At 71.1% G+C, this 227,395-nt stretch carries 210 protein-coding genes, 1 tRNA gene, 3 rRNA genes, 1 pseudogene and 1 riboswitch (2 of these 216 running past the window's edge); of the genes and pseudogenes, 51 read left to right on the top strand and 164 right to left on the bottom strand.

Going from position 1 to position 227,395, the window contains the following annotated elements; genetic code table 11:
* The 20 genes from dnaE to G8E01_RS05490 form a co-directional block, all read right to left on the bottom strand.
* Positions 1-2,397, bottom strand: partial view of a DNA polymerase III subunit alpha gene (dnaE, locus tag G8E01_RS05585; RefSeq protein WP_166316997.1) — the 5' portion only. 1,116 nt of this gene lie to the left of the window's left edge; only the first 2,397 of its 3,513 coding nucleotides appear in the window; the start codon lies at positions 2,395-2,397; its stop codon lies off the left edge, out of view.
* Positions 2,398-2,639: 242 nt separating this feature from the next.
* Entirely contained in the window at positions 2,640-3,569 is a 930-nt protein-coding gene (locus G8E01_RS05580; RefSeq protein ID WP_166316994.1) for an RluA family pseudouridine synthase, read from the bottom strand.
* Entirely contained in the window at positions 3,562-4,143 is a 582-nt protein-coding gene (locus tag G8E01_RS05575; RefSeq protein WP_166316991.1) for a signal peptidase II, read from the bottom strand. Before G8E01_RS05575 ends, G8E01_RS05580 begins: the two co-directional genes overlap by 8 nt.
* Positions 4,133-4,729: a DivIVA domain-containing protein gene (locus tag G8E01_RS05570; RefSeq protein WP_166316988.1), complete on the bottom strand. Its 597-nt coding sequence runs from the start codon at positions 4,727-4,729 to the stop codon at positions 4,133-4,135. The genes G8E01_RS05575 and G8E01_RS05570 overlap by 11 nt, the downstream gene beginning before the upstream one ends.
* Positions 4,730-4,767: 38 nt before the next feature.
* The gene (locus G8E01_RS05565) at positions 4,768-5,073 is read right to left on the bottom strand and encodes a YggT family protein (protein WP_166316985.1); all 306 of its coding nucleotides are present in this window, start codon (positions 5,071-5,073) and stop codon (positions 4,768-4,770) included.
* Between the two features lie 73 nt (positions 5,074-5,146).
* A complete protein-coding gene (locus G8E01_RS05560) occupies positions 5,147-5,611 on the bottom strand; it encodes a cell division protein SepF (RefSeq protein ID WP_166316982.1) in 465 nt (154 codons plus the stop codon).
* A 36-nt stretch (positions 5,612-5,647) separates the two neighbouring features.
* Positions 5,648-6,331, bottom strand: coding sequence for a YggS family pyridoxal phosphate-dependent enzyme (locus G8E01_RS05555; RefSeq protein ID WP_166316979.1), 684 nt, complete (start codon positions 6,329-6,331; stop codon positions 5,648-5,650).
* The gene (ftsZ, locus tag G8E01_RS05550) at positions 6,328-7,509 is read right to left on the bottom strand and encodes a cell division protein FtsZ (protein ID WP_166316976.1); all 1,182 of its coding nucleotides are present in this window, start codon (positions 7,507-7,509) and stop codon (positions 6,328-6,330) included. The genes G8E01_RS05555 and ftsZ overlap by 4 nt, the downstream gene beginning before the upstream one ends.
* A 167-nt stretch (positions 7,510-7,676) precedes the next feature.
* Positions 7,677-8,588 carry a cell division protein FtsQ/DivIB gene (locus G8E01_RS05545; protein ID WP_166316973.1) on the bottom strand — a complete coding sequence of 304 codons (912 nt, stop codon included), beginning with the start codon at positions 8,586-8,588 and terminating at the stop codon, positions 7,677-7,679.
* Positions 8,589-8,595: 7 nt separating this feature from the next.
* Complete coding sequence (murC, locus tag G8E01_RS05540; RefSeq protein ID WP_166316970.1) at positions 8,596-10,002, bottom strand: UDP-N-acetylmuramate--L-alanine ligase; 1,407 nt, start codon at positions 10,000-10,002, stop codon at positions 8,596-8,598.
* A complete protein-coding gene (locus tag G8E01_RS05535) occupies positions 9,999-11,093 on the bottom strand; it encodes a UDP-N-acetylglucosamine--N-acetylmuramyl-(pentapeptide) pyrophosphoryl-undecaprenol N-acetylglucosamine transferase (RefSeq protein WP_338100749.1) in 1,095 nt (364 codons plus the stop codon). Before G8E01_RS05535 ends, murC begins: the two co-directional genes overlap by 4 nt.
* A complete protein-coding gene (gene ftsW / locus G8E01_RS05530; protein WP_166316967.1) occupies positions 11,090-12,274 on the bottom strand; it encodes a putative lipid II flippase FtsW in 1,185 nt (394 codons plus the stop codon). The genes G8E01_RS05535 and ftsW overlap by 4 nt, the downstream gene beginning before the upstream one ends.
* A gap of 10 nt (positions 12,275-12,284) precedes the next feature.
* Complete coding sequence (gene murD, locus G8E01_RS05525) at positions 12,285-13,832, bottom strand: UDP-N-acetylmuramoyl-L-alanine--D-glutamate ligase (RefSeq protein WP_166316964.1); 1,548 nt, start codon at positions 13,830-13,832, stop codon at positions 12,285-12,287.
* Positions 13,829-14,941, bottom strand: a complete 1,113-nt coding sequence (mraY, locus tag G8E01_RS05520; protein WP_166316961.1) for a phospho-N-acetylmuramoyl-pentapeptide-transferase — start codon at positions 14,939-14,941, stop codon at positions 13,829-13,831. Before mraY ends, murD begins: the two co-directional genes overlap by 4 nt.
* Positions 14,938-16,353 carry a UDP-N-acetylmuramoyl-tripeptide--D-alanyl-D-alanine ligase gene (locus tag G8E01_RS05515; RefSeq protein WP_166316958.1) on the bottom strand — a complete coding sequence of 472 codons (1,416 nt, stop codon included), beginning with the start codon at positions 16,351-16,353 and terminating at the stop codon, positions 14,938-14,940. Before G8E01_RS05515 ends, mraY begins: the two co-directional genes overlap by 4 nt.
* A 30-nt stretch (positions 16,354-16,383) precedes the next feature.
* Positions 16,384-18,177 carry a peptidoglycan D,D-transpeptidase FtsI family protein gene (locus tag G8E01_RS05510; protein ID WP_166316955.1) on the bottom strand — a complete coding sequence of 598 codons (1,794 nt, stop codon included), beginning with the start codon at positions 18,175-18,177 and terminating at the stop codon, positions 16,384-16,386.
* 26 nt (positions 18,178-18,203) lie between these two features.
* Entirely contained in the window at positions 18,204-18,782 is a 579-nt protein-coding gene (gene ftsL / locus G8E01_RS05505) for a cell division protein FtsL (protein ID WP_155049041.1), read from the bottom strand.
* On the bottom strand, positions 18,779-19,732 hold the full coding sequence (gene rsmH, locus G8E01_RS05500) for a 16S rRNA (cytosine(1402)-N(4))-methyltransferase RsmH (RefSeq protein WP_166316952.1): 954 nt from the start codon (positions 19,730-19,732) through the stop codon (positions 18,779-18,781). The genes ftsL and rsmH overlap by 4 nt, the downstream gene beginning before the upstream one ends.
* A 106-nt stretch (positions 19,733-19,838) precedes the next feature.
* The gene (gene mraZ, locus G8E01_RS05495; RefSeq protein WP_166316949.1) at positions 19,839-20,270 is read right to left on the bottom strand and encodes a division/cell wall cluster transcriptional repressor MraZ; all 432 of its coding nucleotides are present in this window, start codon (positions 20,268-20,270) and stop codon (positions 19,839-19,841) included.
* A 273-nt stretch (positions 20,271-20,543) separates the two neighbouring features.
* Positions 20,544-20,933: a DUF3040 domain-containing protein gene (locus G8E01_RS05490; RefSeq protein ID WP_155049044.1), complete on the bottom strand. Its 390-nt coding sequence runs from the start codon at positions 20,931-20,933 to the stop codon at positions 20,544-20,546.
* Between the two features lie 70 nt (positions 20,934-21,003).
* Between G8E01_RS05490 and G8E01_RS05485 the strand changes: the two genes are divergently transcribed.
* Positions 21,004-22,104, top strand: a complete 1,101-nt coding sequence (locus tag G8E01_RS05485) for a polyprenyl synthetase family protein (protein WP_166316946.1) — start codon at positions 21,004-21,006, stop codon at positions 22,102-22,104.
* Between the two features lie 6 nt (positions 22,105-22,110).
* Here the strand turns inward: G8E01_RS05485 and G8E01_RS05480 are convergent, their stop codons facing one another.
* Positions 22,111-22,464, bottom strand: coding sequence for an Rv2175c family DNA-binding protein (locus G8E01_RS05480; RefSeq protein WP_338100748.1), 354 nt, complete (start codon positions 22,462-22,464; stop codon positions 22,111-22,113).
* A 150-nt stretch (positions 22,465-22,614) separates the two neighbouring features.
* Between G8E01_RS05480 and G8E01_RS05475 the strand changes: the two genes are divergently transcribed.
* The 4 genes from G8E01_RS05475 to G8E01_RS05460 all read left to right on the top strand — a co-directional run bounded on the left by G8E01_RS05475 (position 22,615) and on the right by G8E01_RS05460 (position 27,792).
* Entirely contained in the window at positions 22,615-23,841 is a 1,227-nt protein-coding gene (locus G8E01_RS05475) for a LysM peptidoglycan-binding domain-containing protein (RefSeq protein ID WP_166316943.1), read from the top strand.
* A gap of 41 nt (positions 23,842-23,882) precedes the next feature.
* The gene (pknB, locus tag G8E01_RS05470) at positions 23,883-25,859 is read left to right on the top strand and encodes a Stk1 family PASTA domain-containing Ser/Thr kinase (protein ID WP_166316940.1); all 1,977 of its coding nucleotides are present in this window, start codon (positions 23,883-23,885) and stop codon (positions 25,857-25,859) included.
* 84 nt (positions 25,860-25,943) lie between these two features.
* Positions 25,944-26,543 carry a TetR family transcriptional regulator gene (locus G8E01_RS05465; RefSeq protein WP_166316937.1) on the top strand — a complete coding sequence of 200 codons (600 nt, stop codon included), beginning with the start codon at positions 25,944-25,946 and terminating at the stop codon, positions 26,541-26,543.
* Between the two features lie 43 nt (positions 26,544-26,586).
* A complete protein-coding gene (locus G8E01_RS05460; RefSeq protein ID WP_166316934.1) occupies positions 26,587-27,792 on the top strand; it encodes an MFS transporter in 1,206 nt (401 codons plus the stop codon).
* Positions 27,793-27,852: 60 nt separating this feature from the next.
* Here the strand turns inward: G8E01_RS05460 and G8E01_RS05455 are convergent, their stop codons facing one another.
* Both G8E01_RS05455 and G8E01_RS05450 read right to left on the bottom strand, forming a co-directional pair.
* Positions 27,853-29,190, bottom strand: a complete 1,338-nt coding sequence (locus G8E01_RS05455; RefSeq protein ID WP_155049047.1) for a class II 3-deoxy-7-phosphoheptulonate synthase — start codon at positions 29,188-29,190, stop codon at positions 27,853-27,855.
* 41 nt (positions 29,191-29,231) lie between these two features.
* A complete protein-coding gene (locus G8E01_RS05450; RefSeq protein ID WP_166316931.1) occupies positions 29,232-29,942 on the bottom strand; it encodes a 1-acyl-sn-glycerol-3-phosphate acyltransferase in 711 nt (236 codons plus the stop codon).
* 182 nt (positions 29,943-30,124) lie between these two features.
* On the opposite strand from G8E01_RS05450, the gene G8E01_RS05445 reads away from it, so the two are divergent.
* Positions 30,125-31,954 carry an AMP-binding protein gene (locus tag G8E01_RS05445; RefSeq protein ID WP_166316928.1) on the top strand — a complete coding sequence of 610 codons (1,830 nt, stop codon included), beginning with the start codon at positions 30,125-30,127 and terminating at the stop codon, positions 31,952-31,954.
* 57 nt (positions 31,955-32,011) lie between these two features.
* Here G8E01_RS05445 and G8E01_RS05440 read toward each other — a convergent pair whose 3' ends face one another.
* The 3 genes from G8E01_RS05440 to G8E01_RS05430 form a co-directional block, all read right to left on the bottom strand.
* Entirely contained in the window at positions 32,012-32,503 is a 492-nt protein-coding gene (locus G8E01_RS05440) for a peptide deformylase (protein WP_166316925.1), read from the bottom strand.
* Positions 32,500-34,143, bottom strand: coding sequence for a nucleotide-binding protein (locus G8E01_RS13030; RefSeq protein ID WP_166316923.1), 1,644 nt, complete (start codon positions 34,141-34,143; stop codon positions 32,500-32,502). Before G8E01_RS13030 ends, G8E01_RS05440 begins: the two co-directional genes overlap by 4 nt.
* Positions 34,144-34,204: 61 nt before the next feature.
* On the bottom strand, positions 34,205-37,612 hold the full coding sequence (locus G8E01_RS05430; RefSeq protein WP_166316920.1) for a pyruvate carboxylase: 3,408 nt from the start codon (positions 37,610-37,612) through the stop codon (positions 34,205-34,207).
* Between the two features lie 84 nt (positions 37,613-37,696).
* Here G8E01_RS05430 and G8E01_RS05425 point away from each other — a divergent pair, with 84 nt between their 5' ends.
* Positions 37,697-38,512 carry an AAA family ATPase gene (locus tag G8E01_RS05425; protein WP_166316917.1) on the top strand — a complete coding sequence of 272 codons (816 nt, stop codon included), beginning with the start codon at positions 37,697-37,699 and terminating at the stop codon, positions 38,510-38,512.
* Between the two features lie 62 nt (positions 38,513-38,574).
* Here G8E01_RS05425 and G8E01_RS05420 read toward each other — a convergent pair whose 3' ends face one another.
* The 3 genes from G8E01_RS05420 to G8E01_RS05410 form a co-directional block, all read right to left on the bottom strand.
* Positions 38,575-39,117, bottom strand: coding sequence for a MerR family transcriptional regulator (locus G8E01_RS05420; RefSeq protein ID WP_155049050.1), 543 nt, complete (start codon positions 39,115-39,117; stop codon positions 38,575-38,577).
* A gap of 118 nt (positions 39,118-39,235) precedes the next feature.
* Positions 39,236-39,928 carry a transcriptional regulator FtsR gene (ftsR, locus tag G8E01_RS05415; RefSeq protein WP_166316914.1) on the bottom strand — a complete coding sequence of 231 codons (693 nt, stop codon included), beginning with the start codon at positions 39,926-39,928 and terminating at the stop codon, positions 39,236-39,238.
* Positions 39,928-40,401, bottom strand: a complete 474-nt coding sequence (locus tag G8E01_RS05410; protein ID WP_155049080.1) for an FHA domain-containing protein — start codon at positions 40,399-40,401, stop codon at positions 39,928-39,930. The genes ftsR and G8E01_RS05410 overlap by 1 nt, the downstream gene beginning before the upstream one ends.
* A 139-nt stretch (positions 40,402-40,540) precedes the next feature.
* Here G8E01_RS05410 and G8E01_RS05405 point away from each other — a divergent pair, with 139 nt between their 5' ends.
* Both G8E01_RS05405 and lpdA read left to right on the top strand, forming a co-directional pair.
* Complete coding sequence (locus G8E01_RS05405) at positions 40,541-41,269, top strand: copper resistance protein CopC (protein WP_166316911.1); 729 nt, start codon at positions 40,541-40,543, stop codon at positions 41,267-41,269.
* Positions 41,270-41,311: 42 nt separating this feature from the next.
* The gene (gene lpdA, locus G8E01_RS05400; protein ID WP_166316908.1) at positions 41,312-42,709 is read left to right on the top strand and encodes a dihydrolipoyl dehydrogenase; all 1,398 of its coding nucleotides are present in this window, start codon (positions 41,312-41,314) and stop codon (positions 42,707-42,709) included.
* A 67-nt stretch (positions 42,710-42,776) separates the two neighbouring features.
* Here the strand turns inward: lpdA and G8E01_RS05395 are convergent, their stop codons facing one another.
* From G8E01_RS05395 to G8E01_RS05355, 9 genes are all read right to left on the bottom strand, one after another.
* Positions 42,777-43,376, bottom strand: a complete 600-nt coding sequence (locus G8E01_RS05395; protein WP_166316905.1) for a CYTH domain-containing protein — start codon at positions 43,374-43,376, stop codon at positions 42,777-42,779.
* Positions 43,373-43,594 (bottom strand): response regulator, encoded by a 222-nt coding sequence (locus tag G8E01_RS05390; RefSeq protein WP_155049055.1) that lies wholly within the window; start codon positions 43,592-43,594, stop codon positions 43,373-43,375. Before G8E01_RS05390 ends, G8E01_RS05395 begins: the two co-directional genes overlap by 4 nt.
* Before the next feature lie 35 nt (positions 43,595-43,629).
* Positions 43,630-44,691: a YihY/virulence factor BrkB family protein gene (locus G8E01_RS05385; protein ID WP_166316902.1), complete on the bottom strand. Its 1,062-nt coding sequence runs from the start codon at positions 44,689-44,691 to the stop codon at positions 43,630-43,632.
* Positions 44,692-44,716: 25 nt separating this feature from the next.
* Positions 44,717-45,184 carry a prepilin peptidase gene (locus G8E01_RS05380; protein ID WP_166316899.1) on the bottom strand — a complete coding sequence of 156 codons (468 nt, stop codon included), beginning with the start codon at positions 45,182-45,184 and terminating at the stop codon, positions 44,717-44,719.
* A gap of 66 nt (positions 45,185-45,250) precedes the next feature.
* Positions 45,251-45,727, bottom strand: coding sequence for an SsrA-binding protein SmpB (gene smpB / locus G8E01_RS05375; RefSeq protein WP_155049058.1), 477 nt, complete (start codon positions 45,725-45,727; stop codon positions 45,251-45,253).
* Between the two features lie 67 nt (positions 45,728-45,794).
* The gene (ftsX, locus tag G8E01_RS05370; protein WP_166316896.1) at positions 45,795-46,706 is read right to left on the bottom strand and encodes a permease-like cell division protein FtsX; all 912 of its coding nucleotides are present in this window, start codon (positions 46,704-46,706) and stop codon (positions 45,795-45,797) included.
* Positions 46,703-47,692, bottom strand: a complete 990-nt coding sequence (gene ftsE / locus G8E01_RS05365) for a cell division ATP-binding protein FtsE (protein WP_166316893.1) — start codon at positions 47,690-47,692, stop codon at positions 46,703-46,705. The genes ftsX and ftsE overlap by 4 nt, the downstream gene beginning before the upstream one ends.
* 28 nt (positions 47,693-47,720) lie before the next feature.
* Entirely contained in the window at positions 47,721-49,391 is a 1,671-nt protein-coding gene (locus tag G8E01_RS05360) for an ATP-binding cassette domain-containing protein (RefSeq protein WP_166316890.1), read from the bottom strand.
* On the bottom strand, positions 49,388-51,052 hold the full coding sequence (locus G8E01_RS05355) for an ATP-binding cassette domain-containing protein (RefSeq protein WP_166316887.1): 1,665 nt from the start codon (positions 51,050-51,052) through the stop codon (positions 49,388-49,390). Before G8E01_RS05355 ends, G8E01_RS05360 begins: the two co-directional genes overlap by 4 nt.
* A gap of 99 nt (positions 51,053-51,151) precedes the next feature.
* Between G8E01_RS05355 and G8E01_RS05350 the strand changes: the two genes are divergently transcribed.
* The gene (locus tag G8E01_RS05350) at positions 51,152-51,748 is read left to right on the top strand and encodes a TetR/AcrR family transcriptional regulator (RefSeq protein ID WP_166316884.1); all 597 of its coding nucleotides are present in this window, start codon (positions 51,152-51,154) and stop codon (positions 51,746-51,748) included.
* A gap of 20 nt (positions 51,749-51,768) precedes the next feature.
* Here G8E01_RS05350 and pepN read toward each other — a convergent pair whose 3' ends face one another.
* Complete coding sequence (gene pepN / locus G8E01_RS05345; RefSeq protein WP_166316881.1) at positions 51,769-54,261, bottom strand: aminopeptidase N; 2,493 nt, start codon at positions 54,259-54,261, stop codon at positions 51,769-51,771.
* A 68-nt stretch (positions 54,262-54,329) separates the two neighbouring features.
* Between pepN and G8E01_RS05340 the strand changes: the two genes are divergently transcribed.
* On the top strand, positions 54,330-55,916 hold the full coding sequence (locus tag G8E01_RS05340; protein ID WP_166316878.1) for a cation:proton antiporter domain-containing protein: 1,587 nt from the start codon (positions 54,330-54,332) through the stop codon (positions 55,914-55,916).
* A 145-nt stretch (positions 55,917-56,061) separates the two neighbouring features.
* Here G8E01_RS05340 and G8E01_RS05335 read toward each other — a convergent pair whose 3' ends face one another.
* Genes G8E01_RS05335 through G8E01_RS05300 form a run of 8 tightly spaced genes read right to left on the bottom strand, consistent with a single transcriptional unit; the run spans position 56,062 to position 64,103 of the window.
* Positions 56,062-56,568 carry a flavin reductase family protein gene (locus tag G8E01_RS05335; protein WP_166316875.1) on the bottom strand — a complete coding sequence of 169 codons (507 nt, stop codon included), beginning with the start codon at positions 56,566-56,568 and terminating at the stop codon, positions 56,062-56,064.
* Positions 56,569-56,607: 39 nt separating this feature from the next.
* The gene (locus tag G8E01_RS05330) at positions 56,608-57,297 is read right to left on the bottom strand and encodes a ThuA domain-containing protein (RefSeq protein ID WP_166316872.1); all 690 of its coding nucleotides are present in this window, start codon (positions 57,295-57,297) and stop codon (positions 56,608-56,610) included.
* The gene (locus tag G8E01_RS05325) at positions 57,294-57,968 is read right to left on the bottom strand and encodes a ferredoxin-NADPH reductase (RefSeq protein ID WP_166316869.1); all 675 of its coding nucleotides are present in this window, start codon (positions 57,966-57,968) and stop codon (positions 57,294-57,296) included. Before G8E01_RS05325 ends, G8E01_RS05330 begins: the two co-directional genes overlap by 4 nt.
* Positions 57,965-58,861 carry a carbohydrate ABC transporter permease gene (locus G8E01_RS05320; RefSeq protein ID WP_166316866.1) on the bottom strand — a complete coding sequence of 299 codons (897 nt, stop codon included), beginning with the start codon at positions 58,859-58,861 and terminating at the stop codon, positions 57,965-57,967. Before G8E01_RS05320 ends, G8E01_RS05325 begins: the two co-directional genes overlap by 4 nt.
* On the bottom strand, positions 58,858-59,784 hold the full coding sequence (locus G8E01_RS05315) for a carbohydrate ABC transporter permease (protein ID WP_166316863.1): 927 nt from the start codon (positions 59,782-59,784) through the stop codon (positions 58,858-58,860). Before G8E01_RS05315 ends, G8E01_RS05320 begins: the two co-directional genes overlap by 4 nt.
* Before the next feature lie 54 nt (positions 59,785-59,838).
* Positions 59,839-61,116 (bottom strand): ABC transporter substrate-binding protein, encoded by a 1,278-nt coding sequence (locus G8E01_RS05310; protein WP_166316860.1) that lies wholly within the window; start codon positions 61,114-61,116, stop codon positions 59,839-59,841.
* 30 nt (positions 61,117-61,146) lie between these two features.
* The gene (locus tag G8E01_RS05305; RefSeq protein WP_166316857.1) at positions 61,147-63,093 is read right to left on the bottom strand and encodes a DUF2264 domain-containing protein; all 1,947 of its coding nucleotides are present in this window, start codon (positions 63,091-63,093) and stop codon (positions 61,147-61,149) included.
* Positions 63,090-64,103: a hydroxyacid dehydrogenase gene (locus G8E01_RS05300; RefSeq protein ID WP_166316855.1), complete on the bottom strand. Its 1,014-nt coding sequence runs from the start codon at positions 64,101-64,103 to the stop codon at positions 63,090-63,092. Before G8E01_RS05300 ends, G8E01_RS05305 begins: the two co-directional genes overlap by 4 nt.
* A gap of 107 nt (positions 64,104-64,210) precedes the next feature.
* Between G8E01_RS05300 and G8E01_RS05295 the strand changes: the two genes are divergently transcribed.
* Together G8E01_RS05295 and G8E01_RS05290 are read left to right on the top strand one after the other, a co-directional pair.
* Positions 64,211-66,097, top strand: coding sequence for a heparinase II/III family protein (locus G8E01_RS05295; RefSeq protein WP_166316852.1), 1,887 nt, complete (start codon positions 64,211-64,213; stop codon positions 66,095-66,097).
* On the top strand, positions 66,094-67,176 hold the full coding sequence (locus tag G8E01_RS05290; protein WP_166316849.1) for a substrate-binding domain-containing protein: 1,083 nt from the start codon (positions 66,094-66,096) through the stop codon (positions 67,174-67,176). The genes G8E01_RS05295 and G8E01_RS05290 overlap by 4 nt, the downstream gene beginning before the upstream one ends.
* Before the next feature lie 9 nt (positions 67,177-67,185).
* Here G8E01_RS05290 and G8E01_RS05285 read toward each other — a convergent pair whose 3' ends face one another.
* A complete protein-coding gene (locus G8E01_RS05285) occupies positions 67,186-68,295 on the bottom strand; it encodes a fatty acid desaturase (protein ID WP_166319740.1) in 1,110 nt (369 codons plus the stop codon).
* Positions 68,296-68,474: 179 nt separating this feature from the next.
* Between G8E01_RS05285 and G8E01_RS05280 the strand changes: the two genes are divergently transcribed.
* Positions 68,475-68,993, top strand: coding sequence for an NUDIX hydrolase (locus tag G8E01_RS05280; protein WP_166316846.1), 519 nt, complete (start codon positions 68,475-68,477; stop codon positions 68,991-68,993).
* A gap of 15 nt (positions 68,994-69,008) precedes the next feature.
* Here the strand turns inward: G8E01_RS05280 and G8E01_RS05275 are convergent, their stop codons facing one another.
* From G8E01_RS05275 to G8E01_RS05260, 4 genes are read right to left on the bottom strand one after another with little or no spacing between them, the layout of a single operon-like run.
* Positions 69,009-69,929, bottom strand: a complete 921-nt coding sequence (locus G8E01_RS05275; protein ID WP_166316843.1) for an ABC transporter substrate-binding protein — start codon at positions 69,927-69,929, stop codon at positions 69,009-69,011.
* A 14-nt stretch (positions 69,930-69,943) separates the two neighbouring features.
* Positions 69,944-70,657 carry an ABC transporter permease subunit gene (locus G8E01_RS05270; RefSeq protein ID WP_166316840.1) on the bottom strand — a complete coding sequence of 238 codons (714 nt, stop codon included), beginning with the start codon at positions 70,655-70,657 and terminating at the stop codon, positions 69,944-69,946.
* Entirely contained in the window at positions 70,654-71,313 is a 660-nt protein-coding gene (locus tag G8E01_RS05265; RefSeq protein ID WP_166316837.1) for an ABC transporter permease, read from the bottom strand. The genes G8E01_RS05270 and G8E01_RS05265 overlap by 4 nt, the downstream gene beginning before the upstream one ends.
* On the bottom strand, positions 71,310-72,062 hold the full coding sequence (locus G8E01_RS05260) for an ABC transporter ATP-binding protein (protein ID WP_205827225.1): 753 nt from the start codon (positions 72,060-72,062) through the stop codon (positions 71,310-71,312). The genes G8E01_RS05265 and G8E01_RS05260 overlap by 4 nt, the downstream gene beginning before the upstream one ends.
* Positions 72,063-72,192: 130 nt before the next feature.
* Here G8E01_RS05260 and G8E01_RS05255 point away from each other — a divergent pair, with 130 nt between their 5' ends.
* The 3 genes from G8E01_RS05255 to pgi are packed head-to-tail and all read left to right on the top strand — an operon-like array spanning position 72,193 to position 75,684.
* Positions 72,193-72,624, top strand: a complete 432-nt coding sequence (locus G8E01_RS05255; RefSeq protein WP_166316831.1) for a DUF1761 domain-containing protein — start codon at positions 72,193-72,195, stop codon at positions 72,622-72,624.
* Positions 72,621-73,964 carry a dihydrolipoyl dehydrogenase family protein gene (locus G8E01_RS05250; protein WP_166316828.1) on the top strand — a complete coding sequence of 448 codons (1,344 nt, stop codon included), beginning with the start codon at positions 72,621-72,623 and terminating at the stop codon, positions 73,962-73,964. Before G8E01_RS05255 ends, G8E01_RS05250 begins: the two co-directional genes overlap by 4 nt.
* A gap of 46 nt (positions 73,965-74,010) precedes the next feature.
* A complete protein-coding gene (gene pgi, locus G8E01_RS05245) occupies positions 74,011-75,684 on the top strand; it encodes a glucose-6-phosphate isomerase (RefSeq protein ID WP_166316825.1) in 1,674 nt (557 codons plus the stop codon).
* 126 nt (positions 75,685-75,810) lie between these two features.
* Here pgi and G8E01_RS05240 read toward each other — a convergent pair whose 3' ends face one another.
* The 9 genes from G8E01_RS05240 to idi are packed head-to-tail and all read right to left on the bottom strand — an operon-like array spanning position 75,811 to position 84,033.
* On the bottom strand, positions 75,811-77,349 hold the full coding sequence (locus G8E01_RS05240; RefSeq protein WP_166316822.1) for a DUF2867 domain-containing protein: 1,539 nt from the start codon (positions 77,347-77,349) through the stop codon (positions 75,811-75,813).
* Positions 77,346-78,524, bottom strand: coding sequence for a ferrochelatase (locus G8E01_RS05235; RefSeq protein ID WP_166316819.1), 1,179 nt, complete (start codon positions 78,522-78,524; stop codon positions 77,346-77,348). Before G8E01_RS05235 ends, G8E01_RS05240 begins: the two co-directional genes overlap by 4 nt.
* A gap of 17 nt (positions 78,525-78,541) precedes the next feature.
* Positions 78,542-79,402, bottom strand: a complete 861-nt coding sequence (locus G8E01_RS05230) for a prenyltransferase (protein WP_166316817.1) — start codon at positions 79,400-79,402, stop codon at positions 78,542-78,544.
* Positions 79,392-79,688 carry a lycopene cyclase domain-containing protein gene (locus G8E01_RS05225; protein WP_166316814.1) on the bottom strand — a complete coding sequence of 99 codons (297 nt, stop codon included), beginning with the start codon at positions 79,686-79,688 and terminating at the stop codon, positions 79,392-79,394. Before G8E01_RS05225 ends, G8E01_RS05230 begins: the two co-directional genes overlap by 11 nt.
* Positions 79,685-80,008: a lycopene cyclase domain-containing protein gene (locus tag G8E01_RS05220; RefSeq protein ID WP_205827224.1), complete on the bottom strand. Its 324-nt coding sequence runs from the start codon at positions 80,006-80,008 to the stop codon at positions 79,685-79,687. The genes G8E01_RS05225 and G8E01_RS05220 overlap by 4 nt, the downstream gene beginning before the upstream one ends.
* A complete protein-coding gene (crtI, locus tag G8E01_RS05215) occupies positions 80,008-81,549 on the bottom strand; it encodes a phytoene desaturase family protein (RefSeq protein ID WP_166316808.1) in 1,542 nt (513 codons plus the stop codon). Before crtI ends, G8E01_RS05220 begins: the two co-directional genes overlap by 1 nt.
* Positions 81,546-82,418 carry a squalene/phytoene synthase family protein gene (locus tag G8E01_RS05210; protein WP_166316805.1) on the bottom strand — a complete coding sequence of 291 codons (873 nt, stop codon included), beginning with the start codon at positions 82,416-82,418 and terminating at the stop codon, positions 81,546-81,548. Before G8E01_RS05210 ends, crtI begins: the two co-directional genes overlap by 4 nt.
* A complete protein-coding gene (locus tag G8E01_RS05205) occupies positions 82,415-83,458 on the bottom strand; it encodes a polyprenyl synthetase family protein (RefSeq protein ID WP_166316802.1) in 1,044 nt (347 codons plus the stop codon). Before G8E01_RS05205 ends, G8E01_RS05210 begins: the two co-directional genes overlap by 4 nt.
* Entirely contained in the window at positions 83,455-84,033 is a 579-nt protein-coding gene (idi, locus tag G8E01_RS05200; RefSeq protein WP_420826041.1) for an isopentenyl-diphosphate Delta-isomerase, read from the bottom strand. The genes G8E01_RS05205 and idi overlap by 4 nt, the downstream gene beginning before the upstream one ends.
* Positions 84,034-84,104: 71 nt before the next feature.
* Here idi and G8E01_RS05195 point away from each other — a divergent pair, with 71 nt between their 5' ends.
* The gene (locus tag G8E01_RS05195; RefSeq protein ID WP_166316796.1) at positions 84,105-84,668 is read left to right on the top strand and encodes a MarR family transcriptional regulator; all 564 of its coding nucleotides are present in this window, start codon (positions 84,105-84,107) and stop codon (positions 84,666-84,668) included.
* Between the two features lie 64 nt (positions 84,669-84,732).
* Here G8E01_RS05195 and G8E01_RS05190 read toward each other — a convergent pair whose 3' ends face one another.
* The 4 genes from G8E01_RS05190 to G8E01_RS05175 form a co-directional block, all read right to left on the bottom strand.
* Complete coding sequence (locus tag G8E01_RS05190) at positions 84,733-85,998, bottom strand: MFS transporter (RefSeq protein WP_166316793.1); 1,266 nt, start codon at positions 85,996-85,998, stop codon at positions 84,733-84,735.
* 31 nt (positions 85,999-86,029) lie between these two features.
* Entirely contained in the window at positions 86,030-88,663 is a 2,634-nt protein-coding gene (locus G8E01_RS05185; RefSeq protein WP_166316790.1) for an alpha-L-rhamnosidase, read from the bottom strand.
* Between the two features lie 91 nt (positions 88,664-88,754).
* Positions 88,755-89,813 (bottom strand): hypothetical protein, encoded by a 1,059-nt coding sequence (locus tag G8E01_RS05180; protein ID WP_166316787.1) that lies wholly within the window; start codon positions 89,811-89,813, stop codon positions 88,755-88,757.
* The gene (locus G8E01_RS05175) at positions 89,810-90,307 is read right to left on the bottom strand and encodes a DUF6328 family protein (protein WP_166316784.1); all 498 of its coding nucleotides are present in this window, start codon (positions 90,305-90,307) and stop codon (positions 89,810-89,812) included. The genes G8E01_RS05180 and G8E01_RS05175 overlap by 4 nt, the downstream gene beginning before the upstream one ends.
* A 115-nt stretch (positions 90,308-90,422) precedes the next feature.
* On the opposite strand from G8E01_RS05175, the gene G8E01_RS05170 reads away from it, so the two are divergent.
* Complete coding sequence (locus G8E01_RS05170) at positions 90,423-91,160, top strand: SurA N-terminal domain-containing protein (RefSeq protein ID WP_166316781.1); 738 nt, start codon at positions 90,423-90,425, stop codon at positions 91,158-91,160.
* A 32-nt stretch (positions 91,161-91,192) separates the two neighbouring features.
* Complete coding sequence (locus G8E01_RS05165; RefSeq protein ID WP_166316778.1) at positions 91,193-91,915, top strand: VIT1/CCC1 transporter family protein; 723 nt, start codon at positions 91,193-91,195, stop codon at positions 91,913-91,915.
* A 60-nt stretch (positions 91,916-91,975) separates the two neighbouring features.
* Here G8E01_RS05165 and G8E01_RS05160 read toward each other — a convergent pair whose 3' ends face one another.
* The 4 genes from G8E01_RS05160 to G8E01_RS05145 form a co-directional block, all read right to left on the bottom strand.
* Positions 91,976-94,585: a LamG-like jellyroll fold domain-containing protein gene (locus G8E01_RS05160; RefSeq protein WP_166316775.1), complete on the bottom strand. Its 2,610-nt coding sequence runs from the start codon at positions 94,583-94,585 to the stop codon at positions 91,976-91,978.
* Positions 94,586-94,619: 34 nt separating this feature from the next.
* Positions 94,620-96,161 carry an Ig-like domain-containing protein gene (locus G8E01_RS05155; protein ID WP_166316772.1) on the bottom strand — a complete coding sequence of 514 codons (1,542 nt, stop codon included), beginning with the start codon at positions 96,159-96,161 and terminating at the stop codon, positions 94,620-94,622.
* A gap of 213 nt (positions 96,162-96,374) precedes the next feature.
* Complete coding sequence (locus tag G8E01_RS05150) at positions 96,375-97,271, bottom strand: SDR family oxidoreductase (RefSeq protein WP_166316769.1); 897 nt, start codon at positions 97,269-97,271, stop codon at positions 96,375-96,377.
* An 80-nt stretch (positions 97,272-97,351) separates the two neighbouring features.
* Positions 97,352-97,546, bottom strand: a complete 195-nt coding sequence (locus tag G8E01_RS05145; RefSeq protein ID WP_166316766.1) for a CsbD family protein — start codon at positions 97,544-97,546, stop codon at positions 97,352-97,354.
* 171 nt (positions 97,547-97,717) lie between these two features.
* Between G8E01_RS05145 and G8E01_RS05140 the strand changes: the two genes are divergently transcribed.
* Positions 97,718-98,608 carry a TIGR01777 family oxidoreductase gene (locus G8E01_RS05140; RefSeq protein WP_166316763.1) on the top strand — a complete coding sequence of 297 codons (891 nt, stop codon included), beginning with the start codon at positions 97,718-97,720 and terminating at the stop codon, positions 98,606-98,608.
* Positions 98,609-98,612: 4 nt separating this feature from the next.
* On the opposite strand, the gene G8E01_RS05135 is transcribed toward G8E01_RS05140, so the two are convergent.
* Positions 98,613-99,614 (bottom strand): substrate-binding domain-containing protein, encoded by a 1,002-nt coding sequence (locus G8E01_RS05135; protein ID WP_166316760.1) that lies wholly within the window; start codon positions 99,612-99,614, stop codon positions 98,613-98,615.
* 150 nt (positions 99,615-99,764) lie between these two features.
* Here G8E01_RS05135 and G8E01_RS05130 point away from each other — a divergent pair, with 150 nt between their 5' ends.
* From G8E01_RS05130 to rhaS, 4 genes are read left to right on the top strand one after another with little or no spacing between them, the layout of a single operon-like run.
* The gene (locus G8E01_RS05130) at positions 99,765-101,294 is read left to right on the top strand and encodes an ATP-binding cassette domain-containing protein (protein ID WP_166316757.1); all 1,530 of its coding nucleotides are present in this window, start codon (positions 99,765-99,767) and stop codon (positions 101,292-101,294) included.
* Positions 101,291-102,319 carry an ABC transporter permease gene (locus tag G8E01_RS05125; protein WP_166316754.1) on the top strand — a complete coding sequence of 343 codons (1,029 nt, stop codon included), beginning with the start codon at positions 101,291-101,293 and terminating at the stop codon, positions 102,317-102,319. The genes G8E01_RS05130 and G8E01_RS05125 overlap by 4 nt, the downstream gene beginning before the upstream one ends.
* Complete coding sequence (locus tag G8E01_RS05120; protein ID WP_166316751.1) at positions 102,316-103,362, top strand: ABC transporter permease; 1,047 nt, start codon at positions 102,316-102,318, stop codon at positions 103,360-103,362. Before G8E01_RS05125 ends, G8E01_RS05120 begins: the two co-directional genes overlap by 4 nt.
* A gap of 50 nt (positions 103,363-103,412) precedes the next feature.
* Positions 103,413-104,453 carry a rhamnose ABC transporter substrate-binding protein gene (gene rhaS / locus G8E01_RS05115; protein WP_205827221.1) on the top strand — a complete coding sequence of 347 codons (1,041 nt, stop codon included), beginning with the start codon at positions 103,413-103,415 and terminating at the stop codon, positions 104,451-104,453.
* A gap of 60 nt (positions 104,454-104,513) precedes the next feature.
* Here the strand turns inward: rhaS and G8E01_RS05110 are convergent, their stop codons facing one another.
* The 3 genes from G8E01_RS05110 to G8E01_RS05100 form a co-directional block, all read right to left on the bottom strand.
* Positions 104,514-105,836 carry a cryptochrome/photolyase family protein gene (locus tag G8E01_RS05110; protein WP_166316745.1) on the bottom strand — a complete coding sequence of 441 codons (1,323 nt, stop codon included), beginning with the start codon at positions 105,834-105,836 and terminating at the stop codon, positions 104,514-104,516.
* A 66-nt stretch (positions 105,837-105,902) separates the two neighbouring features.
* Positions 105,903-106,358: a PPC domain-containing DNA-binding protein gene (locus G8E01_RS05105; protein WP_166316742.1), complete on the bottom strand. Its 456-nt coding sequence runs from the start codon at positions 106,356-106,358 to the stop codon at positions 105,903-105,905.
* A gap of 24 nt (positions 106,359-106,382) precedes the next feature.
* Positions 106,383-107,318 (bottom strand): LysR substrate-binding domain-containing protein, encoded by a 936-nt coding sequence (locus tag G8E01_RS05100; RefSeq protein ID WP_166316739.1) that lies wholly within the window; start codon positions 107,316-107,318, stop codon positions 106,383-106,385.
* Between the two features lie 83 nt (positions 107,319-107,401).
* On the opposite strand from G8E01_RS05100, the gene G8E01_RS05095 reads away from it, so the two are divergent.
* The 6 genes from G8E01_RS05095 (at position 107,402) to G8E01_RS05070 (ending at position 112,572) form a co-directional block, all read left to right on the top strand.
* Entirely contained in the window at positions 107,402-108,145 is a 744-nt protein-coding gene (locus G8E01_RS05095; protein WP_166316736.1) for an SDR family oxidoreductase, read from the top strand.
* 45 nt (positions 108,146-108,190) lie between these two features.
* The gene (locus G8E01_RS05090) at positions 108,191-109,054 is read left to right on the top strand and encodes a transporter substrate-binding domain-containing protein (protein WP_166316733.1); all 864 of its coding nucleotides are present in this window, start codon (positions 108,191-108,193) and stop codon (positions 109,052-109,054) included.
* A gap of 96 nt (positions 109,055-109,150) precedes the next feature.
* Positions 109,151-109,897 carry an amino acid ABC transporter ATP-binding protein gene (locus G8E01_RS05085; protein ID WP_166319738.1) on the top strand — a complete coding sequence of 249 codons (747 nt, stop codon included), beginning with the start codon at positions 109,151-109,153 and terminating at the stop codon, positions 109,895-109,897.
* A 5-nt stretch (positions 109,898-109,902) separates the two neighbouring features.
* A complete protein-coding gene (locus G8E01_RS05080) occupies positions 109,903-110,547 on the top strand; it encodes an ABC transporter permease subunit (RefSeq protein WP_166316730.1) in 645 nt (214 codons plus the stop codon).
* Entirely contained in the window at positions 110,544-111,188 is a 645-nt protein-coding gene (locus G8E01_RS05075) for an amino acid ABC transporter permease (protein ID WP_166316727.1), read from the top strand. The genes G8E01_RS05080 and G8E01_RS05075 overlap by 4 nt, the downstream gene beginning before the upstream one ends.
* Positions 111,189-111,288: 100 nt before the next feature.
* Positions 111,289-112,572, top strand: a complete 1,284-nt coding sequence (locus G8E01_RS05070; RefSeq protein ID WP_166316724.1) for a flavin-containing monooxygenase — start codon at positions 111,289-111,291, stop codon at positions 112,570-112,572.
* Positions 112,573-112,630: 58 nt separating this feature from the next.
* Here the strand turns inward: G8E01_RS05070 and G8E01_RS05065 are convergent, their stop codons facing one another.
* The 7 genes from G8E01_RS05065 to G8E01_RS05035 all read right to left on the bottom strand — a co-directional run bounded on the left by G8E01_RS05065 (position 112,631) and on the right by G8E01_RS05035 (position 122,445).
* Positions 112,631-115,453 carry a glycoside hydrolase family 2 protein gene (locus G8E01_RS05065; protein ID WP_166316721.1) on the bottom strand — a complete coding sequence of 941 codons (2,823 nt, stop codon included), beginning with the start codon at positions 115,451-115,453 and terminating at the stop codon, positions 112,631-112,633.
* Between the two features lie 133 nt (positions 115,454-115,586).
* Positions 115,587-117,005: an aldehyde dehydrogenase family protein gene (locus G8E01_RS05060; RefSeq protein ID WP_166316718.1), complete on the bottom strand. Its 1,419-nt coding sequence runs from the start codon at positions 117,003-117,005 to the stop codon at positions 115,587-115,589.
* Entirely contained in the window at positions 117,002-117,943 is a 942-nt protein-coding gene (locus tag G8E01_RS05055) for a 5-dehydro-4-deoxyglucarate dehydratase (protein ID WP_166316715.1), read from the bottom strand. Before G8E01_RS05055 ends, G8E01_RS05060 begins: the two co-directional genes overlap by 4 nt.
* A gap of 48 nt (positions 117,944-117,991) precedes the next feature.
* Complete coding sequence (locus tag G8E01_RS05050) at positions 117,992-119,242, bottom strand: glucarate dehydratase family protein (RefSeq protein WP_166316712.1); 1,251 nt, start codon at positions 119,240-119,242, stop codon at positions 117,992-117,994.
* A 4-nt stretch (positions 119,243-119,246) separates the two neighbouring features.
* A complete protein-coding gene (locus G8E01_RS05045) occupies positions 119,247-120,161 on the bottom strand; it encodes a carbohydrate ABC transporter permease (protein ID WP_166316709.1) in 915 nt (304 codons plus the stop codon).
* Complete coding sequence (locus G8E01_RS05040) at positions 120,161-121,114, bottom strand: ABC transporter permease subunit (RefSeq protein ID WP_166316706.1); 954 nt, start codon at positions 121,112-121,114, stop codon at positions 120,161-120,163. The genes G8E01_RS05045 and G8E01_RS05040 overlap by 1 nt, the downstream gene beginning before the upstream one ends.
* Entirely contained in the window at positions 121,111-122,445 is a 1,335-nt protein-coding gene (locus G8E01_RS05035) for an ABC transporter substrate-binding protein (protein ID WP_166316703.1), read from the bottom strand. Before G8E01_RS05035 ends, G8E01_RS05040 begins: the two co-directional genes overlap by 4 nt.
* 145 nt (positions 122,446-122,590) lie before the next feature.
* Between G8E01_RS05035 and G8E01_RS05030 the strand changes: the two genes are divergently transcribed.
* Genes G8E01_RS05030 through G8E01_RS05020 form a run of 3 tightly spaced genes read left to right on the top strand, consistent with a single transcriptional unit; the run spans position 122,591 to position 125,267 of the window.
* A complete protein-coding gene (locus G8E01_RS05030; RefSeq protein ID WP_166316700.1) occupies positions 122,591-123,370 on the top strand; it encodes an NAD-dependent epimerase/dehydratase family protein in 780 nt (259 codons plus the stop codon).
* Positions 123,367-124,149: an IclR family transcriptional regulator domain-containing protein gene (locus tag G8E01_RS05025; protein WP_166316697.1), complete on the top strand. Its 783-nt coding sequence runs from the start codon at positions 123,367-123,369 to the stop codon at positions 124,147-124,149. Before G8E01_RS05030 ends, G8E01_RS05025 begins: the two co-directional genes overlap by 4 nt.
* Positions 124,146-125,267 carry a hypothetical protein gene (locus tag G8E01_RS05020; protein ID WP_166316694.1) on the top strand — a complete coding sequence of 374 codons (1,122 nt, stop codon included), beginning with the start codon at positions 124,146-124,148 and terminating at the stop codon, positions 125,265-125,267. Before G8E01_RS05025 ends, G8E01_RS05020 begins: the two co-directional genes overlap by 4 nt.
* A gap of 55 nt (positions 125,268-125,322) precedes the next feature.
* Here G8E01_RS05020 and G8E01_RS05015 read toward each other — a convergent pair whose 3' ends face one another.
* From G8E01_RS05015 to G8E01_RS05000, 4 genes are all read right to left on the bottom strand, one after another.
* Complete coding sequence (locus tag G8E01_RS05015; protein WP_166316691.1) at positions 125,323-126,354, bottom strand: methionine synthase; 1,032 nt, start codon at positions 126,352-126,354, stop codon at positions 125,323-125,325.
* 17 nt (positions 126,355-126,371) lie between these two features.
* Complete coding sequence (locus G8E01_RS05010) at positions 126,372-127,352, bottom strand: putative oxygenase MesX (RefSeq protein ID WP_166316688.1); 981 nt, start codon at positions 127,350-127,352, stop codon at positions 126,372-126,374.
* Between the two features lie 137 nt (positions 127,353-127,489).
* Positions 127,490-128,443 (bottom strand): LysR family transcriptional regulator, encoded by a 954-nt coding sequence (locus G8E01_RS05005; RefSeq protein WP_166316685.1) that lies wholly within the window; start codon positions 128,441-128,443, stop codon positions 127,490-127,492.
* A 60-nt stretch (positions 128,444-128,503) separates the two neighbouring features.
* Entirely contained in the window at positions 128,504-129,388 is an 885-nt protein-coding gene (locus tag G8E01_RS05000) for a helix-turn-helix transcriptional regulator (RefSeq protein ID WP_166316682.1), read from the bottom strand.
* A gap of 182 nt (positions 129,389-129,570) precedes the next feature.
* Here G8E01_RS05000 and G8E01_RS04995 point away from each other — a divergent pair, with 182 nt between their 5' ends.
* Positions 129,571-129,915: a carboxymuconolactone decarboxylase family protein gene (locus tag G8E01_RS04995; RefSeq protein WP_166319736.1), complete on the top strand. Its 345-nt coding sequence runs from the start codon at positions 129,571-129,573 to the stop codon at positions 129,913-129,915.
* A 71-nt stretch (positions 129,916-129,986) separates the two neighbouring features.
* On the opposite strand, the gene G8E01_RS04990 is transcribed toward G8E01_RS04995, so the two are convergent.
* The 3 genes from G8E01_RS04990 to G8E01_RS04980 are packed head-to-tail and all read right to left on the bottom strand — an operon-like array spanning position 129,987 to position 131,648.
* Positions 129,987-130,358 (bottom strand): DUF2255 family protein, encoded by a 372-nt coding sequence (locus tag G8E01_RS04990; RefSeq protein WP_166316679.1) that lies wholly within the window; start codon positions 130,356-130,358, stop codon positions 129,987-129,989.
* 4 nt (positions 130,359-130,362) lie between these two features.
* Complete coding sequence (locus G8E01_RS04985) at positions 130,363-131,217, bottom strand: aldo/keto reductase (RefSeq protein ID WP_166316676.1); 855 nt, start codon at positions 131,215-131,217, stop codon at positions 130,363-130,365.
* A complete protein-coding gene (locus tag G8E01_RS04980; RefSeq protein WP_166316673.1) occupies positions 131,214-131,648 on the bottom strand; it encodes a cupin domain-containing protein in 435 nt (144 codons plus the stop codon). Before G8E01_RS04980 ends, G8E01_RS04985 begins: the two co-directional genes overlap by 4 nt.
* A 155-nt stretch (positions 131,649-131,803) precedes the next feature.
* On the opposite strand from G8E01_RS04980, the gene G8E01_RS04975 reads away from it, so the two are divergent.
* Together G8E01_RS04975 and G8E01_RS04970 are read left to right on the top strand one after the other, a co-directional pair.
* Positions 131,804-132,472: a GntR family transcriptional regulator gene (locus G8E01_RS04975; RefSeq protein WP_166316671.1), complete on the top strand. Its 669-nt coding sequence runs from the start codon at positions 131,804-131,806 to the stop codon at positions 132,470-132,472.
* The gene (locus tag G8E01_RS04970; RefSeq protein ID WP_166316668.1) at positions 132,469-133,665 is read left to right on the top strand and encodes an MFS transporter; all 1,197 of its coding nucleotides are present in this window, start codon (positions 132,469-132,471) and stop codon (positions 133,663-133,665) included. Before G8E01_RS04975 ends, G8E01_RS04970 begins: the two co-directional genes overlap by 4 nt.
* Before the next feature lie 42 nt (positions 133,666-133,707).
* On the opposite strand, the gene G8E01_RS04965 is transcribed toward G8E01_RS04970, so the two are convergent.
* The 5 genes from G8E01_RS04965 to G8E01_RS04945 all read right to left on the bottom strand — a co-directional run bounded on the left by G8E01_RS04965 (position 133,708) and on the right by G8E01_RS04945 (position 138,199).
* Positions 133,708-134,493, bottom strand: coding sequence for an ABC transporter ATP-binding protein (locus G8E01_RS04965; RefSeq protein WP_166316665.1), 786 nt, complete (start codon positions 134,491-134,493; stop codon positions 133,708-133,710).
* Positions 134,490-135,542 carry a FecCD family ABC transporter permease gene (locus G8E01_RS04960; RefSeq protein WP_166316662.1) on the bottom strand — a complete coding sequence of 351 codons (1,053 nt, stop codon included), beginning with the start codon at positions 135,540-135,542 and terminating at the stop codon, positions 134,490-134,492. Before G8E01_RS04960 ends, G8E01_RS04965 begins: the two co-directional genes overlap by 4 nt.
* Positions 135,543-135,548: 6 nt before the next feature.
* Positions 135,549-136,628 (bottom strand): iron chelate uptake ABC transporter family permease subunit, encoded by a 1,080-nt coding sequence (locus G8E01_RS04955; protein ID WP_166316660.1) that lies wholly within the window; start codon positions 136,626-136,628, stop codon positions 135,549-135,551.
* Between the two features lie 7 nt (positions 136,629-136,635).
* Positions 136,636-137,595 carry an ABC transporter substrate-binding protein gene (locus G8E01_RS04950; protein WP_166316658.1) on the bottom strand — a complete coding sequence of 320 codons (960 nt, stop codon included), beginning with the start codon at positions 137,593-137,595 and terminating at the stop codon, positions 136,636-136,638.
* A 160-nt stretch (positions 137,596-137,755) separates the two neighbouring features.
* Positions 137,756-138,199: a hypothetical protein gene (locus tag G8E01_RS04945; RefSeq protein ID WP_166316656.1), complete on the bottom strand. Its 444-nt coding sequence runs from the start codon at positions 138,197-138,199 to the stop codon at positions 137,756-137,758.
* 137 nt (positions 138,200-138,336) lie between these two features.
* A riboswitch (SAM riboswitch) is annotated at positions 138,337-138,453 on the top strand.
* Between the two features lie 35 nt (positions 138,454-138,488).
* Here G8E01_RS04945 and G8E01_RS04940 point away from each other — a divergent pair.
* A complete protein-coding gene (locus tag G8E01_RS04940; RefSeq protein WP_166316654.1) occupies positions 138,489-138,959 on the top strand; it encodes a hypothetical protein in 471 nt (156 codons plus the stop codon).
* A gap of 85 nt (positions 138,960-139,044) precedes the next feature.
* On the opposite strand, the gene G8E01_RS04935 is transcribed toward G8E01_RS04940, so the two are convergent.
* Positions 139,045-139,392 (bottom strand): cyclophilin-like fold protein, encoded by a 348-nt coding sequence (locus G8E01_RS04935; RefSeq protein ID WP_205827220.1) that lies wholly within the window; start codon positions 139,390-139,392, stop codon positions 139,045-139,047.
* A 116-nt stretch (positions 139,393-139,508) separates the two neighbouring features.
* Between G8E01_RS04935 and G8E01_RS04930 the strand changes: the two genes are divergently transcribed.
* On the top strand, positions 139,509-140,675 hold the full coding sequence (locus tag G8E01_RS04930; RefSeq protein WP_166316650.1) for an MFS transporter: 1,167 nt from the start codon (positions 139,509-139,511) through the stop codon (positions 140,673-140,675).
* Positions 140,676-140,840: 165 nt separating this feature from the next.
* Here G8E01_RS04930 and G8E01_RS12710 read toward each other — a convergent pair.
* Positions 140,841-141,098 (bottom strand): annotated as a pseudogene (locus G8E01_RS12710) (MerR family DNA-binding protein); the annotation flags it as partial.
* A gap of 140 nt (positions 141,099-141,238) precedes the next feature.
* Between G8E01_RS12710 and G8E01_RS04920 the strand changes: the two are divergent.
* Positions 141,239-142,108 carry a hypothetical protein gene (locus G8E01_RS04920; protein WP_166316646.1) on the top strand — a complete coding sequence of 290 codons (870 nt, stop codon included), beginning with the start codon at positions 141,239-141,241 and terminating at the stop codon, positions 142,106-142,108.
* Positions 142,109-142,112: 4 nt separating this feature from the next.
* Positions 142,113-142,970, top strand: coding sequence for a hypothetical protein (locus tag G8E01_RS04915; RefSeq protein ID WP_166316644.1), 858 nt, complete (start codon positions 142,113-142,115; stop codon positions 142,968-142,970).
* 462 nt (positions 142,971-143,432) lie between these two features.
* Here G8E01_RS04915 and G8E01_RS04910 read toward each other — a convergent pair whose 3' ends face one another.
* Positions 143,433-145,058 (bottom strand): cell envelope integrity TolA family protein, encoded by a 1,626-nt coding sequence (locus G8E01_RS04910; protein ID WP_166316642.1) that lies wholly within the window; start codon positions 145,056-145,058, stop codon positions 143,433-143,435.
* A 422-nt stretch (positions 145,059-145,480) separates the two neighbouring features.
* Here G8E01_RS04910 and G8E01_RS13120 point away from each other — a divergent pair, with 422 nt between their 5' ends.
* Positions 145,481-145,903: a GIY-YIG nuclease family protein gene (locus G8E01_RS13120; RefSeq protein WP_420826040.1), complete on the top strand. Its 423-nt coding sequence runs from the start codon at positions 145,481-145,483 to the stop codon at positions 145,901-145,903.
* A gap of 581 nt (positions 145,904-146,484) precedes the next feature.
* Here the strand turns inward: G8E01_RS13120 and G8E01_RS04905 are convergent.
* From G8E01_RS04905 to G8E01_RS04885, 6 genes are all read right to left on the bottom strand, one after another.
* Positions 146,485-147,351 (bottom strand): hypothetical protein, encoded by an 867-nt coding sequence (locus G8E01_RS04905; RefSeq protein ID WP_166316640.1) that lies wholly within the window; start codon positions 147,349-147,351, stop codon positions 146,485-146,487.
* Between the two features lie 204 nt (positions 147,352-147,555).
* The gene (locus G8E01_RS12945; RefSeq protein ID WP_277343616.1) at positions 147,556-147,687 is read right to left on the bottom strand and encodes a hypothetical protein; all 132 of its coding nucleotides are present in this window, start codon (positions 147,685-147,687) and stop codon (positions 147,556-147,558) included.
* A 161-nt stretch (positions 147,688-147,848) separates the two neighbouring features.
* Positions 147,849-148,673, bottom strand: a complete 825-nt coding sequence (locus G8E01_RS04900; protein ID WP_338100745.1) for an IS3 family transposase — start codon at positions 148,671-148,673, stop codon at positions 147,849-147,851.
* Between the two features lie 47 nt (positions 148,674-148,720).
* Complete coding sequence (locus tag G8E01_RS04895; protein ID WP_166316638.1) at positions 148,721-149,005, bottom strand: transposase; 285 nt, start codon at positions 149,003-149,005, stop codon at positions 148,721-148,723.
* Between the two features lie 165 nt (positions 149,006-149,170).
* Positions 149,171-149,244, bottom strand: a tRNA-Pro gene (locus tag G8E01_RS04890).
* A gap of 89 nt (positions 149,245-149,333) precedes the next feature.
* Positions 149,334-149,759, bottom strand: coding sequence for a nitroreductase/quinone reductase family protein (locus tag G8E01_RS04885; RefSeq protein ID WP_166316636.1), 426 nt, complete (start codon positions 149,757-149,759; stop codon positions 149,334-149,336).
* A 148-nt stretch (positions 149,760-149,907) separates the two neighbouring features.
* Here G8E01_RS04885 and G8E01_RS04880 point away from each other — a divergent pair, with 148 nt between their 5' ends.
* A complete protein-coding gene (locus G8E01_RS04880) occupies positions 149,908-150,282 on the top strand; it encodes an RNA-binding S4 domain-containing protein (RefSeq protein ID WP_166316634.1) in 375 nt (124 codons plus the stop codon).
* On the opposite strand, the gene G8E01_RS04875 is transcribed toward G8E01_RS04880, so the two are convergent.
* The 19 genes from G8E01_RS04875 to G8E01_RS04785 form a co-directional block, all read right to left on the bottom strand.
* Positions 150,283-151,239 (bottom strand): NUDIX domain-containing protein, encoded by a 957-nt coding sequence (locus tag G8E01_RS04875; protein WP_166316632.1) that lies wholly within the window; start codon positions 151,237-151,239, stop codon positions 150,283-150,285.
* Between the two features lie 71 nt (positions 151,240-151,310).
* Entirely contained in the window at positions 151,311-152,849 is a 1,539-nt protein-coding gene (gene der / locus G8E01_RS04870) for a ribosome biogenesis GTPase Der (RefSeq protein WP_155047837.1), read from the bottom strand.
* Positions 152,839-153,525, bottom strand: coding sequence for a (d)CMP kinase (cmk, locus tag G8E01_RS04865; protein WP_338100744.1), 687 nt, complete (start codon positions 153,523-153,525; stop codon positions 152,839-152,841). Before cmk ends, der begins: the two co-directional genes overlap by 11 nt.
* Positions 153,518-154,633: a prephenate dehydrogenase gene (locus tag G8E01_RS04860; RefSeq protein ID WP_166316628.1), complete on the bottom strand. Its 1,116-nt coding sequence runs from the start codon at positions 154,631-154,633 to the stop codon at positions 153,518-153,520. The genes cmk and G8E01_RS04860 overlap by 8 nt, the downstream gene beginning before the upstream one ends.
* On the bottom strand, positions 154,630-155,403 hold the full coding sequence (locus G8E01_RS04855) for a pseudouridine synthase (RefSeq protein WP_166316626.1): 774 nt from the start codon (positions 155,401-155,403) through the stop codon (positions 154,630-154,632). Before G8E01_RS04855 ends, G8E01_RS04860 begins: the two co-directional genes overlap by 4 nt.
* 98 nt (positions 155,404-155,501) lie before the next feature.
* On the bottom strand, positions 155,502-156,071 hold the full coding sequence (gene scpB, locus G8E01_RS04850; RefSeq protein WP_166316624.1) for an SMC-Scp complex subunit ScpB: 570 nt from the start codon (positions 156,069-156,071) through the stop codon (positions 155,502-155,504).
* Positions 156,061-156,888 (bottom strand): segregation and condensation protein A, encoded by an 828-nt coding sequence (locus G8E01_RS04845; protein WP_166316622.1) that lies wholly within the window; start codon positions 156,886-156,888, stop codon positions 156,061-156,063. The genes scpB and G8E01_RS04845 overlap by 11 nt, the downstream gene beginning before the upstream one ends.
* A gap of 4 nt (positions 156,889-156,892) precedes the next feature.
* Positions 156,893-157,771, bottom strand: coding sequence for an AAA family ATPase (locus G8E01_RS04840; RefSeq protein WP_166316620.1), 879 nt, complete (start codon positions 157,769-157,771; stop codon positions 156,893-156,895).
* A 73-nt stretch (positions 157,772-157,844) separates the two neighbouring features.
* The gene (locus G8E01_RS04835) at positions 157,845-158,675 is read right to left on the bottom strand and encodes an ABC transporter permease (RefSeq protein WP_166316618.1); all 831 of its coding nucleotides are present in this window, start codon (positions 158,673-158,675) and stop codon (positions 157,845-157,847) included.
* Complete coding sequence (locus tag G8E01_RS04830) at positions 158,675-159,661, bottom strand: ATP-binding cassette domain-containing protein (RefSeq protein ID WP_166316616.1); 987 nt, start codon at positions 159,659-159,661, stop codon at positions 158,675-158,677. Before G8E01_RS04830 ends, G8E01_RS04835 begins: the two co-directional genes overlap by 1 nt.
* 65 nt (positions 159,662-159,726) lie before the next feature.
* Positions 159,727-160,629, bottom strand: a complete 903-nt coding sequence (xerD, locus tag G8E01_RS04825) for a site-specific tyrosine recombinase XerD (RefSeq protein ID WP_166316614.1) — start codon at positions 160,627-160,629, stop codon at positions 159,727-159,729.
* A gap of 11 nt (positions 160,630-160,640) precedes the next feature.
* A complete protein-coding gene (locus tag G8E01_RS12705; protein ID WP_166316611.1) occupies positions 160,641-161,207 on the bottom strand; it encodes an NUDIX domain-containing protein in 567 nt (188 codons plus the stop codon).
* Positions 161,204-162,886: a CTP synthase gene (locus tag G8E01_RS04815; RefSeq protein WP_166316608.1), complete on the bottom strand. Its 1,683-nt coding sequence runs from the start codon at positions 162,884-162,886 to the stop codon at positions 161,204-161,206. Before G8E01_RS04815 ends, G8E01_RS12705 begins: the two co-directional genes overlap by 4 nt.
* Positions 162,887-162,973: 87 nt before the next feature.
* Entirely contained in the window at positions 162,974-164,662 is a 1,689-nt protein-coding gene (gene recN, locus G8E01_RS04810; protein ID WP_166316605.1) for a DNA repair protein RecN, read from the bottom strand.
* Positions 164,659-165,636: an NAD kinase gene (locus tag G8E01_RS04805; protein ID WP_166316602.1), complete on the bottom strand. Its 978-nt coding sequence runs from the start codon at positions 165,634-165,636 to the stop codon at positions 164,659-164,661. Before G8E01_RS04805 ends, recN begins: the two co-directional genes overlap by 4 nt.
* Positions 165,633-166,457, bottom strand: a complete 825-nt coding sequence (locus tag G8E01_RS04800) for an SAM-dependent methyltransferase (RefSeq protein ID WP_166316599.1) — start codon at positions 166,455-166,457, stop codon at positions 165,633-165,635. Before G8E01_RS04800 ends, G8E01_RS04805 begins: the two co-directional genes overlap by 4 nt.
* On the bottom strand, positions 166,454-166,594 hold the full coding sequence (locus G8E01_RS12700; RefSeq protein WP_166316596.1) for a hypothetical protein: 141 nt from the start codon (positions 166,592-166,594) through the stop codon (positions 166,454-166,456). The genes G8E01_RS04800 and G8E01_RS12700 overlap by 4 nt, the downstream gene beginning before the upstream one ends.
* Before the next feature lie 24 nt (positions 166,595-166,618).
* Positions 166,619-167,656: an HAD-IIA family hydrolase gene (locus G8E01_RS04790; RefSeq protein ID WP_166316593.1), complete on the bottom strand. Its 1,038-nt coding sequence runs from the start codon at positions 167,654-167,656 to the stop codon at positions 166,619-166,621.
* The gene (locus G8E01_RS04785; RefSeq protein WP_166316590.1) at positions 167,640-168,857 is read right to left on the bottom strand and encodes a tetratricopeptide repeat protein; all 1,218 of its coding nucleotides are present in this window, start codon (positions 168,855-168,857) and stop codon (positions 167,640-167,642) included. The genes G8E01_RS04790 and G8E01_RS04785 overlap by 17 nt, the downstream gene beginning before the upstream one ends.
* Before the next feature lie 219 nt (positions 168,858-169,076).
* On the opposite strand from G8E01_RS04785, the gene G8E01_RS04780 reads away from it, so the two are divergent.
* Positions 169,077-169,805 (top strand): hypothetical protein, encoded by a 729-nt coding sequence (locus G8E01_RS04780; RefSeq protein WP_166316587.1) that lies wholly within the window; start codon positions 169,077-169,079, stop codon positions 169,803-169,805.
* 224 nt (positions 169,806-170,029) lie between these two features.
* Here the strand turns inward: G8E01_RS04780 and rrf are convergent.
* The 21 genes from rrf to infC form a co-directional block, all read right to left on the bottom strand.
* Positions 170,030-170,146 (bottom strand): 5S ribosomal RNA (gene rrf / locus G8E01_RS04775).
* Positions 170,147-170,290: 144 nt separating this feature from the next.
* A 23S ribosomal RNA gene (locus G8E01_RS04770) occupies positions 170,291-173,388 on the bottom strand.
* A 362-nt stretch (positions 173,389-173,750) separates the two neighbouring features.
* A 16S ribosomal RNA gene (locus G8E01_RS04765) occupies positions 173,751-175,277 on the bottom strand.
* The 16S, 23S and 5S rRNA genes sit together here, the layout of an rRNA operon.
* A 576-nt stretch (positions 175,278-175,853) precedes the next feature.
* Entirely contained in the window at positions 175,854-177,155 is a 1,302-nt protein-coding gene (gene tyrS / locus G8E01_RS04760; RefSeq protein WP_166316584.1) for a tyrosine--tRNA ligase, read from the bottom strand.
* 11 nt (positions 177,156-177,166) lie between these two features.
* Positions 177,167-178,612: an argininosuccinate lyase gene (argH, locus tag G8E01_RS04755; protein ID WP_166316581.1), complete on the bottom strand. Its 1,446-nt coding sequence runs from the start codon at positions 178,610-178,612 to the stop codon at positions 177,167-177,169.
* Positions 178,609-179,727, bottom strand: a complete 1,119-nt coding sequence (locus tag G8E01_RS04750; RefSeq protein WP_166316578.1) for a heparan-alpha-glucosaminide N-acetyltransferase domain-containing protein — start codon at positions 179,725-179,727, stop codon at positions 178,609-178,611. Before G8E01_RS04750 ends, argH begins: the two co-directional genes overlap by 4 nt.
* Entirely contained in the window at positions 179,700-180,629 is a 930-nt protein-coding gene (gene argF, locus G8E01_RS04745; protein WP_166316575.1) for an ornithine carbamoyltransferase, read from the bottom strand. The genes G8E01_RS04750 and argF overlap by 28 nt, the downstream gene beginning before the upstream one ends.
* Complete coding sequence (locus G8E01_RS04740; protein WP_166316572.1) at positions 180,626-181,834, bottom strand: acetylornithine transaminase; 1,209 nt, start codon at positions 181,832-181,834, stop codon at positions 180,626-180,628. The genes argF and G8E01_RS04740 overlap by 4 nt, the downstream gene beginning before the upstream one ends.
* The gene (gene argB, locus G8E01_RS04735) at positions 181,831-182,733 is read right to left on the bottom strand and encodes an acetylglutamate kinase (RefSeq protein ID WP_166316569.1); all 903 of its coding nucleotides are present in this window, start codon (positions 182,731-182,733) and stop codon (positions 181,831-181,833) included. The genes G8E01_RS04740 and argB overlap by 4 nt, the downstream gene beginning before the upstream one ends.
* Positions 182,730-183,887 carry a bifunctional glutamate N-acetyltransferase/amino-acid acetyltransferase ArgJ gene (gene argJ / locus G8E01_RS04730; RefSeq protein ID WP_166316566.1) on the bottom strand — a complete coding sequence of 386 codons (1,158 nt, stop codon included), beginning with the start codon at positions 183,885-183,887 and terminating at the stop codon, positions 182,730-182,732. Before argJ ends, argB begins: the two co-directional genes overlap by 4 nt.
* Positions 183,884-184,927 carry an N-acetyl-gamma-glutamyl-phosphate reductase gene (argC, locus tag G8E01_RS04725; RefSeq protein WP_166316563.1) on the bottom strand — a complete coding sequence of 348 codons (1,044 nt, stop codon included), beginning with the start codon at positions 184,925-184,927 and terminating at the stop codon, positions 183,884-183,886. The genes argJ and argC overlap by 4 nt, the downstream gene beginning before the upstream one ends.
* Positions 184,928-185,145: 218 nt before the next feature.
* Complete coding sequence (pheT, locus tag G8E01_RS04720) at positions 185,146-187,644, bottom strand: phenylalanine--tRNA ligase subunit beta (protein WP_166316560.1); 2,499 nt, start codon at positions 187,642-187,644, stop codon at positions 185,146-185,148.
* Complete coding sequence (gene pheS / locus G8E01_RS04715) at positions 187,644-188,684, bottom strand: phenylalanine--tRNA ligase subunit alpha (protein WP_338100743.1); 1,041 nt, start codon at positions 188,682-188,684, stop codon at positions 187,644-187,646. Before pheS ends, pheT begins: the two co-directional genes overlap by 1 nt.
* Before the next feature lie 37 nt (positions 188,685-188,721).
* Positions 188,722-189,648: an amino acid ABC transporter permease gene (locus tag G8E01_RS04710; RefSeq protein ID WP_205827217.1), complete on the bottom strand. Its 927-nt coding sequence runs from the start codon at positions 189,646-189,648 to the stop codon at positions 188,722-188,724.
* Positions 189,645-190,292 (bottom strand): ABC transporter permease subunit, encoded by a 648-nt coding sequence (locus G8E01_RS04705; RefSeq protein ID WP_166316554.1) that lies wholly within the window; start codon positions 190,290-190,292, stop codon positions 189,645-189,647. Before G8E01_RS04705 ends, G8E01_RS04710 begins: the two co-directional genes overlap by 4 nt.
* 100 nt (positions 190,293-190,392) lie before the next feature.
* Positions 190,393-191,286, bottom strand: a complete 894-nt coding sequence (locus tag G8E01_RS04700; protein WP_166316551.1) for a glutamate ABC transporter substrate-binding protein — start codon at positions 191,284-191,286, stop codon at positions 190,393-190,395.
* Between the two features lie 63 nt (positions 191,287-191,349).
* The gene (locus G8E01_RS04695) at positions 191,350-192,090 is read right to left on the bottom strand and encodes an amino acid ABC transporter ATP-binding protein (protein WP_166316548.1); all 741 of its coding nucleotides are present in this window, start codon (positions 192,088-192,090) and stop codon (positions 191,350-191,352) included.
* Between the two features lie 67 nt (positions 192,091-192,157).
* Entirely contained in the window at positions 192,158-192,997 is an 840-nt protein-coding gene (locus G8E01_RS04690; RefSeq protein WP_166316545.1) for a TrmH family RNA methyltransferase, read from the bottom strand.
* Positions 192,998-193,083: 86 nt separating this feature from the next.
* Positions 193,084-193,467: a 50S ribosomal protein L20 gene (gene rplT / locus G8E01_RS04685; RefSeq protein ID WP_155047813.1), complete on the bottom strand. Its 384-nt coding sequence runs from the start codon at positions 193,465-193,467 to the stop codon at positions 193,084-193,086.
* A gap of 38 nt (positions 193,468-193,505) precedes the next feature.
* Positions 193,506-193,700: a 50S ribosomal protein L35 gene (gene rpmI, locus G8E01_RS04680; protein WP_155047812.1), complete on the bottom strand. Its 195-nt coding sequence runs from the start codon at positions 193,698-193,700 to the stop codon at positions 193,506-193,508.
* Positions 193,701-193,784: 84 nt separating this feature from the next.
* A complete protein-coding gene (gene infC / locus G8E01_RS04675; protein ID WP_166319730.1) occupies positions 193,785-194,390 on the bottom strand; it encodes a translation initiation factor IF-3 in 606 nt (201 codons plus the stop codon).
* A 267-nt stretch (positions 194,391-194,657) separates the two neighbouring features.
* Here infC and G8E01_RS04670 point away from each other — a divergent pair, with 267 nt between their 5' ends.
* The gene (locus tag G8E01_RS04670; RefSeq protein ID WP_155047811.1) at positions 194,658-195,080 is read left to right on the top strand and encodes a DUF1844 domain-containing protein; all 423 of its coding nucleotides are present in this window, start codon (positions 194,658-194,660) and stop codon (positions 195,078-195,080) included.
* An 8-nt stretch (positions 195,081-195,088) separates the two neighbouring features.
* Here the strand turns inward: G8E01_RS04670 and G8E01_RS04665 are convergent, their stop codons facing one another.
* From G8E01_RS04665 to G8E01_RS04640, 6 genes are all read right to left on the bottom strand, one after another.
* Positions 195,089-195,904 carry an SseB family protein gene (locus tag G8E01_RS04665; RefSeq protein ID WP_166316542.1) on the bottom strand — a complete coding sequence of 272 codons (816 nt, stop codon included), beginning with the start codon at positions 195,902-195,904 and terminating at the stop codon, positions 195,089-195,091.
* On the bottom strand, positions 195,888-196,634 hold the full coding sequence (gene priA, locus G8E01_RS04660) for a bifunctional 1-(5-phosphoribosyl)-5-((5-phosphoribosylamino)methylideneamino)imidazole-4-carboxamide isomerase/phosphoribosylanthranilate isomerase PriA (protein ID WP_166316539.1): 747 nt from the start codon (positions 196,632-196,634) through the stop codon (positions 195,888-195,890). The genes G8E01_RS04665 and priA overlap by 17 nt, the downstream gene beginning before the upstream one ends.
* 106 nt (positions 196,635-196,740) lie before the next feature.
* Positions 196,741-197,379, bottom strand: coding sequence for an imidazole glycerol phosphate synthase subunit HisH (gene hisH, locus G8E01_RS04655; RefSeq protein WP_166316536.1), 639 nt, complete (start codon positions 197,377-197,379; stop codon positions 196,741-196,743).
* Entirely contained in the window at positions 197,376-197,981 is a 606-nt protein-coding gene (gene hisB / locus G8E01_RS04650; protein WP_166316533.1) for an imidazoleglycerol-phosphate dehydratase HisB, read from the bottom strand. Before hisB ends, hisH begins: the two co-directional genes overlap by 4 nt.
* 10 nt (positions 197,982-197,991) lie before the next feature.
* Positions 197,992-199,074, bottom strand: a complete 1,083-nt coding sequence (locus G8E01_RS04645; protein ID WP_166316530.1) for a histidinol-phosphate transaminase — start codon at positions 199,072-199,074, stop codon at positions 197,992-197,994.
* A gap of 26 nt (positions 199,075-199,100) precedes the next feature.
* Positions 199,101-199,481 carry a LysM peptidoglycan-binding domain-containing protein gene (locus tag G8E01_RS04640; RefSeq protein ID WP_166316526.1) on the bottom strand — a complete coding sequence of 127 codons (381 nt, stop codon included), beginning with the start codon at positions 199,479-199,481 and terminating at the stop codon, positions 199,101-199,103.
* A gap of 200 nt (positions 199,482-199,681) precedes the next feature.
* On the opposite strand from G8E01_RS04640, the gene lexA reads away from it, so the two are divergent.
* The 3 genes from lexA to G8E01_RS04625 are packed head-to-tail and all read left to right on the top strand — an operon-like array spanning position 199,682 to position 203,003.
* Complete coding sequence (gene lexA, locus G8E01_RS04635; protein WP_166316523.1) at positions 199,682-200,365, top strand: transcriptional repressor LexA; 684 nt, start codon at positions 199,682-199,684, stop codon at positions 200,363-200,365.
* 35 nt (positions 200,366-200,400) lie between these two features.
* On the top strand, positions 200,401-202,371 hold the full coding sequence (locus G8E01_RS04630; RefSeq protein ID WP_166316520.1) for a S9 family peptidase: 1,971 nt from the start codon (positions 200,401-200,403) through the stop codon (positions 202,369-202,371).
* Between the two features lie 5 nt (positions 202,372-202,376).
* A complete protein-coding gene (locus G8E01_RS04625; protein WP_166316517.1) occupies positions 202,377-203,003 on the top strand; it encodes a hypothetical protein in 627 nt (208 codons plus the stop codon).
* Here G8E01_RS04625 and G8E01_RS04620 read toward each other — a convergent pair.
* The 3 genes from G8E01_RS04620 to hflX form a co-directional block, all read right to left on the bottom strand.
* Complete coding sequence (locus G8E01_RS04620; RefSeq protein WP_166316514.1) at positions 202,987-204,333, bottom strand: M1 family aminopeptidase; 1,347 nt, start codon at positions 204,331-204,333, stop codon at positions 202,987-202,989. The two genes, G8E01_RS04625 and G8E01_RS04620, sit on opposite strands and share 17 nt — an antisense overlap.
* Positions 204,330-208,244, bottom strand: a complete 3,915-nt coding sequence (locus G8E01_RS04615) for a Pls/PosA family non-ribosomal peptide synthetase (RefSeq protein WP_338100742.1) — start codon at positions 208,242-208,244, stop codon at positions 204,330-204,332. The genes G8E01_RS04620 and G8E01_RS04615 overlap by 4 nt, the downstream gene beginning before the upstream one ends.
* 120 nt (positions 208,245-208,364) lie before the next feature.
* The gene (gene hflX, locus G8E01_RS04610; RefSeq protein WP_166316511.1) at positions 208,365-209,876 is read right to left on the bottom strand and encodes a GTPase HflX; all 1,512 of its coding nucleotides are present in this window, start codon (positions 209,874-209,876) and stop codon (positions 208,365-208,367) included.
* A gap of 112 nt (positions 209,877-209,988) precedes the next feature.
* Here hflX and G8E01_RS04605 point away from each other — a divergent pair, with 112 nt between their 5' ends.
* The gene (locus G8E01_RS04605; protein WP_166316508.1) at positions 209,989-210,627 is read left to right on the top strand and encodes a class I SAM-dependent methyltransferase; all 639 of its coding nucleotides are present in this window, start codon (positions 209,989-209,991) and stop codon (positions 210,625-210,627) included.
* 4 nt (positions 210,628-210,631) lie between these two features.
* Here the strand turns inward: G8E01_RS04605 and G8E01_RS04600 are convergent, their stop codons facing one another.
* Positions 210,632-211,522 carry a LysR family transcriptional regulator ArgP gene (locus tag G8E01_RS04600; protein ID WP_166316505.1) on the bottom strand — a complete coding sequence of 297 codons (891 nt, stop codon included), beginning with the start codon at positions 211,520-211,522 and terminating at the stop codon, positions 210,632-210,634.
* A 74-nt stretch (positions 211,523-211,596) separates the two neighbouring features.
* On the opposite strand from G8E01_RS04600, the gene G8E01_RS04595 reads away from it, so the two are divergent.
* Complete coding sequence (locus G8E01_RS04595) at positions 211,597-212,292, top strand: LysE/ArgO family amino acid transporter (RefSeq protein WP_166316502.1); 696 nt, start codon at positions 211,597-211,599, stop codon at positions 212,290-212,292.
* A gap of 137 nt (positions 212,293-212,429) precedes the next feature.
* Here the strand turns inward: G8E01_RS04595 and dapF are convergent, their stop codons facing one another.
* From dapF to G8E01_RS04530, 13 genes are all read right to left on the bottom strand, one after another.
* Positions 212,430-213,308, bottom strand: a complete 879-nt coding sequence (gene dapF, locus G8E01_RS04590) for a diaminopimelate epimerase (RefSeq protein WP_166316499.1) — start codon at positions 213,306-213,308, stop codon at positions 212,430-212,432.
* 36 nt (positions 213,309-213,344) lie between these two features.
* The gene (miaA, locus tag G8E01_RS04585; protein WP_338100741.1) at positions 213,345-214,241 is read right to left on the bottom strand and encodes a tRNA (adenosine(37)-N6)-dimethylallyltransferase MiaA; all 897 of its coding nucleotides are present in this window, start codon (positions 214,239-214,241) and stop codon (positions 213,345-213,347) included.
* Positions 214,238-215,782, bottom strand: coding sequence for a tRNA (N6-isopentenyl adenosine(37)-C2)-methylthiotransferase MiaB (gene miaB / locus G8E01_RS04580; protein ID WP_166316496.1), 1,545 nt, complete (start codon positions 215,780-215,782; stop codon positions 214,238-214,240). The genes miaA and miaB overlap by 4 nt, the downstream gene beginning before the upstream one ends.
* A gap of 49 nt (positions 215,783-215,831) precedes the next feature.
* Positions 215,832-216,515 carry a RecX family transcriptional regulator gene (locus G8E01_RS04575; RefSeq protein WP_166316493.1) on the bottom strand — a complete coding sequence of 228 codons (684 nt, stop codon included), beginning with the start codon at positions 216,513-216,515 and terminating at the stop codon, positions 215,832-215,834.
* A gap of 8 nt (positions 216,516-216,523) precedes the next feature.
* Positions 216,524-217,579, bottom strand: coding sequence for a recombinase RecA (recA, locus tag G8E01_RS04570; RefSeq protein WP_166316490.1), 1,056 nt, complete (start codon positions 217,577-217,579; stop codon positions 216,524-216,526).
* 257 nt (positions 217,580-217,836) lie between these two features.
* On the bottom strand, positions 217,837-218,058 hold the full coding sequence (locus tag G8E01_RS04565; RefSeq protein WP_155047797.1) for a DUF3046 domain-containing protein: 222 nt from the start codon (positions 218,056-218,058) through the stop codon (positions 217,837-217,839).
* Positions 218,059-218,068: 10 nt separating this feature from the next.
* On the bottom strand, positions 218,069-218,380 hold the full coding sequence (locus tag G8E01_RS04560) for a helix-turn-helix domain-containing protein (protein WP_155047796.1): 312 nt from the start codon (positions 218,378-218,380) through the stop codon (positions 218,069-218,071).
* 115 nt (positions 218,381-218,495) lie between these two features.
* Positions 218,496-219,017 (bottom strand): nicotinamide-nucleotide amidohydrolase family protein, encoded by a 522-nt coding sequence (locus G8E01_RS04555; protein ID WP_166316487.1) that lies wholly within the window; start codon positions 219,015-219,017, stop codon positions 218,496-218,498.
* Positions 219,014-219,586 carry a CDP-diacylglycerol--glycerol-3-phosphate 3-phosphatidyltransferase gene (gene pgsA, locus G8E01_RS04550; RefSeq protein WP_166316484.1) on the bottom strand — a complete coding sequence of 191 codons (573 nt, stop codon included), beginning with the start codon at positions 219,584-219,586 and terminating at the stop codon, positions 219,014-219,016. Before pgsA ends, G8E01_RS04555 begins: the two co-directional genes overlap by 4 nt.
* Before the next feature lie 21 nt (positions 219,587-219,607).
* A complete protein-coding gene (locus G8E01_RS04545) occupies positions 219,608-222,403 on the bottom strand; it encodes an FtsK/SpoIIIE family DNA translocase (protein WP_166316481.1) in 2,796 nt (931 codons plus the stop codon).
* Positions 222,404-222,485: 82 nt separating this feature from the next.
* Positions 222,486-224,162, bottom strand: coding sequence for a ribonuclease J (locus G8E01_RS04540; RefSeq protein ID WP_166316478.1), 1,677 nt, complete (start codon positions 224,160-224,162; stop codon positions 222,486-222,488).
* A gap of 35 nt (positions 224,163-224,197) precedes the next feature.
* Positions 224,198-225,175 (bottom strand): 4-hydroxy-tetrahydrodipicolinate synthase, encoded by a 978-nt coding sequence (dapA, locus tag G8E01_RS04535; RefSeq protein ID WP_155047792.1) that lies wholly within the window; start codon positions 225,173-225,175, stop codon positions 224,198-224,200.
* 10 nt (positions 225,176-225,185) lie between these two features.
* On the bottom strand, positions 225,186-226,214 hold the full coding sequence (locus tag G8E01_RS04530; protein WP_166316475.1) for a LacI family DNA-binding transcriptional regulator: 1,029 nt from the start codon (positions 226,212-226,214) through the stop codon (positions 225,186-225,188).
* 94 nt (positions 226,215-226,308) lie between these two features.
* On the opposite strand from G8E01_RS04530, the gene G8E01_RS04525 reads away from it, so the two are divergent.
* Positions 226,309-227,395, top strand: partial view of an alpha-N-arabinofuranosidase gene (locus tag G8E01_RS04525; RefSeq protein WP_166316472.1) — the 5' portion only. 437 nt of this gene lie beyond the right edge of the window; only the first 1,087 of its 1,524 coding nucleotides appear in the window; the start codon lies at positions 226,309-226,311; its stop codon lies beyond the right edge, outside the window.

Raw genomic sequence — 227,395 nt, 5'->3', positions numbered from 1 at the left:
CTCGGCCGGATAGTGCGCCTTGAGGTACGCGGTCCAGTACGACACGACCCCGTACGCCGCGGAGTGGGCCTTGTTGAACGCGTAGTCGGAGAACGGCAGGAGGATCTCCCAGAGTGCCTTGACCGCGTCCTCAGAGAAGCCGCGCTCCATCATGCCGCCGCTGAAGCCCACGTACTGCTTGTCGAGCTCGGACTTCTTCTTCTTGCCCATCGCGCGGCGCAGGATGTCGGCTTGACCCAGGCTGAATCCGGCGACCCGCTGCGCGATCGCCATGACCTGCTCCTGATAGATGATCAGGCCGTAGGTCGTGTCGAGGATGTCCTGCAGCGGCTCCTCGAGCTCGGGGTGAATGGGGGTAATGGCCTGCTCGCCGTTCTTGCGCAGCGCGTAGTTCGTGTGCGAGTTGGCGCCCATGGGGCCCGGCCGGTACAGCGCGATGACGGCCGAGATGTCCTCGAAGTTGTCGGGCTTCATGAGGCGCAGGAGCGACCGCATCGGCCCGCCGTCGAGCTGGAACACACCCAGCGTGTCGCCGCGGGCGAGGAGGTCGTACGCCTTCCTATCGTCGAGCTGGAGCTGCTCCAGGTCGATCTCGACGCCCTTGTTCATGCGGACGTTCTCGAGCGCGTCAGAGATGATCGTGAGGTTGCGCAGCCCCAGGAAGTCCATCTTGATGAGCCCGAGCGACTCGCAGGCGGGATAGTCGAACTGGGTGACGATCTGCCCGTCCTGCTCCCGCTTCATGATCGGGATGATGTCGATGAGCGGGTCGCTGGACATGATGACACCCGCCGCGTGCACGCCCCACTGGCGCTTCAGCCCCTCCAGCCCCACGGCGCGGTCGAAGACGGTGCGCGCCTCCGGATCCGTCTCGATCACGGAGCGGAACTCGCTCGCCTCCTTGTACCGCGCGTGCGACGGGTCGAACATCCCGTCGAGGGGCATGTCCTTCCCCATCACGGCCGGCGGCATCGCCTTCGTCAGCCGCTCCCCCATGCTGAACGGGAACCCGAGCACACGGCCCGCGTCCTTGAGCGCCTGCTTCGACTTGATGGTGCCGTAGGTGACGATCTGCGCGACGCGTTCGTCGCCGTACTTCTCCGTCACGTAGTCGATGACCTCGCCGCGGCGGCGGTCGTCGAAGTCGACGTCGAAGTCGGGCATCGAGACGCGGTCCGGGTTGAGGAACCGCTCGAAGATCAGGCCGTGCTCGAGCGGATCCAGGTCCGTGATGCGCATCGCGTACGCGACCATCGATCCCGCGCCGGACCCGCGGCCCGGGCCCACACGAATACCGTTGTTCTTCGACCAGTTGATGAAGTCCGCGACCACGAGGAAGTAGCCCGGGAACTTCATCTGCGTGATGATGCCGATCTCGTACTCCGCGCGCTGGCGCACGGCGTCGGGGATCCCGCCCGGGTAGCGATAGTGCAGCCCGGCCTCGACCTCCTTGACGAACCAGCTCTCCTCGGTCTCACCCTCGGGCACGGGGAAGCGCGGCATGTAGTTCGCCGACGTGTCGAACTCGATCTCGCACCGCTCGGCGATGAGCAGCGTGTTGTCGCACGCCTCGGGGTGGTCGCGGAAGAGCTGCCGCATCTCGGCCGCGGGCTTGATGTAGTAGCCGTCACCGTCGAACTTGAAGCGGTTCGGGTCGTCGAGGGTCGACCCCGACTGCACGCACAGGAGCGCCTCGTGCGCGTTGGCGTCGTGCTGGTGGGTGTAGTGCGAGTCGTTCGTGCCGACGAGCGGAATCTGCAGGTCCTTCGCGAGCTTCAGCAGGTCGGCCATCACGCGGCGCTCGATGTCGAGGCCGTGATCCATGATCTCGGCGAAGTAGTTCTCCTTGCCGAAGATGTCCTGGAACTCGGCGGCGGCCTGCCGCGCCTCGTTGTACTGGCCGAGGCGCAGGCGCGTCTGCACCTCGCCCGAGGGGCAGCCCGTGGTCGCGATGATGCCCTTGCCGTAGGTCTGCAGGAGCTCGCGGTCCATGCGCGGCTTGAAGTAGTACCCCTCGAGGGAGGCGAGCGAGCTCAGCCGGAAGAGGTTGTGCATGCCGGCGGTGTTCTCGGCCCACATTGTCATGTGGGTGTACGCGCCGGATCCGGACACGTCGTCGCGCTTCTGATCGGCCGTGCCCCACGCGATGCGCGTCTTGTCGGAGCGGTGGGTTCCGGGGGTGACGTAGGCCTCCAGGCCGATAATCGGCTTGATCCCCTGCGCCTTCGCCGCCTTGTAGAACTCGAACGAGGCGTAGTTGTTGCCGTGGTCGGTGACGGCGATGGCGGGCATCTCCATCTCGGCCGCCGCCTTCGTCATGTCCGCGAGCTTCGCGGCCCCGTCGAGCATGGAGTACTCGCTGTGGACGTGGAGGTGCACGAAGGAGTCGGAGGCCATACCTCTCAGTCTAATTTCCGTCGCCCGGGAGGGCCCCAGGCGCGCACGCGAAGCCACAGGCGAGGCGATTACCGGCCGAGCGCCGCCGGCATCGACACGCCCGCGCAGCGATCACGGGCCGGGCGCCGCAGGCATCGGGACTGGCGGGAGCGCGGGTCGCGAAGCAGCCGCGCGGGGGACTGCGGCGCACGGCCCGTGATCGCGTAGCGAACAAGGACGCGCGCGTCGCGCCGGGAGGAGCGTCAGACGCGCGCGTCGCGGAGCAGCTCGAGCGCGTGCGCGAGGTCGGCTGGGTAGGGCGAGACGAACTCGACCCGCTCCCCCGTCGCCGGGTGCTCAAAGGCGAGCCGATGCGCGTGCAGCCACTGGCGCGTCAGCCCCAGTCGCTCCGCGAGCGTCGGATCCGAGCCGTAGAGCGGATCCCCCACGCAGGGGTGCCGGTGCGCGGCCATGTGCACGCGGATCTGGTGGGTGCGTCCCGTCTCCAGGTGGACCTCGACGAGCGACGCGCGGGGGAAGGCCTCGATGAGCTCGTAGTGGGTGACGGCGTCCTTGCCGTCCGGCGTGACGGCGAACTTCCACGAGTGGTTCGGGTGACGACCGATCGGGGCGTCGATTGTGCCCACGACCGGATCCGGGAGTCCCTGGACAACCGTGTGGTAGACCTTGTCGACCGTGCGGTCCTTGAACGCGCGCTTGAGGAGCGTGTAGGCGAGCTCGGTCTTCGCGACGACCATGAGTCCGCTCGTGCCCACGTCGAGGCGGTGCACGATGCCCTGGCGCTCGGCGGCGCCGCTGGTCGAGAGTTCGATGCCCGCGGCGAGGAGCGCGCCGGGGACCGTCGGGCCCTCCCATCCGACCGATGGGTGCGCCGCGACACCGGCCGGCTTGTCGACGACGACCAGGTGGTCGTCCTGGTACACGATGCCCAGCCCGGGAACCTCGACGGCGACGACGGTCGGCTCGGCCCTCTCAGACCATTCCACGTCGATCCACGAGCCGGCGCTGACGCGGTCGGACTTGCCGGCCGCGCGGCCGTCGACGAGCACGCCGCCCGCCGCGGCGACCTCGGCCGCGAAGGTGCGAGAGAACCCCAGCATGCGGGCCAGCGCCTGGTCGACCCGGGCTCCCTCGAGCGCGTCCGGGACCGGGACGCGCCGAGACTCACGCATCGTCGCCCTCGGCCGCCTCGTCCTTGCGGGCCCGGGAGCCGTCGAACTCGACGCCGACGAGCACAAGGACCGCGACGGAGATCATGCCGCCGACGATGAAGATGTCGGCGACGTTGTAAATCGCGGGGTTGGTCCAGAACCACATCCACGGCGTGAGGATGAAGTCGACGACGTGGCCCACGGGAAATCCAGGATCCCGCACGAGGCGGTCGGTGAGGTTTCCGAGGACGCCCCCGAGGAGGAGGCCGAGGACCGCGACCCACAGTCGCGAGCGCACGCGCGTCACGACGAGGAAAACGATGCCCGCGGCGACGAGGCCGAGCGCGATCGTGAAGACCCAGGTCACGCCCTCGCCGAGCGAGAACGCGGCGCCGGGGTTAAAGACGAGCAGCCACTGCAGCGCGTTTCCGAGTGCCGCGACCGGTTCGCCCTCCGTGAGCGTGGCGAGCGCCCATTGCTTGCTCACCTGGTCGGCGGCCAGCACCAGCGCCGCGAGAATCGCGACGATGGCGCCGGCCGCCGGGGCGCGGAGCGGGCGCCGGGCCCGCGGCTGCGCGTCGGTGTCAGAGGCCAATGGTCGACACGGGCGTGTTGCCCGAGCCCGACTCCGGCGCGTCGAGGTCGGCGAGCTTCTGCTCGAAGTAGCCGCGCAGCTGCTGGCGGTAGTCGCGCTCGAACTGGCGCAGCTCCGTGATCCGGCCCTCGAGCGTCTTGCGCTCCGTGTCGAGCTTCTGCGAGATCTCGCGCTGCTTCGCCTCGGCGGCCGAGACGATGCCGGCGGCCTTCATCTCGGCGTCGTCGACGAGCTTCTTCGCCGTCGCCTGCCCCTCCGCGACGTGCTCGTCGTGCAGGCGCTCGGCGCGGGCGATGATGCCGGCGGCGTTCGACGCGGTGCTCGTGACGGCCTCGGTCGGCGCCTCGGTCGGCTCCGCGGCGGGCTCCTCGGCCTTCGGGGCCTCCGTCACGACGGGGGTCGCCTCGGCGGCGCCAGACTCGAGCTCGGCGACGCGCGCCTTGAGCTGCTCGTTCTCCTCGATCGTCTTCCGCCACTCGACGACGATCTCGTCCAGGAAGTCGTCGACCTCGTCGGGGTCGAAGCCCTCCTTGAAGCGGACGTGCTGGAACTGCTTGGTAACGACGTCTTCCGGCGTCAGTGCCATGTTGTGGCCCCTCTTTCGATGGTGGACATCATGATAATTCAGTACATCACCGCGATGACCCGCAAGATGGACATCGCGATGAAACACAAGAGCATGGTGATCGCGAATCCGAGATCGATCGCGATGGCGCCGATGCGCAGCGGCGGAATGTGGCGGCGGAAGAAGCGGATCGGCGGATCCGTCAGCGTGTAGACGATCTCGCAGACGATGAGCATCCCCCCGCGCGGGCGCCACTCCCGATTGAACATAGGAATGTACTCGAGGATGAGGCGCGCGAACAGCACCACGACGTACAGAGACAGGACGAGGTGCAGGATCGACGCGACGAACCCGATGACAGCCACGAGAACTTAGCCTACGCGAGAAGGCCCGGCGACGCCGAACGGCGCCCCGGGCCCGACGAGCGAAATCTCGACCTCAGCCGCCGAAGGCGGCGTCGTCGGCGGGCGCGATCCCGCCGTCGCCCGAGACGGCGATGTTCTCGGGGCTGAGGAGGAAGACCTTGCTGGTCACGCGCTCGATGCGCCCGTAGAGGCCCATCGAGAGGCCGCTCGCGAAGTCGATCAGACGCCGGGCGTCGGCGTCCGACATCTGCGAGACGTTGATGATCACCGGCAGGCCGTCGCGGAAGTGCTCGGCGATCGGCTGCGCGTCGCGGTACTGCTTCGGGTGCACCGTCACGATCTCGTTGACGGATCCCGCCGCGGGCTGGCGCACGACCGTGGGGCGACGCAGCGGCGTCACGGGCGCCGGCTTGTCTTCATCGTGGCTCTCCTCGTGGTGAGCGGTGCGGGACGGGGCCTGGGCCGCAGGCTCGTCGACGTATTCCTCTTCGTCGGCGAGGCCGAGGTAGACCATCGTCTTCTTGAGCGGGTTCGCCATGGCGTCCTCCGGTTGGGTGCTCGTCTTGTGTGAAGGCTAATCCTGCGGCGGCCTCGGGCCCGTGATTGCGGTACCGATTCTGAGGTGTGTCGCGCCACACGCGATGGCCTCGTCGAAGTCCTGCGACATTCCCGCGGACACCCACGTCGCCGCGGGCTCGATGCCCCGCACGCGCGCGGCGTATCCGGCGAGCCGGTCAAAGGCCCGCGCCGGCTCTTCCCCCAGCGGGGCGACCGCCATGACGCCGCGGAGCCGGAGGGTGTCCGCTGCGGCGATGCGCTCGGCGAGCGCATCGAGCCCCTGCGGATCCACGCCGCCGCGATTCGGATCCGCGGTCAGGTTGACCTGGACCAGGGCGTCGAGCGGCGCGTCGTCCTCGCCCGCGCGATCGAGCGCGTCGACCAGGCGCTCGCGGTCGACCGAGTGCACGACGCGCGCGGCCCGGCGCACGGCCCGCGCCTTCTTGGTCTGCACCTGCCCGACGAAGTGCCAGGTGAGGCCCGCGAGGTCGGCTGTCTCGGCCGTCTTGGCCGTCAGCTCCTGCTGGCGATTCTCCGCGACGTCGCGCACTCCGAGGCCGGAAAGCTCCCGGACGAGGGACGCGGGGTGAAACTTCGTCACGACGATGCGCGTGAGATCCCGCGGATCGCGCCCCGCGCGCGCCGCCGACGCCGCGATGGCGGCGTCGGCGGCGGCGAGGCGCTCCGCGAGCGTGGTCATTTCAGGAATTCGGGGATGTCGATGTCGTCGTCGTCCCCGTACGCGCCCGACTCGGCGAGCGCGGGGGTCGCGGGAATCGACGGGGCCTGCGGCTCCGGGCGGCCGTCCTCGGTCGAGGTCGAACCGTCCGTGGCCTCGGCCGCCGGGGCCACGTGATCGCCGGGGAGCGACGGGCGCGCCGCCTGCTCCGACCGACCGCCGAACGACGGAATCTCGGCACGCGGCTGCGGCTCGCCACCGTCGAAGCCGGCGGCGACGACCGTCACGCGCACCTCGTCGCCCAGCGTGTCGTCGATGACCGTTCCGAAGATGATGTTCGCCTCGGGGTGCGCGGCCTCCTGCACCAGGCGCGCCGCGTCGTTGATCTCGAAGATGCCGAGGTTGGACCCACCCTGGATCGACAGGAGCACGCCGTGCGCGCCCTCGATCGAGGCCTCGAGGAGCGGGGACTCGACGGCCAGCTCGGCTGCCTTGATCGCGCGGTCGGCGCCGCGCGCGGATCCGATGCCCATGAGCGCGGACCCCGCGCCCTGCATGACGCTCTTGACGTCGGCGAAGTCGAGGTTGATGAGGCCGGGCGTGGTGATGAGATCGGTGATGCCCTGGACACCCGCGAGGAGGACCTGGTCGGCGGTCGCAAAGGCCTCGACCATCGAGATGCCGCGGTCGCTGATCTCGAGGAGGCGGTCGTTCGGCACGACGATGAGCGTGTCGACCTCCTCCTTGAGCACCTGCACGCCCTGCTCGGCCTGCTGCTGGCGGCGACGTCCCTCGAAGGAGAACGGCTTGGTGACCACGCCGATCGTGAGCGCGCCGATCGACTTCGCGATCCGCGCCACCACGGGCGCGCCGCCGGTGCCCGTGCCGCCGCCCTCGCCCGCCGTCACGAAGACCATGTCCGCGCCCGCGAGGGCCTGCTCGATCTCCTCCGCGTGATCCTCGGCCGCGCGGCGCCCCACCTCGGGGTCGGCGCCCGCGCCGAGGCCGCGGGTCAGGTCGCGCCCGACGTCGAGCTTGATGTCGGCGTCGCTCATCAGCAGCGCCTGCGCGTCGGTGTTGATCGCGATGAACTCGACGCCGCGCAGCCCGAGCTCGATCATGCGGTTGACGGCGTTGACACCACCACCGCCGACGCCGACGACCTTGATGACGGCGAGGTAGTTCTGGTTCTGGCTCATGCTGCCTCCATCGACGGGACCTGGCTGCGACCGGCAAAGTCGAAACCTTAAACCTCAACTAAAGGGTTAAAGTATTCACCGGCATATATCTGCTCGTCCTCGACCGTACGTGCCGGGCGCCCGACTCCCGCGAGGCGCGCCGCGGCGTGTCGGTGAAATCGCGCGGATCAGCTCACCACCAGGACCCCGGCCGACGACACGTCGTACGTCGACACCTCTGCCGGAGGCGATGACGCCATCCCGGCCTCGAGCACCTTCGTCTTCTCGGCGGTGTCCCCGGCGCTCCCCCACACGACCGTCACGCCGCCGCCGTCCGGGAGGTCGAAGGACACGTCCTCGGGGCTCGTGGCGCGGATCCGCGTCACGCGCTCGGCCAGGTCCGCCGGCAGGGCGCGCAGGACCTGTCCCACGGCGGCGAAGGCGTCGGATGTAACGCCGCCCTCGACCTCCGCGATCGGGAGCCCCTCCGGCGCCTCGTCGCTCGTCGTCAGCGGGACGCCGGCGGCGTCGACGGTGGTGAACCCGGCGTCGGAGGCGACGACCGCGACGGGCGTGCGCTCGACGATGCGGACGACGAGCTCGTGCGGGGGAAGCGACTCGACGGTGTAGGTCTCGATGCGCGGGAAGGCGAGCAGCGCGGCGCGGATCTCGCTGTCGTCGACGAGCGGGAGGGGCCTTCCCACCTGACCGGACAGGGCCTCCGCGATGTCGTCCGCGGAGATCGTCTCAGCCCCCGCCACGCGGATGTCCTCGACCGCGAACAGCGGGCTATACGCGGCGCCGAACGTTCCCACGACCAGCGCCGCGAACGCGCCGAGCGACACGATCCACGTCAGGCGCCGCCGGCGCGCGCGCACCGTGAAGCGGCGCACCTCCGAGCGCTCCGCGTTCTTCGCCCGGCGGTCGGCGAACCAGAGGCGGACGCGCTCGGCCCAGCGCGCGCCGAACGACGGGGAACCGGCCCCCCGCGCGTCGTCGAGCCCCTCGGGTGCGCGGGCGGTGTCCTCCGCGCCGCCGCGCGGGAGCGGATCCGGGACCTCGCGCCGCTCGGACGGCGGGAGCGGACCGGGGCGCTTCACGCGCGGCTCACTCGGCGGCGTCGCCGCCGCGCTCGAGCGCGGCGAGCACCTGCGGGATGATCCGGTAGACGTCGCCGCAGCCGAGCGTGACGACGTAGTCACCCTCGCGCGCGATGTCGGCGACGCGGGACGCGGCCGCGTCCCAGTCCGGCACGTAGGACACCCCCGCCGGGTCCCGGAACGCCTCCTCGACGAGCGCGCCGGTCACGCCGGGGATCGGGTCCTCGCGCGCGCCGTAGACGTCGAGCACGACCGTGTGGTCGGCGCGATCCTCGAGGACGCGGGCGAACTCGCCGGACATCAGGCGCGTCCGGGAGTACGTGTGCGGCTGGTGCACGGCGATGATCCGTCCGGATCCGACGACCGTGCGAGCGGCGGACAGCGCGGCGTCGACCTCGGTCGGGTGGTGCGCGTAGTCGTCGAAAACGCTGACGCCGCGGCGCACGCCGTGCAGCTCGAAGCGGCGCACCGTGCCGCCGAACCCGGCGACGGCGCGCGCGGACTCCGCGAGGGGGTGCCCGAGGGACAGGAGCACCGCGACGGCGCCCGCGGCGTTGAGCGCGTTGTGATGCCCCGGCACGCGCAGCGTCACGTCGACCCGTTCGCCGCCGGCGTGGAGGGCGAACGAGACGGGCCCCGAGGCCGCGACGTCGGAGACGCGCACGTCGGCGTCCGCGGACTCTCCGAAGGTGACCACGTTCGCGTGGGTCAGCTGCGCGCGGACGCGCCTGGCCCCCGCGTCGTCGGACGAAATGACCACGGCCTCACGCGCCGCATCGGCGAATCGCACGAACGCGGCGTCGAACGCCTCGTGCGAGCCGTAGTGGTCCAGGTGATCCGCGTCGACGTTCGTGATGAGCGCGACGGAGGTGTCGTAGAGGAGGAACGTGCCGTCCGACTCGTCGGCCTCGACGACGAAGAGGTCGCCCGCCCCCGCGCGGCTCGAGACGCCGTACTGCTGGATCACGCCGCCGTTGACGAAACTCGGATCGGTGCCCAGACCGGCGAGACCGGTCACGATCATGCCCGTCGACGTCGTCTTGCCGTGGGCGCCGGCGACCGAGACCAGGCGGCGCCCCGCGATGAGGTACTTCAGCGCCTGCGACCGGTGCAGCACGGGGATCCCGCGCTCCTTCGCCGCGAGGAACTCGGGGTTCTCGGGCCAGATCGCACCGGTGTAGACGACCGCGTCGACGTCGCCCAGGTGCGCGGCGTCGTGTCCGATCGCCACGCGCGCGCCGAGGTCCGCGAGGTCGCGCGTGTTCTGGCTCTCGGAGCGGTCCGAGCCGGACACGGGAATGCCCGCCTGCAGGAACATGCGCGCCAGCCCCGAGATGCCGGATCCGCCGATCCCGATGAAGTGGACGGATCCGATCGTCTCGGGGATCGGAACGGTGAGATCGGGAGCGATCATGGGCGGGAGTTCTCCCCTCGCGCGGAAAGCGCCTGGTCGAGGTGGGCGATGACGTTCTCGGTGCCGCGGCGGGTGCCCGCGCCCTCGGCGGAGCGCGCCATCTGCGCGATGGCGTCGCGGTCGCCGAGGAGAGGCACCAGCTCGTCGCGGACGTAGGCCGGGGTGAAGGCGGCGTCCTCGACGAGCCGCGCGGCGCCGGCCGCGACCGCCGACGCGGCGTTCAGGCGCTGCTCGCCGTTGCCGACGGGATAGGGCACATACACGGCCGGGATGCCGAGCGCCGAGACCTCGGAGACCGTCGAGGCGCCGGAGCGCGCGACGATGAGGTCGGCGAGCGCGAACGCGAGGTCCATGCGGTCGACGTAGCGCCGCAGGACATACCCGGCAACGCCCGGGTCGGCGAGGTCGCTGCGCTCCCCCGTGACGTGGAGGATCTGCCAGCCCGCGTCGCGCACGTCGCGCCAGGACTGCCCAAGGGTGTCGTTGAGGCGGCGCGCCCCGAGGGATCCCCCGAAGACCAGGAGGACGGGGCGCTCGGCGTCGAGGCCGAAATGCGCCGCGGCCTCGGCGCGGCGAGCCGCGCGGTCGAGGCCGACGATCTCGGGGCGCAGCGGCATCCCGACGACCTCGGCCCCGCGGATCCGGGTGCCGGGGAACGCGACGCCCACGGCGGACGCCGACCGCGCGCCCAGGACGTTCGCGAGCCCGGGCCGGGCGTTCGCCTCGTGGACCACCGCGGGGATCCCCGCGCGGTGGGCCGCAACGTACGCGGGCGCCGCGGCGTAGCCGCCGACGCCGAGCACGACGTCGACGCCGCGGTCCGCGAGGTAGCCGCGCGCGGTGCGCACGGCCCGCGCGAAGCGCGCCGGGAAGCGCAGGGCGGCGCCGTTCGGGCGGCGCGGGAACGGGACCTTGGGAACGACGAGCAGCTCGTATCCGCGCTCCGGCACAAGGCGGGACTCAAGGCCCTCCGCGGTGCCGAGGATGAGCACCTCGTCCTCGGGTCGGCGCGCCCGGAGGCCGTCCGCCACGGCGAGCATGGGGTTCACGTGCCCGGCGGTTCCGCCACCGGCGAGGAGGTACGTCGTCACCGGACGATCTTACGCCGGAGCGGCGCCGGCACGGCTCCGACGGGCCGGGCCCCGTCCGGGAGCGTGCGCGCGAGGCTCAGCAGGATTCCCGAGGCGAGCAGGACCGCGATGAGGGAGGATCCGCCCGCCGAGAGGAACGGCAGGGGCACGCCAAGCGCGGGGAAGATCCGCAGCACGACGCCGATGTTGACGAGCGCCTGGCCGATGATCCAGACGCCGATGCCGCCGGCCGCGACGCGCGCGAAGAGGTCGTCGGTGCGGCGCACGATGCGGAACGTCCCGACCGCGAGGACCGCGAACAGCGCGAGGACGACGACGCAGCCGAGGAGCCCGAGCTCCTCGCCGACGATCGCGAAGATGTAGTCGTCGGCCGCGGCGGGCAGCCAGTTGTACTTCTCCTTCGAGTTGCCGAGCCCGAGGCCGAGGAGGCCGCCGCCGGCCAGCCCCCACATGGCGTGCAGCGGCTGATAGCAGGTCCCGAGGTAGTCGTCCAGGCAGTCCTGGTCGAGCACGCTCATGATGCGCGTGAGGCGGTTGGTGCTCGTGAGCGCCACGAAACCGACCGCGAGCACGCCGCCCAGGATGAGCGGCAGGAGCATGCGCAGCCGAACGCCCGCGAAGAACATCGCGCCCAGGACGATGAGCGCCATGATCATGACGGTGCCGAGGTCCTCGCCGGCGAGGACCGTTCCCATGGCGAGGAGGGCGACGGGGAGCAGCGGGATCGCGACCTGCCAGAAGCTGTCGAGGCGGTCGCGCTTGCGGTACAGCACAAGCGCCATCCAGAGAGCGAGGGCGAGCTTCAGGAACTCGGACGGTTGCACCGTGACGGCGCCGAGGTCCAGCCAGTTGCGGTTGCCGCCGAACTCAAAGCCAAGCGGCGTGAACACCAGCAGCTGCAAAACCAGCCCGATGACGAGGCCGGGCCAGGCGAGCCGGCGCAGCCAGGCGACCGGGAGGCGGCTCACGATGAGCATGAGCGGGATCCCGACGGCGGCGTACACGAGGTGCCCTATGCCGTCGTTGAAGGGGCTGCCCGTCGCCGCGATCGACTCGACCGTCGTCGCCGAGAAGATCATGACGACGCCGAAGACCGTGAGGAACAGCACGGAGGAGAGGATCAGGAGGAACTCGACCGACAGCGGTCCGATCGCGCGCCCCAGGGAGACGCGCGCGCGCATGGCGGGGGTGTCAGTCGCCCGCGGGGGCCGCGCCGTCGAGGTCATCCGGCCTTCCCCTCTCGATCCGGTCCCGCACCGCCTCCTGGAACCTGTCCCCGCGTTCGCCGTAGCTCGCGAACTGGTCGAAGGAGGCCGCCGCCGGCGCGAGCAGGACGGCGCCGCCCGATGCCGCGGCCTCCGCCGCGCGATCCACGGCGCGCCTCATCACGGAATCAGTCTGAGCGTCGTCGACCTCGATCACGGGAACGTCCGGCGCGTGTCGCGCGAACGCCTCGACGACCGGGGACCGGTCGACGCCGATGACGATCGCCGCGGACACCGACGCTCCGCGCTCGGCGATCAGCGCGTCGATGTCCACGCCCTTGAACAGCCCGCCGACGATCCACACGCACCCCGGGTACGCCGTGAGCGAGGCGATGGCCGCGTGCGGGTTGGTCGCCTTCGAGTCGTCGATCCACGACACGCCCCCCGCCTGCGCGACGAGCTGCGCGCGGTGCGGATCCAGGGCGAAGGTCGCGAGCGCCCGGCGGATCGCGGCGGGCTCGGCGCCCACGGCGCGCGCGAGCGCGGCGGCGGCGAGGACGTTCTGAACGACGTGGGGCGCGGAAAGCCCGCGGGCGCCCAGCTCCTCGAGGGTGACGAGCTCCGCCGCCGACGTCCGACGGTTCTCGACGAACGCGCGGTCGGCGAGGATCCCGTCCACGACGCCCACATCGCTCGGCCCGGGAACGCCGAGGTCGAACCCGACGGCGCGCGCGCCCTCGGTGACGTCCGCCTCCTCGACCATCCGGCGCGTGGCGACATCCGCCTTGTTGTACACACAGGCGATGCGCGTGTGGCGATAGACCACCGCCTTCGCGTCGCGGTAGGCGGCGAAGGACCCGTGCCACTCGAGGTGGTCGTCGGCGAGGTTGAGGCAGGTCGCGGCGGCGGGGACGGGCGCCCCAACGCCGTCCGACAGCCCGAGGTACCAGAGCTGGTGGCTCGACAGTTCGACGACAAAGACATCGAACCCGGCGGGATCCCGCACCGCGTCGAGCACGGGAACGCCGATGTTGCCGCACGGCGCGGCGCGCAGCCCCGCCTCGACGAGCATCGTGGCCGCGAGGCGCGTCGTGGTCGTCTTGCCGTTGGTCCCCGTCACGAGGATCCACTCGGCGGGCGTGCCGTCGGCGCGCACGACCTTGTCGCGCACGCGCCACGCCAGCTCGATGTCGCCCCACAGCGCGATCCCCCGCTCGCGCACCCAGCGGATCACGGGGTGAGCCGGCGAGAACCCCGGCGACGCCACGACGACCTCGGGTGCGAAGCGGACGAGCTCCTCGGGTGCCTCGTCGAGCGGCCCCTCGTGGAGCCGAGCCCCGATGACGGGCAGCAGCCCCGCGTACTCCTCGGGCGCCTGCTCCGTCACGACGAGCACGTCCGCGCCGAGCTCGGCGAGCGTGTCCGCGACGGAGAACCCGGTCGCCGCGAGTCCCAGGACGGCGACCCTCAGGCCCGCCCAGTCCGACCGCCAGCTCGTGAGCGACGCGAGTCGCGTGGTCACATCATCGGTCATACGCGCGAGAGCCATTCGATGTAGAGCAGGCCGACGCCCGTGACGGCGAAGAGGCCCGCGATGATCCAGAAGCGCACGACGATCGTCGTCTCCGGCCATCCGCGCAGCTCGAAGTGATGGTGCACGGGGCTCATGAGGAACAGGCGACGCCCGCCCGTGATCTTGAAGTAGAGCCGCTGCAGGATCACGGATCCGCTCGCCATGACGAACAGGCCCGCGATCAGCACGCCGAGGAGCTCGGTGCGGGTGAGGATCGCCATGGCGGCCACGACGCCGCCGATCGCCATCGACCCGACGTCGCCCATGAAGATCTTCGCGCGCGGGGCGTTCCACCAGAGGAAGCCGACGAGCGCGCCCGCGAACGACGCCGACACGATCGCGAGATCGAGCGGGTCGCGGACCTGATAGCAGGCGGCGAGGTTATCGGGCGCCGTGCCGACGCCCGCGCACGCCTGGTTGAACTGCCAGAACGCGATGAGGCTGTACGCGCCGACGACGAAGATCCCGGCGCCGGCGGCCAGCCCGTCCAGCCCGTCGGTGAGGTTGACGGAGTTCGAGAAGCCCGTGCCGAGGAGCGACAGCCACGCGAGGTAGAGCAGCCACCCGAGCACGGGCGTCAGCGCCATGAACGAGAGCACGTCGATGTCGCGGATGAACGACACGTACGGGCTGCCCGGGGTCTGCTCCGCGCTGTTGGGGAAGTTCAGGGCGACGACGCCGAAGGGCACCATGACGATGATCTGCCCGGCGATCTTCTTCCAGCCCGACAGGCCGGCATAGTGCTGCATCTTGACCTTCATGTAGTCGTCGATGAAGCCCACGGTGCCAAATCCGAGCATCGCCCACAGGACGAGCCAGCCCGACAGCGTCGGGGGGTTACCGCCCGCGAAGGTGCCGGCGAGATACCCCACGATCGTGCCGAGGATGAAGATGACGCCGCCCATCGTGAGCGTGCCGCGCTTCGTCTCGTGCTTGGGCGCGTTGAAGCCCTCGCCGTCCGTGCGGATGACCTGCCCCCACCCCCACGTCCGGAAGAGCCGGAAGAAGACGGGGGTCAGGATCAGCGTGAACGCGAGCGAGATCGCCGCCGCTGCCAGTAGTGATCTCACGCGAACAATTCTCCCAGACGGTCGCCGAGGAACCTCAGGCCCGCGGCGTTGGACGACTTGACGAGCACGCGATCGCCGTCGACGAGCTCATCGGCGAGGTACGCGAAGGCCTCGTCCGCGGTCTCGAAGAACACGGCCTCGTCGCTCCAGGAGCCCTCGGCGATGGCCGCCAGGTACAGCGGGCGCGCCTCGCGGCCGACGACGACGATGCGCGGGATCCGCAGGCGCACGGCAAGCAGCCCGATCTTCTGGTGCTCCTCGACGTCGAGCTCGCCCAGCTCACTCATCGCGCCGAGCACCGCCACCATGCGCTCGCCCGGCTGGGCGATCTCGGCAAGCGTGCGCAGGGCGGCCTGCATCGCGTCGGGGCTGGCGTTGTACGCGTCGTTGATGATCCGCACGCGCTCCGATCCCAGGGGCTGCATGCGCCACCTTTCGGCGAGCGCGACGGACTCCAGGCGCGCGACGGCCGCCGCGGGCGCGACGCCGAGCGCGACGGCCGCGGTCAGCGCCGCCTGCGCGTTCGACACGTGGTGCGCACCGAGGACCTGCAGGTGCATGTCGAACCGCTCGCCGTCCACGACGAGCCGCGTGTCGGTGCCGTGCGGCGTGACGCGCACGTCCTCGGCGCGGACATCCGCGTCCTCGCCGCGGCCGAACCACCGCACGTTCAGCCCGCGCTCGGCGGCTGCCGGGGCCATCGCCGCGACACGCGGATCGTCGGCGTTGAGGACGGCCACGCCGCCGGGGCGCGCGGCCTCGACGAGCTCGCGCTTGGCGATCGCCGTCTGCTCGATGCCGCCGAAGCCGCCGGCGTGGGAGAGCCCCACCATGAGCTCGATCACGACGTCGGGCGTCACGAGCCCCGCGAGGCGCGCGATCTGACCCGGCGCGTCGGCGCCGAACTCGCAGACGAGGAAGCGGGTCGTCTCGGTCACGCGGAGCATCGTCAGCGGGGCGCCGACCGCGTTGTTGAAGCTCGCCACGGGCGCGACGGTCTCACCCTCGTCCTCGAGAATCCGCGCGAGCATGTTCTTCGTCGTCGTCTTGCCGTTGGATCCGGTGATCCCCGCGACCCGCAGGTGGCCCAGGGCGCGCACGCGGCCGACGACCTCGCGGGCGAGGTCGGCGAGCGCCCGCACCACGTCCGGCACGACGACCTGGGAGCACTCCGCCTCGGGCACGACGCGCTCAACGATCGCGAGCGCCGCCCCGGCGGACGCCGCGGTCGCGACGAAGAGGTGACCGTCCGTGACCTCCCCCGGCTTGGCGGCGAAGATGTCGCCCGGTCCGACGAGGCGCGAGTCGGTGTCGACGGCGCCGGACACGCGCGAGGCAGGCGTGTCCGCGCCCACGAGGTGCAGCTCGCCGCCAACGGCGGCCGCAATCTCGGAGAGTGAAAGAGCGATCATAACGTGCTGGTCCTTCGCGCGAGACGCGCGTCAATCCGTGAACTGGGGAAGCGGCTCGAAGGGCTCGTCCGACGGCGGGACGCGGTACGTCTTGAGCACCTGGGTCATGGCCTTCTGGAACGCCGGGGCCGTGGCCGCAGACGACGTTACTCTACGCGGCTCATCGAGGCTCACCATGACGATGTACTGAGGATCGTCCGCCGGGGCCATGCCGACGAGGCTCGTGAAGTAGACGCCGCTCTTGTATCCGCCGTTGCCGTCCGACTTCTGCGCCGTTCCCGTCTTCGCGGCGATGCGGTAGCCCGGCACCTGGATGAGGTCGGACACCGAGCCCGCGTTGGCCACGTTCTCGAGGATGTCGACGGTCGTGTCGGCCGCGTCCTCGCTGACGACCCGCTGCTCGTCGGGAAGCGCGGGAGAGGTCACGGTGCCGTCGGCCGCGGTGCACGAGTCGACGATGCTCAGCGGGGTCCGTACGCCGCCGTTCGCGAGCGTCTGGTAGGCGCTGACGACCTGCGGCATCGTGACCGTGTAGCCCTGGCCGAAGGTGGTCGCGTAGTAGGTCTGGTTGTCCCACTCGTCGGACGGGCGCAGCACGCCCGTCCCCTCGCCGAGGAAGTCGATCGACGTCTTCTCCCCCACGCCGAAGGCCGTGAGGTAGTCGTAGCGGGTGTCGGCGGACACGAGGGATCCGATTTTCGACAGCGCGACGTTCGACGAGTCGACCATCGCGCCCGTCAGCGTGTAGTGGAAGACCCCGTGCGCGTAGGAGTCGCCGACGGCCGCGCCGTTGTCGAACTCCTCGTAGCCCGACGCATCGACGGGGGTCAGGGGCGTCGCCGCCCCCTGGTCCAAGACCGTCGCCGTCGTGATCGCCTTGAACGTGGATCCCGGCTCGAAGGTCCGGGTGAACACGGACGCGCCGCGCTCGGAGGCGTCGACCGCCTGCGGATCGTTCGGGTCGAGCGTCGGATAGTCCACGGCGGCCTTGACCTCGCCGGTCTCCACCTCGACGACCATGATCGACCCCGCCTGCGCCCGCTGCGCCTCGACCTCCTCCTTGAGCATCTGGAGGAGGTACCAGCTGAGGTCGGTGTCGATCGTGAGCTGGAGCGTGCCGCCGTTTGTTGCGGGCGTCTCGACCGTGGTCCCGGGGATCCGCACGCCGCGATCGCCCGAGGTCTGATACTGCACCGACCCGTCGGTCGACGCGAGGCAGGCGTCCTGCATGAGCTCGTACCCCGCGAGCGGCTCCTCGTCCGTGCTCGTGAAGCCGACGAGGTTTCCGGCGACGGCGCCGTTCGGATAGGTGCGGGACTTCTGCTGCTCGAACGTGAGCATGGGTGCGTCGAGCTCCAGGAGCGCGCGGTACTGCTCGGTCGTGATGCCGCTCTCCACCCGCGCGTACCGGGAGTCGGGGTTGGCCGCCAGCGCGTCGTCGACGACCTGCTCGACCTCCGCGCCCGTCATGCCGATGACGTCGCCGATGCGCTCGGCGAGGTGCCCCCACGTCTCGACATACTTCTCGCCGGCCTCGTCGTAGCGGGTGACGTCGTCCGCGACGGCGGGATCCACGTTCACGTGGTAGCGCACGGTGCTGCTCGCGAGCACCTGGCCCTCGGAGTCGACGATCGAGCCGCGCACACCGAGGATCGTGTCGGTGCTGACAAAGTTCGCCGTCTTGTACGAGTCGTCGATCAGCTCCTGCGCCCGGACGACCTGGATATCGAACAGGCGCACGACGAACGCGATCAGCACGATCAGGACGACGACGGCCGCGATGCTCGTGCGGCGCCGCGCCGTGTGGCTGACCGGAGTGTTCATCACGATCCTCGTCTCGGGAAAAAGGGCTAGTGCGTGGTCGGGACGGGCAGGCCGTCTTCGAGCGGCGGAGCGACGGGCGTCTCCTCCGCCGCGGCGTTCTCCGCGCCTCCGCCGCCGAGGGTGGCCCCGCGGTCGGTCACGAGCGGCGTGTCGGCGATGAGCGCGTTGGCCGCGGCGTTGCCGGACTGGACGTTCACGGTCGACTGATCCCCCGCGGGCGCGCCGGATCCCGTGATCGCGGCGTCACTCAGGCGCAGGTAGCTCGGGGAGGAATCGATCACCATTCCCAGCGCCGAGGCATTCGCGGCGAGGTACTGCGGCGAGGCCAGGCCCGCCACGTCGTCCGCGAGCTCCTGCCGATCGAGCGTCAGCTGGCGCTGCTGTTGCTCGAGCCCTGCGAGCTCGTAACTGCCCTGCGCCGTGAGGATGGAGACGCCGAGCTGGGCGGCCGCGATGAGCACGGCTCCCGTGACCGCGACCGCGGCGTACGCGACGCGCGGGCGCCGCCGCCTCTCGGCCCGCGGCACGGCGCGGAGACCGCGCTCGGGCGCCTCCGGCCGCGGGCGATGCGGCTGCGGCAGGAGGTCGGCGTGTGCGATGCTCATCGGTCCTCCCGGATGCGTTCGATGGCGCGCAGGCGCACGGGCAGCGCGCGCGGGTTGGCCTGGGCCTCGGCCTCGCCCGCGCGCTCCGCGCCGCGGACAAGGAGACGAAATCGCGGCTGGTGCTCCGGGAGCTCGACCGGGAGGCCGGGAGGGGCGGACGACGCCGTCGCCTCCGCGAAGAGGCGCTTGATGAAGCGATCCTCGAGCGACTGGTAGCTCATCACGACGAGCCGCCCGCCCACCGCGAGCGCGTCCAGAGCCGCCGGGATCGCGCGCTCGAGGGCCTCGAGCTCGCCGTTGACCTCGATGCGGAGCGCCTGGAAGACGCGCTTGGCGGGGTGCCCCGCGTTCTTCAGCGCGGCCGGAGTGGCGCCCTGGAGGATGTCGACGAGATCCCCCGATCGCGCGATGGGGCCGTTCTGCCGCGCCGCAACGATCGCGCGGGCGTATCGCCCCGCCAGCTTCTCCTCGCCGTATCGCTCGAAGATGCGCCGCAGGTCGCCCTCGCCGTAGGTCGCGACGACGTCCGCGGCGGTGCGACCGGCGGATTGGTCCATGCGCATGTCGAGCGGTGCGTCCTGCGCGTACGCGAAGCCGCGGTCCGCCTCGTCGAGCTGCAGCGAGGACACCCCCAGGTCGTAGAGGATCCCGTCGGCGCGCGCGATCTCGGCCTGATCGAGCGCCGCGCGGATCCCGTCGTACACGGTGTGCACGAGGTGCACGCGGTCCCCGAAGGGAGCCAGTCGCGCGCCCGCCAGCTCCAGCGCCTGGGTATCGCGATCCATCCCGACCAGGACCGCGTTCGGGTGGCGGGAGAGGACGGCCTCGGCGTGGCCGCCCATGCCGAGGGTGCCGTCGACGTAGACGGCGCCGTCGCGCTCGAGCGCGGGGGCAAGGAGCTCGAGGCAGCGCTCGAGCAGCACGGGGATGTGAATGTCGCGGGGATCCATAGGTCGTCCGTGGCCCGCCTGGACCCGGGAATCCGGATCCCCATCCGCGCGACCTGTCACCGGGGAAGTGACGACAGGGTCGCGGCTGGGAGTCCGGGTCACCGGATCAGAACAGTCCCGGAATCACCTCCTCCTGCATCTCGGCGTACGTGTCCTCGTTGCCCTCGAGGTAGGCGTTCCAGGCGGCCGCGTCCCAGATCTCCGCGTGGGCGCCCACGCCCGTGACGACGAGCTCTTTGCTGAGCCCGGCGTACTGGCGAAGGTGCTGCGGCAGGGTGATGCGGTTCTGACCGTCGGGCGCCTCGGCGCTGGCGCCGGAGAGGAACATGCGCAGGAAGTCGCGGGCCTGCTTGTTGCTGAGGGGAGCTTGGCGGATCCGCTCGTGCACCTGTTCGAACTCCGACGTCGAAAAGACGTAGAGACACCGTTCCTGACCGCGGGTGACGACGACGCCACCGGCGAGCTCCTCGCGGAACTTCGCCGGCAGGATGACGCGGCCTTTGTCGTCGAGCTTCGGTGTGTGTGTGCCCAGCAACATCGGCCATTCACCCCCCTGACGTGACCGGCCCTCCGCGAGGTGCGCCCCACATTACTCCACTTTCCCCCACATACCAGAGAAAATCTACTCGCAGACCGTCATATCGTGCGTTCCAGGCCCGGAATCCTGCGACGGATCCTCGGTGGAGGAGGGTGGAGGCCGGACGCACGCCCCAGCCGACCCCGGCGTGTCGCGGGGCGCGTGGGTCCGTGTACGCGCACAAAAAAGCGCCGCCCCCATACGGGGGCGGCGCGGGAAACCTCGAGGCCGGGATCAGCCCTGCTGGCGGCGATCCCATCGGTCGTTCATCTTGTCCATGAAGGATCCGCCCGAAGACGGCGAGGACTGCGGCGCGGGCCGGGCTCGATCGCCCCCAGAGGACGCCGCGGATCCGCGCCCCGGTGCGAGCGCGAGAATCACTCCGCCGACCATCGCGGCAAACCCGAGGACCCCGACGATGACGCCGACGACGACCGCGACGTTCCACAGCGCGATGCCGGCAAGGATCGCGGCGAGACCGGCGAGCACGAGAAGCGCGCCGATCAGCATGTTGCGGTAACTAAAGCCGCGCGAGGCGCCCGCATGCACGACATCGGCGTCGGTGTGCATGAGCTGGCGCTCCATCTCATCGAGAAGTCGCTGCTCCTGCTCGGAGAGTGGCATCGGGAAAACCCCCTCGGGTGGAAAGACCGTAGTTCATTCTATCGCCTGCGCAGGCACCTAGGCTAGGCGTGTGCCGTTCGCTCACGACATCATCACAGACATCTCGGAGCGCGTCGAAAAGTTCGCGCGTGCACGCGTGCGCGAGGCCCTCGCCGACGAGGTGTTCGCGGGCTCCGGCGCGACGGATCCCGCCGCGTCCCTCCTCCTCGAGCGCGCCGCCGCCGCGCTGACAGGCGGCAAGCGCCTGCGCGCGCGATTCGCCCTGCTCGGGTGGCGTGCCGCGACCGCGCGCGACGAGCCGAGCACGGCCGCGCTGGGCCTGGGCGCCGCGCTCGAGATCTTCCAGGCGGCGGCCCTCGTGCACGACGACATCGTCGACAACTCGGACACCCGCCGCGGCCACCCGTCGACATGGCGCGCGCTGGAGGCCGCGCACCGCGAGCGCGGCTGGGTCGGCGACAGCGAGGCCTTCGGCCGGTCCGGAGCGATCCTCCTCGGCGACCTGCTCCTCGGGTGGAGCGACGACCTCTTCGAGGAAGCAACGGCGGGCGCCGCCGCGCGCCGCGCGACCCGCGCCGTCTATCAGCGCATGCGACGCGACGTCATCCTGGGCCAGTTCCTCGACGTCTCCGAGGAGGCGGCCTGGGTGCGCACGCCCGACGCCGAGCACGCGGAGCGCGCGATGCGCATCGCCGTCCTCAAGTCCGCGCGCTACAGCGTCGCGCAACCCCTCGAGCTCGGCGCGACGCTCGGCGGCGCGTCCGACGCCGTGCGCCGCGGCCTGGCCGAGGTGGGCGCCCCGCTCGGCCTCGCCTTTCAACTGCGCGACGACATCCTCGGCGTGTTCGGGGATCCGTCGGTCACGGGAAAGCCCGCGGGCGACGACCTGCGGGAGGGCAAGCGCACGCTTCTCGTCGCGTATGCCCGCGAGGGCATGGACCCGGCGGAGCGGAGCCGCTTCGACGCGCGCATCGGCGCCGCGGACCTCGCGCCGGACGACGTCCGGGCGCTGCAGGACCTTGTACGTAACACCGGCGCGCTCGAACGCGCCGAGGCCGTGATTTCGGATCGCGCGGACGCCGCGCGCGCCGCGATCGCGGGAGAGGAGCTTGCCGGCGTCGCGGGCGACCTGGAGCGTCTCGTCGAGGCGACGACGCGGCGCGAGACGTAGCTCGCGTCAGGCGAGGGTCTGCGCGATGCGCCGGACCTCGGCCTTCCGTCCCACGAGAAGCGACTCGATGGGAGCGTGCCCGAGCGACTCCTCTGGGGTAAACAGCCAGGCGACGATCTCGTCGTCGGTAAAGCCGACATCGCCGAGCACGATCACCGTGCCGCGCAGCGACGGCAACACGCGGCCGCCGTCGACGAAAGCCGCGGGGACGCGCAGCACGCCGTCGCGGCGCAACGCCACGAGCGCGCGCTCGTCCAGCAGGCGGCGCACCCGCCCGGGGGCCTCGCCGATCCGCTCGCCCACCTCGGGGAGCGTCAGCCAGTCGAGGGCGTCCAGAACCGTGTCGTTGTCATCAGCCACAGGGCGATTCTCCCACGGTCTCCCCCGGGTCCTCGGATCCCATCCGTCACAAAAACCACAATGGATGACTTCAGTTGACACCGTTATCCATCCGTGACAGCGTGACAATCCGCCGATGTGTGTGATCGGCCGATCCGGAGGGGGATCTTCGTGGGACGACGCAACCGCATTCTGACCGCCGCGCCCGTCGCCGTGACGGGCGCCGTCGCGCTCGCCCTCGGTGCGACGCCCGCCGTCGCCGCCGACCAGGCGCCCGAGCGACCGACCACGGACCGCCGCGGCCTCGACCGCGCCCTCGGCACCATCGCGAACCGCCCCGCCGCGACGCCGGACGTCGCGCACACCGCGCGGACATCGCCGACCTACGTCGTCCGCGCAGGGGACACGGTCACGGGGATCGCGATCCGTCACGGGCTCCGCACGGTCGACGTGCTCACCTGGAACGACCTGAGCTGGTCCAGCACGATCTTCCCCGGCCAGGAGCTGACGCTCCGCGCGCCGAGCGGGGGCGGCGCCGTCGCCACGGCCGCCACGTCGGAGAGCGCGCAGCCGGCCCAGTCCGCGCGCACCACGTCGAGCTACACCGTGCGCGCCGGCGACACGCTCTGGGCGATCGCGCAGGAACAGGGCGTCTCGGTCGCGGCGCTGACCTCCGCCAATGCGCTCGGCCGATCCGCCGTGATCTTCCCCGGCCAGCGGCTCGACGTCCCCGGGGCGGAAACCTCGGCGCCGCGCGGCACCGTCGCCGCCGAGCGGGGCGAGGCCTCCTCCAGCGCGCAATCCCACACCGTGCGCGCCGGCGACACCCTGTGGTCGATCGCGCGCGACGCGGGGCTGTCCGTGGGTGCCCTCCTCGACCTCAACGATCTGACGTCCGCCGCGATCATCTACCCCGGTCAGGACCTCGTCCTGACCGCACCGCCCGAGGCGCGGGAGACGACGTCCATCTACGACAACCCGGACCACGACCTGGCCGCGACGCTCACGGCTCCCCAGGCCGAGAACGCCGCCCTCATCATCGGCGTCGGCCGCGAGCTCGGCGTCGGCGACCGCGGCATCGCCATCGCGCTCGCGACGGCCATGGTCGAGTCCGGCCTGCGCAACGTCGATTATGGGGACCGCGACTCGCTCGGGCTCTTTCAGCAGCGGCCGAGCGCGGGCTGGGGCGCCGCCGATCAGCTCGTCGACCGTGGCTACGCGACCCGCGCCTTCTTCACCGGCGCGCCGGACGGATCCACCCGCGGCCTCCTCGACCTGGCCGGGTGGCAGGACATGGGCTTCGGCGAGGCGGCTCAGGCGGTTCAGATCTCGGCCCACCCCGGGCGGTACGACCGGTGGCGCGTCGCGGCGTACGGCTGGCTCGCGCAGCACGGGTGAGCCTTCCGGGCCGGGGCCCGTTCAGTCCCTAGAATCAATTCGTGTCTTCTCGTCCGCCGGCTGATCCCCTCCTGGGGCGGCTTGTCGACGGCCGGTACCGGGTGCGGGGGCGCATCGCCCGCGGCGGCATGGCGACCGTGTACCTCGCGACCGATCTCCGCCTGGAGCGGCGCGTCGCGCTCAAGGTCATGCACCACCACCTGAGCGACGACGACCGGTTCCAGAGCCGGTTCATCCAGGAGGCGCGGGCAGCCGCGCGCCTGAGCGACCCCCACGTCGTGAGCGTCTTCGACCAGGGCCAGGACGGCGACATCGCCTACCTCGTCATGGAGTATCTCGCAGGCATCACCCTCCGCGATCTCCTCGCGGAGCAAACGCGCCTGTCGCTCTCGCAGACCATCACGATCATGGACGCCGTGCTCTCGGGCCTCGCGTCGGCCCATCGCGCGGGCTTCATACACCGCGACGTCAAACCGGAGAACGTCCTCCTCGCCGAGGACGGCCGCGTGAAGATCGGCGACTTCGGGCTCGCCCGCGCCACGAGCGCCAACACGGCGACCGGGCAGCAGTTGCTCGGAACGATCGCGTATCTCGCCCCCGAGCTCGTGACGCAGGGATCCGCGGATGCGCGCACCGACATCTACGCGCTCGGCATCATGCTGTACGAGATGCTCGCGGGCGCGCAGCCCTACACGGGCGAGCAGCCGATGCAGATCGCGTACCAGCACGCGACGGAGCAGGTGCCGCGCCCCAGCATCCGCAATCCCGAGGTGCCCGAGCCGCTCGACGAGCTCGTCCTGTGGGCGACCGAGCGCGAGCCCGACGAGCGCCCCGCCGACGCGCAGGAGATGCTCGACCGACTTCGCGAGATCGAGCACCAGATCGGCGTGCACCCGCTCCCCACCCGGGGGCGCCTCGCCGCGCGCGCCGCGGAGGATCTCCTGGGCGAGAACGCGACGAAGCTTCTCGCGCCGGAAGACGACGAGCCCGGCGCCACCGCCATCCTCGCCCCGACCCTCGCCGTTCCGGGGCCCACCGCGAGCGACCAGAACGCCGAGCGATTACGAGTCCGAACCCGGCGGCGGACCGTGCGCGGCTGGTGGGCCGCGATCATCGTCCTCCTTCTCGCGCTCGCCTCGGGAGGGACGGGGTGGTGGTTCGGGTCCGGGCCGGGGTCGATGATCGTCGTGCCCTCGTTCGCGGAGAACGCGACCTTCGACGATGCCGCGGCCGCCCTCACGGCCCTCGAGCTCGTCCCGACCGAGGAGTCCGAGACGAGCATCGATGTGCCGGCGGGACGGATCCTCGACGTCACCCCCGCGAGCGGCACGCCCGTCTATCCCGGGCAGCGCGTGACGATCGTCACCTCACTCGGCCCCGCCGCCGTCGAGGTGGAGTCGTTGCGCGGCCTCCCTCAGGACGAGGCCGCCGACCTCGCCGAGGAACAGCGCCTGCGGGTCGCCGACGACGTGTCCGAACGGTTCGACTCCGCCGAGGCCGGAACGGTGCTCGCGGCGCGCGTGTCGCCGCGCGGGTCCGGCGACCCCTACGCGTGCGGCGACGGGTGCTCCGCGCACGAGGGCGACGCGATCGCGTTCACCGTCTCCGTGGGCGCGGTCCCCGACGTCGAGAACGTCACCGTGGCCGAGGCGCGCGATCGCTTGGAGGACGTCGACCTCGTCGTGGCCGACGCCACGGAACAGCGCTACAGCGACGCGATCGAGGAGGGGCGCATCATCGCCCTCGTGGATCCGGGAGAGCAGGCGCTCTCCCCCGGCGACACGGTGACGCTCATCGAATCACTGGGTCCGGAGCCCTTCCCCGTCCCGGACGTCGTCGGTCTCACGCGCGACGACGCCATCGCGACGCTCGAGGCGGCGGGATTCGTCGCCGACCATTCCGCGCTCTGGAGCGTCTTCCCGAACGGCCTCACGACGGTGACCGGAACCGACCCCGGGCCGGAGAGCATGCACCCCCTCGGGACCGAGATCTACCTGCAGATCTCCGCGACCGGCTGATCCGTCCGGTGTACGTTCGTACGCATCGGCGATAGGATCGGCGCATGCGTAGCGTTTCGTCTCCTCCCCACACGGGCACGGCCCGTGGCCCACGCGTCGCGCCGAGGGGCGGCGAGGGCCATCGCTGAGGACCCCACCGCCGAGGGTCGCACGCGCCGGCATGACCCCGAGCGGCGCACGCGGATCCTGCTCGCCTGCCTCGACGTCATCGCCGAGGTGGGGGTGGCGGGCGTGTCGCACCGCCGGGTCGCGCGGGCGGCCGACGTGCCGCTGGGCTCGATGACCTATCACTTCGCCAGCAAGGACGAGCTCCTCTTCGACGCCCTCGCGCACTTCGCCGAGGAGATCAGCGACCGATTCGAGCGGCGGATGCGCGCCGCCTCCGACGCGGACGCGGCGCGCGGCGCGGTCGCCGACATCATCCGCGAGGACGTGTTCAGCGACGGCCGCGAGCTCGTCCTGACCCACGAGCTGTACACGCTGGCCGCGCGGGATCCGCGGTACCGGCAGCTGACCTCCGCGTGGATGACCCGCAGCCGGGCGGCGCTCGAGCGTCACTTCGATCCGCTGACCGCGCGCCTGCTGGACGCGGCGATCGAGGGGCTGTCCATCCACCGCGCGCTCGACGCGGTCGAGCGCGACCCGGACGACATCGCCCGGGCCATCGAGCGTATCGCCGGCTGAGTTCCGTTCCCCTCCCCGCTCTCGACGATCGGACAACACACCCATGCGCCCCACACCGCAGCCGCCCTCGGTCGGCCGCGCGCGAGCCGCGGTCTCGGCCCTGTTCCTCACGAACGGCGCGCTGTACGCGAACATCCTGCCGCGCTACCCCGAGATCAAGCAGGCGCTCGGCCTCGACAACGCCGAGTATGGCTTCGCCGTGATCGCGTTCCCCGTCGGGGCGATCGTCGCGGGCCTCGGGGCCGCCTGGGCCATCCGGCGCCTCGGCTCGGCGCGGGCCGCCGTGTTCAGCACCATCCTCACGGCGCTCGGCGTGCTGGCCGCGGGCCTCGCCCCGAACGTATGGGTCTTCGTCGGCTTTCTCCTCGTGGGCGGCGCGTGCGACGCGATCACGGACGTCGCGCAGAATGCGCACGGTCTCCGGGTTCAGCGCGCCATGGGCCGGTCCATCCTCAACTCATTCCACGCCGTGTGGTCGGTGGGCGCGGTGCTCGGCGGAGCCATGGCCGCCGGCGCCATCGCTGTGGGCCTGCCGATCGGGGTGCACCTCGCGATATCGGGGGCGATCTTCTGCGTCGTCGCGCTTGTCGCCCTGCGGTATTGCCTGCCGGGGCCGGATCGCGACCCGACCCCGGACGGCCACGCCGCGGCGTCCTCCGGCGCGGAGATCGCGCGCCGCGTGCCCGCCCGGGTCGTCCTCACGCTCATCGCGCTCGTCGTCATCGCGATGGCGGGCAGCGTCGTCGAGGACGCGGGCTTCACCTGGGCGGCGCTCTATCTGACGTCCCTCGGGGCGCCCGGAGCGATCGCCGCGACCGGGCTCATCGCCCTCGTCGGCGCCCAGTTCGTCGGCCGCCTGGTGGGAGACCGGCTCGTCGACAGGTTCGGACAGCGCGCCGTCGCGCGGGCGGGCGGCCTGCTCGTCGTGGTCGGAATGGGGGTCGCGCTGGCGCTCGGGACGGTCTCCGGCAGCATCGTCGGGTTCGCCGCGGCCGGCCTCGGGATTGCGACCCTCGTCCCCGCGGCGATGCACGCGGCCGACGAGCTCCCCGGCCTCCGCCACGGCACGGGCCTCACGGTCGTCTCCTGGCTCATGCGCCTGGGGTTCTTGGCGTCGCCGCCGGCGGTGGGCCTCATCGCCAACGCCACGGACCTGCGCACGGCGCTCGCGATCGTCCCGTGCGCCGGCCTCGCGGTGATTGTGCTCGCGGGCGTGCTCGACCGCCGCCGCGAGAACGCGCGCCGTTGACACCACGAGCGCCGCCCCGGCCGAACACGCGGATCGATCGGGGCGGCGCGGGGCGGGGCGCTAGCGCTTTTCGAGCTCCTCGGCCACGAGGAAGGCCAGCTCGAGCGACTGCATGTGGTTCAGGCGCGGGTCACACAGCGACTCGTAGCGCGTCGCGAGCGTCGCCTCGTCGATCTGCTCGGATCCGCCGAGGCACTCCGTCACGTCGTCGCCCGTGAGCTCGACGTGGATCCCGCCGGGGTGCGTGCCCGCGGCGCGGTGCGCCTCGAAGAACCCGCGCACCTCGTCGACCACGTCGTCGAAACGACGCGTCTTGTAGCCCGTGGGTGTCGAGAAGCCGTTGCCGTGCATGGGGTCGGTGACCCACAGCGGCGTGGCACCCGAGTCGCGCACGGCCTCGAGCAGCGGCGGCAACGCGTCGCGGATCGCGTCGGCGCCCATGCGCGTGATGAACGTCAGGCGGCCCGGCTCACGCTCGGGGTCGAGCTTGTCGATGAGCGCGAGCGCCGTTTCCGGCGTCGTCGACGGGCCGAGCTTCACGCCGATCGGGTTGCGCACCTTCGAGAAGAAGTCCACGTGCGCGCCGTCGAGCTCGCGCGTGCGCTCGCCGATCCAGATGAAGTGCGCCGAGGTGTCGTAGACGCCCCCGGTGCGCGAGTCCACGCGCGTCAGCGGGCGCTCGTAGTCCATGAGGAGACCCTCGTGGCCGGTGTAGAAGTCCACGCGCTTCAGCTCGTCGAAGTCGGCTCCCGCCGCCTCCATGAACTTGATCGCGCGATCGATCTCCGTCGCCATCTGCTCGTAGCGCTTGTTGGCGGGGTTCTCGGCGAAACCCTTGTTCCACGAGTGGACCTCGCGGAGGTCGGCGAACCCGCCCTGCGTGAAGGCGCGGATGAGGTTCAGGGTGCTCGCAGCCGTGTGGTACGCCTGCAGGAGGCGCCGCGGATCCGCCGTGCGCGACTCCTCGGTGAAGTCGAACCCGTTGACGATCTCGCCGCGGAATGCCGGCAGCGTCACGTCGCCGCGCGTTTCGGTGTCCTTCGAGCGCGGCTTGGCGAACTGGCCCGCCATGCGCCCCATCTTCACAATCGGCATCGAGGCCCCGTACGTGAGGACGACGGCCATCTGGAGCACGGTCTTGATGCGGTTGCGGATCTTGTCTGCCGTCGCGCCCGCGAAGGTCTCGGCGCAGTCGCCGCCCTGCAGGAGGAACGCCCGGCCCGCAGCCGCCTCGCCGAGGCGATAGCGCATCTCGTCGACCTCGCCCGCGAACACGAGCGGGGGCAACGTCGCCAGCTCGGAGGACACCAGCTCTACCGCGGCCGCGTCGGGCCAGGAGGGCTGCTGCTTGATCGGGAGGTCGCGCCAGGCGTCCAGCGCGTCGGAGGAGTGCTGCATGCCCCCCAGCCTAGCGGCCGCCACGCGCGCGCCGCGCGCGGTCAGGAGAAGGAGCTAGCGGCGGCCGCGCCCCGCTCTTCCGCTCGCGCGCGGTGCGCCGAGGCGTAGTCGTCGACGTACTCCTGCCCGCCCAGCTGCTGGAGGGCGACCATGATCTCGTCGGTGACGCTGCGGAGAACGAATCGATCGTCCTCGAGCCCCTCGTATCGGGAGAAGTCGAGCGGCTCGCCGATGATCATGCCCACCCGCATGATCCGGGGAACCGTGGCGCCGATCGGCATCATCGTGTCGGTGTCGACCATCACCACGGGGATCACGGGCACCTTCGCCACGAGCGCCATGCGCGCCAGCCCCGTGCGCCCCTTGTACAGGCGCCCGTCCGGGCTGCGGGTGCCCTCGGGATAGATGCCGAGGAGGTCGCCGCGCCCGATCACCTGCAGCGCCGTGTTAAGCGCCGCCTCGGACGCGGATCCGCCGGACCTGTCGATGGGAATCTGTCCCGTGCCCGTCATGAACCACTTCGTGGCCCACCCCTTCAGCCCGCGGCCCGTGAAGTACTCGGCCTTCGCGAGGAACGACATCGGTCGGTCGATCATGAGCGGCAGGAAGATCGAGTCCATCACCGAGAGGTGATTCGACGCCAGGATCGCTGCCCCCTGCGAGGGGATGTGGTCGGCGCCCGTGATCCAGGGACGGAAGATCGCCTTCAGCACCGGACCGATCACCAGGTACTTGAGGATCCAATAGATCACGGCGCGCACTCCAGGGGTCGGGGACGGCGACGAGTCTAGCCCGCGCGGACCCGCGACACGGCGCTTGTCGTGCGGACACAATTCCTCAGCACACTCGCGCGGACCGGCCATAGACTCGAGGCAAGCCCAGGCGTGCGCACCACCCGAGACGCACCCACCCGACCGGTATCAAAGGAGCTGCCGTGATCGAGTTCTCCGCCGATCTGATCGTGCCGACCGACCCCAGCCGAAACGTGTCCGACCTGCTCGCGGACCGCGCTCGCGAGACTCCGCACAAGGCGCTGTTCGGCATCCCCGAGGAAGACCGATGGCGCGACGTGTCCGCGCGCGAGTTCGAGAACGAGGTCATCCGCCTCGCGAAGGGCTTCGTCGCGGCGGGGGTGCGCCCGGGCGACAAGGTCGGATTCCTCGCGCGCACCACCTACGAGTGGACCCTCGTGGACTTCGCGCTGCACTATGCCGGCGCCATTATGGTGCCCGTCTACGAGACCAGCTCGCCCGAGCAGATCCAGTGGATCCTGTCCGACTCCGGCGCCGTCGCCCTCCTCGTCGAGACCGCCGAACACGACCAGCGTGTGGCCGAGGTGCGCGATCGCCTTCCGCTCCTCGACCTGTACTGGCGGATGGACGAAGGGGCGCTCGCCCACCTCGTCGCCCAGGGCACCGACGTCGAGGACGACGAGATCGAGCGACGCCGCCACCTCGCACGCGGCGACGACGTCGCCACGATCATCTACACGTCGGGGTCGACCGGGCGCCCGAAGGGATGCGTCCTGACCCACAGCAACTTCGTCGACACCGCACAGAACGCGGCGCGTTCCCTCGCCGAGGTCATCGACCAGCCGGGCGCCTCGACCGTCCTGTTCATCACGACGGCGCACGTGTTCGCGCGCTTCATGTCGGTCCTCTACATCCACGGCGGCGTGCGCACGGGCCACGAACCGAACACGAAGAACCTCGTCAAGACGCTCGGATCCTTCCGCCCGACCCTCCTCCTCGCGGTCCCCCGCGTGTTCGAGAAGGTGTACAACTCCGCCGAGCAGAAGACGGAGGCCGAGGGCAAGGGCGCGATCTTCCGACGGGCGGCCAAGGTGGCGATCGAGTACGCCCGGCGCGAGCAGGAGGGCGAGCGAATCGGTCCGCTGCTCGCGGCGCAGTTCCGCCTCTTCGACAAGCTCGTTTACGGCAAGCTGCGCGACCTTATGGGCGGGCGCGTCACCTACGCCGTCTCCGGATCCGCCCCGCTCGGGCCGCGGCTCGGCTACTTCTTCCGCGGGCTCGGGATCAAGATCCTCGAGGGCTACGGCCTCACGGAGACGACGGCGCCGGCGAGCGTGAACCTGCCCGATCGCATCAAGGTCGGCACCGTCGGGCCGCCGCTTCCGGGCGTGGGCGTCCGCATCGCCGACGACGGCGAGATCCAGGTGCGGGGCGTCAACGTCTTCCGCGAATACTGGCGCAACCCGGAGGCGACCGAGGAGGCCTTCGACGGATCCTGGTTCCGCACCGGCGACCTCGGCTCGCTCGACGACGACGGCTACCTCGCGATCACGGGGCGGAAGAAGGAGATCATCGTCACGGCCGGCGGCAAGAACGTCGCGCCGACGGTGCTGGAGGACCCGATCCGCGCGAACCCCATCGTGGGGCAGGTCGTGGTCGTCGGCGACCAGAAGCCGTTCATCTCCGCGCTCGTCACGCTCGACCCCGAGATGCTGCCCGCGTGGCTCGCGACCCACGGGGAGTCGTCGGACCTCACGCTGGAGCAGGCCGCCCGATCGGCGGCGGTTCATGCGGAGGTGCAGCGGGCGATCGACGAGGCGAACACGCGGGTCTCGCGCGCGGAGTCGATCCGCGCCTTCCGGGTCCTGCCGACCGAATGGACCGAGGCCACGGGGCACCTCACGCCCAAGCTCTCGATCAAGCGCGCGGTCATCGTGTCCGACTTCGCCGAGGAGATCGCCGACATCTACTCGGGCCCCAAGGACGTCACCGCGACGGTCGCTATCGGCTGAGAGCGGAAAGAAAGGGGCGGGCGCCGTCGCGCCCGCCCCTTGTCGCATTCTGTGCGGTTAGAACCAGTCGCTCTCGCGCACCTCGCGCATCGCGATCCGCCGCGTGTCCTTCGGCAGGCGCTGGAGGTAGACCATGCCGTCGAGGTGGTCGGTCTCGTGCTGGAGCATCTGCGCGAACAGGCCCTCGCCCTCGAGGATGACGGGGCGCCCGTCCACGTCGATCCCCTCGACCCGGGCGTACGGGTGGCGCAGGGCATCGTGCCAGAGGCCGGGGACCGAGAGGCACCCCTCCCCCGTCGGCGCCGCCTCGCCGCGCACCTCGACGACGCGCGGGTTCAGGATCGCGCCGACGCGGCCGTCGACGTTGTAGCTGAAGGCGCGCAGCCCCACGCCGATCTGCGGCGCGGCCACGCCCGCGCGTCCCGGCACGCGCACCGTCTCGATAAGGTCATCGACGAGCGCACGCACGCCCTCGTCGATCTCCCCGATCTCGGCGCAGGCCGTGCGCAGCACGGGGTCGCCGTAGAGGCGGATCTCCCGCACCGTCATGCGGCGCGCACCCCCTCGACCACGAGGGCGGCGAGCTCGCGCGCCGCCTCGCGCGTCGCCCGGTCGAGCTCGTGGAACGCGATCGCGCTCCCCGTCGCCAGGCGCGCATCGTACGGCAGGTGCACGACGTGGCGCACGCGACTGCGGAAGTGCGCATCGAGTTCCTCGATGCGAACCAGGGGCGCGCCCGGGCTGTCCTGATTGAGCACGACGATCGCCGCGTGCGCCTTGTCGGCGTGGCCGTTCGCCTCGAGCCACGTGAGCGTCTCGGAAGCCAGGCGGGCCTCGTCAACGCTGAGGCCCGAGACGATGACGAGCTGGTCGGCCATCTCGAGCGTCGCGTCCATCACGGAATGGACGATGCCCGTGCCCGTGTCGGTGAGAACGATCGAGTAGTAGTGCTCGGCGATCTCGGCGACGCTGCGGTAGTCGGCGTCGCTGAAGGCGTCGGCGACGTGCGGATCCGCGTCCGAGGCGAGGACGTCGAGGCGCGTGGCGTCGCGCGTGACGTGCGCGGAAATGTCGCCGAACCCGCGGATCCCGTCGTGCCCGCGCACGAGGTCGCGCACCGTCTTGCCCGCCGAGTTCGGGGCGATGCGCTCCGCGAGCGTGCCGCGGTCGGGGTTCGCGTCGACCGCGACGACGCGATCCTCGCGCGCGTCGGCGAGCGCCATGCCGACGAGGGCCGTCACGGTCGTCTTGCCGACGCCGCCCTTCCGGCTCAGCACGGGGACGAAGCGCGCGGATCCGCCGAGCGGCGCCGCGATGCGCGCCGTGAGCTCCTTGCGTGCGCGGGTGCGCTTGCTGTCGCCGAGGTTGATGACCCCGCGCGTCGCGGAGTAGACGATGCGGCGCCACGGGTCCTGCGGCTCGGGGCGGCGGATCGCGCCGGTCTCCAGGAGTCGGTCGGCCGTGAGGACGTCGCTCGACTCGCGCGCGGCCGAGGCCCCGACGTCGCCGGCGCGGCGCGCGGGCGGGGTGATGAACGACGCGCGCGGGGGTCGGGCGGCCTCGACGACGGCCGCGGCGGCCTCGTCCGAGACGGCCGCGGCGACGGGCGCGGGCTCGCGGACGGCCACGGCGGACGCGGCGACAGCATCGGACGGGGCATCCCCGGCGGGATCGCCCGCGACGTCGGCGGCCGCCTCCGCGGAAGCCTCCGAGCCGGACGGGTCCGGCGCCGCGTTGGCGCCCTCGGGCCCGTCGCCGTCTACGCTCTCCGCCGCGGGATCGGTGCCCTCGGGCTCTTCACCGTCGGTCCCGGCCGCGTCACGCTCGGGTTCGTCGCGCTCGGAATCGTCTTCCCCGACCTCGTCGGAGGCGGCGTCATCTTCGGCGACCTCGTCGGACGCGGACTCGTGATCCGCCGACTCGTCCTCGGCGGGCTCGTCGTCGTCGCCGTCCTCGTCCTCGTCGAGCTCCGCGATCGCCACGTCGTCGGTCGCGGGGTGCGCGTCGTGCGGGAGCTCGTCGGCGAGCACGTCGTCGTCGAGATCGTCCTCGTCGCGATACCCGGCGGGGAGGGACACGCGCACGTGCGACGTCCCGCCGAGATCGAGGGACGTCGTCTCGACGCTGGCGCCGTCGAGCACGCCGTTGTCGTCGTGTCCGTCGGGAGACGGATTGCTCTGTGCTGCCACGAAAAACTCCTGAATCACCGGGGCGCGGGGCCCGCGGCGGGTGTCTCCCGCCCCGGAGATGCTACTCGGCGGGCGCGATGACGACCAAAAGGTCGCCGGCGTCGACGGACGAGGTCGGCGCGATCGCGACGCGCTCGACGACCCCGGAGATGGTCGCGCCGACGGCGGCCTCCATCTTCATCGCCTCGATCGACGCGATCGCGGCACCCTGTTCGACGACGTCGCCGGGGGCCACCTTCAGGGTCACGACGCCGGAGAACGGCGCGCTCACGTGGCCCGGGCGGGCGGGATCCGCCTTCTCCGCCTCGTGCACCTCGACGTCGATCGAGCGATCGCGCACCTCCACGGGGCGGAGCTGCCCGTTCAGCGTCGTCATGACGGACCTCATGCCCTTGTCGTCGGCGTCGCCGATCGACTCGAGGCCGACGTAGAGCTCGACGCCCTTCTCCAGCTCGACGATGTGCTCGGCGCCCGGCTCGAGGCCGTACAGGTAGTCGCGCGTGTCGAGCACGGACAGGTCTCCGTACGCGCGCGCCGTGTCCTCCCACACCGCGGTCGGCTGCGGGAACAACAACCGGTTGAGAGCCACGCGGCGCTCGTGGCCGGCGGCGGCGAGCACGCGCGCATCCTCCGCGCCGAGCGGCGTCACCCCGACGCGCACGTCGCGACCGGCCAGGACCTTCGATCGGAACGGCTCCGGCCACCCGCCCGGAAGCTCGCCGAGCTCGCCCGCCATGAACCGGACAACCGAGTCGGGCACGTCGAAGCGTTCCGGGTGCTCCTCGAACTCGGCGGGGTCGGCGCGGACCGCGGCGAGGTGGAGCGCGAGGTCCCCGACCACCTTCGACGAGGGGGTCACCTTGGGGATCCGCCCGAGCATGCGATCGGCCGCCGCGTACATGTCCTCGATGCGCTCGAAGTCGCCCGCAAGTCCGAGGGCGATCGCCTGCTGGCGCAAGTTGGAGAGCTGGCCCCCCGGGATCTCGTGCGTGTACACGCGCCCGGTCGGGCCCGCGAGCCCGGACTCGAACGGCCGATACACCTGCCGGACGGCCTCCCAGTACGGCTCGAGGTCGGCGACCGCCGAAAGGTCCAGGCCCGTGTCCCGCACGGTGTGCGCGAGGGCCGCGACGACCGACGAGAGCGCGGGCTGGCTCGTCGTGCCGGCCATGGGCGCGGCCGCGGCATCGACCGCGTCGGCGCCCGCCGCGCTCGCGGCGAGCAGGGTGCCGAGCTGCCCGCCCGCCGTGTCGTGCGTGTGCACATGCACGGGGAGGTCGAACTCGCGCCGGAGCGCCGTCACCAGCCGCGCCGCCGCCGCGGGGCGCAGGAGGCCCGCCATGTCCTTGATCGCCAGCACGTGCGCGCCCGCGCCGACGATCCGCTCGGCGAGCCGGAGGTAGTAATCGAGCGTGTAGAGCGGCTCGGACGGATCCGCGAGGTCACCCGTGTAGCACAGGGCCACCTCGGCGAGCGTGGATCCGGTCGCGCGCACGGCGTCGATCGCCGGTCGCATCTGCTCCACGTCGTTCAGCGCGTCGAAGATGCGGAAGATGTCCACGCCGGTCGCGGCGGCCTCCTCGACGAACGCGTCCGTGACCTCCGTCGGATAGGGCGTGTACCCGACGGTGTTGCGCCCGCGCAGCAGCATCTGGATCGCGACGTTGGGGAGCGCGTCCCGCAGGTTCGCGAGGCGATCCCACGGATCCTCGCCGAGGAACCGGAGCGCGACGTCGTAGGTGGCGCCGCCCCACGCCTCGACCGAGAGCAGCTGCGACTCGAGGCGCGCCACGTGCGGCGCGACGGCGAGCAGGTCGCGTGTGCGCACCCGGGTCGCGAGCAGGGACTGGTGCGCGTCGCGGAACGTCGTCTCCGTCACGGCGAGGGGCTTCTGCGCCCGCAGCGCGGCCGCGAACCGCTCGGGCCCGAGCTCCGCGAGGCGTTGGCGACTCCCCGCGGGCGCGGGGGCCTCGAGGTCGATCGGCGGCAGCTTCGCCCGCGGGTCGCCGAGCGTGGGCCGCGGGCCGTGGGGCTGGTTGACGGTCTGCTCAACCATCCACCGCAGGAGCTTCGTGCCGCGGTCCTTCGACACGCGTCCGCGCAGCAGCTCGGGCCGCTCGTCGATGAACGACGTCGAGAGGTCGCCGGCGACGAAGGCGGGATCGTCGAGCACCGCGCGGAGGAACGGAATGTTCGTCGCGACGCCGCGGATCCGGAACTCCGCGAGGGCGCGCCGCGCGCGGGCGACGGCGGAGGGGAAGTCTCGCCCGCGCACCGTGAGCTTGGCGAGCATGGAGTCAAAGTGCGGGGACACCTGCGAGCCGGCGGCGGTCGTCCCGCCGTCGATGCGGATCCCGGCCCCGCCCGGCGAGCGGTACGTCGTGATCCTCCCCGTGTCGGGCCGGAACCCGGCCGCCGGGTCCTCGGTCGTGATGCGCGTCTGCATCGCCTGACCGTGCAGCCGGATCGCGTCCTGTTCCAGCCCGAGGTCGCGCAGGCTCTCGCCCGCCGCGATCCGCATCTGCGCCTGGACGAGGTCGACGTCGGTGACCTCCTCCGTGACGGTGTGCTCGACCTGGATCCGCGGGTTCATCTCGATGAAGACCACCTCGCCGGCGCGCGGGCCCGCCGTCTCGAGCAGGAACTCCACGGTGCCGGCGTTCACGTAGCCGATCGATTCGGCGAAGGCAACGGCGTGGCGATGGAGCGCGGCCGCGATCTCGGGCGCGAGGTTCGGCGCGGGCGCCAGCTCGATGACCTTTTGGTGGCGCCGCTGCACGGAGCAGTCGCGCTCGAAGAGGTGGACCGTGGATCCGTGCGCGTCCGCCAAGACCTGCACCTCGATATGCCGAGGGCGCAGGACGGCCTGCTCGAGAAACATGCGCGCGTCTCCGAAGGCGCTGCCCGCCTCACGCATGGCTTCCTCGAGCGCGCCCGCGAGCTGCGCGGGCTCCTCGACGCGCCGCATGCCGCGCCCGCCGCCGCCCGCGACCGCCTTGGCGAACAGGGGGAAGCCGATCTCGTCCGCCTGCGCGACAAGCCAGGCGACGTCGTCGCTCGCCTCGGTGGACCGGAGGACGGGCACGCCCGCCGCGATCGCGTTTTCCTTCGCCGTGACCTTGTTCCCGGCCATCTCCAGCACGCGCGCGGGCGGCCCGATGAAGGCGATGCCGTGCTCGGCCGCGCGCGCGGCGAGGTCGGGATTCTCGGAGAGGAACCCGTACCCGGGGTAGATCGCGTCGGCCCCGGCCTCGACCGCGACGCGCACGATCTCGTCGACGTCCAGGTAGGCGCGGACCGGGTGGCCCTCCTCCCCAATCTGATACGCCTCGTCGGCCTTGAGCCGATGCAGGGAATTTCTGTCCTCGACCGGAAAGACGGCCACCGTCCGGGCCCCGAGCTCGTATGCGGCGCGGAAGGCGCGAATCGCGATCTCCCCGCGGTTGGCGACCAGAACCTTCGAGAACATGAGCCTCCCTCGGCTGCGGGATTTCCCGCCGATTAATCGGCGGGCCCGGATGGCTCACAGCCTAGGGGACGGTAGCGTAGGCGTGTGCACGTACTCAGCGTCAGTTCACTGAAGGGCGGCGTCGGCAAGACGACGGTGACCCTGGGCCTCGCGTCGGCCGCGTTCGCGCGCGGCATTCGGACGCTCATCGTCGACCTCGACCCGCAGTCGGATGTCTCCACGGGCCTCGACGTCAACACGGCCGGGCGACTGAACGTCGCCGACGTGCTCGAGAACCCCAAGGAGAAGACGGTCCGTCAGGCGATCGCCTCGAGCGGGTGGACCAAGGTCCACCCCGGCACGATCGACATCATGCTCGGCAGCCCGTCGGCCATCAACTACGACGGGCCCCACCCCTCGGTGCGCGATGTCTGGAAGATGGAGGAGGCGCTCGCGATGCTCGAGGACGAGTACGACCTCGTCCTCATCGACTGCGCCCCCTCCCTCAACGCGCTGACCCGCACGGCGTGGGCGGCGAGCGACCGCGTCGCGGTCGTCACGGAGCCGGGCCTGTTCTCGGTCGCCGCAGCCGACCGCGCGCTCCGCGCGATCGAGGAGATCCGCCGCGGCCTCTCCTCGCGTCTCCAGCCGCTCGGCATCATCGTCAACCGGGTGCGCCCGCAGTCGGTCGAGCACCAGTTCCGCATCAAGGAGCTGCGCGACATGTTCGGCGACCTCGTGCTCGAGCCGCAGCTCCCCGAGCGCACCTCGCTCCAGCAGGCCCAGGGCGCCGCGAAGCCCCTGCACGTGTGGCCGGGCGAGAGCGCGCAGGAGCTCGCGGCCGACTTCGACCGCCTCCTCGATCGCATCGTGGAGGCCGGACACGTGCCCGTGCCGGAGAACGGCCCGCAGGCGGGATAACCGACCGCGTACGCGAAGCGGGGCGCCCCGCGGGGCGCCCCGCTTCGCGTACGCGACGCGTCTTAGGCGGTCTTCTTCGCGCGACGGGCGGCGAGCTCATCGACGGGGTCGGGGGCGGTGGGGTCGAACTCCACCAGCGTGGACTCGACCTCGCGCAGGACCTTGCCGACGGCGATGCCGAACACGCCCTGCCCGCGGCTGACCAGATCGATCACCTCGTCGTTCGAGGTGCACAGGTACACCGACGCCCCGTCGCTCATGAGCGTCGTTCCCGCGAGATCGCGGATCCCCGCCGCGCGGAGCTGCTCGACCGCGACGCGGATCTGCTGCAGGGAGATTCCCGTGTCGAGCAGCCGCTTGACGAGCTTGAGCACGAGGATGTCGCGGAAACCGTAGAGGCGCTGCGAGCCGGATCCCTGCGCTCCGCGAATCGTCGGAAGGACGAGTTCGGTCCGGGCCCAATAGTCGAGCTGGCGGTAGGTGATTCCCGCCGCCTTGGCGGCGACCGCTCCGCGGTACCCCATCTCGGGGTCGAGCTTCGGCAGGCCGTCGGTGAAGAGAAGATCGACGGCGAAGCCGCCCTGATCGGGGTATCCCGCGCTCATCGTCTTCCTCTCTTCGGGGTCTCCCCCACAGTACGGCGCACCGGGTGCACCATCAACGACATCCGCGCCCGAACCGGCGGCGTGTCTCGCAAGCGTTATGAATCGTGACCCCGCGCCGTCACTCGGGCAGGATCCGCCCGAGCGCCTGTCGCACCAGGATCCCGCGCACCTCGTCGAGGCGCTGGGCGAGCTGCGGCGCGAGCTCCTGGGCGCGGGCGCGCGACGGCGTGTCCGCCCGCCGCAGCAGCGGCGCGAGCGCCACCTCGATGAGGGCTGCCTCGCGCTCGGCGCTCTGGCGCATCGCGCGCACGTGGCGCGGGTCGATGCCGTGATGATCGAGCGCCACGAGCGATCGCATGATTCCCAGCGCATCGGCGTCGTAGCTCGCCGCGGGCTCAATGAGCCCCAGGCTGAACGCATCGTTGAGTAGCTGCGCGGGGGCGCCGGCGGCCTGCAGGAGCTCGTCCCGCGTATAGCGCGTTCCCGGGACCGGCCCAATGCTCTCGGGCAGATCGGGGGTGCGACCGGCGTCGAGGTCATCGAGCGCCGCACGAATCACGGTCAGCGGCATGTAGTGATCCCGCTGCAGCGTCAGCGCGAGACGCAACCGCTCCAGGTCGGACGGCGAGAACTTGCGATAGCCCGCGGTCGTGCGCTGCGGCGAGACGATGCCCTGCACCTCGAGGAAGCGCAGCTTGCTCGAAGTGAGCTTCGGAAAATCGCGCTGGAGCTTGGAGAGCACCTGCCCGATCGACAGGAGCGGGCCGTCCACCCTCGCGGCCGCCGCCCTGCCCGCGGCCGCGGCCGCCATCAGTGCGCCGTCGCCTGCAGGTCGCGCGGCGAGCTGAAGAAGTTCGTGCGGAACTTCCCGATGCGCACCTCGTCGCCATTCGCGAGCGCCGCCCGATCGACGCGCTCGCCGTTGACGTACGTGCCGTTGAGGGAGCGCTGGTCGACGAGTTCGAAGCCCGCCCGCGAACGCGTGATCTCGGCGTGCCGGCGCGAGACCGTGACGTCGTCGAAGAAGATCCCCGCGTTGGGGTGACGACCGACCGTGGTCGACTCGGAATCGAGCAAATACCGCGCGCCCGCTCCGGGGCCCGAACGGACGAGGAGCAAAGCGGCGCCGGAGGGGAGCGCCGCGACCGCGTCGAGCTCCGCCTGCGTCAACTCGCCCTGGAAGGGGACAAACGACAGGTCGGCGTCGTGGCCGAACGTCTGCGTGTGATCGCCCGTGCCGTCGTTCCCGCCGACACGGGGGATGTGCCGCGTCATCGTGTGCATCGACTCATTCTGCTGGGACACGCGCTCTCCTTCCGTTCCGGCCAGCTTAACCGATCCGTGACCTTTCCCGCGCGTCGATTCGCCCACAAACTGACGCGCCTCACGGAGGGTCCGCGGACCGGGGGCGTACGGTATCGGCGTGACTGATCGCACGCACTCGACCCCCCGTTCCCGCACCGCCGTTCTCCTCGCGATCGGGCTGTCCGCTCTTCTGGCGCCGCTCGCCGCGGCCACGGCCGCCTCGGCGCACTCCACGCTGGAGGAGACCAGCCCCGCGTCCGAGTCCGTCGTGTCCGAGCTCCCGGACGAGGTCTCCCTCACGTTCAGCGATGACCTCACCCCGCCCGCATCGCCCGGCGACGGCACCACCGACATCGCCGTCTTCGACGCCACGTGCGAGGACGCGGGGCTGCTGATCGCGGATCCGGGCCGCGCCGACACCCGGGACTGCCGCGACTACGCCGACGGCGCCCCCGTCGTGTCGGGGCGCACCGCGACGCAGGCGCTCGACCCCGAGGGCGCGCCCGCGGGCGAGTACACGGTCGTCTGGCGCGTGCTCTACGGCGACGGTCACGCCGACAGCCAGCTCTTCACGTTCGAGGCCACCTCGGCGTGGGCCCCCGCCGCGACGCCGTCGGCCTCGGAAACGGCCGCGCCGTCCGAGACCACGTCGCCCGCCGAGTCCGCCCAGCCGTCGGAGACGCCGTCCGCGACGACCTCCCTCTCGGAGAGCCCGACCCCCGAGGCCGCCGCGCCGGAGGAGGACGCGAGCGCCGGCATCGTGATCGCCATCGTCGCCGGCGTCGTGGTCCTGGCGCTGATCGCCCTCGTCGTCTGGCTGATCGTCCGCTCGCGCCGCGCCTCGTAAGTCGCGCGATCGGTCTGCCCACAACCGATTAGGCTGAGAGCCATGCCTCACTACGACGTCGTCATCCTCGGCGCGGGCCCCGGCGGTTACGTCGCGGCCGTTCGCAGCGCCCAGCTCGGACTGAACACCGCGATCATCGAAGAGAAGTACTGGGGCGGTGTCTGCCTCAACGTGGGGTGCATCCCCTCGAAGTCCCTCCTCAAGAACGCGGAGGTGGCTCACACCTTCACCCACAAGGCCGACTTCTTCGGCATGTCCGGCGAGGTCTCCTTCGACTTCGGCGCGGCGTTCGACCGCAGCCGCAAGGTCGCGGAGACGCACGTCAAGGGCATCCACTTCCTGATGAAGAAGAACAAGGTGACGGAGTACTCCGGTCGCGGCACCTTCGTGGACGCCAAGACCATCGACGTCGCCGGATCCGACGGCGGCACCGAGCGCATCACGGCCGACAACGTGATCATCTCCACGGGATCCGTCGTCCGCTCGCTCCCGGGCATCGCGCTCAGCGAGAACGTCGTGAGCTACGAGGAGCAGATCCTCTCCCGCGATCTGCCCCGCTCGATCGTCATCGTCGGCGCCGGCGCGATCGGCATGGAGTTCGCGTACGTCCTGTCGAACTACGGCGTGAAGGTCACGATCGTCGAGTTCGCCGATCGCGTGCTCCCGAACGAGGACCCGGACGTCTCGAAGGAGATCGCCCGCCAGTACAAGAAGCTCGGCATCGACATCCTGACGTCGACGGGCGTGACGTCGGCCGACGACAACGGCCAGAGCGTGCACGTGACGTACAAGAAGCAGGACGGCACGGCGGGTGAGCTCGACGCAGACAAGGTCCTCATGTCCGTCGGCTTCGCGCCGCGCATCGAGGGCTACGGGCTCGACAAGTCGGGCGTGGCGCTCACGGACCGCGGCGCGATCGCGATCGACGACAACATGCGCACGAACGTCGACGGCGTCTACGCGATCGGCGACGTCACCGCGAAGCTGCAGCTCGCCCACGTCGCCGAGGCGCAGGGCGTCGTGGCGGCCGAGACGATCGCGGGGGCCGAGACGCAGACGCTGGGCGACTACCGCATGATGCCGCGCGCGACGTTCTGCTCGCCGCAGGTCGCGAGCTTCGGCCTCACCGAGGCGCAGGCCCGCGCGGAGGGACACGAGATCACGGTCTCGAAGTTCCCCTTCAGCGCCAACGGCAAGGCCAACGGCCTCGGCGAGCCGGTCGGCTTCGTCAAGCTCATCGCCGACGCGGAGCACCTCGAGCTCCTCGGCGCACACATGGTCGGCCCGGACGTCTCGGAGCTGCTTCCCGAGCTCACGCTGGCGCAGAAGTGGGACCTGACGGCTCTCGAGGCCGCCCGTAACGTCCACACGCACCCGACGCTGTCGGAGGCGCTGCAGGAGGGCTTCCACGGCCTCGCGGGTCACATGATCAACATGTGACGACCCCCTCAGAGACGACGGCCGGCCCGGATCCTCGCGATCCGGGCCGGCCGTCGTTTCTGCGCGCCTAGGCTCCGAGGGCGCGGGCGAGCTTCGAGGCGCTCGAGGGCGCCGTCGCGCCGGCGGCCAGCGCGACGCGCTCGACCTCGGCGAAGAACGCGTCCCGGTCGCCGGGAGCGGCGGGTCCGAGCTCGATCTCCCACTCGCACCACGCGCGCCGGGTCCCCGAGCGCTCGTCGGTCGTCTCGACTCGGTCGTCCACGAATTCGGCGAGAACGCCGCCGTCCGCGTCGCGCAGCTCGTACGCGACGCGGTCGTTCACGATGCGCGCCAGCGGAGCGAGATCGGATCCGTCCGTGAGGGTCGCGAGCTCCGCCAGGGCCTCCGGCGGCACCCCGTCGGCGAGCGGCCAGTGCAGCTCGACGCGCCCTCCGTCCACGAGCGGCCCCTTGATGTGCCACCCTGCGTCGGGGCCGCCCGTGCGGCGGCGCAACGCGTAGCCGGCGCGCGCGAGGTCCGCGCTCGGGGTGTCCAGGTAGGTGGCGTCGAGGTGTCGCTCCTCCCCCGCCGAGACACTGGCGACCCCGGGAATCGTGGACCAATCCGGGACGGGCGTTCCGGGATCCACATCGAACTTTCGCTCGATCTCGATCGTGCGAGAACTCACCGGTCGTCGCCGTCCGGCACGAGGTCGTTCTCCTCTTCCACGTACCAGAACTGCGCTTCCGTGGGACCGTCGTCGGGCCCGGTGTTGCTCAGCTCGCCGGCGCGCTGATAGACCAGCTGGCCCGCCGAGTAGGGCACGATCAGTCGCGTCTCGTCGATGTCGTCCAGGGGAATGACCTGCCCGTCGAGCGGGCCGCGGTGCAGTCGTGCGATTGCCATGGCCTCACTGTACGCCGCGGCCGGCGCCCGCGGGATCAGCGCGCCGCGTCGTGGTGCGCGAGCTTCTCCTCGCGCTCGGCCGTGCGCTCGCGTTCTTCTCGCTCGGCGTGCCGCGCGACCTGCAGCGCCTCCTCCGCGACACGCACCTCGCGCTCGGCCGAGCGCACCGCCCGTTGCTTGAGGGTCTCCGCGCCGTAGCGCGAACCGACCCGATTGTGGCTCTCCTCCACCGTCACCACGATGTAGGTCGACGCGATGAGCGTGACCTGCGCCGAGAAGTTGAACCACAGCAGTAGGGCGATAAGCGAGGCGAACGACGTGAGCAGCGGATTGTTGTCGGCGCCCCCGACGAACAGGCCCGACAGCTGCTGCAAGACGACAAGACCGACTCCCCCGATGAGCGCTCCCGGGACGATGGCGCGGAAGGATGCGCGCACGCCCGAGAGGAGGACGAAGAGCCAGGCGATCATCACGGCGTTGATGAGGAATGCCACGATGAGAACCCCGAGGCGCGTGAAGAACTCGCTCAGCCCGCCGCCCGTGAGCCCCAGCCACCCCAGCAGGGTGTCGATGAAGGCGCTGCCGACGAGCGAGATGACCGCCGAGGCGACCACGAGCACGCCGATCGAGAGGGCGAACAAGAGGTCGCGGATACGGAGCAGCCACGCCGCGTCGTTCTCGTGCCGCGTGCCGGCAATCATGCGGAGGGACATCCGGAGGTTTCCGACGGCACTGATGAGCGCCCAGAGGAGCGCGAAGGTTCCGACGATTCCGGCGATCGTGACCTCGGATCCGGCGGAGCTGATCTGCGACACGTCGATCACGCCGTCGGTGTCGTCGGTCTTCAACAGACCCGGCACCATCTGGGACACCGACTCGACGAGCGCGTCCCACAGGTCGCTGCGGGAGGACAGCCACAGCGAGGCGAGCGAGAAGCCCAGGAGGACCGCCGCGAACACCGCGAACAGCGCACGGAACGTGATCGCGGCGGCGAGGAGGCCGCCCCGGTGGTCGTTGTACATGAGCACGGCTCGCACGATGCGCAGACGCAGGACCCACGCGATCGCTTCCGTCACCGCATTCCAGATCTTGGCCATGGCCGCCACGCTATCGCGTGCGCGGTCAGGTCGCGATCAGGCCCGCGGCGGCGCCGAGGATCATGCTCGGTCCGAACGGAACGCGCTCCTCGCGACCGGCCCGCCGCGTGAGGAGCAACAGCCCGGCCCACGCGCCCGCGATCACGAACGCGAGGGCGCCGCCGAGGACGAGCGCGGCCCAGCCCTCCCACGCGAGCAGGATGCCGACGGGAACCGCGAACTTCACGTCGCCGCCGCCGACCCCGCCGCGCGAGGCGGCGCGGAGCCCGAGGTAGGCGGCGCCCAGGGCTAGCCCGCCCGCGACCGCGCGCCCGAGGATCGCCGCGTCGCCCGCCCACGCCGCTCCCGCCGCGGCCGCGGCCACGAGTCCCGCCGCGAGCGGCGCCACGATCGCGTTGGGCAACCGGTGGTGCTGGATGTCGATGTGCGCGAGAACGGCACCCACACCGAAGAAGGCGACCTGCACGGCGCCGGCGAGGAGGGCGGGTTCCATGCGCGCCACGCTAGCGACGCGGCGCGGGGTGGCATTTGTGCCTGTGGATCGCCGAGCGGAACGCTCCTAGTCGCCGAGGCGGTTGCGGGTCCGCATGGCTCGTTCGGCCTCGCGCTTATCCTGGCGCTCGCGCAGCGTCTGGCGCTTGTCGAACTGGGTCTTGCCCTTCGCGACGCCGATCTCGACCTTGGCCCTGCCGTCCACGAAGTACAGCTTGAGCGGGACCAGGGTGTAGCCGCCCACGGCGACCTTCTGGCCGATCTTCGTGATCTCGTCCTTGTGCAGCAGGAGCTTGCGCTGCCGCTTGGCCGCGTGGTTCGTCCACGTGCCCTGCGAGTACTGCGGGATGTTCACCTGGTCGAGCCAGGCCTCGCCCTTGTCGACGAATGCGTAGCCGTCCGTGAGGTTCGCGTGCCCCGCGCGGAGGGACTTGACCTCGGTGCCGGTCAGGACGATGCCCGCCTCGTAGGTCTTCTCGATCGTGTACTCGTGGCGCGCGCGACGGTTCAGCGCGACGACCTTCTCGCCCTTTTCGCGTGGCATGCGCTCGTCCCCTCGATGTGCGGCCTGTGAACAGCCTTCTATCCTATGGCACGGCGCGGCCGGGTGCCTATTCGCGCAACCAGCGGCGGATCGCCACGCCGGCCGACAGCGCGGCGAGCACGACGCCGAGGCCCACGACGATCGGGACGACGAACCACGCGTCCGCGAGGTCGATCCACGGGATGGCGCCCGCCTCGCGGGCGAGGTACTCCTGCACCCCGAATCGCACAGCGACCAAAACCGTGGCGCTCGCGAGCGCCGCACCGAGGAACGCCGCGAGCACGCCCTCCAGCACGAACGGCGTCTGGATGGTGCCGTTGGAGGCCCCGACCAGGCGCATGATCCCCACCTCGCGCCGCCGCGCGAACGCGGACAGCCGGATCGTCGTCGAGATCAGCAGGACGGCCGAGACGAGCATGAGCACGGCGATGCCGACCGCGATGTACGTCGCGATCGTGAGCGTGGCGAACAGCGGATCCAGGTACTCCAGCTGATCGGCGACCTCCTCGACCCCCTGCTCGCCGGCGAAGGACTCGCGGATGACGGCGGTCTCGTCGGGGTTGACGAGGTTGATGTGGAAGACGGCGCTCGTCTGGTCGACTGTCAGGAGGCCCGCGAGGTCCTCGTCGAAGGTCTCGACGAGCGCGTCGTGTGCCTCCTGCTGCGACTCGAACTCGACGCTCTCGATCATCGGCGCCAGCGTCGACCCCTCGAGGCGGCCGCGGACCTCGTCGATCTGCTCGTCCGTCGCGACGCCGTCGACGCAGGTGTCGACGGTCGAGATCGACGAGCACATGTAGACGTCGACCTGGGCGCGATCGGTGAAGTAGTCGTTCGTCTTGGCGATCTGCGCCTGCATGAGCACGGCCGCGCCGACGAAGGTGAGCGAGACGAAGGTCACGAGGACGACGGATACCACCATCGACGCGTTCCGGCGCAGGCCCTGGAACGCCTCGGAGAGGATCAGCGAGGGGTTCATGAGGTCGGCCCCACTTCGTTGTCGTCGCCGTCGCGCAGGCCGAGCTTGTCGGCCATCCCGAGCTCGTCCACGTCGACCGCGACGTGCGGAATCGATGTCGTCCGCGGCGGCTCCTCGGCGGCCAGCGGCGCCGGATCCGCCTCGGTCGCCTCGGGCGGGTCCGCCATGCCCGTCTCCGGGCCGGGGTCAGCCGAGGCGGCGGGAGTCGCGGACACCTCGCGCTGGAGTTCGAGCGCGGCGGTCAGTGCCGCGAGCGCCGATGCGCCCTTCTCGGCCTCGGGGCGCAGCATGCTGATGACGGACGTGTCGCCGTAGGAGCCGCGGCGCTCGTCGCGCCGGAGCTGGCCCTGCGAGAGCTCGATCACGCGGCGCTGCATCTTGTCGACAACGACGGCCTCGTGCGTGGCCATGACGACCGTCGTTCCCGCCGCGTTGATCGCCTCGAGCACGCGCATGATCTCCACGGACGTCGCCGGGTCGAGGTTTCCGGTGGGCTCGTCCGCCAGCACGATCTGCGGCCGGTTCACGATGGCCCGCGCGATCGCGACGCGCTGCTGTTCTCCGCCCGAGAGCTCGTGCGGCATCCGGCCGCCCATGCCTGCGAGCCCGACCCGCTCGAGTGCCTCGGGCACGGCGCTGCGCACGAAGCTACGCGAGCGCCCGATGACCTGGAGCGCGAACGCGATGTTCTGCGCGACGGTCTTCGACGGCAGGAGCCGGAAGTCCTGGAACACGGATCCGATGTTGCGCCGGAAGTAGGGGGTGCGGCGGTCGCTCAGGCGGGCGGTGTCGCGCCCGAGCACCAGCACGCGCCCGGCGCTCGGCACGCCCTCGCGCAGCATGAGGCGAAGGCACGACGACTTCCCGGAGCCGGAGGCGCCCACGAGGAAGACGAACTCGCCGCGCTCGACCTCGAAATCGACGCTGTCCAGCGCCGGACGGGAGGTGCCGCGGTATCGCTTGGTGACGTTCTCGAACCGGATCATGACCCCACGAGAGTACGCGGCGCGCGCGTCACGATCGGAAACGACACGGCGCCTCGTGCTCCGGGTGCCCTGTGAGATCCGCGCGGGCGGGGAGCTCGACGACGTGCGCGACGCCCCGGATCGCCTCCGCCCGGTGCGCGATGAGGACGAGCGTCGTGTCGCCTCGGCGCGCGATGCCCTCCTGGACGGCGCGCTGCGTCTCGGAATCCTGGTGACTCGTGGACTCGTCGAGGACGAGGATTCGCGGTCGGCGGGCGAGCGCGCGGGCGATGGCGAGCCGCTGGCGCTGACCGCCCGAGAGGTTCAGGGCGTCCTCCCCGAGGCGCGCGGCGAGGCCCTCGGCGTGCGCGCGGATGTCCCCCGCGAGCGCGGCGTCCTCGAGCGCCCGCCACGCCTCGGCCTCGGTGAGCGCGGAATTCCCGAGCCGCAGGTTGTCCAGGACGGACCCCGCCACGAACACCGGGCGCTGCTCGACGAGCGTCACCGCGGCACGAAGGTTGGCCAGCGCCACGTCGCGCACGTCGACCGATCGTCCGCCTCCCACGAGGAGCACGCGCCCGACGGAGGGATCGCGCCGCCGCACGACGAGGGAGACGAGCGTCGACTTCCCGGCGCCGGAGGGCCCGACGATCGCGACCGCGTCGCCGGCCGCGACGTCGAGGTCCGTGGGTTCGAGCAGGCGGGTTCCGCCCGGCGGCGCGACGCTCGCGCCCTCCACCCGGAGCCCGAGCGGACCCGACGGGATCGCCGCGGCCCGCGCGGGATCGGCTACCGAGGGGGTGCGGTCGATCACCGCGAGGTATCGCCGCGCGGAGGCCAACGCGGCCGGCAGCGACCGCGCGAGGCCCGCGAGCGCGCCCGCCGCCGGGGCCGACCCGAGCACCGCCACCGCCGCCACAAGGTGGGGGCCGAGCGTCGGAGGGGTCGCGAGGGCGAGGATCCCGATCGCCGCCGCGAACGGCCACGCGAGGCCGAGGCCCGCGCGCAGGGCGCTCGCCCGCCCCGATGCTCGCGCCGCTCGCGCGAGCTCCTCCTCGAGCCCGGCGAGGCGCGCCATGCGCGCCTCCTCGCCCCCCAGCGTGCGGAGATCGACGGCCGCGTCGGCATCCGCCGCGAGGTGGTCCGCGATCCGCGCGCGCACGGCCGCCTCGGCCCGCGCCGCGCGGGCCGTCCGCCGTGCGCCGAGGAACGGCACGACGAGGGCGCCGAGGGCGTACGCGGCCCCGGCGACGGCCGCGGCCGGGCCGCCCGCGGTCCCGGCGATCCCGGCGACGACGAGGGCGGGGACGAGGACGGCCGTCGCGGCCGGAACGAGGGTGTGCGCGAAGAACACCTCGATCCGGTCGATATCGCGCGTCGCGACCGTCGTGACGTCGGCGGACGCCGCCTCGTCGTCCGCCGAGAGCGGCGCGACGGCGTCGAACACGTCCACCCGCATCCGGGCAAGGAGCCCGAACGCCGCGCGGTGCCCCAGGTAATGCTCCAGATACCGGGTCGCCCCCTGCACGAGCGCGATCGCGACGAGGATCCCGAGGAGCGCGGCGAGGGGCCATCCGCCGGCGCCCGCGGCCGCCACCATCGCGGCGGCCGGCACGACGAGCATCGCCGTGCCCGCGAGGAGGGAGGCGGCGCGCGCGAGGAACGAGCCCGCCAAGAGCGGCCAAACCGGCGCGGCCAGGCGCAGGAGCCGGCGCATCATGCGCGCTCCTCGGTCCCCGCGACCGCCGCGATGCGGCCGCCCGCGACGCGTGCGACGCGATCCGCCCGCTGCGCCTCGTCGGGCCGATGCGTCACGAGGACCACGGCGCGGTCGCCGGCGAGGCGGACGAGCGTGTCGATGACGGCGCGCGAGGCCGCCGGATCCAGGTGGGCCGTCGGCTCGTCGGCGATGAGGACCGGGCGCTCCGTCAGCACGGCCCGCGCGATCGCGATGCGCTGCGCCTGTCCGCCCGAGACGCCGCGCGCGTGCTCTCCGACGGGCGTGCCGAGGCCGTCGGGGAGCTCGCTCGCGGCGAGTCCCGCCGCGGCGAGCGCGGCCCGCATCCGCCCGTCGCCGGCGCCCGGCTGGGCGAGCAGGAGGTTGTCGCGCACGGTGCCGAGGACGAGCACCGGGCGCTGGGGAATGTACGCGACCGAGGCGCGCAGCCCGTCCTCGGACGCCTGCTCGCTGCCGAGCCGGATCCCCCGGGACGGGACGAGGCCGGCGAGCGCCAGCGCCAGCGTGGACTTTCCGGCCCCGGACTCGCCCACGAGCGCCGTGAGCCCTCGCGCGGGAATCGCGAGCTCCGCCTGGTCGATCACCCGCACGCCCTCGCGCTCGACGACGGCGCCCGAGAGCGTGAGGAGCGCGTCCGACGCGGGCGCGCCGTCCACGGCGCCGGCATCCGCGCGGAGCGCGACATCCGCCCGCGGCGCGGGCTCTCCCGCGGAACCTGGCGATGCCGCGAGGGCAGCGCGGATCCGCTCCCCCGCCGCGCGACCCGCGAGCCCCACGTAGAACGAGCGGCCGAGGCGGTCGACCGGTTCGCGCAGCAGGCCCGCGATGACGAGGAGGGCCGCGGCCTGGCCGAGCGAGAGGGCGCCCGAGCCCACGCCCCACGCGCCCGCGCATCCGACGGCGGACAGCGCAAGCACGCCGAAGATCGCGTCGGTCACGAGGATGACGAGCTGATTGCGGCGCAGCAGCGCCATGACCTCGCCGCGCAGGGCGGCGGAGCGCCGCACGAGCGCCGCACGGCGCTCCGCCGTGGCGTCGAGCAGCCGCAGGGTCTGCCGCGCGCGCATCGACTCGAGGAAGAGGCCCGCCAGCCCCGCCGCGACGCGGCGGTACCGACCGCTCGAGGCCCGGAACCGCGCGAGAAAGCCCGCGATGAGGAGCGGCGCCAGGGCGACGAGGACCGCGAGACCGCCCGCGAGCGGCCACGAGACGCCGATTCCGAGGACCGTGAGCACGACGGCGGGCACGACCGCCCCCGCGACGAGCGGTCCGAGGAAGTCGGCCCGGTAGTGCGCGAATCGCTCGACCTCCCCGGTCGCGCGGTCGACGCGCTCGCCGGCGGGTTCTGCGCCGTCGAGCGGATCCGCCAGCGCGCGTCGCGCAACCCTTGCGCGCCACTCCGCCTCGATCGCGGGGCGGGCGCGCGCCGGTACCAACGCCTCAGCGGCCGCCGCGCACGCCGCCACGACCAGCGCGCCGAGGGAGGCGACCCACCACGCGAGCGGGTCGGCCCCGGCCGCGAGCGCATCCACGCCCGCGCCGACGGCGAGCGCGCACGCGGACAGCGCGGCGGCGCGCACGGCCGCGAACACGACGATGGCCCACCCGGAGGGCGGCACATCGGCGAGAAGCCTCGGAAGCATAGGCCTCCCATTCTCCTCTCCTCGCCGGGACGTCGCCTGAGGTCGCGCTCCGAAGCGGCGCAGATCCGCGGCGGCGCACCGGTGAGGCACACTGTCAGGATGAGCATTTCCGCGTCCCAGGGATCCGACGACCCGCGCGCCGTGCGCACGCGGGCGCGACTGGCGGACGCGCTCGTGCGGCTGCTCTCGCGCGAGGATCTCGCGAGCATCGGCGTCGCCGAGCTGTGCCGCGAGGCGGGGGTACACCGCACCACCTTCTACGGCCACTACGCGAGCGTCGGCGATCTCGCGGCCGCCGTGTTCGCCTCGATGCTCGACGAGGTGAGCGCCATCGACGTCGCGCCCGGAACGTCGCTCGCCGAGCTTTCGCGCGTCTACGCGGACGGCACCGTGGCGATCCTCACCGCCGTCGCCCGCGAGCGCGGCGCGATCCGCGCCCTTCTCGACTCCGCCGTGTCCCTCGGCTTTCGCAAGCGCCTACGCGAGCACCTCGTGCGGCGCGCGGAAATCGCGATCGAGAATATGCGCCACGGCGGGATCGACCTTCCCGCGGACACCCGCGTCGAGGCGGCGGTGATCGCCGGCGGCGTCGTCAGCGCGATCGAGCTCTGGGCGAGCCTCGACGACGCCCACGCGGCCGCCTTCGCCGATCGGATCGTCGCGAACATGCCGCGGTGGTGGCCCGCCGCGGGCTGATCCCGGGCGGGCCGCGGCGCTCACTGCACCGAGCGCACGAACAGCGAGCGCGCGAGGTGGTCGCGCTCCTCGCGCACGAGACGGACGAGCGCGCCCGGCGCGTCGGCGTTGTCCTCCAGCCACCCGTCGACCGCCTCGAGCGTCTCCGCGTGCGGGAACAGCCCGCGCACGAGCCTCCGGGCAATCTCGATCGACCGCGACTCCCAGACGGGGCGGATCCGCGCGAAGTAGTCGGCATCGAGGTGCGCGACGAGGTCGCGGCGGCCGCCGGACCGCACCCCCGCGATCGTCGCGGCAAGGGCGTCGTTGGTCAGGGTCTGGTCCTCCCACGCGGCGTCCCAGCCGGCGCGGCGCACCGGCTCCTCGGGTCGCGAGGCGCGCGCCCGGCGCGCCGCCGTGTGCCCCGACATCGTGTCGTCGCGCTCGAGCTCGCGCGCGATCTCCTCCTCGCCGGCGTGCCCGGTCGCCGCGAGGGCCTGGAGGAGGATCCAGCGCAGGTCGGCGTCGAGCGCGAGATCGCTCGGCGCGGGGGTGTCGCCGGACAGCAGCGCCCGCACCTCGGACGCGCGGGCATCGTCGTAGGCGGCCGCGCGGCCGAACGCGCGGGCCCACGCGAGCTGCGCGTCGCTTCCGGGCGCCGCGCCCCAGAGCGCGTCCCACGTCGTCTCGAGCCAGGCGCCGCGCGCGTCGTCACGGCGGTCGTCGGCGACGAAGTCCTCGACCGCGGCGGCCGCGTTCTGGAGGGCGCCGGCGAGCAGGGCCGGGTTGTCCTCCCGCGGGGCGTGCCGGCGGACGACGTCGAGGTAGGCCGCCGCCGCGTACTCGCCATCCCGCGTGGCGTTCCACAGCGCCGACCAGACCAGGCCGCGCGCGAGCGAGTCCTCGATCGTCGACAGGCCGCGCTCGGCCGCCTGAATCGAGGGCCCGTCGAGGCGCACCTTCGCGTAGGTGAGATCGCCCGCGTTCGGAAGCACGAGGGCGGCGGGCCCCAGCTCGATCGGCGCGCGCGCGGCGTCCGTGTCGACGTCGATCGCCTCTCCGGGGACCAGCCGGTCCGCGTCCCACGCGAAGGTCCCGACGCGCAGGCGGTGCGGCCGCGGATCCTCCACCGCGAGCCAGGCGTCTTCGCCCTCCCGCTCGACGCGGATGGTGGAGACCCCCGTCGTCTTCAGCCACGCGTCCGCCCACGCGCCCATGTCGCGCCCCGAGGCGCGCTCGAGCGCGGCCAGGAGGTCCGCGAGCGTCGTGTTCCCGTAGGCGTGGTCGGCGAAGTAGGCGTGCGCCGCGGCGAAGAACCCCTCCTCCCCCACGTACGCAACAAGCTGCTTGAGGACGGAGGCGCCCTTGGCGTAGGTGATGCCGTCGAAGTTCAGCTTGGCGGCCTCGAGGTCCGGGATGTCGGCGACGATCGGGTGCGTCGTCGGCAGCTGGTCGGCCTCGTAGGCCCAGGCCTTGCGCCGGTTCGCGAACGACGTCCAGGCCTCGGTGAAGCGCGTCGCGGCGACCGAGGCGTGGGACCCCATGTAATCCGCGAACGACTCCTTCAGCCACAGGTCGTCCCACCACCGCATCGTCACGAGGTCGCCGAACCACATGTGCGCCATCTCGTGGAGGATCGTGTTCGCGCGCGCCTCGTGCTGCGCCTGGGTCGCCGCGCCGCGGAACACATACGCCTCCGTGAACGTCACGAGGCCCGGGTTCTCCATCGCGCCGAGGTTGTACTCCGGCACGAACACCTGGTCGTAGCTGCCCCACGGGTAGTCGATGTCGAACGCGGCGGTGAAGAAGTCCAGGCCCTGGCGGGTGATCTCCAGGATCTCGTCGGCGTCGAAGTCCCCCGCGAGGGACGCGCGGCAGTACGCGCCGAGCGGGACCCGCCCCGCGGATCCGGTCCACTCGCCCGTCACCCGGTGGTACGGCCCCGCCGCGACCGCCGTGATGTAGGACGAGATCGGGCGGGTCTCGGAGAACTCGACCGTCTGCGTGCTCCCGCCTCCCGACGTCACGACCGGCCGGCCATTCGACAGCACGTGCCAGCCCGACGGGGCCGTCACGACGAACGTGTACGGCGCCTTCATGTCGGGCTGTTCGAAGGCCGCCATCACCCGCCGCGCGTCGGCGGGCTCATACTGCGTGTACAGGTAGGTCTGACCGTCGGCCGGATCCACAAAGCGGTGCAGCCCCTCGCCGGAGCGGCTGTATCGACCCACCGCCTCGATGCGCACCTCGTTGTCGGGGCCGAGCCCGGTCAGGCGTACGCGCGCGCCGTCCCAGAGGACGGGGTGGTCGGCGCCGTTGACCACCACGCGATCGACGCTGTCGCCGAGGAAGTCCACCCACGTCGACTCCTCGCTCGCGTCGAATCGCAGGGTCGTCGTCGTGGCGAAACCGCTTGCGTCGGCGTCCGGCGCGTTCGACAGGTCGAGCTCGACGCGAACGGCGCGCAGGCGGATCGCGGCCGAGCGCGCGGCCGTCTCCTCGCGGGTGAGATTGGCGGAGGTGTGCGTACTCATCCCCCCATCGTAGGAAACCCCGCCCCGGCCGGAACGTGCGGATCTACCCCCCTCACTAGAATCCGCATATGTTCACCACGACCGCGGCCATCCACCTGGCGGTCGCGTTCGCGCTCGGGCTGGGCGCGGTCCTCGTGCGCCTGCCCCCGCTCGTCGGGTTCCTCGCCGCGGGCTTCGTCCTGGGCGCCGCGGGCATCGAGGACCTGCCGCTGGTCAGCGAGGCCGCGGATCTCGGGGTCACCCTGCTGCTGTTCGGGATCGGGCTGAAGCTCGACGTGCGGACCCTCGTGCGCAAGGAGGTGTGGCTCACCAACGGCGCCCACATGCTCGTGTCGACCGTGCTGGGAGCGGGCCTGCTCGGCCTCGCCTCGACGCTCGGCATGTCGCTCCTCGACGGCACGAACGCCGTCACGTGGGCGCTGATCGGCTTCGGGCTGTCCTTTTCCTCCACGGTGTTCGTCGTGAAGGTGCTCGACGATCGGTCGGACATCACGGCCACATACGGCCGCATCGCCGTCGGCGTTCTCGTCATGCAGGACATCGCCGCCGTCGCCTTCCTCACGATCGCGGGCGGGGACGTGCCGTCCCCGTGGGCGTTCGCGCTCGTCGGGCTCGTGCCGCTCGCGTGGGTGTTTCGCAGGGTTTGGGATCTCATCGACGCCCCCGACCTGCAGGTGCTCTACGGCATCGTCCTCGCCCTCGTGCCGGGCTACGCGCTCTTCGAGGCGGTCGGGCTGAAGGGCGACCTCGGTGCGCTCATCGTCGGCGCGCTCCTCGCCGGGCACCCGGTGGCGAGCGACGTCGCGCACCGGCTCCTCAGCGTCAAGGAGCTCTTGCTCGTCGCGTTCTTCCTCGACATCGGCCTGAGCGGCGTCCCGACGGGGGCCGACCTCGCGATGGCGGGAATTCTCCTCGTGCTGCTACCGGTGCAGACGGTGGCGTACGTGGCCCTGCTCTGGGCGATGCGCCTGCGCCACCGGACCTCGTGGCTGACGGCGCTGACCATGGCCAACTTCTCCGAGTTCGGCCTGATCATCGCGGTCACGGGCGCCGCGTCGGGGCTCGTACCCGAGCGCTGGGTCACGGTGATGGCCGTCGCCGTGGCCGCGAGCTTCGTTCTCTCCGCCATCGTCAACGCCCGCGGCGTGCGGATCGCGGAGCGCCTCGCCACGCTGATGCCCGCGCAGGATCCCGCGCGCCTGCACCCCGAGGATCGCCCGATCGACGTCGGGCACGCCTCGGCGCTCGTGCTGGGCATGGGGCGCGTGGGGCGCGCGGCCTTCACGCGCCTGCGCGACGAGCACGGCATCGCGGCGCTAGGGATCGAGCACGACGCGACGCGCGTGGAGGCCCTCCGCGCGGACGGCCTCGACGTGCTTCTCGCCGACGCCACGGACTCCGACTTTTGGACGCGCGTCAGCCGCTCGGACCGGATCGAGATCGCGATCCTCGCCATGCCGTTCCACACGTCGAACATGGACGCGCTCGACATGCTGCGGGCGAGCGGGTTCACGGGCCGCGTCGCGGCTCTGGCCCGCTACGACCGCGACGCGGCCGAGCTGGCCGAGCGCGGGGCAAACGCCGTCTTCCACCTCTACGGCAGCGCCGGCACGGCCCTTGCCGACGAGACGATCGCCGGCCGCGACGGCCTCTGACCGCCGGGCCATCCGCCCCGCTCTCCCACACAACGCCGTCACAACGCACACCGGCCGACGAACCTTCGCGGATCCGCGCCCATGGCGCCGATAATTGACTGCGTTGTGTGGGCGCCGGCCGAGCGGGTACTGACGCCGCGGCGGCCTACAGGGCGCGGGCGTCGCCGCGGGAGAAGAACTGGCGGTCGGCGTATAGCAGGGCGTCACCCGCCGCCGCATCGCGCTCGAGCGACGTCACCTGCGCGACGACGAGCACGGATCCGCCGACGCTCAGCGTGTCGAGGATCCGCGCGTTCAGGCGCGCGCGGGCGCCCGCGAGCCGCGGCGCTCCGTCGGCGTCAACGGACCATCCCTGCCCCGGCGCGAAGCGCTCGCCGCCCGTGAACGAGAACTGGGTCGCGACCGCCGCGTGCTCGGGCGCGAGGAAGTGGACCTGGAGCTCATCGGCACGAAGCAACGCGCCCGCCGTCCCCGTCGCGCGGGTCACGGAGAAGGAGATCGCCGTCGGGTCGACCGCGACGGATGCCACCGACGAGGCGGTGAGCCCCACGGGCCCCTCGGGGGTGAGCGCCGTGATAATCGTGACGGCGGCGGGGTGGTCGCGGAAGACGGCCTTGAAGTCGCCCGCGAGGGCATCGAGGGATTCCTGCATACTCCGACCGTAATCCGCCGCGGGCGCCCGGGCGCCGTTTCATGACGCTGTGTGGCGGGGGTCCCCGCCCGCCGCCCACAGCGCGGCGCTCACGAGGAAGCGGCGATGCTCGGCGGATTCCATCGCGCGCGCATCGTGCCCGAGGGTCGAGACGACGGACCGCCCAGGGTTCCGATCGAGCGCCCACGCGGCGGGCTCGGCCCTGCCGTCGACCTCGCTCGTGAGGAGGATCCGCGCGCCGGCGTCGATGTCGAGGCCCGCGTAGCGCTCGTCGTACGCGCGCACCTCGCGGATCCCCGCCGTCGCGGGATGGCCCGGCTCGGCGACCACGAACCGGGCGTCCCCGATCGGAGGATGGCCGGATCGCCCGACGATCCACCCGCCGCCGATCGCGCGGCGCCAGTCCGGATAGTCGCGCAGCGAGGAGACCGCCGCGTGGACGGCGAGCACGCCGATCCCCCGCCGCAGCGCCGCGCCGAGGCCCGCGCGCGCCGCCGGGTCGGCCCCGCGGCGCGCCTCGTCCCCGCGCCAGGGATCGCCCGCGCAGACGACCAGGAGATCCGCGCCGTCGAGGTCCGCGAGCGCGGCGTCCACGTCCTCGCGGACATCGACGCGGCAGCCCGCCGCCGCGAGCCACGCGGCGAGCGCCCGCGCGATCTCGCCGAACGGGTGCCACGGATCCGCGTATCGCCCCGTGCCCACGGCGACGACGACGCGCGGCCCGCTCACGCGGGCACCTCCTCCGGGCGGAGGACCGGCGTCAGGGCGTGGCGCGATCCGGCCCAGGCCACGTAGAGGCACGCGGAGGCCGTGATGCCGACCGCGAGGGCGGGCGCCGCGACGAACACGGCCGCCTGCGCGCCGGCGACCGCCAGCGTCGCGAGCGAGAACGGCCACCGGCGCACGGCGACGGCCGCCGACACGGCCCCGAGGCGCGTGAGCGGCGTGCGCGGCGCCTCCGCGAGCGCGGCGAGCGCGATCGCCCCCGTCGCGAGCGCGAGCGCGGCGACGACGACCAGCGCCGGTAGCACCGCGACGGCCCACGACTCGCCGGCGATGAGCACGGCGTCGGCCGCGGCGACCGTCACGGTCGCGCTCGTGGCGGCCGACACCGCGAGCGCGCGCCACCCGCCGGCCCGCGCCGCGCGCACGAACGGCCGGAGCACCGAGCGCTCGCCGTCGCGGTGCGCGCGGAACGCGCCGAAGGCTCCCGTCACGGGCGGGCCCGTGAGCGCCGCGGCGCACGCGATGGCCGGCCACGACAGCGACGGATCCGTCGTCGCCAGGACCGCCACGAGCGGCGCGCACCCGACGACCAACAGGGCGTTGACCACGAGCACGAGGTGCGCGGCCCCGAAGGCCGTGGCGTAGGCGTCGTGGCCGATGCGCGGCGGCCTCATCCCTTCATCCCGCTCGTCGCGATGCCCTCGACGAAGAAGCGCTGGCCGAGGAGGAAGATGACGGCGATGGGGAGCACCGAGATCACGAGCCCCGCGAACAGGACGCCGTAATCCACGTCGTACAGGCTCGAGACGAAGTTCTGCAGGCCGAGCTGGAGCGTCCACAGGCTGGGATCGCGCAGGTAGATCAACGGCCCGAGATAGTCGTTCCAGGTGTTCACGAACGTCAGCAGCGACAGGCTCGCGATCGCGGGCACGGACAGCGGGACCATGATCCGCCACCAGATGCCGTATTCGCTCAGGCCGTCGAGCCGCCCCGCCTCAGACAGCTCTTCGGGGACCGTCTCGTAGAACTGCTTCATGAGAAACACGCCGAAGGCCCCGAACGTCTGCAGGAAGATGATCGACCACAGGGTATTCGCCACCCCGGCGTTCGTCAGCATGATGAACTGCGGGATCATGTAGGACTGCCAGGGCACGGCGATCGTCGCGACGTAGAGCAGGAACAGCGCGTTGCGCCCCGGGAAGCGGATCCGGCTGAAGCCGTAGGCCGCGAAGGATCCCGTAAGGACCTGCAGCGCCGTCACGGCCACGGAGAGCACGAGCGTGTTGCGGATCCACGTGAGGATGTCGCTGCGCTCCCAGATCTCGACGTAGTTCTCCCACACGAAGACCTCCGGGAGCCACCGGACGGGCACCGAAAAGACCTCGTTGGCGTTCTTGAGCGAGCTCATGAGCATCCAGAAGAACGGCGTCAGCATCGCCGCGGCCGCCGCGAGCAGGATCGCGTACAGGATCCCGCGCCGGATCCGCCGGGCGACGGGACCGGACCCGCCCGCCGCGCGCGGACGCCGGGCGGACGACGGAGCGACGAGGGTCATCGTCTCGGTCATGCGAGGCTCCTTCGCTTGTTCCACGCGTACTGCGCGATCGTGACCGCGAGGCAGAGGGCGAACAACACGACCGAGGCGGCCGAGGCGTATCCGAAGTCGTTCTCCTCGAAGCCCTTGCGGTAGATGAACTGGCTCAGCACCGTCGTCGACTGGCCGGGCCCGCCCTGCGTAAGCACAAGGATCAGGTCGAAAATCTTCAGCGAGTTGATCGTGAGGATCACGGTGACGAAGAACATGGTGGGACGCAGGCACGGCAGGGTGACGTTCGCGAAACGCTGCACCGCGTTCGCGCCGTCGACGCGGGCGGCCTCGTGGAGCTCGCGCGGGACGGTCTGCAGCCCCGCGAGGAAGAGCACCATGTAGTACCCCATGTCGCGCCAGGTGCTGATGATCACCACGGCGGGCATGGCCCACTCCGGCGACGTCAGCCAGCCCGGCGGCTCGGAGATCCCGACGAAACGCAGCGCCTCGTTGATGGGACCGTAGTCCGGGCTGAACAGCAGGTTCCACACCAACGCGATCGCGACGATCGACGTGATGTAGGGGAAGAACGCCGCCGTGCGGAAGAACGCGACGCCGCGCAGCTTGTTGTTCAGGAGCAGCGCGAGGCCCAGAGAGACCACGATCGTCAGGGGCACGTGCATCGCGGTGTAGTACAGCGTGTTCAGGAGGGAACGTCGGAAGCTGCCGTCGGACATCAGCCGCTGGAAATTGTCCAGCCCGATGAAGCTGGAGGTCCCGAAGATGTTCCAGTCCGTGAGCGACATGTAGAACAGGACGATCACGGGCACGAGGGTGAGAAGCGCGAATCCCGCGAAGTTCGGCAGGATGAAGCTCCACCCGAGCAGGGTGTTGCGGCGACGCAGGCGCGACGCGCGGCGCCGGTTCGGCGTCGGAAGCGCGGGGGCGGGCGCAGATGTCATGAGTCTCCTTGACGTCGTCCCGGGCCGGCGGCTCGCGCCGCCGGCCCGGTCAGCTCACTCGCCGCCGACCTCGGAGGCGACGCGTTCTTCCGCCTCGGCGATCGCCTGATCGATGTCGGCGGATCCGGACAGGACGGCGGTGTGCAGGTCGTTCAGGATGTTCTGCACCGCGGCCGTCTCGCTCGACGTGGGGTTCTCCGGCAGGGTCTCGTGCGTCTGCACGGCGAACCGGGACAGGTCGTCCTGCGGCGCCCCGTCCGCCGCGAAGTACGCGTCGACGGCGGCGTCGCCGAGGGCGGCCGGCGTGATGCCGATCCCCGCGAGCGCGACCGCGGCGTCCTCGCTCGCCGCGTACGCGAGGAACTCCTTGGCGAGCTCCTGCTTGTCCTCGGAGATGTTGGCGTTGACGCCGAACCCGGTCGGGTCCCCGAACGTCACCGGAGTCTGGTCGATGCCCGTCCTCGCCTCGTCGGCCTGCGGAATCGGCGCAATGCCCCAGTCGAAGTCGTCGGCCTCGCCGGACGCCTGCTGCGCGACGAGCGTCGCGACGTACCAGGTGCCCATCGGCATCATCGCCGCGCGCTGGGTCCCGAACTCGCCCTGGTAAGTGAGCTGGTTCGCGGACACCGTGTTGAACGACTCCTGCGCGCCCGCGTCCTGCAGCGCCAGCGCGCGTTCGTAGAACGGCGCGAGGTAGTCGTAGTCGCCCGCGAGGATGTCGGCGCCGGACTGCGCGTTCGCAAAGCCCTGCACGACCGACTGCCAGCTGTGCTGATAGGCCCCCTTCGCGTCCGTCCCCTCGGAGAGGGTCTCGGCCGCGGCGACGTAGTCGTCCCAGGTCCACGATCCGTCGGGGTAGTCCAGGCCGGCCTCGTCAAAGAGCGCCTTGTTGTAGTACAGCACCCAGGAGTCCTGGCGGTACGGGGTCGCGTAAGCGGCGCCGTCGATGACGTACGAGTCCGCCCCGCCGATGCCGTCCGGCAGCTCGACGTCGGAGACGTCCGCCAGCTGCCCGCCCTCCTGGAAGGTCGTGACGAATTTCACCTCCTTTTGGGTGACGATGTCGGGGCCCGTGCCGGCCGCGAGGTCCGCGGTGAGGAGCGTGTTGTACTCGGTCGGGTCGTAGTCGACGATCTCGACCGTCACGCCCTCGTGCGCGGCCTCGAAGCCATCGGCGAGGAGCTGGAACTCGGGCGTCGTCGACACGCTCCAGCCGGACACCGTGAGGGTGTCGGGGTCGCCGCCGGCGGCGCCGGAGGATCCGGAGCAGCCGACGAGAACAATCGCGCCGCTGGCGACCAGCGCTGCGCCGAAGGGGAGGGAACGCTTCATCGCGTGTCCTTTCGTGGGGTGGGTGGGGTGCTACTGAAGGGGTCGGAGGGCGTCGCCCGCCGGGACGGCGGAGGACGGGTCGAGGTCGGTGGGAGGGCCGTCTGGCCAGTGGATACGCCAGGAGGAGTCGTGCCGCGCGAGGGCGGGCGCACGGGCGACGGAGTCCGGCTCCCCCAGCGCGAAGGCCGCGCCGGACCACTCGCCCGAGGCGGGGGCGACCACGTGCGGAATCGACGTGTCGCCCGCCAGCGGGCCCGCGTCCCCAGCGTCCGCGACGCCCGCGCGTCCGGGCGTGAGCGCGAGCGCGCGGCTCGCCAGGCGCGCCGACAAAGCGCTGCCCGCGTCGGTGCCGGGCCGGGCCGCGGAGAGCGGCCATCCGCCCAGCCACAGCACGCCGTCATGGTCGCCGTTGTCGTCGCGGATCCGCGAAAACCGCACCTCCCACGCCCCGCGTACGACCGAAACCGTGTCGACGAGAGCGCCCGTGACGGCGCGCAGGATGCGGTCGCCGCTGCCGTGATCGGGGTCGCCGGCGAGCTGCTCTGCCCAGTGAGCCCGCGCCGTGGATCCGCCGAGGAGCGTCTGGTCACCGAGGTCGGCGAGCGCGCCCCGCACGAACCCCGAGCGGTGGCTGGGGGATCCGCCGCGCACGAGCCCGGCGTGCGCGTCCCGCGGGTCCCGCGCCATCGGGCCGGCGAGGACCGGCGAGGTCGCGGTCGAGTACGCCAGGCGCGCATAGAGCGGACCGTCCGCGTGTCGATCGCCCGCCTCGCGGTGGTCGGTGCCGTGGTTGGTCACGCGCACGACGCCGTCGGGCGTCCCCGTCGCGAGCCATCCGGGCGCATGGAGCACCCGCGCGAACGGCCCGCGCTCGACCGGAAGCGGCTGTTCGGTGGCCGACCACACGGGGTGGTCCGCGGCGAGGGCGATGCCGAGGAGGCCCTTTGCGGCCCAGTACGGGGACCCGGGGCCCGAATAGTTCTGCGCCAGGGCACGCCACGGGCCGTGCCACCCGAGCGCGAGGACGCCGTCCGCGCCCGGGGCGTCGTGTTCCACGAAGTGCGCCACCTGGCCCACCGCTGCCCGGCGCAGCGCGCCGAGGTCGTGGCGCGTGGATCCGCCATAGACCGCCGCCCACGCGGCGCCCGCGGTCGCGAACCGGTAGGTGAGGCTACGGCCCTGGATGAGCGGCGCGCCGTCGGATCCGATGAGGTGAAGCGCGTCGTCGAGGTAGTCGTCGAGGCGATCGCGGGCGCGGGTGAGGCGGGGTGCGAGGCGCGGATCATCGCCGACCATGTCGGCCCACAGGACCGGATAGAACGGCAGCGCCCACCCGCAGTAGTGATCGAAGGCGCGGCCGGCCCCGTCGCTCGACCAGCCCCCCTCGAGCTCGAAGCTGTCGAGGAGCGCCAGATCCTGCTCGAGGTCGGCGGCGCGGTGCGGGCCACCCACGCTGGCGAGGAAGGTCTCCACGACGATGCGAAACCACGCCCAGTTGTTCGGCGGGTACGACCCGCCCACGAACCCGGCGAGATAGTCGATGACGCGGGAGCGGTCGACGTCGCCCAGCCGCGCCCATACCTGCTCGCGCGTCAGGTGCAATCCGAGCGCGAGCGCGGCGGACTCGACCTTGGCCTGGTCCACCTCGTCCGGGCGGGGCCAGCGCTCGGCGTGGGACGGGTCGACTCCCGCCGCGATGCCCCGCGCGTACCGCTCCGCGAGGGGCGCCGTGCCCGCCGGATCGCCCGCGATGCGAAACGCCGCGAGGAGGAACGTCCGCGCGAAGCCCTCGAGCGCGTCAACGCGCGCGCCGTACCCGCCGGGCGCACCGGGGTAGCGCACGAGGGCCCCCGACGGGCTCGCGTGACGGGACGCGCCCGCGAGGATCGCGTCGGCGACGCGCAGCAGGTGCTCCCGCCCCCATCCGGTGTGGGGGGCGCGCGCGGCGTCGGGCGCGGGCAGGGCGATGCGGCTCATGCTCCCACCGCCATGTCGGATGCCCGGACGGGGTGCCGCGGCGGCAGGCCCGCCGCGTACGCCTCCAGCTCGTCGAGCGCGGCGTCGGCGAGTCGCCGCGTCTCGCCGCCGAGCGACCCCGCCAGGTGAGGCGTGACCGCGACGTTGTCGAGCGCGAGGAGGGGCGACGAGGTCGGCAGCGGCTCGGGATCGGTGACGTCCAGCACCGCGTCGATGCGGCCCGCGGCACAGGCGCGGGCGAGCGCGTCGTGGTCGACGAGCGCCCCCCGCGCGGTGTTGATCAACACGGCACCGTCCGGCAACGCCGCGAGCTCGCGCGCCCCGATCATGTGCCGCGTGGAGGGGAGCTCGGGCGCGTGCAACGTCAGGACGTCGACCGACGGGAGAAGGTCCGCGAGGGTCACCAGCTCCGCTCCCGCGGCGCGCACGGCGTCCGCGTCCGCGAACGGATCGGCCACGAGGATTCGGGCGCCCTCGAGCTGACGAAGCCGCTCGACGACGCGGCGTCCGGTCCTCGAGAACCCGACGACGCCGATGGTGCGCCCCAGCGCGCCGTATCCCGCGCGCCCGGCGTGGGCGCGCCAGCTCTCGGGCCCGTGGCTCGCCCGCCGGACGTGAAAGAACGCGCGTTTTGTGGCGAGGATGATCGCGGCGAAGGTGTATTCGGCGACCGGAATCGCGTTGTGATCGGCGGCCGTGGTCACGACGATGCCGCGCTCCCACAGCGCGGGGGTCGCGATATCGCGCACCGTCCCGGCCGCGTGAAAAACGGCGCGCAGCCGCGGCATGAGGTCGAGGACCTCGGCGTCGAGGGCGGCGGCACCCCACGAGGTGACGAGCGTCTCCACCTCGGCGAGACACGCCGCCGCCGCGGGGTCGCGAAGATCCGGGAGGAACACCGGCTGCCTCGCCCAGGCGATGCGGCCGAGCCGCGCGCGCCGGGCGTCGTCGAAGAGGAGATCGTACGTCTCGCGCGCCATCGTGACGTGCGTGCGGGGTCGGTGCGCCATGTTCTCTCCGTCGAGCCGTGCGTTCCCTTGCGGGTGGGTGCACGACCAGTCATCCTGATACCGCACACGTCCGCAATCTTTTCGAACCTAAAGGTACGCACTCGAACATGATCGAACACGGCAACGACGCCGATAGCCCCTCTCTCCTCATCCCGCGGGGTGCGATTCGCGGCCTGTGGGAGGCGCACCGGGCGGCGCCCGTGCTCGCGCCCGACGCGACGGACCGGTCCGCGTGGGACGCCGTGGATCCGGGCGCGCGCGCCGCGCTCCTCGCGTCCGCCGACGCCGAGGCGGGCGCCCCGTGGCCCGAGCTGCTCCTGCGGCACTGGACGGCCTACGGCTCCGACGGGGACCGGCTCGCCTACGAGAACCCGTTCTTCGCCCGCAGCGAGCGCACGGTGCGCGCCGTGCTCGCGGCCGCGCTGGACCCCACACCGAGCCGGGTGCGCCAGGCGGCGGACGGGCTGTGGCTGCTCGCCGAGCAGTCCAGCTGGTGCTGGCCCGCGCACGACCGATCGTTCCCCGCGGGTGCGCTCGTCCCGGATCCGGATCGCCCGACCCTCGACCTCGGCGCGGGTGAGGCGGTCGCTCTGGTCGCGTGGGCGGACGCGACGCTCGGGCCGCTCCTCGACGCGCACGTGCCCGGGATCCGCGCGCGGCTGCGGCGGGAGGCCGCCGCCCGCGCGTTCGACCCCTTCCTCGCCGAGCGGTGGCACTGGGAGGGATCCGAGGCGCGCATGCACAACTGGGGCCCGTGGATCCTCGGCAACCTGCTCGTCGCCGCGCTGGCGCTCGCCGAGGGCGACCTCCGCGATCGCGTCGCGCATCACGCGGTGGACGGGATCGATCGCTACCTCGCGCAGCTGCCGCGCGACGGCGCGATCGACGAGGGGTTCGGCTACTGGTGGCAGGGCGCGGCGCGGGCCCTCGACGCCCTCTCGCTCATCGACCGGAACACCGACGGCGCCGTCCGCCGCGCCGCGCGCCCGGGCGGGGACCTCGCGGGGCTGGCCGAGCTCGTCCGCTTCCCCCAGCGCGCACAGCTCGGCGGCGACTGGTATGCCAGCTGGTCCGACGCGGAGGCGCTCGCGCCCGAACCGCTCGCGTGGCACGCGCTCTTCCGCGCCGCCGGCCTGGCGCACGTCCCGGAGGCGCGCGGGTTCGCCGCCGCGCGGCGCGACGATGCCGCAGTCCTCACGCGCGCGAACGCGAACGCGGCGGGGCTCGGCCGCCAGCTCGCGACGCTGCTCGATCCGGAGTGGCGCGAAGCTGCGCCCGGGCCCGATCCGCTTCCCGCCGATGTCCGGCTCTCCTCGATCGGCATCGGGATCCGGCGCGCCGCCGCCGGGGACGCGCGGGGGATCGCCCTGATCGCCAAGGGTGGCCACAACGACGAGGCGCACAATCAGCAGGACGTCGGCTCCCTGGCGATCGCCGTCGACGGGGTCCCCGTGCTGATCGACCCGGGCCGCGAGACGTATACGGCGGCCACGTTCTCGGAGCGCCGTTACGACCTGTGGCACACGCAGAGCGCCTGGCACGGCACCGCGCTCCCGCGCGGGCTCGCCCAGCGACGCGGGCCGGACGCGGTCGCCACCGTCACCGTTCGCGCGCACGGGTGGACGATGGACCTCACCGCCGCCTACCCGCTGGACGACGGCGAGCTGTGGATCCGCGAGATCGACCTCGACGGCCGCGACCACGCCACCGTTCGGGATCGCTGGACGCTGTCCTCCGGCGAGGGCGCGGGCGTCTACGTCTGCGCGGGGGTCCCCCGCGTCACACCCGACGGCATCTTCGTGCCCGCGGCGCGAGCGGGGCGCGGGCTGCGACTCCGGCACGACGCGGCGGACGTGCGCGTGGAGACCCGGCGCGTCGAGGATCCCTTCATGACGCGGGCGTGGGGCTCCCGGGTCAGCCGGATCGTTCTCGCGTCCCCCGCCTCGGCCGGCGGCGTGACCGTTCGCGCCGAGGTGTGGGAGGGCGGACGGTGAGCGACGACGGCCGCGCCTTCGGCCTGACCCGTCGCGAGCGGATCCTCGACGAGCTGCGGCAGCACGGGTCGGTGCGCGTGCGGGACCTCGCACGGGACCTCGGCGTCGCGGAACTGACGATCCGTCGCGACATCGGCTGGCTCGCCGAGCAGGGCCTTGCGACGCGGGTGCACGGCGGCGCGACCCTCCGCAGCGAGCTCGATCGGCCGGGGGGTCCGCGCGCGAACGCCGCGCGATTCCGCATCGGGATGGTCGTCCCCTCGCTCGACTACTACTGGCCGCAGATCGTGCTCGGCGCCCGCGCGGCGGCCGGCGCGCATCGCGTGCAGCTCGCGCTCCGCGGCGCGAGCTACGCGATCGATGACCAGCGCCGCCAGATCGCCTCGCTCGTCGAGTCGGGGATCCACGGGCTCCTGGTCGCTCCCGAGACGCTGGGTTCCGAGGGGCAGGCGCTCCTCCGCTGGCTCGACGCGCTTCCGCTGCCGGTCGTCCTCGTCGAGCGCCAGGCGCCCGCGGCGCTGGGGCTCACCCGGCTCGAATGGGTCACGACGGATCACGTCTTCGGCGGAGAGCTCGCCGCGCGCCACCTCGCGGCTCTCGGGCACGCGCGGGTCGGCATCGTCACGTCGTCGCAGTCCCCAACCTCGGCGCGGCTGCGGCTGGGGTTCTCGCGCGCCGTGCGCGATCTCGGGCTCTCCGCGAAGGTCGATCTGTCCGCGTCGTTCGACCGGGTGTCCGCGGAGGCGCGCGCCGAGCTGATCGACACGCTGCTGGAGAGCGTGCGAACGACCGGGACCACGGCGATCCTCGTGCACTCGGACCCCCAGGCGCTCCTCGTGCAGCAACACGCCGCAGACGCGGGGTGGCGGATGCCGGAGGAGCTCGCGCTCATCGCGTACGACGACGAGATCGCGGAGAGCGGCGAGCCGCCGCTCTCGGCGCTCCGTCCCGCCAAACAACACGTCGGGCGGCGCGCGGTCGAGGTCATGGCCGCGCGGCTCGCCGACGGACCGGCGCGGCCCATCGAACGCGTGCAGATCGTCCCCCAGCTCCACGCTCGCGCCTCAACCGCGGGGTGATCGCCGTCGCTACGCGCGCCCGAGCCCGGCCGCCGCGGGACACACGAACGGATCCCTCGCCGCCAGCCCCACTCGATTGAGGTATGCGACGACCTGAGCGTACGACTCCCCCATCGACGCCTCGACGTAGGGCACGTCGTGGCTGCGGCAGAAGTCGCGCACCACCTCGCGCGCCTTCCCGAGATACGGCCGCGCCATCGACGGGAAAAGGTGGTGCTCGATCTGATGGTTCAGCCCGCCGTACAGCGCCGTCGCCCACCATCCGCCGCGAATATTGCGCGAGGTGCGCACCTGCTTCGAAAAGAAGTCGAGGCGGGCGTCGGGGGCAATCACGGGCATTCCCTTGTGGTTGGGGGCGAACGACGCGCCCATGTAGACCCCGAATACGGCCAGCTGCACGCCGAGGAAGGCGGCGGCCATGCCGAACGGAAGGACGAAGAACAGGGGCACGAGGAACACCGCGAAGCGTACGGCGAGCAGGGCAAGCTCGACCCAGCGCCGCTTGACGGGGCCCCGTGCGCAGAGCGCAATGACGCTCTGCACGTGGAGATTCACCCCCTCCAGCAGAAGCAGGGGGAAGAAGAGCCACCCCTGCTGTCTCGTGATGAGGCGGCGCAGCCCCCGCGCCCGGGCCGCGTCCTCCTCGAGGAAGGAGATCGTGTCCACGGCGATGTCCGGATCCTTCCCCACCCGATTGGGGTTCGCGTGATGGCGCGAATGCTTGCGGTCCCACCACGCCATGCTCATCCCGATCGCGCCGGCGAGCACCACCCCCAGGCGGTCGTTGGCGGGGCCGGACGCGAGGATCTGGCGGTGCGCGGCCTCGTGCGCGAGAAACGCGACCTGCGTGAAGATGACGCCGAGGCAGGCGGCGATCAGCAGCTGGAACCAGCTCTCGCCCAGCAGGACGAAGCAGGCGATCGCCGCGCCGAGCGCGAGCGCGAGCGCCGCACCCACGAGGGCGTAGAACCCGCGTGCGCGCCGGAAGAGGCCCATTTCGCGGACGACGCCCGAGACCTGAACGTAGGCCTTCGCGATGGGCGGGAAGTCGTCGGCGCCAGCATAGGTCTGGCGGACAGGTCCGAGCGTGCTCGGGCGGACGGTCTGGCTGGAAGAGATATCAGCACCGGTCTCGTCGGCGGCGTCGCCGAAGCGTCGTCGCGATGTGGGCGGCGGGCATCCGCCCGCCGACGCCTTCACGGTACGGCGTCGTGCATACGTGGGGCGGCATGTGCGCCCTCGTCCGAACGGATCCGGCCGGGGCGGAGGGGCGCGGCCCCTCGTGCGAGGATCGGGAGATGGATGTGCTCTCCGAGCTGCGCGGCGCCCCCGCGAGTCCCGCCCGCGATCGATTCCTCGCCTTCGCCGTCGACGGCGGCGAGCAGGCGCTCTGGAAGGGGCTGGCCCCGGAGCACCTCACGGCGTCGTGCTTCGTGTTCTCGGCGGACGGCGCGCGCATCCTCTTGACCCATCACCGCAAGGGCGGGTTCTGGGTCCAGTTCGGGGGTCACCTCGAGCGCCGGGACGCGACGCTCGCGGACGCCGCGCGGCGCGAGGCGCGCGAGGAATCCGGGATCCGCGAGCTGGACCTGGCGCGCGCGCGGATCGTCGACCTCGAGCGCCATGCGCTCGGTGGCGGGTTCGCCTGCGCCGCGCACTGGGACGTCGGGTTCGTCGCGCTCGCCCCGGAAGGCGCGACCGTCGCGGTGAGCGCGGAGAGCCTCGACGTGCGCTGGTTCGACGTCTCCGCGCTCCCGGACATGAGCGCCGCGGGGCTCGCCCCGCGGATCGCGACGGCGCGCGCGGCGCTCGGCTGAGCGCCGCGCGGCCCGTCAGTCGAACAGGCCGGACTCGTCGAGCCAGCCCTCGGCAATGTCCTCGGACGACATCTTGTCCTCGGAGCTCTGGGCGTTCAGCTCAATGAGGTCCTCGGTCGTGAGCGCGCCCTGCACGGCGTTGATGGCCGTCACGGCCTCCTCGCTCGCGGCGTCGGAGGAGATGAGCGGCACGACGTTCTGCGCCAGCACCATGTCCTCCGGGTCCTCGAGCGTGACGAGGTCGTTCGCGGCGATGGACGGCGTCGTCGAGTAGATGTCTGCCATCTCGACGTCTCCGTCCAACAGCGCCTGGAGGGTGTTGGGGCCGCCGCCGTCGTTGATCGGCACGAGCGTCGCGTCGATGCCGTACACGTCCTTCAGGCCCGGGATCCCATACGGCCGCTCGGCGAGCTCGGGGTTCGCGGCGACGCGGATCTCCATGTCGAGGTCGGCGAGGTCGGCGAGGCTCGTGACCCCGTACTCCTCGCTGAACTCGCGCGTGACGTTGTACGAGTCGGCGTCGGCTGCCTCGGCCATCTCGAGCACGTCGTAGCCCTCCGGCACGGCATCGGACAGCGCCTCGTACACGGCGTCGGCCCCCTCGGCCTCGACCGAGTCGTCGAAGAACTGCAGGAGGTTCCCCGTGTAGTCCGGGACCAGGTCGACGGATCCGTCCTCGAGCGCGGCGATGTACACCTCGCGCGACCCGATGGCGGGCGACACCGACACGTCGAGACCGGCGCGCTCGAGCGCTCCGGCGTAGATGTAGGCGATGATCTCCGACTCGGCGAAGGCGGCCGAGCCGACCGTGATCGTGTCGCCGCTCCCCTCGGAGGATCCCTCGCTGGCCAGCGGGTCCGAGGACCCACAGCTCGCCAGGACGAGGGCGGTAGCGGCGAGCGTCGCTCCCGCCGCGAGGCGTGATGTCGTGCGCATGGCGTTCCTGCCTTTCATGATGCGGCCTCCGTGACGGGGCCGCGGGTTCGTCGGTCACGGTATCCGGTGCCCCGGACACCTCGGGGGGTGATCGCGCGCTGCGCCCCGGCGAAGGCGAGGTCGACGACCAGGGCCAGTGCGATGACGATAAGGGATCCGCCGAGCATCTGCGCGTAGTCGCGCACGGCGAGGCCGTCGATGAGGAAGCGGCCGAGGCCGCCGAGCGGGAGGAACGCCGCGACCGTCCAGGTGGCGATCACCTGGAGCGCCGCCGAGCGCACGCCGCCCGCGATGAGCGGCAGCGCCAGGGGCAGCTCGACCTGCCAGACCATCTGCCACGTGGTGAATCCGACGGCGCGCGCGGCTCCGCGGGTGGCGGGGTCGATCGCCTCCACGCCCGCGTACGCGCCCGCGAGAATCGGCGGGATCGCCAGAATGACGAGGGCGATGAGCGGCGCCATCAGGCCGGTGCCGAGCAGCAGCGCGAGGAGCGTGACCAGGCCGAGGGTAGGGAGCGCGCGCAGCGCGCCCGTGAACGGGACGACGACCTCGCGCCCGCGGCCCGTGTGCCCGATCGCCACGCCGACCGGCAACGCGATGGCGACGGCGATCGCCAGCGTGAGCCCCGAATACGCGAGGTGCTCGCCCAGCCGCGCGCCCGCGCCCGCCGGCCCCTGCCACGTCGCGGGGTCGAGGACCCAGGCGACGGCATCCGCGAAGACGTTCACGCGCGCACCCCCGTCCGCGTCGCAGCGCGGCGCGTCCACGGCATCGCAAGCCGTCCCGTGAGCACGATCACGGCGTCCAGCACGAGCGCGATGAGGACAGTGCCGACGACGCCCACCGCGATCTCCGTGACGTAGCCGCGCTGGTATCCATCGACGAAGAAGTAGCCGAGCGACTGCACGCCGATGAGGGATCCGACCGTCACGAGGCTCACGGTGCTCACGGAGACGACGCGCAGGCCGGCGAGCAGCACGGGGCCGGCGGCGGGCAGGTCGACCCCCCAGAATCGCTGCCACCCGCCGAAGCCCACCGCGGTGGCCGCGAGGCGCAGGTCACCGTCGACGGAGGCGAGCGCGTCCGCCGTCGTCCGCAGCATGAGGGCGAGCGCGTAGATCGTGAGCGCGACGACGACGTTGAGGGGATCGAGGATCTGCGTGCCGATGAGCGCGGGCATGACGATGAACAGCGGGAGCGAGGGGATCGCGTAGAGCAGTCCCGAGATGCTCAACAGCACGCCGCGTCCCACGTTGTTGCGGTTCGCCAGCCACCCGAGCGGGAGCGAGATGGCGGCGCCCAGCAGCGTCGGCACGAGGGCGAGGACCACGTGCTGCCCCGCGTAGCGCGCGATCTGGTCGAGGTTCGCGGCGAGCCAGGTCATCGCAGAATGCTGCGGGGACGGCCCGCGTCGATAAAGCGGGCGACGAAGTCGTCGGCCGGGGTCTCGAGGAGCTCCTGCGGGGATCCGATCTGCGCGACGCGCCCGCCGGGGCGGAAGAGCGCGACCTGGTCGCCGAGGAGGAAGGCCTCGTCGATGTCGTGCGTGACGAACACGATCGTCTTTCCGAAGTCCTCGCGGAGGCGCCGGAGTTCCTCCTGCAGCTCGGCGCGCACGACGGGGTCGACGGCGCCGAACGGCTCGTCCATGAGGAGGATCTCGGTGTCCGCGGCGAGCGCCCGCGCGACGCCCACGCGCTGCTGCTGCCCGCCCGAGAGCTGCGACGGATATCGCTTCGCCAACGCCGTGTCGAGACCTACGGCCGCCATCATCTCCATGGCGCGCTCGCGCGCCGCGGCGCGAGCCGTGCCGGACAACAGCGGGACGGTAGCGACGTTGTCGACGACCGTGCGGTGTGGCAGGAGGCCGGCGTGCTGCATCACGTAGCCGATGGAGCGGCGCAGCGCGACGGGTTCGCGGCCCGCGACGTCCTCCCCGCCCACGAGCACGACGCCCGAGGTGGGGTCGACCATCCGGTTGATCATGCGCAGCGCGGTGGTCTTGCCGCTGCCGGAGGACCCCACGAAACACGTGGTCGTGCCGCGCTCGACAACGAGGTCGACGCCATAGACGGCGAGCGTTCCGTCCGGGAACCTCTTGGACACGCCTCGAAACTCCACGGCCGCGTTCATGACGAATCCCCTCGATCGGACAGCGCGTGCCTCGACGCTACCGCGATCCCGGCGGCGCGGCGCGGGCCCGCGCGAGACACCACACATATCGCCGCTTCTGCGCCTCGCACGCGGGCGCTACGGTCGAGGCATGATTCCGGAGATCAACTATTACGCCGTCGTGCTGGCCGCGTTGTCCTCGCTCGTCGTGGGCAGCGTCTGGTACTCCCCGCGGGTCTTCGGGACGCGCTGGTCGCGACTCGCGAACGTCTCCATGGAGGGCGAGGCCAAAGACGCCGTCGGCCCGATCATGCTGACGGTGATCGTGAGCTTCGTCACGGCCTGGGTGTTGGCGGGCGCCGCGACGATCGCGTGGCACTTCTATTCGGGCAGCTACCTGCTCTCCGCGGTCGTGACGGCCGCGCTCATGTGGGTCGGTTTTACCGCCGCGCGTGTCATCACCCACGACGCGTTCGAGCGGCGGCCCGCCGGCCTGACGCTGTTGACCATCTCGCACGAGTGCGTGACCATCGTCGTCATGGGAATCATCATCGGCGTGTGGCCGCCGGCGGGGACCGTATGAGCGACACCGAGCTCGACCTTCTCGTTCTGGGATCCGGCACGGCGGGCGTCGCCGCGGCCGCCGCGTGCGCGGCGGAGGGCTGGCGCGTCGCGGTCGCCGACCCCGCGCCGTTCGGTGGCACGTGCGCGCTGCGCGGGTGTGACCCGAAGAAGATTTTGCGGCGCGGGGCGGAGATCGTCGACGCCGCGCGCCTGCTGGAGGGGCGCGGCATCGACCCCGCGGGCCTCGCGATCGACTGGGCGGGGCTAATGGCGCACAAGCGGGGGTTCACGGACGCCATGCCGCAGCGCATCGAGCAGCACCTCGACAGTCTCGGCGTGCGGATCCTCCGGGGCGCGGGGGCCTGGGTGTCGCCGGAGGTCGTGGAGGTCGCGGGCGAGCGGATCCGCGCGCGCCACGTCGTCATCGCGACGGGCGCGGTGCCGCGGCCGCTCGGATTCGACGGCGCCGACCTCGTCACCGACAGCACGGGCTTCCTCGAGCTGGAGGCGCTCCCCGAGCGCATCGTGTTCATCGGGGGCGGATTCATCTCGTTCGAGTTCGCGCACATCGCCGCGCGCGCCGGCGCCGCCTGCACGATCGTGCACCGGCACGAGCGCCCCCTGTCGGGCTACGACCCGGATCTCGTCGACGCGCTCACCGTGCGCACGGCGGAGCTCGGCGTGCGGATCGAGAAGGACCGCGACGTCGCGGCGGTGCGCCGCGCGGGCGCAGCGCTCGAGGTGACGCTGAACGACGGATCCGTCATCGCCGCAGACCTCGTCGTGCACGGGGCCGGGCGGGTCCCGAACACGCGCGCCCTCGGGCTCGACGCCGGCGGCATCGCCCACTCGGAGCGCGGCATCGCGGTCGACGACCAGCTTCGCAGCACCTCGAATCCACGCGTGTTCGCCGCCGGCGACGTCGCCGACTCCCCCGGCGCCCCGCTGACACCGGTAGCGTCCCTGGAGGGCTCCGCCGTCGCCCAGACCCTGCTCGGAACGGGCACCGCGCCGAACTACCGCGGCATCCCGCGCACGGTGTTCACGATCCCCGAGCTCACGCGCGTCGGCCTCGATGCAGACGAGGCGCGCGAGGCGGGCCATCGCGCGCGGGTTGACCCATCCGACACCGCCGAGTGGTTCTCGAACTATCGGGTGGGCGAGACGGCCGCCGCGGCGCACGTGGTCGTGGACGAGGACACGGACGTCGTCCTCGGCGCGCAGCTCCTGGGCCCCGAGTACGCCGAACTCGTGAACGTGTTCGCGCTCGCCGTGCGGCTGGGCCTGACGACGGCACAGCTGGGAGACGTCGTGATGGCGTATCCGACCGTCGGATCCGACCTCGCCTCCCTTCTGTGACCGCACCCGCGCGCGCGAGCGGCGCGCGGGTCGGTAGGTTGGCACCATGACTGCTCCCGTCGATCCCACGACCACGGCCGCCTGGGCCGATCTCGCGCGCCTCAGCGACGCGCTCACGCCGGACCTGCGCGGCTGGTTCGCCACCGACGAGACGCGTGCCGAGCGCTACTCGTTCGGTCTCGCCGACCTGCACGTCGACCTGTCGAAGAACCTCGTGACGGACGAGATCCTGGAGGCGCTCGTCCGGCTCGCCGAGGAGACCGGCGTGGCGGAGCGCTTCGACGCGATGCTCGAGGGCGCGCACATCAACACGACCGAGGACCGCGCGGTCCTGCACACCGCCCTCCGGCGCCCCGAGGGATCGACGCTCCTCGTCGACGGCCAGGACATCGACCACGACGTGCAGGAGGTGCTCGCGCGCATCGAGGCGTTCGCGAACCGCGTGCGTTCGGGCGAGTGGACCGGTGTGACGGGCAAGCGCGTCACCCACGTCGTCAACATCGGCATCGGCGGATCCGACCTCGGCCCCGTCATGGTCTACGAGGCGCTCGCGCCGTACGCGGATGCGGGCATCGAGGCGCGGTTCGTCTCGAACATCGACCCCACCGACCTCGCCCAGAAGACGGCGGACCTGGATCCGGAAACGACGCTGTTCATCGTCGCGTCGAAGACGTTCACGACGCTCGAGACGCTGACGAACGCGCGTCTGGCCCGCGACTGGCTCTGGGCCGGCTTGGCCGCGCGCGGGGCGGTCGCCGACGACGACGAGGCGCGCACGGACGCCGTCGGGCGCCACTTCGTCGCCGTCTCCACGGCGCTGGAGAAGGTGGCCGAGTTCGGCATCGACCCCGACAACGCCTTCGGGTTCTGGGACTGGGTCGGCGGGCGGTACTCGGTCGATTCGGCGATCGGGACCTCGCTCGCCGCCGTGTTCGGGCCGGCCGCGTTCCGCGAGCTGCTCGCCGGATTCCACGCCGTCGATGAGCACGTCCGGAACACGCCGCTTTCGCGCAACGTCCCCATCCTCATGGGGCTCCTCAACGTCTGGTACACGAACTTCCGCGGGGCACAGTCGCACGCGATCCTGCCCTACGCGCAGCAGCTGAGCCGGTTCGCCGCATACCTGCAGCAGCTCACGATGGAGTCGAACGGCAAGTCAGTGCGCTGGGACGGATCGCCCGCGACCACCGACACGGGCGAGGTGTTCTGGGGCGAGCCCGGCACGAACGGCCAGCACGCGTTCTACCAGCTGATCCACCAGGGCACGCGCCTCATCCCCGCCGACTTCATCGCGTTCGCCACGCCCGCCTACCCCCTGGCCGATGGCGGCCGCGACGTCCACGGGCTCCTCCTCGCGAACTTCCTCGCGCAGACCAAGGCGCTCGCGTTCGGGAAGACGGCGGAGGAGGTCGAGGCCGAGGGCACCACGGGTCCGCTCGTCGCCGCGCGCACGTTCAGCGGCAACCGCCCGACGACGTCTATCTTCGCCCCGGCGCTCACCCCGGCCGTCCTCGGCCAGCTCATCGCGCTGTACGAGCACATCACCTTCACGCAGGGCGTGGTGTGGGGCATCAACTCGTTCGATCAGTGGGGCGTGGAGCTCGGCAAGCAGCTCGCACTACAGATCGCGCCCGCGATCGAGGGCGACGAGGAGGCCGTGGCCGCGCAGGACGCGTCCACCCGCAGCCTCCTCGCCTACTACCGCGCTCACCGCTCCTGAGCCGCCGGCGGGCGCGCCGCGGATCCGGATCCGTGACGCGCCCGCCCGTGCGGAGCGCGCCTCACGCGGGCTCGCGGATCCGCGCGGCCCCGGCCGAGGCGTCGCCGCCCGCGCGCGAGAGTCGCGTCACGCGGGCGCCTGGCGCTCCGCCTCCCGGACGATACGGTCGACCATGCCGCGGAAGATGAACCCGTGGAAGGGCAGGACCGAGAGCCAGTACAGGCGGCCGGCGAGTCCGCGCGGGAAGAACACGGCCCGTTGGCGGTAGGACAGGCCGCCCTCCTCCTCGGCGATCCCGAGCTCCAGCCACGCCTCGCCGGGCATGCGCATCTCCGCTCGCAGGCGCAGGAGATGGCCCGGGTCGAGGCGCTCGACGCGCCAGACATCGACGGCGTCTCCCTCGACCAGGCGGCCCCGCTCCCGACGCCCGCGGCGGACGCCGACGCCTCCGAGCGCGCGGTCCATGAGGCCCCGCAGCGCCCAGAGCACGGAGGAGGAATACCACCCCGTGGCGCCGCCGATCTGCGTGATCACCTGCCAGATCGCGTCGCGGTCGGCGGTCGTCGCGCGGCGGCGGACATCCGTAAAGACCGTGCGCCCCGCCCAGTCCGGGTCGCTCGGCAGCGGGTCGCTCGGTGCGCCCACCACGCGCTGATCGACCCAGCTCGTCTCGACCGCGTCGACCTCGATCCGGCCGAGCGCGAGGCGCACGGCCTCGCGGTAGGAGGTCAGCCCGCCCTCCGGCTCGGGAAGGATCTCGGAGGCGGCCCCGTCCTGCACGATGCAGTCGTTCTGCAGCGACTCCACGAGCGGGCGAGCGATCTGCCGGGGCACGGGGGTCACGAGGCCCACCCAGTGCGACGCGAGGCGCGGGGTGAACACCGGCAGGGCGGCGATGCCGCGCTGCGGCAACCCCGCCTCCACGGCGTACCCGTTCATCATCTGGCCGTACCGGAGGACGTCGGGGCCGCCGATGTCGACGGCCCGGTTGACGTCGGCGTCCACGCGTGCGGCCGCCAGCAGGTAGTGGAGCACGTCGCGGACCGCGATGGGCTGGATCCAGTTGCGCACCCAGCGCGGGGCCGGCATGTAGGGCAACACTTCCGTCAGGTGGCGCACCATCTCGAACGACGCGGACCCGGATCCGATCACGACGCCGGCCTGCAGCACGAGCGCGGGCGCCTCGCCCTCGAGGAGGATCCGCCCCACCTCCGCGCGGGAGGCGAGGTGGGGCGAGAGCCGGACCCCCTCCGGGTGCAGCCCGCCGAGATACACGACGCGCCGCACGCCCGCGGAGGCCGCGGCATGCGCCACCGTCTCCGCGATCCGCCGGTCGCGCTGGGCGAAGTCGGTCCCCGCCCCCATGGAGTGCACGAGGTGGTAGACCACGTCGACGCCGGCCATCGCGCGGCCGACGGCGTCGGGGTCCGCCGCGTCGCCCTCGACGATGTCGATCCGGTCGGCCCACGGCATCGCCCCCACGCGTCCCCGCGAGCGCGAAAGCGCGCGCACGCGGTAGCCCGCGCCGAGGAGGCGCGGCACGAGCCGGCCGCCGAGATAGCCGGTCGCCCCGAGCACTAGGACGAGGGGGTGGGTGCCCGCCGGGGCGGCGAGCGCCTCTTCCTCCCCCGTCGGCGCGCTCAGGCCGCCGGTCCGGTCGGTCACGGCGCCACCCCCGCCGCCGCGGGCCGGAATCCGAGGCGCGCGTTCTCGCAGCACCCGGGTCGGCACACGTCGAACCACGGCCCGAGCTGTGTCGCGTGCGGGCGGTCGGAGGCGGGAACGGCGGCGGAACGCTCCTCGATGAGGTCGACGAGCGCGGTCACGAACGCGCGGTCGACGCCCGGGGTCGGCGTGCGCACGGCGGCGATCCCGGCGTCCTCGGCGGCCTCGAGCGCCTCGTTGTCGAGGTCCCACATGACCTCCATGTGATCGCTGACGAACCCGATGGGCGCGATCGCAACGCCCGTGACGCCCTCCCCCGGGAGCTCGGCGATCCGGTCGCAGATGTCGGGCTCGAGCCAGGGCTGCGTCGGCGGGCCCGAGCGCGACTGGAACACCAGCTCCCATCGCACGTCGCGGGCGGCCGCCGACGCGGCGCGCACGCGCTCCATGACGGCCTCGGCGACCGCACGGTGCTGCGCCTCGTAGGCACCGCCCGGGCCGAAGTCCTCGTCCCGCGGCCCCGAGCGCACCGCATCGTCGGTGGGGATCGAATGCGTCGTGAAGAGCACGCGCGTGTGCTCCGGGCGGCTTCCGTCCGCGAACATCTTCTCCAGCCCCTCGACGAGACCGGGCACGAAGGACTCGACGAAGCCCGGGTGGTCGAAGAACTGACGCACCTTATCGATCGTCACGTGGCCCGCCTGGCCGGACTCGACGAGGGCACGCGCGAAGTCCTCGCGGTACTGGCGGCAGCTCGAATAGGAACTGTAGGCGCTCGTGGCGATGCCGAGCAGGCGGGTGTGCCCGTTGTCGGCCGCGCGCTGAACGGCATCCGGGAGGTACGGATCCCAGTTCCGGTTTCCCCAGTAGACCGGGAGGTCGAGGCCGCGGCGCGCGATCTCCTCCGTCAGGGCCTGCCGGAGCTGGCGGTTGTGCTCGTTGATCGGGCTCACGCCGCCGAAGTGGCGGTAGTGCGTCGCGACCTCCTCGAGTCGCTCGTCCGGGATGCCGCGCCCGCGCGTGACGTTCCGGAGGAACGGGATGACGTCGTCCTGACCCTCGGGCCCGCCGAAGCCGGCGAGGAGGACCGCGTCGTATGGCTGCGGCTCGGTCACGTGCGGGGCGCCCGAGGCGGAGGCCGGGGAGGCGTGGGGGACGGGGTGCGCGGAGGTCATGCGCTCTCCAATCGGGGTCAGGCGGTCCGGATCGCGAAGACGATGAGGAGCATCGTCACGACGAAACCGCAGGCGAAGTTGATCCACAAGAACCGACGCCACCCGCGGTTGGCGCGGGCGGATTCGGCGTCGGACACGTTGAGGTAGGGCCACGCGGCCCAGAGATAGGGCACGACGAGGAGTCCGGCCCAGGCGCCGGGCGATCCCACCGTCGCGAGGAGGATTCCCGCCGCCGCCCAGGCGGCGACGGCGAACCGCACGGTCCCGCGCGCGCCCAGCACCGTGGCGATCGACGAGATCCCGCCCTCGCGATCGGGGACGACGTCCTGCACCGCGCCGAACGCGTGGCTTGCCATGCCCCAGAGGAAGAACGCCGTCAGGATGGCCGCGAGCGCCGGATCCCACGCGCCGCCCGCCAGCACGACGCCGTACACGGCGGGACTCACGAAGTGCGTGCTCGAGGTCACGGAGTCGAGCACCGGGATCTCCTTGAACCGGAACGGCGGGGCCGAGTAGGCGACGACCGCGAACAGGCTGAGCGCGAGAACGGCCCAGGACCACGGCGACCCCGCGATCGCGAGGAACACGACGAACGGCGCGCACGAGAGAGCCGCGGCCACGAGCACCGCGCGGTGGCGGGCCGGATCGAGCAGAGCCCCCTCGACGCCGCCCTTGCGGGGATTGGCGAGGTCAGAGGCGTAGTCGAACACGTCGTTGATGCCGTACATCGCGAGGTTGTACGGGACGAGGAAGAACAGCGTCCCCAGCACGAGGACGAGGTCCACCTCCCGCGCGACCAGAACGTACGCGGCGGCAAACGGGTAGGCCGTGTTGATCCAGCTGAGCGGCCGGGACACGGCGACAAGGTCACGGATCACGGCGCCCCCTGAGGAGAGTCCAGGCGGCGGGCAAGAGGAGGCACGCCGCGATCGGGTAGGCGAAGTCCTCGATCGGCGCTCGTCCGATGCGCACGCCGACGAGGTGGGCGTCATCGTATGCCACGAGACCCGCGGCGATCATGAGGCTGTCGAAGACGGCCGTCAGGGCGACGAGCGCGATTGCCGCGAGCGCGATCGCCGCGATACGGACCCCGCCGCGGCGCGTCGCCAGCGACGCCACGAGGGCGACGGCGAGGAAAGGCAGGCACAGCACGAGGTAGGTCACGGCGTCCTCCTCGCGGCGAGGATCCGCTCGGCGCCCACCACGAGCACCATGGTGAGCTCGCACAGGAACGCAAGGAACACGACCTCCTCGATCGGAAGCTCCGGGCCGAGCAGAATTCCCGTCATGAACGCCGTGTCTCCCCGAAAGAAGACGCCGAGCGCGATGCCCGCGATGTCCCAGGCCAGGAAGAAGCACACGCCGATCGCGATCACGACGAGCGCCCGCCCCGGCGCGGCGCCGAGGAAGAGGCGGTGGCGAAGGTCGAGCGTCACCACGCCGGCGAGCGCGACGACGAGGCACGCGAGATAGACGAGTCCCATCAACGCACCTCCAGCGGGCCCGCGCTCGTGTCGCCGCGCAGCCGCTTGAGGACGAGCTCGGCGCTGATGAGGCACATGGGGAGCCCGATGCCGGGGATCGTCGTCGCTCCCGCGAACAGCAGCCCGTCGACGCGTTTCGAGACGTTGCGCCCGCGCAGGAAGGCGCTCTGGCGGAGAGTGTGCGCCGGCCCGAGCGCTCCCCCGCGCCACGCGCCGAACTCGCGCTCGAAGTCCGCCGGTCCGACCGTGCGGCGCACGATGACGCGCTCGGCGAGGTCCTCGATCCCCGCCCACTCCGCGACCTGCGCGATCGCCCGGTCGACGGTGCGCTCGACGCGGTGATCGCCCGCGCCCTCGTCGCCTCCCGCGCCGATCGCGACGTCGGCCGGGACCGGCACGAGCACGAAGAGGTTCTCGTGTCCGGGCGGGGCGACGGTGTCGTCAGACGCGCTGGGGCGGCAGACGTACAGGGACGCGGGGTCGGGGATCCGCGGCTCGTCGCCATAGATCGCCTCGAAACCGGCCTCCCAGTCACGCGTGAAGAACAGCGAGTGATGCGCGAGCTCGGGCAGCTCCCCGCGGACGCCAAGGAGCGCGAGCACGGCCCCGGGGCCGGGGTTGCGCGCGTCCCACCACGCGTCCGAACGCTCGCGGTGCTCGGGCGCGAGGAGCTCGCGCTCCGTCACCCGCAGGTCGGCGGTGGAGACGACGACATCGGCGGCGAGGACCCGCCGCTCGCCCTCCGGAGACTCCACCTCAACCCCCGCCACGCGACCGTCCTCGACGACGATGTGGCGCGCGGGCGTGGAGCGGAGAATCCGCACCCCCGCGTCCTCGGCGACGCGCGCGATCGCGCGGATGACCGCGGCGAAGCCTCCACGGGGGTACAGCACCCCCTGACCGACGTCGAGGTGCGTCATCAGGTGGTACATGCTCGGCGCGGCAGACGGGGAGGTGCCGAGGAACACGGCGGGGTATCCGAGCACCTGCTGCGCGCGGCGGTCGCCGGTGTGCGCCGCGATGAACGCGTCCAGCGGCTGCGTGAGCAGGCGGGCAAGCCGCGGGAGACGGCGCACCGTGTCGCGCGTGAGAAGCGGGGAGAGGCGCTCGAACGTGCTGTAGAGGAAGGTGTCGGTGGCGATCCGGTAGGTGTCGGATGCGGACTCCAGATACGCATCGATGCGCTCCGCGGCGGACGGATCCAGGCCCACGAGCGCGTCGCGGGCGCCGCCCGCGGGCAGGTTGAAGGGTTCCGCGTCCCCCTCGAAGAACACGCGGTAGGCGGGGTCGAGCGTCACGAGGTCGAGCTCGGCCGCGGCCGACGTGCCCATCAGCCGGAAGAAGTGATCGAAGACCTCGGGCATCAGGTACCACGACGGCCCCGTATCGAACGCAAACCCGTCGCGCTCGTAGCGGCCCGCGCGCCCGCCGAGGTCGGCCCGCGCCTCGACGAGGGTCACGTCGTCGCCCTCGCGCGCGAGCAACGCCGCCGTCGCGAGGCCCGAGATGCCGCCGCCGATCACGACGCTCCGGCGGCTCATGCGCTCACCCGTCCCGCCGCCGCGAGCGCGAGGATCCGCGCCTTCTCCGCGGGCGGCACGGAGGCGCGCGAGCGCCGGACCTCGGCCGCGGGCGTCTCGGCGAGGATCCGGTTGAGCCGCGCGAACAGGCCCCACGCGGCGGCCGTCGCGCGGCGCGACGCCGGCGGTAACCGGTCGATCGCCCGGCGTGCGACGGCGAGGTCGGCGTCGATGTCGTCGACAACCGCGTCCTTGTCGGCATCCGTAAACCGCGCGGGGTCGATGCCGGGCAGGTACGTCCGGCCGAGCCGGTCGCAGTCATCGGCCAGGTCGCGGAGGAAGTTCACCTTCTGGAAGGCCGCGCCCAGCTTTCTGGCCCCCTCGTCCAGCTGCGCGTCGATGGCGATCCCCCGCCCTTCCTGCGCGAAGGCGCGCAGGCACATGGAGCCGACGACCTCCGCGGATCCATAAATATAGGCCCGATAGGCCGCGTCGTCGAAGGCGCGCTCGCCGCGGGCGTCCGTACGCATCGAGGCGAAGAACGGTCGCACGAGCGCCTCGTCGATCCCCGTGCGGCGCGCCGTGACGGCGAAGGCGTGCACGACGAGGTTCGCGCTGAAGCCGGTGCGCAGCGCGCGGAGCGTGTCGTGTTCGAGGGCGTCGACGAGCTCGAGCGTCTCCCCCGCCGTCACCCCCGCCTCGCTCGCGGGGCCGTCGACGACCTCGTCCGCGACGCGCACGAGCGCGTAGATGTCAGCGATGTGCCCGCGCACGCGGCGCGGGAGGAGCCTGCTGGCGAGACCGAAGGACGTCGAGTACGCGCCGATGACGCGCGCCGACGCGGCGCGCGCCGTGGCCGTGTACAGCTCCAGGCCCGTGGCGGCGCTCACGCGTCACGCTCCATGGAATGGCGCGCGAGGCGCGTGAGCTCTCGCGCGAGGACGCCCGGCAGCGCGGCGTCCGCGATGCGGGCGCGGATCCGCTCGTGTCGGTCGGCAATGAAGCGCTCCATGTCGGCCGCCGCGCCGCTCGCAACGAGCGCCTCGCGCAGGCGGGCCGCGTCGTTGTCGTCGAGGCCGCGCCGGCCGAACAGATGAGAGACCGCCTCCCAGGCCGGGTGTCCCTCGGCGTGGGCGACGAGAAGGGTGCGCTTGCCCTCTCGAAGGTCGCCCGTCGCGGTCTTTCCTGTGCGCGCGACGGTCCCGAATACCCCGAGCATGTCGTCGCGGAGCTGGAAAAGGACGCCCATGTCGGTCCCGATCTCGTCGAGTGCGGCGAGGGCGTCCTCGCCCGCGCCCGCCAGCACGGCCCCGGCGCGAAGCGGCGCCGAGAACGAGTACGCGGCGGTCTTGCGCGCCATCATGCGCAGGATGTCCTCGGGCGTGGGGGCGAGAGTCCCGAGCGCGAAGCCGATATCCGCGTGCTCGCCGGCCGCCGTGAGGTCCAGGCAATCGTCGACGATCTCGTGGATCCGACCCCGCGTATCGGCGCGCACGCGCGCGACCAACGCGTGCGTCGCGCTGAGGAGGAGGTCGCCAGCCAGGAGAGCGGATCCGGAACCCCAGGCCGTCGACGGGCGCGGGGCCACTCCGGCGCCGAGCGCGTCCTCGGCGAACCGCCCGGCGAGGTTCGGGTGCCCCCGCCGCACGAGGTCGCCGTCCAGGACATCGTCGTGCAGGAGGAGGGCCGTGTGCATGACCTCGAACGCGGCCGCGATGAGGACGGCATCGGACGGCTCGGATCCGCCGTAGGCGTCGTGCGCGCTCCTGACAAGCAGGGGGCGGAGCCGCTTTCCGCCGCGCGACGATTCCGCCGCGCGGCGCCAGAGCGCCTCGTGCGCGCTCCCCACGGCGGCCGCCCGTGCGACGCGCGCGGCGAAGAACTCCTCGAGCACGGCGTCGACGTCGCCCCGCGTCGCGACGGCGCTCACGCGGCCGCCTCCGCTCGTTGCCACGCGTGGGCGCCGATGACCCCGGAGGCGCCCGACAGCTGCCGCGCCTGCATCACGAGCCAGGGGCTGAAGGCCCACGGGGCCGCCTGCAGCGCCGCGGCGAGGTCGTGCGCCTCGACCCAGCGCGTGTCCATGACTTCCTCGGGAACCGGGCGGAGGGGTGACGCCGGGCGCGCGAGATACACGGGGCAGATCTCATTCTCGACCACGCCGCTGGCATCGACGGCGCGGTACCGGAAGTCGGGCAGGGCGAGTCTCATGTCGGCCACACGGAGGCCGAGCTCATCCTGCGCGCGGCGCTCGACGGCGTCGGGGATCGGCTCGAACGGCGCGGGGTGCCCGCAGAACGCGTTCGTCCAGGTTCCTGGCCAGGCGCGCTTCGTGAGAGCCCGGCGGGTGAGGAGCACACGGCCGTCATCGTCGACGACGTGGCACGAGAAGGCGAGGTGGAGCGGCGTCGCGGCGTGGTGGACCGTCGCCTTGTCGGTGACGCCCGTGGGACGGCCGCTGTCGTCGAGCAGGACGACGCGTTCTGTGGTGGCGTGCACTTCCACTCCTTCGGTTAATTACTCGCCAATCTAACTACTAGCACGGAAGATATCTACTTTCGTCGTAAGATCATCTCGTGACAGCAGACCGAGAGCCGACGACCGAGGGGCGTTTCACGATGCTCGACCCGCGGATCCTTGACCCGGAAAGCGAGATTGTCGCGCGCGACCACCTCTCGGGGAACGACGTCGCGCAGGTGGTCGAGGTCCTCGAGGCGATGCACCGATGGCGCGAGACCGAGCGCGCCATGAGCGAGGCCTCGCAGCGCTACATGAAGCTCGGGGACACGGACATGCGCGCCCTGCGCTTCCTCGTGGCCTGCCGCAGCCAGGACACGGTCGCCACCCCCAGTTCCATCGCGCAGCACCTCGGCATCTCGACGGCCTCCACCACAAAGCTGCTCGACCGCCTCGCGAAGGGCGGCCACGTCACCCGCCACCCCCACCCCAGCGACCGACGCAGCCTCGCGATCGAGATCACCGAGGAGACGCGCATCTCGGCCCGCGAGAGCGTGGGGCGCACCCACGCCCGGAGATTCCAGGTCGCCGCCTCGCTGACTGCGGCCGAACGCGACGTCGTCATCCGCTTCTTCGCCCAGCTCGTCGAGACGGCCGAGATGCCGGGCCACCCGCACGCCTGATCCCGCGCAAAAAGGAGGTGGCCCGGACCGAGGTCCGGGCCACCTCCCGTGTGGCGTGGTTCGCTCAGCGCGCCTCGGCGCGGTCCCCGCGGAGCGCGGGATCGTCGTCGGTTGCGCGCGGCATCCGCGCGATCCAGAAGATCCCGATGGCGAACGCCACGACGCTCGTCGCCACCATGAAGTAGAAGATGATCGACGGGCCGTACGAGATCAGAGCAGGCGTGAAGATCGCCACGGCCGCCGCAACGAGCCGCGTGAACGCGATCGTGATCGACTGCGCGGTGGCGCGGATCGAGGTCGGGAAGAGCTCCTGCGACCACACCTTGTACATCGGCTCGCCCGCGACCGCGCCCGCGATCGAGTAGAGCACGCCGAAGATCGCGAGCGTCGCGATGGAGACCCCACCGATGCCCGGGATCAGGAAGGCGACGATGCTCAGCGCCGCCATCGCGGTGAACCACGCCATCCGCGTGCGGCCGTCCACGATGCGCATCATGAGGAGGAGCGAGCCCGCGCTGACGAAGGTGATGATCATCGAGATGAGCGAGGCCTGCGACACCTTTGCGCCGGCGACCTCGACGTACAGGAGGCTGCTGAACTGCCCGTTCGTGTTCGCGGCGATGTTGACGAGCGCGTAGAACAGGCCGGTCGCGACGATCGCCGCGAGATACCGCGGGCGACGCAGCTCGGCGAGGCCGCGGAGGCCGCGCCCCTCCCCCGGCTGGACGACGGCGATGGCGCGGCTGTTGCGCCACGCCTGCGACTCGGGCAGGCCCATGCGCAGGACGAGGACCACGAGCGAGACGACGAGGAGGTGGCCGTACAGGATCCGCGCGCCCAGCACGCCGAGGTCGCCGAAGAGGGTTCCCAGCAGGCTGACGACGATCACGCCGGCCATCCAGAGGATGTGCGAGAACGAGATGAGCTTTCCGCGGTTCGCGTCCGTGGCCGCCTCCGCCACCATCGACAGCGAGACGGGCAGGTCCGCCCCCGCCGCGAAGCCGAGGAGGATCACGCCGGGGAACAGCATGGAGGTGCCGGTCGCGAAGGTCAGCACGAGCGCGCCGACCGCGAAGAGCGACAGGGTCGCGAGGAAGACGGGCTTGCGCCCGAGGCGGTCGCCAGCGGGTCCGCCGACGAGCGCGCCGACGGCGATCGAGATCGTCAAGAGCGCGGACAGCGTCCCGAACTGGAGGTCGTCGAAGCCGAACGCCTCGCGATAGATGACGAGCGCGGTACCGGTCGTCACGATCGCGCCGGCGTCGAGGTACGACACCATTCCGGCGAGCGTGGCGACCCACCAGGAGTGACGCGTCGAGGGGGTGGTCATGGGTTCTCCTTCGAACAGATAGGTGAGGAAACTAGAAGGTGTGGGTCCCGGATCCGACCTCGAGCGCCTCGCGCCCGGGAAGGTCGATCACGGCCGTCGTGTTGGCGGGGAGGGTCACGGTCACCGCGAGTGGGCTGAGCTCTCCGCGCTCGGGCTCGAGGGCCGACCAGGCCACGCGGATCTCGCCGTATACCGACGAGTAGCTGGCCTCGGCCGCGGCGGTGAGGCCGGCGCGCGGCCGGACGAGCACGCGGCGGTACCCGGGTTCCAGCGGCGCAATGCCGCCCACGTCCCGGTGCATCCAGTCCGCCACCGCTCCGAGCGCGTAGTGGTTGAAGCTCGTCATCTCGCCCGGGTTGATCGTGCCGTCCGGGAGCATCGAGTCCCACCGCTCCCACACCGTCGTGGCGCCGCGCGAGACGGGGTAGAGCCAACTGGGCAGCTCCGCCGTCCGCAGCATGCCCTGCGCCGCCTCTCGGTGACCCGTGACGGTCAGCGCGTCGCTGACGATGGGTGTGCCGACGAAACCCGTCCCGATGCGGTGGCCACCCTCCGCGACGATCGTCGCCAGGCGCTGGCCGGCCGGGGCGTACAGCTCATCCGGGAGGAGCTCGAACACGATCGCCAGCGCGTACGCGGTCTGGGAATCGGACGCGAGGCGCCCGTCCGCGAAGACGTACTCGCGCTGGAACGCCTGGCGCGCCGAGTCGGCGAGCGCCTCGAACCGCGCCGCGTCCTCCGCCCGGTCGAGGATTCGCGCCGCGCGGGCGGTCAGGGCCGCGGAACGCGCGTAGTACGCGGTGGCGACGAGGTACGGATCCGTCTGCGCCTCGAACGGCCGGTCCGCGGGCGCCGACGGATCGAGCCAGTCGGCGAGCTGCATGCCCGTGTGCCAGTGCCCGTCGGGCGCCTCCTGCGCGACCCGGTCGACCCAAGCGGACATGCTCGCGAACTGCCGTTCGAGCACATCGCGGTCGCCGAAGCGCTCGTAGAGCACCGTCGGCACGACCGTCGCCGCATCGCTCCAGGCCGCCATGGGGGTCGGGGCGAACAGATCCTGATCGATGAGGGGCGAGTACAGCGGGCCGACGCCGCCGAGGCGCGCCTGATCGGCGGCGAAGTCCTCGAGCCACGACGAGAGGAACCCGTCGACGTCGAAGAGGAACGACGCCGTGGGCGCGAAGACCTGGATGTCCCCCGTCCAGCCGAGGCGCTCGTCGCGCTGCGGGCAATCCGTCGGAAGCGTCACGAAGTTGCCGCGCGTGCCCCAGATGACGTTCTCGTGCAGGCGGTCGAGGTCGGCCACGCCCGTGCGGAGGGTCCCGGTGCGCACGAGGTCGGTGTGCAGGACCTCGGCGACGACTTCGATCTGGTCAGCGGACACGCCGTCGACCTGCGCGTACCGGAAGCCGTGGAAGGTGAAGCGCGGGGCCCATTCCGCCGGCGCCCCCGCCGCGACATAGGTGTCGCTCGCGGCGGCGAAGCGCAGGGGGCGCGTCCCGAGCTCCCCCTGCTCGAGGACCTCGGCGTGACGCAGGGTCACGACGGTCCCTGCCTCGGCCGTCAGCCGGATCCGCAGGCGCCCCACGAGGTTCTGGCCGAAGTCGAGGATGACGCCGCCATCGGCGTCCGCGAGCCGCGCGACCACATCGCGCGTCTCGGTCACGCGGACGGGCGGCAGCTCGGCCGGACGCAGCCGGGCCGGGTCCGCGGCGACCCGCACGGCGGGGGCCGCGCCCGGGAACGGACCCGCCGTCGCGAGGGCGTTGTCTTCGCGGCGCGCGTCGTAGCGTTCGCCCTGGTAGATGCTGGAGAACCTCACGGCGCCCGCGACGCTCGCCTCCCAAGTCTCGTCGGTGACGATCGTCTCGGTCGTCCCGTCCGCGAACTCCACGCGCAGCTGCGCCGAGAGCGCGCGCTGCCCGTGCCAGGTGCGGCGGAAGTCGCCGTCGAACCCGAAGTGCTCGGCGTACCACCCCGGCGCGACGCGCGCCCCGAGGATCCGCGTCCCTTCGGCCAGCTCCGCGGTCACATCGACGGTGCGGAAAAGGAGGCGGTCGGCATAGGCCGTCCACCCCGGGGCGAGAAGGTCGTCCGACACCTCGCGGCCGTCGATCGTGAGCTCGACGATGCCGTGCCCCGTGTACGACAGCAGCGCCCGCGTGACGGGCCGGTCGATATCGACAATGCGACGCAGCCGCGTGACGCCGCGGTCCGCGTCGTCAGCGGCAAGATCGGCGCGGACATCCGCGGCCGTCGCGCCGCGCGCGACCGTCACGTCGGGTGCGCACGCCTCCGAGTGGTCGTCCCGGCTCGCGATGAACGGGGCCGTCCACTCATCCGCGCCCAGCGGCCCCGTTGCGACAGGCGTCCACTCCGAGAATGCGGCGCGCTCCCCCGCCTCCGACAGGGCGGAGACGCGCACCTCGACGGTGTCGTAGGCCGCGAGCGGGGCAAAGGGCCACGCCACGTTCGCGCTGTCGCGGCCCGTGTGGTCGACGCGCTCCCGGGTGCCGTCGGCCCTCCGCAGCTCGAGCGCTGCACCCGCCTGAAGCCACCCCGCGTCCGCTCCTTCCACGACCCACGTGAGCGACGGGCGGGAGGTCGGCAGGAAGGGGGGCGCACCGCGGCGGCCCACCCGTGTGCGCGTGACGGCGTGTGACATCGTTGTCCTCTCGGAACTTGGAACGTTTCAATCCGTCGATGAGCGTAACACCAATTCCGAGCGGGGTACGGCTTTCGGGTCGTCGCGCTCGTCACTCTTCGCCGCGCGGGGCGTAGCGGTGCGCGCGGCGCGTGCCCTGCGTGAGCTCCGTGATGTGATCGCGGCTGTCGAAGTTCGACCCCAGGGCGCCCGCCACCGTTCCCATCGAGGCGCTCAACCACGCGATCTCGGCATACGTCCCGAGATCGACCTCCCGCCCCAGGACGCTCGCCATGAAGCCGGCCTCGATGACGACGATCGCCGTCACGAAGATTCCCACGGTCAGCGAGAGGTAGAGGGCCGTGACGGCGAGCGCGAGCGTGATGACGGTCGAGGCGTTGTACATCGTCGCCTCGACGAGACTGCCGTGCTGACGGGAACGCTCCCACAGGCGGTTCGATACGATCAGCCAGACGACCATCGCGGCGATCGCCGCGACCGCGATCAGGGCCAGTCGCCACGTGGGCAGGGCTGCGGCCATCCGCCAGATCGACGAATAGAACACGCCGAAGGCACCCGTCGCCGTGGCCGCGGTCAACACGCCGGAGAGCTTCGGCACGACCGCGAGCGGCTCGTTCGTTCGCACCATGCCGAGAACGAGCGCGGTGCGCCTCGGGCGCCACCACGGCGAGTCGATATAGACCGATCGCCCCGTATCCGAGGCCTGCTCGTGCACCGTCCCAAATCGCATGCGCCCGGCGCGGATGTCGGGATCCGTTCCCGCCGCCAACGCGTCGAGCGAGTCGAACAGCACCCGACGCAGGTGCGCGTGCACGCGCATCCAGCCGAGCGCGGGCAGCGAGATGATCGCCAGGCGCTCGGAGAAGTGCAGCGCCGAGATCTTCGGGCGTGCGCCCGCCCGCCGCGGAATCTCGGTGACGATCACGAGCATGTCGGCCTCGCCCGCCGTCGACCACTGGCGGATCTCATCGAGGTCGAGCGAGCCGTCGTCGCGCAGCGGAATCCGGCGGCGCTCGTGCCGCATCTCGTACGGCCCCTCGGCCGCTCCCCCGTCCGCGGCAGCGATCACGTCGCGGGCGGCGCGCGTCGCGATTCCCGGATCCGAGACGACATCCACGCGCCACCCGCGCTGCTCCCCCGCGTCGGTCACGATGCCTCCCCCCGCCCGCCGCCGGCGCGGAGCGCGAGCGGTGCCGCGATCCACAGCACGGCGACGACGGCGCCGAGGCCGGCGGCCGCACCGATCGCCGCGCCGCGCCCCACCACGATGTCGAAGATGAACGCGACGACCCCGACGAGCAGGATCGAGATGGTCGCGAGCGCGACGATGAGGGCCACGTGCCCGAAGCGGACCGTGCGCCGTTTGCGCCCCCGCGCGAAGAGGCCGCGGTGGAGCGCCACGGGTGCCAGCGCAACGACGGCGCTCAGCGCCGACAGCACGACGAGCCCGAGGTAGAACGCCCGCTGCCCGTCCGACAGATCGTCGAAGCGCGACTGGAACACGATGGCGAGAAGAAAACCCGTGAGGATCTGGGTGCCCGTTTGCAGCACGCGCAGCTCCTGCAGCACCTCCAGCCAGTTGCGGTCGGCTCGTTCGTCCGGCGTCTCGTCGCGCCGGCCCGGCGCCGCGTCGTGGGTGGTCATGCCGCGCATCCTGCCAGCTCGCGCGCGCTGGCGGGGGATTCCTGACGGCGCGCTCATCCGCCACCCCAGCGCGCGGTGTAGCCTCGCCGGGATGTTCACTCGTTCAGGAGCCCCCATGACCCGTCGCGCCCGTGCCCTTTTCGCCGCGGCGGCCGTCGCAACGCTCGCCCTCGCCGGATGCGCGGCGACCGACGACGACGCGGCGGAGCCCACGGCGAGCGCGTCCGCGGAGGCCGCGACGCCCGAGGCCGACCTCGAGGGCGTGCCGGACGTCGTCGCCGTCGTCAACGGCGACGAGATCGGGATCGACGAGTTCCGCACGGCCTACGAGACTCGGCTGCAGTCGGCGGCCCTGAGCGCCTCCAGCACGGGCGAGGAGGTCGACCAGGAAGCGCTGAAGACGGAGACCGCCGATCTGCTCGTGAACAATCGGCTGCTCACCCAGGCGGCGAGCGACGCGGGAATCGAGGCGACGGACGCGGACGTCGACGACGTGCTGCAGGGCGTCGCGGACCAGGCCGGCCTGGAGGACGTCGCCGCCGTGATCGACGCGTTCGCCGAGCAGGGCGTGGACGAGGATCAGGTCCGTCAGGACGCGGCCGCGCAGTTTCAGATCGACGGGCTCATTGCCCAGGAGGCCGAGATCGAGGAGCCCACGGAGGCGGAGCTGCAGGCCCAGTACGACGCCCTCGTGGAGCAGGCCGAGGCCGCGGAGAGCGGATCCGAGATCCCGGCGTTCGAGGACGTGAGGGATCAGCTGGAAGAGCAGACGATCACGCAGCAGCAGAACGCGGCGACGCAGCAGCTGATCGATGACCTGCGCGCCGACGCGGAGATCACGGTCAACCTCTGACGCTCGGCCGGCGGGGGCGATACGGTCGGGCCATGACCGACTCCCCCGCCGGAACCCACGCAGGCGAGCCCCACGGCCCGGGTATCGCGCAGAAGCTCAATTGGTTGCGCGCGGGCGTCCTCGGCGCCAACGACGGCATCGTGTCGACGGCCGCCGTGGTCGTCGGCGTCGCGAGCGCGACGGCGAGCGTGGGACCCGTCCTCATCGCGGGCGCGGCCGCGCTCGTCGGCGGCGCGATCTCCATGGCGCTCGGCGAGTACGTCTCGGTGGCCAGCCAGCGCGATTCGGAGCGCGCTCTGATCGCGAAGGAGAAGGCCGAGCTCCGCGAGGATCCCGAAGCGGAGATGGAGGAGCTCGCCGGGCTCTATGCCGCGCGCGGCATCTCGCCTGAAACGGCGCGGCGCGTGGCGGAGGAGCTCACGGAGCACGACGCGCTCCGCGCCCACCTGTCGGCGGAGCTGAATATCGACCCGGACGACGTCGTGAGCCCCTGGCACGCGGCGCTCGCCTCCGCCGTGGCGTTCACCCTCGGCGCCCTGTTGCCGATGCTCACGATCATGCTCCTCCCGCTCGAGGCCCGCGTGGCCGGAACCTTCGCCGCGGTGCTCGGCGCCCTCGCGCTGACGGGATACGTCGCGGCCTGGATCGGCGACGCCAGCCGCGGGCGGGCCGTGATGCGCACGGTCCTCGGCGGCGCCCTCGCCCTCGCGGCCACGTTCGTCGTGGGTAGCCTCTTCGGCACGACCGTCGCATAGCGCGAGGCGCAGCCCGCCCCTTCCGTCGGGAGGGGCGGGCCGCGCCTCGCGCACCCGCGATCAGCTCGCGCGCCGCCGCCGCATCGCGAGGATTCCCGCCGCGATCGCCCCCAGCGCGATGATCGTCATCGCCGCGATGCCTGCGGCCGCACCCCCGGTCGCCAGCAGTCCGCCTTCCCCGGCCGAGTCCGCCTCGTCCGCCGTCGCGTTCACCGCGGATCCGTCCTGACCGTCGGTCGCCGCGCCGTCCGTGGCGGCCGCGGGGCCGTCGGAGGCCGCGCCATCCGATCCCGCGGAACCGGCCCCGTTGGCGCCGGCGTCGTCGGATCCGGCGTCCGTGCCTGCGTCAGGATCGACCGGGCCCGGCGTTTCGCCCGCGGCCGCATCGAACGCGAGCGTGGCCGCGAACGGCTCGCCGTCGCGCGTACCGATCGACTGCACGAACGTGAGGTCGCGCGTTGTTCCGGCGCCGGCGAGGGGCTCGTCCAGCGCGATGTCCCACGAGCCGTCGGCGCCGACGACGGCGGTGCCGAGCACGGCCTCGCCCTCCTCGACGCGCACGTCGGCGCCGGGGTAGCCCGCGCCCGAGAGCGTCTCGACGCGCGCATTGGCCGCACGCATGTCCGTGAGGTTCGTCCCCAGCGCGAAGTTCGCGCCGTCACCGTCGATGTCGACCCGTGCGGTCAGGAACTCGTCCGCGTCCAGCGCGTGGTCGACGATGCGGGTCTCGCCCACGCAGCCGTTCCAGCCGTGGTCGGGCTCCGTGTTCCAGGTCGAGGCGCCGATGATCCAGGGCATGTAGTCCGCCGCCACCATGCCGCCCACGTTCGACGCGTTGCGCAGCACCGGCACGCCGTCGACGTACATGATGACCGTGCGCGCGTCGGGGTCGTTCACGATGGCGACGTGGTGCCACGAGTCCGGCATGATCTCGCCCGACCACAGCGTGTAGGAGTTGCTCGTCGCGTCGTCGGCCGCCGAGAACTGGTACTCGCGCAGGCTGGAGATGCCGAGCCACGACGCCCCGGCACCGGGGTCGGCCGAGTCGTTGATGCCGATCCACGAGCGCGCGCCGCCACGCGTCAGGGCCGCACCCCAGCGGTTGGCGCCCTCGGTCCAGCTCTCGTCGAGCTGCAGGAACGTCTCGATCGTGTAGCCCGTCTCGCTCGTGAGGTCGGCGAACGTCGCGGGCGCGCCGTATTCCGTGCTGACGTAGGCGAGCCGTTCGGCGCCCGAGTCCGACCGCGCGGCGTTCGCGAAGCAGAGCGCCCCCTGGTCGGCCGCGTAGAAGGGCACCGCGGAGTGGGTCACCGTGACGTCCTCGGGCTCGTCCGGCGCGTCGGTGTGTTCCGGCGCGCTGCGATACATCGGGCTCTCCCCCGCGATGTCGGGGATCTCGCCGGACTCGTCGAAGACGCCCTCCGCGACGTCACCGAAGCGCCAGTGCGCGATCGTCCCGTCCACCGCGATGTAGTCATCGGCGCTGCCCGCGGCGGCGAGCGCTCCGGATCCGGATCCGCCGTCCCAGCCCTCGGAGACGATCTCCTTCGCTCGCTCGGACAGGTCGCCGCCGTCCTCCTGCGCGGCGTCCGCCTCCCAGCCGAAGCGCTCGCCGAAGTCCATGTCGAGCGTGAAGGACTGCCACGTCCCGTCGAGCACGGGGGCGTCCGACGACGCCCGCGAGGTCGGGTCCTTCACGGTGACCCACGGCGAGACGGTCTCGACGTCGATTCGGTCGTTCGTGAGATCGAATTCGAACAGCGTCATGATGCCGTTGCCGCCGTCCGCGGCCATCTGGTAGTCCGTGAGGACCTGATAGACGGGGTTGCCGAAATCGTTCGTGCGCGTCTGCATCGTCGAGCCGTGGAAGTGACCGTTGACCGTGAGGATGATCTGGTCGTTGTGCGCGATCAGCTCCTCGAAGAGGTGCTCTCCCCACCACCAGGAGGCGGGCGAGACCTGATCCTCCGCGATGTTCACGATGGCGTGGGACGACAGGATCACGGGGACACCGGGATGGGCGTCGAGGACCTGCTGTGCCCACGCGAAGGTGTCGTCCGAGGCGTTCCACGCGAGCGCGAGGGACATCCAGGTCCGCCCCTCGGCCTCGAAGAGGTACGCCGAGGAAAGGCCGTCCTGGTAGGTCCCGACCAGCTGGTCGCCGCCCTGGGCCGCCAGCTGCTCGGCGCCGAATCGCGCGCGATAGTTGTCCGCGTTGCCCTCGGAGGAGCGGGCTCCCATGTCCTCGACGTCGTGGTTTCCGGGCACGACCGAATAGGGCATGCCCCCGTCCGTCAGGATCTGCATCGCCTTGTCGGCGGCGTCCCACTCGCCGGCGACCCACTCCTGATCGACCACGTCGCCCACGTGCACCGTGAAGGGCATATTGAGCTCGTCCTGGTGTTGGACGATCCATTCGGTCTGCACTTCGAAGGGGTTCGTCCCATACTGCGGCACGAATTGCGAGGCGCTGTAGCGCGAATAGAACTGGGTATCCGGTAGGACGGGGAGCACGAAGCTCGACCGTTCAACGGGGGTCGATGCCTCGTCCGTCGCCGCGCCCGCGGCGGTCGGGACGACGGCCGCGATGCCGAGCGCGAGGCCCGCGGTCAGCGCCGCCGACGTCGCGCGGGCGACGCGCGAGCGGCGGCGGTGGGAGGTGATGTGCATGTGTGTGTCTGCTCTTCTCATGTCAGCTCAGGGCTCAGCCGGCGAGCGCGGGCCCGTAGGCCTCGATCTCGGACAGGGTCATCCAGCTCGCGTCGGATTTGTGGGTAATGGCCACGCGCAGCCCGGAGGCCAGCACGGTGTCGGACTCCACGGAGAGGGCAAGTCCCGCCGCGTCGTTGTCGTGGGGCCACGAGACGTCGCGCGCCGGCAGATCGACCCAGCCGCCGACGAGGTCGCGGTACTGCACCGTCACGCCACCCACGTTGGTGGCCTGGCCCGCGTCGAAGACCGCGGCGCCCGTGAGTTGGCGGGGGCGTTCGAAGTAGAACGAGATCGTGTTCGGGTTGACGCGGTTCGCGGCGCCGCCTCCGCGCCAGTCGTCGAAGCCGACAGCGTCGCGAACGCCGTCGGTCAGCGCGAAGGTCGATCCGTTCATGTGGGTGTAGTCCACGTGTACGCCCGGCTCGCGGAGGACGTTGGTCTCCTCGGTCGCCACAACGGTCACAACGAGCCGCGCGACGAACCCCGTTCCCTCGGTCGCCGGGATCTCGACGGTGCCGGGCTCAGCAAGGTCCGCGTCGGTGACCGCCGACCAGTCCCACGTCACGCGGGACGTGACGGTCGTATCGGATCCGGACACGGTGCGCTCGACCGTGGCGGGAGCCTGCATGCGCAGCTCGCGGAGCGAGGCACCCTGGTGCACCGTAACGGCGGCGTCGAGGGCATCTCCCACCGCGCCGACGAGCACCTGTGCGTGCACCGGGACGTCCTCGCCGAACCACCCCGTCGCCGTTCCGTCTACCGCGACGACGCCCTCGGCGGTCCACTGCTCGCCCTCCGGCACATGCCACACCACGGCCGCCTCCTGCGTGCGACCCCAGTCATAGCGCGCCGTGACGGTCTCGGGGAGCTCGGGCGCCGAACCCGGCTCGGTGCGCTGGTCGACGTCCGCGACGCGCGCGTCGAGCGTGTGCGCGCTCCAGCGCTGCACCGCCGCCGTACCGGCGTCGTAGGTCTGGATCTCGGCGGCATCGGCTGTGGCCCAGTTGTACATGTCGAGCGCGGGCGTCAGGCCGTTGGGCCCGGGCTGGGCGTTGTGAACATACACGTCGCCATCGCCGGCGTCGACGAAGCTCCAGAGCGCATAGGGGTCGGCCGCGGCCTCGGCCGGGGCGACATCGCGCACCTCGAGATAGCGCCAGTTCGGGTCAGCGTTGTCGCGCCGCGCGAGAATGTCGCCGTCGCCGCTCGCGAGGACGTAGGTATCCGCCGCGCCCGCGATCGGATAGGCGAACACGGCCTGCGACATCACCGCGTCCGGCGCGTCCGCGAGCGGAAAGATCGCCGCGGCCGCGGGTGTCTCGCCGTCGGGGATCGTGGCTTGCGCCGATGGGTTAGCGATCTCGAGGACCTTGTTCGCGGCGTGGGCGTTTTCCAGGAGGATCGGGTGCGGGTCGCCGACCACGTCCGCGGCGTCGGCGGCTGCCGCCGACGGCACGATCACGGCGGCGGAGAGGGCGAGGATGCTCGCGAACGTTGCGCTCCAGCGCAGCGCCCGGGAGGAGACATGCGTCATCCAGGGCTTCCTTTCGGGTGGGGGAATGGCCCGGCGCGATGCGCGCACGCGGCTTTGTGCGACGGTACGAAATCGCGGTGCGCGACACGCTCGAACTCATGAACGCGCAATGAACCCCCTATGCACGCCGGGTGAAAATAGCGCCCTCCGACACGCAGCGCGGCCCGCCCCTTCCGTTGGGAAGGGGCGGGCCGCGCGTCACGATGCCGAGCGTTACGGGCTTGGCGTGCCCCCGTTGACGTTCAGGGTCTCGCCGATGACGAAGCTCGATTCGGATGAGGTGAGGAACACGTACGCCGGCGCGAGCTCCGTGGGCTGGCCCGCGCGCCCCAAGGGCGTGGACTTCCCGAAGCGCGGCAGGGCCTCCTTCGGCTGCCCGTCCGAGACCTGCAGCGGCGTCCACACGGGGCCCGGCGCCACCGCGTTGACGCGGATGCCGCGCGGAGCGAGCTGCTGCCCCAGCCCCTTCGTCAGGTTGTTGATGGCGGCCTTCGTCGACGCGTAGTCGATGAGGTGAGCCGAGGGCTGGTACGCCTGGATCGACGTCGAGTTCACGATCGTCGATCCCGGCTCCAGGTGCGGGACGGCCGCCTTCGTGACGCGGTAGATCGCGCGCACGTTGACGTCGTACGTCTCCTGCCACTGCTCGTCCGTCAGGTCGTCCAGGCTCTCGACGGCGATTTGCTTTCCGGCGTTGTTCACGAGCGCGTCGATGCCTCCGAGGCCGTGCACGGCGTCCGCGACGACCTGATGACAGAACTCGGCGTCCGCGAGATCGCCCGGGAGCAGGATGGCGCGGCGGCCCGCCTGTTCGACGAGCGCGCGGACGCGCTGCGCGTCCTCCTCCTCCGCGGGGAGGTAGTTCAGCGCGACGTCCGCGCCTTCGCGGGCGAACGCGATCGCGACGGCGGCGCCGATTCCCGAGTCCGCCCCCGTGATGAGCGCGCGGCGCCCCTCGAGGCGGCCCGTACCGCGGTAGGAGTTCTCGCCGCGGTCGGCGCGCGGGGTGAGCTCGGCGTCCAGGCCGGGCTCGGGCTGGTGCTGCGTCGGCGGGGTGACGGACGGGAAGCGGGTGACGGGATCCGTGAAGGTGAGCTGGTCGGTGTGCATGGCGTGGCCCCTCTCGAGAATCGAATGGTCGCAAAAACGCGTCGGGGCGGGGCGAATCTCGCCCCGCCCCGCGGTCGTGGTTACTTGCCGAACGACTTGCCGACGTTCTTCGCGGCGTCCTTGACGTTCTCCGCCGCATCCTTCGTGTGACCGGCCGCCTGGTCCGCCTGGCCTTCGGCCTGGAGCTCTTCGTCGTCCGTGACGCGCCCCCAGGTCTCCTTCGCCTTGCCCTTGAGCTTGTCGGCGGCGGCCTCGAACTTGTTCTCGTTGCTCATATCCTTGCCTCTTTCTGAGTGCCCTTATCGGGCCATGAGTACGGCGGGATCATGCACGGACCCGAGGGCCCGCGACGCCATGGTAGACACCGTCGTGCGACGGCGGGGGCGGATCCAGCGAATTCATCACGAGGCGCCTTGAGCGCGCCACCCGCGTGAGACCATCAGCTCATGAGAGCCGATCGCATCGTCGTCGCCGGGTCGTCCGGCCTCATCGGGCAGGCGCTCGTGCGCTCGCTCGCCACCGACGGGATTCCCGTCTCGCGGCTCGTGCGCCGGCCGCCGAAGCACCCGGACGAGATCGCGTGGTCGCCGGGCGAGCGCCACCTGGATCCGGCGGTCCTGGCGCGGGCCGCCGCCGTGGTGAGCCTCGGGGGCGCAAGCATCGGCCGCCTCCCCTGGACGCCGCGCTACCGGCGCGAGCTCGTGTCGTCGCGGCTTGCCCCCACCCGCACGCTCGCCCGCGCGCTCGGCGCGCTCGGCACGGAGGCCCCGGCATTCGTGTCGGCGTCGGCCGTCGGGTTCTACGGCGACCGCCCCGGCGAGACCCTCGCGGAGTCCAGCGGGCCGGGCGACACCTTCCTCGCGCGGCTCTGCGACGAATGGGAGAAGGCGGCGGCCGGATCCGCCCCGCGCGTGGCATTCCTCCGGACCGCGCCGCTGCTTCATCCGCGCGGCGTCCTGAAGCCGATGATGCTCCTGGCGAGGGCCGGCGTCAGCGGGCCGCTCGGGCGCGGCACCCAGGTGTGGCCGTGGATCTCGCTGGAGGACGAAGTGCGCGCGATCCGCCACGTCATCGACCGCGGACTGAGCGGGCCGGTCAACCTCACGGGCCCGACCCTCGCGACCGCGAACAACATCGGGCGCGCGCTGGCGGCGCGCGTGCACCGCCCCTACCTGCTCCCGGCGCCCGCGTGGGCGCTTCGCTTCGGGCTGGGCCGCGACGCCGCGGACTCCCTCCTGCTCGCCGACGCCGCGGTGCGACCGGCCGCGCTGCTCGACTCGGGGTTCACCTTCACGCACGCCACGGCGACGGAGGCGATCGCAGCGGCCGTCCGGTAGGCCCTCAGCGCTCCGTCGAGCGGCGCACGACGAGCTCGGGAGGGAACACGGTCTGCCGCGGCAGGCTGAGCGGATCCGAGACCTCCTCGAGCACCATGCGGAGCGCCGTGCGCCCGATCTGGCGCCCCGGCTGGCGCACCGTCGTCAGCGGCACGGCGGCAGCGGCAGCGAAGGGGATGTCGTCGAAGCCCACGAGGGCGATATCGCCCGGCACGAGGAGCCGGCCGCCCTCCACCAGCGACTGCAGCAGGCCGATCGCGATGAGATCGTTCGCCGCGAGGATCGCGTCGGGCCGCTCGCGGCGGGGGCGCGCGAGCAGGCGCTCGCCCGCCGCGAGTCCGTCCTCAAGCGTCATCCCCGACGTGGGCACCACCTCGAGCGAGACCTGCGCGTCGTCGGCCGCGGCGCGGGCGCCCTCGAGTCGATCGGACACCTGCCGCAGGCCAAACGGGCCGCCGACGAACGCCGCGCGGCGGCGGGAACGGGCGATGAGATGCTCCATCGCGAGGCGCCCCCCGGCGACGCTGTCGAGCGACACGGACGAGAACTCGTGGTCGGCGCTGAACCGGTCGACGAGCACCGTGGCGATCCCTGCGCGCTTCAGACGACGCAGGTCGGCAAGCACGTCCCCGTACGGCGCGAGCAGGATCCCCCGCACCTGCTGCTGCCGAAAGAGGTCGAGATAGAGCTTCTGGCGCGCCTCGTCCTCATCCGAGCTCCCGGACAGCATCGCGAGTCCGCCGGCCGCTGCCTCATCCTGCGCCCCGCGCACGACGTCGTTATAGAACGGGTTCTGACTCCCCAACACGACGAATCCGACGGTCGCGCTGACCCCGGCGCGTAGCTGGCGCGCGGCGTCGTTGCGGACGTACCCGAGCTCCCGGATCGCCCGTTCGACGCGCTCGACGGAGTCCGGTGACACCTCGTCGGGGCGGTTCAGCACGTTCGAGACCGTGCCGACCGACACGCCGGCGCGCTGCGCGACATCGCGGATCCTGACGGCCACCCGATCTCCTTCGTTGGAGGCGCATCACATTCTGATCACCGTCGCCATGCGCGTGTGGCGAGCAGCTCCCGACATACACTAGCCTGAACCCACCGTGAATCGATTCATGTCGTTTCAGATTCGCTCGCACCTCGATGGAGAGGACCCCACGTGGTCACCGAAGATCCCGCCCGCCCCGGAGGCGCCCCGGCGCTGGAGCTGGATCGCGTCGTCAAGTCCTTCGGACCGGTCGTCGCGCTCCGCTCGGGCAGCCTGACGCTCCACCCGCACTCGATCCACGCCCTCATCGGCGAGAACGGTGCGGGCAAGTCCACGCTCGTCAAGATCATGGCGGGCCTGTATCGCCGCGACGCCGGAGACTTTCGTTTCCGCGGCGAGAGCGTCGATTTCAGCTCGACGGCGCAGTCCAAGGACGCCGGCATCGCCGTGATCTATCAGGAGCCCACGCTCTTCCCCGACCTGTCGATCACCGAGAACATCTTCATGGGCCGCCAGCCGACGGGGCGGTTCGGTCGGATCGACCGCCAGGCGATGCGCGCCGAGGTCGAGCAGATCTTCGCGCGCCTCGGTGTGCGTCTCGATCCCGACCGGATCACCGAGGGCCTCTCGATCGCCGACCAGCAGATCATCGAGATCGCGAAGGCGATCTCGCTCGACGCGAGCGTGCTCATCATGGACGAGCCGACCGCGGCCCTGTCGGGCGTCGAGGTCGAGCGTCTGTTCGCGGTCGCGCGGAGCCTGCGCGACGAGGACCGCGCCATCATGTTCATCTCGCATCGCTTCGACGAGGTGTTCGCGCTCTGCGACACGGTCACGGTGATGCGCGACGGGGCATATATCTCCACGCACCCCATCGAGGAGACCTCGGTGGACGAGCTCGTGCGTCAGATGGTCGGGCGCGACGTCACGGAGCTGTTCCCGAAAAAGGAGACCACCGTCGGCGAGGAGCTCCTCGCCGTCGAGGGCCTCACGAGCCCCGGATCCTTCCACGACATCTCCTTCCGCGTGCGCGCGGGCGAGATCGTCGCGCTCGCAGGGCTCGTCGGCGCGGGGCGCAGCGAGGTCGTGCGCGCCGTGTTCGGCGTCGACGCGTATGCGTCGGGCAGCGTCACCATGAGCGGCACGCGGATCCCCTCGGGCAAGCCCACGGCCGCGATGGCGGCGGGCCTCGCGCTCGTGCCCGAGGACCGACGCAAGCAGGGCCTCGTCATTGACTCGACCGTCGGGAGCAACACGGCGATGGCGATGTGGCGAAAGATCGCCGCGTTCGGGTTTCTCACGACGGGCATAGAGCATCGCGCCGCCCGCCCGTGGGACGCGAAGCTCGAGGTGAAGAGCCACGCGCTCGACACCGTCGTCGGCACGCTGTCCGGCGGAAATCAGCAGAAGGTCGTGCTCGCGAAGTGGCTCGCGACGAATCCGCGCGTCCTCATCGTCGACGAGCCGACCCGCGGCATCGACGTCGGCACGAAGGCCGCGGTGCACGCGCTGCTGTCGGAGCTGGCGGACCAGGGGCTCGGCATCATCATGATCTCGTCGGAGCTGCCGGAGGTCCTCGGCATGGCGGACCGCGTCCTCGTCATGCACGAGGGGCGCATCACGGCGGAGCTCGACCGCGCCGAGGCCACGAGCGAGAACATCATGCACGCCGCGACCCACGCAACGGAGCCCTCCGCATGACCACGACAATCGACATCTCCGCGGGCACGAACCGGGTGCGCGCCTTCCTCTCGGGCGGGCGCATGCGCGAGCTCGGGATCCTCCTGGCGCTCGGCCTCGTGATCCTCGCGGCCACTTTGACGAACCCGAAGTTCCTGTTCTCCGGCGACGGCTGGCGCGATCTGCTCCTCACCCCGGCACCGCTCCTGCTCGTCACGATCGGCCAGGCGTTCGTCATCATCACCCGCAACGTCGACATTTCCGTGGGGTCGATCGTCGGCCTGACGGCCTACATGACGGGCTGGTTGTTCGCGACCTTCCCCGGAATCCCCATTCCGCTCGTCGTGCTCGCCTCCGTCCTCTTCGGCGCGTTCCTCGGGCTCGTCAACGGCGCGCTCGTCGCGTTCGCGAAGGTCCCCGCGATGGTGATCACGCTCGGCACGCTGTATGCCTTCCGCGGCATTAACGTGCTCTGGACCGGCAGCGATCGCATTAACCCGTCCGACATGCCGAAGCCCTTCCTCGCGTTCGGCACGGCGCAGTTCCTCACGATCCCTGTCCTGACGATCGTCGCGGTGGCGGTCCTCGTCGTCGCCGCGTGGTACCTGGCGAACATGCGGTCGGGGCGCGAGCTGTACGCGATCGGATCCGACCCGCAGGCCGCGAATCTCTACGGCCTGAAGACCACGCGCCGCGTTCTGACGGCGTTCATCGTCTCGGGCACGCTCTCGGGCCTCGCCGGCGTGTTCTACGCCGCGCGCTATGGCACGGTCGACTCCCAGGCCGCCATGGGGTGGGAGTTCAACGCCATCGGCGCGGCCGTCATCGGCGGCGTCGCGATCGTCGGCGGTGTCGGCACGGTGTGGGGAGCCGCGATCGGCGCGTTCCTCCTCATGACCATCAACCGCGCGCTTCCGATCGTCGGGATCCCCGACTTCTGGCAACAGGCGGTCGTGGGTGTCCTCATCATCGGCGCGATCGTCCTCGACCGCGTCCTCGCGCTCCGCCAGAAACGACGCCTCATCGAGACGAGGGACAACGCATGACCACGGCCACCCAGACCACAAGCATCGTGCAGTTCGACTACGCACGGCCGCTGTGGCGGCGCGTGCTCGCCACGCGCGAGTTCGCCATCATCGGTCTCCTCGTCCTCGTCCTCGTCGTGGCCTCGCTGACGGTGCAGGGGTTCGCGCAACCCCTGACCTACAACTACTTGCTGCTCGACGTCGCGCCCATCCTCTTCATCGCCCTGCCGATGACCCTGGTGATGACGACCGGTGAGATCGATCTGTCGGTCGGATCCATGGCGGGTCTCGCGAGCGTGACGACGGGCGTGCTCGTCCAGTCCGGCGCGCCGTTCGAAATCGCGGCGCTCGTCGCGCTCGCCGTGGGTGTCGTCGGCGGGGCGGTCAACGGCTACCTGGTCACGGTCGTCGGGCTGCCGTCGCTCGCGGTGACGATCGGTACGCTCGCGCTGTTCCGCGGCATCGCCGTCGGCATGCTCGGCACGACGGCCGTGACGGAGTTCCCCGAGTTCTGGACGGCGCTCGCCAAGGCCAAGCTCGCGGGCACGTCGATCCCCTGGGTCGTGATTCCGTTCCTCGTGCTGCTCGTGATCTTCGTCGCGCTGTACCACTTCACGCCCTTCGGGCGCGGGATCTTCGCGGTCGGGCTCTCGTCCGACGCGGCGAAGTTCTCGGGCGTGAATGTCGAGCGCACGAAGTTCATCGTGTTCGTCCTCGCCGGCTTCGTGGCGGCGCTCGCCGGCGTCTATTACACGCTGCGCTACAGCAGCGCCCGCGGCGACAACGCGACGGGGCTCGAGCTGCAGGTCATCGCGGCGGTCGTCCTCGGCGGCGTGTCGGTGTTCGGCGGGCGCGGCAAGATCCACGGCGTGATCGCCGCGGTCCTGCTCATCGGCGTGCTCTCCAGCGCGCTGCGCCTCGAGGGCATCTCGAGCGCGATCATCAACATCATCACCGGTGGTCTCTTGATCATCTCGGTGGTGGGAGCCAGCGTCTTCGCCTGGGCGAAGACCCGGCGCTCCTCCCCCACGCCCGCCCGCGCGGCGGCCGCCTCATCCTCCTGAGGTCCCTGCCGCGGGTCCCGCCCGCGGCGCACTCCACGAAAGGTATAACAATGAAGTTCACTCTCTCGCGAGTGGCGGCTGGCGCAGCCGTATCCGTGATCGCCGCCCTTACCCTGGCCGGCTGCGCGGACACGAGCACCAGTGGCGGCTCCGGATCCGGCGAGGCCGCCAGCTCCGACGACCTCTCGATCACGCTCCTCCCGAAGAACCTCGGCAACCCGTACTTCGACGCCTCCGAGATCGGAGCCTCGGCGGCCGCCGAGGCTCTCGGCGCCGAGTTCGAGCAGGTGGGCCCGACCGAGGCGACCCCGGACGGCCAGGTCAGCTACATCAACACGGCTGCACAGCAGGGCCGCTCGGCCCTCGTCGTCTCGGCGAACGACCCGAACGCGATCTGCGACGCGCTCAACGAGGCCCGCGACAACGGGGTGACGGTCGTCACCTTCGACTCGGACACGAACCCCGACTGCCGCGACCTGTTCATCAACCAGGCCGACACGGCGGGGATCGCGAAGGTGCAGGGCGACCTCATCGCCGAGCAGATCGGCGAGGAGGGCGAGGTCGCCATCCTCTCGGCCTCCGCGAACGCGACCAACCAGAACACGTGGAACGAGGCGTTCATCGAGTACGTCAACGAGACGTACCCCGACATCGAGATCATCGACACGGTCTACGGCGACGACGAGGACCAGAAGTCGTTCGATCAGACCGCGGCGCTCCTGCAGTCCAACCCGGATCTCGCGGGCATCGTGTCGCCGACGACGGTGGGCATCGCGGCCGCGGCGCGCTACCTGTCCGACTCGGACGCGAAGGGCGAGGTGGCGCTGACGGGCCTCGGCACCCCGAACCAGATGCGCGAGTTCATCGAGGACGGCACGGTCGAGGCGTTCGCGCTGTGGAACCCGGAGGACCTCGGAACGCTCGCGACCTACGCCGCGGCGGCGGTCGCCACGGGCGAGATCGAGGGGGCCGAGGGCGACACCTTCAGCGCCGGCGATCTCGGCGAGTTCACGGTCGGCGCCGACGGCGTCGTCCTCCTCGGCGACCCGTTCGTGTTCGACGCGGACAACATCGACGAGTTCCAGTTCTAAGCGAACTGAGAATTCCGGGGGGTCGTCGCGTTCAGCGGCGGCCCCCTCTTTCGCGCTTCGTCAGATGGTGTCGTACGCGGCGAGCGCGCGCTCGCGGCTCGCCTTGAGGTCGACGAGCTCGGGTGTGAGGAGGCTGTCCGGCGCCCATTCCTTCACGTAACGGCCCTCGGGGTCGAACTTCTGCTCCTGCGTGCGCGGGTTGAAGATGCGGAAGTAGGGCGCGGCGTCGGCGCCGCACCCGGCGACCCACTGCCAGTTGAACGGGTTGCTCGCGGCATCCGCGTCGACGAGCGTGTCCCAAAACCACCGCTCCCCCACGCGCCAGTCGACGAGCATGTTCTTCGTCAGGAACGAGGCGGCGACCATGCGGACGCGGTTGTGCATGGATCCGCTCTGCCACAGCTCGCGCATGCCCGCGTCGACGAGCGGGTAGCCCGTCGTCCCCTGTTGCCACGCCGCGAGGTCGGCGGGATCCGGATCCTCCCACGGGAACGCGTCGAAGCGCGCGTTGAGCCCGCGGGTGTGGAGGTCCGGGTGGTGGAACGCGGTGTGCCAGGCGAACTCGCGCCACCCGAGCTCCGAGAGGAACGTGCCGACGTCGGCGCCGGATCGCCACGCCTCGTGCCACACGGTGCGGGGGCTGATCTCGCCCCACCTGAGGTAGGGCGACAGCCCCGAGACGGCGTCCTCGGAGGGCACGTCGCGGCCGGCGTCGTAGCGCGCGACCGCCCCGCCGAGGAAGTCCTCGAGGGCGGCGCGCGCGGCGTCCTCCCCGGGGGTCCAACGCTCGGCGATGCCGGTCGCCCAGTCCGGCGAGGTCGGCCGGAGCTTCCACTCGGCCAGGTCGTCGCTCTCGGGGTGCGCGTCGGCGGCCGCGAGCGTTGCGGGGGCCGGGAGCGGCCGCGCCGGCTCGGGCGCCTCCAGGCAGGCCCGCCAGAACGGCGAGTACACGCGATAGGGCCCGCCGGACTTCGTGGCGATCGTCCACGGCTCGAACAGCAGGCTCCCGGGGAAGGAACGCGCCTCGATCCCGTCGCCCCGGAGCGCCTCCTTCAGGCGCGCGTCGATCTCCCGCTCGGCGCCGTAGCGACGATTCCAGAACACGCGCGTCGCGCCCGCGGCGCGGACGACGGCCGGCACGACCTCCTCCGCCCGGCCGCGGCGGAGGACGAGCGCACCGCCGCGCTCGCGGAGCGCCGCGTCGAGTCGCTCGAGCGAGCCGTGCAGCCACCACTTGGCGGCTCCGCCCAGGGGGCGCGTCTCGTCCGACTCCTCGTCGAGGACGTAGAGGGCGATGAGGCCGTCGTCGTCCTCGGCAGCCGCGGCGAGCGCGGCGTGGTCGGCGAGGCGGAGGTCGTCACGGAACCACACGACAGAAGCCATGAGGCCACGCTAGACCTGCGCGAGGGGTCGAGCGAGCCGCGCGGCCGGGTGTGCACAAACCGCCGGTCACCCGAACCGCAGGCACGGAATCCCGAAGCTGGCCTGAACGGGCACGGAGCGGAACGGCGGCTCGAGCACCTCCTCGACGAGCACCTCCGTCGTGTAGTGCACGCGCGCGTCGAGCACGTGACCGGCGTAGGCGAGCGCGCCCTGGTCCTTGCGTCCGACGGCGGCGTGCACGTGCACGCGCACGTCCCCTTCGGGCCCGCGCGCGACAGAGCCCTGCGCCGTGCCTTCGACGTACGCCACCTCGATGCTCTCGGGGAGCGGGAGTTCCGGATCCGCCGGCGGCCCCTCGGCCCCGATGAGCCGCACCGAGCGGAACGCGCCGAAGAGCACCGGAATCAGGGCGGATCCGATTCCCTCGCGCGCGCAGAACGCGGTGATCTCGGCGAGGAGGTCCTCCCCCGGCTCCAAGACGAGAAGGAAACGACGACCGGCGATGAGCTCAGCGGAGTGCATGGGTCTATCCCACCACCGTCGGGCTTAGGAGGCCGCCTCCGCCGTCGCCGTCGCCTGCATCGCGGCGAGCGCTCTCGACCCCAGCGTCATGAACTCCCGTGTCGCGGGCGAAATCGACCCGCGCTTTCGCGTGATGAACGCGTAGTGCTCCTCCACGGGCGGCTCGAGCCGCGTCCACGTCAGCCCGCGTTCGCGCATCACGTTCCGACCGACATGGAAGGACACGAGCGAGTCGCCGATGTCCTGGGCCGCGAGCTCTAGCGCGTGCGTCTGAAACTCCACCTCGATCACGGGCTCCAGGACGACGCCCGCGGACTGGGCGCGCTCGAGCAGCATCGCGCGAAGCGGATCCGTCGTGGACCACCGGGCTTCAGAGAGGATGAGCTTGCGCTCGGCGAGCGTCGCGATGTCGATCCGGCGTGCGGTGTTCGCGGGGTTGCGGGACACGTACACGACCTGATCGACGAAGGCGGTCCGCGAGACCTGAAGCTCGCGCGCGTCGATCGGGAGCTGCACGAGCCCGGCCTCGATGCGCCCCGATCGCACGGAGTCAGCGACCTCCGCCGAATTCAGCCCCGTCACCTGGATCCGGACCCCCGGGTGGAGCGAATGGAACTCCCGAATGAGATCCGTCAGGAGGTAGAGGTGTGCGCTGTTGAAGGTCCCGAAGGACACTGTGCCCTCCTCGAGGGTGCGCACACGTCGCCCGAACTCGGCGACCTCCTCCGCGTCGCTAATCGTCTTCTCCGCGAGCGGCAGGAGCTGCTTGCCCGCGTCGGTGAGCATGACCCGGCGGGATGTGCGGGTGAAAAGGCGCACGTCGAGGCTGCGCTCGAGGACGCTGATCTGCTCGGACAGGCTCGGCTGCGCGATGCGATGCTCGAGCGCCGCCGCCGCGAATGTCCCCAATCGCGCGGCCGTCGCGAAATACTCCAGCTGACGAATCGTTGGTAGCGGCACGATGTCCTCCAGAAGGTTTTACCTATTGCTGTCATATCACAATGAGGATTGTCCTTTGTAAGCGGCGGTGCGTGAATGGACGTGTGCCAGACCAGACCAACGGACAGACTCCCCCCGCGACCGCAGGGGTCGCCCTCATCACCGGCGCCGCGAGCGGGATGGGCCAGAGCAGCGTGCTCCACTTTCTCCGCGAGGGGTGGACGGTGCTCGGCCTCGACATCACCGCCGCGACCGTCGAGGAGGACCTCCCCGGGACCCTCATCCCCCTGATCGCCGACGTCCGCGACCGCGATCAGATCGCGGCCGCCCTCGAGGCCGCGATCGGCGCGGATACCCCCATCGACGTTGTCGCCAACATCGCCGGCGTATACCCCCCGACGACGCTCGATACCTACACCGATGACGCGTTCCGCAAGGTGTTCGACATCAACGTCCTCGGCGTTCTCAACGTGACGGCCGCGGCCCGCACTCGCCTCGGGCGAGGCTCGAGCGTCGTGAACTTCGCGTCCGTCGACGCCTATGCGGTCTCGCCCGGACAGCTGCTCTACGGCGCATCCAAGGCGGCCGTCGTGATGCTGACCAAGTCGCTCGCACTCGAGCTCGCGCCCGAGGGCATCCGCGTCAATGGAATCGCCCCGGGATGGGTCGCGACCCCCGGCAACGCGGCCACCGGGCGCATGGACGCCGCGGCCGCGTCCATTCCCATCGGGCGCGTCGCGCAGCCCGAGGAGATCGCCGCCTGGGTATGGCTCATCTCCCACGGCACGCACGCCGCGTTCCTCACCGGTGAGACGATCGTGCTCTCCGGCGGCGACGTGATGCGCTGACCCCCAGCTTTCCCTCCCCCACCCGACACAGCTGAAGGATCCCCCATGAATCGACGCACCCCCCTCCTCGCGGCCAGCACCCTCGGCGCCCTGACGCTCTCGCTCACGCTCGCGGGATGCACCACGAGCGCTCCTGAGTCGTCCGTTGCCGCGGACTGCGAGCCAGCCCACGAGGGTCTCTCGACCTTCACCGACGGCACCCTCACCGTCGGCGTCCCCGAGAACCTGCCGTACTCCGGCACCACCGGTTCGGACGCGACGGGCGCCGATGTCGACGTCCTCAAGCTCGTCGCGGAAACGGAGTGCCTCGACATTGCCTTCGTGCCGATCACCTATGCCAACGGCATCGCGATGATCACGGAGCAGAACCAGACCGACATCATCACCGGCGGCTGGTACGTCACGGAAGAACGCGCGGAGCAGGTGGGCTTCACCTCCCCGACCCAGTACGACGCCATGGCGATCATCTCGGAGGACGGCATCGACACGGTCGACGAGCTCGAGGATGCGGGCGCCGTCGGATCCGGTGCCGGATTCTCCTGGGAGGCCGACACCTCCGCGCTCCTGGGCGACAACTACAAGAGCTACCCCGGAACGGTCGAGATGAAGCAGGACCTCGCCAACGGCCGCATCCAGGCCGCGCTCGACGGGTACGCGGTCGCGGTGGTCGCGTATGCGGACACCGACTACCAGGTCGCCACCATCCAGCCCGACGACCGCATCGCGGTCACGGAGAACCCGCCGATCATTTCCTTCCCGATCGATCCCGAGAACAGCGACCTCTCGGATGCGATCAGCGAGCTGATCGACACGTGGCGCGAGGACGGCACGCTCGCGGGCCTTCTCGACGAGTACGGCCTCGCGGACCTCATGGTGCCCGCAGACGTCGCCGAGACCTCGCTTCGTTAATCGCCACGGCGGGGCGGGCCCTGCGCCCGCCCCGCCCCCGAACAGAGAGGAACTGCTGTGCCCAGTCCCCTTCTCACGCAACAGCTCGACACGGCCATGGCCGGCGTCGAAATCTCCCACCTCTCGAAGAGCTTCGGGGACAACCTCGTCCTCGACGACATCTCGATGTCGGTCAAGCCGGGAAGCGTCACGGCTCTCATCGGCCCCTCCGGGTCGGGAAAAAGCACGCTCCTGCGTTGCGTCAACCTGCTCGAGACGCCGGACGCCGGACGGATCACGGTGGGAAGCCAGTCGATCGACGCGGGCCAGTCGGTTCCCCCCAAGGACCTGCTCGCGCTGCGACGGCAGATCGGCATGGTGTTTCAGTCCTTCAACCTCTTTCCGCACCAGACCGTGCTGCGGAACATCGCGTTCCCCCAGGAGAAGATCCTCGGCCGCAGTCGCGAGGAGGCGGAGGAACGTGCGCTCACTCTCCTCGAGCGGGTCGGTCTGCGCGACAAAGCCGACGCCCACCCCGCGCGGTGCTCCGGCGGACAGCAGCAGCGCATCGCCATCGTCCGCGCGCTCGCGCTCGGCCCGCGCGCCATGCTCTTCGACGAGCCGACGAGTGCGCTCGACCCCGAGGTCGGCGTGGAAGTGCTCGCCGTGATGCGGGAGCTGGCCGACACCGGTATGACGATGATCGTGGTCACCCACGAGATGCAGTTCGCGCGCGATGTCTCCGATCACCTCGTGGTGATGGCCGACGGCCACATCATCGAGGAGGGTAACCCGGCGGCGATCATGTCGGACCCGCAGCAGGAGCGCACGCGCCGCTTCCTGTCCGCGGTCATGGGGCGCTGATCCGCGTGCCGGAAGTCATCTCCGTCGTCCTCCTCGGCCTCCCGATGACGCTGCTCGTCACCGCGTTGGCCTTTGGGATGGGGCTCATCGGTGGAATCCCCCTGATGCTCGGGCTACGCTCGCGAATCGTCCCCGTGCGGCTCGTATTCCGCGTCTTCGTCGACCTCGTGCGCGGGGTACCGCCGCTCGTCTGGCTGTTCCTGCTCTACTTCGGCGTGTCCTTCGGTGCCGTGCGCCTCGACTCGCTCTCGGCCGCCGTCCTCGCCCTCGGCATCATCGCGTCGGCGTACCTCGCCGAGATCTATCGCGGCGGCTTCGCGACGCTCCCCGTCGGGCAGTCGGAGGCGGCCGCAGCGCTGGGCCTCGGGCGTGCGACGACGTTCGGTCGGGTGCTCGCGCCGCAGGCGCTCCGCACCGCCCTGCCCTCCATGACGGCGTTTCTCCTCTCACTCGTGAAGGACTCCTCGCTTGCGTCGACGATCGGCGTCGCGGACATGGTCTTCCAGGCGAACCTCTTCACGCGGCAGCACACGGCCGAGGGCGGGTTCACCGCGTTCTTCGTCGCGGCGGGGGTCTACCTCCTCGTGAGCGTGCCGGTCGCCATCTTTGCTCGACGCCTCGACACCCGCATGCAGAGGAGCCGCGCATGAACGCGCTCGATCACCTGCCCGAGCTCGGCGAGGGACTTCTCGTCAGCCTCCAACTCACGGCCATCTCCGTCGTGTTCGGCTACGCCCTCGGGCTCCTGCTCGCCATCGGAGTGACGTCTCCGCGAGGGTTCGTCAAGTGGCCCACCCTCGTGATCGTGGAGATCGGCCGCGGCATCCCCGCGCTCGTCGTCCTCTACATCGTGTACTTCGGCTTTCCGGCACTCGGCCTGGTGTTCGACTCGTTCTGGTCCGCCGCGATTGGCCTGACCATCACGGCGGGGGCCTACTCCTCGGAGATGATCCGCGCGGGCATCCAGTCCGTCTCCCGCGGCCAGACCGAGGCGGCCGCCGCGCTCGGCCTCACGGCGACGACGTCGTTCCTCCGGATCGTGCTCCCGCAGGGCCTGCGCTCCGCGATCCCGCCGCTCATGGGCCTCGCGATCATGTCCTTCCAGGCCACGTCGCTCGCCTATTCGATCTCGGCCGACGAGCTGATGGGCGCCTCCTATCGCACCGCGTCGGTCACCTTCGAGTACCTCGAGGTCTACGCGATCACGGGCCTGATCTACGCCGCGATCGCCGTCCCCGCCACGTGGCTGTCCGTTTTGGTCGAGCGTCGCCTCGCTCGAGGCCACGCATGAACGCGACGCGATTCTCCCGCCCCACCGGATCCCGGCACGACGCGCTGGTCGCCACCGCGGCACGCCTCGGCCCGGGTTCATCAGAAAGGAACTCCCCCTCATGACCACGTACTGCGTGATCGGGGCCGGCGCAGCCGGCCTCTCCACCCTCCACGCGCTCCGTCAGGCCGGGCACGAGGTCGACTGCTTCGAGCAGACCGACCGCGTCGGCGGCCACTGGAACACGGATTACGAGGCGCTGCACCTCATCACCTCGCGCGATCAGACGGTCTTCGAGGATTTCCCGATGCCGGAGTCGTACCCGTACTTCCCCCGGCGGGACGAGGTGCGCGACTACATCCATTCGTTCGCGCGCGAGCAGGACCTGCTCGATGCGATCACATTCGGAACTCGGGTGGCATCCGTCGTCCCCATCGCGACGGCCGACACTCCCGGATCCGCCGGCTGGACCGTGACCCTCGACTCGGGTGAGACCCGCACCTACGACGGCGTGTTCGTCGCCAACGGACACCTCTGGGACGCGAAAATCCCCGCGATCTCCGAGGGGTTCACCGGCCCGCAGCTCCACTCCAGCCAGTACCGCAACCCCGGTGACCTCGCCGAGGGGCGGGTGCTCGTCGTCGGGGCGGGAAACTCGGGCTGCGATCTCGCGGTCGACGCGGCGCAGCACCGGTTCGAGGTCGACGTCGTCGTGCGGCACGGCGTGTTCTTCCAGCCCAAGTCGTACTTCGGCGTGCCGCGTCAGGAACTCCCCTGGATGGCGCAGTTCTCCGCCGAGGAGCAGGACTTCATCGCCCGCATGCTCGCGCGCGTGTCCCTCGGCGAGCCGCAGGCGTACGGCCTCCCCGAGCCTCAGGAGCCCACGCTCGCCGAGGGGCGGGCCGTCGTCAATAACCTCCTGCTGTACTGGCTGCAGCACGGACGGATCCACGTCGCGCCCGGCATCGACCGCATCGAGGGACGCACCGTGTACTTCGAGGACGGCACGTCGCGCGAATACGGCACAATCCTGTGGGCCACGGGATTCCACTCGACGCTGCCGTTCCTGGACGATGCGCTCGTCCCGCGGCGCAACGGCGTGCCCCTCCGCTACGCCGGGGGCCTCGTCCCGCAGGGGCTCGAGAAGCTTTACTACATCGGGCTTACCGCGCCGCGCGGCCCCCAGATTCCGATCTACGGCATCCAGGCGAAGCTCGCGCTGAAGATGATCGCGCTGCACGAGTCGGATCCCTCGGGTTTCGCGGGGGTGCAGGAGCGGCTATCGCAACTGCAGGACGCAGATGACGTGATCGATATCGTCCGGACCACCTGGTTCGCGCAGCTCGAGGACACCGAGCGTCTCCTCGAGGCCTTCGCCACGGCGCGGGCGGGCGCGGCGGCCTGACACCACCGCACCCATCGCCCCCGGGCTGGCGGCACAGGCCACCCCGGGGGTTCGCCGCTCATCCCTCGAGGCGCCCGGCGAGGAGGGCGCGTACCTCCTCGGGGGCGAGGCTCGTCTCGGGGTCGAAGGCATCGCTCGCCAGGTAGCCCTCGAGGCTCGCGCGTAGCTGCCGGGCGACGAGGCGCTCGTCCAGGTCGGTCACGACGTCCGGGGTGCACACCATCAGGCGGCCCTCGCCGACCCGCGCCTCGACCACGAGTCCCAGGCGCCGCGCGTCGAACCAGCTGTCGATGGCCTGCACGACCGGCCGCATGTCGACGGCGGGGCCGGCGAGGTGCAGCGCTGTCGCGTCGTGCAGCAGCTCCCACCACTGCCAGTTCGTGTGGGGATCGGTCGGGAACCGCGCGAACGCCGGGTGCGCGGGGTCGCACAGGATCCCGAGCGTGTGCGGCGGCTGACCACTCGTCCAGGAGGTGTTCCAGAAGACGGGCGAGAATCCGAAGACCACCGGGGAGCGGAGGTCGTCCGCGCGCGGCACGAGCAGCACCCGACGCCCCTCCGCGAGCGCGGCCAGCGCCTCGTCCGCGCTCCGCGTCACGAGTGTCCCGTTGCCCTCGGGCGACACCGCCGGATACACCCAGATCTCCCAGTCGTTCTCCGCGACGACGCCCGGCGCCTCGACCGCGATGACGAGCCGGGCCCGCGTCGCGACGCGCACGCCCGCGAGCGATACCCGGATCGAGCCATACACGCGCGCGTTGCCGCGCTCGATGGTGCCGGGCTCGAGCATCCCCGACCCCAGCTCGCGGCCCGCCTCGTCGACGAGCCGCCACGAGATCGCCCCCGCGAGATCGCGCGGGCCGAAGTGCGCGACCTTCACGTCGGCCACGAGATCATCGGAGGCCGCCCACGTGCGGCGCTCGAGCAGCGCGAGGGGCACCGTCGGCCCGAAGAAGCGGGAGAACTCGGCCGCCGTGACGTACCCCTTCTCCTCCCAAAAGGCGTCGAGCACGCCGACCGGCGCCGTGCCCTGACCGGGGAAGTCGCTGAGCCCGAGGAGCTGGACGCCGCCGAAACCGCTCGTGCGCAGCAACGACTCGACCTCCTCCTTGTATGCCATGACCTGCAGCCGGCCGCTCGCGTGGAGCATGTCGTCGGCCTGCGCAAGCATCCCCGCGTCGTCCAGGAAGTCCCGCGCGATCTCGTAGTTCTTCGCGCGCATGAGTCCGGTGTACTTGTCGATCTCGCGCAGATTCGGGTAGGCGCACCACTGTCCGGACTCGTGCGTCACGATCGGGCGCTCCGCCCCGTCGACGAACGCCGCGTAGTCCGTCACCGTCTCGGGCGGGCGGGCGTTGATGCGGGATCCCATCCCCTCGCCCCACGCCTGGATCCGCGGGTCCGGGATGCAGTCGAAGTCGCTCACCGCGAGCCGCGGCCAGCCGCCCGCGGTCGTGTAGAGGCGACGCGGATCCCGGTGTCGGGCAAACGACACCCACCGTTCCAGGAAGGGCACGTCCGGCCCCTCGCGCGGCTCGTTGCCGTGCGCCATCAGGAGGAAGGACGGGTGGCTGCCGTACTCGACGAGGATCCGCTCGGTCTCGGCGTAGAGGAAGCCGTCGACGTCCCCGCCCTCCCCGATCGCGGCGCCCTGATTCGCCCAGATCGGCGCCTCGACCTGGAGGTAGATCCCGCAGCGGTCGGCCGCGCGGAACGCCGCCTCGGGCGGGCACCACGAGTGAAAGCGCAGATGATTGAGCCCGAAGTCGCGGCAGGTGCGGAAGATGCGCTCCCACGCCTCGACGTCGACGGGCGGGTATCCCGTGTCGGGGAACACGCAGCACTCGAGCGCGCCCCGCAGGAAGACGGCGCGGCCGTTGACGGCGATCTGGGTGCCGACGGCCTCGACCCGGCGCAGGCCGAACTCGGCGCTCCGCACGCTCGCCGGGACCGTGCCGCCCTCGGGGCGGAGGCGGGCGGTCAGCTCGTAGAGGAACGGGTCGAACTCGTCCCACAGGCGCGCGCTCTCCCCGAGCGGGAGCGTCGCCTCCACGCGGGCCGACGTGGTCTCTCGCCCCCGCGTGAAGCGCTCCGCCTCGACCACGACGGGCACCTCGATCGGGTCCGGCGCCGGGGCGTCTCCGAGCGGGCGCGCCGCAAGCGCGAGGGTCCCTCGCCCACCCGCGAGAGAGTCCGCCGTAATCGTGGCGCGCACCCGCACGCTCCGGGCGTCGATGTCCGGGTGCAGCTCGAGGGGCCCGAGGCGGAGGAGCGACACGGGAGTGAGCGTCATCTCGCCGAGGATGCCGTTCCACCCGCCCTGGGTGTGGTCCGAGACGCTGTGTGCGTTGGTGCCGACGTCGACGATCATCGAGTTGTCGACGCGGATGGCGATCGTGTGCTCGCCCGCGGCGAGCGCCGGCACGCGGAACCGGTGCGGCGCGGACAGGCTGCGGTCGGATCCGATCCGCTCGCCGTCGATCCAGACCGTCGACTCCCAGTGCACGCGCTCGAGGGCGAGGTCGAGCGGCGTGTCCGCGTGCTCCGGCCCGATCTCGATGCGGCGGAGGTACCAGATCCATCCGACATAGACGCGCTCGGGCTGGAGCCAGAACGGGACGCGGAAGTCGTCGGGCGTGCGGTACCGCGCGTATCGCTCGTCGGAGAAGAACGGGTGGTCGGTCACGGCCCCGACCCACGGGGTGTCGATGGTCGGGGCCTCGCCGATGCCCTGGGTCTGTGCGGATCCCGGGAGCAGGATGTCGTCGCCAGGACGATTCGCCGAGAACCACGCGTCGCGCTCGCCGACGCGATCGGGGTCGGCGAGCGCGGTCCACGCGCCGGAGAGGTCCAGAGGGTTCGGGGGAAGGTCGGGTGCCATGCCCCCAGTCAAGGCGGTGCCGGACCAGCGCGGAATGCACGCGTCGGTGCGGCACCTGGACGATCGGACGGTCATCCTGCCGTCCGCCACCCACGCCCGCGCGAGACCGCTCGCGCGGGCGTCGGCGGATCCGTCAGGCCAGCTCCAGGGCCCCGTCCACGCGGCGCGGCAGGCCGAGCGGGTTGTCGTCGCGGAGCTCGGCGGGCAGCAGCTCCGCGGGCGCCGTCTGATACGCCACGGGGCGAAGGAATCGCCGCAGCGCGCTGACGCCAACCGACGTGTGCTGGGAGTTCGTCGCGGGCCACGGCCCGCCGTGGTGCTGCGCCCAGCTCACCGCGACGCCCGTCGGCCAGCCGCCGAAGAGGACGCGGCCGCTGCGCTCGACGAGGCGGTCGACGACGTACGCGACGTCCTCGCCTGGCTCGTGATGGAGCGTGCCCGTGAGCGACCCCTCGGTCGCCGCGAGGGCGCGGTCGAGTTCCCGCCCATCGCGGTACCGGACGAGCAGCGTGACGGGTCCGAAGACCTCGCGCGCGAGCTCCTCCGCTCGTTCCACGAAGCGCTCGGCGTCGACGACGAGGAGCGCCGGATCCCCGGGCCCGGCCGCGGCGCGCAGCACCTCGACGCCGTCGACCGCGGCGTGCGCGGCGACGCCGTCGACGAAGGCGGATCCGATCCCCTCGGTCAGCATGGGCTGGCGCTCCTCCGTGACGACCGCGCGCAGCTGCGCGGGGAACGCCGAGCTCGCCGGCACGAACACGAGGCCCGGCTTGGTGCAGAACTGCCCGGCGCCGAGCGTGTACGACGCCGCGAGGCCCTCGGCGAGCTCCGCGCCGCGGGCCGCGGCGGCCCCGGGGGTGACGACGACGGGGTTCGCGGATCCGAGCTCCCCGAAGAACGGGATCGGCTCGGGGCGGGCCGCCGCCCGGTCGGCGAGCGCGCGGCCGCCGGCGAGAGAGCCCGTGAAGGCGGCGGCCCGGATCCGCGGGTCGTCGATGAGCTCGATGCCGGCCTCGAAGCCCTCGACAACGTCAAACATGCCGTCGGGCGCCCCCGCCGTGGCGAGCGCGTCGCGGACGATGCGGGCCGTGTGCCGCGACGTCTCCGGGTGCCCCGGGTGCGCCTTCACGACGACGGGGCAGCCCGCCGCGAACGCGGAGGCCGTGTCCCCGCCGGCGATCGAAAAGGCGAACGGGAAGTTGGAGGCGGCGTACACGGCGACCGGGCCGAGCGGCAGGAGCATGCGGCGCAGGTCGGGCGTGGGCGGCGTCGTCGACGGATCCGCGTGGTCGATCGTCGCCTCAAGGTAGGAGCCCTCGGCGATCGCAGCCGCGAACAACCGCAGCTGCGCCGTCGTGCGGGCGAGCTCGCCCACAAGGCGCTCCTGGCCGAGGCCCGTCTCGCCGCGCGCGAGCTCGACGAGACGGTCGGCGCCGTCGTCGAGGCCGTCGGCGACGGCCGCGAGCCACGCGGCGCGCCCTGGTCGGTCCGCGCGGCGCGCGGCGCCGAACGCCGCGTCCGCGCGCCCGACGATGTCGGCGACGGCGCTCACGCGGACACCAGCTTCCGGCCGTGCGCGAGGATCGCGGCGAGCTCCTCGACCTGCTCGGGCGTCGGGTCGCTCAACGGGGCGCGGACGCCGCCGACCGCGACGCCGGACGCGGCGAGGCCCGCCTTGATGAGCGCCACGCCGAACCCGGGCGTCGTGTCGCGCAGGCGGATCAGCGGCGTGTAGAACTCGTCGAGGAGCCGCGCCTGCGTCGCGGCGTCGCCGTCGCGATGCGCCGCGTAGAACCGCGACGCGATCTCGGGTGCCATGGCGAATGCCGCGGACGAGTACAGCGGCACGCCGATGGCCGTGTAGGAGGCCTGGCTCGCCTCGGCGGTGAGCAGACCGTTGAAGAACTGCAGGTCGTCCCGCCCGCGCCGCCGCGCCGCCGCGACGAACTGCTGCATGAGGGCGACGTCGCCGACGCCGTCCTTGATGCCGGCGAGGTTCGGCAGCGCGAGGAGCCGCTCGACCGTGGCCAGCGTGAGCGCGCCCTGGCCGCGGTGGTACGCGATCACGGGGAGCGACGTGCGCGCGGCGATCTCCTCGATGTACCGGGCAACGCCGTCCTGCGGGCCGTTCACGAGGTAGGGCGGGAGGAGGAGGAAGCCGTCGGCGCCGGCGCTCTCCGCGATCCGGATCATCTCGGCGGCCTGGCCGATCGCCCCGCCGACGCCCGCGATGACGGGGACCCGCCCGGCCACGGCGGCCACGCCCGCGCGCACGACCTGCTCGTACTCCCCCAGCGACAGGGCGTGGAACTCGCCCGTGCCGCACGCGACGAACACGCCGCCCGCGCCGTGCTCGACCCCGCCCGCGACGTGCGCGGTGAGGACGTCGACGTCGACCTCACCCGCGGGGGTGAAGGGGGTGACGGGGAAGAAGAGGACGCCGTCGAAGGCGAGGGTCGCGTGGGTGTCGCCCGCTGCGGTCGTGGTCATGGGGATCGTGTCTCCTGAGGGTGTGTCGAAAGAGGGTGCGGGCGGCGGTCAGAACCGCGGCAGCTGGGGGTCGAACGCGGGCTGGAACCGCCGGATGTATCCCGCGTCGTCGCGATCGCGCTGGGCGCTATCGAGGTAGACGCGGTGCTGGCGCTCAAGGGCGTCCTCGTCGAGCTCGACGCCGAGGCCGGGGCCCGTCGGAACGGCGATCGCGCCGCCGGTGATCTCGAGGGCGCCCGGGCGCACGATGTCGTCCTCGCGGTTCCACGGGTAGTGCGTGTCGCACGCGTAGGTGAGGGTCGGCGTGGCCGCGGCGACGTGCGTCATCGCGGCAAGTGAGATCCCCAGGTGCGAGTTGGAGTGCATCGACATGCCGATGCCGAAGGTTTCGCAGATCGCGCCAAGCTCGCGCGTGCGTCGCAGCCCACCCCAGTAGTGGTGGTCGCCGAGGATGATCTGGACGGAGTCCTTCTCGACCGCCTCGCGCACGTGTTCAAACGCAACGACGCACATGTTGGTGGCGAGCGGCAGGCCCGTGCGGGCGCGCACCTCGGACATGCCGTCCAGGCCGAGGACCGGATCCTCGAAGTACTCGAGGATGGAGCCGAGCTCGCGCCCGACCCGCTCGGCCGTCTCGATACTCCACGCGCCGTTCGGGTCGATCCGGAGCGGATACCCGGGGAACGCCTCGGCGAGCGCGCGGATCGCCGCGATCTCCTCGTCGGGCGGGAACACCCCGGCCTTGAGTTTGATCGACTCGAAGCCGTAGCGATCGATAAGGGTGCGCGCCTGCCGAACGATCCCCTCGGGGGTGACCGCCTCGCCCCACGCGTCGGGCTCACCGATCTCGCCCGTGACGGGATCCGGGTGGGCCGCCCACTTGTAGAACAGGTAGGCACTGTACGGCACGCGGTCACGGACCGCGCCGCCCAGCAGCGTCGAGACCGGGAGGCCGAGGATCTTGCCCTGCGCGTCGTGCGCGGCGACCTCGATGGGCGAGAAGACCGCGCGGCGGTCGCGGCGGGCGAGCGCGTCGTCTCCGCCGCCGAGCACCGCGTTGATGGCGGCCTCGATGCCGTTGAGGTCGAACACGCTCTTGCCGACGACCGCCGGGCCCGCGGCCTCCAGGCCGCGGATGAGCTGCTGCCCGCCGCCACCCTCGCCGAGGCCGACGATGCCACCGTCGACGACGAGACGCACGACGCTACGCAGCGCGAGGGGTTCGTGGAGGCCCGCGGCGTTCAGCAGGGGCGGATCCCGAAACGCGATGGGGGTCACGATGACGTCGCGAATGATCATGGATTCAGCCCTTCGTCGCGCCGGCCGTGATGCCACGGATCAGCGACTTCTGCATGAGGAGGTAGATGATGAGGCTCGGCAGGAGCGCGAGGAGCGCGCCGAACAGGAGCACGCCGCTGCCCGTCTGCGGGTCCGAGCGGAGGATGCTGAGCGCGACGGTCAGCGTGTAGTCGTCGGGCGAGTCCGCGGCGATCAGGGGCAGGAGGTACTGATCCCAGATCATCATGAAGCCGAAGATCGTCACGACGCCGAGGACGGGCTTGCACAGCGGCAGGATGATCGTCCAGAGCATCCGCAGCTCGCCCACGCCGTCCAGGCGCGCCGCCTCCTCGATCTCCATCGGGATCTCGCGCATGAACTCCGTCATGAGCAGGACGGAGAAGCCCCAGACGGCGATCGGCAGGATGACGCCCCACGGGGTGCCGCGGAGGTTGAGGCCGAGCAGCGGCACCTCGCCGATGACCTGCGACAGCGGGATCGCGATCATCTCCTCGGGAAGCATCATCGTCAGGAGGAAGAGCATCATGACGAACGACTGCCCGCGGAACCGGTGGCGAGCGAGCGCGTAGGAGGCGAGCACCGCGACCGCGATCTGCAGCACGAGGCCGCCGCCGACGATGAACAGGGAGTTCGCGAAGTAGCCCCAGATGCCCTTCTGCGTGGCGACCTGCGCGGGCACGAGCGACGGCTCGGCGGGCCACAGCGACAGGGTGGTCGAATCGTTCTGCCCGTCGAACGCGCCCGAGAAGATCGTGATGAACGGGACGACGAAGACGAGTAGCGCGAGCACGCAGAGGATCGTGCGCACGACGTTGGAAAAGCGCAGCCCGGGGCGCCACCCGAGGGCCGTGTCGAACTGCGAGCTCGTCTCGGACGCCTTCTCGCGGCGCGGACGGACGCGGAAACCGGCGGTGGTCATCAGGACTCCTTGCGACGGGTCGCGAACTGCACGACGAGGGTCAGGATCAGCGTGGTCACGAGCAGGAGGACGGACGCGGCCGAGGCGACGCCCAGATTCCCGGCGTCGAACCCGATCGAGAACACGCGGGTCATCCAGACCTCGGTGCTTCCGGCGGGGCCGCCGCCGGTCAGGACGTAGATCTCCGTGAAGATGCGGAGGCTGCGGATCGCGGCGAGCGTGAGCACGACCGCGATCGCGGGGCGCAGCGCGGGGAGCACGATGTAGCGCATGCGCTGCCAGGTCGTCACGCCGTCGATCGCGGCGGACTCGTAGAGCGCGCGGTCGATTCCCGTAAGGCCCGCGAGGATGATGACCATGTTGTAGGGCGCGCCCGTCCAGATGCCGACGATCGCGACCGACGCGAGCGCGGTGGACTCGTCACTGAGGAAGGGCTGCGCGGGGATCCCGACCAGGCCGAGGATTGTGTTGAGGAAGCCGGCCTCGGTGGGGAAGTAGATGATGCGCCAGATCTCCCCGATGACCGCGATCGCTGTAACGACGGGGAGGAACACACCCGTGCGCACGATCCAGAGCCGGCGGGTCTGCCCCTCGAGGAGGAGCGCGAGGAGGCCGCCGAGCGCGATCGCGCCCGCCGTCTGCACGACGGCGAGGAATACGGTGTGCCCGATCGCGTCGATGAAGCGCTGGTCGGTCACGACCGCGGCGTAGTTGTCGAGGCCGACGAAGATGTCGCCGAGGAACGGCTGCACCTTCATGACGCTCATCCGGAAGCCCTCGAACATCGGATAGAACTTGAAGATCGCGCCGAGGACAAGGCCCGGGACGAGGAACATCCACGGGATCAGCGCCCGCGAGAACCGGGCGCGGCGGGACGGGCCGGTGACCGGCCGGCGAGGCCGCCGTCGTCCGTTGACGACGACGGCGGCCTCGGTGGTCAGGTCGGCTGTCACGGGAGCAGACCGTCGGTCTCCAGCTGAGCGGTCAGCTGGGCGTCGATCTCCTCGAGCCCGGCGGGGATGTCGCTCGAGCAGTCGGCCATCATCGCGTTCATGCCGTCGGCCAGGATCTGGCGGTAGGGGATGAAGTTGATGTTCCAGGGGAAGGCCTTCGAGTCCTCGGCGTACGAGTCCGCCGTGATCCCCCAGCGCTCGTCGCCGGTGACCTCGGCCACGTCGACGTTCTCGTTGACGGGAAGGCGCACGACCGGCTTGGTCTGGATCCCGTCCTCGCCCTCGAAGATCGTCATCCCAATCTCCTGCGCCTCGGCGCTGATGAGGAACTCGGCGAGCGCCTGCTGCTCCTCGCTCTTCTCCGAGCTCGCGCCGAAGTAGATGTTCTCGCCCTCGGCGAAGGTCGTGGCGGACTCGGGGCCCTCCGGCATCGGAATGGCCTCGACGTTTTCCTGGCCCAGCTGATCGTCGCTCGATGCGATGTTGTACGGTCCGGTGAGCCAGATGCCCGCCGTGCCCTCGCCGAAGAACGGCGTCTCGGCCGTCGTGAGGTTGATCGAGTTCGGCACGACGACACCCTCGGTGCAGAACTGGTCGCGCATCCACTCCATGGCCGTCTCGACCTCGGGGGTGTTGATGGCCGAGGTGTAGTGGCCCTCGTCGTCCGAGGCGAGGATCTCGCCGCCGGCCTGCCAGATGTAGCTGTTGCCCCAGCGCGCGATGTAGCCGCTCTGCGCGGAGCCGGCGACGACCATGCCGTACGTGTCGTCCTGGCCGTTGCCATCCGGGTCCTCCGTCGCGAAGGCCAGCGCGAGCTCCGAGAGCTCGTCCCAGGTCGTGGGGACGTCGGCGCCGATGGCCTCGCGCCAGTCCTTGCGGATCATGACGATGTTCGCCTGGCGGGAGTAGGGCACGCCGTAATAGGTGCCGTCCGTGCCGAGGTTCTGCTCCCAGGTCGCGTCCGAGATCTCGTCGGCGCCCGCGAGCGCGTCGCGGTCGACGGGGAGGATGTAGCCCTGCGACTGGTACTGGCCCATGGATCCGGCGTCGTTGATGAAGACGTCCGGGAGGTCCTTCTGCGAGGCGCGGGCCTGCAGCTGCGTGTCGAACTCCGGAACGGGGGTGTACTCGACCTCGATGCCGGTTTCCTCCGTGAAGGCGTCGAAGATCGCCTCGTACGTCATGGCGTCCTCGGTGTTGCTCCGGGTCCAGACCTCCAGAGCCTCGGAGGAGTCGTCGCTGGGGGTCGACGAGCAGCCCGCGACGGAGATCGCGAGCCCCACGATCGCCGTGCCCGCAACGGCGCGGGCGGGCAGTCCGATAATCTTCATTGAGTATCCATTCATATACGCGAATGCTGTTCACGATTGAGAACGCGTGCTAGCGTATGGACACGGGCCGGGGTTGTCAACCGCCGATGTCGCCGACACGATCGGGGCATCTCCCCCGCGCCACACGACGTTCAAAGGAGTCCTCGTGTCGCACTTCCTTCTCACGGGCGCCGCCGGCATGGCCGCCACGGGGATCCGCCCCCTGCTCGCCGCCGCGGGCCATCGGGTCACGCTGCTCGACCCGGCACCGGTCGCGGAGGTCGCCGACAGCGAGCGCGCGCTGCGCGGCAGCTTCCTCGACGCCGGAACGCTCGACGAGGCGATGACGGGCGTCGACACGGTCGTCCACATGGGCGGACTCAGCCGCGAGCGGCCGTGGGAGGACATCCTCGCGACGAACATCGACGGCACGCAGCGCGTACTGGAGGCCGCGCACCGGGCGGGCGTCCGCCGCGCGCTCCTCGCGAGCTCGACCCACGCGATCGGCTTCTGGCCCGTCGGAACGCCGGGCGCCGAGCTCGTCCCGCGACCGGACACGTACTACGGCGTGTCGAAGGTCGCCGCAGAGGCGCTCGGATCCGTCTTCGCCGACCGATTCGGCATGACGGTCGTCTCGGCGCGGATCGGCACGCTCTCCGACATCCCCCGCAGCGAACGACACCGCCACACCTGGCTGTCGTACGCCGATCTCGTCCGCCTCGTCGAGGCGACCGACCAGACGGCGACGCCCGGCCACCACATCGTCTACGCCGTCTCGGGCAACACCAAGGGCTGGTTCCCCCTCGGCCCGGGCCGCGACATCGGATACGATCCGCGAGACGATGCCGAGGCGTGGGCGCCGTTCCCCCCGGAGCCGCAGGCGGATCCGGATCTCATCGGCGGCGCCTTCGCCGACGACGAGCACCCCCTCGGAGGAACCTGGTGAGCACCCCCGCGGCCGACCAGCGCGCGGTGAAGTCCGCCGACCGCACGCTGCACATTCTCGAGGCGCTCGGGCGGGCCGCGCGCCCGCTCGCAGTCGTCGAGCTCCACAGGATCACCGGCTATCCGCGCTCGAGCCTGCACCAGCTGCTCCACACGCTCGCGGCGAACCGGTGGATCGACATGAGCGAGGACGGCACGCAGGTCTCGATCGGTGCACAGGCACTCGTCGTCGGCACCTCCTATCTCGACCGCGACCGGGCGATCCCGTTCGCGGCGCCGGTGCTCGAAGAGATCCGCGACGAGACCGGCTTCACGACCCACTACGCACGCCTCGAGGGCGACAGCGTGCTGTATCTCGCCACGCGCGAGCCCTCGAACTCCCACCGGCGCGCCTCCCGCATCGGCCGGAAGCTCCCCGCGTACTGCACTGCGCTCGGCAAGGCGCTCCTCGCGCAACTGACCCCCGACGAGCGCGCCGCCGTCACCGGCGACGGCGAGCTGGCCGCGCTCACGCCGCAGACGGTCACGGATCGCGCGGAGCTCGACGACCAGCTCGCGGCGGCCCGGCGGCGCGGCTACAGCACGGAGCGCGGCGAGAGCACGCCCGACGTCGTGTGCGTCGCGGCGCCCGTGCAGTACCGGATCCCCGCGACCGACGCGATCAGCTGCTCGATGCCCGCCGCGGTCGCGACGGAGGAGGAGATCGCGCGCGTCGGCGGCATCGTGTCGCTGCACGCCGCGCGGCTCGCGTCCGAGCTGCAGGCGAACGGGGTGCGATGACGACCGCGCGCCTGTGCCTGTACCCGTGGGACGTCGTGGGCGATCCGGGCGCGGCGGATCGCTTCGCGGCCACGGGCGCCACCGGCGCCGCCGTCGCGTCCGTCTACCACTCCGTCCGCGCGGCGACCCCGCGCCACCCGCGCCACCGGGTCGTGGACGCGGCGAGCGCCGCGATCTACGTGCCGCGCGACGACGCCGTCTGGGCGGGGCGGCGCCTCCGCCCGCGCGAGGCGACGCCGTGGGCGGGCGAGGACGCGTATCGCCTCGCCGAGAAGGCGCTGACCCGCGCCGGACTCGAGGTCGAACCGTGGGTCGTCCTTACGCACGCCGCGGCCGTCGGATCGGAGAACCCCGATGTCGCGGTGCGCAACGCCTTCGGCGACACCTACCCCTACGCGCTGTGCCCGACCTCCGGCGAGGTGCGCGACTACGCCGCCCTCCTCGCCGGCCAGGCCGCGCGGTTCTCCCGCGCCGACCGGATGATGGTCGAGGCGTGCGGCCCCCTGGGATTCGGCCACTTCGGGCACCACGAGAAGACCCAGGGCGCCGACTGGTCGGCGGACGACGAGGCCCTGCTCTCCGTCTGCTTCTGCGCGGCGTGCGAGGGCGCGTACCGCCGAGAGGGGGCGGATCCGCGAGAGCTGCGGGAGCGCGTCCGCGGCGCGGTCGGCGATCCGGCGCGCGCCCAGGCGGCCCTCGCCGACCTCGCGCCCGTTGTCCTCGCCGTGCGCTCCGCCGCGCGCGCGGCTCTCGCGGCGGACGTGCGCGAGGCGACGATCGCGCACGGCGTGACGACGCTCGCGTTCCACGCGCAGCCGGATCCGTGGGCCACGGGCCCGTTCGCCGCGCCGGAGGGGATTCTCGAGCACGCCGACGAGGTCGTCCTCCCCGGCCACGACGCGCTCCGCGGCCCCGGCGCGGTCGCCGCGCTTCGCGCGCGCGGCTTCGCCGGCCCCGTCTCGGGCTATCTCAATGCGCTCCCGCCGGCGACCACCGCGGCGATCGCCGACGCATGGCCGCGCGCGACCCACCTCGACGGGATCTACGTCTATCACGCCGGCCTCGTGTCGGACGCGCGCCTGGACGCCGTCGCGACGGCCCTCGGCGCCCTCAGCTGAGGCGCGCGGAGGGGGCCGCAACCACGGAGCGTCGTCGCGGGGTATCGCCCCCTGTTCAGCCCTCCAGCTCGGCGCGCACGATCGCGGCGCCCGCGGCGAGCGCGGCCATCTTGCGCTCGGCGACGTCCCGCGCGAGGGGCGCCATGCCGCAGTTGGTGCTCGGGAGGAGCTTGTCCGGATCCACGTGCGCGAGGGCGGCGCGGAGCGTCTCGGCCACCTCCTCCGGCGTCTCGATCTCGTCGGTCGCGACGTCGATCGCCCCGACCATGACCTTCTTGCCGCGCAGGAGCTCGATGAGCGACACGGGCACGTGCGAGCCGCGCGACTCGAGCGAGACGATGTCGATGCTCGACGCCTGCAGCAGCGGGAAGAACTCCTCGTACTGGCGCCACTCCGATCCGAGGGTCGCCTTCCAGTCAGTGTTCGCCTTGATGCCGTAGCCGTAGCAGATGTGCACGACGGTCTCGCAGCGAAGGCCCTCGGCGGCGCGCTCGAGCGTGGCCACGCCCCACTCGCGCACGTCATCGAAGAAGACGTTGAAGGCCGGCTCGTCGAACTGGATGATGTCCACGCCCGCCGCCTCGAGCGCCCGGGCCTCCTGGTTGAGGATCCGCGCGAACTCCCCGGCGAGCTCCTCCCTGCTGCCGTAATGCGCGTCGTAGAGCGTGTCGATCATCGTCATGGGCCCGGGAAGTGCCCACTTGATCGGCTGATCCGTCAGCGCGCGGAGGCGCTTCGCGTCCTCCGCGAACACGGATCCGTCGAGGCTGACGGGGCCCACCACGGTCGGCACGCTGGCGTCGTAGCGATCCCGGATTCGCACCGTCTCGCGGCGGTTAAAGTCGACGCCGTCGAGGTGCTCGATGAAGGTTGTGACGAAGTGCTGTCGGGTCTGCTCGCCGTCGCTGATGACGTCGAGCCCGGCGCGGCGCTGCGCGTCGGCGGCGAGCGCCTGCGCGTCGAGCTGCCCCGCGCGGAGGTTCTCGCCCTCGAGGCGCCAGGGCGACCAGAGCTTCTCGGGCTCGGAGAGCCAGCTGGGCTTCGGGAGGCTTCCCACGAGCGTGGTGGGCAGAAGGGGCGCGGTCATGGCGGATCCGGGGGTCGTCATGCGGACAGCACGGGGCTCGGGGCGGTCCACTCCGTAAGGAGGTCGCCGTACGGGGTCATGAGGTGCTCGTTCGTGAAGTGCCCCTGCGTGACGCCGAGGCGGCTACGCTCCTCGCGGTCGTACTCGACGCGCGTCGGCGAGAAGTCGCGGCGCTCGAGGCTCGGGCGGAAGACGTCGGCCGCGGTCGTGTTCGCGTTGTAGATCTCGGGGCGGTAGATCTTCTGGAACGTCTCCATCGTCGCGACGGTGGCCGCCAGCGCGATCGGGGTGTGGTCGCCGAGCAGGTCGCCGCGGTGATAGAACGCGAGCGGCGCGACGGATCCCGGCGGCATGAAGTAGCGCACCTTCAGGCCCATCTGGGCGAAGTACCGGTCGGTGAGCGAGTAGTCGTCCTGCTGGTACTCGACGCCGAGGATCGGGTGCTCGTTCGTCAGGCGCGTGTACGTGCGCGACGTCGACACGCTGATGCAGATCACGGGCGGGAGGGCGTACCGCGCGCGGTAGGCCTCGGACTCGAGGAAGCGCTCGAAGACGCGGCCGTGCAGCTGGCCAAAGTCCTCCGGGATCCCGGATCCCGACGCCGTGTGCTCGGGCAGGCGCACGCTGAAGTCGTAGTCGCGAATATAGGAGGAGAAGTTGTTGCCGACGATGCCGGAGTGGCGCGCGCCGGTCTCCCGGTCGACGACGTGCACGTCGAGGACCTCGATCACGGGGAAGGCCGCGTCGGCGGCCGCGATCTCGAGGTCGACCGAGACGATGTCGAGCTCCACCGCGTAGCGGTCGCGCCGCGGGTTGTCCCAGTGCACGAGCTCGTTGAAACGACCGTCGATCATCGACATCGCGGTCCCGAGGTTCTCGCGGCGGTTCTCGCCTCGGGCGAGGTTCGCGAAGTTCGTCGTCGTGCGCGAGGTGGCCGACGGGGTGTAGTCCTCGTCGAACCGCGTCGTGCTGATGCGGAAGTCGCATGCGTTCGTCATGATGATCCGTGCCTCGTGGGGTCAGGAGCCGGCGAGGATCCGCCAGCCGGCGCGCGGTGTGCGCGGCTGGATCAGTGTAGGCACGGGTCGCGGATATAGCCCCATACGCTCTCACAATGCGCGGCCAAAGCCTGAGCCTATGCCAGGAGTTCGACCCCGAACTCGGCGACGACCTCGCGCATTTCCGCGACGAAGCGCTGCGCCTGGGACGTCAGCGCGATCGACGACTGGCCGATCCACCCGATCTCGATGCGCTCGTCGACCTCAAGGGGAACGGCGACGATGGAGGGATCCAGGTCGTCCGAGATGATGCCCGTCGAGATCGTGTATCCGCCGAGCCCGATCATGAGGTTGAAGATCGTCGCGCGGTCGCTGACGCGGATGTCGCGGGAGGCGGACCGGGTCGAGAGGATCTCCTCCGCGAAGTAGAAGGAGTTGTTCGCCCCCTGGTCGAAGGTCAGCCGCGGCGCGTTGACGAGGTCGTCGAGCGTGACACGCTCGCGCTCGGCCAGCGGGTTCGTGCGCGCGATGAAGATGTGCGGCGTCGCGCGGAACAGCGGCGTGAACGCGAGCCCCGAGTCGCGCAGCAGCTTGTCGATCACGTTCCGGTTGAAGTCATTGCGATACAGGACGCCGAGCTCGCTTCGGAGGGTCCGGACGTCCTCGATGATGTCCCACGTGCGCGTCTCACGTAGCGCGAAGGAGTATTCGTCGGCATCCGTCGCCTTCACCATGCGCACGAACGCGTCCACGACGAACGAATAGTGCTGCGCCGAGACGGCGAGCAGGCGTTTCGAGGGCGGGCGCCCGAGGTAGCGCTGCTCGAGGAGCTCCGCCTGCTCGATCACCTGGCGCGCGTAGCCGAGGAACTCGGATCCGTCCTCCGTCAGCGTGACGCCGCGGGCGGACCGGGTGAACAGGGTGCACCCCGTGCGCGCCTCGAGGTCCTTGAGGGCCGCCGACATCGTCGGCTGCGAGACATACATCAGGTCGGCGGCGGCGCTGATCGACCCCTCGACGGCGACCTCCACGAAGTACCGCAGCTGCTGCAACGTGATTCCGCGCCCCGCGCGCATCCCCTCCCGGACCATAGGGGGAGACTATCGAACCCTCGCGATTGCGGGGGCGCCTCGATATCGTTAGGTCCGCGCTCAGCGGTCCGCGGTCGCGCCCTCGCCCGCCCGCTCGGACGCCGGCGTGGCGGACCACGCCGCGAGCAACCGCAGTTTCTCCTCGGCGGCGCTCCCCGCCTCTGCCGAGTAGATCATGAGCGAGAGCCCCGGATCCGCGATCATCTCCGTCCCCACGAGGTGCAGGGAGATCTCCCCCACGACCGGGTGGACGGCGACCTTGTACCCCGCGTCGTGGCGGTGCACGATCGCGTTGGCCCATCGGTCGCGGAAGACCTCGCTGCGCGTCGAAAGCTCTCCGATCACCTCGGTAATGCGCTTGTCGAACGGGTTCCGCCCCGCCTCGTGCCGGAGGATCGCGACGGTGTTGTCGACGGCGCGGATCCAGTCGGGATAGAACGCCTGCGCCGCCGGGTCGAAAACGGTGAACGTCGCGAGGTTCGGTGTCGCGCTGCGCGCAAACATCGGCGCATAGAACGCGCGGCCCAGCTCGTTGGCGCCGAGGACGTCGAGCGCGCCGTTGCGCACGAAGGCTGGCGCGCCCGTGATCGCGTCGAGCGCGGCCCACACCCCCGGACGGAGGGCGCCGGACGGCGCTGAGGGCCGGCGCGCACGGGGACGAGCGGAAGCGGACCGCGCGAGGTTGGCGAGGTGGTCGCGCTCGGTCTCGTCGAGGCGCAAGGCGTCCGCGAGCGCCTCGAGGACCTGCGTGGAGGCGCCGGCGATATCGCCGCGCTCGAGCCGGGCGTAGTACTCAGTCGAGACGCCCGCGAGCATCGCGACCTCCTCGCGGCGCAGCCCCTTCACGTGCCGCCGTCCGCCGAAGCGCGGCAGGCCGACGTCCTCGGGCTTCAGCCGGGCGCGACGGGCGGTGAGGAACTCGCGAACCTCGGTGCGGTGATCCATGCGTCCACGCTACGGCGCGGCGCGGGCGCGAACCAGGTACTGCCAGTACGCGGAAAGCGGGGGCATCGCGCCGATCCGCGCCCCGTGCTCGGATGGGACAAGAGGCGTGCCGACGAGCCGCCCTGGACGAAGCCGGGCCGCTCCGCCGCGACCCGGCGCCCCACAGAGAAGGAGACGTGACCATGACAGAGAACCAGGCGACCGGCTGGACCGGCGGGCAGAAGGCATTCGGCGACTTTGCCCCCGCGCTCGCGCACTACACGGACAAGGTGGTGTTCGACGAGGTGTGGGGGCGAGAGGAACTGTCGCCCCGCGACCGCAGCCTCATCACGATCGCGGCGCTCACGGCGATGGGGAAGTCCGAGCAGCTCGGTTTCCACATCCCGTTCGGCGTATCGAACGGCCTGACCCACGACGAGGTCGTCGAGGCAATCACTCACCTCGCGTTCTACGCCGGATGGCCGCAGGCCTTTTCGGCGATGGGCGTGGCGAAGGAGGCGCTCGCCTCCGACGATGCGGAGGGCTGAGCACCGACGCGCCAGCGGCCCCGGATTCCGTGAGGAATCCGGGGCCGCTGGCGTTCCGGGGTCCGCCGTCCCTATGCGTTGCGCGCCGTCAGCTCGAGTGCGGACGCGCGCGCGTCCGCACTGAGCATCGGGGCCAGATAGGCGCTGCCGGCGTACTTCTCGCGGTACGCGCCGTCGATGCGGTCGGCGAGGTCCGCCGGGGCGGGCGCGAAGGCCACGTCGATCGTGTCCGGACCGGACGAGACGCGCCCGGCACGCCGGGCCATCGCCCCGCGATACCAGCGCCCCTCGGTACCCATGTAGGAGCGGACGAACAGTCGCCCGTCCACCATCACCGACCAGATCGGCACGAAGCGGCTGTGCGTGCCGTCGGCGCGAAGGCTCGATACGCGCAGCTCGCCGCGTCGCCCGATGCGCTCGAACGCGGATGCGTCGCCGGTCACGGGGCTACTTCCCGCTGTACACGGGGAAGAAGGAGAACTCGCCGTACTCCTTGTGCTCGAGGCCGCGCAGCGTCTCGAGATCCTCCGCGCTGATCGTGAAGTCGACCTGAGCGTTGTCGCGCATGTGGTCGGGGTTCGCGGTCTTCGGCAGCGAGACCGTGCCGAGCTCCAGCGTGTACCGGATGCACAGCTGCGGCACGCTGACGCCATACCGCTCCGCCATCGCCGTGACCTCGGGATTCTTCATCATCTCGCCGTGGGCCATCGGCGAGTACGCCTCGACGAGGATCCCCGCGCGCTCGCAGAACGCGATAAGGTCCGCGGGCGTGTTGCCGACGTGCACGAGCAGCTGGTTGACGTGCGGCGTGACGCTCGCCCCCTCGAGCAGGGCCTCGATGTCGGCCTGCTGAAAGTTCGAGACGCCGATCGCGCGCAGCTTGCCGGCTGCGAGCGCCTCCTCGAGCGCGCGCCAGGCGGCACGGTTTCCCTCGGCGTAGTCGCCGCCGCGGAAGTCGTCCCAGGGCTGCGGGCTGTGGATGAGCATGAGGTCGATGTACTCGAGACCCATCGTCTCGAGCGAGGCGTCGATCGCGGCGACCGCGCCGTCGTAGTCCTTGATCTCGGCCGCGAGCTTCGTCGAGACGAAGATCTCCTCGCGCGGGACGTCCGCCGTGCGGACTCCCTCCCCGACGCCGCGCTCGTTTCCGTACGCCTGGGCGGTGTCGATGTTGCGGTAGCCCGCCGCGACCGCGTCGCGCACGACCTGCGCGGCCTGATCGTCGTCGATGAACCACGTGCCGAGCCCGAGCTTCGGGATCGTCACGCCGTTCGTCAGGGTGTAGGTCTCGTTCGTGATCACGCGTGGATCTCCTTCGCGGTGGGAAGCGTGGTGTAGTACTCGTCCTCGACGGGCTCGAGCCAGACGTTGTCCGTGCCCTCCCCCGGGACGCTGATGGCGACGTGGCTGAACCAGGAGTCGGCCTTCGCGCCGTGCCAGTGCTTCTGGCCGGCGGGGATCTGGACGACGGATCCGGGCTCGAGGCTGACGGGCTCCTCACCCTCGGCCTGGAACCAGCCGCTGCCCGCGACGGCCAGCAGAATCTGGCCGCCGCCGGACTCGGCCGCGTGGATGTGCCAGTTGTTGCGGCAGCCGGGCTCGAACGTCACGTTCGCGACGAACATGCCGAGGTCCGCCAGCGGGGCCAGGTAGCTCTGCCCGATGAAGTACGAGGCGAAGGCGTCGTTCTTCTCGCCGAGCGGGAAGAGGCTGTCGAAATCTGCGTCGGTCATGGTGGGTCTCCTTTCGACCTGCACCCAGCCTCTCCCCGGGCGCCCGCCGCGCGGAAGGGCCTGTCAAACCACGTACCGAGAGTGTGTGGTTTTTCGGCTCCGAGCGCGGATCTCGTGATGCATGCATCAACGCGCGCATCGCGTAGGGTGGCGTCATGACCGCTCCCCTCCTGCCCTGGGAACTCCCGTCTCCCCGATCCGTCGCCTCCGGCGTGGCCGCCGGGCTCGCGCGCAGGATCGTCGAGGGCGAGCTGGCGGCGGGGACCGTCCTCACCGAGGTCGCCGTCGCGTCCGAGGCCGGCGTAAGCCGCACCCCCGTGCGCGAGGCGTTCCTCGAGCTCGAGGGCTGGGGCCTCATCCGCCTCCTGCCGAAGAAGGGGGCGCTCGTGACGACGGTCTCTGCCGCGGAGCGCCGCGACCTCCTGGACGTCCGCGCCACGTGGGAGATCCGCGCCGTGGAGCAGGTCGCGGAGCGCCCCGCCGTGCGCGAGGCGCTCGTCGCGGAGGCCGGGGCGCTCGTCGATCGACAGTCCGACGCGCTCGCGCACGACGACCTGCTGGAGTTCGCCGCGACCGATCTGCGCTTTCACGTGACCGTGATCCGCGCGGGCGGCAACGCCGTGATCGCGGACCTGCTCGGCCGGCTCAGCCCGCGCTTCGCGCGCCTGACCTACGCGGCGGTTGCGGACGGCCTGGTCTCGGCGCGATCCTTTCGCGACGACCACGATGCGCTGGTGGAGCGGATCGCCGCGGGCGATGCCGCGGGCTTCGCCTCCGCCGTGCGCGCGCACATTCGGTCCGGCCACTTCCCGAACCAGCGGTGAGCGGCGTGCGCGACTGGCTGCGGGTGGCGCCCGCGGCGTTCATGATGGCGTGGGGCGGCAACCACTTCACCCCCCTCCTCCACGTCTACGAGGCGGAGGCGCACTACGCGCCGTGGCAAGCGAACCTCCTGCTCGGCATGTACGTCTTCGGCCTCGTGCCGGGGCTCCTCATTGCGGCGGCGCTCTCCGATCAGCACGGCCGCAAGCCGGTGATGATCGGAGGGCTGGCCGCCGCCGCGGCGGGCAGCATCCTCCTCGCCGCGGGCGCGGGGCTCTTCGCCGTGCTGTGCGCGGGACGGATCCTCGCCGGCGTCGGTGTCGGCGTGGCCATGTCGGTGGGCACAAGCTGGATGGCCGAGCTGTCCGCCCCGCCATTCGACCGCGATGCGCCAGCGGGGGCGGCCGCCCGGCGCCCCTCATTGACCCTGACGCTCGGGTTCGGCCTGGGCGCCGCGGTGACGGGGCTCCTCGGGCAGTGGGCGCCGGCCCCCACGCACACGCCCTTTCTCGTTCACCTCGCGCTGGCGGTCCTGGCGGCCGTCCCCCTCGCGGCGGCGCGCGAGAGCCTTCCCGCGTCGCGTCGGGCCCGCGGCCGCTGGTGGCGCGACCTGCGTGTGCCCGCCGCCGGCCACCGCACCTTCACCCGCCGCATCGTGCCGGCCGCGCCGTGGGTGTTCGCGGCCGCGGGGGTCGCCTACGCCATCATGCCCGCGATCGCGGCCCCGCGGCTCGGCGACTGGACGACGCTCTACGCGACGGTCCTGACCGTCGTGACCCTCGGATCCGGCGCCCTCGTCCAGCCGTTCGTCAGCCGGATCGACCGGCGGACCGGGGGCCGCGCGCTCCCGCTCGGCCTCGCGCTCATGACGGCCGGCATGGGCCTCGCGGTCGTCGCGAGCCGCGTCGGCGAACCCGCCTTCGCGCTCGCGGTCGCCGCCGTTCTCGGCGTCGCGTACGGCATCACGGTCGTCGCGGGGCTCGCGATCGTGCAGGCCATCGCGACCCCCAGCGACCTGGCGGGCCTCACGGGCGTCTACTACGCCCTCACCTACACGGGCTTCCTGCTGCCGACGGTGCTCGCCGCGCTCCTGCCCGTGGCGAGCTACACCGTCTCGCTCAGCGTCGTCGCGATCGTGTGCGCGGGGTGCCTCGCCTGGTCGATTGCCGCGCGCGAGCCGGGCGCCCGGCGCTGAGGCAGAGGCTCGCGGCGCCGGCCGACGTGCCGTTCGCGCGCGTCAGCGATGCGACCAGCGCGGGACGACGAGCGGGCTCGCGGATTCCGGATCGGGGATCACCCGCGCGTCGAGCCCGAAGACGTCGGCCACGAGCGCCTCGGTGATCACCGCGTCCGGCGTTCCCGTCGCCACGACCTCCCCGTCCTTCATCGCAATGATGTGGTCGGCGTAGCGCGCGGCCTGGTTCAGGTCGTGGAGGACCGCCACGAGGGTGTGGCCCTGTGTGCGATTAAGGGAGCGGCACAGCTCGAGCAGCTCGATCTGGTGACTGACGTCGAGATACGTCGTCGGCTCGTCGAGGAGCAGGATCGGGGTCCGCTGCGCCAACGCGACCGCCATCCAGACGCGTTGGCGCTGTCCGCCCGAGAGCTCGTCGACCATGCGGCCGGACAGGTGCCGGATGCCGGTGGCGTCCATCGCCTCCGTCACGGCGGCCTCGTCCTCCGGCGACCAGGGCGCGAAGAGCCGCTGGTGGGGGTACCGGCCGCGGGTGACGAGGTCCACGACACGGATGCCATCGGGGGCGACCGGCCCCTGCGGGAGCAGGCCAACCTCGCGCGCGACGTGCTTGGTGGGCAGGTCGTGGAGGCTCCTGCCGTCGAGGAGCACCGTTCCGCGGCTCGGCGGCAGGAGCCGTGTGAGGCTCTTGAGCAGCGTCGACTTGCCACACGCGTTCGGGCCCACGATCACGGTGAAGGCCCCGTCGGGGACCTCCACAGACACCTCGGCGCATACGAGCGTGTCGGCGTATCCGAGCGCGGCGCCGTCGACGGTCAGTCGGGTCATCGTCTCTTTCCCTCTCGCAGAAGAAGCCATAGGAAGTACAGCCCGCCGATCGACACCGTGACGATGCCGACGGGCAGGGGGGAATCGGGGTGGATGCGCTGCGCGATCACATCGGCGAGCAAGAGGAGCAGGGATCCGACCGCGGCGGTGGGGCCGAGCGCGAGTCCGTCCGACCGGGCCAGCCGGCGTGCGATCTGCGGCGCGGCGAGCGCGATGAACGAGATGGGGCCGACCGTGGCGGTGGCCAGGGCGGTCAGCCCGACGCCGACGACGATCGCCGCCACCTGGATGGCGCGGACGTTCTGGCCGAGCGCCGTGGCGAACGGCGTGCCGATCCGCATCACCCGCATCGGCCGGCTCAGGGCCAGCGCGCCCCCCACGAAGACCGCCGACCCGCCGAGGGCCGCGAGGAAGGTTGCCCAGGAGACGCCCGAGAGGTTCCCGGCGCCCCAGAGGCTCGCCATGATCGCGTCCTCGACCGTCGCGGTCAGCAGGATCCACACGTTGACCGAGGCGAGCATCGCGCTGACGGCGATACCGACGATGATGAGGCGCACCCCACGGACCGCACCACGCTTCGCGGAGAGGAAGAACACGACGAATGCCGTCGTCACGCCGCCGGCGAGCGCGCCCGCCATGGTCGCGGTCGACCCGCCCCCGAGGATCAGCATCACGACGATCGCGCCCGTGTAGGAGCCCGTCTGGAAGCCGATGACGTCGGGCGAGCCCAGCGGGTTCCCGGTGAGGTTTTGGAAGATCGCGCCGCTCATCGCCAGGCACGCTCCGAGCAACACCGCCAGGAGGATCCGCGGCGCGCGCCACTCAAGCACGACCATGGACGTGTACTCGTCCCCCCGGCCGGCGAGCGCGGCGAGCGCCTCCATCGGAGCGATGGCCGCCGACCCGGAGCACACGGCGAAAACGCCGAGGACGACGATCGCGCCCCAGAGCCCGGCGCAGAGCGCGACCGAACGCGCGTCGACAAGAAGGACGGGGCGCGAGCGCGGGCCGATGCGCAGCACGCGCCGCCCGAGATCAAGGCTGGTCATATGCCCTCACACCTCCGAGACGCGGAATCGCCGAACCATGAAAATCAGCACCGGGGCGCCGATGAACGCGGTCACGACGCCCACCGGCACCTCGCCGGCGGTGAGGACGCGGCCGAGCACGTCGGCGAAGCCCATGACGACGGGGGCGATAAGGACTGAATAGGCGAGAATCCAGCCCTGGTGCGGCCCGACCACGAGGCGCGCGACGTGGGGGGCGAGCAGCCCGAGAAACCCGATCGGCCCGGCCGCGGCCGTCGCGCCGCCCGCGAGCAGCGCGATCGCGACGAGCACAACGAGCCGGATCCGGTTCGGGTGCGCCCCCATCGACACGGCGGACGCCTCCCCGAGCGAGAGCACGTCGAGCGAGCGCGCGCTGAGCATCGCGATCACGAGCCCCGCCACGATGAACGGCGCGATCGCGAGGGTCGCCTCCAGCGGCTGGGAGGCGGTGGTGCCCGCCGACCACCCGCGCATGCGCTCGAGAATCTCCGAGTGCGTCAGGAGCACGGTGGAGGAGAACCCGCCGAGCACGGCTCCGAGGGCGACGCCCGAGAGCGTCATGCGCACGGGGTTGCCACGGGCGGTGCCCGTGTTGCCGATCACGAACACGAGCACGGAGGTGATCATCGCTCCCGCGAAGGACCACCACATGTACTGCGAGATGTCGCGCACGCCGAAGAAGGCCAGGCCCACGACGACCGCGAGTGAGGCGCCCGCGTTGACGCCGAGGATGCCGGGGTCGGTCATGGGGTTGCGTGTGACGGCCTGCATGAGCGCACCAGCGACACCGAGCGCGGCCCCCGCGACGAGGATGAGCACGGTGCGGGGTACGCGCGAGAACCAGACGGTCTGCGAGATCGCATCGTCGGGGTCGGGGTAAAGGACGGCGTGCAGCACCTCCGCCGGGGGCACGCTCCGGGATCCGACGAGCATGCTCGCGGCGAGCGCAGCGAGGCACAGGAGCACGAGCGGGAGGAGGCCGATCCAGCGCCGTCCCGCGGCGGACCGGGAGGAGAGCGGACGCGGATCCGCCCCGGACACGGGGGTGTGCGGGGCGGATCCGGCTGCCGCGAGGTGCGAGCTCATCCGGGGGTCAGGCGACCTTCGTCGACGTCGAGACGAGCTCGGTCACGTCGTTCAGCCAGGCCGCGTAGGTGGTCGCGGTCATGGCGCCCTTCGAGCTCCACGCCCCGAGCTGGTCGGCTTCCACGGCGGGCAGCGCCTCCCACAGGTCGGCGGTGAAGGCGAAGTCGTCGTTGTAGCCCTCGATGAGCAGGATGTCGGCGGGGTAAGTGGAGGCGTCCTCCCACGCCACCTGGCCCCACGGATTGCCGGTCTCGGGCGCGTCGGGGCCGACGATCGTCGCGCCGAGCTCCTCAAGCAGGTCGGCCTGGGCGAAGCCGACGCCGGTGTACAGCATCTCCTTCGTGGGGCTGGTGAGCATGATGTTCAGCCCGCTGTCGGCGGCCGCCTCGCGGAAGGCCTCCTTGGCCTCCGCCAGGTCGGCGTCGGACTGCACGATGGCGTCGGAAGCGACATCGGCGCCGAAGAACGCGGCGACCTCGCGGGTGTCGGCGATCCGATCGTCGATCGTGCCGCTCGCGGGCAGCGGCACGAACGGGGCGACACGCGTGATCTGCGCGTTCACGTCCTCGTCGAACCACGACCAGCCGTCGGCCGTGCCCTGCCCGACGACCGCGTCCGGGCGCAGCTCCGCGAGCTTCTCGACGTCAATCTCGCCGTCGACGCCGATCCGGGGGATATCGAAGATGTCGGCATCGCCCATGACGAAGGGGTTCTCGCACTCGTATCCGAAAAGGGCGACGGGCTCGATGCCGTACTCGTGCAGCGAGCTGTATGCGTAGCAGTCCATGACGATGCTCTCGGGCTGCGCGTCGAAATCGATCGCGACGCCGTCGAGCGACGGGTGCTCGAGCGTGACGGCCTCGCCGGCGTCCGCGGGGTCCGCCGCGTCGCCGGACGTCGAGGCGCAGGAGGCAAGCAGGGCCGCGGAAGCGGCCGCGAGGACGGCAAAGGAAGTTCGTCGAAGCACGGCGAAGGCCAATCAGTCGGTGACGGGGAACCCGACGAACTTAGCAAAGCCTTATTTAGGGTAGGTAATCCTAAATACTCGGCGTTTCGCGCGCGCACCGCGCGGCCGGCGACCTGATACCGCGGCGCGGGCGACGGGATCCGAGGGCTAGCGGCGGAGCTCAGCCGCCGAGACCGGCCGCGGTGCGCACCGCACGCCGCAGGGTCTTCTCGACGGTGTCGTCCCACGCGATGATCGCGTACGAGGTCACCCAGAGAGGGCCGTCGTCGAGCTGGGCCGCCTCTTCGAACCCGATCGAGGCGTACCGGCTCGTGAACTTCGAGGCGGGCTTGAAGAACGTCACGACCTTCCCGCCGGTCGCGTAGGCCGGAAACCCGTACCAGGTCTTGGGATCCAGTTCCGGCGCGACCTCGGTCACCAGGTCGTGGAAGCGCTGGGCGAGCACCCGGTCCTCGTCAGGAAGCCCCTCGAGCACCTTCGTCACGTCGGCGAGGCCAGCGGCGCGGGTCTTGCCGCGCTTCTCCTCCGCGCGCAGTTCCGCCGCGCGCTGCTTCATCGCGGCGCGCTCGTCCGCGCTGAATCCGCTCGTGCTCTTGTCCGCCATCTTCGCCGCCTCCCAGCGATCCGGGGCGTCAGGATCCGCCCGCTTCCTCTCACGGTAGCCCTCTCGCGGGAGCGGCGGAGGGCTCATCCGCTCCCCCGTTCGCCGGGCCTGCGCGCGTGCGCTACGCTCGTTCTCACGTTCACGAGTTGCAACTGTCGGTACCTGGCCGGTTGCACGGCAACCCCCTCCATCGAGCGGGGTGCCCCAGGGGAAGAACGGGCCCGGCGCACACGCGTGACGGGCAAGTCGATGGATGCCCGCCGTTGCGGGCTCCGGGATGGAGATTCCCATGTCCCTGATCGTTGTCGAGTCCGGCGCCGCCGACGACCTGCACCCCGAGGACGGGTGGGGCGACGTCCCCGCCGCGGACCGGCCGCTGTGGTCGCGCTACCTGGCCGACCACCTGCCCTGGTTCCCCGGCGTGAGCGCGATGGCCCGGCTCGTGCCGGGCGTGACGAACGGCGGCACCCGCGCCCCGCAGGTCTGGAAGGACACCGCCCGGAGCCTCCACGCCGCGGGCTTCACCCCCGCGGACTACTACCTGCTCGCGGAGCTTCTCGGAAGCCGGATCGACGCGCTCGACCTCGCCCGCCACGCGCCGCTATTCGAGCTGTGGCCGACGGACGGCGAGCGCCGGCCGCGGACGTTCCGGCTCAATGCCGGGCGGTGGGTGCCGTGGCTGGAGGCGGTGCGCGCGGGCGACTCGCCACGCCGCGCGCTGGAGCGGATCCTGTTCGCGCGGGGTGGGGATACAGGCTGAGGCCCTGCCCGCCGTCGACCGCAGGTCGCACACGCCGTCAGGTATCGCGGTGCCTCCATGGGCGGCACTGGAGCGGGGACAAGTGTCAGCCGGCCCGCTCGATGATCACATCGAATGGTTCGCTGTGCCCCTCCAGCGCCGCAATGTCGCCGTCGAAGGCGCCCAGCCGAACGAGCCCGGCCGAGCGCGGGAACGGGCGGTAGAAGATCGCAAGATTGCCCCACGGCGCATACAGAGCGATGTCGCCGATCTCCGCGGCCGTGCCCGCGGGCTCGCCCTCGGTCGAGAGCGCGGCGGGAAGGTCAGCGACCTTCTCGATGCCGTGGAAGTCTGCCAGCGTCAGACGCAACGGCAGGAGCGCGAGAAAGTCCCGGGCGGCCGCGCCCGCGCCCAGGGTGGCGGATAGCACCGTCGAACCGACGGTGACGGTCACGCGAGCAGGGTCCATGACCTCGAACCTACGCCGTCGCCGGCCCGGAAAGCAGGGCCTCCCAGTACACCTCATCGCCGTGACTCCCCGGCCGGCACGTGAGGGGATCTACTCGATGTATGCAGTTCGCGATCGTCGCCGTGAGTTTCATCCTCGTCTTCGCCGCCGCGGGATCTCCGATTCCTCTCTATGAGACGTACCGCGCAGAGGACGGCGTGACGACGGGCGACCTCGCCGTGGATGCCGTCGCATACTTCGCAGGCACGCTGTTCTCGCTCCTGTTGCTGGGACGCCTCTCGGACCACGTCGGCCGAAAGCCCGTCACGATCGCGGCTCTCCTGATCGCGTCGGCGGGCGTCGCGCTCATGACTCAGGTGGACGGCTCGGGCGTCCTCGGGGTCGCCCGGCTCCTGCAGGGGGTCGCATCCGGCCTGGCCGCCTCGGCCATCGGCGCGTACGTTGTCGATGTTGCGCCTGAACGCCCGGCGTGGCTGCCGACGATGATCACCGGAAGCGGGCCGATGTTCGGCATCCCGGCGGGCGCCCTGATCTCGGGGACCCTTGTTCAGATCGCTCCCCTGCCTCGACTGGTGCCGTTTGCCGCGATATCCGCGCTACTCCTGGCCGCGGCAGTCGCCAGCGCGTCAGTTCGCGAGACCGTGGCGCCCGCACCCGGCGCCCTCCGGTCGCTCCTCCCGCGCGTGTCCGCGCCGCGCGGCACGGGCCGGCTGTTATTCGCGATCGGCGCCGCCGCCTTCGCGACGTGGAGCATGGGTGGTGCATATCAGGCATTCGCCCCGACGATCACCGCGGAATATCTGGGGAGCGACAATGCGCTCGTGGCGGCATCGGTGTTCTCTTCCATCATGATCGCCGGCCCCCTCGGCGGACCGATCGCGGGCCGCCTCGGACCGCGACGGGCGGTGCGCATCGGCATCGTCGTGTTCGCCCTGGCCATCGCGACCGCTCTCGCGTCCCTGCTCCTCGGCTCGATCATATCCTTCCTGCTCGCCAGCTTGATCGCGGCGGTCGCGCAGGGCACGACCGCGTCGGCCGGCACGGGCGCCATGCTCAGACACGCCCGACCCTCCGAGCGCGGCGCGACTCTCGCTGCCGTGTACGTGATCTCCTATAGCGGCGCGGCGTTCCCCGCGCTTGTTGCGGGCCAGTTCACCGGCACTGGCACCCTCGCGCAGATCTTCACGGGCTACACCGCACTCGTCGCGGTCGGCATGCTCGTCGTCCTTGCGCCCTTCCCCCGCGCCGCCGATACGCCTCGCGCGTGACGCCTGAGCGCCCGTGGGGCCGGAGGCGCGCTCGCCCGGCCCCTGTGAGGCGCGTGCAGAGGGGGCAGCCGCTCGAGTATCGAGCAGCGCCACGCGTGGTGTGCCGCACTCCGCGAGAACGCCGCAAGGACTTCGTCCACTCACGGATCGCCGTCTCCGTCGGGATCACAGCGGGATGCGGCGCGCGCCGGCGCCGGTTTCGCCGAGGTGATCGTCGGGGTTGAGAAGCGTGCATGCTCGCATGGAGAGGCACCCGCACCCGATGCACCCCGTGAGTTCCTGCTCGAGCTTCTCGAGGCTGCGCCTGCGCTGTTCGAGGGTCTTCTTCCAGCGGCGCGACGCGCGTTGCCAGTCCTCGTGTGAGGGCGTGCGGGACAACGGGACATCGGCGAACGCCCTCGCCACGTCCTCGAGGATGCACCCTTCGGGCGGACGCTTCCTCCAACACTGCGACCCGCCAAAGGGCGCTGCACCCACCGAAGTGACAAGTGAATTGACGAACCATGAATGTCGTAATGTTTGACATCCGCACCATAGTATAATCATGCGCTATACTGGTAGGCATGTCAGACAATACGACCAAGATCAGCATTACCGGCAAGGTGGCATACACCGACGAGATCTCGATCGCCCAGGCGGCTCGGATCATCACGTTCCTGAACTCTGATGAGGCTGAGGCCACCACCAGTGCGTTCGGAATCCAGATCCCTGCGCAGGAGCAGGCCTCTCCTGCATCCTCAACCTCCACGAACAAGATCAGCAATCCGCGAGACGCGCTCGACGTCTCGGGCGCCACGAAGAATCCGGAGAAGATCGTCGCACTCGGGGCATACGTGCTCCAGGACGGCGGCGAGACGTTCAAGATCGACGACGTCAAGTCGGCCTTCCGGCGTGCCCGCGAGACCCAGCCGGCAAACTTCACTCGCGACCTCAACGCCGCAATCTCCGCCGGATGGATCTTTGAGTCCGATGAAGCGCCTGGCGAGTACTATCTCAACAACAAGATCGACAAGATCTTCGGCGGCGACTTCGTGTTCCCCAAGGGCTCGAACGGGAACGGTGGCCGGTCCCGCGGCGCGAAGAAGACCCCCGGCAAGGCGAAGACCACCAAGCCAGAGACCCTGTCCGATGTCGATGAGTTCCGGTCCACGCTCGAGGGCTTCCCGCAGTACTCCAAGATGAAGTCGGAGAAGGACCGCCTGCTCTGGGTAGTCAACTACATGCGTGAGAAGCACGACCGCAAGGGCCTTTCCAACAAGGAGATTGCTTGGATCACCGACCACATCGGCACTGGCATTCCTACGGGGAATCTTACGGGCGCGTTCAACACCGCGAAGGCACCCGGTTACGCGACGCGCTCGACGCTGGACAAGTCCATCAAGATCACGGACGAGGGCATCGAACACCTCAAGTCCCTTGCCGCGGAGGCCTGACCGAATGGCGAGCCATGATCCTGTCGCCCTTCGCCTCCAGAAGCTCGATCTTCAATCACAATCGCTTGTCCTGGCGTCTCTTGCCGCCGATCGTGATCCAGACAAGATCGTCACCCCCGCTGCGGTAAGCGCGCTGTTCAATGACTTCGCACTCCCCCCTCCCGCCAAGATGAGCAATGTATTCGCGTCGCTCAGGGCAAAGAAGGTCGTGACGCCCGTACCGGGGGTCGGGCGCTATAAGATAACGCCCCTCGGTCGAGAGGCTGTATCAGCGAAGCTCTCAGGGCTGGATCTGGTAACGCTCATCGCTGAGAGCGCCGCCGCGAACGCGCCGGTGGTTGGCGACACTCAAACCGCCCTGGTTCCGTACACGCTCGCGCCGCCCGCACTGATCCAACCTCTTCGCGGATTCCTGGCGGACCATCCCTTTGACACGAACGTGTTCGGCATGACGAGGTTTCCGGACGCGAAGGCTGGAACCAAGGACCCGGTCGGACGCGCGCTCGCCGTCGCACGTGAGGTCTGCGCCGAGAACGGCCTGGACTTTCACCTCGCTTCAGATCGAGCGATCATCGACGATGTGTGGGCCAATGTTATGGCCCACATGTGGGGCTCACGCTACGGCATCGGCTTCTTCGAGGATCGAGTTGAGCGAGGGCTGAACTACAACCTGGTGACCGAGGTCGGCGCGATGATCATGACCGGACGTCGAGTCGCGCTTCTGAAGGACGGATCTATCGAGAAGATGCCCACCGACTTTGTTGGCATGATCTACAAGTCCGTGGACCTCTCAGATGAGAGCGCTGTCCATGATCGTGTGCAGGACTGGCTTACAGATGATCTGCGAATCGGGAAGGTGTGAGCACTACCCGGCACACGAACTCTGTGCTTGGCGAATTGAGCGTCTTCTAAGAGAATACGGGCGATTCTGGGATCAGTCCTGCTTCCTCTACCTCATAACGCCTGCCTCGAAACCGAACCGTCGAGAAGTCTCGTACGGCGTCCGCAGGTCTAGCCGATCCATGACACCCACGCCACCGGGCGTGACTCGCTCCCACCGTTCTGGCACATCCCCAACGTCACCGACCCCGACGCCGACTGTGGGGCCTCCTCTGGATCACACTCCTCCCCCTCCTCTTCCTGGCGATCGGCTTCGCCGGCTTGCGCCGCCGCGATCCCGCACGCCAGTAGCGGGGCGCGCTGATGAAGGAACTGCGGTCCGCCGACTCACCCGCGCGCACGCAACGCTCCCCCTCCCGGGCGATGCCCGTTGGAGGACCGCGGTATGCGTATGAATGAGACGTGGCCCCCTCGTGCACAGGCGTCACTCGTATGTCTTGACTCCAACGTGTTGGACCACCAAACGGCCCTTCTTACCCTTCCCCTCGAGTGCGAAATGGATGCGGCCACACTCGTTGAACTTGACCGCGTCGCGAACCTTCACGTGGGGCGTTGCATTGAGCGTCTCGTCCTCGAACTCGAACTCGTTCAGCCAGCGCATCTCCTTCCGCTTCCATTTCGAGATGGTCTGGTCAGTCAGCGCGACGGTCAATCCGAAGTTCTCCTTTAGCCAGTCGTCAAGGAGTGGAATGCTCTTCACCTCGCCGTCGTAAAGCACCACAGCGGCACGCGCGAGGAGAATGAGCTTCTCCGTCATGTCCTCCGGCTCGGGATAGTCGATCTCTGACCACGACTTGTTCGCACGGTCCGTGAAGACGATGCGCTCCGAAGCCGCGTCGGTGATCGCGAGGAATGTTGGCCCGGGGTCGGACCGCGGTACGAGCACCGGGATGGCAGCCCATGCGTTCTGGGGCGCGGGTGCCTCGACGGCCTTGCCAGCAGAGAGATCTGCATAGGAAGACTGCCACATCGCTGCTTCCTCGCGCGCCTGGTTTCGTTCCGACTCAAGCTGACGAGCCAACCGAGCGCTTCGATCGGCTTGCTGGAGCGCCTCCTCGCCGATGACTTCGAACTCTGCCTTTGCCGCTTCGAGCGCCTCAACCTGTTGCTTCAGTGCTGAGATCTCGCCCGCGGTGTCGCCGCCCTCGCGTGCTCGTGAGGCCTCCTCGGAGAGTTCTAGAAGACGGGTGTTCTCGGCGAGGGATCGCACACGTCTCCATGCGCGGTCCTCACCGTTGCCGAGTGCGGCCAGCGCGCCGAGCCTTTGGGTTAGCACTCGACGGACTTCTTCGACGCCGAGCTCGTTCAGCCTCTCAGCCGAGAGCGTGAGCGGGGCCGTACCCAGACCTGGCCATGCGATCGCAAGCCCGCCGAACGGCACACGCAGCTCGGAATGTGCTTCCCCGATCACGCGAGCCGTCTCGAAGTTCAGGGTGACGGTCCGCACGAGGCCGAGAAGTTTCCGAGACAACTCCTTCGCAAGGTTCCATGTGTCAGTCGATCGGACATGGACGAGCGCAAGAGGTAGGCGGTCCTCGCTTGCAAGGATTTCGGCGACCGCACCGGCTTCGGCCGCCGTCTTCACTGGGATGTAGCGCCGATTGACGAGCTGGCCTTCGGCGCGAAGTGTGAGTCCCTCGTCTTGATCGAGAGAGCGCAGAATGCCGGGCTGGAAGATGTCGGTCGCGCCGACGGGGACGAGCCGCTGGTTCGTGGTCTCGCGTCCGATGCCGACCCTGAATCGGACCACCCCGTCGACGTGGGTGACGGACACGCGCGTCGAGAGCTCAAGATCGGTACCAACAGCCTGGGAGACCACCAGTTTGAGTGCCCGGTTGCTTCCTGACTCGAGCACCTCCCAGTCGCCGTGTCTTGGGTAGCTTCCATCCGGTGTCCGTGCCGGCGATAGCTCGCGGGATCCGGTCGTAGCGAAATCGGAAGGCGACAGCCATGCTCGCGGACCACTCAACCAGTCGGCGATGTGCGTAGAAACGCGATCAAACGAGTCCTCGCCTTCCACAACAAGTTCGACAACGTACATGAGCTGCATTGACAGTCCCTTCCTATATGCCTATATGCTCATCCTCGCGGTAAGGACCGTCAACTTGCCACCGTCCGGCATGCCTTCGTCCTTGGCCGCCGATATCGATGAATGTGGCAGCACCCAAGTCGCTCAAGGCAACCGACCGGACCGCGGTCTGGCTGCGGGAGCAGCTCGGCGAGCCGGGAGTATCGAACGACACCTTGGCCTCATCGGTAGATGCATCTGCTCCGATAGGCGAGCTCGACGACGGCCCCGATCAACCCGGACGGTGGAACGTTTATTGCGCTCTGATCTGCGTGATCGCAAACAAGGGTGCTCGCCTAGGCGTCGACGATGCACGTTGCGGTCGCCTGAGCGGGCGCCGCGCGTACGGGGATCGGCTACCGTCCCAGGCTCCTGATCTCCCACGCGATCGCTAACCTGGCGACATGACCAGCTCTACGGTGCCGGAGTGGGATGACGTACTCACGCAACCAAGGCGCCCGGCCGGCGACTTGCGTCGCACTGATATCCCTGACGGTCCAGGCGCCTACGCATGGTTCCGGAACGGAGCGTGTGTGTACCTCGGAAAGGCTTCAGACCTCAGATCTCGGTTGAGCACCCACCTCGGCAAATCTCTCGATCTCAATCGAAGCACTCTCAGATCGTGGGTAGCGGTCAGAGAACTCGGCGTGACTCGCGCGTACACGCGCCGCAGACCTACGGTGATGACGTCCAGCGAAGTAGCGGTCGTCACAGGTTGGATCCGCAGCTGCGACGTCGCGTGGGTCACCACGGATTCAAAGGAGGACGACGCGCGCCTCGAATCTAAGCTCCTCGCCGCCTGGCGGCCGCCCATTAACGTCGCCTGACTCGACCACCGTCATTGCAACCGGTGTCGGTCTACGGACGAGTCGGCGCTTGAGGAACCTTGGCTCGAACGTCAGCCGCTTGCTCCTCGTCGAGCAACCAGCACTGACGCCTGGGATGATCCGGGTACTTCGACCGAAGGTACACGCGAACGACTTGCCCGGGCCTTGCCCCGTCAACAAACCCGAGCTCTCGCACGAGCTCAACCGGAGTGTGATCGGTGCCCCGCCAATAGGACACGCGGCTATTCGCGCGACGGCGATTAACGGATCGCCAGAACCGCGGGCAGCCAATTCGGTGGCCGAGGAATCACCGGCCACGAACCGTCAGCATATGGATGATCTATCCGCGTACTCACTCACAGGATCACCTTGACCTTTCACTCCCACGCAGGCAAACAACTGGTATCATGGATCAGACACGTCCCGTCCGCGGGCGGGCTGTCATTTTCGTGACAACGGATCTCTGAGCGCAGGCTCCGATGGCTCAAGACCACGAGTTCCGACAGAACTAGGTAGACCCGGGTTCGACTCCCGGCCCGGAACATGCCGGCGTAGCTCAATGGGTACAGAGCCCCTACGTTCTAGTCGCTCCAGCGGTGGCGGGTCCACACCCCTCGCGTGCGGGCCGCCAGCTCGAGCTCCGACTCGACAATGCCCAGCCCTGGGTAGTGCTGGCGCGTGAAACCGAGCAACGCACGGCGCCAGCCAGACGAGTTGCGAGGCTTAGTAGTCTGGCCTGCAAAGTCGTCGACTGCTACCGTCGCCCATTCAGCCTTGGAGAGTTCGATCGCGATTGCGGTGTTGATCTCGCGGCCGAGGCGCTTGGTGACAGCGAATGCCGAAAAGATGTGCTCGGCCGTCAGGGCGAGGCGACCGTTCTGATTGATGGACTCCGGCGGCAAGCCCAGGTTGATTCTCTCCCAGCCCGCCCTGGCGGCCGAATCCATCGCGGCGATTGCGTCGCGGAGCCTACTGCTGACGCTGCCGCCCACATGCGTGATGCAATTGCGCAATTCCCGCAGCACGTGAAATGACTGCATCCACTCGTCTGGCTCAGGCACGCCAAGAGTTTCGAAGAGCACCGCATGCATGTTCCAGGCGCGGACTTGCTGTCCGTGTGTCACGAGCGTTCTGCCGTGCGCGTTCAGGAGATCTAATGTGCTCATCACAAAGTCTTCATGTGTTGCCAGGGCATAGGGCACGGCAACGGATGCGAGGTGGTAGTCCGCATCGAGCAGAAAGTTGCGGGCGTCATCACTACGCAAGTTGAAACGACCGATGTGCTCGACCGCTGGAAACACCTGGCCCAGAGTCATGGAAGATCCGGCAGTGAGTTGGAGAGTATGAGCAGCGAGGCGGGATCCCGCGAGTAGCGCTGTCATCGCATCATTCACCTTGATGCGGTTCTCGACGTACGCCCGATAACCCGGGTAGAGGAGTTCGACCACCAGCCATATCTATCACGCAGCGCCCACCCGCATGAATTCACCGCCGTCGGCGCCAAGATGCACTAGAGCACCAGTGATCGCACGCGCTTCGGTCCCCGCACGAGAGGCGCCAACTGCGCGACCCAAGCAGACCATGTCGGGGCAGTTGACGGGGGTGGTCACAGCAGAGGGGGTCGACGGCAACGCCGTCGACCCCGAGGATGCTCAGCCCTTGCCGAGCGTCGAGCCCGCCTTCGGCTTGGCCGGCTTGCTCGACGAGTTGGACGCGAGCGTCCGTCCCGCCTTGCTCAGCGAGGCCTTCGATGGCTTGGACGACCGTGACGATGACTTCGCCATGATGCACTCCTTCTCCGTTGCCGAGAAGCAGATCAGCCGACCGGGCTTGAGCCCACTCGTGCAGAGACCACGGAGCCTCTAGAGTTAAGGAGTCGACCAGACACCTCAGCCCCGACCTGCTGGAGCCTGACCCGGTTTCCCGGACGGTTCTTGTTTGTTGATCATGCCGCGGTTGCGGCGGGGATGTGAAGTCGTTCGAACTCCACTGGGCTGAGGTTGCCTAGCGCGGTGTGCCGGCGGGTGGGGTTGTAGAACGCTTCGATCCACTCAAACATCGCCGACGACAGTTCCGCCTTCGAGGCCCAAGTCGACCGGTCGAGGAGCTCGCGTTGCATCGTTGACCAGAAGCTCTCGATGAGTGCGTTGTCGACGCTGGACGCGACGCGTCCCATCGATCCGAGCAGGCCGGCTTGCCGCAGCCGGTGCACGAAAAGCCATGAGGTGTATTGCGCTCCTCGGTCCGCGTGGACCACGGTTCCCGGTTCGGGTCGGCGACGCCAGCGGGCCATCTCGAGCGCGTCTACGACGATCTCAGCGGTGATCCGATCCGAGATCGACCACCCCACGATCCGCCGCGAGTACGCGTCGATCACGGCGGCGCAGTAGACCCATCCGTCTTTCGCGCGGTGCGGCGTGATGTCGCAGAACCACAGCCGGTTGGGCGCGTCGGCACGGAACTGCCGCTTCACGAGGTCCTTGTGCGTGGCAGTATCGGGCTTCCACCCGCGCCGCTTCCGGCGATGCGAGACGCCCACGAGCCCATCGATCCGCATCAGCCGGGCGACGCGCTTGCGGCCGACGTGAGCCCCGAGCCCGAGCCGCAGCTCGGCAAGCACCCGCGGAGCACCATACGTCTCCCGCGAGTCGGCGTGGATTTGACGGATCGTGGTCGTCAGCTCCGCATCCGCGACCGCCCGAGGTGAGGGTGGCCGACTGCTCCACTCGTAGTAGCCGGATTTCGAGACGTTCAGGAACCGGCAGGCCACCGCGACGGGAATCCCGTCGGTGGCGAGCTCCTGGACCAGCCGGAACCCTATTTTGGGAGCACGTTCTCCCTCGCGAAGTACGCCGACGCGCGCTTGAGGATCTCGATCTCCATCTCCAGCACCCGGTTCCGGCGACGCAGCTCGACGAGCTCCCTGTGCTCATCGGTCGTGACCCCGGCCTTACGGCCGGAGTCGACCGCGTCACGGTTCATCCAGTTCCGAAGGCACGACTCGCTGATCCCGAGGTCACGCGCGGTCTGCGCGACAGGGTTGCCCTGGGCAACGAGATCGAGGGCTCGACGCCGGAACTCCGGCGGGTGGGCAGCAGGCATCTCACGGACTCCTTCCGAGACGATCATCGCCTCAAAGTTGGTGTCCGGAAAAGCGGGTCAGGCTCCAACGACCAGGACGGGGGGATGAGGGAAGTGGACCAGCCAGTGACCACGTCCAGATACGACAAAGCCCTGATGAAAGTTACCTCTCACCAGGGCTTTTTGTCGGGCTGACAGGATTTGAACCTGCGACCCCTTGACCCCCAGTCAAGTGCGCTACCAAGCTGCGCCACAGCCCGTTATTCGGTTTGTCGTCACCCCGCGGGGCAACTCAAGAAGTCTACCCGACGCGCCGCGGGGTCGCTAATTCGGGCGCGGGCCGGGCGCGTCAAGGCTCGCGGATCCGCAGGACGAACACGGGGATGACGCGGTCGGTGCGCTTCTCGTAGCCGAGGAACGCGTCGCTCGCCTCCGTGAACAGCCGCCAGGCCTGGTCGCGCTGCGCCCCCTCGAGCGCCTCCGCGATCACGGCGATCGTTCCGCGCCCGGGCTCCTCGATCAGCACCTCCGGGTGAGCGAGGAGGTTGTGAAACCACGCGGGTTGCTCGGGCGCGCCCGCCTTCGATGCCGCGATCAGCCACACGCCCTCCCCCGGCCGCAGCGCCATGACCGGGGTCACGCGCTCCGCGCCAGAGCGCGCCCCGACGTGGTGCAGCAGCACGAGGTTGCGGCCGAAACCGCCCGTCGCGACCGTGCCGTCGTGCGCGCGAAACTCCTCGATGATCCGCTCATTGCGGTCCTGCATGCGGTTCATGGCCCCATCGTCCCACCGGAGCCGGCGACCGGCCAGGCCCCCGCGCGGATCCCCCTTCGGCGCGCTCCGCCGGGCGATCCTCGCGGTCACCCCGTCGGATCCGCGAAACACACGTCGTCGACACCCCGCTCTGAGACAGAATGGACGGATGAGCGAACCGTCCTCCGTGCGCATCGACGTGTGGCTCTGGGCCGTGCGCGTCTACAAGACCCGGTCGGCCGCGACGACCGCCATCCGCGGCGGGCACGTGCGCGTGAACGGCGACCCCGTCAAGGCCTCCTACAACGTCAAGCCCGGCGACGAGGTGCGCGCGCGGATCGCGGGATTCGACCGGATCCTCGGCGTGCAGAAGCTGCTCCTCAAGCGCGTCGGCGCGCCGCTGGCCGCCGAGGCCTACGAGGATCGCACGCCTCCCCCGCCGCCGCGCGAGTTCGTCGCGCCCATCGTCACGCGCGAGCGCGGCGCGGGCCGTCCGACCAAGCGCGACCGGCGCGAGATCGACCGACTCCGCGGCGGGCTGTAGTCAGCCCCAGAGGGCGTTGATCATCGCGACGACGCCCGTCACCGTCCACATGCCGGCCTCCGTCACCGCGTCGGACGCGCCCGGATCCGCCGGCGGGAGCTGGTCGCGCAACCACCGGGCCCCGCGCACGCGCGCGCCGAGCGCCTCGACGCGCCCCTGCAGTTCGCGGTCGCTCGTGACGACGGTCAGGTCGAGTCCGGCCTCGACCATCGCCTCGGCCCGCGCCACGATCTCGTCGTCGCCGGACGCCTCGGCCCGGAACACGGCGACCGCGCCGGTGCCGGCGCCGACGTCGCGGGCCTGCCCCTCGACGACGGTCGCGATGATCGGGTGCCACCAGAACAGCTCGAGCCCCAGCGCGTCGGCGTCGACGCCCGCCGCGGCGAGCGCCTCCAGCCGGCCCCGGAGCTTCTCGGCGGCCCCGCGCCGGTCCTTCCACCAGCCGTCCGGCACGGATCCGACGACGTTCGCGGCGTCCACGAGGACGACGGGACGCACGCCGAGCGCGGCGCGGAGGGTGGGCCAGGAGGCCGCAAACCCCGGGTGCAGCTCCAGCTGGTCGACCTCGTCGACCGGCACCCACGCGAGCTCGAGCGACTCGGGGTCGCTGATGACGGGCTCGAACGGCTCCGCGACGTCGGCGATCACCGTCGTGTAGCGCCAGAGGTCGGCGACGTCGTACACGTGCTCGGCGCGCGGCACGACGGATCCGCGGGGCACGCCCGCCTCCTCACCCGCCTCGCGGAGCGCGCCCGCGAGCGGCGTCTCGCCCTCGTGCAGGGCGCCGCCCGGGATCCCCCACGTGCCGCCGAAGTGGCTCCAGCCGACGCGGTGCTGCAGAAGCACGCCGCGCGCCGGATCGTGCGCGAGGAGGCCCGCCGCGCCGAACAGACCCCAGTACCGGGATCCGTCGGGGGCCTCTACCCAGGCGTCCCCGGGGTTCCTACTCGTCGTCACGCTCCCAACCTACGGCACAGCACACGGCCCGCGCCCCTTTCGGGACGCGGGGCGTCATGCCTCGCGCGCGCTCAGCGCTTCCGGCGCTCGCGCACGCGCATGTTGACGACGATCGGGGTGCCCTCGAACGGGTACAGCTCGCGCAGCCGGCGCTGGATGAAGCGCCGGTAGCCCGGGTCGAGGAACCCGGTCGTGAACAGCACGAATGTCGGCGGGCGCGTCGACGCCTGCGTGCCGAAGAGGATCCGCGGCTGCTTGCCGCCCCGCAGGGGGTGCGGGTGCTCGGCGACGAGCTCCGTGAGGAAGGCGTTGAGCTTGCCCGTGGGGATCCGGCGGTCCCAGTTCTCCAGCGCCGTCTCGAGCGCGGGGACGAGCTTGTCGAGGCGGCGCCCCGTCTTGGCGGAGATGTTCACGCGGGGCGCCCACGCGACGTGCGCGAGGTCCTGCTCGATCTCGCGCTCGAGGAAGCGACGGCGCTCCTTGTCCTCCATCTCGGGGGTGTCGAGCATGTCCCACTTGTTGAAGGCGAGGACGAGAGCGCGGCCCGACTCGAGCACGAGGTCGATGATCCGCACGTCCTGCTCGCTGATGGGCTCGGTGACGTCGAGCACGACGACGGCCACCTCGGCCTTCTCGAGCGCGGTCGAGGTGCGCAGGCTCGCGTAGAAGTCGGCGCCCTGCGCCATGTGGACCCGGCGGCGGATGCCGGCGGTGTCGACGAGCGTCCACTTCTTCCCGCCGAGCTCGACGACCTCGTCCACCGGATCGCGCGTGGTGCCCGCGAGGTCATTCACGACGACGCGCTCCTCGCCCGCGGCCTTGTTCAGCAGCGAGGACTTGCCGACGTTCGGGCGCCCGAGGATCGCGACGCGGCGGGGGCCGCCGATCTCGTTCTTCGCGACCGCCGAGACGGTGGGCGTCTTCGCCATGACGGCGTCGAGCAGATCGGCGACGCCGCGGCCGTGGATCGCGGAGACGGGGTGCGGCTCGCCGAGGCCCAGGTTCCACAACGCGGCCGCCTCGGCCTCGTGCGAGGCGTCGTCGACCTTGTTCGCGACGAGGAAGACCGGCTTGTCCGTCTTGCGCAGCAGGCGCACGACGTGCTCGTCGGTCGAGGTCGCGCCCACGCGCGAGTCGACGACGAAGAGGATGACGTCGGCCAGGTCGATCGCGACCTCGCTCTGCGCGGCGACCGAACGGTCGATGCCCTTCGCGTCGGGCTCCCACCCGCCGGTGTCGACGACGGAGAAGCGCCGGTCGAGCCACTCGGCCTTGTAGGTCACGCGGTCGCGCGTGACGCCCGGAGTGTCCTCCACGACCGCCTCGCGGCGCCCGAGGATCCGGTTCACGAGCGCGGACTTGCCCACGTTGGGGCGCCCGACGATCGCGACGACCGGGAGGGCGGGCAGGTACTCGATGCCGTCCTCGCCGACCGTGATCCCGGCGAGCAGCTCGGCGTCCTCGTCGTCGAGCTCGTAGTCGGACAGCGACTCGCGCAGCGTCGCCGCGCGCTGGTCCATGAGGTCGTCGTCGAGCTCGTCGAGGCGCTCCGCGAGCGCGTCCGGGGCGTCCGGCGCGTCGGGGGTGTCGTATTCGTTGTCAGCGGCCATCTCGGCCTCCCTTGAGTCGTTCGTCGATGACCGCGAGCACGGCCTCGACGGACTGGTCGAAATCCAGGTGGGTCGTGTCGACCGCCGTCACGCCGTCGGCGGCGTTCAGGAAGTCCACGACGGTCGAGTCGCTCGCGTCGCGGCGGCGCATGGCCTCCGCGACGGCGGCGACGTCCTCGGCGCCCATCTCGGCGCTGCGGCGGGCCGCGCGCACCTCCGGGTGGGCGGTGAGGAGGATCCGCACGGGCGCGTCGGGCGCCACGACGGTCGTGATGTCGCGGCCCTCGACGATGACGCCGGGGGCCTTCGCGCGCCGCACGATCTCGCGGAACAGCGCGTTGATCTTCTCGCGCACGGGGAGCGTCCGGGCCACGCCCGCGACCGCCGCGGTCGTCTCCGGGGTGCGGATCGCCGCGGTCACGTCGACGCCGTCCACGCGCACCGAGCGCTGATCCGGATCCAGGCCGATCTCCGGGCGGAAGGTCTCGAACGCGGCCTCGACCGCGCCCGGGTCCTCCGTCGTCGCGCCCGCGTCGCGCACGTGCCACGCGAGCGCCCGGTACACGGCGCCCGTGTCGAGATACCCGAAGCCGAGGCGGCGCGCCGCCTCCTTCGAGACGCTCGACTTGCCCGAGCCGGCCGGCCCGTCGATCCCGACGAAAAATGTCTCAGTCACTGGTCCCCGCAATCCGCCATCCGCGCGCCGACATGCCATCGACGGCCGCCTCGAGCGTGGCCGGATCGACCGAGATCTCGGCGAGGCCCAGCGGGGCCCCCGGCGAGTGCTCGAGGCGCAGGTCCTCCACGTTCACGCCCAGCTCGCCCAGGTCGCCGAACAGGCGCCCCAGCTGACCGGACGCGTCGTCCACCATGACGACGAAGCTCTCGAAGCGGCGCTTCTGGCCGTGCTTGCCGGGCAGGCGCGCGACGCCGACGTTGCCCTGACGCATCGCGTCGGCCGCCGTGCGACGGGAGCCGGGGGCGTCCGGGGCGCGCAGCGCGTCGGCCACGCGCGCGAGGTCGGCCGCCATCAGGTCGAGCTGCTCGACCACCGGATCCGCGTTCGCCGCGAGGATCTGCACCCACAGCTCGGGCGCCGAGTGCGCGATGCGCGTCGTGTCGCGCACGCCCTGGCCCGCGAGCGCGAGCGACGCCTCGGGCGCGCTCGCGAACCGCGCCGCGAGCAGCGAGGCGACCACCTGCGGCACGTGCGAGACGAGCGCGACGGAGCGGTCGTGCTCCTCCGGCGTCATCTCGACGGGGGTGGCTCCGAGATCGAGCGCGAGCGCCTCGACGATCGCCAGGTCGCCCGCCGGGGTCTCCTCGTCGCGGCAGATCACCCACGGCCGGCCCGCGAAGATGTCGGCGCGCGCGGAGATCGCGCCGCCGCGCTCGCGGCCCGCCATGGGGTGGGAGCCGATGTAGTGCGTGAGGTCGATGCCGCGGGCCCGGAGGTCGCGGAGCGGATCCAGCTTCACGGAGGCGACGTCGGTCACGACGGCCCGGGGATAGCGCGCCAGCTCCGCGGCGACGGTGTCCGCGACCACGTCGGGCGGCGTGCACACGACGACGAGGGCGGGGTCGTCGGCGTCCGTCGCGGCGCGGCCGGCGCCGTAGTCGATCGCGAGGCGCAGCTGCGCGGGCGATGTGTCACTCAGCGCGACGTCGACGCCGAGCGGGGTGAGGGCGTGCCCGATGCTGGAGCCGAGCAGGCCGGCGCCGACGACGCGGACGGTGCCGGAGACGCGGGCGGCGAGCGCGGGTGCGCGCGTGTCGTCCGTCACGAGGCCTCCTTGTCGCCGGGCGCGTCCGCCGCCGCCTGACGCGACAGGGTCAGCAGGGCGCCGCGCTCCACCTTATCGAGTTCGCGCACGCGGCCCGCCTGCAGCGTCCCGAGGTGCAGCGGCCCGAACTGGCGCCGCACGAGCTCCGTGACGGGGTGCCCGACGGCCGCCATCATGCGCCGCACGATGCGGTTGCGCCCCGAGTGCAGCGTCAGCTCGACGAGGCTCGAGCCGCGGGAGGTGTCGAGGATCCGCGCCTTGTCGGCCCGGATCGGCCCGTCCTCCAGCTCGATCCCGCGCGTGAGCGTCGCGAGGGTCTTCGGCTGGACCTCGCCCGTCACGCGCGCGATGTAGACCTTCGTCACGCCGTAGCGCGGGTGGGCGAGGACATTCGCGAGCTCGCCGTCGTTCGTGAGCACGAGGAGCCCGGAGGTCTCGGCGTCGAGGCGGCCGACGTTATAGAGCCGCTCGTCGAAGTCGCGCACGAACTCGGTCAGGTCGCGCCGGCCGCGGTCATCGCGCATCGTGCTGACGACGCCCGTGGGCTTGTTGAGGAGGACGTAGCGCTTCGAGGTGTCGAGCTGGACCGCCTGCCCATCGACGTCGACGAGGTCGGTGGCGGGATCGATGCGCGAGCCGAGCTCGGAGACGACCTCGCCGTTCACGCGCACGCGACCCTCGACGATGAGCTGCTCCGAGACGCGACGCGACGCGACGCCGGCGTTCGCGAGCACCTTCTGCAGGCGCACGCCCTCGGCGGAATCGCTCATCTCGTTCTCCTCACGGATCCGTCCCTCCCCCGCACGCGCGAGGTCAACACTCCATCATGGCGGATCCGCCTGACCGCCCGCAGAAAGCGGGCCGCGATTCACGCGCCCACGATGTCGTCGAAGCCGTTCGCGCCGTCGTCGAGCAGGGGCGAGATCGGCGGGAGCTCGTCGATCGAATTGATCCCGAGCTTCTGCAGCAGCAGGTCGGTCGTGCCGTAGTGCATGGCGCCCGTCTCCGGATCCGCGCTGATCTCCGTGATCAGGCCGCGGCCGAGGAGCGTGCGCACGACGGAATCGACGTTCACGGCGCGGATCTGGGCGACCTGCGAGCGCGTCACGGGCTGCTTGTAGGCGATGACCGCGAGGGTCTCGAGCGCCGCCTGCGACAGGCGCGCGGGCGCCTGGCTGCCCACGAAGTCGGTCACGACGGCGTCGAGATCGGGCCGGACGTACACGCGCCACCCGCCCGCGACCTCGCGCAGCTCGAAGCCCCGCGGCGGCAGGCCGTGCTCGCCCGCGTACTCCTCGCGGATCCGCGCGAGCGCCCGGCGCACGGCGGCCACCGGCGCGCTCACGGCGGTCGCGAGCGAGACGACGCTCATGGGCTCGTCGGCGACGATGAGGAGCGCCTCGAGGCGCTGCAGGAGAGGGCGGTCGTCAGCGGTCATACTCGGCTCCCAGGCTCGCGAGGTTCTCGTCGTTCCACGCCTCGGCGACCCACCGCAGGGTGAGCTCGCCGAGCGGCTCGAGCTGCTCGAACGACACGGCCGCGTGCCGGTAGAGCTCGAGGATGGCGATGAAGCGCGCCACGATCACGCCGGGCTCGCCCTCCCCCGCGATCAGCTCGCGGAAGGTCAGGGACGCGCGCCCGCGCAGCGCGGCGACGACGATCGCCGCCTGCTCGCGGATCGACACCTGCGGCGCGTGCAGGTGGTCGAGCCCGACGGCCGGGATCTCGCGCGGCGCGAAGGCGAGGGTCGCGACCGCCGCGAAGTCCTCGGGCGAGAGCGTCCAGACGAGCTCGGGGGTCCGCTCGCGGTACGTCGGATCCAGCGGCACCTCGCGCGTGTGGCGCGTCTCCTCGCGCGCGATGTTCTCCGCGAACCACGCGGAGACCTCCTTGAACGCGCGGTACTGCAACAGGCGCGCGAACAGCAGGTCGCGGGCCTCGAGGAGCGCGACCGCCTCGGCGTCGACGAGCTCCCCCTGCGGGAGCAGCCCCGCGACCTTCATGTCGAGCAGCGTGGCGGCCACGACGAGGAACTCGCTGGCCTGGTCGAGGTTCTCGTCCGGGCCGAGCGCCGACAGGTAGGCGATGAACTCGTCGGTCACGGCCGAGAGCGCGACCTCCGTGATGTCCAGCTCGCGCTTCGTGATGAGGCTCAACAGCAGGTCGAACGGCCCGTCGAAGTTCGCCAGGGAGACGCGAAAGCCGCGCCCGTCCTCCGGCGCCGACGAACCGGATCCGGGCTCGCCGAGGCTCATGGACTCAGGCGACGGCGCCGCGGGCGACGAGCTCCCGCGCGAGGCGGAGGTAGGCCTGCGCGGCCGGGTGCTGCGGCGCGTACTCGATGATCGGGACGCCCGAGACCGACGCGTCGGGGAACTTCACGGTGCGCCCGATGACCGTCTCGAACACCTTGTCGCCGAACGTCTCGACGATCCGCTCCAGCACCTCGCGCGAGTGCAGCGTGCGCGCGTCGTACATGGTCGCGAGGAGGCCGTCGAGTTCCAGCGAGGGGTTCAGGCGGTCCTGGACCTTCTCGATCGTCTCGATGAGGAGCGCGACGCCGCGCAGCGCGAAGAACTCGCACTCGAGCGGCACGAGCACGCCGTGCGCGGCCGTGAGGGCGTTCACCGTCAGCAGGCCGAGCGAGGGCTGGCAGTCGATGAGGATGACGTCGTATTCTTTCGCGACGCTGCGCAGCACGCGGGCGAGGATCATCTCGCGGGCGACCTCGTTGACGAGGTGGACCTCGGCGGCCGACAGGTCGATGTTCGCGGGGATCACGTCGAGGCCCGGCACGTTGGTCTCCACGATCGCCTCGTGCGCATCGCGCTTCGTGTCGAGCATGAGGTCGTAGATCGTCGGCACGTCGTGCGTCGCGATGCCGAGGCCCGCCGAGAGAGCGCCCTGCGGGTCGAAATCAACCGCGAGCACCTTGCGGCCGTACTCGGCCAGCGACGCCGCGAGGTTGATGCTCGTCGTCGTCTTCCCGACCCCGCCCTTCTGGTTGCACAGGGCGATGATGCGGGCCGGGCCGTGCGAGTCGAGCTTCGCAGGGGTCGAGAAGCCCTGGTACGGGCGCCCCGTGGGGCCGAGAATGACCTCGTCGCTCTTCGACGGCTGATGTGGGGTGTGGGCCACCGATGAACCTCCTGACACGCTCAGACGAGTGTATCCGCATCGTTACCTCGTGGCCGGGCAGGATCGCGGCGGGTCAGCTCTTCCGGTTGTACAGGCGCATCGAGACGGGGCCGAAGACCGCGACCAGCACGGCGCAGTACGCGAGCACGATGCCGATCTGCGCGGCGTCGAAGGAGCCGCCCATCAGGTCGCGACTCGCGCCCACGACGACGCTCACGGGGTTGATCTCGACGAACCCCTGCAGCCACCGGGGCATGGTCGACGGATCCACGAAGATGTTGGACACGAAGGTGAGCGGCATGAGGATGAACATCGACACGCCCATGGCGGCCTGCTCGGTGCGCATGATGAGCGCCACCATCGTCCACACCCAGGACAGGCAGAAGCTGAACACCAGCAGGAGCGCGAACGCCGCGGCCATCCCCCAGAACCCGCCCTCGGGCCGGAAGCCCATGAGGAAGCCGACCGCGAGGATGATCACGCCCGCGATCGTGTAGCGCACCTGGTCGCCGAGGAGCGCGCCGACGAGCTGCGACGGGCGCCACACGGGCAGGGACCGGAACCGGTCGAAGACCCCCTTGGAGATGTCGCGGTTGAGGGTGAGGCCCGTGTACATCGTGATCATCACGAGGGTCTGCACGAAGACGCCGGGGATGAGCCATTGGACGTAGTTCCCGACGCCCCCGGCGAGCGCGCCGCCGAAGATCGTCGAGAACATGACCGTCATCATGATGGGAAAGACCGTCACGTCGAACAGCTGCTCGGGGATGTGCTTGATCTTCAGCAGGGCGCGCCACCCGTAGGTGATCGAGGAGCTCACGGGGCCGGCGGGGCGGGGCCTGTCCTGCTCCGGCAGGAGAACGGTGCGCACGCGCGCGGTGTGCTCGGCCTGGTCGATACTCATCACGACCCCTCCTCGGCGGCGGCGCCCTCGGGCGCGGCATCCTCGGCCGGCTTCCCCGTGAGGGCGAGGAAGACCTCGTCCAGGCTCGGCTGCCCCAGCGAGAACGTCTCGATCTCGACGCCCGAGGACTCGAGCGCGGCGAGCGCGGTCCCCGCGCGCCGCGTGTCCGGGAGCGTCGCGGACAGCGCCGCCGGATCCGCCTCCCGCGTGACCGCGGTCCCGAGCGCGGCCTCGAGGGCCATGGCGGCGGCGGCCCGGTCCTCGGGGTCGATGAGCCGCACCGCCAGCGCGCCCGCCCCGACCTGCGCCTTGAGCTGGCCGGGCGTGCCCTCGGCGATCACGCGCCCGTGGTCGATGACCGCGAGGCGCCCGGCGAGCTGGTCGGCCTCCTCCAGGTACTGCGTCGTGAGGAGGATCGTGGTGCCACCGTCGACGAGCGCGCGGATGATGTCCCACACCTGATTGCGGCTGCGCGGGTCGATGCCGGTCGTGGGCTCGTCGAGGAACATCAACCGCGGGGTGACGATGAGGGATCCGGCGATGTCGAGACGCCGGCGCATGCCGCCCGAGAACTTCTTCACCTGCCGGCCCGCGGCCTCCGTCAGGCCGAACGCCTCAAGGAGGTCCATGCCGCGGCGGCGCGCAGCCGCCGCGCGGAACCCGTAGAGCCGGCCAAGGAGCACGAGATTCTCGATGCCCGTCAGGTCCTCGTCGAGCGAGGCGAACTGTCCCGTCAGCGCGACCGATTCGCGGATCCGCTTCGGCTCGGTGAACACGTCGTGCCCCAGCACGCGAGCCTCGCCCGCGTCGGGCCGCAGGAGCGTGGCGAGCATGCGCAGCGCGGTCGTCTTTCCGGCGCCGTTCGGGCCGAGGACGCCGTAGATGCCGCCCCGCGGGATCGCGAGATCGATCCCGTCGACGGCGCGCGTCGGGCCGAAGGTCTTCACGAGCCCCCGCGCCTCGACGGCGAGATCGGAGCCGGCCATCTCGTCCCCCTCGTGCGGCGTGTGCGCCCCAGGGTAATGGCGCCGCGTCTCGCGCGGAAGGGGCCTCAGACGGCGCGGGGATGGGCCTGCTGGTACATGTCGCGCAGCACGTCGGCGGTCAGGTGCGTGTAGATCTGGGTCGTCGCTACCGACGCGTGCCCCAGGAGCTCCTGCACCACGCGGACGTCGGCGCCGCCCTGGAGCAGGTGCGTGGCGAACGAGTGCCGCAGCGTGTGCGGCGAGACGTGGGCCGCGAGGTGCGCCGCGCCCGCGGCCTTCTGGATCACGAGCCACGCGCTCTGCCGCGACAGCGGCGCCCCGCGCGCGCCGAGGAACAGGCGCGGCGTCGCGGATCCCCGCGCGGCGAGCGCCGGTCTCACCCGCGTGAGGTAGGCGTCCACGGCGTCGCGGGCGAACGACCCGACGGGCACGATCCGCTCCTTGTCGCCCTTGCCGCGCAGCCGGAGGACGTCGCCCGCGGCGAGATCGTCGACGTCGAGCGAGATCGCCTCGCTCACCCGCGCCCCCGTGGCGTACAACAGTTCCAGGAGCGCGCGGTCGCGGATCCCGATCGGGTCCTCCCCGCTCGGCGCCTGAAGAAGGCGCTCGACCTCGTCGATCGTGAGCGCCTTCGGGAGGCGCTGCGGTTGACGGGGCGGCGCGAGCCGCGCCGTCGGATCCGCCTGGGCGAGCCCCTCGCGCACGAGGAAGCGGTGCAGTCCGCGCACCGACGACTGCAGGCGCGCGAGCGAGGACGCCGCGGGGGCCGGGACCGCCACGGCGCGCTCCTCGGCGAACTCCGACACCCGCGCGGGCGTCACCGCGTCGACGTCATCGATGCCCCGCTCCGCGAGCCACGCGGCGTACGCCCCGAGGTCGCGGCGGTAGGCGGCGACGGTGTGGTCGCTCAGCCCGCGCTCGATCGAGATGTGGCGGAGGTACGCGTCGACCGCGCGCTCGATGCCCACGGGGGCCTGTCTCAGGCGCCGAGCCGCCGGGCCGCGAGCAGGACGCCGATCGTCATGGCCGCGTTCTTCATGCGACCCTCCTCGATCGCGCGGACCGCGTCGCCGAGCGGGACCCACTCGGCGCGAATGTCGGCCTCCTCCGCGTCGCGCGCGAAGGACTCGGGCGCGGGCCCCACCCCCGTCGCGAGGAAGATCCGGATGAACTCGGTCGACCCGCCGGGCGACATCGCGAACGATCCGAGGTCCTCCCATGTGTCCGCCACGAGGTCGGCCTCCTCGGCCAGCTCGCGCTCGGCCGCGTCGCGCGGATCCTCCCCCGGGATGTCTAGCAGGCCGGCCGGGATCTCCCAGTCGCGCGTGCGGATGGGGTGCCGATACTGCTGGATCAGGAGGACTCGTCCGGCCGCGTCGACCGCGACGACGGCGACGGCCCCCGTGTGGTCGACGTAGTGCCGGACGAGCTCGCCCTCGCCGTAGCGGAAGCGGTCCTCCCGCACGTCCCACACGTGGCCGTCGAAGACGACCTCGGAGGCGACGACCGAGGCGGCGCGCTCCTCGTCGCGCAGGGCGTTCGTCACTCCTCGACCTCGAACAGCTCGCTCGAGCGGCTGCGCTCGAGCGCCGCGCCGATGAGGCCGCGGAAGAGCGGGTGCGCCTCGGTCGGGCGCGACCGCAGCTCGGGGTGTGCCTGCGTGGCGATGTAGTAGGGGTGCTTCTCGCGCGGGAGCTCGACGAATTCGACGAGGTCGAGCTCGGTGTTGATGCCCGAGAACGACAGCCCGGCCGCGCCGATCTGCTCGCGGTAGGCGTTGTTGACCTCGTAGCGGTGGCGGTGGCGCTCCGTCACCTGCGTCGACGCGTACACCTCCGCGGCGATCGAGCCCTGCGCGAGGGTCGCGGGGTACAGGCCGAGGCGCATCGTGCCGCCGAGGTCGCCGCCGTCAAGGATCTCGACCTGCTCCGCCATCGTCGCGATCACGGGCGTCGCCGTCTCGGGGTCGAACTCGCTGGAGGACGCGCCCTCGATGCCGGCGACGTTCCGCGCGAACTCGATGACCATGCACTGGAGACCGAGGCACAGGCCGAGCGTGGGGATCCCCTGCTCGCGCGCGAACTTCAGCGCGCCGAGCTTGCCCTCGATCCCGCGGATCCCGAATCCGCCGGGCACGCAGATCCCGTCGAGGGATCCGAGCTGCTCGGTGGCGCCCTCCTCGGTCTCGCACAGGTCCGAGGGGATCCAGCGGATGTTGACCTTCGTGTCCTGCGCGAAGCCGCCCGCCTTGATGGCCTCGGTCACCGACAGGTACGCGTCGGGTAGGTCGATGTACTTGCCGACGAGGCCGATCGTGACCTCATGCTTCGGGTGATGCACGGCGTCGAGCACGCGCTGCCAGCGCGACCAGTCGACCTCCCCGGCCTTGTCGAGGCCGAGCTTGCGGACGATGACGGCGTCGAGCCCCTGGCGGTTGAGCGTCGACGGGATGTCGTAGATGCTCGGCAGGTCGACCGTGTTCACGACGGCGTCGGACTCGACGTCGCACATGAGCGCGATCTTGTTCATGTTCTGCTCGGTCACGGGCCGGTCGCTGCGCAGGACGAGCGCATCGGGCTGGATGCCGACCTGGCGCAGAGCCGCCACCGAGTGCTGCGTCGGCTTCGTCTTCTGCTCGCCCGAGGCGCCCATGAACGGCACGAGCGAGACGTGCACGAAGAACACGTTGTCACGGCCGAGCTCGTGGCGGATCTGGCGGGCCGATTCGAGGAACGGCTGCGACTCGATGTCGCCGACGGTGCCGCCCACCTCGGTGATGATGACGTCGGGCTTCGGGTCGTCCTCCGCCTGCAGGCGCATGCGGCGCTTGATCTCGTCGGTGATGTGCGGGATGACCTGCACGGTGTCGCCGAGGTACTCGCCGCGGCGCTCGCGCTCGATCACCTTCGAGTAGATCTGCCCCGTGGTAACGTTCGCCGCCTGCGAGAGGTTGATGTCGAGGAAGCGCTCGTAGTGCCCGATGTCGAGGTCGGTCTCGGCGCCGTCGTCCGTGACGAACACCTCGCCGTGCTGGAACGGGTTCATGGTGCCGGGATCCACGTTCAGATACGGATCCAGCTTCTGCATGACCACGTGCAGGCCGCGGGCCGTGAGGAGGTTGCCCAGGCTGGCCGCCGTGAGCCCCTTACCCAAAGAGGAAACGACACCGCCCGTCACGAAGATGTGCTTGGTGGTGTCGCTCGTCGCCGCGTCAGAAGTCTGCATCACGGGCTTCAATCCTAACGCCGTTTGTCGGTTTCCGCGTGGGCGCGCCGCCTCGCGGCGCTGGGAATGGACTGAGCACGAGCATACTCACGGGCGGGCGGCGAGCGACAGCAGCTCGCGGGCGTGGGTGAGCGCCGCGTCGCTGTCGGCCATCCCGGACAGCAGCCGCGCCATCTCGGCCTCGCGCGCGTCGCCCTCGAGGCGCGTCACGCTCGAGGCGGTGATGGATCCGTCGCTCGACTTCACGACGTTGAGGTGGTTGGTCGCGAACGCCGCGACCTGCGCGAGGTGCGTCACGGCGATGACCTGCGACGACTCGGCGAGGCGCGCGAGGCGCCGCCCCACCTCGATCGCGGCCGCGCCGCCGATGCCCGCGTCGACCTCGTCGAAGATGAACGTCGGCACGGGATCCGTCTGCGCGACGACGACCTCGATCGCGAGCATGACGCGGCTCAGCTCGCCGCCCGAGGCGCCCTTCGCGACGGGCCGGGGATCCGCCCCGGGGTGGGGCGCGAGCAGAAAGGCGATCTCGTCGTGCCCGTGCGCCGACTCCGAGCCGGGCGAGACGTCGACGACGAGCCGCGCGTCGGGCATCGCGAGCGCGTGCAGCTCGGCGGTCGCCGCCTCGCCGAGCGCCTCCGCCGCCGCGCGCCGGGCCGCGGTCAGGGCGCCCGCGGCCCGGTCGAGCGCCTCGCGCGCCGCGTCGCCGTCCTGTCGGAGGCGCTCGACGCGCTCGCCGTCGTCGTCGAGCTCCGCGAGGCGCGCGGATCCCGTGTCCTGGAGCGCGATGGCCTCGTCGAGGGATCCGTGGCGCCGCGCGAGGGCGGCGAGCGCGGCGCGGCGCTCCTCGACGGCCGCCAGCTCCTGGGGGCCCTCCTCGTCGAGGTCGGCGAGATAGCTCGACAGCTCGACGGCCGCGTCGCTGGCGCGATAGATGAGGTCCGCGAGCTGCTCGCGCACCCGCGCGAGGGCCGGGTCGCCCGCGCGCTCGAGCGCCCGGGTCGCGTCCGCGAGCAGCGCCCCGACGTCGGGCGCGCCCTCCTCGCTCGAGAGGGCCTCGCGGGCCGCGAGCGCCGCCTCCCGGAGCTCCTCGGCGTTCGCGAGGCGCTCGGCCCGCGCGGCCACCCGCTGGTCCTCGCCCGGCTCGGGCGCGACGGCCTCGATCTCCGCGAGCTCCTCGCGCAGGCGCTCGGCCTCGCCCCGGCGCTGGTCGCGTTCGTCGACGAGGCGGGAGAGCTCGCGCTGGATCGCGCCCCACGCGGCGTGCGCCTCGCGATACGCGGCGAGCGCGCCGCCGACCGCGTCGCCCCCGAAGCGATCGAGCGCGTCGCGCTGCGCGGCCTTCGACGTCAGGCGCAGCTGGTCGGACTGCCCGTGGACCGCGACGAGCTGCGCGGCGAGGTCGACGAGGACGCCGGCCGGTGCGGCGCGGCCACCGACGGCCGCGCGGCTGCGGCCCTCGGCCTGGATCGTGCGCGACAGGTACAGCTCGCTGCGCCCGTCGCCGACCGGCTCGAGATCGCCGCCCGCCTCGTGGACGCGGCCGGCCGCCGGTCCGTCCGCCTCGACGTTCCAGATGCCCTCGACGACCGCCTGCGCGGCGCCCGAGCGCACGGTGCCGCTGTCGGCGCGCTGCCCCATAAGGAGCCCCAGGCCCGTGACCACCATCGTCTTTCCCGCGCCGGTCTCGCCCGTGACGGCCGTGAATCCGGGACCCATCGGCAGCGTCGCGTCGGCGATCACGCCCAGGTCCTTCAGGCGCACCTGTTCGATCATTGCGGGGCCCCCTCGCGGTCGGCGGTCGTGACGGGCGGGATGATGCTGACGGCCTCCGTCATCATCGTGCCGGTGGGGCCGCGCCAGCCATGTACGGGGAGCTGGAACTTGCGCACGAGGCGATCGGTGAAGGCCGCGTGGTGCAGCCTGGCGAGCCGCACGGGATCCTCGGAGCGCCGGATCGACACGCGCGCGCCCACCGGCAGCGGGTGGGAGCGCCGGCCGTCGCACCACAGGACGCCCGAGGCGAGGCCGCCGGCCTGCACCTCGACCGCGACCGCGTGGTCCGGGCCCACGACGAGGGGGCGCGCGAACAGCGCGTGCGCCGACAGCGGCACGACCGCGATCGCCTCGACGGTCGGCCAGATCACCGGGCCGCCCGCCGAGAAGCTGTAGGCGGTGGATCCGGTCGGCGTGGCGACGACGCACCCGTCCGCCCCGAACGTCGACAGCGGCCGGCCGTCGATCTCGATGACGAGTTCGATCATGCGCTCGCGCGCGTCCTTCTCGATCGACGCCTCGTTCAGCGCCCACGTCTCGTAGGCGATCTCGCCCGACTTGTCGCGCACCTTCACGCTGAGCGCGAGGCGCTCCTCCACGTCGAAATCGCCCGCGAGGACGCGGTGCACGGCGTCGTCCATGTCGTCGCGCTCGATCTCCGCGAGGAAGCCGACGTGGCCCATGTTGATGCCGAGGATCGGCGCGGTGCCCCCGCGCACGAGCTCGGCGGCGCGCAGGATCGTGCCGTCGCCGCCGAGCGAGATCGCGACCGCGACGTCGTCCGGCGAGACGTCGTCACCGAGCACCGCGACGTCGGCGAACCCCGGCGCGATCCCCGCGAGCGCCGCGCGGTCCTCGGCGGCGAAGACGGGGCGCGCGCCCTGACCCCGGATGATCGACACGATGCGCGCGGCGGCCTGAACCGTGTCCTCCCGGTGGGCGTGGGCCACGATCAGGATGTTGCGCGCGTTCATCGTCCCCCAGTCGATTCGGGTGCGTCGGGCGTCGCCGCGAGGCGGGCGAGGTCGTCCTCCCATTGTGTCGGATCCGCTCCCCCGCGGCGCGCGAAGTGCACAAGGAACTCCGCGTTGCCGTGGGTGCCCACGAGCGGGCTCCGCGTCATCCCGCGCGCGCGCAGGCCGACGGCGTCCGCCGCCCGGAGGACGCCGCGGATGGCGTCGGCGCGCAGCCGCGGATCCGCCACGATGCCGCCCGAGACGCGGGTGCGTCCGACCTCGAACTGCGGTTTGACGAGCAGCACGATATCCGCCGCCGGGTCGGCAACCACGGCGACGGCTGGCAGGACGTGGGCCAGGGAGATGAAGGACAGATCGCCCGTCACGACGCTCGGGGCGCCCGCGACGCCGCTCGCGGCGGCGAGCGTCTCGCGGGTCATGTGGCGCACGTTGAAGCCCTCGACGACGCGCACGCCCGGATCCGCGGCGACCGCGGGCGCGATCTGTCCGTGCCCCACGTCGACCGCGAGCACCGGATCCGCGCCCCGTTCGCGGAGCACCTGCGTGAAGCCGCCCGTCGACGCGCCCATGTCGAGCGCCGCGCGCCCGGCGACGTCGACCGCGAACGCGTCGAGCGCGGCGACGAGCTTGTGCGCCGCGCGCGAGACGTAGCGATCGGCGTCGACCGCGATCTGCGCGGCGTCATCCACGCGCGCCGAGGCCTTGGTGGCCGCCGCGCCGTCGACGACAACGCGCCCCTCGGCGATGAGGCGGGCGGCGTGCGTGCGCGACCGGGCGAGCCCCCGCGCGGCGAGCGCCGCGTCGAGCCGCGCGCTCACGCGCCGGGCGACTTCTCGAGCGCGCGGCTGAGCTCGTCGTGCAGCGACCGGTATGCCTCGGCGCGCTCGGAGAGCGGCTGGCTCTCGATCACCCGCAGGCGCCCGAGCAGGTTCTCGTCGAGGCTGTCGTCGGTCATCCCCCCACGATACGTCCCGGGCCCCTACGGGCGGTGGAACGTGTCGCGGTACAGGCGCTCTGGCACGTCGAAGCCGAAGATCTGTCGGCCCGTCGCCCAGATCGCGTGGGCGCCCGCGCGCACGAGGTCGATGTCCCGCGAGCCCTCCGAGACGATCTCCACCCGCGGCCCGTCGATGCGCACGCGCGCGTCGCCCACCTGGGTGATCTCGCGCTTGCGCACCACCTCGGGGTACGGCTCGAACAGCTCGCGCAGATCCCCGACGATGTAGGTCGGGCGCGCGTGCTCGGGCGCGGCGAGGACGTGCTTGGGGCGATCGATGCCCGTCAGCACGAGGGCCGAGTCCATGCCGGCGGCCTGGGCGCCCTGGATGTCGGTGTCCAGGCGGTCGCCGAGGAAGAGCGGCTGGGCGGCGCCGAAGCGCGCCGTCGCGGCGTGGAAGATCGGCGCCTGCGGCTTGCCCGCGACGGTCGCGAGCCGGCCGACGGCGGTGTGCACGGCCGACACGAGCGTGCCGTTGCCCGGTGCGATCCCGCGTTCGCGCGGAATCGTCCAGTCGGTGTTCGTGGCGATCCAGGGGATCCCCCCGTCCTCCTCGGGGAGCGCCAGCGCGAACGCCGCCTCCGCCAGGTCGGTCCAGGCGACGTCGGGGTTGAACCCCTGCACGACGGCGGCGGGCGCGTCGTCCGCACTCCGCGTGACGACGTACCCCGCCTTTTCGAGCTCGACGACGAGGCCCTCGCCGCCGACGACGAGGATCGTCGCGCCCGGATCCACGCGCTCCGCGAGCAGCGTCACGGCCGCCTGCGGGCTCGTAACGACGTCCTCTGGCGCGGTGCCGAGGCCGAAGTCGGCCAGGTGCCGCGCGACCGACGCATCGGTGCGCGAGGCGTTATTCGTGATGTACCCGAGGCGGATCCCGTCGGCGGCCGCCCGGTTCAGGCTCTCGACCGCGTGCGGGATGGCGCCGGGGCCGGCGTACACGACGCCGTCCAGGTCGGCGAGCAGCACGTCCACCCCGTCGAGGGGCGTGCGCGTCGCGCGCTTAGAAAAGAGCGCCATCGGGGCGGTCCTCCTCGTCCGAGGCGTTGCCCTGATCGGTCGTGTTGCCTGCCTCCGGCGCGGCGGCGTCCGCAACGTCATCGCCTGCCGCGTCGTCGCCCGCAGAATCGGCATCCTCCGGATCGGTGTCGTCCGAACCATCGTGCTGCGATGTGTCGACCTCCGAACCGTCGTCGCCCGAACCATCGGCCTCCGACGCGTCACCATCCGACGAATCGACGTCAGCGGCAACGACGTCCGCAGCAGCGTCGTCGTCGTCCACAATGCCCGCGTCCGCCAGGATCTCCGCAACCTCGTCCTCGATCGACATGTCGTCGACCGCGGGCGCGTCCTCGGGGACCTCGACGTCCTGCGCCTCCGGCTCCGGGGCGTCCGTGGACGGCCCCGCGGCCTCGGGCGCGGCGGATTCCTCCGCCACGTCGACGGGTTCAGCGGCCCCCGCCGCACCGAGCTCGGTGCCGCTCTCGGCGGGCAGTTCGTCCGCATCGACATCCGCAGCAACGGCATCCGAATCAGGGGGCGCGCTGCCGCGCTGCTCCGCGTCGACCGACTCGCCATCCGCAACGGCCAGCCCCGCCTCGGTCGCAGTGTCCGCGGGCTCGTACGCGCCGTCGTCATCGACGGAGGCCGGCGCGTCGAATTCGATCTCGTGGATCTCGACCGTGTCGTCCTCCGCGAGCTTCGACAGGATCGCGTCCTCCGCGATCGAGGCGCGGCGCGCCCACTCCTCGGCCTCGTCCGTACGCCCGAGGTCCTCGAGCACGGCGGCCCGCGCGGCGAAGAGCCCGGCGCTCCACTCGAACGCACGGTTCGGGTCGTCCTCCGGGATGTCCAGCTCGTGGAGCGCGAGCTCCGTCTGGCCCAGGTCCAGCCGCGCACCCGACATCGCGATCGCCAGTTCCACGCGCTGCGAGACCTCGAGCGACGCGCGGTCCGCTGCGCGCCCCTCCTCCAGCGCCTTGTCGGCGCGTCCGACGCCCCGCTCGCTGTCGACGATCATCGCCACGTGGTCGTTGCGACCCGTGATGCGGCGCACCGTGCGCAGCTCGCGCAGGGCGAGCGCGAAGTCTCCCGTCGCGTAGGCGGTCACGGCGAGCGTCTCGCGCGCCACGGCGACCCGGCCAGCGTGGCGCATCGCCGCCTGCGCGTGCTCATGCGCGAGGTGCGGGTCGTCATCGATCGCGCGAGCGGCCATCGCCATGTGGCGCGCCACGCGCTCGGCGTTCTCCGCGCTCAGTGTCTTCAGCTCGTTGCGGGCCGACGGCGCGAGGTCCTTCGGCGTGATGTCGTCCGGCAGCGGCGGATCCGGAATCCGGTCCTGCTGCGGCGGACGCGAGTTCTCCCGCTCCTCGCGGAACCCGCCGTCCCGACGGTCGTCGCGCCCGCGGTAGCCGCCCTCACGACGGTCATCGCGTCCGCGGTGACCACCGGCGCTCCGGTCGTCGCGTCCGCGGTATCCGCCGTCGCGGCGGTCGTCGCGTCCGCGATAGCCACCCTCGCGACGGTCGCCGCCAGCACGGTAGCCGCCGTCGCGACGATCGTCGCGCCCGCGGTAGCCGCCCTCGCGACGGTCACCCGTCGGGCGCGGTCGATCATCACGATGATCGTCACGCCCGCGGTAACCGCCTTCGCGGCGGTCACCCGTTACACGCGGCCCACCGTCGCGGCGGTCAGCCCCCGGACGGTATCCACCGTCACGACGATCGTCGCGTCCGCGGTAGCCGCCCTCGCGGCGGTCACCCGTCGAGCGCGGACCACCGTCGCGGCGATCGTCCCGCCCGCGGTAGCCACCCTCGCGACGGTCGCCGCCGGCACGGTAGCCACCCTCGCGGCGGTCGCCCGTCGAACGTGGCCCACCGTCGCGACGGTCATCGCGTCCACGGTAGCCCCCGGCGCTCCGGTCGTCGCGTCCACGGTACCCGCCCTCGCGGCGGTCGCCCGACGAACGTGGCCCACCGTCGCGACGGTCAGAGCGCCCGCGGTACCCACCGTCGCGACGATCCCCCGTCGAACGCGGACCACCATCGCGGCGATCATCGCGCCCGCGGTAACCACCATCGCGACGATCTTCGCGCCCGCGATAGCCGCCGTCGCGGCGGTCACCGCCGGAGCGCTGCCCGCCCTCACGGCGATCGCCGCGGTCGCGTGAGGAGTCTCCGGAGCGGGGAGGGCGCCCACGACCAGCGTCGCCGCCGGCGCGGCCGGAGCCGCTATCGGTGTTGTCGTCGGTGGCCATGTCCACTCCCCTGTTCAGCCCATGCGAATGTCCCGCACAGACGTATCTGTTCTCTATTTCCTCGCCCCGAGCATAAACCGGGGTCATAACGCACGAAAGGGCCGCCCAGCGTTGGGCGGCCCTTTCGACCAAGTGAAGTCCGGCGGCGACCTACTCTCCCACACCGTCCCCGGTGCAGTACCATCGGCGCTGAGAGGCTTAGCTTCCGGGTTCGGAATGAGACCGGGCGTTTCCCTCTCGCTATAACCACCGAAACACCTACCAACCACACACCCCAAAGGCGCGGGTAAACCTGTGTTTCAACAGCACAACACTGTTTACTTATCACCAGCCCTCAAAAGCACAACCGTACCCTGAGAACCACAAAGTGGACGCGAACAACATCAAGAAGACGAAGTGTTATCAAGTCATCGGCTTATTAGTACCAGTCAGCTACACGCATTACTGCGCTTCCACATCTGGCCTATCAACCCAGTAGTCTGCTGGGAGCCTCTCCACCCGAAGGTGATGGAAGTCTCATCTTGAGGCCGGCTTCCCGCTTAGATGCTTTCAGCGGTTATCCATCCCGAACGTAGCCAACCAGCGATGCTCCTGGCGGAACAACTGGCACACCAGAGGTTCGTCCAACCCGGTCCTCTCGTACTAGGGTCAGATCCTCTCAAACTTCCTACGCGCGCAGCGGATAGGGACCGAACTGTCTCACGACGTTCTAAACCCAGCTCGCGTACCGCTTTAATGGGCGAACAGCCCAACCCTTGGGACCTACTCCAGCCCCAGGATGCGACGAGCCGACATCGAGGTGCCAAACCATGCCGTCGATATGGACTCTTGGGCAAGATCAGCCTGTTATCCCCGAGGTACCTTTTATCCGTTGAGCGACAGCGCTTCCACAAGCCACTGCCGGATCACTAGTCCCGACTTTCGTCCCTGCTCGACCTGTCAGTCTCACAGTCAAGCTCCCTTGTGCACTTACACTCGCCACCTGATTGCCAACCAGGTTGAGGGAACCTTTGGGCGCCTCCGTTACTCTTTGGGAGGCAACCGCCCCAGTTAAACTACCCACCAGGCACTGTCCCTGAACCGGATCACGGTCCGAAGTTAGATATCCCGAGTGACCAGAGTGGTATTTCAACAACGACTCCACAACCACTAGCGTGATCGCTTCACAGTCTCCCACCTATCCTACACAAGCCACACAGAACACCAATACCAAGCTGTAGTAAAGGTCACGGGGTCTTTCCGTCCTGCTGCGCGTAACGAGCATCTTTACTCGTAATGCAATTTCGCCGAGTTCGTGGTTGAGACAGTTGGGGAATCGTTACGCCATTCGTGCAGGTCGGAACTTACCCGACAAGGAATTTCGCTACCTTAGGATGGTTATAGTTACCACCGCCGTTTACCGGGGCTTAAATTCAGAGCTTCACCCGAGGGTTAACCCTTCCTCTTAACCTTCCGGCACCGGGCAGGCGTCAGTCCGTATACATCGTCTTGCAACTTCGCACGGACCTGTGTTTTTAATAAACAGTCGTTCCCCACTGGTCTCTGCGGCCCACACACCCTTTCGAAAGCAAGTTTCTATAAGTGCTGGGCGCCCCTTCTCCCGAAGTTACGGGGCCATTTTGCCGAGTTCCTTAACCACGATTATCTCGATCTCCTTAGTATTCTCTACCTGACCACCTGAGTCGGTTTGGGGTACGGGCAGCTAGAACCTCGCGTCGATGCTTTTCTCGGCAGCATAGGATCACCCACTTGATACGCATCACGTCTCAGCCACATGAACCACGGATTTGCCTATGGTTCGGCCTACACGCTTACACTGGACACCATCTGCCAGCTGGGCTACCTTCCTGCGTCACACCTGTTAATACGCTAACCGCACCAGCATGGGGTCGTGCGCTAGGCCACCCGGTGCCACCCGAAGGTGACGATGGATGGATTCGGGCACTTAGCACCACTGGATTAGCTTGGGCGGTTCTTCGCCGGTACGGGAATATCAACCCGTTGTCCATCGACTACGCCTGTCGGCCTCGCCTTAGGTCCCGACTTACCCAGGGAAGATTAGCTTGACCCTGGAACCCTTGGTCTTCCGGAGGACGTGTTTCTCACACGTCATTCGCTACTCATGCCTGCATTCTCACTCGTGTGCCATCCACGGCTGGATCACTCCGCCGCTTCACCCGGCACACGACGCTCTCCTACCCATCAACACGACTGAACCACGAAGGCTTGTCGATAGTGTCAATGCCACAACTTCGGTGGCGTGCTTGAGCCCCGCTACATTGTCGGCGCGGAATCACTTGACCAGTGAGCTATTACGCACTCTTTCAAGGGTGGCTGCTTCTAAGCCAACCTCCTGGTTGTCTAAGCAACTCCACATCCTTTCCCACTTAGCACGCGCTTAGGGACCTTAGATGGTGGTCTGGGTTGTTTCCCTCTCGACGATGAAGCTTATCCCCCACCGTCTCACTGCTGCGCTCTCACTTACCGGCATTCGGAGTTTGGCTGACGTCAGTAACCTGTTGGGGCCCATCGGCCATCCAGTAGCTCTACCTCCGGCAAGAAACACGCAACGCTGCACCTAAATGCATTTCGGAGAGAACCAGCTATCACGAAGTTTGATTGGCCTTTCACCCCTATCCACAGCTCATCCCCTCAGTTTTCAACCTAAGTGGGTTCGGCCCTCCACGACGTCTTACCGTCGCTTCAGCCTGGCCATGGATAGATCACTTCGCTTCGGGTCTAGGACACGCGACTGAATCGCCCTATTCAGACTCGCTTTCGCTACGGCTACCCCACCCGGGTTAACCTCGCCACGTATCACTAACTCGCAGGCTCATTCTTCAAAAGGCACGCCGTCACCCCAACAAGGAGGCTCCGACGGTTTGTAAGCAAACGGTTTCAGGTACTATTTCACTCCCCTCCCGGGGTACTTTTCACCTTTCCCTCACGGTACTTGTCCGCTATCGGTCATCTGGGAGTATTTAGGCTTATCAGGTGGTCCTGACAGATTCACACGGGATTTCACGGGCCCCGTGCTACTTGGGATACACACCACCGCAGAACACGCATGTCGACTACGAGACTGGCACTCTCTCTGGTCCGGCTTTCAAACCGATTCGTCTATACGCTTCTGTACGGCCACCACAACGGCAGTCATGATAGGCATGTCCCACAACCCCGCACGTGCAACGCCTGCCGGCTCTCACACACGCACGGTTTAGCCTCATCCGCTTTCGCTCGCCACTACTCACGGAATCACTGTTGTTTTCTCTTCCTGTGGGTACTGAGATGTTTCACTTCCCCACGTTCCCTCAACCCGCCCTATACATTCAGGCGGGAGTCACCAGAACACAAAAGCGTCTGGCGGGGTTTCCCCATTCGGAAATCCTCGGATCACAGCCCGCTTATCGGCTCCCCAAGGCTTATCGCAGATTGCTACGTCCTTCTTCGGCTCCAGATGCCAAGGCATCCACCGTTTGCTCTTAAAGACTTGAAATCACATGAGCCACAAACAGAAAAAATCTATTCATGTTCGCTTCTTTAAGATGCTCGCGTCCACTGTGTAGTTCTCAAAGTACGGGTGCACCCCACCCACACACCCCAACAGGAGCATGCAGCATGAGGGCAGAAAACCCAGTCACCAAAAGGCGGCTGAGCCTTCAGGACCCAACAACGTGCATAGCCCGACCAGCCCCACGATCCGCTTTCCCATCACCGAAGCGACGTACTCACAAACCACAGCACCAATCAGGCTCTTGTCAAATGTTCCACCCATGAGCTACCCGCTCCGAACATTTGCCGGAGAACGGGCTCTCTGAACAACCACCCCAAAGAATGATTGTCATCGAAGCTCCTTAGAAAGGAGGTGATCCAGCCGCACCTTCCGGTACGGCTACCTTGTTACGACTTAGTCCTAATTACCGATCCCACCTTCGACAGCTCCCTCCCAAAAGGGTTAGGCCACCGGCTTCAGGTGTTACCGACTTTCATGACTTGACGGGCGGTGTGTACAAGACCCGGGAACGTATTCACCGCAGCGTTGCTGATCTGCGATTACTAGCGACTCCGACTTCATGAGGTCGAGTTGCAGACCTCAATCCGAACTGGGACCGGCTTTTTGGGATTCGCTCCACCTTACGGTATCGCCGCCCATTGTACCGGCCATTGTAGCATGCGTGAAGCCCAAGACATAAGGGGCATGATGATTTGACGTCATCCCCACCTTCCTCCGAGTTGACCCCGGCAGTATCCCATGAGTTCCCACCATTACGTGCTGGCAACATAGAACGAGGGTTGCGCTCGTTGCGGGACTTAACCCAACATCTCACGACACGAGCTGACGACAACCATGCACCACCTGTATACCGACCACAAGGGGGGATCTGTCTCCAGACCTTTCCGGTATATGTCAAGCCTTGGTAAGGTTCTTCGCGTTGCATCGAATTAATCCGCATGCTCCGCCGCTTGTGCGGGTCCCCGTCAATTCCTTTGAGTTTTAGCCTTGCGGCCGTACTCCCCAGGCGGGGAACTTAATGCGTTAGCTGCGTCACGGAGACCGTGGAAAGGCCCCCACAACTAGTTCCCAACGTTTACGGAGTGGACTACCAGGGTATCTAAGCCTGTTTGCTCCCCACTCTTTCGCTCCTCAGCGTCAGTTACGGCCCAGAGATCTGCCTTCGCCATCGGTGTTCCTCCTGATATCTGCGCATTCCACCGCTACACCAGGAATTCCAATCTCCCCTACCGCACTCTAGTCTGCCCGTACCCACTGCAGGCTGGAGGTTGAGCCTCCAGTTTTCACAGCAGACGCGACAAACCGCCTACGAGCTCTTTACGCCCAATAATTCCGGATAACGCTTGCGCCCTACGTATTACCGCGGCTGCTGGCACGTAGTTAGCCGGCGCTTTTTCTGCAGGTACCGTCACCCGAAGGCTTCTTCCCTACTAAAAGAGGTTTACAACCCGAAGGCCGTCATCCCTCACGCGGCGTTGCTGCATCAGGCTTGCGCCCATTGTGCAATATTCCCCACTGCTGCCTCCCGTAGGAGTCTGGGCCGTGTCTCAGTCCCAGTGTGGCCGGTCACCCTCTCAGGCCGGCTACCCGTCGACGCCTTGGTGAGCCATTACCTCACCAACAAGCTGATAGGCCGCGAGCCCCTCCCGAACCGAAAAATCTTTCCCACCGCAGAAGATGCCTTCGCGGTGCATATCCGGTATTAGCAGCTGTTTCCAACTGTTATCCCAAAGTTCGGGGCAGGTTGCTCACGTGTTACTCACCCGTTCGCCACTAATCCACTCCAGCAAGCTGGAGCTTCATCGTTCGACTTGCATGTGTTAAGCACGCCGCCAGCGTTCATCCTGAGCCAGGATCAAACTCTCCAAAAAGAAAAAATGCATAACCACACGGGAAAACGTGTGACCAGCGAGTTTGAAACTGACCAATGTGATGTCATCTGACATCAAATGATCCAAAGGAATTCTCAAACACCCCACAAAGAGGTGCCGAGGATAATTTGGCATTTGACAAGTGCACGCTGTTGAGTTCTCAAGGATCAGACGCACCCGGCCCTCAGCCTTCCAGCTGAGCCCTCCGGGGCAACTTCTCTATCTTATCAGTCCGAATCTCACTGTCAAATCCGACACGCCGTAACCCGAAAGCCACAACCCGCCACATCCGACACCAGACCAGGAAGACAAGCCACAAACCTACCCACCCGAACCTGAGTCCGAACTGAAAGGAAATGTGATGTTCGTCACACGACCTGGGGCGAAGGAACCTTCCGGCTCAACCTCACCGCTTGGCGGCGACAAGTGAATACATTACGCGGACGTAAACCCCACGCCAACTCCACCCCACACCCGGGCGTGTCGCACGGGCCGTGCCGGGTCGATTCCCCCGGAAAAACGCGGGACCCCGCACCTCGAGGAGAGGCGCGGGGTCCCGCATGGCGGCGCCAAGGGCTACGCGACGAAGACGCCGGCGAGGGCCTTCTTGCCGCGCCGGAGCACGGAGACGCCCCCCGGCAGCGCGCCGGATACCCGCGCGTCCTCGGCATCCACCTTCACGCCATCGAGCGAGACGCCGCCCTGTTTGATCGCGCGTCGCGCCTCGGAGACGGAGGCGACGAGCCCGGTCTGGACGAGCGCGTCGATGATCGATGCCCCCGTCGCGAGCGTCGCGTTCGGAAGCTCGCCCAGCGCGGCCGCGAGCGTGCCCGCATCGAGGGACGCGAGGTCGCCCCGCCCGAAGAGGGCCTCGGTGGCCGCGATGGCCTGCGCCGTCTTGTCCGGGCCGTGGACGGTGGTCGTCACCTCGAGCGCGAGGCGCTTCTGCGCGGCGCGGCGGAAGGGCTCGTCCGCGACGAGCCGCGCATACTCCTCGACCTCCTCGCGGCTGAGGAACGTGAAGACCTTGAGCCGGTCGATCACGTCCCGGTCGTCCGTATTGAGCCAGAACTGGTACATCGCGTAGGGGCTGCACATCTCGGCGTCGAGCCAGATCGCGTTGCCCTCGCTCTTACCGAACTTGGTGCCGTCGCTGTTCGTGATGAGCGGGGTGCCGAACGCGTGCACGGACGCGCCCTCGACCCGGTGGATGAGATCCGTGCCGCTCGTGAGGTTGCCCCACTGGTCGGATCCGCCGGTCTGCAGCACGCACCTGTACTGCCGGAAGAGCTCGAGGTAGTCGAGCCCCTGCAGCACCTGGTAGCTGAACTCGGTGAAGCTGATGCCCGCATCCGAGTTCAGACGCGCGCTCACGGCGTCCTTCTTGAGCATCGTGCCCACGCGGAAGTGCTTCCCGATCTCGCGCAGGAACTCGATCGCCGACATCGGCGCCGTCCAGTCGAGGTTGTTGACCATACGGGCGGCGTTGTCGCCCTCGAAGCTCAGGAGCTTCTCGATCTGAGCGCGCAGCTTGGTCACCCACTCCGCGACCGTCTCGGGAGTGTTGAGCGTGCGCTCGGCGGTCGGGCGCGGGTCGCCCACAAGGCCCGTGGATCCGCCCACCAGCCCGAGCGGGCGGTGGCCGGCGAGCTGGAGGCGGCGCATCGTGAGCAGCTGCACGAGGTTGCCGAGGTGCAGGCTGGGCGCCGTCGGATCGAAGCCGCAGTAATAGACAATCGGCTCCCCGTCGAGGAGCTCTCGCAGAGCATCGGCGTCGGTCGATACGTGCACGAGGCCGCGCCAGACAAGCTCATCCCACAGGGTGTCGAAGGTGGGATCGTTCGCCTCGGCGGCAACGCGGGCCGCGGGTGATGTCATGAGAGCCGATCCTACTCGCCGAGAAGCGCCTGGAACGCCGTGCGGGCGCGGTGGGTGAGCTCCACCCGCTGCTCCGCCACGCGCTCAGGGGCGGTGCCGCCGACGCCAGAGCGCGAGGCCACGGAACCCTCGATCGTGAGGACCTCGCGCACGCCCGGGGTCAGGTGTGCGGAGACCTCGGACAGGAGCGCGTCGTCGGCGCCCTCGAGCCCGATGCCGCGCGCCTCGCAGGCCCGCACCAGCGCGCCGGAGATCTCGTGCGCCTCGCGGAAGGGCACGCCCTGCTTCACGAGCCACTCCGCGACGTCGGTCGCGAGCGAGAAGCCCTCGGGGGCGAGGGCGGCCATGCGCTCCGTGTGGAACACGAGCGTCTGCACCATGCCCGTGAAGGCGGGGAGGACGAGCTCGAGTGTGTCGACCGAGTCGAACACCGGCTCCTTGTCCTCCTGGAGGTCGCGGTTGTAGGCCAGCGGGAGCGCCTTGAGCGTCGCGAGCAGCCCCGACAGGTTGCCGATGAGGCGGCCCGCCTTGCCGCGGGCCAGCTCGGCGATGTCCGGGTTCTTCTTCTGCGGCATGATGCTCGAGCCGGTCGAGTAGCCGTCGTCGAGCGTGACGAAATCGAACTCGCGCGTGTTCCAGAGGATGATTTCCTCGGCGAAGCGCGACAGGTCGATGCCGATCTGGGCGGCGATGAAGGCGAACTCCGCCACGACGTCGCGCGACGCCGTGGCGTCCATCGAGTTCTCCGCGGGGCGATCGAGGCCGAGCTCCCGCGCCACGAGCGCCGGGTCGAGGCCGAGGGTCGACCCGGCGAGCGCGCCGCCGCCGTACGGCGAGGCTCCCGCGCGCACGCGCCAGTCGCGCAGGCGCTCGAGGTCGCGCACGAGCGGCCAGGCGTGCGCCTGCAGGTGATGCGCGAGGAGCACGGGCTGCGCGTGCTGCAGGTGCGTGCGGCCCGGAAGGATCGCGTCCGGGTGCGCCTCGGCCTGCGAGACGAGCGCGTCGATGAGTTGCAGCACCTCGCGCGCGATGATCGCGCCGTGGTCGATGAGGTACATCCGCACGAAGGTCGCGATCTGGTCGTTCCGGCTGCGGCCCGCGCGAAGGCGTCCCCCGAGCTCGGATCCGACCTCGTCGAGCAGGAGCTGCTCCATCGCGCCGTGCACGTCCTCGTCGCCCGGCCGCGGGCGCACCTCGCCCGAGGCGACTTTCTCCGCGAGGCGGTCGAGACCCGCGTGCATCTCGCGCGCGTCCTCCGGCGTCAGGTACCCGGCGGCCTCCAGTGCGGTGGCGTGCGCGTGGGATCCGCGGATGTCGTACGCCGCCAGCTTCCAGTCGAAGTGCGTCGACCGGCTCAGGGCCTCGAGCGCCGCGCTCGGGCCCGACGCGAATCGGCCGCCCCAGAGGGCGCCCTCGTTCGTGCCGTGCGGGGTGGTCTCGGGGTCTTCGCTACTCACGCGCCCAGCCTATCGCCGCCAGGCGTCGCGCCCGGAACCGCGGTCCGCGCCACCCACGCGATCCCCTCCTCGAGCGGCCCCCGCCCCACGAACGCCGCCCACGCGGAGCACGCCGCCAGCGTCGCGAGGGACAACGGCCAGAAGGGCTCGGCGGCCCGGAACCCCGCGAGCGCGCCCAGGTCTCCGCCGCCGGTCGCCGCGATCCATACGGCCCAGACGATCAGCTGCGCGGCGTAGGCCGACAGCGGCATGGATCCGACCGCGCGCAGGGGCCAGACGAGGACGCGGACCGGAGTCCGGCACACGAGCACGCACGTGCCCACGATCGCGATCGCGAGGCCGCCGGATCCGATCATCTCCCCCATGCCGGTCGAGTGCGGCGCGCCGTCGAACGCGGGGGAAAGCGGGACAAGCCGCGGGACCAGACCGAAGCCGAGGATCGCGGCGCCGGACCCGATGCACAACGCGGCTGCCGCGGTCGACAGGCGCGAGAGGTCCGCGCGGCCGAGCGCCATCCCGGCCGCGACGAACGCGATCCACGCAACGAAGGGGTAGTGCCACCCGAGCGCATCCGCGAGCGCCGCGCCGCCCGGGCCCGACCAGATCGGCCACGCGTCGATCGCGGCCACCGCGAACGGCCCGACCACCGCGACGGCCGTGGCGAGCGCGGCGAGCGCCCAGACCGGCAGGCCGAGCATCGGCAGCGCGAGAAGGAACAGGATCCCGTACGCCGGCAGGATGACGTAGACGGGCGTGCCCAGTGCCATGAGCGCGAGCCCCACGAGGAAAATGCACACGGCGCGGACCGCGATGCGGGCGCGCGCGGTGCCCAGCGCCCTCCCGGTCAGGGGCGTGGCGCCGCCGGACACGAGCGCGAGGCTCAGCCCCGCGAGGGTCGCGAACAGGATCGACGAGTTGCCGTTGACGGCCGCGTTCCAGGAGGCGGGGTCCCCGGCGTCGAACAACGTCGCCGTGACGACCACGTGCGCGGCGAACATGCCGAACACGGCGAGCCCGCGCGCCAGATCGACGCCGGGCTCGCGTCCCGCGCCGCCGAGCCGTGCCCGGCGGCGCGGTGCGGTGGTCGCTACACCGCCTGCTGACGCAGCAGCCACACCAACAGCGCCTTCTGCGCGTGCAGGCGGTTCTCCGCCTCGTCCCAGATCACGCTCTGCGGGCCGTCGATGACCTCGGCGTCGACCTCGTATCCGCGATCGGCCGGCAGGCAGTGGATGAACATCGCGTCCGGCTGGGCCAGCTGCATCAGCTCGGTCGTGACCTTGTAGCCGCCGAGGTCGCGGAGCCGCTCGAGCTTCTCCTCCTCCTTGCCCATCGACACCCACGTGTCGGTGACCATGACGTCGGCGCCCGCGGCCGCCTCGTTGACGTCGGTGAGGAGGGTCACGGATCCGCCCGTGGTCTTCGCGATCTCGTCGGCGTCCGCGATGACGTCGGCGCGCGGCGCGTAGTCGGCGGGGCTCGCGACGCGCACGTGCATGCCGGCCATGACGCCGGCGATGACGTACGAGTGCGCCATGTTCGACTTCCCGTCGCCGAAGAACGACATCGTCAGCCCCTGCGTGGCGCCCTTGTGCTCGCGGATCGTCAGGAGGTCCGCGAGCAGCTGGCACGGGTGGAAGTCGTCGCTGAGGGCGTTCACGACCGGGACGGTCGTGTTCGCGGCCATCTGCTCGAGCCCCTCCTGCGCGTAGGTGCGCCACACGATCGCCGAGACCTGGCGCTCGAGCACGCGCGCAGTGTCGGCCGGCGTCTCCTTGCCCCCGAGCTGGCTGCTCGCGGTCGTGATGATCAGCGGGGATCCGCCGAGGTCCGCGATTCCCACCGCGAACGACACGCGCGTCCGGGTCGAGGACTTGTCGAAGATCACCGCGACGGTCTGCGGTCCGGCCAGCGGCTTCTCGCGCCACCTGTCGGCCTTGAGCTCGGCGGCCAGGTCGAGAATCTCGGCCTGCTCCGCGGGCGTGATGCTGTCATCGCGCAGGAAGTGACGCGTCATGCGGGGGTCTCCACTTTCGAGGTGTCGGCGACGGTCGCGAGCGCGCGCCCGAAGAGATCGAGGAACTCGGCGATCTCCGCGTCGCCGACCGTGTAGGCGGGGGCGACGCGGATCACGTCGGCGGTCGGCGCGTTCACGATGAGGCCGAGCCGCAGCGCCTCGGCCGCGACGTTCGCGGCCACGGGCGCGGCGAGCGTGATGCCGACGAGCAGGCCCGCTCCGCGCGTGCCCTTCACGAGCGGCAGGTCCGCCACACCCGCCCGAATCTCCTCGCCGCGGCGGCGCACGTTCGCGAGCAGGTCCTCGTCCTCGATGTGCCCGAGGACGGCGTTCGCCACGGCGCTCGCGAGCGGGTTCCCGCCGAACGTCGAGTTGTGCGTGCCGGGGTAGAACAGCTCGCTCGCGGCCCCGAACGTCACGAGCGCGCCGAGCGGGAACCCGCCCGCGACGCCCTTCGCGACGGTCACCGCGTCCGGGGTGACGCCCGCGGCCTGGAAGGCGAACCACTCCCCCGTGCGCCCGGATCCGGTCTGCACCTCATCGAGGATGAGCAGCGCGTCGTGCTCCGTCGCCAGCTCGCGCGCCCGGGCGAGGAAGCCCGCGGGCAGCTCGACGACGCCCGCCTCGCCCTGGATCGGCTCGATGAAGATCGCCGCGACGCCGCCCTCGGCAAACGCGGCCTCAAGCGCCTCGATCGAGTGCGCGACGGGCCGGGCGCCCGGCATGAGCGGGGCGAACGGATCCTGGTACGCGGCCTTCGGCGTGAGCGCGAGCGCGCCGGTCGAGCGCCCGTGGAAGGCACCCTCGAGGCACAGAATGGTCTCGGCGCCGCGGCTCTGACCGTGCAGCCGCGCGAGCTTGATGGCAGTCTCGTTGGCCTCCGTGCCCGAGTTCGCGAGGAAGACGCGCCCCGCCTCCCCCGTGCCCGCCAGGCGCTTCAGCCGCGCGGCGAGTTCCAGCTGCTGCGGCGTCGCGAAGTAGTTCGACACGTGCGAGAGGGTCCCCGCCTGGCGCGAGACCGCCTCGACGAAAACGGGATGCGCGTGACCGAGGCTGTTCACCGCGATCCCCCCGAGGAAGTCGAGGAAGCGCGTGCCCTCGTCGTCCCACACATGGGATCCGTCGCCCCGCACGAGGTTCGCGAGGCGCCCCCCGAGGCTCATCAGGTCGCGGCCCGCGGCCTGATTCCATTCCGTCTGGCTCATGCCACGACCTCCGTTCCGATTCCGTTGCTGGTGAAGAGTTCGACGAGCACCGAGTGCGGCACGCGGCCGTCGATGATCGATGCCTTCTCGACGCCGCCGTCGACGGCGTCGAGGCAGGCCTGCATCTTGGGGATCATGCCCGACTCGAGCCGGGGCATGAGGTCGCGCAGCTCCGCCGACGTCAGGTGCGACACGAGCGAATCGCGATTCGGCCAGTCGGCGTACAGGCCCGGCACGTCCGTGAGGATCACGAGCTTCTTCGCGCCGAGCGCGCGGGCCAGGGCGCTCGCCGCCGCGTCCGCGTTGATGTTCAGCGTGTGCCCGGGGTTGTCGAGGTCCGGCGCCACCCCCGCGACCACAGGGATCCGGTCGGCGCGCAGGTGATCCAGCACCGGGGTCGGATCCACCTCCTCCACGTTTCCGACGCGGCCGAGGCTCTCCTCGACCCCGTCGATGACGACGCCCCGCCGGCGGCCGCCGAAAAGCGCCGCGTCCTCGCCCGACAGCCCGACGGCGAACGGGCCGTGCGAATTGATCTTCGCGACGAGCTGCGGGTTGATCTGGCCCGTGAGCACCATACGGACGACCGAGATCGCCTCGGTCGACGTCACGCGGTACCCGCCCTTGAACTCGCTCGGGATCGCGAGCCGATCGAGCATGTTCGAGATCTGCGGGCCGCCGCCGTGCACGACCACGGGCTTAATGCCGACGTAGCGCAGGTAGGCGATGTCCTCGGCGAACGCGTCCTGGAGCTCCTCCGAGATCATCGCGTTGCCGCCGTACTTCACGACGACGATCTGGTCGCGGTACTGCTTGAGCCACGGGAGCGACTCGATGAGGGTGGACGCCTTGAACTCGGCTTCCTCGGGGCTCGTCTGCTGCAGATCGATCGGTGTCATGAGGAGTAGGCGCTGTTCTCGTGCACGTAGGCGTGGGTGAGGTCGTTGGTCATGATGGTGGCGGCGTCCGGCCCCACGCGCAGGTCGATGAGCACGTGGGTGTCGCGCGGCGCGAGGTCGACCTCGTCGCGCGGGCGGTCCGGGCCGCCCTGCGTGCACACGCGGACCCCGTTGATCGTGACGTCGACGTCGTACGGGTCGAACTCCGCGTCCGTCGTCCCGATCGCGGCCAGCACGCGGCCCCAGTTCGGGTCGTTGCCGAAGATCGCCGTCTTGAAGAGGTTGTTGCGCGCGACCGACCGGCCGACGACCACCGCGTCGTCCTCGGATGCCGCTCCCACCACCTCGATCCGGATGTCGTGCGAGGCGCCCTCCGCGTCGCGCATGAGCTGCGCGGCGAGGTCGAGACACAGCGCCTGCAGCTCCTCACCGAACGCGTCCGGTTCGGGCACAATCCCGGATGCTCCGGACGCGAGGAGCGTGACCTGGTCGTTCGTCGACATGGCGCCGTCGGAGTCGAGGCGGTCGAACGTCGTCCGCGTCGCGGCGCGGAGCTGGGCATCGGCCGCCTCCGGCGTGAGGTCCGCGTCGGTCGTGAGGACGACGAGCATCGTCGCGAGTCCGGGCGCGAGCATGCCCGCGCCCTTCGCGATCCCGCCGATCGTCCAGCCGTCGCGGGCGCGCACCGCGGTCTTCGGCACGGTGTCCGTTGTCATGATGGCCGCCGCGGCGCGCTCCCCACCGTCGGCCGCGAGCGCGGCGATCGCCCGCTCGGTGCCGTCGAGCACGCGGGTCCGAAACGTCTCGTCGCCCGTGCCGATGAGCCCGGTCGAGCACACGAGCACGTCGATGGCACCGATCCCGAGCAGCTCCGCGGCCCGCTCGGCGGTCTGGTGCGTCGTCTGGAAGCCGAAGGATCCCGTGAAGCAGTTGGCGCCGCCCGAGTTCAGCACGATGGCCCGGGCCGATCCGTCGGAGATCGCCTGCTTCGACCACATGATCGGGTTCGCCTGCGCCCGGTTCGAGGTGAACACGGCGGCCGCGGTGTCGCGCGGTCCGCGGTTGACGATCACCGCCACGTCGGGCTTGCCCGTGCTCTTGAGGCCGGCGGATACGCCCGCCGCCTCGAAGCCCTGCGGTGCGGTCACGCTCATGGCGCTACTCCGTTCGTCGTCAGCGCCCGCCCCTCCGGCAGGCCGAGCGCGATGTTCATCGACTGGATCGCGGCTCCCGCCGTGCCCTTGGTCAGGTTGTCCACGGCCGCCACGACGATCACGCGGTTCGCCGCGCGATCGACGGCGAGGCCGAGAAGCGCGGTGTTGGCGCCGATCACGTCGGCCGTGCGCGGCATCTGGCCCGGCGGCAGGAGCTGCACGAACTCCTCGTCCCCGTACGCCGCCTCCCAGGCACCGCGAATCTCGGCGTCGGTCGCGCCGGGCGCGAGGGGGGCGGAGGAGGTCGCGAGAATACCCCGCGACATCGGCACGATGACGGGCGTGAAGGAGACGCGCGGATCCGCCGCTCCCGCCGCGCGCAGCGCCTGCCGGATCTCCGGAATGTGGCGATGCGTGCCGCCCACCGCGTAGGGATTCGCCGTGCCGAGGATCTCGGACCCCAACAGGTGCGGCTTGAGGCTCTTGCCCGCGCCCGACGGGCCGACGGCGAGCACGCTGACAATGTCGGTCGCGTCGATGACGCCTGCGGCGACGCCGGGGGCCATGCTCAGGGCGACGGTCGAGGCGTTGCAGCCCGGGGCCGCGATGCGCGTGGCGCCCACGAGCGCGTCGCGCTGGCGGCCGCCGGCAGCGACGAGCTCGGGCACGCCGTACGTCCAGGGCTCGTGGAACGCTCCGCCGTAGAAGGCGTCCCAGTCGGCGCGCGACGTGAGGCGGTGGTCGGCCCCCGCGTCGATGACGAGCCCGGCGCCGGCGAGCGCGTCGGTGTATTGGCCCGACTGGCCGTGCGGCAGCGCGAGGAACACAATGTCGTGCCCCGCGAGCGTCTCGGGGGTCGTGGGCTGGAGCTCGAGGTGGCGGAGCGAGCGCAGGTGCGGCTGGTGCAGGGCCAGCGGATCCCCCGCGCTGGAGTGCGCCGTGACCGTGCGGATCTCGACGTCGGGGTGCGCGGCGAGCAACCTGAGAATCTCGCCGCCCGCATAGCCGGAGGCGCCGGAGACGGCAACCGAATACGTCATGACTTCTACCTTAGGGTTCGTGAGCGATGGGGCCTAAGACGGCGGACCGCTCGCGCATCCCGGTTAGGGGTGCGCCACGACGCGGTCCGCCGACATTCGACGGACGCGTCGGCGCGCGGCGACGGGGCCCGTTGCGGGCCGCGCGGTCACCGGCGAAGTCATGCCGCCGAGCGTATCACCCTCCGGCGGCGCGAACCGCCGGAGGGTGACGAACCCGCTCAGTCGCGGAGGGTCGCCCCGAATCGCTCGGCCGCGACGCGGACGCCGGCGGTCTTGGCCTCGGTGGCCTCCGCGGCCGTCAGGGTCCGGTCCTCAGCGCGGAACCGCAGAGCGAATGTCAGGGACTTCTCGCCGCCGGCAATCCCGGATCCGCGGTAATCGTCGACGAGCCGAACGGCCTCGAGGAGGTCGCCCGCCCCCTCCACGAGCGCGCTCTCGACGTCGCCGGCCGGAACGCCCGCGGGCACCACCAGCGAGACGTCCTGCGTCGCGGCCGGGAAGGTGGACAGCGACGACACCGTCACGCGCTCGCCCGCGAGGGCGACGACGCGATCGAGGTCGAGCTCGGCGACCGTGACGCGCCCCACGAGGTCCGCGTCAGCCGCGACGTCGGGGTGCAGCTCGCCGACGTAGCCGACCTCCTCGCCCGCCGCGACGAGGACGCCCGTGCGCCCCGGGTGGAGCGCGGCGCGCTCGGCCTGCGCGACGGTGATCGTCACGCCCGCCGCCTCGGCGATGACCCGCACGGCGTCGAGCGCCTGGGCCAGGCCCGCCGCCTCGGCGGCGCGGCCCGGCTGCTTGGGCGCGATGTCGCCGGCAAAGAGCACCGCGACGTGCCGCGGTTGCGGGGGAATCGCCGCGTCGAGCTCCGCGAGCACGGCGTCCGAGGGACGCTCGCCCAGCGGGGGGATCGTGTCCGTGCCGTAGGCGACGCCGTCGGCCGGCAGGAACACCCCGCCGATCTCGAAGAGCGCGAGGTCGGTCGTCCCCCGGGCGAGGTTGCGGTGCGCCGTCTGCACGAGGCCGGGGACGAGGCTGCGGCGCAGGAACGGTGCCTGCCCGTCGAGCGCGTTCGCCAGCCGCACGCTCGGAAGGTGCCCGCCCGCGGCGGATCCGTGCAGGTCGTTCTGCGCCTCGCTCGTGAACGGGAACGAGGGGGTCTCGACGAGCCCCGCGGCCGCAAGGGAGTTCGCGACGCGCCGGCGCGCGGCCTGCGCGGCCGTGTACCCGCGGCCCGAGGGCGGGGTGGGAAGCAGCGAGGGCACCTTGTCGAGCCCGTCGACGCGCGCGACCTCCTCGGCCAACGTCCACTTGTCCGTGAGGTCGGGGCGCCACGAGGGCGGCGTCGCCGCACAGCCCTCGGGCGTCTCGCGCACCGCGCACCCCACGAGCTCCAGCGTCTCGGCGATACGCGCCGGCGCATAGTCGACGCCGATGAGGCCCGAGACGAAGCCCCGCGGCAGATCGATGTCGTCAGCGGTGCCCTCGACACCGAGCGCGAAGCCCGCCTCGCCGGCGGTTCCGCCCGCGAGCTCCACCATGAGGTCGACCACGCGCTGGGCCGCCACGAGCGGGATCCGCGGGTCGACGCCCCGCTCGAAGCGGCGCGACGCCTCGCTCGGCAGCTTGTGCCGGCGGGCCGTGCGCGCGATCGAGACCATGTCGAACACGGCGGCCTCGATGACCACGTTCGTCGTGTCGTCCTGCAGCTCGGTGGTCTGCCCGCCCATGACGCCGGCGAGCCCGATCGGGCCGGAGTCGTCCGTGATCAGGAGGTCCTCCGCGCTGAGCGTACGGTCCGTGCCGTCGAGCGTCGTGAGGTGCTCGCCGGCGGCCGCGCGGCGCACCGTGATCCCGCCCGACAGCCGGTCGGCGTCGTAGCCGTGGATCGGGTTGCCGAGCTCGAGCATGACGAGGTTCGTGATGTCGATGAGCAGGCCGAGGGGGCGGATCCCCGCGAGCAGCAGCCGCGCCCGCATCCAGGGCGGCGTGGGGCGCGACGCGTCGACGCCCGACACGGTGCGCACGACGAACTCGCGCACGCCGGCGCGTCCGCGCAGCGGGTTCTCGTCCTGGATGCGGACGGGGAACCCGGATCCGGGATCCGTCTCGCCCGCGGGGCGCGCGCCCGGGTCATGGAACGCGGCGCCGGTGGCGAGCGCGTACTCGCGTGCGAGGCCGCGGATCGAGAGCGCATAGCCGCGGTCGGGCGTGACGTTGACGTCGACCGCCTCGCCGTCGAGGCCGAGCAGGGCGATCGCGTCGGATCCGACCTCGGGGTCGAGGCCCCATTCGCCCAGGCGGATGATCCCGTCGTGATCGTCGCCGAGGCCCAGCTCCTTCGCGGAGGCGATCATGCCGTCCGACACATGGCCGTAGGTCTTCCGCGCGGCGATCGGGAAGGGCCCGGGCAGCACGGATCCGGGCAGCGTCACGACGACCTTGTCGCCGGGGTGGAAGTTCTGCGCGCCGCACACGATGCCGCGCGGCTCCGCCTCGCCGACGTCGACCTGGCACCACCGGATGTTCTTGCCGTTCTTCTGCGGCTCGACGTCGAAGGAGAGGACCTTCCCGACGACGACGGGACCCGTCACTCCGAACCCGATCGCCTCCTCCTCCTCGAAGCCGACCGACACGAACGACGCGAACACGTCGTCGGTCGTCGCCCCAGCAGGAACCTCGACGAACTCACGCAGCCACGAGATCGGGACGCGCATCACACCACCATCCCGAACTGCTCGCTGAAGCGGACATCGCCCTCGGCCATGTCCCGCATGTCCTGTACGTCGCTGCGGAACATGAGCGCCCGCTCGATCCCGATTCCGAACGCGAAACCGCTGTAGACCTCGGGGTCGATCCCCGCCGCGCGGAGCACGTTGGGGTTGACCATGCCGCACCCGCCCCACTCGATCCAGCGCGCGCCGCCCTTGAAGGTCGGGTGCCACAGGTCGAACTCAGCCGACGGCTCCGTGAACGGGAAGTAGTTCGTGCGCAGGCGGGTCTTGGCCTCGGCGCCGAAGAGCTGCTTCGCGAGGTGGTCGAGGGTGCCCTTGAGGTGCGCCATCGTGATGCCCTTGTCGACGACGAGGCCCTCGGCCTGCGTGAACACCGGCAGGTGGGTCGCATCGAACTCGTCGGTGCGATAGACCCGGCCCGGGCACAGGACGTAGATCGGCAGGTCGCGGTCGAGCATCGACCGCACCTGCACGGGGCTCGTATGGGTGCGCATGACGAGGTGGCGCTGGACCGGATCCACGAAGAACGTGTCCTGCAGCTGGCGGGCGGGGTGGTCCTCGTCGAAGTTCAGCGCGTCGAAGTTGAACCACTCGTGCTCGAGCTCGGGGCCCTCGGCGATCTCCCACCCCATGCCGACGAAGAGGTCGCTGATCTGCTCCTGCATGACGGCGAGCGGGTGGCGCGCGCCCGTGCGCGTGCGCGGGGCGACCGCCGTGATGTCGATCCGCTCGGCCTCGAGGCGGGCGGCCACCTCGGCGGCGGCGAGCGCCTGCTCGCGCGCGGCGAACGCCTGGTTCACCCGACCGCGCGCCTGCCCCACGAGCTTGCCGAACTCGGCCTTGTGCTCCTTCGGGACGTGGCGCATCTGCGCGTTGAGCGCGGCGAGCACGCTTCCCTCGCCCTGGTGGGCGGCGCGGGCGCGCTTGAGCTCGGCGGTATCGGGCGCGGCGTCGGCGGCGGCGAGCGCCTCCGCGACCGCGGCCTCCACCGCCTCGGGGGTGATGGCAGGGATGTCAGACACGAGACCCGAGTCTAGTTGCTGACGGCTCCCGGGCCGCTCAGCGGGCGGCGCCGCCCGGATCCGCCTGAGTGTCGCCGGCGACCTGCTGGGCCGCGATGACCGACGTCACGGTCGCGTCGTGCGCGCGGGGGTCCTCCGCGGCGGTCCCGCGCGTGCGCGGCGAGGCCGCCGTGCGCTTCTCGACGAGGCGCACCAGCGCCGACAGCGCCAGGCACATCGCGATGTAGATCGCCCCGATGACGATCGCGGCGGGGATGTAGGGCCGGCCGGTCTGCAGGTTGCCGCCGATCAGCTTGGCCACGTAGAGAAGCTCCTCGTACGTGATGATCGAGCCGAGTGCCGTGTCCTTCAGCGCGACGACGAGCTGGGCGAGGATGACCGGCAGCATGGAGCGGACCGCCTGCGGCATGAGGATGAAGGTCATCACGCCGGTCTTGCGCAGTCCGATCGCGTAGCCGGCCTCGCTCTGGCCGCCGGGGAGCGCGACGACGCCCGCGCGCAGCGCCTCGGCGATCACGGATCCGTTGTAGACGATCAGTGCGACGACGACGGCGAGGTACGGCGACACCGAGACGCCGACCGACGGGAGCCCGTAGTACAGGATCATCATGAGGATCAGCACGGGGATCGCGCGGAAGACCTCGGTGATGACGGTGAACGGCGTGCGCACCCAGGCGTGATCCGACAGGCGCCCGATCGCGAGGACGAACGCGAGCACGATGGATCCGACGGCCGCCGTGACGAACGCCCCGAGCGTCTTGCCGATCGCGGGGATGATCAGGTCGGTCCAGAGATAGGTGTAGGTGAAGACCGACCACTTCTCGGCCGTCAGCTGGCCCGTGTCCACGAAGCGCCACAGCAGCCAGCCGATCAGGGCGGCGATGACGACGACGGTCACGCCGCCGATCACCCGGTTGCGCGCGACGGCCTTCGGGCCGGGGACGTCGTACAGGACGGAGCTCATCGGATGACCTTCCATCGCGTCTCGAGCGTTCGCTGCAGCCAGCTGAGCAGCAGCACCATGGCGACGAAGAACGCCGCGATCCAGAGGAGGACGACCATGGCCGGCTCGCCGCGCTCCGAGAGGTTGGCGCGCAGCGACCCCAGCTCCACGACCGAGAAGCCCGCGGCGATCGTCGTGTTCTTCAGCAGAGCGATGAACACGCTCATCATGGGCGGCACGATCGAGCGGAACGCCTGCGGGAGGACCACGAGAGTCATGACCTGGCCGAACGGCAGGCCGATGGCGCGGGCGGCCTCCGCCTGGCCGACGGGAACCGTGCCGATTCCCGCGCGCAGGACCTCGGCGACGTAGGTCGCCGTGTAGAAGCCGAGGGCGAGGATCGCGAGCGAGGTGAAGCTCAGGTCCACGATGTCGAGGGCCGGGAACCCCAGGGCGAAGAAGAAGAAGATCAGGGTCAGCGGGGTGTTGCGCACGAGGTTGACGTACGCGGTTCCCACGGCGCGCGCGATCGGGACGGGCGAGACGCGCATGGCGCCGACGATCGTGCCGAGGACGAGGGCCATGAGCCCGCTCGCGACGAACAGGACCACGGTGTTCCGGAGCGCCACGCCCCAGAGATCGAGGTTGTCGAGCAGCGTATCCACGCCGCGCCTCCTTCGCTGATGTGCTTCTCGGGGAAGCGATGGTGCGGTGGCCGGCCACGAGGCCGGCCACCGCGGGAGGATCCGAAACGGATCCGGCGGATCAGTAGCGGTCGACCGCCGGCTGCTCGGGCGTCACGCCCGCGTCGCCGAGCTCCTGGTCGAAGATGGCCGACCAGGTGTCGCCGCCCTCCTCCAGCGTGGTGTTGAAGAAGTCGCGCAGCGCGTCGTCGCCCTTCGGCACGCCGATGCCGTAGAGCTCCTCGCTGAAGGGCTCGCCGACGATCTTCAGCTCGTCCGGGTACTGCGCCGCGTAGCCGATGAGGATGAGCTCGTCGGTCGTGACGGCGTCCACCGTGCCGTTGAGGAGGGCGTCGACACACTGCGTGTAGGTGTCGAACTCCTCCGTCTGCGCGTCGTAGTTGTCGCGGATGTTCTGGATCGGGGTCGATCCCGTCGCCGAGCAGACCGTGACGTCGCTCGTGAGGTCGGCGTCGGACGCGATGTCGCTGTCCGCGGCGACCAGCAGGCCCTGGCCCGTCGCGAAGTACGGGCCGGCGAAGTCGATCTGCTGCTTGCGCTCGTCCGTGATCGAGTAGGTGCCGACGTAGAAGTCGACGTCACCGTTGATGAGGGCCTGCTCACGGTTGGCGGACGGGATGGCCTGCCAGTCGATCTGGTCCTCGGAGAAGCCGAGCGAGGCGGCCATCCAGCGGGCGATTTCGACGTCGAAGCCGGTGCGCTCGCCGGTCGTCGCGTCGAGGTAGCCGAGGCCGGGCTGGTCTTCCTTGACGCCGATCGTGACCTCGTCGGCATCGACCATGGCGTCGTAGGTCGGGCTGCCCTCGAGCGAGACGTCGCTCGCGACCTCGTAGGGCGCCTCGGCGTCGCCGCCGTCGCCCGCGTCGCCCGAGGGCGTGCCGCTGTTGCAGGCCGTCAGCGTGAACAGCGCGCCGGCGGCCAGGCCGGCCGCCGCGATGGTGCGGAACTTTCGCATGGTGTCCTCCTGGTGAGTGAAGGCGTCGCGTGCTGTCGCGGCGCCGGGAAGGGATCCGAAAAGTCAGTTCGTGATGAGCTTCGACAGGAAGTCCTTCGCCCTGTCGGACCGGGGGTTCGTGAAGAACTCCTCGGGGGTCGCCTCCTCGACGATCTCCCCGTCTGCCATGAACACGACGCGGTCGGCGGCCTTGCGCGCAAAGCCCATCTCGTGGGTGACGACGACCATCGTCATGCCCTCCTTGGCGAGCCCCACCATCACGTCGAGGACCTCATTGATCATCTCGGGGTCCAGGGCGCTGGTCGGCTCGTCGAAGAGCATGACCTTGGGGTGCATCGCGAGCGAGCGCGCGATCGCGACGCGCTGCTGCTGGCCACCCGAGAGCTGCGCCGGCAGTTTGTCGGCCTGGTGGGCAATGCCCACGCGGTCGAGGAGCTCGCGCGCCTGGTTCTCGGCGTCGGACTTCTTCATGCCGCGCACGCGGATGGGGCCGAGCGTGACGTTCTCGAGGATCGTCAGATGGCTGAAGAGGTTGAACGACTGGAAGACCATCCCGACGTCGGCGCGGAGCGCCGCGAGGGCCTTGCCCTCCTTCGGGAGCTCCTTGCCGTCGATCGTGATGGATCCGCTCGTGATCGTCTCGAGGCGGTTGATCGTGCGGCACAGCGTCGACTTGCCCGACCCCGAGGGGCCGATGACGACCACGACCTCGCCGCGCGAGACCGTGAGGTCGATGTTCTTGAGGGCGTGGAAGTCGCCGTAGTGCTTCTCGACGGCGTCGATGACGACAAGGGGCTCAGCCATGTCGCGAGCCTAGACGCTCGCGCGCGGAAAGCACCACCGGCCGCGCGGGCGAAACGCGGTTGTTACCTCAGCCGGCCGCCGGGCGCGCCGATCGCTGCGCGAACGCCGTCTCGTACAGGCACACGCTCGCGGCGGTCGCGAGGTTGAGCGACTCGGCGTGGCCGTAGATGGGAAGCCGAAGCGCGCCGTCGCAGAGCTCAAGCGCCTCGTCCGTCAGGCCGCGGGCCTCGTTCCCGAAGACCCAGGCGGTCGGGGCCTCGAGGCGCCCCTCGGTCCGCGCCGCGAGGATGTCCTCGCCCTTGACGTCGGCCGCGAGCACCTGCAGGCCCGCCCTCCGCGCGCGGCCCGCAACGTCGGCGAGGTCCGCCTCGACCGCGAACGGCACGTGGAACAGCGACCCGGTGGTCGAGCGGACCACCTTGGGGTTGAACGGGTCCACGGTGCGCCCCGTCAGGACGAGCCCGTCGGCCCCGGCCGCGTCCGCGGCCCGCATGATCGTGCCGAGGTTGCCGGGATCCCGCACCTCCTCGCACACGACGATGAGCCGCGGCGTCGCCGTGTCCCCCAGGATGTCCTTGAGCGCCGTCGGGTTCTGGCGCGCGACCGCGACGAAGCCCTGCGGCGTGACGGTGTCCGCCATCGCCGCGACGACGTCCTCGTCGGCGTACTCCCACGTCAGGTCGGGGTTCTCCGCCTGCGCGTCGTCGATCAGCGCGCGGATGTCGCCGTGCTTCTCCAGCCCGGTGGGCGTGACGTAGAGCTGCTCGACGAGGTCGGGGCGGGCCGTGAGGGCCTCGCGCACCGCCTGCGGCCCCTCCAGGAGGAACCGTCCCGTCTCGCGGCGGGCGCTCCTCTGGCCCAGCTTGCGGATGGAGCGGACACGGGCGGCGCGGGGATTCTCAAGCACCCCTGGATTCTACGGATCCGCTGGCCCCCGCGCGCGACAAAGGGCCGCCTCCCCGAAACGGGGAGACGGCCCTTGAGCGAAGGTGCTTACGCGGCCTTCGGGGCGTTGACGTCGCCCGGCAGCGCGCCCTTGGCGACCTCGACGAGCGTCGCGAACGTGGCGGGCTCGTTCACGGCCAGCTCGGCGAGCATGCGACGGTCCACCTCGACACCCGCGAGGCCGAGGCCCTGGATGAAGCGGTTGTACGTGAGGCCGTTCGCGCGGCTCGCGGCGTTGATGCGCTGGATCCACAGGCGGCGGAAGTCGCCCTTGCGCTTGCGACGGTCGCGGTACGCGTAGACGAGCGAGTGGGTGACCTGCTCCTTCGCCTTGCGGTACAGGCGCGAACGCTGGCCGCGGTAGCCCGAGGCACGCTCGAGGATGACGCGACGCTTCTTGTGCGCGTTGACTGCGCGCTTAACTCTTGCCATGGTGACGTTTCCTTAACGAGTAACGAGTTTCGAGCCGCTCAGCGACCGAGGAGCTTCTTGACGGTCTTGACGTCGTTGCCCGAGATGATCTGGTCCTGGTTCAGGCGACGCGTGCGACGGCTCGACTTGTGCTCGAGGTTGTGGCGCATGCCCGCCTGCTGCTTCTTGATCTTGCCGCTGCCGGTGATCTTGAAGCGCTTCTTGGAACCCGAGTGGGTCTTCTGCTTCGGCATTCTTCGTGACTTTCCTTGACGTGTGCGCCCGCGAGGGGCGACGGGGGTGCTGCCCGCCTCTCGGCGAGAAGGCGTATGGGGTGACTACTCGCCCTCGGGGGCCTTGACGGCGTGCTTCGCGTCGCGCGCCGCCTGCTTGTTCGCGGCGCGCTGGGCGTTCTGCTCGGCCTTGGCCTCGGACTTGTTCTTGACCGGTGCGATGATCATGACCATGTTGCGGCCGTCGATCTTGGGGCGAGACTCGACCGAGCCGAGCTCCGCCACCTCCTCGGCGAACTTCATCAGCAGGCGCACGCCCATCTCGGGGCGCTGCTGCTCGCGGCCGCGGAACAGGATCATGGCCTTGACCTTGTCTCCGGCCTTGAGGAATCCCTCGGCGCGCTTGCGCTTCGTTTCGTAATCGTGCTGATCGATCTTCAGGCGGAAGCGAACTTCCTTGAGAACCGTGTTGGCCTGGTTGCGGCGCGCTTCCTTAGCCTTCTGTGCGGTCTCGTACTTGAACTTCCCGTAGTCCATGATCTTGGCCACGGGAGGCCGCGAGTTCGGAGCCACCTCGACGAGGTCGAGGTCGGCCTCCTGCGCGAGGCGGAGCGCAACCTCGCTGCGGACGACGCCGATCTGTTCGCCACCCGGGCCGATGAGACGGACCTCGGGAACACGAATGCGCTCGTTGATGCGGGGATCGCTGATGCGGAACTCCTAGGGTGCGGTAGTCGATGAGCCACCGTCGCGCGAGGATCGCGCGACGGGCGGGAGAGACACCTGCATCCACCCGTGCGATACGCGTTCGCACGCCATCACCCAACGGACGGGCGCGCGGCCCGTCCCGACTCGCCGTGCGGCGAGCGGAGTGTTGCATGACCCGGTAGCCTGAAGCGGCAAGCGCGGGTGGGATGAAGATCCTCTTTCGTCCGAAATCACTTTCGGAGCCCGGAGAAGTCTAGCAGAAGGCAGCACATGAGCACCATCCCCGGCGGATCCGCCCCCCACGCGCACGCATTCGACGCGGAGCGCGTCGCCCGCTGGGAGGAGCAGGAGCGGGCGGGAGCCGACGTTCAGGCCACCCGCGACATCGCCGACGTCGCCGCCGTCGAGGTCATCGCCTCGTCGTGTGTGCACCTCATGAGCGCGGCCGCGGTCAAGCTCGGCCTGGGCGAGGAGGAGGCGGCCGAGGAGCTGCTCGACCTGGACGAGGCCCGCAAGCTCATCAACGCGCTCGCCGGCCTCGTGACGGCCGCGGCGCCCGAGATCAGCGACATGCACGCGCGCCCCATCCGCGACGGGCTGCGCTCGCTGCAGCTGCGATTCCGAGAGATCTCGTCGATCCCGGACGCGCCGGGCAAGGGCCCCGGCGAGAAGTTCACCGGCCCCGTCATCTGACGCGCGGGTCAGTCGCGGCTCGCCTCGAGCGCGACCTTCATCGAGTCGACGAGCACGGCGATTCGGTCGTCCGCGGCCCAGCGGCCGGCGAGCCGGGTCAGCACGGCGTCGAGCTCGGCGCGATCCAGCCCGCGCGCGAGGCTCAGGGTGACGAGCGTCTCGGGGCCGCGCAGCCGCGCCTCGGGGTCTCCCGGGGAGACGCGGACGCCGTGCACCGCGAGCTCGGACGCGATGGCGGCCTCAAAGGCGAGGACGAGCTCGGGGGTCCGCCACGGCGGCGACCAGGGCTGTTCCTGCGCGATCGCCCAGATCGCGGGGCGGCGCACGACGAACTCGGTCGGGCTCGTCGGATCGATGACGAGCAGGTCCGTGTCGTCCCCCGCCGCCGCGAGCGCGGCGCGCGTCCCCGCGACGGGGATGGGCCGCGCGTCGGGGTTCCAGGCCCGGAGTGTGTCGACGCTCGTAAACGCGGGGAGCACCGCGCGCCCGTCCGGGGCGCGCACCGTCACGATCGAGAGCTCCTGCGTCTTGTCGACCGCGAGCCCCGAGGGCGCCAGGCCCTCCTCGCCCTTCTCCGCGACGAGCGGCACCAGCACGCGCGCGGCGCGGAGGGCGTCGACGACGTCCTCCTCGCGCGCCGTGCCGTCGCGGAATCCCGTCAGCGCGGCGTGCAGCGCGGGATCCGCGGATCCGTCGTCGCCGGCGGCTGGGTTCGGGGAGAAGGTGCGCCCCTCCCACGGCTGGCCCGCCGAGTCCGCGCCGCCCGCGAGGGCGGCGAGGTGCTCCGGGAGAGCCGGTCGATCCGCGTCAGACGGACGCGACATCCAGCGCCTCGGCCAGCGTGAAGGCGCCCGAGTACAGCGCCTTGCCGACGATCGCGCCCTCGACGCCCTGCGGCACGAGATCGCGGAGCTCGGCGATGTCGTCGAGGCTGGCGATGCCGCCGGAGGCGACGACGGGCTTATCCGTGCGCTCGGTCATGGCCGTGAGCAGCTCGGTGTTCGGGCCGCGCAGCGTGCCGTCCTTCGTGACGTCCGTGACGACGTAGCGCGCGCAGTTCGCCTTCTCGAGGCGGGCGAGCACGTCCCACAGGTCGCCGCCCTCCTTCGTCCAGCCCCGCGCCGCGAGCGTCGTGCCGCGCACGTCGAGGCCCACGGCGATCGCCTCGCCGTAGCGCGCGATCACCGCCTCGGTCCAGTCGGGGTTCTCGAGGGCCGCCGTGCCGAGGTTGACACGCTGCGCGCCCGAGGCGAGGGCCGCCTCCAGCGAGGCGTCGTCGCGGATCCCGCCCGAGATCTCGACGTTAACGCCCTTCATGTGCTTGATGACCTTGCGCAGGATGCCCGCGTTGGAGCCGCGCCCGAAGGCTGCGTCGAGGTCGACCAGGTGCAGCCACTCGGCCCCCTGGTCCTTCCACTGCTCGGCCGCCTCGATGGGGTCGCCGTAGCTCGTCTCGGAGCCGGCCTCGCCCTGCGTGAGGCGGACGGCGCGACCGCCCGCAACGTCGACGGCGGGCAGAAGGATCAGTCCTGGTGTGGACGCGAAATCGTTCATCTCTCCTCGATGGCCGCGGGACCCTCCCGCGTGACGCACAAGCGACAACGTTAGACCCCGCGGCGCGTTCTCTCCAATCGAGAGCGGCGCGCTCGGCGGATCCGCGTCATTCCGCGAGCTGACCCACCCAGTTGCGCAGCAGTCGGATGCCGGCCTCCCCCGATTTTTCGGGGTGGAACTGGGTCGCCGCCAGCGGCCCGTTCTCGACCGCAGCGAGGAAGGGGACCCCGTGCATCGACCACGTCACCGCGGGCTGCGGGAAGGGGGGCGACACCTCGAGCGTCCAGGCCTGCGCCGCATACGAGTGCACGAAATAGAAGCGCTCGTCCTCGACGCCCGCGAACAGCCGCGACCCCTCGCCCGGGCGGACGGTGCTCCAGCCCATGTGGGGCACCACCGGGGCATCGAGCCGCGTGACGTCGCCCGGCCACTCGCCGAGGCCCGGCACGTCGCTCCCGCGCTCGATGCCGCGCTCGAACATGACCTGCATGCCCACGCAGATGCCGAGCACGGGCCGCCCGCCCGCGAGGCGGCGCTCGATCAGCTCGTCTCCGCGAATCGCGGTGAGCTGGTCCATCACCGCGCCGAACGCGCCGACGCCGGGCACGAGCAGGCCGTCGGCCTCCAGCACCTCGCGACGGTCGCGCGTGAGCCGCACCTCGGCGCCGGCCGCCTCCAGGGCTTTCACCGCGGAGTGGACGTTTCCCGACCCGTAGTCGAGGACGGCGACCGTCGGCGTCGTCACAGCGCGCCCTTCGTCGACGGGATCCCGTCGACGAGCGGGTCGAGGGCCTTGGCCTGGCGGAACGCGCGCGCGAGCGCCTTGTACTCGGCCTCGGCGATGTGGTGCGGGTCGCGCCCGCCCAGCACGCGCACGTGCATCGTGAGGCCGGCGTGGAACGCGAGCGCCTCGAAAGTGTGGCGCACCATCGACCCCGTGAAGTGCCCGCCGATCAGGTGCATCTCGAAGCCGGCGGGCTCCCCCGTGTGCACGAGGAACGGCCGGCCGGAAATGTCGACGACTGCCTGAGCGAGCGCCTCGTCGAGCGGGACCAGCGCGTCCCCGTACCGGGAGATCCCGGCCTTATCGCCGAGCGCCTCGCGGATCGCCTGGCCGAGCACGATCGCCGTGTCCTCCACCGTGTGGTGCACGTCGATGTGGGTGTCGCCCGACGAGGTCACGCGCAGGTCGGTGAGCGAGTGCTTCGCGAACGCGGTCAGCATGTGGTCGAAGAACGGCACCGACGTGTCGATGCTGCTCTGACCGGTGCCGTCGAGGTCGAGCTCTAGCTCGATCGACGACTCGCTGGTCGTGCGGGTGCGGCGCGCGGTGCGGGCGTTCGTCATGCCGCCCAGTCTATTCGTCGCGGATCGCGGCGAGCGCGTCGAGGAACGCGGTCGTCTCCTCCGCCGTGCCGGCGGACACCCGCAGGTGCCCGGGGATCCCGATGTCGCGCACGAGCACGCCGCGGTCGTAGAGCCGGCGCCACGTGTCCTGCGGATCGGTCACTCCCCCGAAGAGCACGAAGTTGCTCCAGCTCGGGTAGGGGTCGTAGCCCAGGGCGTCGAGCGTGGCCGAGATGCGGTCGCGCTGCTCGACGATCTCGTCGACCATGCGGAGCATCGCATCGCTGTGCCCGAGCGCCGCCGTGGCCGCGGCCTGCGTCAGCGCGCTCAGGTGATACGGCAGGCGGACCAGCCGCAGCGCGTCGATCACCGCCGGATCCGCCGCGAGGTACCCCACCCGCGCGCCGGCGAACGCGAAGGCCTTGCTCATGGTGCGGGACACGACGAGGCGCTCGCGCCCGGGCAGGAGGGTGAGGGCGGAGTCGGCCGAGGCGGGGGCGAACTCGAAGTACGCCTCGTCGACGATCACGATGCCGCGGGACGCCTGGTACACCGCCTCAATCACGTCGAGACTCAGCGGGGTGCCCGTGGGGTTGTTCGGCGCGCAGAGGAACACGACGTCCGGATCGGCCTCAGCCACCTGGCGCGCCGCGCTCTCGGGGGTGATCTCGAAGCGCGGGCCCCGCTCACCCGAGACCCACTCGGAGCCGACCCCGCGGACCAGCAGCGAGTACATCGAGTAGGTCGGCGCGAATCCGAACGCCCGCCGGCCCGGGCCGGCGAAGGCCTGGAGGAGGTGCTGGAGGACCTCGTTCGACCCGTTCGCCGCCCAGATCTGATCGGGATTCAGCCCGTGGCCGAGGTAGCGGGCGAACGCCTCGCGCAGCTCGGTGAATTCGCGGTCGGGATAGCGGTTGAGCCCCGAGATACTCTTCGCCACCGCGTCGGCGATATCGTCGGCCACCTCGGGCGGGATGGGGTGCGTGTTCTCGTTGACGTTCAGCGCCACGGGCAGCGGCGCCTGGGGCGCACCGTAGGGCTTCTGGCCCCGCAGGTCGGGGCGGACGGGCAGGTCATCGAGTGTCGCGGTCACCCGCCCATGCTACGACCCGGCCGCGCTTAGTCGGCCGCGGAGTAGGCCACGGGCAGCGCGAGGCGCTGGCCCATCTCGAGCTCGGCGCCCGCGAGGCCGTTGAGCGAGGCGATCTCGTCCACCACGTCGCGCGGATCCGCGCTCGGCGCGACGCGCTCCGCGATCGACCAGAGCGAGTCGCCCGCCATCACCGTGACGGTCTCGAAGGTGCCAGCCGGCGCCCCGGCTACGCCCGAGCCGAGCGCGGCGCCGCCGCCGAGGACCGCGGCGGCCACGGCCGCCACCACGGGCGCCGCGGCCGCGGCCGCGAGGACGCGACGCCCCCGGCGGGTGATCCGCAGGCGCGTGCGCGCAGCGCCCGGGTGGTCGGGGAGTGCTGCAGGTGCGGTGAGGATGACCGTGCTCATGAGCTGACCTTCTCTCGTAGGTTCGTACCGAATCTATCTTCGAATGTTCGAACGCGTCAAGCCTCTTTTTCGATCCATCCCGCGCGAATCGCGCGACACACTCGAACAAAGATGCCGAAGATTGCCGCCGTCCGGGTAGCGTCTGTCGTGACAGGGATCACCCCACCAGGGACCACCGACATTCCACCGAGGAGCCACGGATGAGCGCCGACGACAAGCCCCAGAGCGCGACGAGGGTGCGACGACGCAAGAACCTGAGCGAGAAGCAGCTCGCGATCCTCGAGGTCATCCAGCGCTCGATCCAGTCGAACGGCTACCCCCCGACGATGCGCGAGATCGGGGACGCCGTCGGCCTCAAGTCGCTCTCGAGCGTCACGCACCAGCTCGGGCAGCTCGAGCTCAGCGGATACCTGCGGCGCGACCCGGGGAAGACCCGCGCGATGGAGGTGCTCATCGACCTGCCCGGCACGGCGACGGAGAACCCCGTCGACGTCGCCCCGCCCGTCGGCGACGCCGCGATGGTCCCGCTCGTCGGCCAGATCGCCGCGGGAATTCCCATCACGGCCGAGCAGCAGGTCGAAGAGGTCTTCCCGCTGCCCCGCCAGCTCGTCGGCGGCGGCGAGCTGTTCATGCTCAAGGTCTCGGGCGAATCCATGATCGACGCGGCCATCTGCGACGGCGACTGGGTCGTGGTGCGCGCGCAGCACACGGCCGAGAACGGCGAGATCGTCGCGGCCATGCTCGACGGCGAGGCCACCGTCAAGACCTTCCGCCAGCGCGACGGCCACGTGTGGCTCCTGCCCCGCAACTCCGCGTTCGAGCCCATCCTGGGCGACGAGGCCGTCGTGCTCGGGCGCGTCGTCGCGGTGATGCGCGCGGTCTGAGCGCCCGCCCGCGCCGCGTGCCATAGCGTGGGGTCATGGCCCACATCGAGGAGCTTCCCTACGGATCCTGGCCGTCACCGATTCGCCCCGCCGACATGCCGACCGGGTCCCTCCGGCTCGGCCGCGCGCGGTATGTGGGCGATGAGATCTGGTGGGCCGAGTCCGTGCCCGCGGAGCGCGGGCGCACGGCCGTGTTTCGCTCGGGGGCCGAGGCGCCCGCCCTCGCGGCGCCGTGGAGCGCGCGCTCGCGCGTGCACGAGTACGGCGGCGGCGCATGGACGCCGCTCGACGGTGACCGGTTCGCGTTCGTCGAGCAGTCCGACCAGCGCGTCTACGTCGCCTCCCCGGGCACGGCGCCCACGCCGGTGACGCCAGAAGACCCCCGCGCGTGCTTCGGCGACCTCGTGTTCGCCGACGGCGAGCTGTGGGGCGTGCGCGAGATCCATGCCCGCGCGCACGAGACGCCGGCGCGCGACATCGTCCGCATCCCCCTCGACGGCGGCGAGGTCAGAAGCGTCGTGGCCGGCAGCGACTTTGTCGCGTTCCCGGCGCCCCGCGCGGGGCGCCTCGCGTGGATCGCCTGGGACCACCCCGACATGCCGTGGGACGCCGCCGAGCTCCGGATCGGCGCGATTGGCGCCGACGGCACCGTTCCCGCGTGGACCGTCGCGGCGGGCGGGCGCGCGAGCGCGGGCCACCCCCGCGTCTCGGCCCTGCAACCGGAGTGGACGGGCGACGACGAGCTGGTGTTCCTGCAGGATCCGCCGCTCGCCGTGCCGCTCGCGGACGGCACCCGGCCCGCGCGCTGGAACCTGTTCTCCTGCCACGTGTCGGCGGACGGCCGGCCCGCCGATCCCGAGCCGATCTTCCCGGCGGACGGGGACACGGGCGGGGCGCTCTGGCAGCTCGGCGCGCGATGGTACGCCCCTTTGCCGAACGACCGGATCCTCGCGGTGATGACGAACGGCCGCTCCCAGCTCGCCGTCATCGACCGTGCGACAGGCGAGGTGACTGAGCTCGAGACCCCGCTGACGGGCGACGTGCTCGTCCACGACGCCCGCGGCGGGCGGGTCCTGCTCACGGGCGCGGGCGAGCGCGTGCCGGGCGGCCTCTGGCAGCTCGACATCGACGGGAAGTCGCTGGAGGCGATCCGCGGGGGCGAACTCGCCGACGACGCCCTCGCCGCGGTGGCCCGCCCCATGACGTTCGCGGGGCCCCACGGGCCCGTGCACGCGTTCTACTACGCCCCGCACCACCCGGGCGTCCGCGCGCCGCACGGCGAGCTCCCCCCGGCGCTCGTCCTCGTCCACGGCGGGCCGACCGGCCACGTGACGGGGGACGTCTCGCCCGCGATCGCCTTCTTCACGAGTCGCGGCATCGGCGTGCTCGACGTCAATTACGGCGGGAGCACGGGATACGGCCGCGCCTACCGCGAGCGCCTCGCGGGCGCGTGGGGCATCGCCGACGTCGCCGACGTGCGCGCCGCCGCCGAGGGCCTCGTCGACCGGGGGCTCGCCGACCCGGCGCGCCTCGCGATCAAGGGCGGGTCGGCGGGCGGCTGGACGGTGCTGTGCGCCCTGGCCGACACCGACGTGTTCTCCGCGGGCATCAGCCGGTACGGCGTCGCGGACCTCAGGATGCTCCTCGCCGAGACCCACGACTTCGAGGCCCGCTATCTCGACAGCCTCGTCGGGCCCTGGCCGGAGGCCGAAGCGGACTACATCGCGCGCTCGCCGCTCTCGCGCCCCGAGGCGCTCCGGACCCCGCTGCTCATCCTGCAGGGATCCGACGACCCCGTCGTGCCCCCGTCGCAGTCCGAGGCGCTGCGCGACGCCGTGCGCGCCAACGGCGTCCCTCACGCGTACCTGCTCTTCGACGGCGAGGGCCACGGCTTCCGCCGCGCCGAGACGATCGAGCGCTGCTTCGCGGCCGAACTCGCCTTCCTCGGGAGCGCCCTGGGCTTCGCGCCGAGCGGCGTCCCGACCCTCGCGCTCGACGGCGCCTGAGCGCCATGGGCGAGGCGTGGGTCGGGCCCGTGCGCGTCGCGTGGGGCCCGGCCGACGGCGCGCGCGCGGACGCCGAGCGCGTGGGGCAGCTCGCGCGCTGGGAGGCCACGCCGCCCGCGCGCCGCGCGGCGTTCGCCGCGGGGCGGGCCCTCCTCGCGCGCGCGATCGATGCGGTGGCGCCCGGGGCGGATCCGCGCCTGACATCGCGCTGCGCGCGGTGCGGCGGCGACCACGGCGCGCCGCGCGCCGCGCACGCGGCCGCCGCGCTGTCCGTGTCCTACGCGCGCGGGCTCGTGGTCGCGGCCGCCGCGCCCGCGCGCGTCGGGGCGCTCGGCGTGGACGCGGAGCGTCTCGCGGACTTCCCGGATCCGTCCGCCCTCGCGGCGCTCTTCGCGCCCGCGGCGCCGCCCGACGCGCGGGGCTGGACGCGGATCGAGGCCGTCCTCAAGGCGGACGGGCGCGGGCTCCGCGCCGGGCCCGAGCGGGTACGGCTGACGGGGCCGGCGACCGCCTCGCCCCTCCCCCGCGCCGTGCGGGCGCGCGTGCCCGGCGCACCCGAAGCGGCGCACGTGACGGATATCGACGCGATCCCCGGTTACGCGGTCGCGATCGCGCTCACAGCGCCTCGCTGACGGGCGCGGGGTCGGCCGCGAAGCCGGCGTCGGGGAGGTCGGGGAGGTCCGTGCCCTCGAGCCACGCGTCAAAGAAGTCGCCGAGCCCGCGGCCCGACACCTCCTCGCAGAGCGCGACGAAGTCGCCCGTCACGACCGCCTGGCCCGCGTACCGGGAGGTCCAGGTGGAAAGGATCCGGAAAAAGTCGTCGTCGCCGACGGTGATCCGCAGCGCGTGCAGGCAGAGCGCTCCGCGCTTATAGAGCCGATCGTCGAACATCTTCGCGGGGCCCGGATCCGCGATCGCGAGGTCCTGGGGCTCGCCCGCGAGGCGCGCGTGAAACCCCAGCGCGTTCTCGTGCGCCGTGTACGATCCGGAGGCCTCCGACCAGATCCACTCGGCGTAGCACGCGGCTCCCTCGTTGAGCCAGATGTGCCGCCAGGCGGCGACGCCGACCGCGTTGCCGAACCACTGGTGCGCGAGCTCGTGCGCGATGAGCCGCGTGAGCGTGCCGCGCCCGTCGATGTGGCCGGCCCCGAAAATCGCCGTGCCCTGCGCCTCCAGCGGGATCTCCAGGTCGTCGGGGGTCACGACGACGCGATACTCGGGAAACGGGTACGGCCCGAACGCCCGCTGGAAGGCCGCCATCATGTCGGGGAGCGGGCGCATGTCGGATCCCACCCGCACGGCCAGCCCCGCGGGGTGCAGGATCTCCCCCGGCACGCCGTCGAGGTCGACGACGCGGCGCCGGTAGCGGCCGATCTGGACCGTGACGAGGTAGCTGGCGGTGGGGTTTTCATGCGCGAACTCCCACCGGGTCCGACCGCCGCGGACGGTCCGCCGGACGAGGTCGCCCGCGACCACGCGGTAGGCGGACTCGGTCGTGACGGCGATCCGATAGGTGGCCTTGTCGGACGGCACGTCGTTGCACGGGAACCACGTCGAGGCGCCGATCGGTTGCGACGCGACGATCACGCCGTCGTCCAGCTCTTCCCACCCCAGCGTGCCCCAGGGACTGCGCCGCGGCTTCGGGGATCCGCCATACGTCACCGCGAGGGAGAATTCGTCGCCGGCCGCCAGCGCGCGGGAGAGGCGCACGACGAGGCGCCGGTCGCGATGGGTGTGGGTGGCGCCGGGATCCCCCGCCACGCGCACGCCGCGCACCGCGAGGCCGGAGAGATCGAGCGTGATCGTGCGCGTCTCCTCCCGCGCGGATCCCGCCAGCGTCGCCGTGGCCTGGAGCCGGTTCGAGGCGACACGGTAGTCGAGGTCGAGGTCGTAGTGCGCGACGTGGATCGCGCCGTCCCCCGAGCGCGGCGTGTACGGATCCGGCCCGTCGGCGCGCCTCACGAGGCCTCCGCCTGGTACGCCCGCGCCTTCACGGCGCGCCACGGCCCGATCGGGTTGCCGCTCCAGCGGCTGCCGACCGGCACGTGCTCGCCGCGCATGACGAGCGAGGCGGGCCCCACGGTCGCGTTCTCGCCGATCGTGGCGGCCGGGAGGATCACGCTGTGTGGGCCGAGCGTGGCGCCGGCCTCGAGGGTGACGGTGTCGGTGCTCATCACTCGATCATGGAACAGATGCGTCTGAACCACACATCCGCGTCCGACGGTCGCGCCGTCGCCGAGGGTCACGAGGTCCGGCTCGGGGAGCCAATAGCTGTCGGTCCAGACGCCGCGACCGATCCGTGCGCCGAGCGACCTCAGCCACATCGCGAGCGCGGGCGTGCCCGCCGCGGAGTTCGCGAACCACGGCGCGGCGAGCATCTCGGTGAAGGTATCCGATACCTCGGTGCGCCACACGAAGCTGGACCAGAGGGTGTGCTCGCCGGCCCGGATGACGCCCACGATCGCCCACTTGGCGGCCGTCGACACCCCCGCGGCGACGGCGCCGGCCGCGAGCATCACGAGCCCGGACGCGGCGAGCGCGGCCGGCCAGCCCCACGCCGCGACGAGCGCCGCGAGGGCGAGCAGGACGGCCAGGCCCAGGCCGCACGTGATCACGACCGGGACGAGGCGACACGCCTCCCATGCGGCGCGCGCGACGCGCAGCCTCGGGCTCGGCCGGTAGGTGCGCTCGAGATCGGCCTCGTTCACGACCCGGCGTAGGCGGACGGCGGGGGAACCGAGCCACGAGGACCCGGCCTTGGCCTTCTCGGGAGCGACCGAAAGCACCGCCACGAGGGCGTTCTTCGGTACCCGGTGCCCCGCCTGCGCGAGCCCCGAGTTCCCGAGGAAGGCGCGCTTGCCGATCCGGGCCTGGGCGAGGCGCAGGTAGCCGCCCCGCAGCTCGTAGGTGGCGACCATGGTGTCGTCCGCGAGAAACGCCCCGTCGCCGATCTTCGTCAGCGACGGCAGCAGCAACACCGTCGACGCCTCGACGTCCCGCCCGACGTCGGCGCCGAGGAGGCGCAGCCAGGCGGGCGTGAGCAGGCTCGAGTACAGCGGGAAGAGGAAGGTGCGCGAGGTATCGAGGAGGCGCTCCGTCGTCCACGCCTGCCACGCGACCCGGCCGCGGACGGGATGGACGCCCTCGTCCAGCCCGATCGCAAGGAGGCGGACGGATCCGACCACGGCGCCCGCGAAGACCAGACCCGTCACGGCGACGCCCGGGACGAGGCCGAGCGCGGCCCCGGCCGCGGCCTCGGCGAGCGAGTCGGCTCCCCGAAAGAACGCCGCCAAGACGGCGAGGCCCGCGGCGAAGGCCACGAACGGCAGGAGCCCTAGGCCCAGCGAGGACGCGGCGTAGGCCCAGAGCCAGCGCGTCGGCGACGCGGGGCGACCCTGCGCCCACGGCTCGGCGGCCGCACCGACGCGCACGGCGGGCGAGCCCGCCCAGCGCTGCCCCGCGCGCACGCGGCCGAAGACGGCGGACCCCGGCGCGATCTCCGCGTCCCGGCCGATCTTGGCGCCGGGCGCGAGCGTGCTGCGCGCGCCGATCGTCGCGCCCCGCCCGATGCGGATCCCCCCGATGCGCACGGTGTCGCCGTCGATCCAGGAGCCCGCGAGGTCCACCTCGGGCTCGATCGCGGCGCCGTCGCCGATCTCGAGCATGCCGGTCACCGGCGGCATCGTGTGCAGGTCGACGTCGCGGCCGATCTTCGCGCCGAGCGCGCGGGCGTAGTACGTCACCCAGGGCGCCCCGACGAGGCCGACGGGATCCACCTGGTGCGCGATCTGCTCGGCCAGCCAGAGGCGGATGTGCACGCCGCCGCCGCGGGGGTAGTCGCCCGGCGCGATGCCGGCGAGCAGCAGGCGGGCCGCCCCCGCGGCGATGGCCATCCGGCCAAACGGCGTGGCGAACAGGACGAGCCCCGCGATGATGACCCCGACGGGCACCTGCGGAAGCGCCTCGAACCCGGGAACGAGGCCGAGGAGGAAGGATCCGGTCGCCAGCCACGTCAACCACCGGGCGCCGGTGAGGACGAAGAGCCCCGCGCCCGCGACCGTCTGGATTGCCTGCATCCGGCGCGGTGTCGGGCGCGCCGTCGAGAACGACGCCTCCCCGGAGGAGCCCTCGTCCTGCGCGGACACGGCGCCCGCCATCTGCCCGAGGCGCGGCAGGTCGTAGACGTCCGCCATCGTGAACTCGGGCGCTCGCGCGCGGATCCGCGACACGAGCTGCGCGGCCGCGAGCGATCCGCCGCCCAGCTCGAAGAAGTCGGCCGACTCGTCCTCGGGGCGGGCGCCGAGAACGGCCGCCCACTGATCCGCGAGCCAGGCCGCCGTGCCGGACAGCAAGGAGGAACCCTCCTCCGCGACGGGGAGCGGCCAGGGCAGGGCGGCCTTGTCGACCTTGCCCGACGTCCGCACGGGGAGCTCCTCGACCGTCGCGAGGAGGGGGATGAGCGGGGCCGGGAGGGTCTCCGCGAGCTCGGCGCGCGCGGCGACCCGATCGAATCCGTCCGTCGGGACGACATACCCGACCAGGAGCGAGACGCCGCCCTCGGAGGTCCGCACCGCGACCGTGGCGGCGGACACCGACGAGAGCCCCTGCAGCGCGGCCTCGACCTCGCCGAGCTCGATCCGACGCCCGCCGATCTTCACCTGGTCGTCCGCGCGGCCCTGGAAGACCAGTCCCTCCGCGTCCGCACGCACGAGGTCGCCCGACCGGTACGCGCGGTCCCACCCGAGGGTCGGCATCGGCGCGTACTTCTCGCGGTCCTTCGCGGGGTCGAGATAGCGCGCGAGGCCCACCCCGCCGATGATGAGCTCCCCGACGCCGCCCTCCTCCACGGGGGCGCCGTCGGCGTCGACCACGGCGAGCGACCACCCGTCGAGCGGGAGCCCGATGCGCACGGGCCCGGATCCGCCCATCTTGGCCGCGCACGCGACGACCGTCGCCTCCGTGGGCCCGTAGGTGTTCCAGACCTCGCGGTCGTCGGCGACGAGGCGCGCCGCGAGCTCGGCCGGGAGCGCCTCGCCGCCGAAGATCAGCAGGCGCAGGTTCTCGATCGCGTCGTTCGGCCAGAGCGCGGCGAGCGTCGGAACCGTCGAGACGGCGGAAATCGAGTGGCCCACGAGCCAGGGGCCGAGGTCCTCGCCCGACCGGACGAGGGCGCGCGGCGCCGGCACGAGGCACGCGCCGTGCCGCCAGGCGAGCCACATCTCCTCGCAGGACGCGTCGAACGCGACCGACAGCCCCGCGAGCACGCGATCGCCCGGGGCGAGCGGCGCGTCCTGGAGGAAGAGGCGGGCCTCGGCGTCGACGAACGCCGCGGCCGAGCGGTGCGTGACCGCGACGCCCTTCGGGACGCCCGTGGAGCCGGAGGTGAAGATGATCCACGCGTCGTCGTCCGGCGTCGGCGCCGGGGGCGCCGCGTCCTGCGGCGCGTCGGGGTGCGGATCCGCCCCCGCGAACAGCGACACCGCCTCTCGGCCTTCGCGCGCGAACATCCCGTCGCCCTCGACGACGCCCGCCACCCGCGCCTCCCCGAACACGAGCGCGGCGCGCTCGGGCGGGTCGTCCGCGTCGACCGGCACGTACGCGGCGCCCGCCGCGAGGATCCCGAGGATCGACACGTACAGATCGCGCGACCCGGACGGCATCCGCACGCCCACGCGGTCCCCGCGCCGCACCCCGGCGGCCGCGAGCCGCGCCGCGGTGCGGGCGACGAGCGACGCCAGCTCCTCGTAGCTGATCGCCCCGCGGTCGTCCTCGATCGCCGAGGCGCTCGGAACGCGCCGCGCCGTCGCCTCGAGGATGTCCACGAGCGTGCGGGGGTCGGGGGCCGCGGCCGCCCGGTCGAAACCGGCGCTCACGCCAGGAGACGAGGGGTCGATCCGTCGGGGCGCGCGTTCGTCATGGGGTCTCCGGGAGGACGCGGCCCGTGGGTCGGGCCGAACGAGGGCACAGCGTACCGCCCCCGGGCAAACGCGCGGCTACGCGGTATACGGCGCCAGGTCGTGCGCGAGTCGCTCCGACACCCGCGCGCGCACGCGCGTGCCCTCCGCCTCGTGGCTCTGCTCCAGGAACTGCCCCGTCTCGTGGATCGCGGAGAGGAGGTCGCCCCGGCTGTAGGGCACGAGGGCCGTGACCTCGACGTCCGGGACGGGGAGCGCGTCCTCGACGACCCGCCGGAGCTCGTCGATGCCCTCGCCCGTGCGCGACGACACGAACACGGCGTCCGGGGCCAGCCCCCGCAGCACGAGGCGCTCGTCCTCCCCCACGAGATCCATCTTGTTGAACACGACGATCTCGCGGACGTCGCGCGCGCCCACGTCGGCGAGCACGTCGCGCACCGTCGCGAGCTGCCCGCCCGGATCCGGGTGGCTCCCGTCGACGACGTGCACGACGACGTCGGCCTGGCCGACCTCCTCGAGCGTCGAGCGGAAGGCCTCGACGAGCTGGTGCGGGAGGTTGCGCACGAATCCGACGGTGTCCGCGAGCGTGAACACGCGTCCGTCCGCGGTCTGCGTCCTCCGCACGGTCGCGTCCAGCGTCGCGAACAGGGCGTTCTCGACGAGCACGCCCGCGTGCGTGAGGCGGTTGAGCAGGCTCGACTTGCCCGCGTTCGTATAGCCCGCGATCGCGACCGACGGGATCGTGTTGCGCGTGCGCTCCTGGCGCTTCGCCTCGCGCGCGGGGGCGAACCCGCGGATCTGGCGGCGCAGGATCGCCATGCGGTTACGGATCCGCCGGCGATCCAGCTCGATCTTCGTCTCGCCCGGTCCGCGCGAGCCCATGCCCGCACCGCCCGCGCCGACCTGGCCACCGGCCTGGCGGCTCATCGAGTCTCCCCAGCCGCGCAGGCGCGGGAGGAGATACTCGAGCTGCGCGAGCTCGACCTGCGCCTTGCCCTCGCGGGTCTTCGCGTGCTGGGCGAAGATGTCGAGGATGACGGCCGTGCGGTCGATCACCTTGACCTTGATGACGTCCTCCAGCGCGCGACGCTGGCTCGGGGCGAGCTCGGTGTCGGCGATGACCGTGTCGGCACCGACGCTCTCGACGATGCCCTTAAGCTCGTCGGCCTTGCCGCGCCCGATGTAGGTCGCGGGGTCGGGGTGCGGCCGCCGCTGCAGCACGCCGTCGAGGACGACGGACCCCGCCGTCTCCGCCAGGGCGGCGAGCTCGCGCATGGAATTCTCGGCGTCCTGGAGGGATCCGGCCGAGTAGACGCCCGCGAGGACGACGTTCTCCATCCGCACCTGGCGGTACTCGACCTCGGTGACGTCCTCGAGCTCCGTGGAGAGCCCCGGCACGCGGCGCAGCGCGTGCCGGGCCTGCAGGTCCCACTGCTCGCCGTCGTCGCCGCCCGACGCCGTCGCCTGGTCCTGGATCGCCTCGGCGGATCCGAAGATGCGCGAAGTATGGCGCGCCTCGTCGCGCGCCAGGATTCGATCGACGGCGTCGTCCTCGGCCAGAGCGTCGTTCGTGTCGGTGGAATCGACCAATGAGTGCCTTTCACGGGGGCTGATGTAGCCCTCCAGTCTACCGCGCCAGGCGGCGCGCGCGGCGGGAATGCCCATTCCGTGAGCGCCCCCGGCTCCGGTAGAGTCGCCCCCTATGGGGGAACACTACTTCAGTGCAGCACCCTCGAGCCCGGCCGATCTGCGCCGGATGCGCGTCGCCCTCGCCGGCCGCGAGGTCGACGTCACGACGGCGCGCGGCGTCTTCAGTCCGGAGCGCATCGACAAGGGCACCGAGGTCCTGCTCCAGAACGCGCCGGCCGCGCCCGCGGGCGGCGACTTCCTCGACCTCGGGTGCGGCTGGGGGCCGGTCGCCCTCTCCCTGGCGCTCGAGTCCCCCCACGCGCGCGTCTGGGCGCTCGACGTCAACGAGCGCGCGCTGGACCTCGTGCGGCGAAACGCGCAGGCCCTCGGGCTCGACAACGTGTTCCCCGTCACCGCCGACCAGGTGCCCGACGACGTCGTCTTCCGCGCCATCCGCTCGAACCCTCCCATCCGCGTCGGGAAGTCCGTCCTGCACGAGCTCCTCGAGACCTGGATCCCTCGCCTCGATCACCACAGCGACGGGTACTTCGTGGTGCAGCGCAACCTCGGCAGCGACTCGCTGCAGCGCTGGATGGAACAGACCTTCGGCGACGGCTACTCCACGCGCCGACACGCGACCGCGAAGGGGTTCCGCGTGCTCAAGGTGCGCCGGCACGGCGACCCGCCCACGGCGCCCGTGACGACCGCCTGACGCCTCACGCCTCGGGGGCGAGCGCCAGGCGCGCGTGGGCCACGACCGACCCGCGAATCGCGGCGAGCACGGGCGCGTCGATGTTCCACTGCTGCCAGTAGAGCGGCTCGGCCAGCTCGGGCGCCCCGAGCGCGCGGAGCGTGCCCCGCGACAGGGCGGCTTGCGCCTGCTCGGGCGGCAGCATGCCCCACCCCATCCCCAGGCGGACAGCCGCGGCGTAGTCCTCAGAGGCGGGAACGTAGTGCCGCGGCGGTACGACCGGATCCACGCCGTGCGCGCGCAGCCAGTCGGACTGGATGTCGTCGGTGCGGTCGAAGTCGATGAGCGGCGCCTCGGCCAGCGCAGCCGCGTCGATGCCCTCCCCGAACCATCGCGCGATGAAGAACGGCGTCGCGACGGCCGCGTACCGGGTGGCCCCGAGCGGCGTGACGGAGCACCCCGCGATCGGCCGGGCCTGCGACGTGATCGCCGCGAGCGCCGACCCCGACTCGAGGAGCGCCGCCGTGCGATCCTCGTCCTCTCTGAGCAGCTCGAACGTCACGTCGTGGCGGCCCGCGACCTCCGCCAGGGCGGGGAGGAGCCAGGTCGCGAGCGAGTCGGCGTTCACGGCGATCGGCACGTTCATCATCCCGGGCCGTTCGAGGCCCAGGGCGGCCGCGGCCTCGTGCCCCACCACGGCGTACTGCCGCGCGAGCCGCAGGACCGGGGCGCCGGCCTCGGTGAGGCGAATCGGCCGTGACCGGATGATCAGGGCGCGGCCCAGCTGCGTCTCGAGCGTGCGCAACCGCTGGCTCACCGCGGACGGCGAGATCCGCAGCCGGCGCGCGGCCTGATCGAAGGATCCCTCGTCCACGATCGCGGCGACGGTCTCGGCGAGCTCGGGCGCGATCCACATAAGCGTTCCTTCATCGTCCTTCGAACATCCACATCTGCTTTTGATCTTCGCACGAGCGGCCGGACGATGGGGACATGCTCACCGCTCTGCTCGCCGGCCTCGCACTGTGCCTCTCGCTCATCGTGGCGCCGGGCGCGCAGAACGTGTTCCTGCTCCGCGAGGGGATCCGTCACGCGGGATCCGGGCGGCGCCACGCGATCGCGCTCGCGCTCGCGTGCCTCGCCAGCGACGTCGTGCTGATCGCGGCGGGCGTCGGCGGGTTCGGCGCCCTCGTGACGAGCGTGCCGTGGATCTTCGACGCGGCCCGATGGGCGGGCGTGACTTTCCTCGCGGGGTACGGCGCGCTCGCCGCCTGGCGCGCGCTCCGCGGATCCGCCGGTGCCGTGGTCGTCCCGGCCACGCCCGGGACGCAGGATCACGCTCCCGCGACGACGCCCGGGTCCGGCGGCACCGCGACGCTCACGCGGCCGGCGGCCGTGCGTTCGGCCACGCTCCCCGCCGTCCTCACGTGCCTCGCGATCACCTGGCTGAACCCGCACACCTACCTCGACACCGTCGTCATGCTGGGCTCGATCTCGACGACCTACGGCGACGCACGGTGGGCGTTCGGCGCCGGCGCCGTGCTCGGCAGCGCCATCTGGTTCGCGTTCGTCGTGTTTGCCTCGCGCTACGCCGCGCGCTTCATGCGCTCGCCGCGCTCGTGGCGGGTGCTCGACGCGGCCGTCGCCGTGCTCATGATCGCCCTCGCCGCCGCCCTCGCGCTCGCCTGACACCCCCAGCGCAACACAACGCACTCAATACGACGACCGGCTCGCCGGCTTCCGCGGATCCGGGGCCGTGCGCCGAAAAATTGACTGCGTTGTGTTGGAATCCGCGGCGCAGGATGACGCCGGGTGGCGCGGCGCGATCAGGCGAGGGTGACGGTGCCCGAGTACACGAGGGTCGCGGGGCCCGAGAGCGCGACGCGCTCGCCGTCCTGGGAAGGGAACATCCGGACGCCAAGCACCCCGCCCGGGACCTCGACGCGCCAGGAGTCGGGCGCGGCCGCGCCCGCCCACGAACGGACGGCGAGCGCCGCCGCCACGGTGCCGGTGCCGCAGGAGAGGGTCTCCCCCACCCCGCGCTCGAAGACGCGCATGCGGATCCGCCCGACGCCGTCCTTCACGAGCGGATCGCTCGGCACGACGAACTCGACGTTGGCGCCGGCGGGAGGGGCGGGCTCGATCACGGGCATGACGGTGAGGTCAATCCCCTCGAGCTCCTCCTCGCTGGCCACCGCCACGACGACGTGGGGATTGCCGAGGTCCACGTGCATGCCGGGGCGCGCCACATCGAGGCCCTTCGCGCGCACGAGCGGATCCTCCCCGTCCGTGCGCCAGCGCCCGAGATCCACCTGGTACCCCGTCTCGGATCGCATCACGTCCTTCACGCCGGCGCGGGTGCCGACAGGGAGCGTCGATCCCGCCTCGATCGCGGCGAGGCCGGTGTCGAGGAGATAGCGGGCGAACACCCGCACGCCGTTGCCGCACATCTCCGCGATCGAACCGTCGGAGTTGCGGTAGTCCATGAACCACTCCGCCGCGGGCTCCTCCGCGAGCACCGCAGCCCCCGCGTCGAGCGCCGCGGAGCGGACGACCCGCAGGAGGCCGTCCGCGCCGATCCCGAATCGCCGATCGCAGAGCGCGGCCACCTGATCGGGCGTGAGGTCGAGCTCACCGTCGGGGTCGGCGATGATCACGAAGTCGTTGCCGGTGCCGTGGCCTTTGGTGAAGGGGATCTCGGGCATGGGATCAGTCTACGGACCCGGCCGGATCCGGCGTCGTCAGGCGTCGATCCAGCGCACGCCCTCGTAGCGCCGGAACCAGCTCACCTGCCGGCGCGCGTACCGCCGCGTGAGCGCCTGGGTCTCGGCGATCGCCTCCGCCCGGGTCATCCGTCCGGCAAGCTGCGCGAGCGCCTGCGCGTAGCCGATCGCGCGGCTCGCGGTGACCCCATCCTCGAGCCCCGCGAGACGGAGGCGCTCGGTCTCCTCGAGCATCCCGTCTTCCCACATCCGCTCGACGCGGCGGTCGAGACGCTCCGTCAGCTCGGGGCGCGGGGCGCGGAGGCCGAGGACGGTCGCCGCGCGCCAGGGGCGGGGTGTGTCCGGCAGCGCGGCGCCGTGCCCCGCCGCGCCCTGCTCGACGACCTCGAGCGCGCGCACGAGGCGGCGCGTGTTGCGGGGGTCGATGCGCGCCGCCGTCTCCGGCGCGCGCGCGGCGAGGTCGGCGTACAGCGCGCCCGCGCCCTCGTCGGCGAGGCGCGCCTCGATCCGCTCCCGTAGCGCGGGGTCGCGGGGCGGAAACGCGAAGTCGAAGAGCACGCTCGAGACGTAGAGACCGGATCCTCCGACGAGGATCGCGTGTCGCCCCCGGCCGAGGATGCCCGCGATCGCCTCGCGCGCCTCGGCCTGATACCGCGCGACCGCGGCCTCCTCCGTGACCTCCCACACGTCGAGCATGTGGTGCGGGATCCCCCGCCGCTCGGAATCCGGAACCTTCGCGGTGCCGATGTCCATACCGCGATACAGCTGCATCGCGTCGGCGCCGACGATCTCGGCGTCGCCGAGGCGCCCCGCGAGGTCGAGCGCGAGCTCGCTCTTGCCCGTGCCCGTCGCACCGACGACGGCCCAGAGCCCCGGCGACGCCTCTCGGCCGATGTCGCCGGGGAGGCGCGTCACGAGCCGACGCGGATCGTCGGAAGTCCGAGACTCACGGCCCCGCCGGCCACGCCGCCCGGAGCGGGGACGGCGCAGGAGGCGGCCTGCGCGCGATCGTGCGCGTCGCCCGCGCGCGTGCGGCGGATCCGCAGCGGCTGTCCGTCGGTGCTGTCCGCGAGGAGGTGGGACGGCGCCGCGTGGGTCACGGTGACGGTGACCACGTCGCCGGGGCGCGGGACCTCCGACCCCTCCGGCAGCTCGAAGTGCACGAGGCGGTTGTCCTCCGCGCGGCCCGTGAGGCGGTGCGTCGCGGCGTCCTTCTTGCCCTCGCCCGTCGAGACGAGCACCTCGATCGTCCGGCCGAGCTGCTTCTCGTTCTCCTCGAGCGTGATGCGCTGCTGCAGGGCGATCAGCCGGTCGTAACGCTCCTGCACGACCTCCTTCGGCACCTGGTTCGGCATCGTGGCGGCGGGCGTGCCCTCGCGGATCGAGTACTGGAAGGTGAAGGCGCTCGAGAAGCGGGCCGCCTCGACCACCCGCAGGGTGTCCTCGAAGTCCTCGTCCGTCTCGCCGGGGAAGCCGACGATGATGTCGGTCGTGATGGCCGCGTGCGGGATCCGCTCGCGCACGCGATCCAGGATGCCGAGGAACTTCTTCGATCGGTAAGAGCGGCGCATGTCCTTCAGGACCTTGTCGCTGCCCGACTGGAGCGGCATGTGCAGCTGCGGCATGACGTTGGGCGTCTCGGCCATCGCGTCGATCACGTCGTCCGTGAACGCCGCGGGGTGCGGGCTCGTGAAGCGAACGCGCTCGAGCCCGGGGATCTCGCCGCAGGCCCGGAGCAGCTTTCCGAACGCCTGCCGGTCGCCGAACTCGACGCCGTAGGTGTTGACGTTCTGCCCGAGGAGGGTGACCTCGATCGCGCCGTCCTCGGTCAGGAGGCGAATCTCCTCCAGAATGTCGCCCGGCCGGCGATCCTTTTCCTTGCCGCGAAGGCTCGGGACGATGCAGAAGGTACAGGTGTTGTTGCACCCGACCGAGATGGACACCCAGCCCGAGTACGACGAGTCGCGCTTGGTCGGCAGCGTCGAGGGGAACACCTCGAGCGCCTCGAGGATCTCCAGCTCGGCCTCGCCGTTGTGCCGCGAGCGCTCGAGGAGCTGCGGGAGCGACCCCATGTTGTGCGTCCCGAACACGACGTCGACCCACGGCGCCTTGTCGACCACGGCCTCCTGGTCCATCTGCGCGAGGCAGCCGCCGACGGCGATCTGCATCCCCGCCCGCTGGTCCTTCTTCGACTTCAGGTGCCCGAGCGTCCCGTAGAGCTTGCCGGCCGCGTTCTCGCGCACCGCGCAGGTGTTGATGATGACGACGTCGGCCTCCTCGCCATCCGCCGCCTTGACGTATCCGGCGCTCTCGAGGGAGCCCGAGAGGCGCTCCGAGTCGTGCACGTTCATCTGGCACCCGAAGGTGCGCACCTCGTACGAGCGCGGCCTGCCGGCGTCGTCGAGTGCCGCGGGAGAGGGCGCGATGAGGGTCGGGGCGCTGGAGGGGGTGGTCATCACCGCCCCATTCTACGTTTTCTGTGCGGGAAGGGGATGGGAGCGGGCCCTACGTGAACCGCACCCCGCCCGTGCCGCGCCGCGCCTCGTCGAGCGCCTGATTCGCCACCGACAGGGCGAGCGCGCCGCCGTACCCCCGGCGGCCCAGCTGCCCGACGAGGCGTCGAAGCGCGGTGTCGTGGTCGTGGCGGACGAGCGACGCGGCCTTGCCGCGCGCGAATTCGAGCGCGCGTTCCGCGTCGTCGTCGGGCATTTCGGCGAGCGCCGCGTCGATGGCCTCCCGCGCCAGGCCGCGCTTGGTCAGCGCCTGCCGCACCGCCCGGCGCCCCTGATTCTTGCGCGTCAGGGCCGCGTGCACGGCCTCCTCGGCGACGCGGCCGTCGTCGATCGCCCCCGCACGCACGAGGCGATCGATGATGTCATCGACGGCGGCGCCGGACACCCCGTCTCGGCGGAGCCGGTCGCGCGCCTCGCGCTCGGAGATCGACCGCGTCGCGATGGACCGAGAAAGTCGGCGCTCGGCGCGGTCGATCGCCTCAGCGTCTTCTCCGGCGTCGAGGTCCGCGCGCTCGGACGCGCGGACCTCCTCGCGCCACGTGGTGTGCCACCCCGCGGCGACCGCGTCGGCATCAGCGCTATCGGCCGTCTCGGCCTTCGGCGGCACGGCTGGCGCCGCGCCGCCGAAGAGCGGGACGACCGGCGCCAGCCGCTCGCTCTCGGATTCCCGCGTCACGATGCCCCTCAGGCCGAGCGACGCGACGCGATGTCGTCGACCGGCGCCTCCGCGTCCGCGTTCGGATCCGCGAGAAGACCGAGCTTGACCTTGATCTTGTTCTCGATCTCGAGCGCCACGTCGGTGTGCTCGATGAGGAAGCGGCGGGCGTTCTCCTTGCCCTGCCCGAGCTGATCGCCGTCGTAGGTGTACCACGAGCCCGACTTCTTGACGATCCCGTGATCCACGCCGAAGTCGATGAGCGACCCCTCGCGCGAGATCCCCGTGCCGTACAGGATGTCGAACTCGGCCTGCTTGAACGGCGGCGCCATCTTGTTCTTGACGACCTTCACGCGCGTGCGGTTTCCCACCGCCTCCGTGCCGTCCTTCATCGTCTCGATGCGACGGATGTCGAGGCGAACGGACGCGTAGAACTTCAGCGCCTTACCACCCGCCGTCGTCTCCGGCGACCCGAAGAACACGCCCACCTTCTCGCGAAGCTGGTTGATGAAGATCGCCGTGGTCTTCGTCTGGCTCAGGCCGCCCGTAATCTTGCGAAGCGCCTGCGACATAAGACGCGCCTGCAGGCCCACGTGCGAGTCGCCCATCTCGCCCTCGATCTCGGCCCGAGGAACGAGCGCCGCGACGGAGTCGATGACGACCAGGTCGATCGCCCCCGACCGGATGAGCATGTCGGCGATCTCGAGCGCCTGCTCGCCCGTGTCGGGCTGGGACACGAGCAGCGAGTCGATGTCGACGCCGAGCTTGCGCGCATACTCCGGGTCGAGCGCGTGCTCCGCGTCGACGAACGCCGCGATACCGCCGGCCGCCTGCGCGTTCGCGATCGCGTGCAGCGTGAGCGTGGTCTTACCCGACGACTCCGGCCCGTAGATCTCCACGACGCGGCCGCGCGGGAGCCCGCCGATGCCGAGCGCGACGTCGAGCGCGATGGAACCCGTGGGAATGACCTCGACGGGAGCGCGCTCCTCGCCACCGAGACGCATGACCGTGCCCTTACCGAACTGCCGGTCGATCTGCGCGAGGGCGGTCTCGAGGACCTTCTCGCGATCTGCCGCTGCTGCCATGATGAACTCCTTCATCGCTCGTGAACCGCCGCCCATAGGCTGTCGCGGCCCGCCTCTGTGGGACGGGCTCTTCGACAGGGCGCGTGACGTGTCTCGCCATCCCTCACGCTACGGAGGGCCACCGACATTCGTGCCCGGTACCCCGCCGCATGTGCACGAATGCGCAACGCGTCACGTTGGGAACGAGCCTACGCCGGAGTGGACGAATATTCGAACACCGACGTCACCGTGCGTCCGGCGTGTCGAACATCGCGCGGCTACGCGTCGCGGGGCGCGCGCAGACCCGCGCCGTACCGCGCCTGGGCGGGGAGGTCCATCTCGTCGCACAGAGCGCGCCAGATATCGCGCGGCGGCACGCCCTCGTCGAGCGCGTCGGCCGCGGTGCGGCCGATCGCCGGCAGCGTGAGATCCGCGAGGATCCAGGAGGCGCGCGCGCCGAAATGGTCGTCGACCGCGCGGAGAAACTCGCTCCGCCTCATGCGGGGAAGGTCACCGCAGCGACAGCTCGGGCTCGACCTCGGCGACCAGGTCGTCCGGCACGACGTCCGGGAAGGTCGAGTCGATGCCCTCCAGCACGGCGAGCCGGTCGCCGACGCGGCGCATGACCGCCGACATCGGCACCTCGAGCGCCTCGGTCACCGCGGCGAGGATCTCGCTCGAGACCTCCTTCTGCCCGCGCTCGACCTCGCTGAGGTACCCGAGCGCGACGCTGGCCTTGCTCGCCACCTGGCGGAGAGTCTGGCCCTTCTGCTGGCGGTAGTCGCGAAGCACGTCGCCGATCTCTTGTCGAACCAGGATCATGGCGGCCCCTCCTTTAGTCGTTCGCGAGCCGAGTGTCGTGGGTAATGCACCCTAACAGGTCATCATGACCAGGCTACGCCCTCGGGCGAGGGAACGGCTCGACATCGACAAACGGTTACGCAGGGGAAACGTCGGCCGCGCCGCCGCTATTCCCGGGCGGGACGATCGCGGAGAGGGCGAGCTCGAGCGCGGCGTGGACCGTCGCACCGCGCACGGCGGCCCGGTCGCCGGGCAGCGCGAGCGCGCGCACGCTCTCGCGCTCGGGCGTCACGACCGCGACGAAGACCGTCCCCGCGGGCTTCCCCTCGGACGCGTCGGGACCGGCGACCCCGGTCGTCGAGACGCCGACGTCGCACCGGGAGCCGTCGACCGCGAAGGCGCTGCGGGCGCCGCGCGCCATCGCGACCGCCACGTCCGGATCGACCGCGCCGCGGCCCGCGAGCAGGCCCGCGTCGACGCCGAGCGCGTCGCGCTTCACGCGCGTGTCGTAGGCGACGATGCCGCCGCGCACGTGCGCGGAGGCCCCGGGGACGTCGACCAGTGCCGCGCACACGAGGCCGCCCGTCAGCGACTCGGCGGTGGCGATGGACCAGCCGCGCGCGCCGAGCGCGCCCAGCACCTCGCGCGCCGCGCTCACGCCCGACGCGCCCCGCGGACCTGCGCGGCAACGTAGTCGATGCCGCTCGCGACCGTAAGGACCAGGACGATCCACAGCCCGATCGCCGTGACGAGCTCCCATGGCCCACGGCCGACGAACTCGCCGAGCGGCAGGAGGGCCCAGGAGAGGACGATGCCCTGGGCCGCGGTCTTGATCTTCCCCATCCAGGCCGCGGCAACGACGTGGGTGCTGGCGACGACGAGTCGATGGACCGTGATGCCCCACTCACGCACGAGGATGACCGCGACGATCCACCATGGCGCCTCGCCGAGGATCGCCAGGCCGACGAAGGCGGATCCCGTCAGGAGCTTGTCGGCGATCGGATCCCACAGCTTGCCGAAGTCGCTCACGATCTCGAAGCGCCGTGCGAGGTATCCGTCGATCCAGTCGGTCGAGATCGCGACGACGAACAGGACCCCGGCGGTCCACCGCAGCGCCAGACTGTGACCTCCGTCCGGGCCGCCGAGCAGGAGGAGCACAAAGAAGACGACGGCGAGCGGGATCCGCGCCACCGTGATGGCGTTCGGGAGCTGCGGGTGGATGGCCATGGGATCAGTCTGGCAGGCGCGTCAGTCGTCGCGCCCCGTGAGGCCCCACGCGTCTTCGCTCTCGGACGCGTCGACGGTCGGGACGCCGTCGAACTGCGCCTCGATCGGGTCCTCCGCGTAGCGGTCGTCGTCGGCCGCCGCGGCGGCGGGCGCAGGTGCGTCCGCCGCCGCGGGCGCCGGCGCGGGCGGATCCTCGCCCCTCAGTTTCGCGAGGACGCCCGGGAGCTGCTCGGGCGTGACGAGGACGTCGCGCGCCTTCGACCCTTCGGAGGGCCCGACAATCTCGCGCGACTCGAGGAGGTCCATGAGGCGTCCGGCCTTGGCGAACCCGACGCGGAGCTTGCGTTGCAGCATGGAGGTCGAGCCGAACTGGCTCGACACGATCAGTTCGGCCGCCGCGAGCAGGACCTCGAGGTCGTCCCCGATGTCCTCGTCGATCTCCTTCTTGGGAGCCTCCATCGCCTCGGCGACGTCGGAGCGATACTCGGGCCGCGCCTGGCCCGTGACGTGCTTCACGACCGCGTCGATCTCGTCCTCGGTGACCCAGGCGCCCTGCAGGCGGAAGGGCTTGGAGGACCCCATCGGGGAGAACAGCGCGTCGCCCTGCCCGATGAGCTTGTCCGCGCCCGCGCCGTCCAGGATCACGCGCGAGTCCGTGACGCTCGTGACCGCGAACGCGAGGCGGGACGGGACGTTGGCCTTAATGAGGCCGGTCACGACGTCGACCGACGGTCGCTGGGTCGCGAGCACGAGGTGAATGCCGGAGGCGCGTGCGAGCTGCGTGATGCGCACGATGGAGTCCTCGACATCGCGCGGCGCGACCATCATGAGGTCGGCGAGCTCGTCGACGACCACGAGCAGGTAGGGGTACGGCTTGAGCACCCGCTCGGAACCCGGCGGGAGCTCGACCTCGCCCGCGACGACGGCGCGGTTGAAGTCGTCGATGTGGCGGAATCCGAACGACGCCAGGTCGTCGTACCGCATGTCCATCTCCTTCACGACCCACTGCAGCGCCTCGGCCGCCTTCTTGGGGTTCGTGATGATGGGCGTGATGAGGTGCGGCACGCCCGCGTAGCTCGTCAGCTCGACGCGCTTCGGGTCCACGAGCACCATGCGCACCTCGCTCGGCTTCGCGCGCATGAGCAGGCTCGTGATCATCGAGTTCACGAAGCTCGACTTTCCGGATCCCGTGGATCCGGCGACGAGCAGGTGGGGCATCTTCGCAAGGTTCGCCACGACGAACCCGCCCGAGACGTCCTTGCCGACGCCGATCGTGAGCGGGTGGGTCGAACGCTGCGCGGCGGGCGAGCGCAGGACGTCGCCCAGGGCGACGGTCTCGCGGTCGACGTTGGGGATCTCGATGCCGATGGCGCTCTTGCCCGGGATGGGGGCGAGGATGCGCACGTCGTTCGACGCGACGGCGTACGAGATGTTGCTCGAGAGCTGCGTGATCTTCTCGACCTTGACGCCCGGGCCCACCTCGACCTCGTACTGCGTCACGGTCGGTCCGCGGGAGAACCCCGTGACGGAGGCGTTGACCTTGAACTGCTCGAAGACGCTCTCGATTTGCGCGACCATGCGGTCGTTCGCCTCGGAGCTCACGACCGCGGGCGGGCCGGCCGCGAGCGCCGCGGGGGACGGCAGCGAGTAGGGCGCCTCGGGCGGCTGGGGCCCGCGGGCCCCCGGCCCCTCGGTGCCGAAGCCCGAGATGCCGCCGAGCTCGTCGTCCTCGGCGTCGTCGTCGCCCAGGAGGCCGAGGTGCGCGTCCTCGTGCGACGCGGAGCGAAGCGACTCGAGCGCCGGATCGTTCAAGACCTCGGTCGCGGCCTCCGCCGGATCCGTCTCGCTCGTCACGACCGCCTGGTCGTAGCCGCCGTCGGTCTGCGCGCCGAGCAGCTCGGTCAGCTCCTGCGGGTCGGTGACGGCGTCGGCGTCCTCCTCGCGCCCGGACGCGTTGCGGCGCCACCACGGCAGCTCGTCGGCGCCGTCGAAGAGCTCCTGCTCGCCCTTCTTCTTCCGCCCGCGCTTGCCGCGCGACGGGGCGTCTTCGAGAAGCTCGGTCGGGGCATCGTCGCCGGACGAGTCGCGGTCGGCGGGGCGCTCGGCATCGAACATCCACGCGTACAGGTCGCCCAGGCGCCGGCCGATGCGGTTCGGCGGGGTCTTCGTGATGATGAGGAGGCTGAGCGCGATCACGGCACCGAGGACGATGTACCCGCCGATCGGCGTGATCACGAGCGCGAGCGGCTCTCCGATCATCCAGCCGAACAGACCGCCGGATCCGCTCAGCGCGGGCATCCCGTCGGCCGGTGCCGGTCGACTCTCGGGGTCGATCGCGAGGTGGCAGATGCCCGCCACCGACACGGTGAACAGCGCGAAGCCGATGCCGACGCGCCCGTTGTCGTGGACGGAGGAGGGATGGCGGAAGAGCCAGCCCGCCAGGAACAGCAGCAGCACGGGGAACACGAAGGCCGTGCGGCCGATGAGCCCCCCGAAGGTAAAGGCGCTAATGGCCTCGGCCGCGGGGGTCCCGATAAAGAACCACTCGACGACGGCGCCCGCGACGGCGAGCAGCACGAGGAGAAGCGGAAAGCCATCCCGGCGGTCGTTGCGGTCGAGGCCCTCGGACCCGAACGCGCGGAACAGGCCCCCGACGGCGCGCGCCAGGCCGTTCCAGGCCCGGACCGGCACGGCGGGGCGCTCCGGGTCGTCGATGTGCCCGCGCGGCGCGGGCGCGGAACGCCGAGACGCCCCCCGGGAGGAGGCGCCGCGATCCTTCTGCGCGGACTTCTGGGGCGCGGTCGACTGGCGTGCCATGGGATCCACGGTACGCCCGGCCCCCGACAATCCCGCGGAGGACGCGCACGGCCCCCGTCCGATCGGACGGGGGCCGTGGCGATCAGGCCTCGATGACGAGCGGCACGATCATGGGGCGACGGCGCAGCGACTGGCTCACCCACCGCCCGATCGTGCGGCGCACGACCTGGGACAGCGCGTGGTTGTCGCGCACGCCCTTCTGCGCCGCGTCCTCCAGGGCCTTGACGATCTTCGGCTTGACCTTGTCGAACACCTTGTCGTCCTCCGCGATCCCGCGCGCGTGGATCTCGGGACCCGTGATGATCTTTCCGGTCTTCGCGTCGACGACGACGATGACGGAGACGAAGCCCTCCTCGCCCAGCACGCGGCGGTCCTTGAGGTCGGCGTCGGTGATCGCGCCGACGGTGGACCCATCGACGTAGACGAACCCGAGGTCGAGCTGGCCCGACACCCACGCCTCGCCGTCCTTCAGGTCGATCGAGGTGCCGTTCTCGGCGATGAAGGTCGCCGCCTCCGGGACGCCCGCGTCACGCGCGATCGTCGCGTTCGCCATGAGGTGCCGGTACTCGCCGTGGACGGGCAGGACGTTCTTCGGCTGCAGGATGTTGTAGCAGTACAGCAGCTCCCCGGCGGCGGCGTGGCCCGAGACGTGCACCTTGGCATTCGCCTTGTGCACGACGTGCGCGCCGAGCTTCGTGAGCCCGTCGATCACGCGGTAGACGGCGTTCTCGTTGCCCGGGATCAGGCTGGACGCGAGGATGACGGTGTCGCCCTCGCCCGGCTCGATCGCGTGGTCGAGGTTCGCCATCCGGCTGAGGACGGCCATGGGCTCGCCCTGGGATCCCGTCGACATATAGACGATCTGCGAGTCGGGGATGTCGCCGGACTTCTTGTAGTCGACGAGCGTGCCCTCGGGCACGTCGAGGTAGCCCAGCTGCTGCGCGATGGTCATGTTCCGGACCATCGAGCGCCCGAGCAACGCGACCCGACGCCCGTTCGCGTGCGCCGCGTCGATGACCTGCTGCACGCGGTGCACGTGGCTCGAGAAGCTCGCCACGATGACGCGGCCCGTGGTCTTCGACATCACCTGGTCGATCACGGGGCCGATCTGGCGCTCGGTCGGCGTGAAGCCGGGAACCTCGGCGTTGGTCGAGTCGGGCAGGAAGAGGTCGACTCCCTCCTCGCCGAGGCGCGCGAACGCGCGCAGGTCGGTCAGGCGACCGTCCAGCGGGAGCTGGTCCATCTTGAAGTCGCCCGTGTGGAGCGCCAGGCCCGCCTCGGTGCGGATCGCGACCGCGAGGGCGTCGGGGATGGAGTGGTTGACGGCGACGAACTCGAGGTCGAAGGACCCGACCGTGCGGCGCTCGCCCTCGCGCACAACGTGCGCCACGGGCGTGATCCGGTGCTCCTTGAGCTTCGCCGCCGTCAGCGCGAGCGTGAGCTTGGATCCGTACAGCGGGATGTCCTGGCGCATGCGCAGCAGGTACGGCACGGCGCCGATGTGATCCTCGTGCCCGTGCGTCAGCACGAGGCCCACGACGTCGCCGAGGCGGCCGCGCAGGGGCTCCATGTCGGGAAGGATGAGGTCGACGCCCGGCTGGTGCTCCTCGGGGAACAGCACGCCGCAGTCGACGATGAGGATCTTGCCGTCGAACTCGTACATCGCCATGTTGCGGCCGACCTCGCCGAGCCCGCCGAGGGGCGTGACGCGGAGGGTGCCGGGCTTGAGAGCGGGCGGATCGAAAACGGGAGTGGACATTGTGCCTTTCCGCGCCGGGGGCGCAGGGGTGGTCGTCACCGGGTGGTGCCAGGCACCTTCGGCAGCGCGCCGCCCGCGGCCGCGTTGCGGTCGGGGCGGAAGTTCGAGAAGTCGACGCCGTCCACGCCCGCCACGACGGCGAGCTCGTCCTCGATGAGGGCGGCCTCCCACTCCTCGGGCCCCACGAGCGGGAGACGCACGCGGGGGCTCGAGATGCGGCCGAGGCCGTGGAGGATGTACTTCGCGGAGACCGTTCCCGGCACGTGCGTCATGACGGCGCGCACGAGCGGTTCGAGCTTCTTGTGCTGTTCGGTGGCGGTTGCGAGGTCGCCGCGGTTGACCGCGTCGACGATGGTTCGGTAGGGGCCGGCGGCGATGTTCGCCGTGACGCCGATCAGGCCCGAGGCGCCAATGGACATGTGGGGCAACGCGTTCGCATCGTCGCCCGAGAAATACAGCAGGTCGGTCTGGTTCAGCACCCGGCTCACCTCGCTGAAGTCGCCCTTGGCGTCCTTCACGCCGAGGATGTTGGGGTGCTTCGCGAGGCGCAGGAGCGTCTCGTAGCGAATCGGGACCCCGGTGCGGCCCGGGATGTCGTACAGGAGGACCGGGAGCTCGGTCGAGTCCGCGATGAGCCGGAAGTGCGTGAGGATCCCCGCCTGCGTGGGCTTGTTGTAATACGGCGTGACGACCATGATGCCGTCGGCGCCCGCCTTCGCGCTCTTGTCGTAGAGGTCGATCGCGTGGGCCGTCTCGTTCGACCCGCCGCCGGTGATGATCTTCGCGCGGCCGGCCGAGACGCTCTTGCCGACCTCCACGAGGCGCAGCTTCTCGGCGTCCGTGAGCGTCGAGGTCTCCCCCGTCGTCCCGGTCACGACGATGCCGTCGGCGCCCGAGGTAATGACGTCGTCGATGTGCTTCTCCGTCGCGTCCCAGTCGACTTCGCCGTCGGCGGTCATCGGGGTGATGAGCGCGACGAGGACCTGACCGAACGGATTGGCGGGGTGCGTCATACCCCTCAGGTTATCGCGTGCGCCCCTGTGTCCGCGCCCGATCCCTCGTCGTGGCGCGCTCGACGAGCGTCGCCGAGCTCGTGAGGTGGGCGGGCGGGGCCGTGGATCCGTCGATCCGCGCACGGAGGAGCGCGACGGCGCGCTCGGCGATCCACGCGGATCCGGGGTCGATCGTCGAGATGCCGCCCGCCACCTCCCGCGCGATCCGGAGGTTGTCGAACCCGATCACCTCGACGTCCGCGCCGGCCGCGAGCCCCGCGTCCGCCAGGCCGGCGACGGCCCCGATTGCCACCTGATCGGTGACGGCGAAGATCGCGTCGACCTCCGCGCCCCGCCCGAGGGCGCGCGCGACGCCCGCGCGAGCGCCCGCGGCCGTGTGGTCGCCCGCGTCCAGCGCCAGCCGCGGATCCGCCGCGAGGCCCGCGCGCTCGTGCGCGAGGCGCCAGCCCTCGGCGCGCAGGGCCGGCATGGTGTCGGATCCGCCCGGGTCGCCCCCACAGATCGCGACGCGGCGCGCCCCGCCCTCAATGAGGCGCGCCGTCGCCAGGCACGCGCCGTCGACGTTCGGCATCGCCACGTGATCGAACCGCGGATGGGAGGGCCGCTCGCCGAGGAGCACGACGGGCACGCGCGTGTGCAGGCGGTCGAGATCGGCGTCCGACAGCCCGATGGGGCTGAGCAGCACGCCGTCGTACGTGCGCAGGCGGGCCGTGGACAGCGCGCGGAGCTCGCCCTCGCGCGTGGCGCCCGTCTGCTCCACGACGAGGTGCAGCCCGGCGGCCGCCGCGGCGCGGGCCGCGTCCGCCGCGAACTCCCCGTAGAACACGTGGTCGTAGAACGGCACGACGAGCGCGATCGCGCCCGTGCGGCCCGCCCGGAGCCGGCGCGCGGAGAGATCGACCTCGTACCCCAGACGCTCGACCTCCGCCAGGACGGTGCGCCGCGTGGCGTCGCTCACGCGCCCGCGGCCGGCCAGGACGTTCGACACCGTCATCGCCGACACGCCCGCCGCGCGGGCGACATCCTGCATCGTGACCATCGCCGTCCCCTCTCCCGATCCAGCGTACGCGCCGGGGTTCCGCCGCGCGGGCGTGTGCTTTATCGTTACATCACACCCCGACGAAAGGAACCCCATGTCCGACCCGCGCGTCGTCATCGACCTCGACCTGCCCGGCGCCACCATCAGCCGCCACCTGTACGGCCACTTCGCGGAGCACCTCGGTCGGTGCATCTACGGCGGGTTCTTCGTCGGGGAGGACTCCGAGATCCCGAACGAGGGCGGCATCAGGCTCGACGTTGTCGACGCCCTCCGCGAGCTCGGGATCCCCAACCTCCGGTGGCCCGGCGGGTGCTTCGCCGACGAGTACCACTGGCGCGACGGCGTGGGCCCGCGCGCCGAGCGCCCCCGCATGGTCAACTCGCACTGGGGCGACGTCGTCGAGGACAACTCCTTCGGCACGCACGAGTTCCTTCACCTGTGCGAGCTCTTGGGGGCGGATCCGTACGTCAACGGCAATGTCGGATCCGGGACCGTGCGCGAGATGAGCGACTGGATCGAGTACCTCACCCGCGCGGATGACTCCCCCATGGCCGCCCTCCGGCGGGCAAACGGGCGCGACGAGCCGTGGCGCGTGCCGTTCTTCGGGATCGGCAACGAGGCCTGGGGCTGCGGCGGGAACATGCGCGCCGAGGCATATGCCGACCTCGCGCGCCAGTACGCGACGTACGTCCGCGACCACGGGGACAACCGCGTGTACCGGATCGCGGCGGGCGCGAACGTCGACGACTACGCCTGGACGGACGCGCTCATGCGCGCCCTGGGCTGCGTCTCCTGCGGCGACGGCGACGTCGGCCCGTTCCAGGCGGTGTCGCTGCACTACTACACGATGTCCGGCGAATGGCAGGCGAAGGGGTCCGCGACGGACTTCACCTCGGAGGAGTGGTACCGCACGCTCTCCCGGGCCTTCCGGATCGAGGAGCTCCTCACGCGCCACTCGACCGTCATGGACCGCTACGACCCCGCCCGCCGCGTCGGCCTCGTGCTCGACGAGTGGGGGACGTGGTGGGACGTCGAGCCCGGCACAAACCCCGGGTTCCTGTACCAGCAGAACACCATGCGGGACGCGCTCGTCGCAAGCGTGCACTTCGACGCCTTCCACCGCCACGCCGACCGCCTCGTGATGGCGAACATTGCGCAGACCGTCAACGTGCTGCAGGCGA

Source organism: Microbacterium excoecariae, from assembly GCF_011326725.1.
Classification (GTDB): domain Bacteria; phylum Actinomycetota; class Actinomycetes; order Actinomycetales; family Microbacteriaceae; genus Microbacterium; species Microbacterium excoecariae.
The sequence above is the reverse complement of the archived record's forward strand: the minus strand, read 5'-3'. Positions and strand labels throughout refer to the sequence as shown.

What these genes read in the sequence shown, in the direction of transcription:
- G8E01_RS05580 (WP_166316994.1), bottom strand. Translation starts at nt 3,569, where the DNA reads ATGCGTGAGTCTCGGCGCGTCCCGGTCCCGGACGCGCTCGAGGGAGCC.
- G8E01_RS05570 (WP_166316988.1), bottom strand. Translation starts at nt 4,729, where the DNA reads ATGGCACTGACGCCGGAAGACGTCGTTACCAAGCAGTTCCAGCACGTC.
- G8E01_RS05560 (WP_166316982.1), bottom strand. Translation starts at nt 5,611, where the DNA reads ATGGCGAACCCGCTCAAGAAGACGATGGTCTACCTCGGCCTCGCCGAC.
- G8E01_RS05555 (WP_166316979.1), bottom strand. Translation starts at nt 6,331, where the DNA reads ATGACCACGCTCGCGGAGCGCCTCGCCGCCGCCGACGCCGCCATCGCG.
- ftsZ (WP_166316976.1), bottom strand. Translation starts at nt 7,509, where the DNA reads ATGAGCCAGAACCAGAACTACCTCGCCGTCATCAAGGTCGTCGGCGTC.
- murC (WP_166316970.1), bottom strand. Translation starts at nt 10,002, where the DNA reads ATGATCGCTCCCGATCTCACCGTTCCGATCCCCGAGACGATCGGATCC.
- ftsW (WP_166316967.1), bottom strand. Translation starts at nt 12,274, where the DNA reads ATGCGCGCGCGCGTCTCCCTGGGGCGCGCGATCGGACCGCTGTCGGTC.
- murD (WP_166316964.1), bottom strand. Translation starts at nt 13,832, where the DNA reads ATGACCGATGATGTGACCACGCGACTCGCGTCGCTCACGAGCTGGCGG.
- G8E01_RS05515 (WP_166316958.1), bottom strand. Translation starts at nt 16,353, where the DNA reads ATGATCGCTCTTTCACTCTCCGAGATTGCGGCCGCCGTTGGCGGCGAG.
- G8E01_RS05510 (WP_166316955.1), bottom strand. Translation starts at nt 18,177, where the DNA reads ATGAACACTCCGGTCAGCCACACGGCGCGGCGCCGCACGAGCATCGCG.
- ftsL (WP_155049041.1), bottom strand. Translation starts at nt 18,782, where the DNA reads ATGAGCATCGCACACGCCGACCTCCTGCCGCAGCCGCATCGCCCGCGG.
- rsmH (WP_166316952.1), bottom strand. Translation starts at nt 19,732, where the DNA reads ATGGATCCCCGCGACATTCACATCCCCGTGCTGCTCGAGCGCTGCCTC.
- mraZ (WP_166316949.1), bottom strand. Translation starts at nt 20,270, where the DNA reads ATGTTGCTGGGCACACACACACCGAAGCTCGACGACAAAGGCCGCGTC.
- G8E01_RS05490 (WP_155049044.1), bottom strand. Translation starts at nt 20,933, where the DNA reads ATGCCACTCTCCGAGCAGGAGCAGCGACTTCTCGATGAGATGGAGCGC.
- G8E01_RS05460 (WP_166316934.1), top strand. Translation starts at nt 26,587, where the DNA reads ATGCGCCCCACACCGCAGCCGCCCTCGGTCGGCCGCGCGCGAGCCGCG.
- G8E01_RS05455 (WP_155049047.1), bottom strand. Translation starts at nt 29,190, where the DNA reads ATGCAGCACTCCTCCGACGCGCTGGACGCCTGGCGCGACCTCCCGATC.
- G8E01_RS05440 (WP_166316925.1), bottom strand. Translation starts at nt 32,503, where the DNA reads ATGACGGTGCGGGAGATCCGCCTCTACGGCGACCCCGTGCTGCGCACG.
- G8E01_RS05430 (WP_166316920.1), bottom strand. Translation starts at nt 37,612, where the DNA reads ATGTTCTCGAAGGTTCTGGTCGCCAACCGCGGGGAGATCGCGATTCGC.
- G8E01_RS05420 (WP_155049050.1), bottom strand. Translation starts at nt 39,117, where the DNA reads ATGAGCGCGGGATACCCCGATCAGGGCGGCTTCGCCGTCGATCTTCTC.
- ftsR (WP_166316914.1), bottom strand. Translation starts at nt 39,928, where the DNA reads ATGGCGGCCGCGGCCGCGGGCAGGGCGGCGGCCGCGAGGGTGGACGGC.
- G8E01_RS05410 (WP_155049080.1), bottom strand. Translation starts at nt 40,401, where the DNA reads ATGCACACGATGACGCGGCACATCCCCCGTGTCGGCGGGAACGACGGC.
- lpdA (WP_166316908.1), top strand. Translation starts at nt 41,312, where the DNA reads ATGCCTCACTACGACGTCGTCATCCTCGGCGCGGGCCCCGGCGGTTAC.
- G8E01_RS05390 (WP_155049055.1), bottom strand. Translation starts at nt 43,594, where the DNA reads ATGGCAATCGCACGACTGCACCGCGGCCCGCTCGACGGGCAGGTCATT.
- G8E01_RS05385 (WP_166316902.1), bottom strand. Translation starts at nt 44,691, where the DNA reads ATGGCCAAGATCTGGAATGCGGTGACGGAAGCGATCGCGTGGGTCCTG.
- G8E01_RS05380 (WP_166316899.1), bottom strand. Translation starts at nt 45,184, where the DNA reads ATGGAACCCGCCCTCCTCGCCGGCGCCGTGCAGGTCGCCTTCTTCGGT.
- smpB (WP_155049058.1), bottom strand. Translation starts at nt 45,727, where the DNA reads ATGCCACGCGAAAAGGGCGAGAAGGTCGTCGCGCTGAACCGTCGCGCG.
- ftsX (WP_166316896.1), bottom strand. Translation starts at nt 46,706, where the DNA reads ATGAACCCCTCGCTGATCCTCTCCGAGGCGTTCCAGGGCCTGCGCCGG.
- ftsE (WP_166316893.1), bottom strand. Translation starts at nt 47,692, where the DNA reads ATGATCCGGTTCGAGAACGTCACCAAGCGATACCGCGGCACCTCCCGT.
- G8E01_RS05360 (WP_166316890.1), bottom strand. Translation starts at nt 49,391, where the DNA reads ATGATGCGCCGGCTCCTGCGCCTGGCCGCGCCGGTTTGGCCGCTCTTG.
- G8E01_RS05355 (WP_166316887.1), bottom strand. Translation starts at nt 51,052, where the DNA reads ATGCTTCCGAGGCTTCTCGCCGATGTGCCGCCCTCCGGGTGGGCCATC.
- G8E01_RS05350 (WP_166316884.1), top strand. Translation starts at nt 51,152, where the DNA reads ATGAGCATTTCCGCGTCCCAGGGATCCGACGACCCGCGCGCCGTGCGC.
- pepN (WP_166316881.1), bottom strand. Translation starts at nt 54,261, where the DNA reads ATGAGTACGCACACCTCCGCCAATCTCACCCGCGAGGAGACGGCCGCG.
- G8E01_RS05340 (WP_166316878.1), top strand. Translation starts at nt 54,330, where the DNA reads ATGTTCACCACGACCGCGGCCATCCACCTGGCGGTCGCGTTCGCGCTC.
- G8E01_RS05335 (WP_166316875.1), bottom strand. Translation starts at nt 56,568, where the DNA reads ATGCAGGAATCCCTCGATGCCCTCGCGGGCGACTTCAAGGCCGTCTTC.
- G8E01_RS05325 (WP_166316869.1), bottom strand. Translation starts at nt 57,968, where the DNA reads ATGAGGCCGCCGCGCATCGGCCACGACGCCTACGCCACGGCCTTCGGG.
- G8E01_RS05320 (WP_166316866.1), bottom strand. Translation starts at nt 58,861, where the DNA reads ATGACCGAGACGATGACCCTCGTCGCTCCGTCGTCCGCCCGGCGTCCG.
- G8E01_RS05315 (WP_166316863.1), bottom strand. Translation starts at nt 59,784, where the DNA reads ATGACATCTGCGCCCGCCCCCGCGCTTCCGACGCCGAACCGGCGCCGC.
- G8E01_RS05310 (WP_166316860.1), bottom strand. Translation starts at nt 61,116, where the DNA reads ATGAAGCGTTCCCTCCCCTTCGGCGCAGCGCTGGTCGCCAGCGGCGCG.
- G8E01_RS05305 (WP_166316857.1), bottom strand. Translation starts at nt 63,093, where the DNA reads ATGAGCCGCATCGCCCTGCCCGCGCCCGACGCCGCGCGCGCCCCCCAC.
- G8E01_RS05300 (WP_166316855.1), bottom strand. Translation starts at nt 64,103, where the DNA reads ATGGCGCACCGACCCCGCACGCACGTCACGATGGCGCGCGAGACGTAC.
- G8E01_RS05295 (WP_166316852.1), top strand. Translation starts at nt 64,211, where the DNA reads ATGATCGAACACGGCAACGACGCCGATAGCCCCTCTCTCCTCATCCCG.
- G8E01_RS05280 (WP_166316846.1), top strand. Translation starts at nt 68,475, where the DNA reads ATGGATGTGCTCTCCGAGCTGCGCGGCGCCCCCGCGAGTCCCGCCCGC.
- G8E01_RS05275 (WP_166316843.1), bottom strand. Translation starts at nt 69,929, where the DNA reads ATGCGCACGACATCACGCCTCGCGGCGGGAGCGACGCTCGCCGCTACC.
- G8E01_RS05265 (WP_166316837.1), bottom strand. Translation starts at nt 71,313, where the DNA reads ATGACCTGGCTCGCCGCGAACCTCGACCAGATCGCGCGCTACGCGGGG.
- G8E01_RS05260 (WP_205827225.1), bottom strand. Translation starts at nt 72,062, where the DNA reads ATGAACGCGGCCGTGGAGTTTCGAGGCGTGTCCAAGAGGTTCCCGGAC.
- G8E01_RS05255 (WP_166316831.1), top strand. Translation starts at nt 72,193, where the DNA reads ATGATTCCGGAGATCAACTATTACGCCGTCGTGCTGGCCGCGTTGTCC.
- G8E01_RS05250 (WP_166316828.1), top strand. Translation starts at nt 72,621, where the DNA reads ATGAGCGACACCGAGCTCGACCTTCTCGTTCTGGGATCCGGCACGGCG.
- pgi (WP_166316825.1), top strand. Translation starts at nt 74,011, where the DNA reads ATGACTGCTCCCGTCGATCCCACGACCACGGCCGCCTGGGCCGATCTC.
- G8E01_RS05235 (WP_166316819.1), bottom strand. Translation starts at nt 78,524, where the DNA reads ATGACCTCCGCGCACCCCGTCCCCCACGCCTCCCCGGCCTCCGCCTCG.
- G8E01_RS05220 (WP_205827224.1), bottom strand. Translation starts at nt 80,008, where the DNA reads ATGGGACTCGTCTATCTCGCGTGCCTCGTCGTCGCGCTCGCCGGCGTG.
- crtI (WP_166316808.1), bottom strand. Translation starts at nt 81,549, where the DNA reads ATGAGCCGCCGGAGCGTCGTGATCGGCGGCGGCATCTCGGGCCTCGCG.
- G8E01_RS05190 (WP_166316793.1), bottom strand. Translation starts at nt 85,998, where the DNA reads ATGACCACCCCCTCGACGCGTCACTCCTGGTGGGTCGCCACGCTCGCC.
- G8E01_RS05185 (WP_166316790.1), bottom strand. Translation starts at nt 88,663, where the DNA reads ATGTCACACGCCGTCACGCGCACACGGGTGGGCCGCCGCGGTGCGCCC.
- G8E01_RS05175 (WP_166316784.1), bottom strand. Translation starts at nt 90,307, where the DNA reads ATGACCACCCACGACGCGGCGCCGGGCCGGCGCGACGAGACGCCGGAC.
- G8E01_RS05170 (WP_166316781.1), top strand. Translation starts at nt 90,423, where the DNA reads ATGACCCGTCGCGCCCGTGCCCTTTTCGCCGCGGCGGCCGTCGCAACG.
- G8E01_RS05165 (WP_166316778.1), top strand. Translation starts at nt 91,193, where the DNA reads ATGACCGACTCCCCCGCCGGAACCCACGCAGGCGAGCCCCACGGCCCG.
- G8E01_RS05160 (WP_166316775.1), bottom strand. Translation starts at nt 94,585, where the DNA reads ATGCACATCACCTCCCACCGCCGCCGCTCGCGCGTCGCCCGCGCGACG.
- G8E01_RS05155 (WP_166316772.1), bottom strand. Translation starts at nt 96,161, where the DNA reads ATGACGCATGTCTCCTCCCGGGCGCTGCGCTGGAGCGCAACGTTCGCG.
- G8E01_RS05150 (WP_166316769.1), bottom strand. Translation starts at nt 97,271, where the DNA reads ATGCACACCGACCAGCTCACCTTCACGGATCCCGTCACCCGCTTCCCG.
- G8E01_RS05145 (WP_166316766.1), bottom strand. Translation starts at nt 97,546, where the DNA reads ATGAGCAACGAGAACAAGTTCGAGGCCGCCGCCGACAAGCTCAAGGGC.
- G8E01_RS05140 (WP_166316763.1), top strand. Translation starts at nt 97,718, where the DNA reads ATGAGAGCCGATCGCATCGTCGTCGCCGGGTCGTCCGGCCTCATCGGG.
- G8E01_RS05125 (WP_166316754.1), top strand. Translation starts at nt 101,291, where the DNA reads ATGACCACGACAATCGACATCTCCGCGGGCACGAACCGGGTGCGCGCC.
- G8E01_RS05120 (WP_166316751.1), top strand. Translation starts at nt 102,316, where the DNA reads ATGACCACGGCCACCCAGACCACAAGCATCGTGCAGTTCGACTACGCA.
- rhaS (WP_205827221.1), top strand. Translation starts at nt 103,413, where the DNA reads ATGAAGTTCACTCTCTCGCGAGTGGCGGCTGGCGCAGCCGTATCCGTG.
- G8E01_RS05110 (WP_166316745.1), bottom strand. Translation starts at nt 105,836, where the DNA reads ATGGCTTCTGTCGTGTGGTTCCGTGACGACCTCCGCCTCGCCGACCAC.
- G8E01_RS05105 (WP_166316742.1), bottom strand. Translation starts at nt 106,358, where the DNA reads ATGCACTCCGCTGAGCTCATCGCCGGTCGTCGTTTCCTTCTCGTCTTG.
- G8E01_RS05090 (WP_166316733.1), top strand. Translation starts at nt 108,191, where the DNA reads ATGAATCGACGCACCCCCCTCCTCGCGGCCAGCACCCTCGGCGCCCTG.
- G8E01_RS05085 (WP_166319738.1), top strand. Translation starts at nt 109,151, where the DNA reads ATGGCCGGCGTCGAAATCTCCCACCTCTCGAAGAGCTTCGGGGACAAC.
- G8E01_RS05075 (WP_166316727.1), top strand. Translation starts at nt 110,544, where the DNA reads ATGAACGCGCTCGATCACCTGCCCGAGCTCGGCGAGGGACTTCTCGTC.
- G8E01_RS05070 (WP_166316724.1), top strand. Translation starts at nt 111,289, where the DNA reads ATGACCACGTACTGCGTGATCGGGGCCGGCGCAGCCGGCCTCTCCACC.
- G8E01_RS05065 (WP_166316721.1), bottom strand. Translation starts at nt 115,453, where the DNA reads ATGGCACCCGACCTTCCCCCGAACCCTCTGGACCTCTCCGGCGCGTGG.
- G8E01_RS05055 (WP_166316715.1), bottom strand. Translation starts at nt 117,943, where the DNA reads ATGACCACGACCGCAGCGGGCGACACCCACGCGACCCTCGCCTTCGAC.
- G8E01_RS05050 (WP_166316712.1), bottom strand. Translation starts at nt 119,242, where the DNA reads ATGATCATTCGCGACGTCATCGTGACCCCCATCGCGTTTCGGGATCCG.
- G8E01_RS05045 (WP_166316709.1), bottom strand. Translation starts at nt 120,161, where the DNA reads ATGACCACCGCCGGTTTCCGCGTCCGTCCGCGCCGCGAGAAGGCGTCC.
- G8E01_RS05035 (WP_166316703.1), bottom strand. Translation starts at nt 122,445, where the DNA reads ATGAAGATTATCGGACTGCCCGCCCGCGCCGTTGCGGGCACGGCGATC.
- G8E01_RS05020 (WP_166316694.1), top strand. Translation starts at nt 124,146, where the DNA reads ATGACGACCGCGCGCCTGTGCCTGTACCCGTGGGACGTCGTGGGCGAT.
- G8E01_RS05015 (WP_166316691.1), bottom strand. Translation starts at nt 126,354, where the DNA reads ATGACCGCGCCCCTTCTGCCCACCACGCTCGTGGGAAGCCTCCCGAAG.
- G8E01_RS05010 (WP_166316688.1), bottom strand. Translation starts at nt 127,352, where the DNA reads ATGACGAACGCATGCGACTTCCGCATCAGCACGACGCGGTTCGACGAG.
- G8E01_RS05005 (WP_166316685.1), bottom strand. Translation starts at nt 128,443, where the DNA reads ATGGTCCGGGAGGGGATGCGCGCGGGGCGCGGAATCACGTTGCAGCAG.
- G8E01_RS05000 (WP_166316682.1), bottom strand. Translation starts at nt 129,388, where the DNA reads ATGGATCACCGCACCGAGGTTCGCGAGTTCCTCACCGCCCGTCGCGCC.
- G8E01_RS04995 (WP_166319736.1), top strand. Translation starts at nt 129,571, where the DNA reads ATGACAGAGAACCAGGCGACCGGCTGGACCGGCGGGCAGAAGGCATTC.
- G8E01_RS04980 (WP_166316673.1), bottom strand. Translation starts at nt 131,648, where the DNA reads ATGACCGACGCAGATTTCGACAGCCTCTTCCCGCTCGGCGAGAAGAAC.
- G8E01_RS04975 (WP_166316671.1), top strand. Translation starts at nt 131,804, where the DNA reads ATGACCGCTCCCCTCCTGCCCTGGGAACTCCCGTCTCCCCGATCCGTC.
- G8E01_RS04965 (WP_166316665.1), bottom strand. Translation starts at nt 134,493, where the DNA reads ATGACCCGACTGACCGTCGACGGCGCCGCGCTCGGATACGCCGACACG.
- G8E01_RS04960 (WP_166316662.1), bottom strand. Translation starts at nt 135,542, where the DNA reads ATGACCAGCCTTGATCTCGGGCGGCGCGTGCTGCGCATCGGCCCGCGC.
- G8E01_RS04955 (WP_166316660.1), bottom strand. Translation starts at nt 136,628, where the DNA reads ATGAGCTCGCACCTCGCGGCAGCCGGATCCGCCCCGCACACCCCCGTG.
- G8E01_RS04945 (WP_166316656.1), bottom strand. Translation starts at nt 138,199, where the DNA reads ATGGCGGACAAGAGCACGAGCGGATTCAGCGCGGACGAGCGCGCCGCG.
- G8E01_RS04940 (WP_166316654.1), top strand. Translation starts at nt 138,489, where the DNA reads ATGTCCCTGATCGTTGTCGAGTCCGGCGCCGCCGACGACCTGCACCCC.
- G8E01_RS04930 (WP_166316650.1), top strand. Translation starts at nt 139,509, where the DNA reads ATGCAGTTCGCGATCGTCGCCGTGAGTTTCATCCTCGTCTTCGCCGCC.
- G8E01_RS04920 (WP_166316646.1), top strand. Translation starts at nt 141,239, where the DNA reads ATGTCAGACAATACGACCAAGATCAGCATTACCGGCAAGGTGGCATAC.
- G8E01_RS04915 (WP_166316644.1), top strand. Translation starts at nt 142,113, where the DNA reads ATGGCGAGCCATGATCCTGTCGCCCTTCGCCTCCAGAAGCTCGATCTT.
- G8E01_RS04910 (WP_166316642.1), bottom strand. Translation starts at nt 145,058, where the DNA reads ATGCAGCTCATGTACGTTGTCGAACTTGTTGTGGAAGGCGAGGACTCG.
- G8E01_RS13120 (WP_420826040.1), top strand. Translation starts at nt 145,481, where the DNA reads ATGACCAGCTCTACGGTGCCGGAGTGGGATGACGTACTCACGCAACCA.
- G8E01_RS12945 (WP_277343616.1), bottom strand. Translation starts at nt 147,687, where the DNA reads ATGGCGAAGTCATCGTCACGGTCGTCCAAGCCATCGAAGGCCTCGCTG.
- G8E01_RS04895 (WP_166316638.1), bottom strand. Translation starts at nt 149,005, where the DNA reads ATGCCTGCTGCCCACCCGCCGGAGTTCCGGCGTCGAGCCCTCGATCTC.
- G8E01_RS04885 (WP_166316636.1), bottom strand. Translation starts at nt 149,759, where the DNA reads ATGAACCGCATGCAGGACCGCAATGAGCGGATCATCGAGGAGTTTCGC.
- G8E01_RS04880 (WP_166316634.1), top strand. Translation starts at nt 149,908, where the DNA reads ATGAGCGAACCGTCCTCCGTGCGCATCGACGTGTGGCTCTGGGCCGTG.
- der (WP_155047837.1), bottom strand. Translation starts at nt 152,849, where the DNA reads ATGGCCGCTGACAACGAATACGACACCCCCGACGCGCCGGACGCCCCG.
- G8E01_RS04855 (WP_166316626.1), bottom strand. Translation starts at nt 155,403, where the DNA reads ATGAGCGATTCCGCCGAGGGCGTGCGCCTGCAGAAGGTGCTCGCGAAC.
- scpB (WP_166316624.1), bottom strand. Translation starts at nt 156,071, where the DNA reads ATGACCGCTGACGACCGCCCTCTCCTGCAGCGCCTCGAGGCGCTCCTC.
- G8E01_RS04845 (WP_166316622.1), bottom strand. Translation starts at nt 156,888, where the DNA reads ATGAGCCTCGGCGAGCCCGGATCCGGTTCGTCGGCGCCGGAGGACGGG.
- G8E01_RS04835 (WP_166316618.1), bottom strand. Translation starts at nt 158,675, where the DNA reads ATGAGTATCGACCAGGCCGAGCACACCGCGCGCGTGCGCACCGTTCTC.
- G8E01_RS04830 (WP_166316616.1), bottom strand. Translation starts at nt 159,661, where the DNA reads ATGGCCGGCTCCGATCTCGCCGTCGAGGCGCGGGGGCTCGTGAAGACC.
- G8E01_RS04815 (WP_166316608.1), bottom strand. Translation starts at nt 162,886, where the DNA reads ATGCAGACTTCTGACGCGGCGACGAGCGACACCACCAAGCACATCTTC.
- recN (WP_166316605.1), bottom strand. Translation starts at nt 164,662, where the DNA reads ATGATCGAACAGGTGCGCCTGAAGGACCTGGGCGTGATCGCCGACGCG.
- G8E01_RS04805 (WP_166316602.1), bottom strand. Translation starts at nt 165,636, where the DNA reads ATGAACGCGCGCAACATCCTGATCGTGGCCCACGCCCACCGGGAGGAC.
- G8E01_RS12700 (WP_166316596.1), bottom strand. Translation starts at nt 166,594, where the DNA reads ATGACCGACGACAGCCTCGACGAGAACCTGCTCGGGCGCCTGCGGGTG.
- G8E01_RS04790 (WP_166316593.1), bottom strand. Translation starts at nt 167,656, where the DNA reads ATGGCGCTCTTTTCTAAGCGCGCGACGCGCACGCCCCTCGACGGGGTG.
- G8E01_RS04785 (WP_166316590.1), bottom strand. Translation starts at nt 168,857, where the DNA reads ATGGCGATGGCCGCTCGCGCGATCGATGACGACCCGCACCTCGCGCAT.
- tyrS (WP_166316584.1), bottom strand. Translation starts at nt 177,155, where the DNA reads ATGACATCACCCGCGGCCCGCGTTGCCGCCGAGGCGAACGATCCCACC.
- argF (WP_166316575.1), bottom strand. Translation starts at nt 180,629, where the DNA reads ATGACGCGTCACTTCCTGCGCGATGACAGCATCACGCCCGCGGAGCAG.
- G8E01_RS04740 (WP_166316572.1), bottom strand. Translation starts at nt 181,834, where the DNA reads ATGAGCCAGACGGAATGGAATCAGGCCGCGGGCCGCGACCTGATGAGC.
- argB (WP_166316569.1), bottom strand. Translation starts at nt 182,733, where the DNA reads ATGACACCGATCGATCTGCAGCAGACGAGCCCCGAGGAAGCCGAGTTC.
- argJ (WP_166316566.1), bottom strand. Translation starts at nt 183,887, where the DNA reads ATGAGCGTGACCGCACCGCAGGGCTTCGAGGCGGCGGGCGTATCCGCC.
- argC (WP_166316563.1), bottom strand. Translation starts at nt 184,927, where the DNA reads ATGACGTATTCGGTTGCCGTCTCCGGCGCCTCCGGCTATGCGGGCGGC.
- pheT (WP_166316560.1), bottom strand. Translation starts at nt 187,644, where the DNA reads ATGCGCGTCCCGATCTCGTGGCTGCGTGAGTTCGTCGAGGTTCCTGCT.
- G8E01_RS04710 (WP_205827217.1), bottom strand. Translation starts at nt 189,648, where the DNA reads ATGAGCTCCGTCCTGTACGACGTCCCCGGCCCGAAGGCCGTCGCGCGC.
- G8E01_RS04700 (WP_166316551.1), bottom strand. Translation starts at nt 191,286, where the DNA reads ATGCGAAAGTTCCGCACCATCGCGGCGGCCGGCCTGGCCGCCGGCGCG.
- G8E01_RS04695 (WP_166316548.1), bottom strand. Translation starts at nt 192,090, where the DNA reads ATGGCTGAGCCCCTTGTCGTCATCGACGCCGTCGAGAAGCACTACGGC.
- rplT (WP_155047813.1), bottom strand. Translation starts at nt 193,467, where the DNA reads ATGGCAAGAGTTAAGCGCGCAGTCAACGCGCACAAGAAGCGTCGCGTC.
- rpmI (WP_155047812.1), bottom strand. Translation starts at nt 193,700, where the DNA reads ATGCCGAAGCAGAAGACCCACTCGGGTTCCAAGAAGCGCTTCAAGATC.
- G8E01_RS04670 (WP_155047811.1), top strand. Translation starts at nt 194,658, where the DNA reads ATGAGCACCATCCCCGGCGGATCCGCCCCCCACGCGCACGCATTCGAC.
- G8E01_RS04665 (WP_166316542.1), bottom strand. Translation starts at nt 195,904, where the DNA reads ATGTCGCGTCCGTCTGACGCGGATCGACCGGCTCTCCCGGAGCACCTC.
- priA (WP_166316539.1), bottom strand. Translation starts at nt 196,634, where the DNA reads ATGAACGATTTCGCGTCCACACCAGGACTGATCCTTCTGCCCGCCGTC.
- hisB (WP_166316533.1), bottom strand. Translation starts at nt 197,981, where the DNA reads ATGACGAACGCCCGCACCGCGCGCCGCACCCGCACGACCAGCGAGTCG.
- G8E01_RS04640 (WP_166316526.1), bottom strand. Translation starts at nt 199,481, where the DNA reads ATGAGCACGGTCATCCTCACCGCACCTGCAGCACTCCCCGACCACCCG.
- lexA (WP_166316523.1), top strand. Translation starts at nt 199,682, where the DNA reads ATGAGCGCCGACGACAAGCCCCAGAGCGCGACGAGGGTGCGACGACGC.
- G8E01_RS04630 (WP_166316520.1), top strand. Translation starts at nt 200,401, where the DNA reads ATGGCCCACATCGAGGAGCTTCCCTACGGATCCTGGCCGTCACCGATT.
- G8E01_RS04625 (WP_166316517.1), top strand. Translation starts at nt 202,377, where the DNA reads ATGGGCGAGGCGTGGGTCGGGCCCGTGCGCGTCGCGTGGGGCCCGGCC.
- G8E01_RS04605 (WP_166316508.1), top strand. Translation starts at nt 209,989, where the DNA reads ATGGGGGAACACTACTTCAGTGCAGCACCCTCGAGCCCGGCCGATCTG.
- G8E01_RS04600 (WP_166316505.1), bottom strand. Translation starts at nt 211,522, where the DNA reads ATGTGGATCGCGCCCGAGCTCGCCGAGACCGTCGCCGCGATCGTGGAC.
- G8E01_RS04595 (WP_166316502.1), top strand. Translation starts at nt 211,597, where the DNA reads ATGCTCACCGCTCTGCTCGCCGGCCTCGCACTGTGCCTCTCGCTCATC.
- dapF (WP_166316499.1), bottom strand. Translation starts at nt 213,308, where the DNA reads ATGCCCGAGATCCCCTTCACCAAAGGCCACGGCACCGGCAACGACTTC.
- miaB (WP_166316496.1), bottom strand. Translation starts at nt 215,782, where the DNA reads ATGACCACCCCCTCCAGCGCCCCGACCCTCATCGCGCCCTCTCCCGCG.
- recA (WP_166316490.1), bottom strand. Translation starts at nt 217,579, where the DNA reads ATGGCAGCAGCGGCAGATCGCGAGAAGGTCCTCGAGACCGCCCTCGCG.
- G8E01_RS04565 (WP_155047797.1), bottom strand. Translation starts at nt 218,058, where the DNA reads ATGAGGCGGAGCGAGTTTCTCCGCGCGGTCGACGACCATTTCGGCGCG.
- G8E01_RS04560 (WP_155047796.1), bottom strand. Translation starts at nt 218,380, where the DNA reads ATGATCCTGGTTCGACAAGAGATCGGCGACGTGCTTCGCGACTACCGC.
- pgsA (WP_166316484.1), bottom strand. Translation starts at nt 219,586, where the DNA reads ATGGCCATCCACCCGCAGCTCCCGAACGCCATCACGGTGGCGCGGATC.
- G8E01_RS04545 (WP_166316481.1), bottom strand. Translation starts at nt 222,403, where the DNA reads ATGGCACGCCAGTCGACCGCGCCCCAGAAGTCCGCGCAGAAGGATCGC.
- G8E01_RS04540 (WP_166316478.1), bottom strand. Translation starts at nt 224,162, where the DNA reads ATGTCCACTCCCGTTTTCGATCCGCCCGCTCTCAAGCCCGGCACCCTC.
- dapA (WP_155047792.1), bottom strand. Translation starts at nt 225,175, where the DNA reads ATGACGCACCCCGCCAATCCGTTCGGTCAGGTCCTCGTCGCGCTCATC.
- G8E01_RS04530 (WP_166316475.1), bottom strand. Translation starts at nt 226,214, where the DNA reads ATGGTCACGATGCAGGATGTCGCCCGCGCGGCGGGCGTGTCGGCGATG.